The organism is Citrobacter amalonaticus, assembly GCF_018323885.1.
GTDB lineage: Bacteria > Pseudomonadota > Gammaproteobacteria > Enterobacterales > Enterobacteriaceae > Citrobacter_A > Citrobacter_A amalonaticus.
The window spans coordinates 3,166,974-3,397,659 of the sequence record NZ_AP024585.1; the positions used below are offsets into that span (position 1 = coordinate 3,166,974).

General features: G+C 52.8%; 216 protein-coding genes, 7 tRNA genes and 2 pseudogenes (2 of these 225 only partly in view). 82 read left to right on the plus strand and 143 right to left on the minus strand.

Features of this window, described 5'->3' with window-relative positions; translation table 11 throughout:
- Positions 1 to 39 carry the start of a stress response protein ElaB gene (gene elaB / locus KI228_RS15050; RefSeq protein ID WP_043000026.1) on the minus strand. It extends 267 nt beyond the left edge of the window, so 39 of the gene's 306 nt are visible here — the first part of the coding sequence; the start codon lies at positions 37 to 39; the stop codon falls past the left edge of the window.
- Positions 40 to 86: 47 nt separating this feature from the next.
- Entirely contained in the window at positions 87 to 554 is a 468-nt protein-coding gene (locus KI228_RS15055) for a GNAT family N-acetyltransferase (RefSeq protein ID WP_043000025.1), read from the minus strand.
- A 65-nt stretch (positions 555 to 619) separates the two neighbouring features.
- Here KI228_RS15055 and rbn point away from each other — a divergent pair, with 65 nt between their 5' ends.
- Positions 620 to 1,537 carry a ribonuclease BN gene (rbn, locus tag KI228_RS15060; RefSeq protein WP_061069832.1) on the plus strand — a complete coding sequence of 306 codons (918 nt, stop codon included), beginning with the start codon at positions 620 to 622 and terminating at the stop codon, positions 1,535 to 1,537.
- 63 nt (positions 1,538 to 1,600) lie between these two features.
- Positions 1,601 to 2,605 (plus strand): chemotaxis protein, encoded by a 1,005-nt coding sequence (locus tag KI228_RS15065; RefSeq protein WP_044258510.1) that lies wholly within the window; start codon positions 1,601 to 1,603, stop codon positions 2,603 to 2,605.
- 57 nt (positions 2,606 to 2,662) lie between these two features.
- On the opposite strand, the gene nuoN is transcribed toward KI228_RS15065, so the two are convergent.
- From nuoN to lrhA, 14 genes are all read right to left on the minus strand, one after another.
- The gene (gene nuoN / locus KI228_RS15070) at positions 2,663 to 4,120 is read right to left on the minus strand and encodes an NADH-quinone oxidoreductase subunit NuoN (protein ID WP_090049633.1); all 1,458 of its coding nucleotides are present in this window, start codon (positions 4,118 to 4,120) and stop codon (positions 2,663 to 2,665) included.
- A 6-nt stretch (positions 4,121 to 4,126) separates the two neighbouring features.
- Positions 4,127 to 5,656, minus strand: a complete 1,530-nt coding sequence (gene nuoM, locus KI228_RS15075; RefSeq protein ID WP_043000021.1) for an NADH-quinone oxidoreductase subunit M — start codon at positions 5,654 to 5,656, stop codon at positions 4,127 to 4,129.
- Positions 5,657 to 5,908: 252 nt separating this feature from the next.
- Positions 5,909 to 7,750: an NADH-quinone oxidoreductase subunit L gene (gene nuoL / locus KI228_RS15080; protein WP_043000020.1), complete on the minus strand. Its 1,842-nt coding sequence runs from the start codon at positions 7,748 to 7,750 to the stop codon at positions 5,909 to 5,911.
- A complete protein-coding gene (gene nuoK, locus KI228_RS15085; RefSeq protein ID WP_000612644.1) occupies positions 7,747 to 8,049 on the minus strand; it encodes an NADH-quinone oxidoreductase subunit NuoK in 303 nt (100 codons plus the stop codon). Before nuoK ends, nuoL begins: the two co-directional genes overlap by 4 nt.
- Complete coding sequence (nuoJ, locus tag KI228_RS15090; RefSeq protein WP_043000019.1) at positions 8,046 to 8,600, minus strand: NADH-quinone oxidoreductase subunit J; 555 nt, start codon at positions 8,598 to 8,600, stop codon at positions 8,046 to 8,048. The genes nuoK and nuoJ overlap by 4 nt, the downstream gene beginning before the upstream one ends.
- A gap of 11 nt (positions 8,601 to 8,611) precedes the next feature.
- Positions 8,612 to 9,154, minus strand: a complete 543-nt coding sequence (gene nuoI, locus KI228_RS15095; RefSeq protein ID WP_005129470.1) for an NADH-quinone oxidoreductase subunit NuoI — start codon at positions 9,152 to 9,154, stop codon at positions 8,612 to 8,614.
- A 14-nt stretch (positions 9,155 to 9,168) separates the two neighbouring features.
- On the minus strand, positions 9,169 to 10,146 hold the full coding sequence (gene nuoH / locus KI228_RS15100) for an NADH-quinone oxidoreductase subunit NuoH (protein WP_043000018.1): 978 nt from the start codon (positions 10,144 to 10,146) through the stop codon (positions 9,169 to 9,171).
- Complete coding sequence (gene nuoG / locus KI228_RS15105) at positions 10,143 to 12,869, minus strand: NADH-quinone oxidoreductase subunit NuoG (RefSeq protein WP_043001876.1); 2,727 nt, start codon at positions 12,867 to 12,869, stop codon at positions 10,143 to 10,145. Before nuoG ends, nuoH begins: the two co-directional genes overlap by 4 nt.
- An 83-nt stretch (positions 12,870 to 12,952) precedes the next feature.
- A complete protein-coding gene (gene nuoF, locus KI228_RS15110; protein WP_042317808.1) occupies positions 12,953 to 14,290 on the minus strand; it encodes an NADH-quinone oxidoreductase subunit NuoF in 1,338 nt (445 codons plus the stop codon).
- Positions 14,287 to 14,787 (minus strand): NADH-quinone oxidoreductase subunit NuoE, encoded by a 501-nt coding sequence (nuoE, locus tag KI228_RS15115; RefSeq protein ID WP_042317807.1) that lies wholly within the window; start codon positions 14,785 to 14,787, stop codon positions 14,287 to 14,289. The genes nuoF and nuoE overlap by 4 nt, the downstream gene beginning before the upstream one ends.
- A gap of 2 nt (positions 14,788 to 14,789) precedes the next feature.
- Entirely contained in the window at positions 14,790 to 16,592 is a 1,803-nt protein-coding gene (gene nuoC, locus KI228_RS15120; protein ID WP_080343264.1) for an NADH-quinone oxidoreductase subunit C/D, read from the minus strand.
- Positions 16,593 to 16,681: 89 nt separating this feature from the next.
- Positions 16,682 to 17,344, minus strand: coding sequence for an NADH-quinone oxidoreductase subunit NuoB (gene nuoB / locus KI228_RS15125; protein ID WP_003028075.1), 663 nt, complete (start codon positions 17,342 to 17,344; stop codon positions 16,682 to 16,684).
- A gap of 15 nt (positions 17,345 to 17,359) precedes the next feature.
- On the minus strand, positions 17,360 to 17,803 hold the full coding sequence (gene nuoA / locus KI228_RS15130; protein WP_042317806.1) for an NADH-quinone oxidoreductase subunit NuoA: 444 nt from the start codon (positions 17,801 to 17,803) through the stop codon (positions 17,360 to 17,362).
- A gap of 629 nt (positions 17,804 to 18,432) precedes the next feature.
- Positions 18,433 to 19,371: a transcriptional regulator LrhA gene (lrhA, locus tag KI228_RS15135; RefSeq protein WP_043000017.1), complete on the minus strand. Its 939-nt coding sequence runs from the start codon at positions 19,369 to 19,371 to the stop codon at positions 18,433 to 18,435.
- A 929-nt stretch (positions 19,372 to 20,300) separates the two neighbouring features.
- On the opposite strand from lrhA, the gene alaA reads away from it, so the two are divergent.
- Together alaA and yfbR are read left to right on the plus strand one after the other, a co-directional pair.
- Entirely contained in the window at positions 20,301 to 21,518 is a 1,218-nt protein-coding gene (gene alaA / locus KI228_RS15140; protein ID WP_043000016.1) for an alanine transaminase AlaA, read from the plus strand.
- Positions 21,519 to 21,647: 129 nt separating this feature from the next.
- Positions 21,648 to 22,247 carry a 5'-deoxynucleotidase gene (yfbR, locus tag KI228_RS15145; RefSeq protein WP_141227601.1) on the plus strand — a complete coding sequence of 200 codons (600 nt, stop codon included), beginning with the start codon at positions 21,648 to 21,650 and terminating at the stop codon, positions 22,245 to 22,247.
- Positions 22,248 to 22,294: 47 nt separating this feature from the next.
- Here the strand turns inward: yfbR and KI228_RS15150 are convergent, their stop codons facing one another.
- The 4 genes from KI228_RS15150 to yfbV all read right to left on the minus strand — a co-directional run bounded on the left by KI228_RS15150 (position 22,295) and on the right by yfbV (position 25,907).
- Complete coding sequence (locus KI228_RS15150) at positions 22,295 to 24,127, minus strand: SLC13 family permease (protein WP_212807488.1); 1,833 nt, start codon at positions 24,125 to 24,127, stop codon at positions 22,295 to 22,297.
- Positions 24,128 to 24,203: 76 nt separating this feature from the next.
- A complete protein-coding gene (locus KI228_RS15155) occupies positions 24,204 to 24,881 on the minus strand; it encodes a sugar phosphatase (RefSeq protein ID WP_044326791.1) in 678 nt (225 codons plus the stop codon).
- Positions 24,874 to 25,368, minus strand: a complete 495-nt coding sequence (locus tag KI228_RS15160) for a YfbU family protein (RefSeq protein ID WP_042290698.1) — start codon at positions 25,366 to 25,368, stop codon at positions 24,874 to 24,876. The genes KI228_RS15155 and KI228_RS15160 overlap by 8 nt, the downstream gene beginning before the upstream one ends.
- 83 nt (positions 25,369 to 25,451) lie before the next feature.
- Entirely contained in the window at positions 25,452 to 25,907 is a 456-nt protein-coding gene (gene yfbV, locus KI228_RS15165; RefSeq protein WP_042317796.1) for a terminus macrodomain insulation protein YfbV, read from the minus strand.
- A gap of 338 nt (positions 25,908 to 26,245) precedes the next feature.
- Between yfbV and ackA the strand changes: the two genes are divergently transcribed.
- From ackA to yfcC, 3 genes are all read left to right on the plus strand, one after another.
- Positions 26,246 to 27,448, plus strand: a complete 1,203-nt coding sequence (gene ackA / locus KI228_RS15170) for an acetate kinase (protein ID WP_042317795.1) — start codon at positions 26,246 to 26,248, stop codon at positions 27,446 to 27,448.
- A gap of 74 nt (positions 27,449 to 27,522) precedes the next feature.
- Positions 27,523 to 29,664, plus strand: a complete 2,142-nt coding sequence (gene pta, locus KI228_RS15175; RefSeq protein ID WP_043000012.1) for a phosphate acetyltransferase — start codon at positions 27,523 to 27,525, stop codon at positions 29,662 to 29,664.
- Between the two features lie 185 nt (positions 29,665 to 29,849).
- Entirely contained in the window at positions 29,850 to 31,370 is a 1,521-nt protein-coding gene (gene yfcC / locus KI228_RS15180) for a putative basic amino acid antiporter YfcC (RefSeq protein WP_043000011.1), read from the plus strand.
- A 53-nt stretch (positions 31,371 to 31,423) separates the two neighbouring features.
- Here yfcC and yfcD read toward each other — a convergent pair whose 3' ends face one another.
- Genes yfcD through yfcF form a run of 3 tightly spaced genes read right to left on the minus strand, consistent with a single transcriptional unit; the run spans position 31,424 to position 33,298 of the window.
- Positions 31,424 to 31,990, minus strand: coding sequence for an NUDIX hydrolase YfcD (gene yfcD / locus KI228_RS15185; protein WP_042317782.1), 567 nt, complete (start codon positions 31,988 to 31,990; stop codon positions 31,424 to 31,426).
- A gap of 56 nt (positions 31,991 to 32,046) precedes the next feature.
- Entirely contained in the window at positions 32,047 to 32,598 is a 552-nt protein-coding gene (gene yfcE / locus KI228_RS15190; protein ID WP_054175965.1) for a phosphodiesterase, read from the minus strand.
- Between the two features lie 55 nt (positions 32,599 to 32,653).
- Positions 32,654 to 33,298: a glutathione transferase gene (gene yfcF, locus KI228_RS15195; protein ID WP_061070663.1), complete on the minus strand. Its 645-nt coding sequence runs from the start codon at positions 33,296 to 33,298 to the stop codon at positions 32,654 to 32,656.
- 138 nt (positions 33,299 to 33,436) lie between these two features.
- Between yfcF and yfcG the strand changes: the two genes are divergently transcribed.
- From yfcG to KI228_RS15215, 4 genes are all read left to right on the plus strand, one after another.
- On the plus strand, positions 33,437 to 34,072 hold the full coding sequence (gene yfcG, locus KI228_RS15200; protein WP_061069830.1) for a GSH-dependent disulfide bond oxidoreductase: 636 nt from the start codon (positions 33,437 to 33,439) through the stop codon (positions 34,070 to 34,072).
- 66 nt (positions 34,073 to 34,138) lie between these two features.
- Complete coding sequence (gene folX / locus KI228_RS15205) at positions 34,139 to 34,501, plus strand: dihydroneopterin triphosphate 2'-epimerase (protein ID WP_043000007.1); 363 nt, start codon at positions 34,139 to 34,141, stop codon at positions 34,499 to 34,501.
- Positions 34,502 to 34,521: 20 nt separating this feature from the next.
- Positions 34,522 to 35,415: a TIGR01777 family oxidoreductase gene (locus KI228_RS15210; RefSeq protein ID WP_061069829.1), complete on the plus strand. Its 894-nt coding sequence runs from the start codon at positions 34,522 to 34,524 to the stop codon at positions 35,413 to 35,415.
- 69 nt (positions 35,416 to 35,484) lie between these two features.
- On the plus strand, positions 35,485 to 35,988 hold the full coding sequence (locus KI228_RS15215; protein ID WP_043000005.1) for a GNAT family N-acetyltransferase: 504 nt from the start codon (positions 35,485 to 35,487) through the stop codon (positions 35,986 to 35,988).
- A gap of 29 nt (positions 35,989 to 36,017) precedes the next feature.
- Here the strand turns inward: KI228_RS15215 and KI228_RS15220 are convergent, their stop codons facing one another.
- The 16 genes from KI228_RS15220 to pdxB all read right to left on the minus strand — a co-directional run bounded on the left by KI228_RS15220 (position 36,018) and on the right by pdxB (position 51,325).
- Positions 36,018 to 36,905 (minus strand): Rpn family recombination-promoting nuclease/putative transposase, encoded by an 888-nt coding sequence (locus KI228_RS15220; protein ID WP_061070662.1) that lies wholly within the window; start codon positions 36,903 to 36,905, stop codon positions 36,018 to 36,020.
- A gap of 207 nt (positions 36,906 to 37,112) precedes the next feature.
- Positions 37,113 to 37,886 carry a histidine ABC transporter ATP-binding protein HisP gene (gene hisP / locus KI228_RS15225; protein ID WP_043001873.1) on the minus strand — a complete coding sequence of 258 codons (774 nt, stop codon included), beginning with the start codon at positions 37,884 to 37,886 and terminating at the stop codon, positions 37,113 to 37,115.
- Positions 37,887 to 37,899: 13 nt separating this feature from the next.
- A complete protein-coding gene (hisM, locus tag KI228_RS15230; protein ID WP_043000004.1) occupies positions 37,900 to 38,607 on the minus strand; it encodes a histidine ABC transporter permease HisM in 708 nt (235 codons plus the stop codon).
- Positions 38,604 to 39,290: a histidine ABC transporter permease HisQ gene (locus tag KI228_RS15235; RefSeq protein ID WP_043000003.1), complete on the minus strand. Its 687-nt coding sequence runs from the start codon at positions 39,288 to 39,290 to the stop codon at positions 38,604 to 38,606. Before KI228_RS15235 ends, hisM begins: the two co-directional genes overlap by 4 nt.
- A gap of 188 nt (positions 39,291 to 39,478) precedes the next feature.
- On the minus strand, positions 39,479 to 40,261 hold the full coding sequence (hisJ, locus tag KI228_RS15240; protein WP_044258497.1) for a histidine ABC transporter substrate-binding protein HisJ: 783 nt from the start codon (positions 40,259 to 40,261) through the stop codon (positions 39,479 to 39,481).
- Positions 40,262 to 40,508: 247 nt separating this feature from the next.
- Complete coding sequence (gene argT / locus KI228_RS15245; protein WP_043000001.1) at positions 40,509 to 41,291, minus strand: lysine/arginine/ornithine ABC transporter substrate-binding protein ArgT; 783 nt, start codon at positions 41,289 to 41,291, stop codon at positions 40,509 to 40,511.
- Between the two features lie 288 nt (positions 41,292 to 41,579).
- Positions 41,580 to 42,149 carry a UbiX family flavin prenyltransferase gene (locus tag KI228_RS15250; protein ID WP_044258495.1) on the minus strand — a complete coding sequence of 190 codons (570 nt, stop codon included), beginning with the start codon at positions 42,147 to 42,149 and terminating at the stop codon, positions 41,580 to 41,582.
- Between the two features lie 96 nt (positions 42,150 to 42,245).
- Complete coding sequence (gene purF, locus KI228_RS15255) at positions 42,246 to 43,763, minus strand: amidophosphoribosyltransferase (RefSeq protein WP_042999999.1); 1,518 nt, start codon at positions 43,761 to 43,763, stop codon at positions 42,246 to 42,248.
- A gap of 34 nt (positions 43,764 to 43,797) precedes the next feature.
- Positions 43,798 to 44,286 carry a colicin V production protein gene (cvpA, locus tag KI228_RS15260; protein WP_042999998.1) on the minus strand — a complete coding sequence of 163 codons (489 nt, stop codon included), beginning with the start codon at positions 44,284 to 44,286 and terminating at the stop codon, positions 43,798 to 43,800.
- A 247-nt stretch (positions 44,287 to 44,533) separates the two neighbouring features.
- Positions 44,534 to 45,217, minus strand: coding sequence for a cell division protein DedD (gene dedD / locus KI228_RS15265; RefSeq protein WP_042999997.1), 684 nt, complete (start codon positions 45,215 to 45,217; stop codon positions 44,534 to 44,536).
- Positions 45,207 to 46,475, minus strand: coding sequence for a bifunctional tetrahydrofolate synthase/dihydrofolate synthase (folC, locus tag KI228_RS15270; protein WP_061069828.1), 1,269 nt, complete (start codon positions 46,473 to 46,475; stop codon positions 45,207 to 45,209). Before folC ends, dedD begins: the two co-directional genes overlap by 11 nt.
- A gap of 69 nt (positions 46,476 to 46,544) precedes the next feature.
- Positions 46,545 to 47,459 carry an acetyl-CoA carboxylase, carboxyltransferase subunit beta gene (gene accD, locus KI228_RS15275; protein ID WP_042999995.1) on the minus strand — a complete coding sequence of 305 codons (915 nt, stop codon included), beginning with the start codon at positions 47,457 to 47,459 and terminating at the stop codon, positions 46,545 to 46,547.
- Positions 47,460 to 47,612: 153 nt separating this feature from the next.
- Complete coding sequence (locus tag KI228_RS15280) at positions 47,613 to 48,272, minus strand: DedA family protein (RefSeq protein WP_042999994.1); 660 nt, start codon at positions 48,270 to 48,272, stop codon at positions 47,613 to 47,615.
- Positions 48,273 to 48,296: 24 nt separating this feature from the next.
- Positions 48,297 to 49,109, minus strand: a complete 813-nt coding sequence (truA, locus tag KI228_RS15285; protein ID WP_044327711.1) for a tRNA pseudouridine(38-40) synthase TruA — start codon at positions 49,107 to 49,109, stop codon at positions 48,297 to 48,299.
- Positions 49,109 to 50,122 carry an aspartate-semialdehyde dehydrogenase gene (locus KI228_RS15290; protein WP_042999992.1) on the minus strand — a complete coding sequence of 338 codons (1,014 nt, stop codon included), beginning with the start codon at positions 50,120 to 50,122 and terminating at the stop codon, positions 49,109 to 49,111. Before KI228_RS15290 ends, truA begins: the two co-directional genes overlap by 1 nt.
- A gap of 66 nt (positions 50,123 to 50,188) precedes the next feature.
- The gene (gene pdxB, locus KI228_RS15295; protein ID WP_061069827.1) at positions 50,189 to 51,325 is read right to left on the minus strand and encodes a 4-phosphoerythronate dehydrogenase PdxB; all 1,137 of its coding nucleotides are present in this window, start codon (positions 51,323 to 51,325) and stop codon (positions 50,189 to 50,191) included.
- 103 nt (positions 51,326 to 51,428) lie between these two features.
- On the opposite strand from pdxB, the gene flk reads away from it, so the two are divergent.
- Complete coding sequence (gene flk / locus KI228_RS15300) at positions 51,429 to 52,430, plus strand: flagella biosynthesis regulator Flk (protein WP_043001872.1); 1,002 nt, start codon at positions 51,429 to 51,431, stop codon at positions 52,428 to 52,430.
- Here flk and KI228_RS15305 read toward each other — a convergent pair.
- Both KI228_RS15305 and KI228_RS15310 read right to left on the minus strand, forming a co-directional pair.
- Entirely contained in the window at positions 52,427 to 53,605 is a 1,179-nt protein-coding gene (locus KI228_RS15305) for an MFS transporter (protein ID WP_061069826.1), read from the minus strand. The two genes, flk and KI228_RS15305, sit on opposite strands and share 4 nt — an antisense overlap.
- Positions 53,606 to 53,781: 176 nt before the next feature.
- Positions 53,782 to 54,156 carry a MerR family transcriptional regulator gene (locus KI228_RS15310; RefSeq protein ID WP_061069825.1) on the minus strand — a complete coding sequence of 125 codons (375 nt, stop codon included), beginning with the start codon at positions 54,154 to 54,156 and terminating at the stop codon, positions 53,782 to 53,784.
- A 170-nt stretch (positions 54,157 to 54,326) separates the two neighbouring features.
- Between KI228_RS15310 and KI228_RS15315 the strand changes: the two genes are divergently transcribed.
- The 3 genes from KI228_RS15315 (at position 54,327) to KI228_RS15325 (ending at position 55,635) form a co-directional block, all read left to right on the plus strand.
- Positions 54,327 to 54,578, plus strand: coding sequence for a helix-turn-helix domain-containing protein (locus KI228_RS15315; RefSeq protein ID WP_044266272.1), 252 nt, complete (start codon positions 54,327 to 54,329; stop codon positions 54,576 to 54,578).
- Positions 54,579 to 54,736: 158 nt separating this feature from the next.
- Complete coding sequence (locus KI228_RS15320; protein ID WP_044258479.1) at positions 54,737 to 55,102, plus strand: C40 family peptidase; 366 nt, start codon at positions 54,737 to 54,739, stop codon at positions 55,100 to 55,102.
- Between the two features lie 2 nt (positions 55,103 to 55,104).
- On the plus strand, positions 55,105 to 55,635 hold the full coding sequence (locus KI228_RS15325) for a YqhG/Tai3 family protein (protein WP_061069824.1): 531 nt from the start codon (positions 55,105 to 55,107) through the stop codon (positions 55,633 to 55,635).
- Between the two features lie 40 nt (positions 55,636 to 55,675).
- On the opposite strand, the gene fabB is transcribed toward KI228_RS15325, so the two are convergent.
- Complete coding sequence (fabB, locus tag KI228_RS15330; RefSeq protein ID WP_044258478.1) at positions 55,676 to 56,893, minus strand: beta-ketoacyl-ACP synthase I; 1,218 nt, start codon at positions 56,891 to 56,893, stop codon at positions 55,676 to 55,678.
- A 158-nt stretch (positions 56,894 to 57,051) separates the two neighbouring features.
- On the opposite strand from fabB, the gene mnmC reads away from it, so the two are divergent.
- The gene (gene mnmC / locus KI228_RS15335; RefSeq protein WP_061069823.1) at positions 57,052 to 59,052 is read left to right on the plus strand and encodes a bifunctional tRNA (5-methylaminomethyl-2-thiouridine)(34)-methyltransferase MnmC2/FAD-dependent 5-carboxymethylaminomethyl-2-thiouridine(34) oxidoreductase MnmC1; all 2,001 of its coding nucleotides are present in this window, start codon (positions 57,052 to 57,054) and stop codon (positions 59,050 to 59,052) included.
- 156 nt (positions 59,053 to 59,208) lie between these two features.
- Here the strand turns inward: mnmC and KI228_RS15340 are convergent, their stop codons facing one another.
- From KI228_RS15340 to prmB, 20 genes are all read right to left on the minus strand, one after another.
- On the minus strand, positions 59,209 to 61,647 hold the full coding sequence (locus KI228_RS15340) for a sulfatase-like hydrolase/transferase (protein ID WP_212807490.1): 2,439 nt from the start codon (positions 61,645 to 61,647) through the stop codon (positions 59,209 to 59,211).
- Between the two features lie 224 nt (positions 61,648 to 61,871).
- A complete protein-coding gene (locus KI228_RS15345) occupies positions 61,872 to 62,231 on the minus strand; it encodes a hypothetical protein (RefSeq protein WP_042999985.1) in 360 nt (119 codons plus the stop codon).
- Positions 62,232 to 62,271: 40 nt separating this feature from the next.
- Positions 62,272 to 62,799 carry a GTP-binding protein gene (locus KI228_RS15350; RefSeq protein ID WP_042999984.1) on the minus strand — a complete coding sequence of 176 codons (528 nt, stop codon included), beginning with the start codon at positions 62,797 to 62,799 and terminating at the stop codon, positions 62,272 to 62,274.
- Between the two features lie 342 nt (positions 62,800 to 63,141).
- Positions 63,142 to 63,798 (minus strand): lytic transglycosylase domain-containing protein, encoded by a 657-nt coding sequence (locus KI228_RS15355; RefSeq protein WP_042999983.1) that lies wholly within the window; start codon positions 63,796 to 63,798, stop codon positions 63,142 to 63,144.
- Between the two features lie 65 nt (positions 63,799 to 63,863).
- Complete coding sequence (locus tag KI228_RS15360) at positions 63,864 to 65,585, minus strand: TadE/TadG family type IV pilus assembly protein (RefSeq protein ID WP_061069821.1); 1,722 nt, start codon at positions 65,583 to 65,585, stop codon at positions 63,864 to 63,866.
- A gap of 41 nt (positions 65,586 to 65,626) precedes the next feature.
- Positions 65,627 to 66,301, minus strand: coding sequence for a tight adherence pilus pseudopilin TadF (gene tadF, locus KI228_RS15365; protein ID WP_044258472.1), 675 nt, complete (start codon positions 66,299 to 66,301; stop codon positions 65,627 to 65,629).
- A gap of 24 nt (positions 66,302 to 66,325) precedes the next feature.
- Positions 66,326 to 67,246 (minus strand): tetratricopeptide repeat protein, encoded by a 921-nt coding sequence (locus KI228_RS15370; protein WP_212807492.1) that lies wholly within the window; start codon positions 67,244 to 67,246, stop codon positions 66,326 to 66,328.
- On the minus strand, positions 67,240 to 68,097 hold the full coding sequence (locus KI228_RS15375; protein ID WP_044258466.1) for a type II secretion system F family protein: 858 nt from the start codon (positions 68,095 to 68,097) through the stop codon (positions 67,240 to 67,242). Before KI228_RS15375 ends, KI228_RS15370 begins: the two co-directional genes overlap by 7 nt.
- Before the next feature lies 1 nt (position 68,098).
- Complete coding sequence (locus KI228_RS15380; protein WP_172740605.1) at positions 68,099 to 69,001, minus strand: type II secretion system F family protein; 903 nt, start codon at positions 68,999 to 69,001, stop codon at positions 68,099 to 68,101.
- Positions 69,002 to 69,009: 8 nt separating this feature from the next.
- A complete protein-coding gene (locus KI228_RS15385; protein WP_042999974.1) occupies positions 69,010 to 70,299 on the minus strand; it encodes a TadA family conjugal transfer-associated ATPase in 1,290 nt (429 codons plus the stop codon).
- A gap of 60 nt (positions 70,300 to 70,359) precedes the next feature.
- Positions 70,360 to 71,505, minus strand: coding sequence for a CpaE/TadZ family protein (locus KI228_RS15390; RefSeq protein ID WP_044258464.1), 1,146 nt, complete (start codon positions 71,503 to 71,505; stop codon positions 70,360 to 70,362).
- Between the two features lie 15 nt (positions 71,506 to 71,520).
- The gene (locus KI228_RS15395) at positions 71,521 to 72,936 is read right to left on the minus strand and encodes a type II and III secretion system protein family protein (protein ID WP_042999972.1); all 1,416 of its coding nucleotides are present in this window, start codon (positions 72,934 to 72,936) and stop codon (positions 71,521 to 71,523) included.
- A gap of 47 nt (positions 72,937 to 72,983) precedes the next feature.
- The gene (locus KI228_RS15400) at positions 72,984 to 73,928 is read right to left on the minus strand and encodes a CpaB family protein (RefSeq protein WP_212807494.1); all 945 of its coding nucleotides are present in this window, start codon (positions 73,926 to 73,928) and stop codon (positions 72,984 to 72,986) included.
- 337 nt (positions 73,929 to 74,265) lie between these two features.
- Positions 74,266 to 74,496, minus strand: coding sequence for a Flp family type IVb pilin (locus tag KI228_RS15405; protein ID WP_042999970.1), 231 nt, complete (start codon positions 74,494 to 74,496; stop codon positions 74,266 to 74,268).
- A 436-nt stretch (positions 74,497 to 74,932) separates the two neighbouring features.
- A complete protein-coding gene (locus KI228_RS15410) occupies positions 74,933 to 75,217 on the minus strand; it encodes a YfcL family protein (RefSeq protein ID WP_042999969.1) in 285 nt (94 codons plus the stop codon).
- A gap of 31 nt (positions 75,218 to 75,248) precedes the next feature.
- Positions 75,249 to 75,797: an elongation factor P hydroxylase gene (locus tag KI228_RS15415; protein WP_044258458.1), complete on the minus strand. Its 549-nt coding sequence runs from the start codon at positions 75,795 to 75,797 to the stop codon at positions 75,249 to 75,251.
- A complete protein-coding gene (locus KI228_RS15420) occupies positions 75,797 to 76,606 on the minus strand; it encodes a sulfite exporter TauE/SafE family protein (protein ID WP_042999967.1) in 810 nt (269 codons plus the stop codon). The genes KI228_RS15415 and KI228_RS15420 overlap by 1 nt, the downstream gene beginning before the upstream one ends.
- Complete coding sequence (gene mepA / locus KI228_RS15425; RefSeq protein WP_044258456.1) at positions 76,606 to 77,430, minus strand: penicillin-insensitive murein endopeptidase; 825 nt, start codon at positions 77,428 to 77,430, stop codon at positions 76,606 to 76,608. The genes KI228_RS15420 and mepA overlap by 1 nt, the downstream gene beginning before the upstream one ends.
- A gap of 3 nt (positions 77,431 to 77,433) precedes the next feature.
- Entirely contained in the window at positions 77,434 to 78,519 is a 1,086-nt protein-coding gene (gene aroC / locus KI228_RS15430) for a chorismate synthase (protein WP_054175943.1), read from the minus strand.
- A gap of 26 nt (positions 78,520 to 78,545) precedes the next feature.
- The gene (gene prmB, locus KI228_RS15435) at positions 78,546 to 79,478 is read right to left on the minus strand and encodes a 50S ribosomal protein L3 N(5)-glutamine methyltransferase (RefSeq protein ID WP_042999964.1); all 933 of its coding nucleotides are present in this window, start codon (positions 79,476 to 79,478) and stop codon (positions 78,546 to 78,548) included.
- 168 nt (positions 79,479 to 79,646) lie between these two features.
- On the opposite strand from prmB, the gene smrB reads away from it, so the two are divergent.
- Positions 79,647 to 80,198, plus strand: a complete 552-nt coding sequence (smrB, locus tag KI228_RS15440; protein ID WP_042999963.1) for an endonuclease SmrB — start codon at positions 79,647 to 79,649, stop codon at positions 80,196 to 80,198.
- 216 nt (positions 80,199 to 80,414) lie between these two features.
- Here smrB and sixA read toward each other — a convergent pair whose 3' ends face one another.
- The 4 genes from sixA to KI228_RS15460 all read right to left on the minus strand — a co-directional run bounded on the left by sixA (position 80,415) and on the right by KI228_RS15460 (position 85,027).
- The gene (gene sixA / locus KI228_RS15445; RefSeq protein WP_061069816.1) at positions 80,415 to 80,900 is read right to left on the minus strand and encodes a phosphohistidine phosphatase SixA; all 486 of its coding nucleotides are present in this window, start codon (positions 80,898 to 80,900) and stop codon (positions 80,415 to 80,417) included.
- Positions 80,901 to 81,092: 192 nt separating this feature from the next.
- Positions 81,093 to 83,252 (minus strand): fatty acid oxidation complex subunit alpha FadJ, encoded by a 2,160-nt coding sequence (fadJ, locus tag KI228_RS15450; RefSeq protein WP_061069815.1) that lies wholly within the window; start codon positions 83,250 to 83,252, stop codon positions 81,093 to 81,095.
- On the minus strand, positions 83,252 to 84,562 hold the full coding sequence (fadI, locus tag KI228_RS15455) for an acetyl-CoA C-acyltransferase FadI (RefSeq protein WP_044267838.1): 1,311 nt from the start codon (positions 84,560 to 84,562) through the stop codon (positions 83,252 to 83,254). Before fadI ends, fadJ begins: the two co-directional genes overlap by 1 nt.
- A gap of 180 nt (positions 84,563 to 84,742) precedes the next feature.
- The gene (locus KI228_RS15460) at positions 84,743 to 85,027 is read right to left on the minus strand and encodes a YfcZ/YiiS family protein (RefSeq protein WP_042317736.1); all 285 of its coding nucleotides are present in this window, start codon (positions 85,025 to 85,027) and stop codon (positions 84,743 to 84,745) included.
- 373 nt (positions 85,028 to 85,400) lie between these two features.
- Here KI228_RS15460 and fadL point away from each other — a divergent pair, with 373 nt between their 5' ends.
- Positions 85,401 to 86,741, plus strand: a complete 1,341-nt coding sequence (fadL, locus tag KI228_RS15465; protein ID WP_042999959.1) for a long-chain fatty acid transporter FadL — start codon at positions 85,401 to 85,403, stop codon at positions 86,739 to 86,741.
- Between the two features lie 61 nt (positions 86,742 to 86,802).
- Here the strand turns inward: fadL and mlaA are convergent, their stop codons facing one another.
- Positions 86,803 to 87,558: a phospholipid-binding lipoprotein MlaA gene (gene mlaA / locus KI228_RS15470; protein WP_061069814.1), complete on the minus strand. Its 756-nt coding sequence runs from the start codon at positions 87,556 to 87,558 to the stop codon at positions 86,803 to 86,805.
- 291 nt (positions 87,559 to 87,849) lie between these two features.
- Here mlaA and KI228_RS15475 point away from each other — a divergent pair, with 291 nt between their 5' ends.
- Both KI228_RS15475 and KI228_RS15480 read left to right on the plus strand, forming a co-directional pair.
- Positions 87,850 to 88,791 (plus strand): formate/nitrite transporter family protein, encoded by a 942-nt coding sequence (locus KI228_RS15475; protein WP_044258449.1) that lies wholly within the window; start codon positions 87,850 to 87,852, stop codon positions 88,789 to 88,791.
- 75 nt (positions 88,792 to 88,866) lie between these two features.
- Positions 88,867 to 88,941, plus strand: a tRNA-Arg gene (locus KI228_RS15480).
- A 37-nt stretch (positions 88,942 to 88,978) separates the two neighbouring features.
- Here KI228_RS15480 and preA read toward each other — a convergent pair.
- Complete coding sequence (gene preA / locus KI228_RS15485) at positions 88,979 to 90,214, minus strand: NAD-dependent dihydropyrimidine dehydrogenase subunit PreA (protein ID WP_212807496.1); 1,236 nt, start codon at positions 90,212 to 90,214, stop codon at positions 88,979 to 88,981.
- Entirely contained in the window at positions 90,208 to 91,449 is a 1,242-nt protein-coding gene (locus tag KI228_RS15490; RefSeq protein ID WP_141227618.1) for an NAD(P)-dependent oxidoreductase, read from the minus strand. The genes preA and KI228_RS15490 overlap by 7 nt, the downstream gene beginning before the upstream one ends.
- 462 nt (positions 91,450 to 91,911) lie before the next feature.
- On the opposite strand from KI228_RS15490, the gene KI228_RS15495 reads away from it, so the two are divergent.
- A complete protein-coding gene (locus KI228_RS15495) occupies positions 91,912 to 92,790 on the plus strand; it encodes a nucleoside deaminase (RefSeq protein ID WP_042999955.1) in 879 nt (292 codons plus the stop codon).
- 116 nt (positions 92,791 to 92,906) lie between these two features.
- Here KI228_RS15495 and KI228_RS15500 read toward each other — a convergent pair whose 3' ends face one another.
- Positions 92,907 to 93,518 (minus strand): DUF1062 domain-containing protein, encoded by a 612-nt coding sequence (locus tag KI228_RS15500; protein ID WP_142765310.1) that lies wholly within the window; start codon positions 93,516 to 93,518, stop codon positions 92,907 to 92,909.
- 292 nt (positions 93,519 to 93,810) lie between these two features.
- Between KI228_RS15500 and KI228_RS15505 the strand changes: the two genes are divergently transcribed.
- Entirely contained in the window at positions 93,811 to 94,062 is a 252-nt protein-coding gene (locus KI228_RS15505) for a zinc ribbon domain-containing protein (protein ID WP_042999953.1), read from the plus strand.
- A gap of 7 nt (positions 94,063 to 94,069) precedes the next feature.
- Positions 94,070 to 94,657 (plus strand): dienelactone hydrolase family protein, encoded by a 588-nt coding sequence (locus tag KI228_RS15510; protein ID WP_044258427.1) that lies wholly within the window; start codon positions 94,070 to 94,072, stop codon positions 94,655 to 94,657.
- A gap of 14 nt (positions 94,658 to 94,671) precedes the next feature.
- On the opposite strand, the gene KI228_RS15515 is transcribed toward KI228_RS15510, so the two are convergent.
- Positions 94,672 to 95,145, minus strand: coding sequence for a methyltransferase family protein (locus tag KI228_RS15515; RefSeq protein ID WP_042999951.1), 474 nt, complete (start codon positions 95,143 to 95,145; stop codon positions 94,672 to 94,674).
- 127 nt (positions 95,146 to 95,272) lie between these two features.
- Here KI228_RS15515 and KI228_RS15520 point away from each other — a divergent pair, with 127 nt between their 5' ends.
- The gene (locus KI228_RS15520) at positions 95,273 to 95,458 is read left to right on the plus strand and encodes a YegP family protein (protein WP_042999950.1); all 186 of its coding nucleotides are present in this window, start codon (positions 95,273 to 95,275) and stop codon (positions 95,456 to 95,458) included.
- Positions 95,459 to 95,500: 42 nt separating this feature from the next.
- Here KI228_RS15520 and KI228_RS15525 read toward each other — a convergent pair whose 3' ends face one another.
- The 4 genes from KI228_RS15525 to cynR form a co-directional block, all read right to left on the minus strand.
- Positions 95,501 to 96,223, minus strand: a complete 723-nt coding sequence (locus KI228_RS15525) for an amino acid ABC transporter ATP-binding protein (protein WP_043001868.1) — start codon at positions 96,221 to 96,223, stop codon at positions 95,501 to 95,503.
- Positions 96,210 to 96,974, minus strand: a complete 765-nt coding sequence (locus KI228_RS15530; RefSeq protein ID WP_042999949.1) for an amino acid ABC transporter permease — start codon at positions 96,972 to 96,974, stop codon at positions 96,210 to 96,212. The genes KI228_RS15525 and KI228_RS15530 overlap by 14 nt, the downstream gene beginning before the upstream one ends.
- Positions 96,975 to 97,041: 67 nt before the next feature.
- On the minus strand, positions 97,042 to 97,809 hold the full coding sequence (locus KI228_RS15535; protein WP_042317722.1) for a basic amino acid ABC transporter substrate-binding protein: 768 nt from the start codon (positions 97,807 to 97,809) through the stop codon (positions 97,042 to 97,044).
- A gap of 106 nt (positions 97,810 to 97,915) precedes the next feature.
- Complete coding sequence (gene cynR, locus KI228_RS15540; RefSeq protein ID WP_090049571.1) at positions 97,916 to 98,809, minus strand: transcriptional regulator CynR; 894 nt, start codon at positions 98,807 to 98,809, stop codon at positions 97,916 to 97,918.
- A 110-nt stretch (positions 98,810 to 98,919) separates the two neighbouring features.
- On the opposite strand from cynR, the gene KI228_RS15545 reads away from it, so the two are divergent.
- The 4 genes from KI228_RS15545 to KI228_RS15560 all read left to right on the plus strand — a co-directional run bounded on the left by KI228_RS15545 (position 98,920) and on the right by KI228_RS15560 (position 101,780).
- On the plus strand, positions 98,920 to 99,579 hold the full coding sequence (locus KI228_RS15545; RefSeq protein WP_042999948.1) for a carbonic anhydrase: 660 nt from the start codon (positions 98,920 to 98,922) through the stop codon (positions 99,577 to 99,579).
- 32 nt (positions 99,580 to 99,611) lie between these two features.
- The gene (cynS, locus tag KI228_RS15550) at positions 99,612 to 100,082 is read left to right on the plus strand and encodes a cyanase (RefSeq protein ID WP_044258425.1); all 471 of its coding nucleotides are present in this window, start codon (positions 99,612 to 99,614) and stop codon (positions 100,080 to 100,082) included.
- 61 nt (positions 100,083 to 100,143) lie between these two features.
- Positions 100,144 to 100,602: a nucleoside deaminase gene (locus KI228_RS15555; RefSeq protein WP_042999946.1), complete on the plus strand. Its 459-nt coding sequence runs from the start codon at positions 100,144 to 100,146 to the stop codon at positions 100,600 to 100,602.
- A complete protein-coding gene (locus KI228_RS15560; RefSeq protein WP_061069812.1) occupies positions 100,599 to 101,780 on the plus strand; it encodes a cyanate transporter in 1,182 nt (393 codons plus the stop codon). The genes KI228_RS15555 and KI228_RS15560 overlap by 4 nt, the downstream gene beginning before the upstream one ends.
- A 147-nt stretch (positions 101,781 to 101,927) precedes the next feature.
- Here the strand turns inward: KI228_RS15560 and KI228_RS15565 are convergent, their stop codons facing one another.
- Positions 101,928 to 102,170, minus strand: a complete 243-nt coding sequence (locus tag KI228_RS15565) for a DUF2545 family protein (RefSeq protein WP_042999944.1) — start codon at positions 102,168 to 102,170, stop codon at positions 101,928 to 101,930.
- 422 nt (positions 102,171 to 102,592) lie between these two features.
- On the opposite strand from KI228_RS15565, the gene lpxP reads away from it, so the two are divergent.
- On the plus strand, positions 102,593 to 103,513 hold the full coding sequence (gene lpxP, locus KI228_RS15570) for a kdo(2)-lipid IV(A) palmitoleoyltransferase (RefSeq protein ID WP_044267791.1): 921 nt from the start codon (positions 102,593 to 102,595) through the stop codon (positions 103,511 to 103,513).
- A 370-nt stretch (positions 103,514 to 103,883) separates the two neighbouring features.
- Entirely contained in the window at positions 103,884 to 103,955 is a 72-nt protein-coding gene (gene ypdK / locus KI228_RS15575; protein WP_010723117.1) for a membrane protein YpdK, read from the plus strand.
- Positions 103,956 to 104,019: 64 nt separating this feature from the next.
- On the opposite strand, the gene alaC is transcribed toward ypdK, so the two are convergent.
- On the minus strand, positions 104,020 to 105,258 hold the full coding sequence (gene alaC, locus KI228_RS15580; protein WP_042999942.1) for an alanine transaminase: 1,239 nt from the start codon (positions 105,256 to 105,258) through the stop codon (positions 104,020 to 104,022).
- 388 nt (positions 105,259 to 105,646) lie between these two features.
- Between alaC and KI228_RS15585 the strand changes: the two genes are divergently transcribed.
- Both KI228_RS15585 and KI228_RS15590 read left to right on the plus strand, forming a co-directional pair.
- Positions 105,647 to 107,344: a sensor histidine kinase gene (locus tag KI228_RS15585; protein ID WP_090049569.1), complete on the plus strand. Its 1,698-nt coding sequence runs from the start codon at positions 105,647 to 105,649 to the stop codon at positions 107,342 to 107,344.
- A gap of 14 nt (positions 107,345 to 107,358) precedes the next feature.
- On the plus strand, positions 107,359 to 108,093 hold the full coding sequence (locus tag KI228_RS15590; protein WP_042999940.1) for a LytR/AlgR family response regulator transcription factor: 735 nt from the start codon (positions 107,359 to 107,361) through the stop codon (positions 108,091 to 108,093).
- A 38-nt stretch (positions 108,094 to 108,131) separates the two neighbouring features.
- On the opposite strand, the gene KI228_RS15595 is transcribed toward KI228_RS15590, so the two are convergent.
- Complete coding sequence (locus KI228_RS15595; protein WP_042999939.1) at positions 108,132 to 108,614, minus strand: cold-shock protein; 483 nt, start codon at positions 108,612 to 108,614, stop codon at positions 108,132 to 108,134.
- Positions 108,615 to 108,803: 189 nt separating this feature from the next.
- Between KI228_RS15595 and KI228_RS15600 the strand changes: the two genes are divergently transcribed.
- Positions 108,804 to 109,502 carry an RluA family pseudouridine synthase gene (locus KI228_RS15600; protein WP_044258416.1) on the plus strand — a complete coding sequence of 233 codons (699 nt, stop codon included), beginning with the start codon at positions 108,804 to 108,806 and terminating at the stop codon, positions 109,500 to 109,502.
- 7 nt (positions 109,503 to 109,509) lie between these two features.
- Here KI228_RS15600 and KI228_RS15605 read toward each other — a convergent pair whose 3' ends face one another.
- A complete protein-coding gene (locus tag KI228_RS15605; RefSeq protein ID WP_042999937.1) occupies positions 109,510 to 110,049 on the minus strand; it encodes a DUF2058 domain-containing protein in 540 nt (179 codons plus the stop codon).
- Positions 110,050 to 110,254: 205 nt separating this feature from the next.
- Complete coding sequence (gene glk / locus KI228_RS15610; protein WP_042999936.1) at positions 110,255 to 111,220, minus strand: glucokinase; 966 nt, start codon at positions 111,218 to 111,220, stop codon at positions 110,255 to 110,257.
- Between the two features lie 204 nt (positions 111,221 to 111,424).
- Between glk and KI228_RS15615 the strand changes: the two genes are divergently transcribed.
- The gene (locus KI228_RS15615; protein WP_044258412.1) at positions 111,425 to 112,660 is read left to right on the plus strand and encodes an ion channel protein; all 1,236 of its coding nucleotides are present in this window, start codon (positions 111,425 to 111,427) and stop codon (positions 112,658 to 112,660) included.
- Here KI228_RS15615 and KI228_RS15620 read toward each other — a convergent pair whose 3' ends face one another.
- A complete protein-coding gene (locus KI228_RS15620; protein WP_044258410.1) occupies positions 112,661 to 114,316 on the minus strand; it encodes an alpha-keto acid decarboxylase family protein in 1,656 nt (551 codons plus the stop codon).
- Between the two features lie 181 nt (positions 114,317 to 114,497).
- Between KI228_RS15620 and mgrA the strand changes: the two genes are divergently transcribed.
- From mgrA to nagA, 5 genes are all read left to right on the plus strand, one after another.
- A complete protein-coding gene (gene mgrA / locus KI228_RS15625; RefSeq protein ID WP_061069810.1) occupies positions 114,498 to 115,508 on the plus strand; it encodes an L-glyceraldehyde 3-phosphate reductase in 1,011 nt (336 codons plus the stop codon).
- A gap of 114 nt (positions 115,509 to 115,622) precedes the next feature.
- The gene (ypeC, locus tag KI228_RS15630) at positions 115,623 to 115,952 is read left to right on the plus strand and encodes a DUF2502 domain-containing protein YpeC (RefSeq protein WP_042999931.1); all 330 of its coding nucleotides are present in this window, start codon (positions 115,623 to 115,625) and stop codon (positions 115,950 to 115,952) included.
- Positions 115,953 to 116,078: 126 nt separating this feature from the next.
- Positions 116,079 to 117,638, plus strand: coding sequence for a PTS transporter subunit EIIC (locus tag KI228_RS15635; protein WP_044258408.1), 1,560 nt, complete (start codon positions 116,079 to 116,081; stop codon positions 117,636 to 117,638).
- Positions 117,639 to 117,654: 16 nt separating this feature from the next.
- A complete protein-coding gene (locus KI228_RS15640) occupies positions 117,655 to 119,007 on the plus strand; it encodes a class-II fumarase/aspartase family protein (RefSeq protein ID WP_044258406.1) in 1,353 nt (450 codons plus the stop codon).
- Entirely contained in the window at positions 119,000 to 120,211 is a 1,212-nt protein-coding gene (nagA, locus tag KI228_RS15645) for an N-acetylglucosamine-6-phosphate deacetylase (RefSeq protein ID WP_061069809.1), read from the plus strand. The genes KI228_RS15640 and nagA overlap by 8 nt, the downstream gene beginning before the upstream one ends.
- On the opposite strand, the gene KI228_RS15650 is transcribed toward nagA, so the two are convergent.
- From KI228_RS15650 to KI228_RS24625, 3 genes are all read right to left on the minus strand, one after another.
- Positions 120,204 to 121,751 carry a BglG family transcription antiterminator gene (locus KI228_RS15650; protein ID WP_054175929.1) on the minus strand — a complete coding sequence of 516 codons (1,548 nt, stop codon included), beginning with the start codon at positions 121,749 to 121,751 and terminating at the stop codon, positions 120,204 to 120,206. The genes nagA and KI228_RS15650 overlap by 8 nt on opposite strands.
- Before the next feature lie 88 nt (positions 121,752 to 121,839).
- Complete coding sequence (locus KI228_RS15655; RefSeq protein WP_042999926.1) at positions 121,840 to 123,078, minus strand: Nramp family divalent metal transporter; 1,239 nt, start codon at positions 123,076 to 123,078, stop codon at positions 121,840 to 121,842.
- Positions 123,059 to 123,148 carry a hypothetical protein gene (locus KI228_RS24625; RefSeq protein ID WP_418219731.1) on the minus strand — a complete coding sequence of 30 codons (90 nt, stop codon included), beginning with the start codon at positions 123,146 to 123,148 and terminating at the stop codon, positions 123,059 to 123,061. Before KI228_RS24625 ends, KI228_RS15655 begins: the two co-directional genes overlap by 20 nt.
- Positions 123,149 to 123,419: 271 nt before the next feature.
- Here KI228_RS24625 and nupC point away from each other — a divergent pair, with 271 nt between their 5' ends.
- Positions 123,420 to 124,622 carry a nucleoside permease NupC gene (nupC, locus tag KI228_RS15660; protein WP_042999925.1) on the plus strand — a complete coding sequence of 401 codons (1,203 nt, stop codon included), beginning with the start codon at positions 123,420 to 123,422 and terminating at the stop codon, positions 124,620 to 124,622.
- Positions 124,623 to 124,664: 42 nt separating this feature from the next.
- Here nupC and KI228_RS15665 read toward each other — a convergent pair whose 3' ends face one another.
- The 3 genes from KI228_RS15665 to KI228_RS15675 all read right to left on the minus strand — a co-directional run bounded on the left by KI228_RS15665 (position 124,665) and on the right by KI228_RS15675 (position 127,252).
- A complete protein-coding gene (locus KI228_RS15665; RefSeq protein ID WP_042999924.1) occupies positions 124,665 to 126,863 on the minus strand; it encodes an EAL domain-containing protein in 2,199 nt (732 codons plus the stop codon).
- 197 nt (positions 126,864 to 127,060) lie between these two features.
- Positions 127,061 to 127,136, minus strand: a tRNA-Ala gene (locus tag KI228_RS15670).
- A 40-nt stretch (positions 127,137 to 127,176) separates the two neighbouring features.
- Positions 127,177 to 127,252 (minus strand) — tRNA-Ala (locus tag KI228_RS15675).
- A 221-nt stretch (positions 127,253 to 127,473) separates the two neighbouring features.
- On the opposite strand from KI228_RS15675, the gene KI228_RS15680 reads away from it, so the two are divergent.
- The gene (locus KI228_RS15680) at positions 127,474 to 127,836 is read left to right on the plus strand and encodes a MerR family transcriptional regulator (protein WP_042999923.1); all 363 of its coding nucleotides are present in this window, start codon (positions 127,474 to 127,476) and stop codon (positions 127,834 to 127,836) included.
- A gap of 1 nt (position 127,837) precedes the next feature.
- Entirely contained in the window at positions 127,838 to 128,230 is a 393-nt protein-coding gene (locus tag KI228_RS15685; RefSeq protein ID WP_044267768.1) for a MerR family transcriptional regulator, read from the plus strand.
- 53 nt (positions 128,231 to 128,283) lie between these two features.
- Here KI228_RS15685 and gltX read toward each other — a convergent pair whose 3' ends face one another.
- Entirely contained in the window at positions 128,284 to 129,699 is a 1,416-nt protein-coding gene (gltX, locus tag KI228_RS15690; protein ID WP_044258398.1) for a glutamate--tRNA ligase, read from the minus strand.
- Positions 129,700 to 129,957: 258 nt separating this feature from the next.
- On the opposite strand from gltX, the gene KI228_RS15695 reads away from it, so the two are divergent.
- From KI228_RS15695 to KI228_RS15740, 10 genes and pseudogenes are all read left to right on the plus strand, one after another.
- Positions 129,958 to 130,033: transfer RNA gene (locus KI228_RS15695), tRNA-Val, on the plus strand.
- Positions 130,034 to 130,078: 45 nt separating this feature from the next.
- Positions 130,079 to 130,154, plus strand: a tRNA-Val gene (locus KI228_RS15700).
- A 41-nt stretch (positions 130,155 to 130,195) separates the two neighbouring features.
- Positions 130,196 to 130,271, plus strand: a tRNA-Val gene (locus tag KI228_RS15705).
- A 4-nt stretch (positions 130,272 to 130,275) separates the two neighbouring features.
- Positions 130,276 to 130,351, plus strand: a tRNA-Lys gene (locus tag KI228_RS15710).
- Positions 130,352 to 130,706: 355 nt separating this feature from the next.
- Positions 130,707 to 132,821 (plus strand): type VI secretion system Vgr family protein, encoded by a 2,115-nt coding sequence (locus KI228_RS15715; RefSeq protein WP_061069808.1) that lies wholly within the window; start codon positions 130,707 to 130,709, stop codon positions 132,819 to 132,821.
- A 71-nt stretch (positions 132,822 to 132,892) separates the two neighbouring features.
- A complete protein-coding gene (locus KI228_RS15720) occupies positions 132,893 to 137,080 on the plus strand; it encodes an RHS element core protein (RefSeq protein WP_141227620.1) in 4,188 nt (1,395 codons plus the stop codon).
- Positions 137,081 to 137,089: 9 nt separating this feature from the next.
- Positions 137,090 to 137,392: an NTF2 fold immunity protein gene (locus KI228_RS15725; RefSeq protein WP_224267555.1), complete on the plus strand. Its 303-nt coding sequence runs from the start codon at positions 137,090 to 137,092 to the stop codon at positions 137,390 to 137,392.
- 57 nt (positions 137,393 to 137,449) lie between these two features.
- Positions 137,450 to 138,243 (plus strand): annotated as a pseudogene (locus tag KI228_RS15730) (RHS repeat-associated core domain-containing protein); the annotation flags it as partial.
- 537 nt (positions 138,244 to 138,780) lie between these two features.
- A pseudogene (locus KI228_RS24345) lies at positions 138,781 to 139,020 on the plus strand (RHS repeat-associated core domain-containing protein); the annotation flags it as partial.
- 1,236 nt (positions 139,021 to 140,256) lie between these two features.
- Positions 140,257 to 140,604: a hypothetical protein gene (locus KI228_RS15740; protein WP_061069806.1), complete on the plus strand. Its 348-nt coding sequence runs from the start codon at positions 140,257 to 140,259 to the stop codon at positions 140,602 to 140,604.
- An 83-nt stretch (positions 140,605 to 140,687) separates the two neighbouring features.
- Here the strand turns inward: KI228_RS15740 and KI228_RS24350 are convergent, their stop codons facing one another.
- The 4 genes from KI228_RS24350 to xapA all read right to left on the minus strand — a co-directional run bounded on the left by KI228_RS24350 (position 140,688) and on the right by xapA (position 144,755).
- Positions 140,688 to 141,341 carry a hypothetical protein gene (locus tag KI228_RS24350; protein WP_225851823.1) on the minus strand — a complete coding sequence of 218 codons (654 nt, stop codon included), beginning with the start codon at positions 141,339 to 141,341 and terminating at the stop codon, positions 140,688 to 140,690.
- A 276-nt stretch (positions 141,342 to 141,617) separates the two neighbouring features.
- The gene (locus tag KI228_RS15750; protein ID WP_061069805.1) at positions 141,618 to 142,502 is read right to left on the minus strand and encodes a LysR family transcriptional regulator; all 885 of its coding nucleotides are present in this window, start codon (positions 142,500 to 142,502) and stop codon (positions 141,618 to 141,620) included.
- 98 nt (positions 142,503 to 142,600) lie between these two features.
- On the minus strand, positions 142,601 to 143,857 hold the full coding sequence (locus KI228_RS15755; protein ID WP_042999917.1) for a nucleoside permease: 1,257 nt from the start codon (positions 143,855 to 143,857) through the stop codon (positions 142,601 to 142,603).
- Positions 143,858 to 143,921: 64 nt separating this feature from the next.
- A complete protein-coding gene (gene xapA, locus KI228_RS15760) occupies positions 143,922 to 144,755 on the minus strand; it encodes a xanthosine phosphorylase (protein WP_061069804.1) in 834 nt (277 codons plus the stop codon).
- A gap of 236 nt (positions 144,756 to 144,991) precedes the next feature.
- Between xapA and KI228_RS15765 the strand changes: the two genes are divergently transcribed.
- Positions 144,992 to 145,333, plus strand: coding sequence for a FlxA-like family protein (locus KI228_RS15765; protein ID WP_042999915.1), 342 nt, complete (start codon positions 144,992 to 144,994; stop codon positions 145,331 to 145,333).
- On the opposite strand, the gene KI228_RS15770 is transcribed toward KI228_RS15765, so the two are convergent.
- Positions 145,324 to 146,250, minus strand: coding sequence for a LysR family transcriptional regulator (locus tag KI228_RS15770; protein WP_042999914.1), 927 nt, complete (start codon positions 146,248 to 146,250; stop codon positions 145,324 to 145,326). The genes KI228_RS15765 and KI228_RS15770 overlap by 10 nt on opposite strands.
- Before the next feature lie 89 nt (positions 146,251 to 146,339).
- On the opposite strand from KI228_RS15770, the gene KI228_RS15775 reads away from it, so the two are divergent.
- Entirely contained in the window at positions 146,340 to 147,338 is a 999-nt protein-coding gene (locus KI228_RS15775; protein ID WP_061069803.1) for a bile acid:sodium symporter family protein, read from the plus strand.
- Here KI228_RS15775 and KI228_RS15780 read toward each other — a convergent pair.
- From KI228_RS15780 to zipA, 3 genes are all read right to left on the minus strand, one after another.
- Positions 147,335 to 147,553, minus strand: coding sequence for a DUF3820 family protein (locus tag KI228_RS15780; protein WP_042317684.1), 219 nt, complete (start codon positions 147,551 to 147,553; stop codon positions 147,335 to 147,337). The genes KI228_RS15775 and KI228_RS15780 overlap by 4 nt on opposite strands.
- A 1-nt stretch (position 147,554) precedes the next feature.
- Positions 147,555 to 149,570 carry an NAD-dependent DNA ligase LigA gene (gene ligA, locus KI228_RS15785; protein ID WP_212807498.1) on the minus strand — a complete coding sequence of 672 codons (2,016 nt, stop codon included), beginning with the start codon at positions 149,568 to 149,570 and terminating at the stop codon, positions 147,555 to 147,557.
- A gap of 72 nt (positions 149,571 to 149,642) precedes the next feature.
- On the minus strand, positions 149,643 to 150,680 hold the full coding sequence (gene zipA, locus KI228_RS15790; protein WP_044268289.1) for a cell division protein ZipA: 1,038 nt from the start codon (positions 150,678 to 150,680) through the stop codon (positions 149,643 to 149,645).
- Positions 150,681 to 150,910: 230 nt separating this feature from the next.
- On the opposite strand from zipA, the gene cysZ reads away from it, so the two are divergent.
- The 5 genes from cysZ to crr all read left to right on the plus strand — a co-directional run bounded on the left by cysZ (position 150,911) and on the right by crr (position 155,771).
- Complete coding sequence (gene cysZ, locus KI228_RS15795) at positions 150,911 to 151,672, plus strand: sulfate transporter CysZ (protein ID WP_044268292.1); 762 nt, start codon at positions 150,911 to 150,913, stop codon at positions 151,670 to 151,672.
- 163 nt (positions 151,673 to 151,835) lie between these two features.
- A complete protein-coding gene (cysK, locus tag KI228_RS15800; RefSeq protein WP_042999909.1) occupies positions 151,836 to 152,807 on the plus strand; it encodes a cysteine synthase A in 972 nt (323 codons plus the stop codon).
- 382 nt (positions 152,808 to 153,189) lie between these two features.
- On the plus strand, positions 153,190 to 153,447 hold the full coding sequence (gene ptsH / locus KI228_RS15805) for a phosphocarrier protein Hpr (RefSeq protein ID WP_000487600.1): 258 nt from the start codon (positions 153,190 to 153,192) through the stop codon (positions 153,445 to 153,447).
- A 46-nt stretch (positions 153,448 to 153,493) separates the two neighbouring features.
- Positions 153,494 to 155,221: a phosphoenolpyruvate-protein phosphotransferase PtsI gene (ptsI, locus tag KI228_RS15810; protein ID WP_042999907.1), complete on the plus strand. Its 1,728-nt coding sequence runs from the start codon at positions 153,494 to 153,496 to the stop codon at positions 155,219 to 155,221.
- A 40-nt stretch (positions 155,222 to 155,261) separates the two neighbouring features.
- On the plus strand, positions 155,262 to 155,771 hold the full coding sequence (crr, locus tag KI228_RS15815) for a PTS glucose transporter subunit IIA (RefSeq protein ID WP_000522253.1): 510 nt from the start codon (positions 155,262 to 155,264) through the stop codon (positions 155,769 to 155,771).
- A gap of 106 nt (positions 155,772 to 155,877) precedes the next feature.
- Here crr and KI228_RS15820 read toward each other — a convergent pair whose 3' ends face one another.
- Together KI228_RS15820 and pdxK are read right to left on the minus strand one after the other, a co-directional pair.
- On the minus strand, positions 155,878 to 156,117 hold the full coding sequence (locus KI228_RS15820; protein WP_042999906.1) for a hypothetical protein: 240 nt from the start codon (positions 156,115 to 156,117) through the stop codon (positions 155,878 to 155,880).
- Positions 156,114 to 156,980: a pyridoxine/pyridoxal/pyridoxamine kinase gene (pdxK, locus tag KI228_RS15825; RefSeq protein WP_042999905.1), complete on the minus strand. Its 867-nt coding sequence runs from the start codon at positions 156,978 to 156,980 to the stop codon at positions 156,114 to 156,116. Before pdxK ends, KI228_RS15820 begins: the two co-directional genes overlap by 4 nt.
- Before the next feature lie 82 nt (positions 156,981 to 157,062).
- Here pdxK and ptsJ point away from each other — a divergent pair, with 82 nt between their 5' ends.
- Both ptsJ and KI228_RS15835 read left to right on the plus strand, forming a co-directional pair.
- Positions 157,063 to 158,358 carry a MocR-like B6 salvage transcription factor PtsJ gene (ptsJ, locus tag KI228_RS15830; protein WP_061069801.1) on the plus strand — a complete coding sequence of 432 codons (1,296 nt, stop codon included), beginning with the start codon at positions 157,063 to 157,065 and terminating at the stop codon, positions 158,356 to 158,358.
- Positions 158,359 to 158,371: 13 nt separating this feature from the next.
- Positions 158,372 to 159,088, plus strand: coding sequence for a type 1 glutamine amidotransferase (locus KI228_RS15835; RefSeq protein WP_061069800.1), 717 nt, complete (start codon positions 158,372 to 158,374; stop codon positions 159,086 to 159,088).
- 32 nt (positions 159,089 to 159,120) lie between these two features.
- Here the strand turns inward: KI228_RS15835 and cysM are convergent, their stop codons facing one another.
- The 9 genes from cysM to KI228_RS15880 all read right to left on the minus strand — a co-directional run bounded on the left by cysM (position 159,121) and on the right by KI228_RS15880 (position 167,144).
- Entirely contained in the window at positions 159,121 to 160,032 is a 912-nt protein-coding gene (gene cysM / locus KI228_RS15840) for a cysteine synthase CysM (RefSeq protein ID WP_061070660.1), read from the minus strand.
- A 109-nt stretch (positions 160,033 to 160,141) separates the two neighbouring features.
- Positions 160,142 to 161,236: a sulfate/thiosulfate ABC transporter ATP-binding protein CysA gene (gene cysA, locus KI228_RS15845; RefSeq protein WP_044258378.1), complete on the minus strand. Its 1,095-nt coding sequence runs from the start codon at positions 161,234 to 161,236 to the stop codon at positions 160,142 to 160,144.
- Positions 161,226 to 162,101, minus strand: a complete 876-nt coding sequence (cysW, locus tag KI228_RS15850; RefSeq protein ID WP_042999901.1) for a sulfate/thiosulfate ABC transporter permease CysW — start codon at positions 162,099 to 162,101, stop codon at positions 161,226 to 161,228. The genes cysA and cysW overlap by 11 nt, the downstream gene beginning before the upstream one ends.
- On the minus strand, positions 162,101 to 162,934 hold the full coding sequence (gene cysT, locus KI228_RS15855) for a sulfate/thiosulfate ABC transporter permease CysT (RefSeq protein ID WP_042999900.1): 834 nt from the start codon (positions 162,932 to 162,934) through the stop codon (positions 162,101 to 162,103). The genes cysW and cysT overlap by 1 nt, the downstream gene beginning before the upstream one ends.
- Positions 162,934 to 163,950: a thiosulfate/sulfate ABC transporter substrate-binding protein CysP gene (cysP, locus tag KI228_RS15860; protein WP_044258375.1), complete on the minus strand. Its 1,017-nt coding sequence runs from the start codon at positions 163,948 to 163,950 to the stop codon at positions 162,934 to 162,936. The genes cysT and cysP overlap by 1 nt, the downstream gene beginning before the upstream one ends.
- Positions 163,951 to 164,104: 154 nt before the next feature.
- Positions 164,105 to 164,896, minus strand: a complete 792-nt coding sequence (gene ucpA, locus KI228_RS15865) for an SDR family oxidoreductase UcpA (protein WP_044258374.1) — start codon at positions 164,894 to 164,896, stop codon at positions 164,105 to 164,107.
- A 179-nt stretch (positions 164,897 to 165,075) separates the two neighbouring features.
- Positions 165,076 to 165,975, minus strand: coding sequence for a Dyp-type peroxidase (locus tag KI228_RS15870; RefSeq protein WP_061069799.1), 900 nt, complete (start codon positions 165,973 to 165,975; stop codon positions 165,076 to 165,078).
- 95 nt (positions 165,976 to 166,070) lie between these two features.
- The gene (locus tag KI228_RS15875) at positions 166,071 to 166,646 is read right to left on the minus strand and encodes an RpoE-regulated lipoprotein (RefSeq protein WP_061069798.1); all 576 of its coding nucleotides are present in this window, start codon (positions 166,644 to 166,646) and stop codon (positions 166,071 to 166,073) included.
- 60 nt (positions 166,647 to 166,706) lie between these two features.
- On the minus strand, positions 166,707 to 167,144 hold the full coding sequence (locus tag KI228_RS15880; RefSeq protein WP_061069797.1) for a DUF2919 domain-containing protein: 438 nt from the start codon (positions 167,142 to 167,144) through the stop codon (positions 166,707 to 166,709).
- Between the two features lie 144 nt (positions 167,145 to 167,288).
- Here KI228_RS15880 and KI228_RS15885 point away from each other — a divergent pair, with 144 nt between their 5' ends.
- The gene (locus KI228_RS15885) at positions 167,289 to 168,287 is read left to right on the plus strand and encodes an alpha/beta hydrolase family protein (protein WP_061069796.1); all 999 of its coding nucleotides are present in this window, start codon (positions 167,289 to 167,291) and stop codon (positions 168,285 to 168,287) included.
- Between the two features lie 35 nt (positions 168,288 to 168,322).
- Here KI228_RS15885 and KI228_RS15890 read toward each other — a convergent pair whose 3' ends face one another.
- Positions 168,323 to 168,748, minus strand: coding sequence for a GNAT family acetyltransferase (locus KI228_RS15890; RefSeq protein WP_043001859.1), 426 nt, complete (start codon positions 168,746 to 168,748; stop codon positions 168,323 to 168,325).
- Positions 168,749 to 168,959: 211 nt separating this feature from the next.
- On the opposite strand from KI228_RS15890, the gene amiA reads away from it, so the two are divergent.
- Together amiA and hemF are read left to right on the plus strand one after the other, a co-directional pair.
- Entirely contained in the window at positions 168,960 to 169,829 is an 870-nt protein-coding gene (amiA, locus tag KI228_RS15895; RefSeq protein WP_042999894.1) for an N-acetylmuramoyl-L-alanine amidase AmiA, read from the plus strand.
- 2 nt (positions 169,830 to 169,831) lie between these two features.
- Complete coding sequence (gene hemF / locus KI228_RS15900) at positions 169,832 to 170,731, plus strand: oxygen-dependent coproporphyrinogen oxidase (RefSeq protein ID WP_058586934.1); 900 nt, start codon at positions 169,832 to 169,834, stop codon at positions 170,729 to 170,731.
- A 57-nt stretch (positions 170,732 to 170,788) separates the two neighbouring features.
- Here hemF and eutR read toward each other — a convergent pair whose 3' ends face one another.
- From eutR to maeB, 18 genes are all read right to left on the minus strand, one after another.
- The gene (gene eutR, locus KI228_RS15905; protein WP_042999892.1) at positions 170,789 to 171,841 is read right to left on the minus strand and encodes an HTH-type transcriptional regulator EutR; all 1,053 of its coding nucleotides are present in this window, start codon (positions 171,839 to 171,841) and stop codon (positions 170,789 to 170,791) included.
- A 47-nt stretch (positions 171,842 to 171,888) separates the two neighbouring features.
- Positions 171,889 to 172,395: an ethanolamine utilization microcompartment protein EutK gene (gene eutK, locus KI228_RS15910; protein WP_058586935.1), complete on the minus strand. Its 507-nt coding sequence runs from the start codon at positions 172,393 to 172,395 to the stop codon at positions 171,889 to 171,891.
- A gap of 12 nt (positions 172,396 to 172,407) precedes the next feature.
- Positions 172,408 to 173,067, minus strand: a complete 660-nt coding sequence (gene eutL, locus KI228_RS15915; RefSeq protein WP_042999890.1) for an ethanolamine utilization microcompartment protein EutL — start codon at positions 173,065 to 173,067, stop codon at positions 172,408 to 172,410.
- A 9-nt stretch (positions 173,068 to 173,076) separates the two neighbouring features.
- Entirely contained in the window at positions 173,077 to 173,970 is an 894-nt protein-coding gene (eutC, locus tag KI228_RS15920; RefSeq protein ID WP_042999889.1) for an ethanolamine ammonia-lyase subunit EutC, read from the minus strand.
- A gap of 20 nt (positions 173,971 to 173,990) precedes the next feature.
- The gene (gene eutB, locus KI228_RS15925; RefSeq protein ID WP_042999888.1) at positions 173,991 to 175,352 is read right to left on the minus strand and encodes an ethanolamine ammonia-lyase subunit alpha; all 1,362 of its coding nucleotides are present in this window, start codon (positions 175,350 to 175,352) and stop codon (positions 173,991 to 173,993) included.
- Between the two features lie 11 nt (positions 175,353 to 175,363).
- Positions 175,364 to 176,767, minus strand: coding sequence for an ethanolamine ammonia-lyase reactivating factor EutA (gene eutA, locus KI228_RS15930; RefSeq protein ID WP_212807500.1), 1,404 nt, complete (start codon positions 176,765 to 176,767; stop codon positions 175,364 to 175,366).
- The gene (gene eutH / locus KI228_RS15935) at positions 176,764 to 177,990 is read right to left on the minus strand and encodes an ethanolamine utilization protein EutH (RefSeq protein WP_061069795.1); all 1,227 of its coding nucleotides are present in this window, start codon (positions 177,988 to 177,990) and stop codon (positions 176,764 to 176,766) included. The genes eutA and eutH overlap by 4 nt, the downstream gene beginning before the upstream one ends.
- Before the next feature lie 123 nt (positions 177,991 to 178,113).
- Complete coding sequence (gene eutG, locus KI228_RS15940; RefSeq protein ID WP_042999885.1) at positions 178,114 to 179,301, minus strand: ethanolamine utilization ethanol dehydrogenase EutG; 1,188 nt, start codon at positions 179,299 to 179,301, stop codon at positions 178,114 to 178,116.
- On the minus strand, positions 179,291 to 180,130 hold the full coding sequence (gene eutJ, locus KI228_RS15945; protein WP_042999884.1) for an ethanolamine utilization protein EutJ: 840 nt from the start codon (positions 180,128 to 180,130) through the stop codon (positions 179,291 to 179,293). Before eutJ ends, eutG begins: the two co-directional genes overlap by 11 nt.
- Before the next feature lie 10 nt (positions 180,131 to 180,140).
- Positions 180,141 to 181,544, minus strand: a complete 1,404-nt coding sequence (locus tag KI228_RS15950; protein ID WP_061069794.1) for an aldehyde dehydrogenase family protein — start codon at positions 181,542 to 181,544, stop codon at positions 180,141 to 180,143.
- An 11-nt stretch (positions 181,545 to 181,555) separates the two neighbouring features.
- Positions 181,556 to 181,843, minus strand: a complete 288-nt coding sequence (eutN, locus tag KI228_RS15955) for an ethanolamine utilization microcompartment protein EutN (protein WP_042317652.1) — start codon at positions 181,841 to 181,843, stop codon at positions 181,556 to 181,558.
- A 77-nt stretch (positions 181,844 to 181,920) separates the two neighbouring features.
- Positions 181,921 to 182,211 carry an ethanolamine utilization microcompartment protein EutM gene (gene eutM / locus KI228_RS15960; RefSeq protein WP_000387720.1) on the minus strand — a complete coding sequence of 97 codons (291 nt, stop codon included), beginning with the start codon at positions 182,209 to 182,211 and terminating at the stop codon, positions 181,921 to 181,923.
- Positions 182,212 to 182,247: 36 nt separating this feature from the next.
- Entirely contained in the window at positions 182,248 to 183,264 is a 1,017-nt protein-coding gene (pta, locus tag KI228_RS15965; protein ID WP_042999882.1) for a phosphate acetyltransferase, read from the minus strand.
- Positions 183,261 to 184,064: an ethanolamine utilization cob(I)yrinic acid a,c-diamide adenosyltransferase EutT gene (gene eutT, locus KI228_RS15970; RefSeq protein ID WP_042999881.1), complete on the minus strand. Its 804-nt coding sequence runs from the start codon at positions 184,062 to 184,064 to the stop codon at positions 183,261 to 183,263. Before eutT ends, pta (KI228_RS15965) begins: the two co-directional genes overlap by 4 nt.
- Positions 184,061 to 184,753: an ethanolamine utilization acetate kinase EutQ gene (eutQ, locus tag KI228_RS15975; protein WP_061069793.1), complete on the minus strand. Its 693-nt coding sequence runs from the start codon at positions 184,751 to 184,753 to the stop codon at positions 184,061 to 184,063. The genes eutT and eutQ overlap by 4 nt, the downstream gene beginning before the upstream one ends.
- A complete protein-coding gene (gene eutP, locus KI228_RS15980; protein WP_061069792.1) occupies positions 184,731 to 185,210 on the minus strand; it encodes an ethanolamine utilization acetate kinase EutP in 480 nt (159 codons plus the stop codon). Before eutP ends, eutQ begins: the two co-directional genes overlap by 23 nt.
- 13 nt (positions 185,211 to 185,223) lie before the next feature.
- Entirely contained in the window at positions 185,224 to 185,559 is a 336-nt protein-coding gene (gene eutS, locus KI228_RS15985) for an ethanolamine utilization microcompartment protein EutS (RefSeq protein ID WP_042999878.1), read from the minus strand.
- A gap of 159 nt (positions 185,560 to 185,718) precedes the next feature.
- Entirely contained in the window at positions 185,719 to 187,998 is a 2,280-nt protein-coding gene (maeB, locus tag KI228_RS15990) for an NADP-dependent oxaloacetate-decarboxylating malate dehydrogenase (protein WP_044264854.1), read from the minus strand.
- A gap of 274 nt (positions 187,999 to 188,272) precedes the next feature.
- Here maeB and tal point away from each other — a divergent pair, with 274 nt between their 5' ends.
- Both tal and tkt read left to right on the plus strand, forming a co-directional pair.
- Positions 188,273 to 189,223: a transaldolase gene (gene tal / locus KI228_RS15995; protein WP_044256900.1), complete on the plus strand. Its 951-nt coding sequence runs from the start codon at positions 188,273 to 188,275 to the stop codon at positions 189,221 to 189,223.
- A 20-nt stretch (positions 189,224 to 189,243) separates the two neighbouring features.
- Entirely contained in the window at positions 189,244 to 191,238 is a 1,995-nt protein-coding gene (tkt, locus tag KI228_RS16000; RefSeq protein WP_061069791.1) for a transketolase, read from the plus strand.
- Positions 191,239 to 191,283: 45 nt separating this feature from the next.
- On the opposite strand, the gene KI228_RS16005 is transcribed toward tkt, so the two are convergent.
- From KI228_RS16005 to aegA, 3 genes are all read right to left on the minus strand, one after another.
- The gene (locus tag KI228_RS16005) at positions 191,284 to 192,324 is read right to left on the minus strand and encodes a DUF1176 domain-containing protein (protein ID WP_042999873.1); all 1,041 of its coding nucleotides are present in this window, start codon (positions 192,322 to 192,324) and stop codon (positions 191,284 to 191,286) included.
- Positions 192,325 to 192,449: 125 nt separating this feature from the next.
- Complete coding sequence (gene nudK / locus KI228_RS16010; RefSeq protein WP_044256903.1) at positions 192,450 to 193,025, minus strand: GDP-mannose pyrophosphatase NudK; 576 nt, start codon at positions 193,023 to 193,025, stop codon at positions 192,450 to 192,452.
- 172 nt (positions 193,026 to 193,197) lie between these two features.
- Positions 193,198 to 195,159 carry a formate-dependent uric acid utilization protein AegA gene (gene aegA, locus KI228_RS16015; RefSeq protein WP_061069789.1) on the minus strand — a complete coding sequence of 654 codons (1,962 nt, stop codon included), beginning with the start codon at positions 195,157 to 195,159 and terminating at the stop codon, positions 193,198 to 193,200.
- A 212-nt stretch (positions 195,160 to 195,371) separates the two neighbouring features.
- Between aegA and narQ the strand changes: the two genes are divergently transcribed.
- Positions 195,372 to 197,078, plus strand: coding sequence for a nitrate/nitrite two-component system sensor histidine kinase NarQ (gene narQ / locus KI228_RS16020; protein ID WP_044256907.1), 1,707 nt, complete (start codon positions 195,372 to 195,374; stop codon positions 197,076 to 197,078).
- A gap of 168 nt (positions 197,079 to 197,246) precedes the next feature.
- Positions 197,247 to 200,360, plus strand: coding sequence for a multidrug efflux RND transporter permease AcrD (gene acrD, locus KI228_RS16025; RefSeq protein ID WP_061069788.1), 3,114 nt, complete (start codon positions 197,247 to 197,249; stop codon positions 200,358 to 200,360).
- A gap of 93 nt (positions 200,361 to 200,453) precedes the next feature.
- On the opposite strand, the gene ypfM is transcribed toward acrD, so the two are convergent.
- On the minus strand, positions 200,454 to 200,513 hold the full coding sequence (gene ypfM, locus KI228_RS16030) for a protein YpfM (RefSeq protein WP_001386977.1): 60 nt from the start codon (positions 200,511 to 200,513) through the stop codon (positions 200,454 to 200,456).
- A gap of 388 nt (positions 200,514 to 200,901) precedes the next feature.
- Between ypfM and KI228_RS16035 the strand changes: the two genes are divergently transcribed.
- From KI228_RS16035 to KI228_RS16045, 3 genes are read left to right on the plus strand one after another with little or no spacing between them, the layout of a single operon-like run.
- Positions 200,902 to 201,258: an ArsC family reductase gene (locus KI228_RS16035; protein ID WP_042999868.1), complete on the plus strand. Its 357-nt coding sequence runs from the start codon at positions 200,902 to 200,904 to the stop codon at positions 201,256 to 201,258.
- Between the two features lie 3 nt (positions 201,259 to 201,261).
- Complete coding sequence (gene dapE / locus KI228_RS16040) at positions 201,262 to 202,389, plus strand: succinyl-diaminopimelate desuccinylase (protein WP_042999867.1); 1,128 nt, start codon at positions 201,262 to 201,264, stop codon at positions 202,387 to 202,389.
- Between the two features lie 26 nt (positions 202,390 to 202,415).
- The gene (locus KI228_RS16045; protein ID WP_012906607.1) at positions 202,416 to 202,616 is read left to right on the plus strand and encodes a YpfN family protein; all 201 of its coding nucleotides are present in this window, start codon (positions 202,416 to 202,418) and stop codon (positions 202,614 to 202,616) included.
- Between the two features lie 40 nt (positions 202,617 to 202,656).
- Here the strand turns inward: KI228_RS16045 and ypfH are convergent, their stop codons facing one another.
- The 6 genes from ypfH to dapA all read right to left on the minus strand — a co-directional run bounded on the left by ypfH (position 202,657) and on the right by dapA (position 209,199).
- Positions 202,657 to 203,355 carry an esterase gene (ypfH, locus tag KI228_RS16050; RefSeq protein ID WP_044256912.1) on the minus strand — a complete coding sequence of 233 codons (699 nt, stop codon included), beginning with the start codon at positions 203,353 to 203,355 and terminating at the stop codon, positions 202,657 to 202,659.
- Between the two features lie 73 nt (positions 203,356 to 203,428).
- On the minus strand, positions 203,429 to 205,438 hold the full coding sequence (locus KI228_RS16055; RefSeq protein ID WP_061069787.1) for a tRNA(Met) cytidine acetyltransferase TmcA: 2,010 nt from the start codon (positions 205,436 to 205,438) through the stop codon (positions 203,429 to 203,431).
- Positions 205,439 to 205,452: 14 nt separating this feature from the next.
- Positions 205,453 to 206,319, minus strand: coding sequence for a KPN_02809 family neutral zinc metallopeptidase (gene ypfJ / locus KI228_RS16060; protein ID WP_042999864.1), 867 nt, complete (start codon positions 206,317 to 206,319; stop codon positions 205,453 to 205,455).
- A 124-nt stretch (positions 206,320 to 206,443) separates the two neighbouring features.
- Positions 206,444 to 207,157, minus strand: coding sequence for a phosphoribosylaminoimidazolesuccinocarboxamide synthase (purC, locus tag KI228_RS16065; protein ID WP_042999863.1), 714 nt, complete (start codon positions 207,155 to 207,157; stop codon positions 206,444 to 206,446).
- A 112-nt stretch (positions 207,158 to 207,269) separates the two neighbouring features.
- Positions 207,270 to 208,304: an outer membrane protein assembly factor BamC gene (bamC, locus tag KI228_RS16070; RefSeq protein ID WP_042999862.1), complete on the minus strand. Its 1,035-nt coding sequence runs from the start codon at positions 208,302 to 208,304 to the stop codon at positions 207,270 to 207,272.
- A 16-nt stretch (positions 208,305 to 208,320) separates the two neighbouring features.
- Positions 208,321 to 209,199: a 4-hydroxy-tetrahydrodipicolinate synthase gene (dapA, locus tag KI228_RS16075; protein WP_042999861.1), complete on the minus strand. Its 879-nt coding sequence runs from the start codon at positions 209,197 to 209,199 to the stop codon at positions 208,321 to 208,323.
- A gap of 145 nt (positions 209,200 to 209,344) precedes the next feature.
- Between dapA and KI228_RS16080 the strand changes: the two genes are divergently transcribed.
- Positions 209,345 to 209,917, plus strand: a complete 573-nt coding sequence (locus tag KI228_RS16080; RefSeq protein WP_042999860.1) for a glycine cleavage system transcriptional repressor — start codon at positions 209,345 to 209,347, stop codon at positions 209,915 to 209,917.
- The gene (gene bcp / locus KI228_RS16085; RefSeq protein ID WP_042999859.1) at positions 209,917 to 210,387 is read left to right on the plus strand and encodes a thioredoxin-dependent thiol peroxidase; all 471 of its coding nucleotides are present in this window, start codon (positions 209,917 to 209,919) and stop codon (positions 210,385 to 210,387) included. The genes KI228_RS16080 and bcp overlap by 1 nt, the downstream gene beginning before the upstream one ends.
- Positions 210,388 to 210,570: 183 nt before the next feature.
- On the opposite strand, the gene KI228_RS16090 is transcribed toward bcp, so the two are convergent.
- Positions 210,571 to 211,635 carry an AI-2E family transporter gene (locus tag KI228_RS16090; protein WP_042999858.1) on the minus strand — a complete coding sequence of 355 codons (1,065 nt, stop codon included), beginning with the start codon at positions 211,633 to 211,635 and terminating at the stop codon, positions 210,571 to 210,573.
- Positions 211,636 to 211,858: 223 nt separating this feature from the next.
- On the opposite strand from KI228_RS16090, the gene bepA reads away from it, so the two are divergent.
- Together bepA and arsC are read left to right on the plus strand one after the other, a co-directional pair.
- Positions 211,859 to 213,322 (plus strand): beta-barrel assembly-enhancing protease, encoded by a 1,464-nt coding sequence (gene bepA / locus KI228_RS16095; protein ID WP_044256917.1) that lies wholly within the window; start codon positions 211,859 to 211,861, stop codon positions 213,320 to 213,322.
- A gap of 12 nt (positions 213,323 to 213,334) precedes the next feature.
- A complete protein-coding gene (gene arsC / locus KI228_RS16100; RefSeq protein WP_042999856.1) occupies positions 213,335 to 213,694 on the plus strand; it encodes an arsenate reductase (glutaredoxin) in 360 nt (119 codons plus the stop codon).
- Here arsC and KI228_RS16105 read toward each other — a convergent pair whose 3' ends face one another.
- Positions 213,695 to 214,537 carry a helix-turn-helix domain-containing protein gene (locus KI228_RS16105; RefSeq protein ID WP_054176569.1) on the minus strand — a complete coding sequence of 281 codons (843 nt, stop codon included), beginning with the start codon at positions 214,535 to 214,537 and terminating at the stop codon, positions 213,695 to 213,697. It lies immediately after the preceding gene.
- Between the two features lie 156 nt (positions 214,538 to 214,693).
- Here KI228_RS16105 and celB point away from each other — a divergent pair, with 156 nt between their 5' ends.
- From celB to KI228_RS16120, 3 genes are read left to right on the plus strand one after another with little or no spacing between them, the layout of a single operon-like run.
- A complete protein-coding gene (celB, locus tag KI228_RS16110) occupies positions 214,694 to 216,013 on the plus strand; it encodes a PTS cellobiose transporter subunit IIC (RefSeq protein ID WP_212807502.1) in 1,320 nt (439 codons plus the stop codon).
- Positions 216,014 to 216,016: 3 nt separating this feature from the next.
- Complete coding sequence (locus KI228_RS16115; protein ID WP_042999853.1) at positions 216,017 to 216,973, plus strand: glycosylasparaginase; 957 nt, start codon at positions 216,017 to 216,019, stop codon at positions 216,971 to 216,973.
- Positions 216,973 to 218,418 carry a leucyl aminopeptidase family protein gene (locus KI228_RS16120; protein ID WP_061069785.1) on the plus strand — a complete coding sequence of 482 codons (1,446 nt, stop codon included), beginning with the start codon at positions 216,973 to 216,975 and terminating at the stop codon, positions 218,416 to 218,418. Before KI228_RS16115 ends, KI228_RS16120 begins: the two co-directional genes overlap by 1 nt.
- Positions 218,419 to 218,537: 119 nt before the next feature.
- On the opposite strand, the gene KI228_RS16125 is transcribed toward KI228_RS16120, so the two are convergent.
- From KI228_RS16125 to KI228_RS16140, 4 genes are all read right to left on the minus strand, one after another.
- Positions 218,538 to 219,239, minus strand: a complete 702-nt coding sequence (locus KI228_RS16125) for a DnaA inactivator Hda (protein WP_061069784.1) — start codon at positions 219,237 to 219,239, stop codon at positions 218,538 to 218,540.
- Between the two features lie 95 nt (positions 219,240 to 219,334).
- On the minus strand, positions 219,335 to 220,624 hold the full coding sequence (gene uraA / locus KI228_RS16130; protein WP_042999850.1) for a uracil permease: 1,290 nt from the start codon (positions 220,622 to 220,624) through the stop codon (positions 219,335 to 219,337).
- A gap of 95 nt (positions 220,625 to 220,719) precedes the next feature.
- Complete coding sequence (gene upp / locus KI228_RS16135) at positions 220,720 to 221,346, minus strand: uracil phosphoribosyltransferase (RefSeq protein WP_003037929.1); 627 nt, start codon at positions 221,344 to 221,346, stop codon at positions 220,720 to 220,722.
- Between the two features lie 182 nt (positions 221,347 to 221,528).
- Positions 221,529 to 222,959 carry a 6-phospho-beta-glucosidase gene (locus KI228_RS16140; RefSeq protein ID WP_042999849.1) on the minus strand — a complete coding sequence of 477 codons (1,431 nt, stop codon included), beginning with the start codon at positions 222,957 to 222,959 and terminating at the stop codon, positions 221,529 to 221,531.
- Positions 222,960 to 223,221: 262 nt separating this feature from the next.
- On the opposite strand from KI228_RS16140, the gene purM reads away from it, so the two are divergent.
- The 4 genes from purM (at position 223,222) to ppx (ending at position 228,698) form a co-directional block, all read left to right on the plus strand.
- Complete coding sequence (gene purM, locus KI228_RS16145) at positions 223,222 to 224,259, plus strand: phosphoribosylformylglycinamidine cyclo-ligase (RefSeq protein WP_044256983.1); 1,038 nt, start codon at positions 223,222 to 223,224, stop codon at positions 224,257 to 224,259.
- Positions 224,256 to 224,897, plus strand: a complete 642-nt coding sequence (gene purN / locus KI228_RS16150) for a phosphoribosylglycinamide formyltransferase (protein ID WP_044328044.1) — start codon at positions 224,256 to 224,258, stop codon at positions 224,895 to 224,897. Before purM ends, purN begins: the two co-directional genes overlap by 4 nt.
- A gap of 188 nt (positions 224,898 to 225,085) precedes the next feature.
- On the plus strand, positions 225,086 to 227,152 hold the full coding sequence (ppk1, locus tag KI228_RS16155; protein WP_042999847.1) for a polyphosphate kinase 1: 2,067 nt from the start codon (positions 225,086 to 225,088) through the stop codon (positions 227,150 to 227,152).
- Between the two features lie 4 nt (positions 227,153 to 227,156).
- Positions 227,157 to 228,698 carry an exopolyphosphatase gene (gene ppx, locus KI228_RS16160; RefSeq protein ID WP_044328043.1) on the plus strand — a complete coding sequence of 514 codons (1,542 nt, stop codon included), beginning with the start codon at positions 227,157 to 227,159 and terminating at the stop codon, positions 228,696 to 228,698.
- A 7-nt stretch (positions 228,699 to 228,705) separates the two neighbouring features.
- On the opposite strand, the gene KI228_RS16165 is transcribed toward ppx, so the two are convergent.
- On the minus strand, positions 228,706 to 230,686 hold the 3' portion of the coding sequence (locus KI228_RS16165; protein ID WP_212807504.1) for a bifunctional diguanylate cyclase/phosphodiesterase. It continues 260 nt past the right edge of the window; the window shows 1,981 of its 2,241 coding nt (coding positions 261-2,241); the start codon falls outside the window, past its right edge; its stop codon occupies positions 228,706 to 228,708.

A 230,686-nucleotide genomic window follows, 5' to 3' on the forward strand; every position in this document is an offset into this window, starting at 1 on the left:
GTCGTCATCAATACGCGAATCACCAAATTGATAAGACATTCTCGTTCTCCATGTTAGTAAACCTGCCCCTAACTATAGACAACGACTCAGGATCCCGCCCGAATCGCTTCGCGCGCCATCCCCACATGTGGGATGCCATCTTCCTCATAGACTTCGGTGACCGGAGCAAAACCAAATCGTGCATAGAATGCCTGCAAATGCGCCTGTGCACCCAGATACAGCGCCTTCTCCGGCCAGTGTCGCTGACAAGACGCCAGCGTCTGCGCCATCAAATTTTGGCCCAGCTTTTCACCGCGTAACGCTTCACTGACGATCACCCGTCCAATCACGACGGGCTCCAGATCTTCAGTGCTTTTAAGAATCCTCGCATACGCCACCAGCTCGCCGTCATGCCAGCCCAGGATATGGCGGTTCTCACCCACCAGATCGTCACCGTCTACGTCGAGATAGGGACAGTTCTGCTCCACAACAAACACCGCACAGCGCAGTTTTAACAGCGCATAGAGCTGTGGGACGGTTAATTCCGAATGATGCAGGTCTTGCCAGATAATCATCGTGCGCTCCTTTTCCGTAAACGATTTATACTAGCCAGATTATTTTTCAAAAGTGTAATGAAATAATGGAATTTCTCTTTCTGGGTACCTCAGCTGGCGTGCCCACGCGTACGCGCAACGTGACAGCCATTTTGCTACATCATCAACACCCGACGCAGCCCGCGCTATGGCTGTTTGACTGTGGTGAAGGTACGCAACATCAGATGTTGAGCACGGCATATCATCCCGGCAAAATTGAACGGATTTTCATCAGCCATCTGCACGGCGATCATCTGTTCGGTTTGCCGGGTTTACTGTGCAGTCGTTCGATGGCGGGCAATGCTCAGCCGCTAACGCTTTACGGGCCGAAGGGGCTGCGTGAGTTTACTGAAACCGCGCTGCGTCTGAGCGGCTCATGGACTGACTATCCGCTGGAAATCGTCGAAATCACCGCCGGGGAAATTCTTGATGACGGGCTGCGAAAAGTAACGGCTTACCCGCTTGAACACCCGCTGGAATGTTACGGTTACCGCGTTGAGGAGCATGATAAACCCGGCGCGCTGAACGCCAGAGCGCTGAAAGCCGCTGGGGTGAAAGCCGGTCCCTGGTTCCAGGATCTGAAAGCAGGCAAAACGGTTACCCTGGAAGACGGCAGCGTGATACGCGGGGCCGATTTTCTTGCCCCGGCGACGCCCGGTAAAACAGCCGCGATTTTTGGCGATACCGCGCCCTGCGCATCCGCGCTTGATCTGGCGAAAGGGGTCGACGTGATGATTCACGAAACCACGCTGGATACGTCAATGGAAGAAAAGGCCAACAGCCGTGGACACAGTTCCACCCGCCAGGCGGCACTGCTGGCACGGGAGGCTGCAGTCGGAAAGCTCATCATAACGCACGTCAGTTCGCGCTATGACGCCGCAGGTTGCCAGCGACTGCTGGCAGAGTGTCAGGCTATCTTCCCTTCCACTGAACTTGCCGACGATTTCGCCATTTTCACGGTTTAGGGCTCCATTTTTTGCTCTCAGTGCCGATAACAGTAAAAACGCAGTATTCACACTGAGGACAGCATGGACAATTTCCAGAAAGATATCGATGACAGGGCGAATCTGACCCTGTCCAACCGCTTTGAACTGCTGCTGTTTCGTCTGGGAAACTCCCTGCACGAACAGAAATCTGAGCTGTTTGGCATTAACGTGTTCAAGTTGCGCGAAATTGTACCTATGCCTGCCTTTACTCGTCCGGCAGGGATGAAGGCGCCATTGCTGGGAATGGTCAATATTCGCGATCAGGTGATTCCGGTTATTGACCTCCCCGCCGTAGCCGGCTGCAAGCCGGAGAATGGACTCAACATTCTGTTAATCACCGAATATGCCCGTAGCGTGCAGGCCTTCGCCGTCGAGTCGGTCGAAAACATCATGCGCCTGGACTGGAAGCAGGTACACACCGCAGAGAAAGCGGTGAACGGCCGCTACATCACCAGTATCGCCTGTCTGGATGAAGACAAAGAGACCAACAACCTGGCGCTGGTGCTCGACGTAGAACAGATTCTGTATGACATCGTGCCATCGAATCACGACCTGCGCGCAACGGAACTGAAAACCAATAAGTTCAACATCACCCCCGGTGCCGTGGCTATTGTCGCGGAAGACTCCCGCGTGGCCCGTGCGATGCTGGAGAAAGGTCTGACGGCCATGGACATTCCCCATCAAATGCACGTCACCGGTAAAGATGCCTGGGACAAAATTCAGCAACTGGCGCAGGAAGCGGAAGCGGAAGGCAAAGCGATTAGCGAGAAGATCGCACTGGTGTTAACCGATCTGGAAATGCCGGAGATGGATGGTTTCACCCTGACCCGAAAAATCAAAACCGACGAGCGGCTGAAGAAAATTCCGGTGGTGATCCACTCTTCTCTTTCCGGTAGTGCCAATGAAGATCACGTCCGCAAAGTGAAAGCCGATGGCTACGTGGCGAAGTTTGAAGTGAACGAACTGTCATCCGTTATTCAGGAAGTGATGGATCGCGCGGCGCAAAACATCAGCGGCCCGCTGGTCAGTCGTCAGTTGATTGCCTGAAGATTCTTCATCCATAAAAAAACCCGCCTCGGCGGGTTTTTCGTTTTTGCTTGTCGCTTACATCAGCGGTGCGGCTAACTGCACAATACTGATCAGCGGCTGCGGGTAGATACCCAGCACCAGCACCAGCAGTGCGGAGATCAGTACCACAATACCGCCTGCGCTGTACTGCCAGTTAGACGGCGCATCGCGGTTAAGCTGCTGCGGCGCGCTCAGGTACAGACTCACGGCAACACGCAGGTAGTAATACAAACCAATCGCGGAACCAACCACCACAGCGGCAACCAGCCACCATAGGTTCGCCTGCACACCGACTGCCAGCACGTAGAATTTACCGATAAAGCCCAGCGTCATCGGGATACCTGCCAGAGACAGCATCATTACCGTCATCACTGCCGCGAGGATCGGACGATGCCAGAACAGCCCACGGTAGGAGAACAGAGAATCGGCATCCGGACCACGGTACGGACTGGACATCAGGCTGACCACGCCGAACGCGCCGAGGCTGCTGAACAGGTAACCGACAAGGTAAACGCCGACCGCTTCCATGGACATCTCGCCGCTCTGCAGAGCAATCAGCGCCACTAACAGGTAGCCGAGGTGAGAGATAGACGAATAACCCAGCAGACGCTTGATGTTAGTCTGGCTCAGCGCCATCAGGTTACCGAAGATGATGGAAGCAAAGGCGATCACGCCAAGCACCACGCGAACCGCTTCACTGTCGCCAACCGGCGCGTACAGGAACAGACGCATCACCACGCCGAAGATAGCGATTTTGCTCGCCGTCGCCAGGAAGGTGGAAACCGGAGCCGGTGCACCCTGGTATACGTCTGGCGTCCACAGGTGGAACGGAACCAGAGAGAGTTTAAAGCCCAGACCAACAATCATCATCCCGAAGCCCGCCAGCAGCAGCGGCTCGTTCAGCATACCGTCGCCGAGGCTCTTACCGAGCGCGACAAACGACAGGTTGCCAGACTGCGCGTACACCAGCGCCATACCAAACAGCAGGAATGACGAGGCGGCAGCAGACAGGATGGTGTATTTGATACTGGCTTCCAGCGAACGTTTCTGACGGAAGGCATAGCCCACCAGACCAAACAGCGGCAGGGAGATCAGTTCGATACCAAGGAACAGCGCCGCCAGATGATTGGCGTTCGCCAGCAGAATGCCACCCAGCGCGGCAATCAACACCAGCAAGTAGAACTCTTCCCGGTTATCGTCATAGCCTTCCAGCCACGGGTAGGCAAAAGTACAGGTCGCCAGACTCGCCAGCAGAACCAGTCCGGTGTAGAGCATTGCGAAACCGTCAACCCGCATCAGCGGGGTCACGTCCATCGCGCCAGCCTGGCCAACAAACCAGAGCGAAACCAGCGCGGCGTTAAGCCCAATGACCGACAGCGTGGCATTGAGGAAGTGATTGCGTCGCCACGCAATGGAGAGCATCACAACCACCACCGTCAAGCCGACGATCAGCAGCGGTAGCAGCGCAATCAGGTGTTGTGGAGTTATTGTCATGGCGATTTACGGCCTTGTAGTAGTAACGGAATTAACAAACCACTGCTGGATGTTGCTCATCGCAGAATGCGAGGTATCCAGAATCGGCTGCGGATAGAAGCCAAGCAGTACCAGAAGCACGACCAGCAACAGGATGATAAACAGCTCACGCAGCGACATCCCTGGCAGCTCTTGTTGCGCAATCTGGCTCTTCGCTTTACCGAAGTAAGCGCGATGTAGCATCGCCAGCGAGTAAACAGAGGCAAACACCAGACCAAAGGTCGAAATCACGGTGATGACCGGAACCACCTGGTAGCTGCCAAACAGGATCATGAATTCGCCAACGAAGTTACCGGTGCCAGGCATACCCAGCGTCGCCACGGCGAAGAACATCGACAGTGCCGGTAACCATTTCATTTTGCCCCACAGGCCGCCCATCATACGCATGTCGCGGGTGTGCAAACGTTCGTACAGTTGACCACACAGAATGAACAGACCCGCAGCGGACAGGCCGTGCGCAATCATCTGAATCACCGCCCCCTGGTACGCCAGTTGGCTGCCGGTGTAGATGGCAATCAGCACGAAACCCATGTGTGAAACCGAGGTGTAGGCGATCAGACGTTTAATGTCGTACTGCGTGAACGCCATCCATGCACCGTAGAAGATACCGATAACGCCCAGCCACATCGCGATAGGCGCGAACTCCGCTGACGCGTTCGGGAACAGCGGCAGAGAGAAACGCAGCAGACCGTAAGCGGCGGTTTTCAGCAAAATACCGGCGAGGTCAACAGAACCCGCGGTCGGTGCCTGGGAGTGCGCATCTGGCAGCCAGCCGTGCAGTGGAACCACCGGCATTTTCACCGCAAACGCGATGAAGAAGCCCAGCATCAGCAGATATTCGACGCCATGCGACATCGGCGTTTTCAGCAGGTCTTCATAGTTGAAGGTCCACACGCCGGTCGCATTATGGTGAACGAACACCAGCGCCAGGATGGCAATCAGCATCACCAGACCGCTCGCCTGGGTGTAAATGAAGAACTTGGTTGCCGCCGTGATACGCGTTTTACCGTCGGACGCCTTGTGGCCCCACAGCGCGATCAGGAAGTACATCGGCACCAGCATCATTTCCCAGAAGAAGAAGAACAGGAACATGTCGATGGCAAGGAACACACCGATCACGCCGCCCAGGATCCACATCAGGTTCAGGTGGAAGAAGCCCTGGTATTTTTCGATTTCTCGCCAGGAACACAACACCGCCAGAACGCCAAGCAGACCGGTCAGCACCACCATCAGCAGCGACAAACCGTCGATTGCCAGGTGAATCGAGATGCCAAAGCGCGGGATCCACGGCAGGACAAATTCAGACTGCCACTGCGGAATGCCAGCAGACTGCGTCAGCGAATAACCGCCCTGTAGCCACAGTTGCAGGCCAAGCGCGAGCGTCAGTCCCATGGTGATCAGCGCGATCCAGCGCGGCACCTTCACGCCAAAGCGTTCGGTCTGCCAGCACAGGAAGCCACCGATAAAGGGGATTAATATCAACCAAGGTAATAACATGGTGATCTTTGTTCCTTGTTTAAGTCCGGTTCAGGCTATCTCACTCGTCATAGCGAACCCCGACAGTGCTCGCAATCCTCACATACCTCAGTACGCTCCGGTTGCGGTACACAGGCGGTGCTCACTCTGACTTCGCCGATAACGCCTGTCCAGTTGGACCTGATTTTCAACGAATTTTCTAAAAATTCTCTTTGAGCGTGTAGGCCGGATAAGCGTAGCGCCATCCGGCAGTCGTTCATCCAGCCCGCAAACTCAACGCAGTACCATCAGCAGTGCCAGCACCACTACGGCGCCAATGCTCATTGATGCGACATACCAGCGCAGATAACCGTTCTCGCTGAACAGCAGGCCTTTACCTGCAAAGCGGGAAAGGATGGCTGGCACGTTCATCAGGGCATTGAGCGGATCGCGTTTAAGCAGCCAGGCGACGCCAAGGAACGGCTTAACGAACACTTTGTCGTACAGCCAGTCGAAGCCCCAGGCGTTATACCACCAGGTGCCCAGCAGACGACCCGGCGCACTGTTGGCAATCGAGGTCACCAGAGTACGTTTACCCAGCCACAACCATGCGGCAATCAGGATGCCCGCAATCGCTACCACGCCAGAAGTCATTTCCAGGGTCATCACGCGGCCATGCTCAAGTTCAGTTGTCTGTGGCAGTACACCCTGCAGCGGCGGCACAATCAGCGCGCCTACGAAGGTGGACAGGATCATCAGGACAATCAACGGCAGGTGGTGAGTAATCCCCTTCCCTGCATGAGCATGAATTTGTTCTTTACCGTGGAACACGATGAAAATCATACGGAAGGTATACAGGGAGGTCATGAACGCACCGACCAGTCCTGCCACCATCAGATTGATATGACCATTCGCCATCGCGCCTGCCAGAATCTCATCCTTACTGAAGAAGCCTGCGGTAATCAGCGGCAGCGCCGACAGCGCCGCACCGCCCACCAGGAAGCAGAGATAAACCAGCGGAATGGACTTACGCAGGCCACCCATCTTGAAGATGTTCTGTTCGTGATGGCAGGCCAGAATGACGGAACCGGACGCCAGGAACAGCAGCGCTTTAAAGAAGGCGTGCGTCATCAGGTGGAAAATCGCCGCATCCCATGCCTGAACGCCCAGCGCCAGGAACATGTAGCCGATCTGGCTCATGGTGGAATAAGCGAGTACGCGCTTGATGTCGGTTTGCACCAGTGCGGCAAAACCTGCCATCACCAGCGTCACCGCACCCACGATACCGACCAGATGCAGAACTTCCGGGGTCATCAGGAACAGGCCATGCGTACGGGCAATCAGGTAAACACCAGCGGTTACCATCGTTGCGGCGTGGATCAGCGCGGAGACAGGCGTCGGGCCCGCCATCGCGTCAGCCAGCCATGTTTGCAACGGCAACTGTGCCGATTTACCCACAGCACCACCCAGCAGCATTAGCGTCGCCCACGTCAACATATTGTTGCCTGCGGCGAAGTGTGCTGGCGCCAGTTCAACCATTTCACGGAAGTTCAGGGTACCCAGCTCGTTGTACAGAATGAACAGTGCGAACGCGAGGAACACGTCACCCACACGGGTCACGACGAACGCTTTCATCGCCGCAGCGCCATTCTTTGGATCGGTGTAATAGAAACCGATCAGCAGGTAAGAGCACAGGCCCACGCCTTCCCAGCCGAGGTACATCAACAGCAGGTTATCGGACAGCACCAGAACAACCATGCTGGCGATAAACAGGTTCGTGTAAGCGAAGAAGCGGGAGTAGCCCTCTTCACCGCGCATGTACCAGGAGGCGAACATGTGGATCAGGAAACCGACACCAGTGACAACCGACAGCATGGTCAGCGACAGGCCGTCCAGTACCAGGTTGAAACCAATGTTGAAGTTACCGACAGACATCCACGTCCACAGCGGCTGGCTGAACGCCTGCTTGCCGTTGGCGAAGAAGTCCATCCCGACAAAGGCAGTGACCAGCGCCGCCAGACCAATGGAGCCTACGCCCACTGTTGCGGAGAGATTTTCTGACCAGCGTCCGCGAGAGAACGCCAGCAGGACAAAGCCAATCAATGGCAGAATGATGGTTAAGGCAAGCATGTTCATCCACGCATCTCACTTACTGAATCGATGTTCAGGTTCTGGCGACGGCGATGAAGTTGCAGCAACAGCGCAAGCCCTATACTCGCTTCGGCAGCCGCAAGGCTGATGGCGAGAATATACATCACCTGACCATCGGTCTGGCCCCAGTAGCTACCGGCAACCACAAAGGCCAGCGCGGAAGCGTTGATCATGATTTCCAGGCCAATCAGCATAAACAGCAGATTGCGGCGGATAACCAGACCGGTTAAACCCAGAACGAATAAAATCGCAGCGAGGATCAGTCCATGTTGTAAGGGGATCATGCGTGCTCCTCCGTTTTTCTTTTCGCGCTGTCGTCTTTACGGTTGCTCAGCACTTCACCTGAACGCTCTTCGCGTCCAACGTGGAAGGCAACAACCAGACCTGCCAGCAGCAGCATGGATGCCAGTTCAACCGCCAGTACGTAAGGCCCGAACAGGGTAATACCGACCGCTTTCGCGCTGATTGGCGTACCGTCGATACCCTGATCGTTAACCCCCAGAATGGCATAAACAATCACCACCAGCATGATGGCCGACAGAATTGCCGGGCCAATCCACACCTGCGGCTTCAGCCACTGACGTTCCTGTTCGATTTCAGAACCGCCCAGGTTGAGCATCATCACCACAAACACGAACAGCACCATAATGGCGCCCGCGTAAACGATGATTTCCAGCGCACCCGCGAAATAAGCGCCCAGCGAGAAGAACACCCCGGAAATCGCCAGCAGCGAAATAATCAGGTACAGCAGCGCGTGCACCGGATTGGTATGGGTGATCACCCGCAAGGTTGCGAGAATGGCGACCAGGCCACAGATATAAAAAGCGAACTCCATTGCCCCTCTCCTTACGGTAACAGGCTCTTGACGTCGATAGGCTTGGCTTCGTTCTCTGCTTCGCCCTTATCTTTGCCGTCGATTGCCATACCTGCCATCCGGTAGAAGTTATATTCCGGGTATTTGCCCGGACCGGAGATCAGCAGATCCTCTTTCTCGTAAACCAGATCCTGGCGCTTGTACTCACCCAGTTCGAAATCTGGCGTAAGCTGAATCGCGGTTGTTGGACAGGCTTCTTCGCACAGACCGCAGAAAATGCAGCGTGAGAAGTTAATGCGGAAAAACTCCGGATACCAGCGACCATCTTTGGTCTCTGCTTTTTGCAGAGAGATACAGCCTACCGGACACGCTACCGCACACAGGTTACAGGCAACGCAGCGCTCCTCGCCGTCCGGGTCGCGCGTCAGCACAATGCGACCACGAAAACGGGGCGGTAGATAGACCGGCTCTTCCGGGTACATCTGCGTTTCGCGTTTGGCGAACGCATGCAGGCCGATCATCCAGATACTGCGTACCTGGGTGCCGAAACCTACTAACAATTCTTTTAAGGTCATGGTCTTTGTGCCCCTTATTGCGCCTGCCAGAGAATGACAGCCGCCGTTACCAGCAAATTGATGAGCGTCAGCGGCAGGCAGATTTTCCAGCCGAAGGACATTACCTGGTCATAACGAGGACGCGGTAACGACGCACGAATCAAAATGAACATCATCATGAAGAACGCGGTTTTAATCGCGAACCAGATGAATGGCGGTAAGAACGGGCCCTGCCAGCCACCGAAGAACAGGGTAACCATCAGCGCAGAAATGGTGACGATACCGATGTACTCGCCCACAAAGAACAGACCGAATTTCATCCCGGAGTATTCAATGTGGTAACCATCGGCCAGTTCCTGCTCGGCTTCCGGCTGGTCAAACGGATGACGGTGACACACCGCCACGCCCGCGATAGCGAAGGTGACAAAACCAAAGAACTGCGGAATAACGTTCCAGATATCAGCCTGGCTGTTGACGATGTCGGTCATGTTAAAGGAACCGGCCTGCGCCACCACGCCCATCAGGGAAAGCCCGAGGAACACTTCGTAGCTGAGCGTCTGCGCAGACGCACGCATCGCACCCAACAGCGAGTATTTGTTGTTGCTCGACCAACCGGCGAACAGCACCGCATACACCGCCAGACCCGCCATCATCAGGAAGAACAAGATCCCGATGTTCAGATCCGCGACCACCCAACCCGGACTCACCGGCACGATGGCAAACGCCAGCAGCAGCGAGGTAAAGGCGATCATTGGCGCAAGGGTAAAGATGACGCGATCCGAGAATTTCGGGATCCAGTCTTCTTTAAAGAACATCTTGATCATGTCCGCAACCAGCTGGAGCGAACCGCCCCAGCCTACACGGTTCGGTCCGTAACGGTTCTGGAACAGACCCAGCAGACGACGTTCGCCAAAGCTCATGAATGCCCCGCAGGTGACCACCACCAGCAGAATCACCACCGCTTTGAGGATGGTCAGCAGGATTTCGATCAGATCCGGTGTAATCCAACTCATTGTTGTGCCTCCTGCAGATCCTCAAGACGCGCACCCGCCAGAACAGGGGCAATGCCCGGCATGCCCATCGGCAAGCCAACCTGCCCTGCCGTCAGCCCTTCGGCGATTTCAACCGGCAGCGTGACCGTATTGCCATCGTAGCTAAAGGAGACGCGGGTACCGGCATTCACGCCCAACTTCGCGGCATCGGCCGGGTTGAGTTTGATGTACGGTTGCGGCATGCGGCTCTGGAAGACCGGCGCACGCTGAGACAGTTCATCGCTACCAAACAAATGGTAGTACGGCGCGATACGCCACTGACCGTCCTGGGCCTGGAAGCTTGCAGGAACCGTCGCGAAGTAATCCAGACTGCCCTCTGAGGCTTCAATCAGACGCACACCCGGATCGCCATGGCGCAGTTTCCCGCCCACTTCATCCTGGAACTTGTTCCACGCCTGTGGAGAGTTCCAGCCCGGCGCCCAGGCAAATGGAATCTGTGAACGCGGCGCAGACGGCTGGTTGTTCCCTTCCATTGAGAAGGCAAACATCGTGTCTTTGTCCTGCGGCTGACGCGGTTCATGAACGCTGATGTTCGCGCGCATCGCCGTACGACCACTGTAACGGTGCGGCTCACGCGCCAGTTTCTGTCCACGAATGCGGAAGGTGGCATCCGGCGCAGCATCTTTAATACCGGCCAGTTCAGGGATCGCGGCGACAACCGCGTCGATCACGTGGTCAAGCTGCGTCCAGTCCACTTCGCGGTTCTGTACGGTGCTGTGCAGTGAATGCAACCAGCGCCAGCTTTCCAGCATGATGGTATTGCTGTCGTAGTACGCCGGATCGTAAACCTGGAAGAAACGCTGAGCACGGCCTTCGTTGTTGATGACCGTGCCGTCGCTTTCGGCAAAGCTGGCGGCGGAAAGCACCAGATGGGCGTTTTCCATGATCGCCGTACGCTGATGGTCAACCACCATCACCAGCGGCGCTTTTGCCAGCGCAGCATTCACGCGCGTTGCCGACGCATGACGATGCAGATCGTTTTCCAGCACGACCACCGCGTCAGCACGGCCGGTTTCCAGTTCGGTCAGCGCATCGTCGAGCGAACCACCGCCCATAATGCCCAGACCCATACTGTTAACCGAACGGGTAATCATCGTGATGCCGACGTCCGCACCGCGACCTTTCAGCGCTTTCGCCACGTTGGCAGCCGCCTGAATCACTTCTGCGCTACCGGCGTTGGTACCGGAAATGATCAGCGGTTTTTTCGCCCCCGCCAGCGCCTGGACGATCACGTCGATTTTGTTTTGCAGGTCGCTGCTGATGCCGTCAACGGCTGGCGCATTGTTGTCCAGCGCATGGGCAATCGCGAAGCCTAAACGCGCCTGATCTTCAACCGGCGCACGGTAGGTCCAGGCCGCGATATCATCCAGACGGGTGTTATCCACATTGGTCACGAACAGCGGGTGCTTCGCGCGTTGGCCGATGTTGAGGATCGCCGCAATCTGCCAGTCAGCCACTTTCTGGGCTGCCGCCATTTCGCGTGCCTTGCCTTTCACCGCCTGACGCACGGCCAGTGCAACGCGAGCGCCGGTCTGAGTGATGTCTTCGCCCAGCACCAGTACCGCATCGTAAGATTCAATATCACGCAGCGCAGGGGTATGCACACCGCCTTCACGCAGCACCTTCAGTGCCAGTTGCAGACGTTCCTGCTCGGATTGTGCAATCCCGGTATAGAAGTTTTCCGCCCCGACCAGTTCACGCAACGCGAAGTTGCTCTCAACGCTGGCGCGCGGTGAGCCGATGCCAATCACTTTCTTCGACTGACGCAGAATATCTGCCGCGCCCTGCATTGCCTGTTCGGCGTTGAGGGTGATCAGGTCATCGCCACGACGCTGTACTGGTTGACGCGGACGGTCTTTCAGGTTCACGTAACCATAGCCAAAACGACCGCGGTCGCAGAGGAAGTAGTGGTTAACGGTCCCGTTATAACGGTTTTCGATACGACGCAGTTCGCCGTAACGCTCACCCGGGCTGATGTTACAGCCGATGGAACATTGTTGGCAGATGCTCGGCGCAAATTGCATGTCCCATTTACGGTTATAGCGTTCGGAATGCGTTTTATCGGTGAATACGCCGGTCGGGCAGATTTCCACCAGGTTACCGGAGAATTCACTCTCCAGGGTACCGTCTTCCGGACGTCCGAAGTAGACGTTATCGTGCGCGCCATACACGCCCAGATCCTGACCGTCTGCATAATCTTTGTAGTAACGCACACAGCGATAACAGGCGATGCAGCGGTTCATTTCATGAGAGATGAACGGCCCCAGGTCCTGGTTGCGGTGAGTACGTTTGGTGAAACGATAGCGACGGAAACTGTGGCCGGTCATCACGGTCATATCCTGAAGGTGGCAGTTACCGCCCTCTTCACAGACCGGACAGTCGTGCGGGTGGTTGGTCATCAACCACTCCACCACGCTTTCGCGGAACTGTTTCGCTTCTTCGTCGTCAATCGAAATAAACGTGCCTTCGGTTGCCGGTGTCATACAAGACATCACCAGGCGACCACGCGTGTCTTCCGCGTTTTGGTATTGCTTCACCGCACACTGGCGGCAAGCACCAACGCTTCCCAGCGCCGGATGCCAGCAAAAGTACGGAATATCAAGGCCGAGAGACAGACAAGCTTCCAGCAGGTTGTCCGCTCCGTTGACCTCATATTCTTTGCCGTCTACATGAATCGTAGCCATAGTCAGCATGCTTCCAGTTGGCTTAGTCAGAGACTAAGCGTTAATCGAAATTCATATCGCGATACAGGCTCAGAGGCCTGTAATCACCAGCGCTCTTTCAGCAGGTTCGGCTGAATACCACCAATCGCGTGGGTATTGCTGAACGACTGCTTAATGCCAGCTTCGAATTCTTCGCGGAAATATTTAATGGCGCTCTGTAGCGGCTCAACCGCGCCCGGTGCGTGTGCACAGAAGGTTTTACCCGGGCCGAGGAAACGACACAGTTGCTCAAGTGTCTCGATATCCCCAGGCTGGCCTTCGCCACGCTCCAGCGCACGCAGAATTTTGACGCTCCACGGCAGGCCGTCACGACATGGCGTACACCATCCGCAGGATTCACGAGCAAAGAACTCTTCCAGGTTACGCACCAGAGGCACCATGCCTATCTCGTGGTCAACCGCCATTGCCAGCGCGGTACCCAGACGGCTTCCGGCTTTACCAATGCTCTCAAATTCCATTGGCAGATCGAGGTGCGCTTCGGTCAGGAAATCAGTTCCCGCGCCGCCAGGCTGCCAGGCTTTGAACTTCAGTCCATCGCGCATGCCGCCCGCGTAATCTTCGAGGATCTCACGTGCGGTGGTACCGAACGGCAATTCCCACAGTCCCGGATTCTTCACGCGACCCGAGAAGCCCATCAGCTTGGTGCCAGCATCTTTGCTCTTCGAAATGTTCTGGTACCACTCCACGCCGTTGGCGAGGATCGCCGGAACGTTACACAGCGTTTCCACGTTGTTGACGCAGGTCGGTTTACCCCATGCGCCGGAGGTCGCCGGGAACGGCGGCTTCGAACGCGGGTTAGCGCGACGGCCTTCAAGGGAGTTGATCAGCGCCGTTTCTTCACCGCAGATGTAGCGCCCTGCCCCGGTGTGAACAAACAGTTCGAAATCAAAACCGGTGCCCATGATATTTTTGCCGAGCAGACCGGCTTCGGTCGCTTCCGCAATCGCACGGCGCAGATGCACGGCGGCTTCAATGTATTCACCGCGCAGGAAGATGTAGCCCCGGTACGCTTTCAGCGCAAACGCGGAGATCAGCATGCCTTCCACCAGCAGATGCGGCAGCTGTTCCATCAGCAAACGGTCTTTATAGGTGCCCGGCTCCATTTCATCGGCGTTACACAGCAGGTAGCGGATGTTCATGGATTCGTCTTTTGGCATCAGGCTCCACTTCAGACCGGTGGAAAAGCCTGCGCCGCCGCGCCCTTTCAGGCCAGCGTCTTTGACCTGGTTGACGATTTCGTCCGGGGACAGACCAGTCAGCGCCTTACGCGCACCTTCGTAGCCGTTCTTGCTACGGTATTCGTCCAGCCACACGGGCTGTTTATCATCACGCAGACGCCAGGTCAGCGGATGCGTTTCGGGAGTACGGATAATGTCTTTCATTTATACCGCTCCAGCAGTTCAGGAATGCCTTCCGGGGTCAGGTGAGCGTGAGTATCCTCATCGATCATCATGTTCGGCCCTTTGTCGCAGTTCCCAAGGCAACAGGTCGGCAGCAGCGTAAAGCGACCGTCGAAGGTCGTCTGCCCCGGCTTGATGTTGAGCTTTTTCTCCAGCGCAGCCTGAATCCCCTGGTAACCGTTGATATGGCACACCACGCTGTCGCAATAGCGGATCACGTGGCGACCCACCGGCTGGCGGAAGATCTGACTGTAAAACGTCGCAACACCTTCGACATCGCTTGCCGGGATCCCCAGCACATCAGCGATCGCGTGGATCGCACCGTCCGGCACCCAGCCACGCTGCTTCTGAACGATTTTCAGCGCTTCAATGGACGCCGCACGCGGGTCTTCGTAGTGGTGCTTCTCGTGCTCAATGGCTTCACGCTCTGCCGCACTCAGCTCAAAAGCCTCGGTTTGTGGTTGTTGATTCTCGTGCATAATTAGCGGTCCACATCTGACATAACAAAATCGATACTACCCAGATGGACGATCAGGTCGGACACCAGGCTGCCACGTACTGCCACCGGGATCTGCTGCAAATGCGCGTAGCTCGGGGTACGAATACGGGTACGATAACTCATGGTGCTGCCATCGCTGGTCAGGTAGTAACTGTTGATACCCTTGGTCGCTTCCACCATCTGGAAGGACTCATTCGCCGGCATAACCGGGCCCCACGACACTTGCAGGAAGTGGGTGATCAGGGTTTCGATATGTTGCAGCGTGCGCTCTTTCGGCGGCGGCGTCGTCAACGGGTGATCCGCTTTGAACGGGCCTTCCGGCATGTTGTTGAGGCACTGCTCAAGGATGCGCAGACTCTGGCGCAGCTCTTCCACTTTCAGCATCACGCGGGTGTAGCAGTCGGAAACCCCGCCGCCAACCGGCACTTCAAAGTCAAAGTTTTCGTAGCCAGAGTAAGGGCGTGCTTTACGCACGTCGAAATCAATACCGGTCGCACGCAGCGCCGCACCGGTGCAGCCCCAGTCCAGCGCTTCTTTCTTACCGTAAGCGGCAACGCCCTGCGAACGCCCTTTCAGAATGGTGTTTTGCAGTGCGGCTTTCTCGTAAGAAGCCAGACGCTTCGGCATCCAGTCGAGGAATTCACGCAGCAGTTTGTCCCAGCCGCGCGGCAGGTCATGCGCCACGCCGCCAATACGGAACCAGGCCGGGTGCATACGGTAGCCGGTGACCGCTTCTACGATGTCGTAGATTTTCTGACGGTCGGTAAAGGCAAAGAAGACCGGCGTCATGGCGCCGACGTCCTGGATAAACGTCGAGATATACAGCAGATGGCTGTTAATGCGGAACAGCTCGGAGAGCATCACGCGGATAACGTTAACGCGATCCGGTACGGTAATGCCCGCCAGTTTTTCCACTGCCAGCACGTACGGCATCTCGTTGACGCAGCCGCCGAGGTATTCGATACGGTCGGTATACGGAATGTAGCTATGCCAGGACTGACGTTCGCCCATCTTTTCAGCACCACGGTGGTGGTAACCGATGTCAGGCACACAGTCGACAATCTCTTCGCCATCAAGCTGAAGAACAATACGGAATGCACCGTGTGAAGACGGGTGGTTCGGGCCGAGGTTGAGGAACATAAAGTCCTCGTTTTCGGTACCACGCTGCATGCCCCAGTCTTCCGGTTTGAAGGTCAGCGCTTCCATTTCCAGATCCTGCTTCGCTTTGGTCAGCTCAAACGGATCGAATTCGGTAGCACGCGCCGGGTAGTCTTTACGCAGCGGATGGCCTTTCCAGGTTGGCGGCATCAACAGACGCGTCAGGTGCGGGTGTCCGTCAAATTCAATACCAAACATGTCCCAGGTTTCACGCTCATACCAGTTAGCGTTCGGGAACAGTTTGGTGAAGGTCGGTACACGCAGGTCGTTTTCAGACAAGGCCACCTTGAGCATGATATCGCGATTGCGTTCAATGGAAATCAGGTGGTAGAAAACGGAAAAATCCGCGGCGGGTAACCCTTCGCGGTGTGTGCGCAGACGTTCGTCCATGCCGTGTAAGTCAAACAGCATGACGTAAGGTTTCGGCAATCTCTTTAAGAAATCGCCCACTTCCAGTAATTGTTCACGCTTGACCCAAACAACGGGTACCCCGGTGCGAGTCGCCTGAACGGTAAAGGCATCCGGCCCAAAACGGTTGCGCAGTTCGCCGATGACCGGGTCATCAAGGTGATCCCGGGTCTGCCATGCGGCTTCTTGCGCGGTTAAGTCGGTCATATTGTTCACCATTGCAAATGGTCCGTGGTGACTGTCGACAGAGCTTCGCGCGATTTATGTAGTGATAGGCGAAGTAAAATGCTGCTGCCGACAGGCGCAAATTAAATCTCGTCTGGTGTACGCAGATTCGTGACTGCAATGCGTTCGCCGCGTTTACGCTCGCGCTCTGACTGCATGTTGGCGCGATAAACGCCCTGATCGCCAACCACCCAGGAGAGCGGACGACGTTCTTTGCCAATGGAATCCTGCAACAGCATTAACGCCTGCATGTACGCTTCCGGACGCGGCGGGCAACCCGGGATGTAAACATCCACAGGGATAAACTTATCAACGCCCTGCACGACCGAATAAATATCGTACATACCGCCGGAGTTGGCACATGCGCCCATGGAAATGACCCATTTCGGCTCCAGCATCTGATCGTAAAGACGCTGAATGACCGGCGCCATTTTGGTAAAGCAGGTCCCCGCTACCACCATCAAGTCAGCCTGACGTGGTGAAGCACGCAGGACTTCCGCGCCAAAGCGCGCCACGTCATGCACGGCGGTGAACGAGGTCACCATCTCTACGTAGCAGCAGGAAAGGCCGAAGTTATAAGGCCAGATTGAGTTTTTGCGACCCCAGTTAACCATGTCATGGAGTTTGCCCATGAACACGTTCTTGTTAACTTCCTGTTCCAGGGGGTCGGTTACGATCTCCTGTTTTTGCAGGGGGTAACGGTCGTTCTCACCGTTAGGATCTATGCGGGTGAGCGTATAATCCATCTTAATGCCTCGCGGTTAGCGTTGACGATTAGCGATACTGTTCGTTTCCGGGTTCATACGCTCGCGGCGTGAACGCGCGGGCGTCCAGTCCAGCGCGCCAATACGCACCAGATAAACCAGACCTGCCAGTAACACAAAAATAAAAATTGCAGCTTCGACAAAGCCTACCCAACCGCTTTCGCGGATAGAGGTCGACCATGCGAACAGATACAGCGCTTCAACGTCGAAGATAACGAAGAACATGGCTACCAGATAAAACTTGGCAGACAGGCGTAAGCGGGCGGTGCCGACCGAGTCGATACCTGATTCAAACGGGGTGTTTTTTGACCTCGCGCGTGCGCGACCGCCTAAAAACCAACCGCCGATAAGCATCAGGCAGCACAGGCCAATGGCAACAATAAGAAAGATAGCGAATGCCCAGTGATGAGCGATGACTTCAGTGGATGTTGACATACTCATTGCTTACTCATCAAAAGTAGCGCCAAATTCTCTGCTCTTTTCGGCAGATGAACGCCACATCGATTCATGGGGAGGAATAAAAAAAACCTTACAATCGCTGCAGAAAATGTTTTAGACAGCCAATTGATGGGGTTTTTTACTCCTTTCTATAACCTTTTGTCAACTTTAACAAAAGTTTCCTCACATTAATTTACATGATAACAACACCCTTAACATTTAATGCGCTTTAGCACCGTGTCGATCGATTCACAGGCTAAATGGGGATGTTGTTGAATCGTGTCCGTTGTGAAGTAAGTAGAAAAAAACGCGCCTATTTTGACAGGAATTGATCCAAAAGCCTTCCCCTAAAAGGGAGTATTTTCTTGATCTGTGACACGCTTTTGTTAATCCACCTCAAAAAACAGCAACAATTTCTCTCGTTTTTTAACATGAGAGGGTTGACCTGCGAATTTCGCTTCTTTTTTACGCATTTTTTAATCGCAACGTCTACTCGCTGATTTATGAGGATTTTTACCTTTTTCCTCCTGCCCGTTAAGGATATTAGTACAAAAAAAGAACCACTGGATGTTTTTTAATCTCCAGTGGCTCTTTTTTACACTTGCCCTTTTTAATGCTTTTTTTGTGACCCGTTACTCATAGTCTCCCTGGACCAGCACGGAATCATCTCCCCCTTCTGGGGTAATTGGGCTGTACTGCCACGGATTCTGCCAGGTATCCATCGCCTGATAGATAACCTGCGCCAGATCGTTCTTCGAGGCCGGGTCACGGCACAGCAGGTATTCGGTGTCCGGCAACGGCGGTAATCCGTCAACTGCCCCCAGCACGCGTAGATCCGGACTCATCATTTCTACCGGACGCGCCGTCACGCCAAGACCAGCTTTCACCGCCGCGCGCACGGCCGGCAATGTCGACGCCACATAGGCCAGTCGCCAGGGGATGTTCGCCGCATTCAGGGTGGCAAGAACCACATCACGGAACGGACTGGGATCATCCAACAACACCAGCGGAACCGGTTCGCCCTTTTGCAGCACATACTCTGCGGCACAGTACCAGTGTGTCGGCGAGGTACGCAGCGTCAGGCTCTCAAACGGTCCGGGACGGTTAGTGGTGACGATCAGATCCACCTCTTGCGATTTCAGCATATCGAGCATGAAGGCATTTCGCTTCACTCTGACATCCAGCGCAAGCTTCGGATAAACCGAGCTAATGCGATTCAGGAGGAAAGGCAGTATCGTATCGGCGGATTCATCCGAAGCCCCGATAGTTAATACTCCCTGAAGATTGCTGAACATCAATGATGAGCAGGCCTCATCATTGAAACGTAGGATTTTTCTGGCGTAACCCAAAAGCTGAATGCCGTGTTCAGTCAACAGTTTGTTACGACCGTGACGAGCGAAGAGTTCTTTTCCCACGAGCTGTTCGAGGCGCTGCATCTGTTGGCTCACCGCAGACTGAGTACGACACACCGCTGCAGCTGCTGCTGCAAATGTGTTCAGATCGGCAACAGCAACAAATGTTCTCAGCAGATCGAGGTCGAGGTTAATTATCGGACGATTTGCATTTATCATAATTTTTCACTTACTGGCGGCTCATACTGAGCTTGTTAATGCTGTGCATACAAAATCAAGCAATTCCGTTTGTAATGCGCTTCCTTAGCAGAGTCACCCGCTGACAGCAGGTGAAAGTAAATAGGTATATCATGTGACTGGCGAAATGCTACCCTCTTTCTTACGTAATAATACCTTACGCGAACTCTCAGGTTATTTCGTTAAGAACGGGCTGACCTATTAAAGCCTATGTAGATTTCTGCCATTTTCTGGATGTAAAAAGTGTAAATGTAAAGAATGGAACCGGGCATACATCAACGAGAAATAAGCATACATGGCAGTAAGTTAGCCACAAAAACCCATTCGGGATATTAACAAATCATGCGGCCACATGTCATTTCATCATGCGTATCTTAACCTAAAACCTTTTTATTTATAAGCTTTAATGCGAATAATCTGATGCAAAGTTTTGTTATGTTTCTCAAATCAACTCGCTATTATTCGCGCCTTGCGTAAAGCCTTTTTAATTATTAAATAATAATTAATGAGATTCCAGGTCATTCATAAATCCTGCTTAACATTAGATTTACACCGCCAGGGTTCCCGTACATCCCGATAACACGGGCAGTGATTAATCTTTCAGTATTTACGAATTATTAAATGACGTCAGAATTCTCCCCGAAATTTCACGGGCGCTGAACCTTTTTGTAAGCAAGAGAATCGGCCACCCGTGAACGTAAAAATCGCAATATCATGCTATAAAAATCGGAATAACCTATTTTTATCTCTATATATTACGTAAAAATCAGTTAATGACAACACAATAGCACGTCACCATTCAGCAAAATCTTCTTCTGCAAAGCCTTCAAAACGCCCCGCTGGGGGAGTACATTGTTCCAAACTGACTTCCACGGCAGGAAGTGGTGATAACAGCATAAAGGTCAAGGTTCATGTCCCCCATTGAGAAATCCAGCAAATTAGATAACGTCTGTTATGACATCCGCGGTCCTGTTCTGAAGGAAGCGAAACGCCTTGAAGAAGAAGGCAATAAGGTTCTGAAACTGAACATTGGTAACCCCGCCCCTTTTGGCTTTGACGCCCCCGATGAAATTCTGGTGGATGTCATCCGTAATCTGCCTACTGCACAAGGTTATTCCGATTCCAAAGGCCTCTATTCCGCGCGTAAAGCCATCATGCAGCACTATCAGGCGCGTGGCATGCGTGACGTCACCGTCGAAGATATCTACATCGGTAATGGCGTTTCAGAGCTGATCGTGCAGGCGATGCAGGCATTACTGAACAGTGGGGACGAAATGCTGGTGCCCGCGCCGGATTATCCGCTGTGGACGGCGGCGGTCGCGCTTTCTGGCGGCAATGCGGTGCATTACCTGTGCGATGAATCATCCGACTGGTTCCCGGACCTTGATGACATCCGCGCCAAAATCACGCCGCGTACCCGTGGGATCGTCATCATTAACCCGAACAACCCGACCGGCGCGGTTTATTCCAAAGAGCTGTTGATGGAGATCGTCGAGATCGCGCGGCAGAATGATCTCATTATTTTTGCCGATGAGATCTACGATAAGATCCTGTATGACGACGCCGAGCACCATTCCATCGCCGCGATGGCACCGGATCTACTGACCGTGACCTTTAACGGCCTGTCCAAAACCTATCGCGTGGCCGGTTTCCGTCAGGGCTGGATGGTTCTCAACGGGCCGAAGAAGCATGCGAAAGGTTATATCGAAGGGCTGGAAATGCTGGCATCGATGCGTCTTTGCGCCAACGTGCCGGCACAGCATGCCATTCAGACGGCGCTGGGCGGTTACCAGAGTATCAGTGAATTCATCATGCCCGGCGGTCGTCTGTATGAGCAGCGCAATCGCGCCTGGGAATTGATCAACGATATTCCGGGCGTCTCCTGCGTGAAGCCGCGCGGTGCGCTGTATATGTTCCCGAAAATTGACGCGAAGCGCTTCAATATTCATGACGACCAGAAAATGGTGCTCGATTTTCTGTTACAGGAAAAAGTCCTGCTGGTTCAGGGGACGGCATTTAACTGGCCGTGGCCGGATCACGTGCGCATCGTCACCCTGCCCCGCATCGACGACATAGAGATGTCGCTGAGCAAATTTGCACGTTTCTTGTCGGGATATCACCAGCTTTAATCCAAAATGCGTTGCAGGACAAAACACCCTGGGTGTTTTGTCCTGCAACGTGAAGTATGACGAGCATTTGCATCCGGCGGCCTTCTCTGCGCACAATGACCTCCAGGTTGTCATCATGAAAAGGTCACTATGAAGCAGAGCCATTTTTTTGCCCACCTCTCCCGCCTCAAACTCATTAACCGTTGGCCTTTAATGCGCAATGTGCGCACAGAAAACGTCTCTGAGCACAGTCTCCAGGTCGCAATGGTGGCCCACGCGCTGGCGGCGATCAAAAACCGTAAGTTTGCCGGTCAGGTTAATGCCGAACGCATTGCGCTGTTGGCGATGTATCACGATGCGTCAGAAGTGCTGACCGGGGATCTGCCCACGCCGGTAAAATATTTCAATTCGCAAATCGCCCAGGAATATAAGGCTATTGAGAAAATCGCTCAGCAGAAACTGGTCGATATGGTGCCCGATGAGCTGAGGGATATTTTTGCCCCGCTGATTGATGAGCATGCATATAGCGAAGAAGAAAAGTCGATTGTGAAACAGGCCGATGCGCTGTGTGCGTATCTGAAGTGTCTGGAAGAGTTGTCGGCAGGGAATAATGAATTCCTGCTGGCAAAGACGCGACTGGAAAAAACGCTGGAGTCACGCCGCAGCACGGAGATGGATTACTTTATGGAAGTCTTCGTCCCCAGTTTTCACCTGTCTCTCGATGAAATTAGCCAGGACTCTCCGCTGTAACGGTTTGCCGGATGCACGTATGCACCATCCGGCAATGCGATACAACATTAAAACGGAAACAACATCGGGATCATCACCACGCATACCGCCATAACGATAATGGTGAACGGTACGCCCAGCTTAATAAAATCGCTAAAGCTGTAATTCCCTGGTCCTAACACCAGCGTGTTGACCGGTGATGAAACCGGCGTCATAAAGGCCGCCGAGGCCGCCATCGCGATCACCATCGCAAAGGGATAGGGAGAAACGCCCATCGACTTCGCCGCCGCCAACGCAATCGGCGCCATTAATACCGCCGTCGCGGTATTCCAGATAAACAGACCAATGGTCGCGCACAGCGCAAACAGACAGCCCAGCATCATGTACGGGCCATAACCGCCGCCCACGTCCATCAATCCTTTCACGACCAGATCCACACCACCGGTTTTTTGCAGCGCCAGCGCAAAAGGCATCATGCCGACAATCAAAATGATGCTGGGCCAGTGAATGGCTTTGTAGGCGCTTTCGGCATCAATACAGCGAAATTTTCCCATCAACAGACAGGCAATAATCGCCGCGATGGGATTAGGAATTTCGTCAGTCAGCATCAGCGCGACCATCAGCACCAGACAAAAAATCGCGTGCGGGGCCTGGCTGTGCGCCGGGGAAGCCTCGCTTACCTCTTCTGGCAGGTTCAGCGCGACAAAATCTCGCCCCTGCTTTGCCAGCATCCCGATCAGTTTCCAGTTACCGACGACCAGGATAATATCGCCCATCAGCAGCGGCTCATCGGCAAGCGAACCTTCGATCGCCACGCCGTCACGTTTCAGGCCAACCACATTCAGCCCATAGCGGGTACGAAAACCGATTTCCCGCACCGACTTGCCAATCAACTCCGATTCCGGGATCAGCGAGATTTCCGCCATTCCCACATCCAGCGCCTGGTCAGAGAAATACTCCCCACGCAGCACCATTGGCTCCAGCAATTGCTCGCTACAAAATTCACGGAGATCGACATCGGCGGCGGACATATCAATCAGTAACACGTCACGGGCGCGAAACTCCGATACCCCATTCACGTTTACGATCACCCGCCGAAAACGCCGCCAGCGTTCGACGCCGATCACGTTGGCGCCATAGCGCTCACGCAGTTTAAGATCGTCGAGGCGCTGACCGATCATCGGTGACCCCGGACGAATCGCCAGTCGACGCGCGCGCCCTGTCAGGCGATATTCTTTGATCAGATCGCGAAAGGTGCGACGTTTCCAGCTATCTCGCTGCTGTTGTGGATTGTCGCCTTTGAGCATAAAGCGCATCAGCAGCATATAGATAATGCCCAGCACCAGCACGACGAGGCCGATAGGCGTGACGCTGAAGAAGCTGAAACCGGCATAGCCTTCGCGCAACAATTCACTGTTAACGACCAGGTTGGGCGGGGTGGCCACCAGCGTCATCATGCCGCTGATAAGCCCGGCGAAACTGAGCGGCATCATCAGGCGCGACGGCGACGTTTGCATACGCATCGAGACGCTGAGTACCACGGGAATAAAGATAGCAACGACGCCGGTTGAACTCATAAACGCGCCCAGTCCGGCAACGGTCAGCATCAGCAGGACCAGCATTTTGATTTCGCTACTGCCCGCCATTTTCACCAGCCAGGTGCCCATGACGGTCGCCACGCCGGTGCGTACCAGCCCGTCACCGATGATAAACAGCGCGGCAATCAACACCACATTAGGGTCGCTGAATCCCGAAAAGGCCTCAGTAAGGGTCAGTGTGCCACTGAGAACAAAGGCTACGATGACAAACAGAGCTACCGCGTCCATACGCACTCTGCCCGTCGCAAACAAAATCACAGCAATCGCCAACAGCGAGAGAACCCAGATCAATTCACCGTTCACAACCTATCCTTGTCAGATGAGAAGATGGAATGATTCTGCCATAAAAAAGCCCCGACAAGCCGGGGCTAAATCATGATCAGGTATTTCTTAATACAACCACATCACCATTCGGTTGTTTGGTCACCGAAAGCTGCTCCAGGCTGGTCAGGGTGAAATCGACCTCATCCAGACGCGGCGTATCCGCCGGGGCATTTACTGCGATAACATGGCAGCCTGCGGCGAGTCCCGAGAGCACGCCCGCAGGGGCATCCTCCACCACCGCACATTCGTGCGGCGCTAAACCAAGCAGTTGCGCGCCGAGCAGATAAGCATCCGGCTCCGGCTTACCACGTTTGACCCGCTCAGCGGTCACGAAAACCTCCGGGGCTGGCAGGTTGGCCACCTGATGACGTGCGCGCGCAACCGGCATCGACCCTGATGTCACAATCGCCCACGGGATCCCGGCCTTGTTCAGATGGTTAAGCAGCGCAACCGCGCCAGGCAGCGCGGTGATGCCCGCCGTTTCTGTCGCTTCTATTTGCTCCAGACGCGTAAACTCCGCAGCGATTTCCGCCTCAGGTTTGCCCACCATGAAATGGCGCAAAGAGGTAATCGCCTGCTTGCCATGAACAAAACTTAACACTTCGTCATGCGTCAGCCCAAAACGATCGGCCCAGTTACACCATGCACGTTCCACAGCAGGTAACGAGTCAACCAGCGTTCCATCCAGGTCAAACAGAAAGCCCTTGCATTGCACGTTCACCTCCTCAGGCATTGATGATTTGGTTGATTTCGTTGGCGCTCAAATGATACTGACGCGGGCAGGCATGCCACGCGCTTAACATCCGCTGGTATTTTTCCCACATTGGGGTCTGCGCGTTGAAACCGTGCGTGCCGGCATCAAAATGGGTGTAACGTCCTTCCACATTCACCATAAAGCGAACATAACCGAGATAGCGCGCTTCCGTTGCGGCATCAAAGCCCAGGAAGGTTACCCGACGTTCATCAATACTTTGCGCATCTTTCAGGTTGGCCCAGGAGACATGCAGAGCGTGATACATCTCCATGATGTCGATAACCGTACGACAGGTTTCCTCTTTCAGCTCGCCAAATTCCCGATCCAGTTCGCGCATCTGCAGACCGTAACCGCGTTCAATGATCGTCTGCAGACGACGATAACGCTCGGCGTTAGTTGGATCGAGCATAGTCATCATTTTGTATTGATTAGACAAAATAAGACGTTGAGCGTTGGTCATTTCCATTTGGGACTCCTGTATCACTCTACAACGGTGAAAAAAAAGAAGGCATTAATATGCCTTCTTTTATATGCGTAATCAGGGGGCAATTACAAATCATCAAGGAAAGTTTTATCCAGTTGTTTGAAGGCACGCTTAAGCGTGTCAGCTAACGCCTGGTAATCCGGCTTCCCTTCAACCGGGGAGAGCGCTTGCCCCGCCTCCTGTAATTTGCCTCTGACTTCATAAAACCAGTTCAGGATCGAGGGCGGCAGCGGCGTGACGGAACGCTTCCCTAACCACCACAGCCCCTGCATCGGCAGGCTGAGCGCGAACAACGCGGTGGCGACGGCAGGCCCTAACTGGCCGCCCAGTGCTATCTGCCAGCACAGGGTAAAGATAGCGATCGGCGGCATAAAGCGAATAGCGTAACGTGTCATCCGAATCACGCGGTTCTCAACAAAGACGGGTGCAAGGCGCTTTTCCATTGGCCACGTCTTTGAGTAATGTTGCCCCCGACGAAAAAGGCTAAAAAAATTTACGGAGCGATGATCCGGCGTCGACATGGCTTACCTCAACTTCACATATAAAATTTCAAATATTTGTGCAAAACAACAACTATACGGGACAACGTTCAAAACATTTTGTCATTGATACCCACTATCGGGTATCCTGTAGCGGCCTGTAAAAGGCCTGTAGTCCAAAATCATTGAGTCGTCAAATTTACATATAGTATGCCATTGGCTGAAAAATACGCAAAATGGCATAGACTCAAAGGTATTTCTTCCATCATGCCAAAAAAGACAACTGGCATGATGTTAATCATAAATGTCAGCGTCACACTGCGCTACGCTCTATGGCTCCCTGACGTTTTTTTAGCCACGTATCAATAATAGGTACTTCCATGTCGAGTAAGTTAGTACTGGTTCTGAACTGCGGTAGCTCCTCACTGAAATTTGCAATCATCGATGCAGTTAACGGTGAAGAGTACCTTTCTGGTTTAGCCGAATGTTTCCATCTCCCTGAAGCACGTATCAAATGGAAAATGGACGGCGGTAAACAAGAAGCGGCTTTAGGTGCAGGCGCCGCTCACAGTGAAGCGCTGAACTTTATCGTTAATACTATTCTGGCACAAAAACCAGAACTGTCTGCGCAGTTGACTGCAATCGGTCACCGTATCGTACACGGCGGCGAGAAGTATACCAGCTCCGTGGTTATCGATGACTCTGTTATTCAGGGCATCAAAGATTCTGCCTCTTTCGCACCGCTGCATAACCCGGCTCACCTGATCGGGATTGCAGAAGCACTGAAATCCTTCCCGCAGTTGAAAGACAAAAACGTGGCTGTGTTTGACACCGCGTTCCATCAGACCATGCCGGAAGAGTCTTACCTCTATGCCCTGCCGTACAGCCTGTACAAAGAACACGGCGTTCGTCGTTATGGCGCGCACGGTACCAGCCACTTCTTCGTTACCCAGGAAGCGGCAAAAATGCTGAACAAACCGGTAGAAGAGCTGAACATCATCACGTGCCACCTGGGCAACGGGGGTTCTGTTTCTGCTATCCGCAATGGTAAATGTGTTGATACCTCTATGGGCCTGACCCCGCTGGAAGGTCTGGTGATGGGTACCCGCTCTGGTGACATCGACCCGGCAATCATTTTCCACCTGCACGACACGCTGGGCATGAGCGTTGATCAGATCAACAAGATGCTGACCAAAGAATCCGGCCTGCTGGGTCTGACCGAAGTGACCAGCGACTGCCGTTATGTTGAAGACAACTACACCACCAAAGAAGACGCGAAACGTGCAATGGACGTTTACTGCCACCGTCTGGCGAAGTACATCGGTTCCTACACGGCGCTGATGGACGGTCGTCTGGACGCGGTTGTCTTCACCGGCGGTATCGGTGAGAACGCGGCCATGGTTCGCGAACTGTCCCTGGGTAAACTGGGCGTGCTGGGCTTTGAAGTTGATCATGAACGTAACCTGGCTGCCCGTTTCGGCAAATCTGGTTTCATCAACAAAGAAGGTACCCGTCCTGCGGTGGTGATCCCAACCAACGAAGAACTGGTTATCGCGCAAGACGCGAGCCGTCTGACTGCCTGATATCACACCGCCAGCTAAGCTGGCGGTGCTGTTTTGTAACCCGCCCAACGGGCGGTAACGAAAGAGGATAAACCGTGTCCCGTATTATTATGCTGATCCCTACCGGAACCAGCGTCGGCCTGACCAGCGTCAGCCTCGGCGTCATCCGTGCTATGGAACGCAAAGGCGTTCGTCTGAGTGTCTTTAAGCCCATCGCCCAGCCACGCGCCGGTGGCGATGCGCCAGACCAGACCACCGCTATCGTTCGTGCAAACTCTTCTGTCACCGCGGCTGAACCGCTGAAGATGAGCCACGTAGAGTCTCTGCTGTCCAGCAATCAGAAAGATGTGCTGATGGAAGAGATCATCGCAAACTACCATGCGAACACCAAAGACGCAGAAGTGGTACTGGTTGAAGGCCTGGTCCCAACCCGTAAACACCAGTTCGCGCAGTCTCTGAACTACGAAATCGCCAAAACGCTGAACGCGGAAATCGTCTTCGTCATGTCTCAGGGCACCGATACGCCGGAACAGTTGAACGAGCGAATTGAACTGACTCGCAGCAGCTTCGGCGGCGCAAAAAACACCAACATCACCGGCGTTATCGTGAACAAACTGAACGCTCCGGTTGATGAACAAGGTCGTACCCGTCCGGATCTGTCTGAGATTTTCGACGACTCTTCCAAAGCGCAGGTCGTAAAAGTCGATCCGGCACAGCTCACCGCGAGCAGCCCACTGCCGGTTCTCGGCGCAGTGCCGTGGAGCTTTGAGCTGATCGCGACCCGTGCGATCGACATGGCGCGCCACCTGAATGCCACCATCGTCAACGAAGGCGACATCAATACGCGTCGCGTGAAGTCTGTCACTTTCTGTGCGCGTAGCATTCCGCACATGCTGGAACACTTCCGCGCCGGTTCCCTGCTGGTCACCTCCGCTGACCGTCCGGACGTGCTGGTTGCCGCGTGTCTGGCCGCGATGAATGGCGTTGAAATCGGCGCCCTGCTGCTGACCGGTGGCTACGAAATGGATGCGCGCATCTCTAAACTGTGTGAACGCGCTTTCGCTACCGGCCTGCCGGTATTCATGGTGAACACCAACACCTGGCAAACTTCTCTGAGCCTGCAGAGCTTCAACCTGGAAGTGCCGGTTGACGATCACGCACGCATCGAGAAAGTTCAGGAATACGTGGCGAACTACATCAACGCTGACTGGATCGAGTCCCTGACCGCGACCTCTGAGCGTAGCCGTCGTCTGTCTCCTCCAGCCTTCCGCTATCAGTTGACCGAACTGGCGCGTAAAGCCGGTAAACGCGTTGTGCTGCCAGAAGGCGACGAACCGCGTACCGTGAAAGCGGCAGCCATCTGTGCTGAACGTGGTATCGCAACCTGCGTACTGCTGGGTAACCCGGAAGAGATCAACCGCGTTGCGGCCTCTCAGGGCGTTGAGCTCGGCGCTGGCATCGAAATCGTGGATCCGGAAGTGGTTCGCGAAAGCTATGTCGCGCGTCTGGTTGAACTGCGTAAGAGCAAAGGCATGACCGAAACCGTTGCCCGCGAACAGCTGGAAGACAACGTGGTTCTCGGTACGCTGATGCTGGAACAAGACGAAGTTGACGGTCTGGTATCAGGCGCTGTTCACACCACGGCTAACACCATTCGTCCGCCGCTGCAGCTTATCAAAACTGCGCCAGGCAGTTCACTGGTTTCCTCCGTCTTCTTCATGCTGCTGCCAGAACAGGTTTACGTTTACGGCGACTGCGCGATCAACCCGGATCCGACCGCTGAACAGCTGGCTGAAATCGCTATCCAGTCTGCTGACTCTGCCATTGCCTTTGGTATCGAACCGCGCGTCGCAATGCTCTCCTACTCCACCGGCACCTCTGGTGCGGGTAGCGACGTTGAGAAAGTGCGTGAAGCAACTCGTCTTGCACAGGAAAAACGTCCTGACCTGATGATCGACGGTCCGCTGCAGTACGATGCCGCCGTGATGGCTGACGTGGCAAAATCCAAAGCGCCGAACTCTCCGGTTGCGGGTCGCGCTACCGTGTTCATCTTCCCGGATCTGAACACCGGTAACACCACTTACAAAGCGGTACAGCGTTCTGCCGACCTGATCTCCATCGGGCCGATGCTGCAGGGTATGCGCAAGCCGGTGAATGACCTGTCCCGTGGCGCGCTGGTTGACGATATCGTCTACACCATCGCTCTGACCGCGATTCAGTCTTCACAACAGCAGTAAGTTGTCTCCGCTGGGTCCAGACGGGCCCGGTCAAAAGCCGGAAATCACCCTGATTTCCGGCTTTTTTATTGCCGTTTCTGGCAATGCAAAAACGGATTTATTTGCTTAACTGCGCTGCATCAATGAATAACCATTCGCCTGTTTGCATACTTAGCCTCTTTGCTTTGCAACAGGGATAGTCTTTCATGTCTGCAGTAACCGAAACACAGCCAGCCAGAAAATGGGCCATGCCCGATACGCTGGTCATTATTTTCTTTGTCGCCATTTTAACCAGCCTTGCGACCTGGGTTGTCCCCGTCGGGATGTTCGACAGCCAGGAGGTGCAATACCAGGTAGATGGTCAGACAAAAACCCGTAAAGTGGTTGACCCCCACTCTTTCCGTATTCTGACCAACGAGGCCGGTGAAGCGCAGTATCATCCGGTTAAATTCTTCACTACCGGCGATGAAAGCCCGGGCCTGATGAACTTCCCATTCGAAGGGCTGACCTCCGGCTCTAAATTCGGTACCGCCGTCGGTATCATCATGTTTATGCTGGTGATTGGCGGTGCGTTTGGCATCGTTATGCGCACGGGAACTATTGATAACGGCATCCTTGCGCTCATCCGTCATACCAAAGGCAACGAGGTTCTGTTTATCCCGGTACTGTTTATTCTCTTCTCGCTGGGCGGTGCGGTGTTCGGCATGGGAGAAGAGGCGGTTGCCTTCGCGATCATCATCGCGCCGCTGATGGTGCGACTGGGGTATGACAGTATCACCACGGTGTTAGTGACCTATATTGCGACACAAATTGGCTTTGCCAGTTCATGGATGAACCCTTTCTGCGTGGTGGTCGCGCAGGGCATTGCCGGCGTACCGGTCCTCTCCGGTTCCGGTCTGCGTATCGTGGTATGGGTTATTTCGACACTGATCGGTCTGACGTTTACCCTGGTCTATGCCTCGCGGGTGAAAAAGAATCCGCTTCTGTCACGCGTGCATGAATCTGACCGTTTCTTTCGCGAACAGCAGGATGACGTTGTCGAGCGCCGCTTCACAATCGGCGACTGGCTGGTGCTGCTGGTACTGACCGGGGTGATGGTTTGGGTGGTCTGGGGCGTTATCGTCAACGCATGGTTTATTCCGGAGATAGCCAGCCAGTTCTTCACCATGGGCCTGGTCATTGGCATTATCGCCGTTGTCTTCCGTCTTAACGGCATGACGGTCAACATTATGGCGTCCTCATTCACCGAAGGCGCACGCATGATGATTGCCCCCGCCCTGCTGGTAGGTTTTGCCAAAGGCATTTTACTGTTGGTAGGCAACGGCGAAGCGGGTGACGCCAGCGTGCTCAATACGCTGTTACACAGCATCGCCAACGGCATCAGCGGGCTGGACAACGCCGTTGCCGCGTGGTTTATGCTGCTCTTCCAGGCAGTGTTTAATTTCTTTGTAACGTCGGGATCGGGCCAGGCGGCGCTGACCATGCCGCTGTTAGCGCCGCTCGGCGATCTGGTGGGGGTTAACCGTCAGGTCACCGTACTGGCGTTCCAGTTTGGTGATGGCTTTAGCCACATCATCTATCCGACCTCTGCATCACTGATGGCGACATTAGGCGTCTGTCGGGTGGATTTCCGTAACTGGTTGAAAGTGGGTGCGACGCTGCTGGGGCTGCTATTCATTATGTCCAGCGTGGTGGTGATTGGCGCACAAATCATGGGATACCACTAAAAGAGAAAAGGAGCCGCTTATGGCTCCTTTTTACGGTTAGTTCAGAAAGGACGTTACTCCGCCTCTTCCTGCTTCTCCTGTTGCGACTCTGACCTTGCCGCTTCATTTTTAGCGTTACGGGTCATCCACAGCGCCAGCGCTTTCAGCGAGTCGGGCGTGAATTCATCACAGCGGGCGGTAATTTCTTCCGGCGTCAACCAGCAAACTTCGCTGACCTCTTCTTCCTGCAAGGCGAACGGGCCGTGCGACACACAGCTGAACAGCGCACCCCAGACGCGACAGTTCTTATCTTCAAAGTAGAACTGACCATGTTCGGCGAATGGCACACCGGCGATGCCTAACTCTTCTTCCGCTTCACGGCGGGCAGAATCCAGCAACTGTTCGTCAGCCTGCACAACGCCACCGGCAGTGGCATCTAACATTCCGGGTAAAAAGTCTTTTGTCTCGGTACGACGTTGCACCAGTATTTTGCCCATTCCGTCGTGTACAACAATATAGGTCGCACGATGACGCAGGCCCTGCGCTCGCATCTGTTCCCGGCTGGATTGTGCAATGACTTCGTTGTCTTCATTCACAATATCCACCCATTCCGTACTTGCCAAACGACGCTGTTCCACCATCAGGAAACCTTCTTTTTCTGGCGCTCTTACGGCGCATTTACATATGTGGGGGTAAATTACGAATTAATCGCCACCTGCGCAATGATACTTTGATCATTGAGTGCGATAACGCTCAAAACATTATCGTCCAGCAGGCCATAACTTGCCTGGTAGCCACCTTTCGGAATGCTTACTGAACCCGGGTTGAAGTGATAAATATCGCCTCTTTTTTCTGCCACCGGCAGATGCGTATGCCCGTATACCAGGACATCACCGGCCCGCAGTGCCGGCAGGTTATCCGGCCCAAAGAGATGACCGTGAGTCAGAAACAGTCGCTGATTTTCCAGTAGCACCTGCTGCCAGGGCGCGGTTATTGGAAACTGCAGCAGCATTTGATCCACTTCACTATCACAATTTCCCCGCACCGCGACAATCTGCGACGCCTGTTCATTGAGCCGCTCAGCGACCTGAGCGGGCGCGTAGCCTTCGGGTAACGCATTTCGCGGTCCGTGGTTGAGGACATCGCCCAGTATCACCAGCCACTGCGCGCCGCTCTGTGAAAACAGGGTCAGCACGCGTTCTGTAGCGGGCAGGGACCCATGAATGTCGGATGCAAACATCAGTTTCATCACATGCTCCGTGTCATCAAAAACCGCATTATGATACTGGATTACAAACGTTTTATCAGCCTGAACGCTTCGCGGAAAGCGCAATATAACGCTGGACAGAGGCGCGTTGCCACTGAAATGCTGCATATTCCGCCAGTCGCTCCGGGACGTCGTCGCCGTTGAGAACCAGACGGTTGAGCATCAGGGCTAAATCAGTATCGGCCAGACACCATTCACCGAAAAGATTTGGCATGTCATGTGCCAGCAGATTCCCCGCTATGGAGAACAGTTTGTCTGCGCTGATTTTCCCCGCCTCGCTCAGCGGTCTTTTTTTTACCCCACCGAAAACGACATCCGTCGGACGTTCTTCTCGAATGGGCATTAAATCACTGCGCAACCATGCCTGTATCTGCCGCGCACGCGCGCGTTTTTGCAGGTCGTGAGGATAGATTCGCTCCCAGGTGGGTGGCGAAAAGCGGTCTTCCAGGTATTCAGCAATCGCGGAGGACTCGCTCAACTCAAAACCATCGATGTTCAGCAACGGTACCCGACGCGTCAGTGCATACCCCTGCCAGCCCGGTTGTAGATGCTCACCGTTGTTAAGATCGACGGTTTTCAGACTAAACGGCAGTCCCTTTTCCTGCAAAGCGACATACACGGAGAGCACATAGGGGGAGAAATAGTTTGCATCGGACCACAGCGTGATAGTGGGTTTACTCATGGCATCCTCGTCTTTATTAGGCTTTTCTCCCAACATAGAGGGTCTTTCGCTCGCTGTCACCTGATGAAAACTCACACAGCACGACAGGCTTTCTATACTTGTGGTTGGCTTATCCGATAAACACGTTGTGGAGCAGAAATGATCGACCTCTATTACGCCCCGACACCCAATGGGCACAAGATTACCCTCTTCCTTGAGGAAGCCGCGCTGGACTACCGATTAATTAAAGTGGATATCAGTAAGGGTAATCAGTTTCGCCCCGATTTCCTCGCCATTTCACCCAACAATAAAATTCCCGCCATCGTCGATCATAACCCGCTCGATGGCGGCACATCGCTGAGCCTGTTTGAGTCCGGTGCCATTTTGCTCTATCTGGCGGAAAAGAGCGGCCTGTTGCTTAGCGGTGAATTACGCGAGCGCCATAGCACGCTGCAATGGCTGTTCTGGCAGGTGGGCGGGCTGGGCCCAATGCTTGGTCAAAACCACCATTTCAACCATTTTGCTCCACAGTCCATCCCCTACGCTATTGAGCGCTATCAGGTTGAAACACAACGGCTGTATAACGTTCTCAATAAACGGCTGGAGATGTCGCCGTGGCTGGGCGGCGAGCATTACAGCATTGCCGATATCGCCTGCTGGCCGTGGGTGAACGCCTGGCAGCGTCAGCGCGTCGACCTGGACATGTTTCCCGCCGTGAAGAATTGGTTTGAGCGCATTCGCAGTCGGCCCGCCACAGAACGCGCAATGATGCTGGCGTATCAGGATCCTGCGTGAGCAAGAGGATAACGCGACCGGGTTCTCGTGTATCATGCGAGAGTTCATACATGGAGGAGACCTGCAATGTCACATCATGACGCTATAATTCGTATAAAAAACCTTCGCTTACGCACTTTCATTGGCATCAAAGAGGAAGAGATCAATAACCGACAGGATATTGTCATCAACGTTGCGATTCACTATCCGGCGGACAAGGCTCGCGTCAGCGAAGATATCAATGATGCGTTGAATTACCGCACGATCACCAAAAATATCATCCTGCACGTTGAGAACAATCGCTTCTCATTGTTAGAAAAATTAACCCAGGATGTGCTCGATATCGCACGCGAACACCACTGGGTCACTTATGCTGAAGTGGAAGTCGACAAACTACACGCGTTGCGTTATGCCGATTCCGTCTCCATGACGTTGAGCTGGCAGCGCTAACCGACATCACGGGAGGCTGCATGAAGATACTGGTAACTGGAGGGACTGGCCTTATTGGAGGACACCTGGTCCCGCGCCTGCAGGAACTGGATCATCAGGTGACCGTACTGACCCGCCACCGCGATACTGCCCGGGAAAAGCTCAATGACCGGGTGACACTGTGGGACACGCTGGAAGATAAGCAAAATCTCGACGGTTTTGACGCGGTGATTAACCTGGCCGGTGAGCCCATTGCTGACAAGCGCTGGACGACGGAGCAAAAAGATCGCTTGTGTCAGAGCCGCTGGCGCATCACCCAGAAACTGGCGGACCTCATTAATGCCAGTGAAACCCCGCCGTCAGTCCTGATTTCAGGTTCTGCCACAGGTTATTATGGCGATCTGGGCGAAGTGGTCGTCACCGAGGAAGAACCGCCGCATAACGAATTCACCCATAAACTTTGCACACGCTGGGAGCAAATTGCCTGCGAAGCGCAAAGCGACAAAACGCGTGTATGCCTGCTGCGTACCGGCGTGGTGCTGGCACCAAAGGGCGGTATCCTCGGCAAAATGGTTCCACCGTTTCGTCTGGGCCTCGGTGGCCCCATTGGCAACGGCCGCCAGTATCTGGCCTGGATCCACATTGATGATATGGTCAATGCGATTCTCTGGCTGCTGGATAACGACCTGCGTGGGCCGTTCAACATGGTCTCGCCCTATCCGGTACGCAATGAGCAGTTTGCTCATGCGCTGGGACATGCCCTGCAACGGCCAGCCATTCTTCGCGTACCAGCCACCGTGATTCGCCTGCTGATGGGCGAATCATCGGTACTGGTGCTGGGTGGGCAACGCGCCCTGCCCAAACGACTGGAAGCCGCCGGATTTCCCTTCCGTTGGTATGACCTTGAAGAAGCGCTGTCGGATGTCGTTCGCTAACGTCTTCCCTGTTCACTCTCGCCGTTCCGGTGGTAAGGTAGTCTCACTGGCTCCCGGAATGGCGATTTTATGGCACGACTCACAACCGAACGACTGACGCTTTCCCCGTTTCAACCCACAGACTGGCCCTTTTTCCTCGCGCTTCGTGAAAATCCGGACATCATGCGTTTTATGGGCAACCTCTGCCCGGAACGCGAAACGCGTTTGCTGTTTGCGCGTCGTCTTACCTCAAAACACACCTTCGTGATCCGCCAGCATCACGATGCCACACCGCTGGGAGACATTGGCTTACAAATCAGCCATCATTTTCCGCAGGAAGCTGACATCGGTTATTGCGTTATCCCCGCCGTCCAGGGACGCGGTATCGCCAGTGAGGCCGTTCGTGCCGTCTGCGACTATGCCTTCCGCGAAGCTGGCGTGAAAGCCATCAACGCCTGGGTGCTTGCCGAGAACCGGGGTTCAGTCCGCCTGCTGGAAAAACTGGGATTTGTGCGTACGCAGGTGCTGGAGAAAGCGTTTGAGATCAACGGTATCCACTATGACGACTGGGGATACCGTCTGGAGATGGCGTGAGGTTAACTGCCCGTCGACGCGAGATAGTCTTATGCGCGGGTAGCGGTAAGCTCGTCAACGGGAAGACCGGTTATCCTGGCGACGGTGTGGGCATCAATCCCATCTGCCAGCATCATACGTGCAATCCGCTGGGCTTCATCGCGTTTTCCCTGTTGAATCCCCTGCTGACGCAATCTGTCGGCGATAGTCATTAGTCTCTCCTTGTGGTGGGGTGAACGCTGGGCAACCTCGGCAAGAAACTCACTAAAATGCGCGGCGTCACCGGTTTGCATCATATAATTAAACAGCGTTTTCAACTGGCTGTCATTAGCGTAACCCTTAATCAACAGGGCAACTAATTGCTCCATCAAGCCCATTAAATCACGCTTGCGGATATGCTTTTGCATTAATTCCAGGAGCGCTATCCGTCGATGCTGCATAATGTCATCATCCGCCACAACCGTAATATCAACCAGAGGAAAGGCGGCGGTATAGAGTTGTCTTGCCGTAGAGGGATCGGCAAATTCATCCAGCCAACACAAGGAAAAGGGATAGGGCGTCACCGCGCCGTGATAAAATAACATCGGGATCACCAATGGCAGTTTTTTATGTCCGGCATCGAGATGACGTTGCATTGCCCCCATGGCATAGCGCATCAGTCGGAATGCCATATGAGCATCGGGTGAACTTTGATGTTCAATCACCACATAGATAAAGCCCTCTCCTTCCGCCGTCTTTAACGACCAAAGAACATCGGAATAATACGCACGGAGATTCTCTTCAATAAAGCTACCTGACTCGAGTTTCAGCGAGTCCAGATCGCAAAGTTGCCGCAATGAAGCAGGCAGATGGAATTCCAGGAAATCTCTGGCAGTGTCCGGGTGGCACATGAACGTTTTAAACACCGCATCATGCGCTGTAACCTTAGCTGTTGTCATGACCATACCATCATCCCTGTGAGTCGATGACATGACGTTACGCGCATTAATCGTCTGCGACACCAACAGACGTTGCGCTTTGCGGTGATGAATCCAGGGTAAATGCGCTGGTCTGCAATATTTTCAGGGCTTACGGAAAGTCACTCGCAAAAAAAGCCGGGAGGCTGTTGCCTTTCCCGGCTTACCTTAACGATACGCCTGAACCCGTTACTTCAGCGATCCTTTCAGGAACTGTTGCAGGCGTGGACTTTGGGGGTTACCGAAGAGTTGCTCTGGATTGCCCTCTTCTTCGATTTTCCCCTGATGCAAGAAAATCACGTGGCTGGAGACATGGCGGGCAAAGCCCATTTCGTGCGTCACCACCACCATCGTTTTCCCCTCTTCGGCCAGTTGCTGCATGATACGCAGCACCTCGCCGACCAGTTCAGGATCCAGCGCCGAGGTTGGTTCATCAAAGAGCAACACTTCCGGCTCCATCGCCAGGGCGCGTGCAATCGACACTCGCTGCTGCTGACCACCGGAAAGATGCACCGGGTATTTCCCCTGTGCACGCTCATCAATGCCGACTTTCGCCAGGTATTTGGTCGCCCGTTCACGGGCTTCCTGTTTGCTCAGACCCAACACCTGAATTGGCGCTTCCATGACGTTTTCCAGCACCGTCATGTGGCTCCACAGGTTAAAGTGCTGAAACACCATCGTCAGGCGGGTACGCAGTAAACGAAGCTGATTTTTATCCGCCACCTTCAGTTGACCGTCTTTGTCACGCACCAGGTTGATGTTCTGGCCGTTGACCACAATCGACCCTTCGCTCGGTTTTTCGAGGAAGTTTATGCAGCGCAAAAATGTACTTTTCCCGGAGCCGGATGAGCCAATAATACTGATCACATCTCCGGCGTTGGCCTGCAGTGAAACCCCTTTCAGCACTTCGTGTTCGCCGTAGCGTTTGTGCAAATCGATAACGTTTAATTTATTCTCAGACATCGTGTTACCCGAATTATTTAGAGGAAACATGCTGCAACCAGCGCCTTTCCGCACGGCGGAACAGGCTTATCAGGACATACGATATGATTAAGTACAGCACGGCGGCAATACCGAAAGCGGTAAAGGGCTGATAGGTCGCCGAGTTAATATCACGGGCGATTTTCAGCAGATCCGGAACCGTTGCCGTGAACGCCAGCGCCGTGGAGTGCAGCATTAAAATGACCTCGTTGCTGTACGCGGGTAACGCGATACGCAACGCCGAAGGCAGAATAATGCAACGATACATTTTGAATGAGGAGAAGCCATACGCGCGCGCGGCTTCAATTTCACCGTGCGGAACCGAGCGAATGGCCCCGGCGAAAATCTCTGTGGTATAGGCGCACGTGTTCAGCGTCAGCGCCAGAACGGTACAGTTCAGACCGCTGCGGAAGAAGGCGTTCAGAAAATCGGTGCCTTTGACTATCTCCAGCGTGTACATCCCTGAATAGAACACCAGTAGCTGAACGTACAATGGCGTCCCGCGAAAAATATAGGTAAACAGCCAGATGGGAAACTGGATGAATTTGTTGCTGGAAACACGACCAATGGCCAGAAAAACGGCCAGAATGCCGCCCATCACCACGGAGGAAATCAGCAGCCACAGCGTAATCGCCACCCCCGTAAACCGGTAGCCATCCGTCCACAACAGGGATTTCCAGTACTCCTGAATTATCTCAATCACAGGTCAGCCCTCTTCACACCGACGGAGTAACGGCGCTCAAGGAACAGCAGCACACCATTGGAAACCGTAGTAAATACCAGATAGATAAGCCCGCAGACGATGGCGAAATAGAATGGCTCCCAGGTGCTCTTTCCGGCCAGTTGCGTGGCTTTGACCACATCTTCCAGACCGAGCAGCGAGACCAGCGCCGTCGCTTTGAGGATCACCTGCCAGTTATTCCCAATCCCCGGCAGCGCATAGCGCATCATTGCCGGAAACATAATACGGCGGAAAATTTGTGAAGAGGTAAAACCGAAAGCGGTAGCGGCTTCAATATGACCTATTGGTACCGCCATAAAAGCGCCACGAAAGGTTTCTGTAAAATACGCGCCATAGATAAAACCGAGCGTAATAATACCAGCGACCATCGGGTCGATATCAATCTGACTGATGCCTATCGCATCGGTTAATGTGTTGAGTGCTATCTGCAGGCCATAAAAAATCAGCAGCATCAGCACCAGATCCGGCACCCCGCGAATGAGGGTGGTATAAGCTTCGAAAATAAGCCCCGTCACCCGGTTTTGCGAGAGTTTAGCCCCCGCACCGACGAGCCCGATCAGAACGGCCAGCACCACGGAACTGAGAGCCAGTTCCAGCGTGACAATTGCGCCCTGTAAAATAACACCTGAAAACCCGTACAACATGCTGCCTGTCCTGTCGTGAGTGGCGAGTTAGAAGCCTCTTTTGACGTGATGGTGCTACCTGTTATGCCGAATGGCGGCGTAGCCTTATCCGGCCTACAGCAATCACCTGTAGGCCGGATAAGCGCAGTGCCATCAGGCATAAAACCGGTTCATCATCACGTCCTGGGCTTTATCTGCACCTGCGGGGATTAACCGCCATAAACATCAAAATCAAAGTATTTCTTCGCCAGCTTCTCGTAAGTTCCGTCAGCGCGCATTTCTGCAAACGCTTTGTTCAGGGCTTCACGCAGTTCGTTATCCTCTTTGCGCAGACCCATGCCGGTCCCTACACCAAACAGTTTTTCGTCTTTCACAGACGGGCCGCCGAATTTGTAATCTTTGCCAACGGGTTGTTTCAGGAAGCCTTCGCTTGCGGCAACTTCGTCCTGGAATGCAGCATCAATACGCCCCGCAGTCAGGTCAGAGTAAATATTGTCCTGCCCCTGATACGACACAATCTCAATGCCTTTTGGCGCCCAGTGTTCGTTACCAAACGTCTCCTGAGTGGTGCCCTGCAGCACACCGACGCGTTTGCCTTTCAGCGACTCAACGGTCGGCTGAATGTCTGATGACTTGGCCACGACCAGACGCGAGTCAGCTGCATAAAGTTTGTCAGTGAAGGCGATTTCCTGCTGACGCTTTTCAGTAATCGAAAGCGAGGACATGATAGCGTCGATTTTCTTCGCTTTTAACGACGGGATCAGCGCATCCAGCGGGTTCTCAACGAAGGTACATTGCGTATTAATACGTTTGCACAGCTCTTTCGCCAGATCGATATCAAAACCCACCAATTCACCCTGCGCATTCTTCGACTCAAACGGGGCGTAGGTTGGATCGGTACCAATACGAACTTTTTGCGGAATGGCGGCAAAGGCTGCGGTAGCACTGGAGAAAGCCAGGACCAGAGAAAGAGATAACACCAGTTTTTTCATAACTATCCTCAACAGACTGTCTTTTATAGGGGATGTTTACAGGACCAGGTGCAGTTATCGTGCCATTAATCGGGTCGACAAGGCAAAACATTCTGCCCTGTCCCCGGTTTATTTTGCATGAAAAGCGCTTAAATATGCACTTCCGCTCTGTTCACCCGCCATAATTGCACCATAATGGTGCATTCAACCCGTCACGCACCGCTATGGCTAACCCAAACGGTGCAGTCAGGTCCCCCGTATTCAGGTATCAGTCGCCGTAGACGTTAAAGTCAAAATACTTTTTCGCCATCTTGTCGTAAGTGCCATCCTGACGCAGATCGGCCAGCGCCTTATCAAAGGCAGCTTTCAGTTCCGTATCGTCTTTACGTAAACCGACGCCTGTACCGTCGCCGAAGTACTTTTTATCCTTCACGGAAGGGCCGGCAAAAGCAAAGTCTTTGCCCGCAGGCTGTTTGAGGAAACCTTCACTGGCGGCAACTTCGTCCTGCAATGCCGCATCAAGACGGCCCGCCGTCAGGTCGGAGTAAATCAAATCCTGGTTTGCGTAGGCCACCACATCCACGCCTTTGCTACGCCAGGTGTCATTGGCATAGGCTTCCTGAGTGGAGCCTTGTAACACGCCAACGTGCTTACCTTTAAGCGCGTCAAGCGTTGGCTGAATCGGGGAGCCTTTCGCCGCGATCAGACGCGAATCCGCCGCGTACAGTTTGTCGGAGAAGGCAATTTCCTGCTGGCGCTTATCGGTTATGGAGAGCGAAGAGATAATGGCATCAATTTTCTTCGCTTTGAGCGACGGGATCAGTGCATCGAAATCACTGGCGACCCAGGTACATTTGACCTGCATACGCTTACACATCTCATTGCCCAAATCGATATCAAAGCCGATGAAGTCGCCTTTGGCATCTTTTGAAGAGAACGGAGCGTAGGTGGTATCCGTGCCAATGCGCACCGTTTGCGGCAGCGCTGCATAGCTGGATGCAGTAGCAGATAGACCAATCAGCAATGACAGAGCGAGAATTGACTTCTTCATACATAACCCTCAAGTGGAATGACTTTATTATGTTTTACGTTGTGTTGTGCGTTTGCAGGCTTTTTCATGCAGGTCTTATGCCATTTTCGCGCCGCTCGGGATATTCGACGTTAAATATGTTAATAAAACGTTGCAATATTGTCCTGATGTTGAAGATAGCAGGTCTGACGGATGAACCGCAGCGTTTCAGATGGATTTAGCGAATTAAATGTTGAGGATATGATCGCGGTTACAAAATTGCCCTGTTTCAGGGCAATTGATGCAAAAAGGCCCGCCGACGGGGCAATATTATGCACCCTGCCAACGGGTAAAAAGGTCCTGCGGAAGGGCGATATCAAACTGATCGAGGACGCGATTAACTGTCTGATTTATCACATCATCTAGCGTCTGAGGACGATGATAAAACGCCGGAACCGGTGGCATAATGACCGCACCAATTTCCGCCGCCTGGGTCATTAAGCGCAAATGCCCCAGATGGAGCGGCGTTTCCCGAACGCACAGCACCAGTGGGCGGCGCTCTTTTAACACCACGTCTGCCGCGCGGGTCAACAGGCCATCGGTATAGCTATGGACAATGCCAGAAAGCGTTTTAATTGAGCACGGCAGAATAACCATTCCGGCGGTCTGAAAAGAGCCGGAGGAGATGCTGGCGGCAATATCGCGCGCATCGTGCGTCACGCTCGCGAGCGCCTGAACATCACGCAGCGATAAGTCAGTCTCGAGAGAAAGCGTCTGGCGGGCGGCCTGGCTCATGATCAGATGCGTTTCAACATCCGGTACATCGCGCAACACCTGGAGCAGCCGCACGCCGTAAATGGCGCCGCTGGCACCCGAAATACCAATAATGAGTCGCTTCATGATTTATCGCCCTGTCTGACTTCTGGGCTGACTTTGCAGGATTTTATGGGGAGTTGCAAGTCAGGGGGCGGGATTCGCCCCCTGGCAGGTCAGGGATTACCCTTCGTTGTGCATCTCGAGGTTTTCAACTTCGTTCTGCAACTGAACTGCTTTGGCATCGTCATTACGCAGGGAATCGAGAAAATCGAGATACTGCTGATCCACATCCTTCGTAACGTATACGCCGTTAAACACGGAACATTCAAACTGCTGGATATCCGGGTTCTCGGTACGGACCGCGTCGATCAGATCGTCCAGGTCCTGGAAGATAAGACCGTCTGCGCCGATGATCTGGCGAATCTCATCCACTTCACGACCATGCGCAATCAGTTCGTTTGCAGTAGGCATATCGATGCCGTACACGTTCGGGAAGCGAATCTCCGGTGCCGCAGAGGCCAGATAGACCTTTTTCGCCCCGGCTTCACGTGCCATTTCAATAATCTGCTCTGAGGTGGTGCCGCGCACAATGGAGTCATCCACCAGCAGGACATTTTTATCACGGAACTCCGCGCGGTTGGCGTTCAGTTTGCGGCGTACGGACTTACGGCGCAGCTGCTGTCCCGGCATGATAAAGGTACGACCAACGTAGCGGTTTTTCACAAACCCCTGACGGTACGGCTTGCCGAGAATACGCGCAATTTCCAGCGCGATATCGCAGGAGGTTTCTGGAATCGGGATGACCACGTCGATATCCAGATCCTCCCACTCACGAGCAATTTTTTCGCCAAGCTTGGTACCCATGTTCACACGGGCGCTGTAGACGGAAATCTTGTCGATGAAGGAATCCGGACGCGCGAAGTAAACATACTCGAACAGGCACGGATTGCTGACCGGGTTTTCGGCACACTGACGGGTGAATAGCTGCCCTTTCTCCGTGATATAAACCGCTTCGCCCGACGCAACGTCACGCAGGAATTCAAAGCCCAGGGTATCCAGCGCGACGCTTTCAGACGCCACCATATATTCGGTGCGACCGTCGCCGACATCACGTTTACCCAACACCAGCGGACGGATACCGTTCGGGTCACGGAAGGCAACCATACCGTGACCAATAATCATCGCCACACAGGCATACGCGCCGCGGATCTGGCGGTTGGTCGCGGCAATCGCGGCAAAAATGTTGTCTGCTTCCAGCGGGTAGTGACGGAAGTTATCCAGTTCACTGGCGAAGATATTGAGCAGGATCTCAGAATCTGAGGTGGTATTGATGTGACGGCGCTTCTCCTCAAACAGCTTTTTACGCAGTTCGTGGGCATTGGTCAGGTTGCCATTGTGGGCAAGCGTGATGCCATACGGGGAGTTGACGTAGAAAGGTTGAGCTTCAGAGGCGCTGGAGCTGCCAGCCGTTGGATAACGCACATGACCGATGCCCATGTTGCCCTGCATACGCTGCATGTGGCGAGCTTCAAAAACATCACTCACCAGACCGTTTGCCTTACGCAAACGGAAGCAGTTATTTGCATCGATGGTGATAATGCCAGCGGCATCCTGACCACGATGCTGAAGCACTGTTAAGGCGTCATAAATCGACTGGTTAACCGGCATAACACCGGCGATACCGACAATACCGCACATACGTCTTTTTCCTCGTTAAGCTACAACCCAACGCTTATGCTCTGGGCAAGAAACTTGACGAGCTTTGCAGATAGTCAAAGAACCATCTGATGATGAAACTGAACTCCGGGATCAGCCGTGACTTACTCCAGTCCTCACCTTTCGACAGGCCGGTAAAGGTGTCGAGAAAGAACAGAATAGCAGCCACAATCAACACGCCGCGCAGAGCCCCGAAACAGACCCCCAGAACCCGGTCGGTACCTGACAGACCGGTTTTCTCAACCAGTTGCCCTACCACGTAGTTCACAATGGCGCCGACGATCAGCGTCGCGATAAACAGCACCGCGATGGCAATCCCGTTTCGAACCAGTTCGTCTTCAAAGCCCGAAAACCAGACAGACAGGTAAGTGTAGTAATGGCTGGCGACAAAGAAAGCACAACCCCATGTCACCAACGATAACGCTTCACGAACAAAGCCACGGATCAGGCTAACCAGACAGGAAAAACCAATCACCGCGATAATGGCGTAATCAATCCAGACCATATGTGTCCCACGATTTTACGCCCTGTCGTCCTGTTCGGGGCGCATTCTAACAGAAAAAGAAAACGTTTGCGTAGGGATTTCCTTCCCGCGCGTAAATAAAAATGGCGCTGAAAAAAACTTCAACGCCATACCGTTTTATGCCTCTTCGGGCACTGCCGGATGGCGGTGTAAACGCCTTATCCGGCCGACATACAACAAGGTGGGAAGCCTGATAAGACGCCGAGCGCTGTCATCAGGCAACCCTCACTTAGTTCGGGCTGTACCCCATCACCACTCCGCTTAATCCGGAGATTTGCTGTAGCTCACCGAGCGAGCCTTTCAGCTTGTCGCGTGATGCATCCGGCCCCACGAGAATACGGGTTATTTTACCCTGTACTGGCGTTGACGGAGAAGTATATACCCGGAAACCTGCGGCACGAAGTTTACCCACGATCTCATTGACCTTATCGGCATTTTTCAGCGCCCCTAACTGCACAACGTAGGCTTTACCCGTTGGCGCCGGTTTCTCTTCTGCCGCCGGTTTTGGCGCAGGAGCGGGAACCGGAGCAGGCGTTGCCTCTACAGGCGGCTTCGGTTGCGGCTTCGGCTTTTCAACCGGTTTTGGTTTGGGCTGCTCTACCGGCGCTGGCGTCGAATCAAGCTCAGGATTATTCGCTGATGCATAGCGTGACGGATCCAACGACGGTGCCGCCGCATCGCCTGCCCGTACCTCTTCCGCCGCCCCTTCTGGCGGCTGAGTCGGCAAAGCCTGCGTTGCCGCTGGCATCATATCCGGCTCATCGCGATCGCCCGGTTTCGGGACCAGCGGGATCGCCGCGAATTCATCCTGATAATGTTTTTTCTGCCCGTCGAGCAGCCCGGGCAACACAATGACGCCCAGCGCGACCAGCACGATCGTGCCGACTAAACGATTCTGAAACTTACTCGCCACCGATTCTCCCCGCGTCCATCACTTCCATGACATGTGCAACCGTGTGAAATGAACCGCACACCAGTACGGTATCTTCTGGTCTCGCGTCTGCCAGCGCCGCATGCCATGCCAGCGCGACACTGTCATAGACACTGCCTTTACCGAGATGTTCCAGCAGTTGTTCTGCCGTTGCGCCCCGGGGACCTTCCAGCGGAGCACAATACCAGTCGTCGACCACGCTTTTCAACCAGGCCAACGTTCCCGCAATATCCTTATCATGTAGCATACCGATAACGGCAAGAACGCGCCCCTTTTTCGGCAACATTTTCAGCCGTCCGGTGAGATATTCCGCCGCATGAGGATTATGCGCGACATCAAGAATGATGCGCGGCGACTCGCTCACAATCTGGAAACGTCCTGGTAGAATCGCCCGGGCAATCCCGTCGCGAATCGCCTGCTCACTGACGTTCAGGCCGCTGGCGCGCAGTGCCGCCAGCGCAGTCGCCGCATTAGGTTGAGGCACCTGTGGCAGCGGTAAATTCACCAGGCTACCGTGGCGATCGCTAAAAGACCAGCCCGTCTCCGTTACCGTAAACTGCCAGTCCTCGCCACGACGCTGTAACCGCGCGCCTTTCTCCAGTGCGACATCGGCGATGGTATAAGGCATTTCGGGTTCGCCGACAATCGCCGGTTTTCCCGCACGGAAAATACCGGCCTTTTCACGGCCAATGCTTTCACGATCCGGCCCCAGCCAGTCGGTATGATCCAGCGCGATGCTGGTGACTACGCCAACATCGGCATCGACGATATTTGTCGCGTCGAGTCGTCCACCCAGCCCAACTTCCAGGATCACCACATCCAGTTGTGCCTGCTTAAACAGCCACAATGCAGACAAAGTGCCGTATTCGAAATAGGTCAGCGAGATGTCCCCACGCGCCGCTTCGATCTCGGCAAAGGATTCGGTGTGAGCCGATTCGGGCAGTTCATTGCCACGTACACGCACACGTTCGGTGTAACGCACCAGATGTGGCGAACTGTATACCCCGACGTTATATCCCGCCGCCGTCAATACCGACTCCAGCGTCCGGCAGGTCGTGCCTTTGCCATTAGTGCCAGCCACGGTGAAGACAAACGGCGCAGGCTTCAGTACGCCCAGTCGCGCAGCCACCTGGCTTACGCGCTCAAGGCCCAGATCGATCGTTTTCGCGTGGAGGTTTTCCAGATAAGAAAGCCACGAGGCCAGGGGCGACGTGGCTTTAGGAATACGTTTGTTATTCATGATGCCCGTGAAATCGTTACGTTGAGAAAAGCAAAAGGGCAGCGCCTGTGGCCCTGCCCTTTTCAGTTATCAGGCCTCGGGTTCCTGATCCGGCACCGGTGGCACCACTACGCCTTCACGCGGGGTATCCGGATTTGGCGCCGGCAGATTCATCAGCTTCGCCAGAATGCTCGCCAGTTTCAGGCGCATCTCCGGACGGCGGATGATCATATCGATAGCGCCTTTTTCGATCAGAAACTCACTGCGCTGGAATCCCGGCGGCAGTTTCTCACGTACGGTTTGCTCAATAACTCGCGGACCCGCAAAGCCGATCAGCGCTTTCGGTTCAGCAATGTTGAGATCGCCGAGCATCGCGAAGCTTGCAGAGACGCCGCCCATTGTTGGGTCAGTCAGCACGGAGATGTACGGCAGACCACGCTCCTGCATTTTTGCCAGCGCTGCAGAGGTTTTCGCCATCTGCATCAGCGACATCAGCGCTTCCTGCATACGCGCACCGCCGGAGGCGGAGAAGCATACCAGCGGGCAGTTATCTTCCAGCGCCTGTTCAACGGCACGGACAAAACGTGCGCCGACCACAGAACCCATCGAGCCGCCCATGAAAGCAAACTCAAATGCCGCTGCCACAACCGGCATGCCGTGAAGCGTACCCTTCATCACGACCAGCGCATCTTTCTCGCCGGTTTCCTTTTGCGCGGACGCCAGACGGTCTTTGTATTTCTTGGAGTCACGGAACTTCAGCACGTCTTTCGGCTCGAGTTCGCTACCCAGCTCCACCAGCGTTCCTTCATCTAACAGGCTATGCAGGCGGTTACGCGCCGACATACGCATGTGATGGTCACACTTCGGACAGACCTCAAGATTACGTTCCAGCTCAGCACGGTATAAAACCTGACCGCAGCTATCACACTTAGTCCACACCCCTTCAGGAATGCTTGCCTTGCGGGTGGGAGTAATGTTGCTTTTAATTCGTTCAATCCAGCTCATTTATGACCTTTCTGCCTGAACCTGGTGTGTTCCAGTTTTGCCGTGGGGGCGCATAATGCCATTTTTGCCCCCAACAGACCATGAATGTTGCACATTAAAACATAACAGCCCGAAACTTTGGACAAAAAAGTGGTCGAACCGCTGAGTTAGTTTCTATTTTGTTACACGTGACGCTGCGCGTTTATGGCGAACAATTTCCACCACGCCCGGCAGGATCGATACCACAATAATCCCGACGATCAGCAACTTAAGGTTGTTCTGAATCATCGGAATGGTGCCGAAGAAGTAACCGGCATAGGTAAAGAGCAGAACCCACAACAGCGCCCCTATCACGTTATACGCCGCAAAATGACGATACGACATATGTCCCATTCCCGCCACAAACGGTGCAAATGTTCTGACAATCGGCACAAAGCGGGCGAGAATGATGGTTTTTCCACCGTGTTTTTCGTAAAACTGGTGTGTTTTGTCCAGATAGCTACGGCGGAAAATCTTCGAGTCCGGGTTACTGAATAACTTCTCGCCGAACAGGCGACCAATAGTGTAGTTCACCGCATCCCCGACAATCGCGGCAATCAGCATCAACACCACCATCAGGTGCACATTGAGATCGTTGGTGCCCAGCGACGCCAGCGCCCCCGCCACAAACAGCAGGGAGTCCCCCGGCAGGAACGGCGTGACCACCAGTCCGGTTTCACAGAACAAAATCAGGAACAAAATTGCGTAAACCCAGACGCCGTACTCTGCGACCAGTTCCGCCAGGTGCACATCAATATGCAGGATAAAATCGATGAGAAAGTAAATCAGGTCCATAGTTGTGCCTTTATACGACTCGAATTAGTCCGCCAGAAAGAGCGGGCCCATGGGCGGTTTAGGAAGATCAAACCGGTCAGGGTAGTCCACCGCAACCAGATACAGTCCTTCGGCCTTCGCCGTTGCCGCTGCGAGCGTTCTGTCCTTTGCCGCTAACAACTCTGCTATCCAGCTCTCCGGCTGGTTGTGGGCGCCTACTTCCATCAGGCTGCCAACAATGTTCCTGACCATATGATGTACAAAGGCATTCGCTTTGATATCGACCACCACATACGCCCCATGGCGCGACACATTAATATGCATCACGTTGCGCCACGGCGTGCGCGACTGGCACTGGACGGCGCGAAACGACGTAAAGTCATTCTCGCCAATCAGACACTGCGCCGCACGATGCATGCGTTCGGCGTCCAGCGGCTCGTAATAATGCGTCACCCCTTTGCCTAACACCGCCGGACGTAACCGGTGATTGTAGATGATGTAACGATATCGGCGAGCCGTGGCGCTGAATCGCGCGTGAAAATCTTCCGGTACAGCTTTCACCCATCGCACCGCAATGTCACCAGGCAAATTCGCATTTACACCCAATGTCCAGGCCGCATCTTTACGCAGCGCGGTGGTTTCAAAATGCACAACCTGTCCGGTGCCGTGCACACCGGCATCGGTGCGCCCGGCGCAAAAGACGTTAATCGGCTCATTGGCGACCTGCGAAAGCGCCTTTTCCAGCTTTTCCTGCACACTGCGGACTTCATTCTGACGCTGCCAGCCATAATATTTGCTGCCGTCATACTCGATGCCCAGCGCAATTTTATACACCGGCGGTTGTAGCTGGTCAGACATCAGTACAGGTACTCCTGCACCAGTTTTTCCGCAATTTTCACCGCCATCAGCGCGCCGCCAAAGCGGACGTTATCCGCCACGGACCAGAACTGAACCTGTTCCGGCATGCCGTAATCGTTACGCACGCAGCCCACAGACAGATGCGCGCTGCCTGAAGCGTCGCCCACCTGGGTCGGAAATTCACTCTCTTCTGACAGTACAATGTCTTCGCCGCGGGAAAAGGCATCACGCGCCTCTTCGGCAGCCAGTGGACGCAGCGCTTCAAATGCCACCATCTGCGCGTGACCGTAAAACACCGGTGACTGTACGCAGTTTGCCGAGATCAACAACCCATCATCCTGCATGATTTTGCGTACTTCATCGACGATCCGCCGCTCTTCACGCACGCTGCCTTCGCGATCCGGCAACAACGGCAACATGTTGAACGCCAGTTGGCGACCAAAGAAATCATCTTCATCGATGGGGATCCCGTTCAGCAGTTTCGCGCTTTGTCCGGCCAGTGCATCGACCGCTTTTTTACCCTGCGCAGATGCCGAAAGCAGACTGGTTACGGTGATGCGAGAAAGCCCACCCTGATCGATAAGCGGTTTCAGCGCGGCCAGCAGTTGGCTGGTCAGGCTGTTCGGCACGGCGATCACATTGCGATTGCGATAGTCCGCCAGCACGAACGGGTTCACTTCCGGCACCACCAGCGGAACGTCGGGTTCAAGCGCGAACAGACCGCTGGAATCAATGACCAGACAGCCCGCGTTTGTCGCCTCTTCAACCCAGGCCGCCGTGGCCTCAACGCCAGCAACGAAAAAGGCCAGTTGCGCCTGCGTCCAGTCAAATTCGGCCGCATCCTGCACAATCACTGACTTACCACCAAAGCGCAGATGTTCGCCTGCGCTTTCATTACGTGCCAGCGCAAAAATTTCCCCAACCGGGAACTGACGTTCAGCCAGGGTTTCAAGCAACGCTTCGCCAACGGCGCCCGTCGCGCCGAGGACGGCAATATTCCAGCCTTCAGACATGGTGGTTTACTCCAGAAAAGCATAAGCCTCCCTGCCGATTATTCGTCAGGGGGCATTAAGAAGACATTAACGTGTCGGGTGATGAACTGCGTTAAAACCCAGTTTACACAGTAACGCCGCCGCATCTGCGTCGTCGCACATCACATACAGTGAGGACCATTCACGACGCTCGAGGTAATTTTTGCGCAGTTTATCAAATTCACCCGGTATTCCGGCAACGTTGCGCAGCGGCGCATCGTCGCGGCGCACATCATACACCAAATGCACCAGTCTTTTCAGCGTCGGCTGATCCAACGGACCATGCAGCGTAATACGGCCAAATTCCGGGGCCGGCAGCAAGGTATCCAGCGCGACACGCTGCTCATGACCGATAAATGCGCTATATGCTTCAAAGACCTGCGTGGTGCCGCGCGCTTTGCCTTCCAGCGTGTAGCCCGCAATGTGCGCGGTGCCGATATCGATCGTGTTCAACAGGTCGACATTCAGATCCGGCTCGCCTTCCCAGACATCCAGAACCACACTCAGATCCTGTCCGGCTTTAAGACGCGCCAGCAACGCGGCGTTATCCACCACGGCGCCACGACAGGCATTAATCAGAATAGAGCCCGGTTTCAGACGAGAAATCAGCGCATCATCGGCCAGATGCAGCGTTTTGTAAGGCCTTTCTTTAAACAGCGGCGTGTGGAATGTCAGGACATCCGCTTCCTGAACCAGTTCATCAAGCGAGCGGAAGTCGCCCTCGTCCCCGCGATCCGCACGGGGTGGATCGCATAACAGCGTGCGGATCCCCAGTGCTTCCAGTCGCGCCTGCAGGCGTCCACCGACGTTACCTACACCGACAATCCCGACTGTACGATCGCGCAGCGCGAATCCGTCACGTTCAGCCAGCATCAGTAGCGCGGAGAACACATATTCCACCACCGCAATGGCGTTACAGCCAGGTGCCGCTGAAAATCCGATGCCCACCTGCCTGAGCCAGTCCTCATCCACATGGTCGGTACCCGCAGTTGCGGTACCCACAAACTTGATGGCTTTCCCTTCCAGCAGCGACGCGTTCACTTTGGTGACCGAACGCACCATTAACGCATCGGCATCATCCAGCTCAGCGACAGGGATGGGACGTCCGGGAACCGCTTTGACCTCACCCAGACGACTAAACAATTCGCGGGCATAAGGCATATTTTCATCAACGAGAATTTTCACGTCTGTCGTACCTGTTTGAGAACGAGAGTTAACCGGGCAAGTGTGCCATAATCTGGCCGCCAGGCATACTTTGCTAAGATTGATGGTTTAAGGATAAGTGATGATGCAACCCATTTCCGGTACTCCCGCACGCCCTCCCGGTGAAGGGCAACCTGCGGTTTCCACGGCGGGCGAACAACCGCTCTCCACGCAACAGCGGACCGTACTGGAACGCCTGATAACGCGCCTGATTTCACTGACGCAACAGCAAAGTGCGGAAGTGTGGGCAGGTATGAAGCACGATCTCGGCGTAAAAAGCGATACTCCACTGCTGTCGCGCCATTTCCCTGCGGCGGAACAAAATCTCAACCAGCGCCTCGGTGTGGCCCAACAAAATCATGCCAACCGCCAGGTGCTTTCACAGTTGACAGAATTACTGACTCAGGGAAATAACCGCCAGGCGGTCAGCGATTTTATTCGTCAGCAGTACGGACAAACGGCGCTCAGCCAACTCAAACCGGAACAGCTTAAGAACGTGCTAACGCTTTTACAGCAGGGACAGTTGTCGATCCCGCAGCCGCAGCAGCGCCCGGCGACCGATCGCCCGCTACTGCCAGCCGAACACAATACGTTAAATCAACTGGTTACCAAACTGGCCGCCGCAACGGGGGAATCCAGCAAGCTGATCTGGCAATCAATGCTGGAACTTTCTGGCGTGAAAAGCGGTGAGCTGATCCCGGCAAAACAGTTCACCCATCTGGCGACCTGGCTGCAGGCGCGTCAAACCCTGAGTCTGCAACACGCCCCTACCCTGCAATCGCTACAGGCGGCGCTCAAGCAACCGCTGGAAGCCGATGAACTGCTCAACCTGAAAGATTACGCCCAGCAGACCTGGCAAATTCAACCGCAGACGGTGCTGACCACCGCGCAAGTGCAGGATCTCCTGAATCAGATCTTCCTGCGCCGCGTCGAGCGCGATCGGGAATTAAACGATCCCCGCCACATTCAACCGATTTATAGTCCGTTTACACCGGTTATCGATACGCTGCGCTCGTTCACCGCGCGTCCCGGACTGCTGTTTATCGCCCTGCTGGTCGCGTTATTGATTTTCTGGCTGGTCATCTAGCGCCGGCGAAACGACAGTAGCGTCACCACAATCCCCAGCACCGCTGAAATCGCACCGGCAAGAAACACGGATGGATAGCCACAGGACGTGGCAAGCAACCCCGCCAGCGGACCAGTGACCGCGTAAGAGATATCCTGAAATGCGGCATACCCCCCCAGCGCGGTCCCGCGGACCTGTGACGGTACGCGTTTCACCACTTCAACGCCGAGCGCCGGGAAGATCAGCGAACAGCCGGCTCCGGTTAATGCCGCACCGAGTAGCGCAAACCAGGCCGTCGGCGCCAGCCAGAGCAAGACCAGCCCAACGGTCTCGATCAGCAGAGAAGCGATAGCCACCCTGACCCCGCCAAAGCGGTCCGGCATCCAGCCAAACAGCACGCGCATGATCACAAAGGCTCCGCCAAACGCAGTCAGCGTAAAGCCCGCCATCGCCCAACCGTGGCTGGCAAAATAGAGAGAGATAAAGGTGCCGATCACGGCAAATCCCACGCCTTGCAGCGCGAGGCCCAGACCCGGTTTCCAGATAAGCCCTACTACGCTCCACAGTGAGGGACGCTCGCCCGCATGTGCCGGTACTTTACGCACCGTTCCGTTAAATGCCCATGCCAGCAGCGGTAACACCATTGTCGTGCCCGCAAGACCCGCAAACCCAAAATGGCTGTGGATCAGCAGACCCAGCGGCGCCCCTGCCGCCAGCGCACCGTAAATTGCCATCCCGTTCCACGACATCACTTTACCGGAACGTGCCGGCCCCACCAGACCCAGCCCCCAGGTCAGGGTTCCAGTCAGTAACTGGCTTTCCCCAAAGCCGAGGATCAGCCGTCCGACGATTAATAACGCGAATTTGAACGGTACAGAAACGGGTAAGAGTGCTGCCAGTAGCCACGCGCCGCCCGCCAGCGCGCAGGCAAACATGCCCTGCAGCGCAGAACGCCTGGCGCCGTACTGATCGGCGAGTCGCCCGGCATAGCCGCGCGTTAAGACGGTTGCGAGAAACTGAATCCCCACGGCGATACCGACCATCGTATTGCCATAGCCCAGTTCATGATGAACAAAAAGTGGAATGACGGGTAGCGGCAGGCCGACCGTCATGTAGGTCAAAAAGACCGCAAACGCGATACGAAAAAGCGATGTGTTCGCTGCAGATGTTTTTTCTTTATGGGTTACTGCTGTCATGCGTTACTCCAGAATGCAGAGTAAGGCGAGGAAACGCCACGCCCCCTCCACCTGACCGTCAGGATTAAGGTGCGTTGGATAACGTCAAACGCTTACGCATTATCCGGAAGATAATGATGGGCCTGAAGTCTGCCTGCGAGTGACTAATGTTGTCAACCGCAAACCGTACCGTGTGCTCAGTACGGGGGATTATTGTCGAAAAGCGAAGGAAGGACCGCTCCAATCCCTTTCGTGCCAAACAGATAAGTCACCTGCTGCTGCTGTTCAGGCGTCAGGAGTCTGAACATCATATCCCAAATCTCTTTCGGTTCCGCTTCCCAGGCCGAGGCATCGTTTCGCACAGATTCCGGGTCGCTGTCTGCAACATAAGGACGAACATACACGGGGAGAATCGAAATATGGTATTCCCATGCCTTCGATTTTCTGCGTTTGCGCTTAACGCCTTCTTTACCCGTACTCAGGATGTTGAGTCGACTACGAACAGCGGGAACGCTACCGGGAAAACCCGGCAGACCAATACATTCCTGTACCGTGAGCCATTCTTTAGACATCGTTTCGTTCCTTTCCCCAATGAAATAATAATAAATTTTCTTTTTTGCGCGAAATTTCAGGGTTATTGTGGGAAAATAATCCGACAAAAGAAAAACACCTTCTTTTGTCACAGTCATTTAAAACCGTAAAAAATATCGGCGCCGATAACACATCTTCGTAGGATTACAGAATGAGAGAAAAAAGCCAAGACTGGCATCGTGCAGATATTAAAAGCGCACTCGAAAAAAAGGGAATAACACTCAGGGAACTTTCACGCGCAGCAGGTTTATCACCAGACTCGCTGCGTAACGTCTTTACTCGTAGCTGGCCTCGCGCCGAACAAATTATCGCTAACGCGCTGGAAACCACGCCAGAAAAAATTTGGCCAACCCGCTATATCAACCTGCCGACAGAATCTGCTGCCGAGTGCCTTAAAAAATAATATGAGCGTATATTTCAGATATATTTAATCACCCGCGAGAATGACTAATAAATAAAAAAACCTTACGGATAAAAATAGCATTAAAAGTTACGCCTGACCGAATAGATATTGTTAATGCTTCTCGTAATTTATTACGCGTATCACTAACAGAGGTTATTATGAGTTGGGATAAAACAGCCGCCGTGAGTTATGCAAAATCTCATGCAGGCGCGCATTCACAAAGCCGCTGCGCAGAATTTACCCGTAAAGCGATCCTGGCGGGAGGCGTCTTACTTGGCAACACTAACCACGCCAAAGATTATGGCCCAATGCTAAAAAACGCCGGTTTTGTCCCGATTGGTGCCTATGAGTCTCCTCAGGCGGGTGATGTCATCGTGATTCAACCCTATTCCGGTGGAAACCCCAGCGGTCATATGGCGATTTACGACGGTTCAGAGTGGTACTCAGATTTCAGACAACGCGACATGTGGGCAGGCCCTGGTTACCGGGCGGCAAAACCGGCCTATATCATCTACAGGAAATAGCGATGAGAGCCTTCTCTTTTTTAGCACTTGTCCTGCTGCTTTGCAGTTGCTCCACGCCCCGGCACGACAGCACAGAAGACGTTAAACAATTCTATCTCGCGTGGATGGCGGCATTTATCGATGCACCAGATAAGCCTCACGATACCCGCGGGGTAATGCAACGTTATGTTACTAAAGAGGTTATCGATCGCCTGAAGTTGATCGATAGCTATTATGAGCAAGACATCGTCGACTCAGACTACTTTATGTATGTGCAGGATTATGCCCCTGAGTGGATCCCACTGTTACAGGTTGGACAAGCACGTCCCTTCCTCGGCGGCGAAAAAGTGGATGTCAAACTGGGTGGACCCGCCAACATAGCGCCCGTTCAACTGGAGGTCTATACGCGTTGGGAAGAAAAACACTGGAAAATCTATCGTGTCAGGGATGTCGGAAACCAGTTTGAACATCCCATTTACAGCGCCGGTGCCATTGCACGTGCCAGGGCGTGGTCAGCAGAAATTGCGCCGGAATACGAACCGCTTAAAAAGTAAAAAGGGAGCCTTATGGCTCCCTTTTCCGTCAATAATTGTCTTACGCTTTCAGCTTACGCATCACCAGCGTGGCGTTAGTACCGCCGAAACCGAAGCTGTTAGACATAACGGTGTTCAGTTCGCAATCGACAGTTTCGGTCACGATGTTCAGGCCTGCAGCCTGCTCGTCCATCTCTTCGATATTGATGCTCGGTGCAATAAAGCCATGCTCCAGCATCAACAGAGAGTAAATTGCTTCCTGTACGCCCGCGGCGCCAAGAGAGTGACCTGTCATCGCTTTGGTTGCAGAGATCGCAGGACTCTTATCGCCAAACACTTCGCGAATCGCGCCCAGCTCTTTCACGTCGCCCACCGGCGTTGAAGTACCGTGGGAGTTCAGATAGTCGATCGGCGTATCTACACCGTGCATCGCCATCTGCATGCAGCGCACTGCGCCTTCGCCGGACGGAGCCACCATATCCGCGCCATCAGAGGTCGCGCCGTAGCCCACGATTTCCGCGTAGATATGCGCGCCACGCGCCAGGGCGTGTTCCAGTTCTTCAACCACCACCATACCGCCGCCACCCGCGATAACAAAACCATCACGGTGCGCGTCATAGGTACGGGAAGCTTTAGCAGGCTGATCGTTATATTTGGTGGACAGTGCGCCCATCGCGTCGAACTCACAGGCCATTTCCCAGCCCAGCTCTTCGCCGCCGCCCGCAAATACGATGTCCTGTTTACCCAGTTGAATTTGTTCAACCGCATTGCCGATGCAGTGAGAAGACGTCGCGCAGGCCGAGCTAATCGAATAGTTTACGCCGTGGATTTTAAACGGTGTAGCGAGGCAGGCCGAAACGGCAGAGCCCATCGCTTTGGTGACCACATACGGGCCAACTGCTTTCAGACCACGCGGGCTGCGCATGGCGTCAGCACCGAAAACCTGCGCTTTAGACGATCCACCGGAACCTGCAATCAGGCCAACGCGCGGGTTATTCTGATAAACCTCTTCGCTCAGACCAGCGTCTGCGATAGCTTCACGCATGGAGAGATAGGCATAAATAGAGGCATCGTTCATGAAACGCACCACTTTACGGTCGATCAAACCAGTGGTGTCCAGTTTGACGTTACCCCATACGTGGCTGCGCATTCCCGCATCTTTAAACTCTTCAGAAAAAGTGATCCCTGAACGTCCTTCACGCAGAGATGCCAGGACTTCCTGCTGGTTATTACCGATGCTGGAAACAATGCCCAAGCCAGTAATCACTGCACGTTTCATTCAATACCTCTGTCAGTCGCACTATAGTAAGTTTCGATTGGCACAATAGCGTACACTTGTACGCCGAACAAGTCCGATCAGCCAATTTATACTGAAATTTGCGCCGCCTGGCACACATCGCTAAGATCGTGACACTGCCTGTCAGACGAGTAACTTACGTGAAACAATACGCTATACAACCCGCCAACCTCGAATTCAACGCTGAGGGTACACCTGTTTCCCGAGATTTTGACGACGTCTACTTTTCCAACGACAACGGTCTGGAAGAGACGCGCTATGTCTTCCTCGGAGGCAACCGGATCGCTGAACGCTTTGTGGAACATCCTCGCCCATTGTTTGTGGTGGCTGAGAGCGGCTTCGGCACGGGTCTGAACTTTCTCACGCTCTGGCAGGCGTTCGCCGCATTTCGCGCCACTCAGCCCGATGCTACGCTACAAAGATTACATTTCATCAGTTTTGAAAAATTTCCGTTGAGTCGTGATGATCTCACAGCGGCGCATCAGCACTGGCCGGAGTTGGCCGAATTTGCCGGGCAACTTCAGGCCCAGTGGCCGTTGCCGCTGGCGGGTTGCCACCGCCTGCTGCTGGAAGAAGGACGCGTCACGCTCGACCTCTGGTTTGGCGATATTAATGAACTCACCGATCAACTCGACGACAGCCTGAATCAAAAAGTTGACGCCTGGTTTCTCGACGGCTTCGCCCCGGCCAAAAATCCGGACATGTGGACGCAAAATCTGTTTAACGCCATGGCGCGTCTGGCTCGTCCTGGCGGTACGCTGGCAACCTTTACATCTGCGGGATTTGTTCGTCGTGGTTTGCAGGATGCCGGCTTTACTATGCAGAAATGCAAAGGTTTTGGCCGCAAGCGCGAAATGCTGCGCGGAACCATGGAACAGACGCTGAAAATCCCGTCCTCAACGCCGTGGTTTGCTCGTCAGGGAAGCGAAAAACGTGACGTCGCAATCATTGGCGGCGGGATCGCCAGTGCACTGCTTTCGCTTTCGTTGTTACGCCGGGGCTGGCAAGTGACACTCTATTGTGCCGATGACGCCCCCGCCCTGGGCGCATCCGGCAACCGTCAGGGAGCACTTTATCCCCTGCTCAGCAAGCACGACACGGCGCTCACCCTTTTCTTCCCGGCGGCATTTACCTTTGCCCGTCGCTTGTATGACGCCCTGCCCGTAGAATTTGATCATGACTGGTGTGGCGTCACGCAGTTTGGCTATGACGACAAGAGCCAGCACAAGATCCAACAAATGCTGTCGCTGGCATTGCCGTCTGCGCTGGCAAGTGCGGTGGATATTACCCAGGCACAAAAACTTACCGGGGTAGACACTGGGTGCGGTGGCATAACCTATCCGCAAGGCGGTTGGCTGTGCCCGGCGCAACTGACCGCTGCCGTGCTGAAACTCGCGGAAAAGCAGGGGCTACGCTGCCATTACCAACACTCTCTGGCAGCTCTTCACCGTTCAGCTTCCGGCTGGGATCTGCACTTTACGCACGGCAGTCACGCAGAACATGCCGCGGTAGTGCTGGCCAATGGTCATCAGATTAACCATTTTGCCCAAACGCGGCCGTTACCCGTCTACGCTGTCGCCGGCCAGGTCAGTCATATTCCGACGACGCCAGCGCTTTCCGGGATCCGTCAGGTGCTGTGCTATGACGGTTATCTGACGCCGCAAAATCCGACGAATCAACAACACTGTATCGGCGCCAGCTACCATCGCGGCAGCGAAGAGACGCAGTATCGGGAAGACGATCAGCAGCAAAATAGGCAGCGCCTGATTGACTGCTTCCCGGCAGTAGACTGGGCCAAAGAAGTCGATGTGAGCGGCAAAGATGCTCGCTGCGGCGTGCGTTGTGCCACCCGCGATCATTTACCGATGGTAGGAAGCGTTCCGGACTACGCGTCGACGCTTTCATGCTATGCAACACTCAATGAACAGACTAAAGATGCCGTTTTAGCCCCATATTATCCGGACCTGTATATGATTGGTGCCCTGGGTGCTCGCGGACTTTGTTCTGGGCCACTTGCAGCTGAAATTCTGGCTTCCCAAATGAGCAGTGAACCTCTTCCCCTCGACAAATTGACACTGGCTGCACTGAACCCGAATCGACTGTGGATCCGTAAACTCCTGAAAGGTCGGCCTGTTGAGTAGCCCATCAAATCAGTTCCGGCATGATGAGCTAAACCCAACGAGAACAGACCATATCGCGTAGAAGGTATCAATACGTCTCGTCTTAAAGCAGTCAACGCAGGCGTATCATGTAGCTTTACGCGGTAAACGGCTCAAGCATTACGCTGACTCGTGCGGTTATTCATCATCATTAAACTTGACCTGTATGGCTATAGACTGATCAGGACGACCAGCGTTCTCAGTAAGAGGCCTCAGATTATCATCAAGAATAGCGATATAAGGCTTCTCCGCAGTCAATGCAGCGAACTGAGGCAAATCGAGATCAATGCGGTTAGCAACCCCTTTTGAACACTCCGGATCAACATTACCCATAATGGCATAAAACAGATTCGTTTTTCCTTTTGCAGGCGAGGCATCTTTAATCATCCGGGAAAGGGAGATTCCCCCCTGTTTTTTATCGCAAACCGCCAGTTTTCCAATGACTTCCGGGTAGATGGTAACCCCCACCGAAGGGAGATTTGTATACGTAAAACGGGTCAAAAACAAACCATCGCCTTCCAGAAAGCGGTTAGCAAGTATTGAAGGCTGAATAAGTGAATGATGTCCGGCAGACATGATATTAACAGGCGGAAAACTATGTGTTTTTTCAGATTTTAACAGCGTCTCTGTCCAGACCATTAGATTTTTATCCTTCAGCGCATTACGTAAATCATTCGCTCGTGAGGAAGAATAAGCATTATCTTCATTCAGATTGACCTTAACTGCCATGGGTGTTTTAGAAATAAGACCTGATGTCGAATGAACGGAAGCCAGAGAACCATTGTAATAGCAATACTGATTGCTAAAACTACGCAACTCAGGATTCAGTGTTGATAACTCACGACAAGTATCTATCCACAAAAACATTTGATTGTTGCTAATAAGGTTCACAAGGAAAAATGCGGGAAGATAGCTGTTATTCCCGACAGAGATGATATTATCGCTGCTAAAGACAACATCTTCTATTTTACCGGTTTTCGTGTAACGGATAAGAGAAGGGATCTTAAATGACTTATCGCCTACCTTAACTTGCTTTTTGTGGGAATCAATTTCAACGCTGCCATTAATATCAGGGTAACCCCAGAATGCCATATCAATAGTCGTTCGCCAGGAAAGTAGTTTTCTGTCCAGGAACATTTGCCCCGAGAAATTTTCCGCGAGCGTCGCCATATTGCCATTTAAATCACGGCCAAGCCCTACAGGGTGAGAACCATAGTTCAGATAATTGAGAATGGTCGGAGAAACATCAAGAGTTGTACCATGACGAGGATTATGAGTTGGTTTGATACCCGCGCCAGTGATCATCAATAAATTATGGCGCTCCTTCTTCTTCAACGTCTCTAGTGTCTTTACCATTACTGGAGCGAGATGATCTGAACCAAAAACCAGTAACGTATCATCCAGAAGACCTTTCTTCTTCAAGGACTGATACACTTTACCAATAAGGAAATCGGTACAATGCGCCGCATTCAGCAGATGATCATTACCATCACCATACTTCATAGTCGCGCATTCGTGTGCCAGATACCCTTCCGGCTGATGGGTTCCGATATTGATTGAAAAGAGTCCCCAGGGCGCCTGGGTCTGTCGCAAAGAAGCAACGCGCGTCAGTAATTGTTCGTAAAGGGTATCATCATACAGCCCCCAGTTGTTTATGTAATCTTTGGCTACATGTTGATCAATAAACTCTTTCCTACCTTTCACATCAGAAAAACCATGATCCTTATAAAACTGCCCTTTTCCTGCGAATTCAGTTTCGGCTCCGCCCATAAACTCCAGGTGATAGCCTTTCGATTTTAAAATATCCCCTAAACATACAGCATTGGGCATAAAATTATTCATCTGGAAATTATCATTGGTGAACACAGATAATAACGGCAAACCACATTGACTGGAAACCATTCCGGCCATTGTCCAACTGCTACCAATAGTTTGACCAATGTTAGTGAATGTAACGCTATCCTTTTCAATTTTATGCAACTCAGGAAGTAATCCAGGGAAAAGACTTTCATCCATATAATTCCCTTCCAGACTCTCCAGATAAAAATAAATGATATTCTTAGGCTTTTGAGTCGATGATATGACTTGCGGCTTTATAAAATAATCAGAAAAATCACCTGATGATTGCGATGTCAACGAATACGAAATTAAATTTGAGGTCGCAGGAGTACAAAAGAATGCGCATAACACCATTATCATGCCTTCAACCACCGGCACAATTTTGAATTTGGTATTTTTGCTTTTTAAAAAAGACCTAAAATAGATAATAATAAGAACTGCAAAAAAAGCTTGCGACAATAAGAAGTAAAATATTAAAAAGTAAAAATCACTAAAATCTCCCCCTTCGACTCCGAATCGAAGATGGTAGAAAACAGAATCATCAAAACCTATACCCGTAAACCAGTTAGCGACTAAATAGCACCCTGTCAATAAACTAAAAATTATTGTAATAAGGATAAAACAGGTAGCAATGATCGAGCCGGCGATACCTCGACTGTGGCTTTTAAAGAAAAAAAAGAAAGCAGACAAATAAAGCAATGCTGCTAAAAAAGACCAACTCTCATTCCCCATTTCCATAATAAACCGCATCCTTTTAAATCTCAGGCATTAGAAATGCTGACGTCATAGAAAATTATTTATCAACTGTTTCCCATAAGTATATTATTCATAATGAATGTTTTTATAAACATAAAACAATAAAATACCCTACAAGCAAAATGCCGGTAGGGTATTAATGAATTTGTTGAGCCTACAGTCATTGACATAGTATGACAATGACAAACTCTTTACTCAATCAATAATCATACAACTAACTGGGACTCAACTTCTTTTACATGGTGACGAGCCAGGGCTAAGTTAGCTTTCGCCTTATCAAGAACAAAATAGATAAAAAGCCCTGGATTCTTATCAATAGGGCAAATAATATGATACTGTTTACCTAATGTAATCAGAATATCATCAATTTTATCGTTGAGCTTAAGGGTTTCCATCGTTTTCATTTTTGCACGCACTACTTCGGTGTTACCTGCAGAAGCCAGTTCCAGGTTAATGCCTGAGCCAGCCTGACCTAGCATCATACCGCTATTAGAGTCAACAACAGAAGCGACGATCGCACCAGAAACCTGCATCAGCGAATTTAATGATTCAGAAATATTACTCATGATAAGTCCTTTATAAAAAAATAGATTAATTCCAATAAAACTACTCGATCAACAACGCCAATAACTTCAGTACATCCTCCTTATTCCTGATATCAACAGCAATAACAGGAACATTTGAATCATTAATTAAATCTAATATTTCAATGACTCTATCGGAATAAGACTCACTATACTTACTAATTCCTACAATACATTTACTGGTCAACAACACATCACGAAACCTATTGATGAAAAAATTAATTTCATCTGTAAATGTCTTGCTGGTAATATCAAAAAGTATTACAGTGCCTCTTGATCCTTTACTCATAAACTCCCAGAGAAACTCGAACCTCATCTGACCAGGGACACCATAGAGTCTCACACGGGTATCATTATTAAAGCTAAACTCACCATAATCAATGCCAACAGTGACTGTCTTCTTTGGAACCAGCTGACTATTCAAAGACTCTGTATCTAATGAGGAACGCATAACCTCCGTGCTCACAACAGATATTTCACTAACTGCATTTATGGCTGTCGTTTTACCAGCCCCTGTTGGACCCACGAACACTATTTTTAATTCATTCATATATAAAAACACCAGATAGCAAATTAGTGTGTTTTTGCAACATTCAGAGGCTCACCGTATGAAATACATTATAAGCATAAAAAAGGAAATAACCAGAAAAAATTGCCAGCATTATAATGCACCATCGACACATGAATATAAACCGCCCTTCCAAAAGGTCATACGCATAATATTCATCAGACTAAAAAAAATATGGCAAACAATAGAACTAAAACATGCTTGTAATAATATACTTCCATTTAAATGATGAGTAGATTGAATAGGTAATATACAATCCAGGCAAGAGTTACTGATTTTCTCAAAAAAGAATTAAAAATTGTTCTGAAATCCACGCATTACCCATTAATCACCTCTAAGCTGTTTAATTCCCTGAGCTGCATCATGATGAGAATTAAGGCTTCGCATACGTCGTGAATCAACAGTATTCTTATTCGACTTACCTCGTGTTCCTTTGTGTTGGCTCGAAGCAGTATGGCTATCCTTACCTCCGTTCCCTAACACAGGTATAGGCAGCACGTTATTGATTGCCTGATTATCCATCTTCACATTTGCAATCCGTTGCACATAGCTGGAACTTCCTCCAGCATCGGCAATGAAACCCCGACTAAAGTTACCACTGTAGTAACAGGAGAACGCTTTCAGCCGGGCGGTTTCCGCATCAGATACTTTTAACGCGCGATCGTAACATTCCTGATAAATAGAAGCCGCAGCGCGGAGGTTTGAACATGGTTCAAATACAGTTTCATAATCAAGGGCATATCTGGACAAATTATACCGGTTTATCTGCGCCAGCCCCATTGAAAAATTCCAACCAGCGTTAGCAAGATAGCGAGCAGTAACAATAGCCTCTTCCTTATTTACAGGCTGACGAGCCAGTCTTCCCCCCACCACGCCTATGGCATAAGGGTTAAAAGAAGACTCAACGCTGATAATTCGATGTATAGCCTCAGTGTACACTTCCGCACCGCATTGTGCCGTAATAGCGGGCAAGTCAAACATTCTCAAACCCTTTCAGAAAATAGAGAAAAATGTAGCGACGTTTATTTGCGCTACGGGAATTTTGACTATTCATCCGGGTTTACATAGCGGGTCGTTTCTCTTGCCATCGCTCCGGCAATGACATCATAAAGCGCATCGTAATTAGTTGCTATAAAAGCGTGTCCAGGACCGACACAAGAGTTTTGCCAGTCTAAATCAGAACCATTACTTATTAAAGAGATATAATATATTTCCACATCTGTCGTCGTCGTTCCAGCAGGATATTTTTTAAGACCGTTTCTGATTACATCACAGAGATGATATGTATCCATTAGTGTCTTTCTATTTTTCTTTGAATAGGTATCATCCTCACCATCAGAGATGACAAATATCATTTTAACGTCATTTTTGCCTTTGGTGATGAGTGGTACAGCTCTTAATAATCCACTAATACTATCCGTCCCCCCACCTGGAGGTCCCATGTTGTTAAAATTGTCTATTATGGAACGGTTATCTGTAAGCTCCACCAGATAGTAATTGGGCTTTTCGATGGTTCTGATAAATTTAGCGACATTTGCATGATCACGGGTCCCCGAAGTAGCGTAGGCGCAAAGAGACTCAAAAGGAATAACATGATCGGAAGAATACTGAGAGGGACCATTAAGATAATTAATAAAAGTCACAACATTATCATCAGTAAATAGATAATCGTCTGCAACAGTACCTTCGTAATCCATTGTTTCAATATTAGCGATAGAATTATATTTACTTACTGATGCTGTTAGCAAATTAAACTTATTAAAGTTATTGGTAAATTCCTCATAATTATCTGGGTTATGAATATCAGAACTAGGGTCTGCATCACAGGTTAACTTGCCACTATCTTTTCTACAATACCCCTCATCAATTAACCATGTCTCCGCAGAGGTTGTCGTATAACCATTGGCTTTCGCGATTACATCCTTATAATAACTATTAAGATAGGCGTCTGTATTGTTTATAAAGGTATTACCTGTCGTGCGTTCCGGTGGTTGTTTGTTATACCAAAAACTCCAGTCTAACCCTGAATACTTATCCTGAAGCTTTCCAATATAAGTACACCCAACCTCTTTACTTGTCGTACTTGCGTAATTAGTCTTGTCTAATACGGCAGGAATTCCCGTAGAGAACGGTACAATACCAATCGTACTACCATTGTCATTATCGAATATTCGGTTACCAAGATCGGTAAACACTTTTTTTAATAATTCAATACGAGTGTAGCCTCTCTCTGCTGAACTACTATTCATAGAACCTGAAAAGTCGAGTACAAACGTATAATCTGCAGGGACGGAAAGATCTTCAAGTGATTTGCGGATATGACCCGACGACCGCTCGCCATGCAAAGTTATGTTCGAATGAAAACCACTATAGCCCTCTTTGTATAACGAAAGTAACGGATGGGTGATGACATCAGAATCTAAGGAAAAATCTGTCGACACCACCTTACCATTTTTATCTTTTTCTTTATCAACATTTATATAGACTTTGTTTTTGTCTATTTCCTCACCAGGGAGATAATAAGATAAATACATTACTGTTTTTTCAGTATCTGCATTTTTATCGTCACTGTCATATGACATCGCAATTGAATAGACGCCCTGATTAATAGCATCTGATAAACGAGACCGCTCAGTGATAAATCGAGCCCCATCAATTGCTAATGAAAAGAAACCGATAAGCGTAGGCAACATAAGCGCATAACTTATTGTTACAGCGCCTTCCCTGCAAATAATGAATAACAAAAATCGTTTGATTAAATATTTCATTTTATATCTACCTGAGTTACCAGCAGAAATGATAGCTTTGTTTACCGCGGCAGCGCGACATTTCGAATATAAAGACTACCGAGGTCCTTATTAAAGATGCCCAAAGCTCGATTAAAATAACTTTCTGCTCCGGGAACACACAAAATCACTTCATAAACCGGAAACCAATCTTGATCAGCGTCAGGAGATCTATCCGGGCGATGACCCCAGACCGAAAGCTTCGCAAGATCCTCACGACGGGAATACTTACGTGTAACATCACAACCCTCAATGAACATGGTATTAAAAGAGGTTGATGTATATCTTGAAAGTGGCCCGTCTGGTTTAACGGGATGCGAGCTTGGGCAATTATTTAGGGGACTACTTTGAATACTACATTGTTGGGCTGTAGGCTGTAGAATTTGTATACCGAGCTGATAGGGCTCGACGGAACCATCTTTTTGGCGCAACATCTCGTCCAGCGTTGCTTTTAAGGTATCCAGATCGCTTTTGCTAATATCGGAAGCGTTACCGCCACCAAACAGACCGTTTCGCTCACGAAAAATCATTGTTAATGAATAATTAACGCGCTCCATATGGCTTTTTTTAATGAGTGAAAAACTCATATCAATCAGGAATCCGCACATCAAAGCGAAAATCAGTAAATAAAAAGCAAACTCGATGCTTGAGGTTCCTTTCTCAGAATATAATCTTTTCCATAAACCGTAACGTTTCATCGCAACATCCTGTATATAGAGGATTCACTTAACAAGAGTGACTATGTCTAATTTATAGGTAAAACTGTTTTTATTTATTCCACTGTTCACCAGTTGAGAGGAATCATCAGATTTTATATTATTCTGCATATCCGATACAGGTATTGTCAGGGGCTTATTTTGATTTAGGCCAACGCTTGTGCTTGCAGTCACTGCAACATCTTTTTTTTGTCCTTCTATTTTAAAATGTTCTCGCGGTGATAATTTTGCCAAAGATGCAATTAGCGCATCAGGTTGTGATGTTGAGAGTTTATCATCAATAATAATTTTTTTCGCACTCTCATAATCATCGGATTTTACCAGAGCATAGGCTAGGTTATACGCAGTTTGTGGTTTATATTCTTTCCTGGAATACAGAGGGAGAAGATAATTTCTTGCCGTAATATAATCTCCTTGCAGAATAGCCATCATGGCCAGATTATTGACGACGACCTCTTCATCATAAAAAAGCCCTCTTGCTTTTTCAAAAGATAACGTTGCCTTAAGATAGTCTCCTGTTTGAGCCAGTAAAATACCCTGTAAATTCCATAATTCCCCGTTTGAGTCATCATGTGCAAGCATTTCATTTAGAATGGTCTGGGCTTCATTTTCCTTTCCTAACTCAAGCAGATTCTGTGTCTTAAGCAGTAAATATTCTTTACTTCCTTTTTTTTCTACCAATGGTGCCAGATAAATATTTGATGAGTTATAGTCGCCAATTTTATTATATAGCTGTGATAGATAGTATCGTTCATCATCATTATCTTTAACACTGAGTTTATTTCTGTATATCTCAATAAGCCCTTGATAATCATTCAGTTGAGTTAGGATATATTCCTTTTGTTCTTCATCAGATGCATTCGTAGGTCCACCTGTACAGCCAGATAGCACAGCAAGCATTAATAGGGGTAATAATCTTTTTACCATGTCGAAGTCATCTTAATCAGGCCCGGACCGGCAACAATTGCGATCAGGGGAAAGAGAATAAAAGCAATCATTGGGAATGTCATCTTTGCAGAAAGTGCTGCAACTTTTTCTTCCATTGCAAGTAATTGCATCTGTCTAATTTCTTTAGATAAATCTATAAGTACAGCATATATCGACGAGCCAAATTTTGTGCTCTGCAATAATGCTGAACACATCATTCTTACTTCTTCATTAACCACTTCACCTGAAAGTTGTTCAAGTGCAGCGTTAATGCCACTAACATCAGCTCTCAAAACAGTGCGGATAAGCAACGAAGACAGATCTTTATTGATCACTTCCATCTTATGAGAAATATAAGCAAGCGAAGCTTCGACTGTCATACCTGACTGGATGCATACGGCTAAAAGATCTATACAGTAAGGAATGTCATTAGATATTCTTCTAAATCGCCGCTGAGAAATAGCTGTTTGCACTCTCGAAGGTACGATAACAATCACTCCGAGTATAGCTAACAGTGCAATCATTAGCACCTGATTATCAAGCTTCATCCATCCCATATAATTCGCTATGAGCACTGGTGAAGCTATCACAACAAATAAAAATGCCTTAACTTTAACATTCTTATCTAACTCAGATGAAATTGAAACAAGTTTACTATTTTTCTTGAATGTTTTATCCAGTTGCGTCTCTATCAAATTTGTTCCATATGTTAATATATTCTTTTTATTACTATCTACTTTAGAAAAATTGATTAACTTCTTAACTTTATTAGCTCGCTGCTTGCGATAAATAAGGAGTAATATACTTCTCATTCCAGTCAGAAAAACAATAAAAGAAATAATATATATCATTTCACCCAACCTTATTCATCATAGACCAAACGATAAATAGCCCTATTAATATACTTGTTAATGCGTAATAAAGAATATATTTCCCTGCATCTGTTCCAATAAGAATTTCAAAGTTATCTGGTGCCACAAATTTCAAGAAAAAGAAAAAAAAGACAGGAATAATGACAAGTACTTTAACCGACATTCTTGCCTCAGCAGTCATTGCGATTTTTTTTCTGTCCAACGTCTTACTTGCTGAGATTAACATTGTCAGGCGAGACATCACTTCGCTAACTTGCCCTCCGCCTTTCATATTTATAAGTACCGTAATAACGAATGAAAAATATTCACTATAGGGAAATTTTTCGTAAGAATCCATAAATATGCGCTCAGGATCATCTCCGATATCCAGTCGCATGAGAATACGTTTGAACTCTCTTCCGAAATCGCTGTCTATCACCCGCGAGCATTCTTCAAAGCCCTGCAATACCGGGCGCCCTACTCGTACCGCGCTATTAATTATATTGAGTGCCTCGGAGAAATCCCTCTCAAACTCTCGCCGGTACTTTTTTACTTGTCGCATATACAAAATATAGATGGTAGCAAGTAACGTTATATTTGTTATTACGACATTGCTGAAATTCAGATATTCCATGTTTACATATAATGCTGCGGCACATGCCACCAGTATTATCGCTACATGCTTAAAAATGTGCTCGTTTTTTTTTCCAATTAGATTAGCATGAAGCTTTTCAATAAAAATAAAAACTCCTGCCATTGAATCTTTGAATGGTTGTTTTTTATTTGCTACTTCCTGGCTGGCAATGATGTTCGTTGAGAGTATTTTTCCTTTTATTTCTTTCGTTTTTTTTAACGATAAATATATTTGAAGAACGCCACAAATAGAGATAACAATAAAAATCATTGCCATTATCATGAGACTTTATTCCCAAATAGTTGCCGTAACGGATCAAGATAACCATGAATTAAAGCTTGCCGATAAACTGCTGACCGCTGCAAAAGACCGTTACATGTAAATGTACCCGTGATCATACCATTATTATCTCTTTCAGGATTAGCAGCATAAGAAAAGATATCCTGTAGAATAATATTCTCACCTTCCATCCCCATGACTTCGGATATATTTATTACTTTTCTGGACCCATCAGGAAGACGTGAAGCTTGAACAATGATATTCACAGCAGTTGAAATATTTCTCCGTATTGCTACTAGGGGTAATGCTGAATTGGCCATCATTACCATGCTCTCAAGACGAGCTAATGCATCACGCGGGTTATTTGCATGCAGCGTTGACATAGAACCATCATGTCCGGTGTTCATTGCCTGCAGCATTTCGAAGGCTTCTGGTCCGCGGCATTCCCCAATAATAATACGATCCGGGCGCATACGAAGTGAGTTGATAACCAAATTTCGCATCGTGATTTGCCCTTGGTTTTCTGAACCTGCCAATCGCGTTTCTAGTCTTAATACATGTGCTTGTTGTAAACGAAGTTCCGCTGCATCTTCAAGTGTCAAGACACGTTCAGTTTCGTCAACATATTGGGACATCGCATTTAGTAGAGTTGTTTTACCCGAGCCTGTCCCCCCGGAGACTATGATATTGACTCTACAGCGACTTGCAATTACCAGGAAATTAGCCATCATTTCATTCATACTGCCATATTTGATTAGCTCTCCCAGAGTTATATTTCCCTTACCAAATTTACGAATGGACATTGAAGTGCCATCAATAGATATTGGAGAAATAACTACGTTGAGTCGGCTACCATCAGGCATACGCGCATCCACAAGCGGTTGCGCGTCATCAATTCGCCTTCCTACTTTACCCACCAAACGTCGGGCAATATCTGTTAACTGCTCATTATTGATGAACTGCTTATCAGAGAGTTCCAGGCGACCTTTACGTTCTACAAAGATACGATCCGGGCCGTTGACCAATATATCGCTAATCGACTCATCTTCCATTAACTCGCGCAATGGACCATAGCCAGTAATTTCATCAACAACTAACTCACACAGCTCCTGTCGCTCCGGTGCAGAGAGATAATTCTCTGTGCGATTGTTATTAATAACATTACGAATAACCGTATTAACTTCGTTAATGAGTTCCGCACGGTTTTCTTTGATACTTTCAATTTGTTCCAGATCTATGTTTTTAAGTACTTCTTGTCTGAAATAGATAAAGGAAATTGATTTATTCATATAAGGCCCATGATTAATATAGTGCCTTGACGAGGGATAGCCACGATGATAACCTGGTCATTAATTATTTTTCTTCTTATTAAATATTGAAAATAGTGATAGACCTTTCTTATTGCCATCAGGTTTCTCACCTTTCATATTTTTACCCAACATTTTGGCCGTAAAGAAATAAAGTTCTGATTTGTTATCAGTCTTTTTTACATCTTTAATGTAAGGGTGTACAATGTCAATTTTCTTACCCAGGTAATTTTCTATATCTTCCTTATTCAACTCATTCGGCCTTGAATGATGATTTTCATTCAGAATGATAATGTTTTTTGAATTTTTCTTCTGATTGTCTGACGTGGTGGTTGTTCTTTCTAATTCATCAATGATAAGACGGGCATTGCGTACTGATGAGAGTTCTCTGGTTACAACAATAAAGATAAAATCGGAACCAGGGACAATGTAGGCAAGTTTATCTCTCACCTGTGTTGTAACGTTATGGTCAAAAACAACAATATTATAATTTTTGTATTCGTCCGAATCAAACTGCCATTGCTCTTCATCAGTAGCAATCTTCATTCCGCGATTTGCGTCAATATAAGATATTACACCGTCATGTTGTAGAGCGGTATCTGATATGAGATCAAGATCGGGTGTGCCTGTATGCCCCTGAACAAGCAATACAGGTAAATGACTTAATCCACAAATTGATCTAAAAAACTGGTATGCGACAAAAGAAGTTCCACTTCCCCCTTTGCAGCCCAGGATACTGATGCGTTGTGTATAGCTCACACTTGTAACATCAGTTTCAAAATTCTTCAATGTTACACCGAGCAATGTAATTTGTGAATCAAGATGCAAATATACAGCCCCAATTCGCTTCATTTCATTGCTGAAGGTAATTGAATCAACATCACCAATAAATATTTTTTTCGTTGCAGCTGGAAAGAGATATTTTATCTTTTGCTGTATAGCGTCTACATCGTTAAAATCTTCAATATCAACGATGAGATACTCTGACGATGTTAATTCTTTATCATCGATAATATCATTGAAAAATTTATTTACCTGGATAATGTCATGGCAGCCGTTCACGCGTATTTGGGTCATTACCCCAGCAGAAACATGACTACGTGATGAGATGACAGCAACAGTTCCAATGGTGGAATTGTTATTTTTATTTTCAATATTTCTTTTGTTAATTTTAGTAAGATCCAGCATTTCCCCTCCCGTTCTTTATCGGATAAATCCACCGCGTGAAATGAAACTTCTTGCGTCTTCTTCTAGTCTATTAGTATGTTCATCAGCAACGCCGACATTGAAGAAAAGTTTGTCTACTGAAGTTTTATGGTATTGGGGAGTGGGGATTTTATAGCTATTTTCTGCTGAAAACGGTTTTACTAATTTTACAGTTGCGAATACGACTAGCTCACTCTTCTCTCTTTCAGTCTGTGAGCTTCGGGCAAAAGCCCCAAGGATTGGGATATCGCCGGCATACGGCACTTTAGATAAAGACTCTCGGTCAGTTTCAGTCAGTAATCCACCGATGACAAAACTATCTCCATCGGCTAATTCTATTGTGGATTGTGTTCTTCTGGTGTTAATGGTCGGGATAGCATAGGAGTTGTAAGTGTAGCTCCCTGTAACATTACTTAATTCGTTAGATATGAAAAGACGGATTTTATCAGTGCGATTCACCTTTGCGCCAATATTAAGACGTATGCCGTATTCCTTATACTCCACAGATGCCGTACTGTTGCCACCACTGTCGACAACAATTGGAATCTCCCCTCCTACCAAAAAGCTGGCATACTCTCCTGAGAGAACGGTTAAATTCGGTTGTGCTAACACTTTCGCAATGCTGTCGTTTTTGACGGCGTTGATAACAGTACTAATGTTTCCTGCATCAAATCCGCCTTTAAAGCCTATTAAGCTGAAGACTCCCGCGCTGTTTGCTGTACTCCCACCGTTGATGATACTGTCAAGTGTTAAGCTGCTCCATTCAATGCCCAACGCATCGGTGAATTGCTTAGTCACTTCAACAACGGTTAACTTCACATTAACCTGTTGCGGCGATGATAGTACAGTCATGCGATCGATGATATTGTCCCATCTTTTTTTACTTAAATGGTCGATCTTGGTGCCGCCCGTGCCGCCGCCTTGCGAATTTTCATTCCATGTGACGTCTTCTTCTTTTTTATCACTGCCAACAAGACTACCAACAGTGTTATAGATCTCATCTCTTAATTCTTCTGTCGCCACTTCACCCTGAATAATATAAGTTGCCTTATCTTTACTCATGTAGCGCTCAATGCTAATTTTGGTGCCAGGGTATTTTTTATTCACCTTTTGGGCCAGGGAGCTTCCGATTTCATCAACGGCAACGCTGATTTTTTTTAATACTTTACCTTTCACTCCGTAAATCGTTAGATCAGCCACACCTGGTTGCTTGGCGAACAGGACAATTTTTTTATTATCAATGACTTTGTAATCTGCAACTTCTGGGTTTGAGATGAAAACAGTCTCTATTTTCTGCTGCGATGAAATATTTTTTGCTTGCCCTTCCTTCAGTGTTAAATCTTCTCCAAAGGCAGACGATAGTAATAATGGACATAAACAAAATAAAACGAGCACTTTTGCTGTTTTCGACATAAATCTATCCTTATTTTTAAGCATCCGTATTATTAATACTTTTAGCGCTATTTGCTATTTATCGAACTGTTAGCACTATTCTCACCGCGAAACTCTCTTATAAACTCACTGTCATTTTGAATCGTTGTCGCACTTTGAACCGCTGTCGATAAAATATTTCTATTATCAATCGGCCACTGACCTTCATCCCCCACTAAGACAGAATGAGCAGGATCAAATTCAGCAATATTTTCACTCGTAGGGAAAATATACAGTTTTGCATCCTCTAAACCTTTTAGCATTATCACTTCTGCAGGCGTAAGCTCCACTAAAACATATCCTTCATTTATCATGGGGTTTTGTTCATTTACTACTGCTTTAACTTTCGATGTAACTGTTTGAATGGACAGTATCTTCTTATTTTTCATTAACATTTTGAAATGCCGACCATTAATATGATCCGTTGCATCTGTTACTGGCGCGGTCTTTATCTCTCCGGATTCGTCTTTTGTTACTCTCAAATTATAGGCCAGATAAATATCTACTCCGCCGCCAGCTTGCGCATTGTTGAAGAGATAGCTATCATTTTTTTTAATAGAGAATCCGTAGACTATACTTCCAGGTTTTGCTGACATTTTTATATATTCTTCGCTACCTGGCTTAACTAAAATTGCCTGGGGAATTTTTGCGCCTTCTGAAATATCACTTTTCAGCATCCAGTTATCAATATCGCCCACTGAAAGTGTACTTTTTTCATTCCCCCCCTCTTTTATCTTGAGGGTTTCGAGTTGAAAATCACCAGAGGTTAAGCGCGTCCCTTTTTGCAGATTTTTCTTCGCAACGGCGACGGTAATACTCTCAGTAGGCGATTCGATAACTTTTGTTTGAACAACTTTCTGCACCTGACTGGGCTTGTACTGGGGTTTCTTGCTCGCCATATAATAAAAAAGCATACCAATGATACCAATAACGATCATGGCAATATTAATTATTAATGAGTATTTTTTGCTCATTGATATCCTCAACGTTATCAGGCTAATATGTGTGACGTCATAATTTATATGACGCAAACTATGATTTATGATGCCATCATCGTCCGCATATTATGGGAAAATTGAATATAAGAATTAAGTTCTATAATAGAAGTAAATGTATATTGAGGAATACGTACATGATATACATTTATTTTGGACATAGCTACCGCACGGACTTTGCTGATTGCGAAGTCTACAAAGGGATTACCATATTTTACTTACACATAAAAAATGATGTTTTCACACCATTTATTTATACTTATTTTATTAAACTGTACGGGCAGAATATTCCCTGCCCGCATTATCTCAACGCTGATTATGAAGTGATAGAATCCAAAACCTGTTGCGATACCGTTTTGAAAATACTTTCTAACAACGTCTGTACTGTACCATCTTTACCGAAGATCACTGCGACTACGGCTGCAACGCCAGCAAGTACAATTGCATATTCTACAGCTGTCACGCCTCGCTCATCTTTAAAGTAGTTATGGACACGTCCGGCTCCATTTAACCCCTTAACATAAGCTTTGATGAGTAGCTCATTCATTTTCTTAGTCCCTATTATGATACATTTAGTAGCTAACAACCCTGATAGCTAGTCGCGCGTATACACAGTCTGCAGCCTGAATTCGTATATGGCTCAAGCTGGAAACATTATGAACTTTGGATTTCTAAAATATAACCCTATGATTTTTTTTTAAGATTATATTTATATAGCGAAGGGGATTGAATTGTCAGATTACAATTCATCAAAACGATTGATTTGAATTTGTGGGAATTATATCGTGCGTTTTTCCTTCTTTTTTTGAGGCGTTTCTGATTAATTTAAATTAAATTACACATGAGATAATATAATGCAATATATTTAAATAGATTTGTTTTTTGCGACCTGCCAGAATTTGGGTCCAATAAAGAATTCACTATCGGACCCACAATGAGACACTTTCGCTTAGATGTCTAATTGACCCTCTGTTGAGTCATTATTAAACGCCTTGATGCGCCACCTTCTGATACAGCGCGTCCCACATCTCTTTGACTAACGCCTGATCGCGCGGCGACAACTCACCGGCACCGATAGCGTTTTCCAGGCTGCGGGTGACGTTGGCATAGACGGCCTGAGCAGAATGGTCATCAGTACCTTCCAGTTCTGCGACGGCTAACGTCAGGTGGCCACGCAAATATCCACTGGCAAACAGCTCATCATCGCTTGCATGCTCTACCATGTCGTCGATTAATGCCAGAATGCGTGATTCAAACTCCGCGATCATCTTCTTTCCTCATTGTAACGTGGCACTGGCTTCAGTTGAGCGCTTCTGGCCACGGGAATTGTTCCGCCGTAAGTTCAGGCGTGTGATAATAATTCTGTAATGCTTTGATGAAGCGCGCCGGACGTTCGGGAATGCCCTCCTCCAGATACGTCATCACCTGTGCATGAACCCGACGCTGAAACACCACGCGGTCCGGTTCAAAATCGCCTTCCAGGTTGTCGCAACTGACGTTAAACGGATATCCCGCCGCCACGCAAAACAACCAGTCGAATGCCTGCGGTTTCACTTCCACATCTTCAAACTGCCCCTGTGTCACCGCATCGCGACCGTCCGGACAATACCAGTAGCCGAAATCCACCAGCTCGCGGCGCGCTTTTCCGGCAATGCACCAGTGCGAAATCTCATGCAATGCGCTGGCGTAAAAGCCATGCGCAAAAACAATCCGGTGATACGGGATCTCCGTATCAGCAGGAAGATAGATCGGTTCGTCGTCGCCTTTAATCAGACGGGTATTAAAATCATCGGCAAAGCAGCCGTTAAAAATCTCAATCAATTGTTCGTAGCGGTGCGTACTGTTCATTAATTCATCCCCAGCCAGTGGAGAATCTCCTGTCCATGGTTATCATAAAGAAGTTTCATGCTCATCACCGCCGAGACAATGACGATCATGGGCCGAATCAGCTTTTGTCCTTTGCTCAGTACCAGTCGGGAGCCCATCCGCGCCCCGAGAAATTGCCCGATCAGCATGACAAATCCGGTGGCCCAAATCACTTTCCCGCCGATGACAAACAGCAGCAGGCCGCCAATATTGGAGGTGGCATTCAGCACCTTGGCGTGAGCCGTCGATTTAGCAAGGTTATAGCCGCACAGCATGACAAACGACAGCGCGTAAAATGAACCTGCCGCCGGGCCAAAAAAACCATCGTAGAAGCCTACGCAGCCACCGGCCACCAGGGCAAACGGCAGACCGTACAGGCGACGCTGTCTGTCTTCCTCGCCCACTTTCGGCATCAGCAAAAAGTAGAGACCAATGCAGATCACCAGAACAGGCAGGATCTGTCGCAACACGCCTGACTGCACATGCTGCACCAGCAGTGCGCCGCTCATCGAACCAATAAACGTCATCGCGATATTGAGTTTTTGCTCGGCGAGGTTCACCACTTTACGGCGAATAAAATAAATTGAAGATGAAATCGAACCGCCGCAGGCCTGCAGTTTATTGGTTGCCAGCGCCTGCGCGGGAGACATCCCTGCCGCCATCAGCGCGGGGATGGTCAACAGGCCGCCGCCGCCCGCCAGTGAGTCGATAAATCCAGCCAACATTGCCACAAAAAACAGCACCAGCAACAGCAGCGGAGAGACCATAAACAGGTCCGCAAAATTATCCATTAGAGTACATGCTCATCCAGAAGCGCCTGGCAGGAAGGCGGCAACGGAGGCGGTGTCTTCTTCTCAGGCTTTGTTGTTCCAGGTTTTGGCGGTTCAAACCAACTTTGTAGCTCAGCGCCGCAACCGTCGCCCGGAGGAGGCAAAGGTTGATCTTCGCACTCAAGGCTGTCGGCAGGGCAACGTAATCGGACATGCATATGCGCACGATGCTGGAACCAGGGTCGCACTTTACGTAACCAGTCGCGATCGGTACCGGCATCCAGGCAGAGCTGTTGTTTTATGGCAGGATTCACAAAAATACGCGTGACGTCGTTATCTTTCGCCGCCAGCTTAATCAGGCTGGAGATTTCCGGTTTCCAGAGCGAAGGCACAACATGTTTACCGTCACGGGCGACCAAATCCAGCGCCTGGGGACGCAACAGTTGCGCCTGAGTCCAGCGTGTTTTTGGCAACTGCAGGAAAATGTCTACATCCAGACCGGTCTGATGGCTGGCATGTCCGCCGTTAAATCGACCACCGGCGGGCATTCCCATATCGCCAATCAGCACCGTTCCCAACCCCAGATTGCTCACCTGCGTACTCAGTCGCTGGATAAACATCACCAGATCGGGATGGCCAAAATAGCGGCGCTGATCGGTGCGCATCACCTGATAGTGATCCGACTGCACGGGAAGCGTGTCCGCCCCCACAATGCAGCCGTTCGAGAAACCACCAATTGACTGTGCGCTGCCCGGCACGGGCTGGGTAATTTTCTGCCACGGCGTCGCCGCCAGACTGGCCGCGCTGGCAAACAGAGCCAGCAGTGCTATCGCGGTTTTTTTCATCTCTTACCAGCGTGGAATATCCGTTTTGACATCCGCATTTTGCGCCCGTTGACGTAACAGGTGATCCATCAGCACGATCGCCAGCATCGCTTCCGCGATGGGTACCGCACGGATCCCCACGCACGGATCGTGACGACCTTTCGTGATCATCTCCACCTCTTCGCCAAAACGGTTAATTGTGCGACCCGGAACGGTAATACTGGACGTCGGTTTCAGCGCCATGTGGGCCACGATTTGCTGGCCGCTACTGATCCCGCCCAGAATACCGCCGGCGTGATTGCTCTGGAAGCCGTCTTTGGTGATTTCATCACGATTCTGACTGCCGCGTAGCGCCACGACCTCAAAGCCGTCACCAATTTCGACGCCTTTCACCGCATTGATGCTCATCAGCGCGTGGGCGATATCGGCATCAAGTCGGTCAAAGACGGGTTCACCCAGGCCTGCCGGCACACCGCTGGCGACCACGGTCACTTTCGCGCCAATGGAATCGCCCTCTTTTTTCAGCGCGCGCATCAGCTCGTCCAGCGCTTCAATTTTATCAGGGTCAGGACAGAAGAACGGGTTTTGCTCGACCAACGACCAGTCTTTGATTGCCAGCGGAATGTCGCCCATCTGGGTCAAACAGCCCTGAATGGTTACGCCAAATTTTTCAGCGAGATATTTTTTAGCAATGGCACCTGCCGCCACGCGCATCGCGGTTTCTCGCGCGGAAGAACGCCCGCCGCCACGATAATCGCGCAGGCCATATTTTTGTTCGTAAGTGTAGTCTGCGTGTCCCGGACGAAACACGTCCTTAATAGCGCTGTAGTCCTGCGAGCGCTGATCGGTGTTTTCAATCAGCAGACCTATGCTGGTCCCCGTCGTTACGCCTTCAAACACGCCGGAGAGGATTTTCACCTGATCCGGTTCGCGACGCTGCGTCGTGTAACGCGACGTGCCAGGGCGACGTCTGTCGAGATCGTGCTGCAGGTCAGCTTCTGTCAGCGGAATGCCTGGCGGCACACCGTCGACGATACAACCGAGCGCCAGCCCGTGCGATTCGCCGAAGGTGGTTACACGAAAGAGTTGTCCAATTGTATTTCCTGCCATTGCGGTCTCGTTGTTGTCGTTGTGGTTTAATCTTTATAGAGGCTGAAGTGCTCGCGGGCAGCAATCAACTCGGCTTTGGTCAGCATAAAGACGCCATCGCCGCCATTGTCAAATTCCAGCCAGGTGAACGGCACATCCGGATATTGTTCCATCAGATGTACCATGCTGTTACCGACTTCACAAATCAGAATGCCGTTATCAGACAGGTAATCCGGCGCGTTGCCCAGAATGCGACGGGTGAGTTTCAGGCCGTCAGTGCCGGACGCCAGACCCAGTTCCGGCTCATGACGATATTCATTAGGCAGATCGGACATATCTTCCGCATCAACGTACGGCGGGTTGGTTACGATCAGATCGTACTGAACCTTCGGCAGGTCACGGAACAGATCGGAACGAATCGGCGTGACATGATGGATCAGACCGTGCTCTTCAATGTTGTGTTCGGTCACGGCCAGCGCGTCCGCCGAGATATCTACCGCATCCACTTCCGCTTCCGGGAAGGCATAGGCGCAGGCAATCGCAATACAGCCGCTACCGGTACACATATCAAGGATTAGCTGAGGCGGCTCACTGACCAGCCCCGCAAAGCGGTTGTTGATCAACTCACCAATTGGAGAACGCGGCACCAGCACGCGCTCATCAACATAAAACTCATGGCCGCAGAACCAGGCTTTGTTGGTCAGATAGGCCACCGGAATACGTTCGTTCACACGGCGGATTACGCGCTCAACAATACGGTGGCGTTCGCTGGAGGTCAGGCGCGCGGTACGCATATCTTCTGGAATATCAAGCGGCAGATACAGCGATGGCAACACCAGTTGCACGGCTTCATCCCACGGGTTATCGGTACCGTGACCGTACCAGATATTCGCCGCGCTAAAACGGCTGACCGCCCAGCGCAACATGTCCTGAATGGTATGCAGATCACTCACTGCTTCATCAACGAAAATTTTATCCACCTGTTCCTCCAGGGCATGCTCGCATTAATTTCGGCGGCTAGTTTGCCATGAAGACGGCGATAAATCAGCAATCACGCAGGGGTTGCGGGTGAAAATTGCGTTTTGAGCATTCGCATCCGCATCGAGTCGGGTAAACTAACGGACAATAAAAAAAGATGAGATCACAGAATGAAAAAGAAAACATCGCTGAGCGAGGAGGACCAGGCGCTGTTCCGGCAACTGATGACCGGCACCCGTCAGATTAAACAGGACACCATTGTTCATCGCCCGCTGCGTAAAAAGATCACCGAGGTGCCGGTTAAGCGGCTGCTTTCGGAGCAGGCCGATGCCAGCCATTATTTCTCTGATGAGTTTCAGCCGCTGCTGAATACGGAAGGCCCGGTCAAATATGTCCGTCCTGACGTGAGCCATTTCGAGCTGAAGAAAATGCGCCGTGGCGATTACTCTCCGGAGCTGTTTCTCGATTTACACGGTCTGACGCAGCTTCAGGCAAAGCAGGAACTGGGCGCGCTGATTGCCGCCTGCCGCCGGGAACATGTGTTTTGCGCCTGCGTGATGCACGGTCACGGCAAACATGTGCTGAAACAACAGACGCCGCTGTGGCTGGCGCAGCATCCGCACGTCATGGCCTTCCATCAGGCACCGAAAGAGTACGGCGGCGATGCCGCGCTGCTGGTGTTAATCGAAGTGGAAGAGTGGGCGCCGCCGGAACTGCCCTGAGCACAGAAACAACAAGAGCCGCATCAGCGGCTCTTTAGCGTAGTGATAAACCTGATTCCGGCCCCCCGACAAGCAGAGAGCACCTCATTAAAAAACCAGGAAAATCAATTTATTGATTTTCGGCTGATAACCACAAAGAAGGAAAAACCACGTTTTTTCTTCTTTGTCAGCAGTCTGAAGAGCCGCATCAGCGGTTCTTTACAGAGAATACAGCGGTTAAATCGCTTTCGCCATTTTGAGGTTGCACGGGCTCATCTGCCAGTTGAACACCCCTTTTCCGCTTTCATCCAGCGTCACACTGGCAATCGCGGAGGTGGTAAACATCGGCGGCGTTTCGCCTGGACACATCTCGGACACCAGATAACCCACTAACGGAAGGTGGGAGATTACCAGCGCGGTGGCTACGCCTTCATTGGCCAGAGCCTGCAAATAGGCGCTGACCAGACCGACATCGCCGCAGGGAGTCAACTCCGGCAAAACATCCACGTCGCGTGGCAGGTTCATGCATCCCCCTACCACATCCAACGTTTGTTCGGCTCGCAGGAACGGGCTCACCAGAACACGTTCGATATCCACTTTTTGACCTTTCAGCCAGTTCGCCATAAGGCGTGATTCGTCACAACCGCAGGGGGTTAAGGGACGAACCGAATCACTGGCGGCATCGAGGGCCGCGTCGCCGTGACGCATGATAAAAACTTGCATATTGCACCGCTTTTGTTAACCAGAATCACACGCACCCCAGCCAAAACCCCTCAGGGTTGCTGTAATGCAGTGGCCGGCATTGTGCCTTATCCGTTCACTGAATGAAACGCTGTGTTTTACCTCAATGGCGTAAGTATAGTCAATCTGTGTTTACAATTTAACCAACACACAGCCATTCAGTGCGGATATACCTTACATTTGACCTTGTTCTTTCAGGTCAGTTGCATCTGCTTTCCAGAAACTTTCACCCCGCTCCGCCATCTGTAACAACGTATCGCACGGCGTGAACCGCGGACCATACAGCGAAGCCAGACGTTGCAATACCGCAACCACTTCACCCGCCCCGAGAGAATCCATATAACGGAACGGGCCACCGAGAAACGGAGGAAAACCAATACCAAACACTGCGCCAATGTCACCGTCGCGCGCGCTACGGATCACCTGCTCATCGAAGCAGCGCGCCGCCTCATTGAGCATTAACATGACGCAGCGTTCCGCAATCTGCGAAGCGGAGAGCCGGCTCTGCCCCTGAGCGCCTATAAGCGTATAAATTGTAGGGTCGACCTGTTTTTTGCTTTTACGCCCTTTCGCCCCATAAAGATAGAAACCCCGACCATTTTTTCTACCTTTGCGATCGTCATTCAAAATTGATGAAACAACATTTGCAGGGGCGCTAAAACGCTCGCCATAAGCGGCTTCCAGTATCGGTATAATTTTAGTGCCTGTGTCGATTCCGACCTCATCCAAAAGTTGGATTGGCCCAACCGGAAAACCAAACTTTACCAGTGCGCTGTCGATCTGCTCGACCCGCTCACCTTCGGTCAGCAGGCGAATCGCTTCATTGATATACGGCGCAAGAATGCGGTTTACGTAGAACCCAGCCTTATCACGCACCACAATTGGCGTTTTGCCCTGTTTTTTCGCCAGCTTAACCGTAGTGGCGATGGTTTGCCCCGACGTCATAGCATGCGGAATCACCTCCACCAGCGGCATTTTTTCTACCGGGCTAAAGAAGTGCAGACCAATCACCTGCTCAGGCCTGGCCGCTTTGGCCGCAATATCGCTAATCGGTAAAGATGACGTGTTGGAGGCAAAAATGGTGTGGGATGCGCAATTCTGCTCAACTTCCGCCACCATCTGTTGTTTTAACGACAGATCTTCAAATACCGCTTCAATCACCAGGTCGCGATGGGAAAAGCCGCGATAGTCGGTCGAACCCGATATTAGCGCCAGCTGTTTGTCACGTTCACTGGCTTTGATATGCCGACGACGTACCTTCGTTTCAAGCTGATCCCAGCTGTATTTCAGCGCGTGATTGATTCCTTTGGTATTTATGTCTTTGATACGAACTGGCAAGCCACCTTTACAGGCTGTGACGTACGCAATACCGCCGCCCATCAGTCCACCACCTAATACGCCGACGCTGTTAAGCGGCCCTGGCGGCACCTCGCTGCCCGGATCCTTTTTCACGTCCGTACTGGCAAAAAAGATATTGCGTAACGCCTGCGATTGCGGCGTCATCGCCAGCTCGCCAAACGCGCGCGCCTCCGCGTCATAGCCGCTGCTACTCCCCTGTGCCAGTCCGGTTTCAATCACCTGTAAAATACGTTCTGTCGCCGGGTAATTTCCCTGGGTTTTCTGTTCTGTTTTCTTGCTGACCATGCGGAACAGCAACGCCCGTCCGAGCGGGCCCGCCAGAATACGTTCACGAACCGGTAAAGCGCGGTGAACGGGACGATCTTTTTTCGCCCATTCCACGGCAGCATCCAGCAGGATCGTCTGCGGGACTACCTCATCCACCAGCCCCGCTTTCAGCGCCTGCTTCGCGCGAAGTTGCTTACCAGTGAGGATCATATCCAGCGCCGTACTAACACCCACCCGTCGGGGTAGCCGTTGGGTACCGCCCGACCCCGGCAGCAGCCCGAGTTGCACTTCCGGTAAACCGAGTACGGTTTTTGCATCGTCCGTGCAAACGCGAGTATGACAGGCCAGCGCCAGTTCAAGTCCGCCACCCAGGCAAGCGCCGTGAATGGCGGCCACCACCGGAATCGGCAGCGCGTTAATCTCGGCCATCAGTTGCTGCCCCTGTCGCGCCAGCGTTTCTGCTTCCTGGGCGCTTTTGCAGCGGCCAATCATATTGATATCCGCCCCGGCAATAAAATTGTCCGCTTTTGCAGAAATAATGACGACGCCGCGAATCGCCTTGTTCTCGCGAATCTGTTTAAGAATGATGCGTACCTGCGAGGCAAACTCCGCCTTAAGGGTATTCATCTTTTCTCCGGGGACATCAACAGAGATGACCGCGACGTTGTCCAGACGCACGTTAAGCGTAAAAGCCGATGTCATTTCCATTATTCCGCCTCCAGAACCATTGCCGCACCCAGCCCACCCGCTGCGCAGGCGGTGACCAGGCCAAAGCCGCCACCACGACGACGTAATTCGTGCAGCGTTTGCGTGATCATCCTCGCGCCCGTCGCGGCAAATGGATGTCCAAAGGCAATTGAACCGCCAAGTACGTTAAATTTGCTGTCATCCACTTCGCCAGTGGCATGGCTTCGACCGAGCACGTCGCGGGCAAAACGCTCACTGCCAAGTAACTGGAGATTGGCAAGCGTCTGCGCGGCAAAGGCTTCGTGCATATCGAAAAGCGTCAGATCGGCCATTGTGATGCCCGCACGTTCCAGCGCCAGCGGCGTAGACCAGGCCGGACCCAGCAGCATATCCTGCCAGACATCGATCGCGGTAAACGCGTAGCTGCGCAGATAGCCGAGCGGAACCAGCCCCAACTCTTTCGCTCGAGATTCCGTCATCAGGATGACTGCCGCCGCGCCATCGGTCAGCGGAGTGCTGTTTGCCGCCGTAACGCTGCCATGTTTGCGGTCAAATGCCGGACGCAGTCTGGCGTAATCTGCCAGCGTGGAGTTGCCGCGAATATTGTTATCTTCAGACAGGGGCTCTTTAAAAGGCGGTGTGTAAGTGGTCATTACTTCATCGGCGAGCTTACCTTCTGCCCACGCCAGGGCGGCCCGCTGATGAGAACGATGCGCCAGGGCATCCTGTTGTTCACGGGTAATCCCGTAGGTTTTCGCCATCTGCTCAGCGGTATCGCCCATTCGCAGACCGGTTGAGTATTCCGCCACAGCAGGCGGGACGGGCATCAGATCGCGCAAGCGCAGACGGGAAAAGAGTTTCAGACGCTGCCCCATCGTGCGGGCTTTGTTGACATCGACCAGCACCCGCGCCAGTTTTTTGCTGACGCCAATGGGCAGCACCGAAGATGAATCAGCCCCGCCAGCGATACCCGCACGAATGGTGCCGGCCATCAGGCTTTCTGCGACGTTAGCCACTGCCTGAAAACTGGTTGCACAGGCACGACTGACGCTGTAGGCATCGGTATGCACATTCATCCCGGTCCCGAGCACAATTTCACGCGCGATGTTCGGCGCTTCCGGCATCTGTACCACCTGGCCAAAAACCAGTTGTTCAATCACATCAGCAGGGATTTCACTGCGTGCAAGCAGTTCGCCAACCACCATTTTGCCGAGATCGACGGCGGGAATGCCATGATATGCGGTCGCCTGACGGGCAAAAGGCGTACGTAATCCGCTCACGATGGCGATGCGATCGCCCTGACGGGTGACCAGCGGTAATGCCTGACTCATAACACTCCCCTGTAAAAAATAAATAAGTGGTCTGACCTGATCATAGTCTTAACCAATTTTTTACATTTAGCCAAGCGGAGCGCAAAGAAAGTGAGAGCTACGACACAGTGAATAATCACTGCCTGAAACGAAAATGCCCCGGGGAAAACTCACCGGGGCATCAGAAACAACGAGGCGGGATTAACGCAGACCCAGCTGGAAAATCAGGGTTTCGGCTTCGCAGGCGAAGACAAAATCGATATCCAGACGCACGCCGTCAGACTCTTCGGTGAAGGTCGAGGTGATTTTGCACGGTTCAGATTCCACGCTACGGGCTTTTTCGGTCAGCGCCGCCAGCGTCTCTTCAGCTTCTGCGCGGTTAGCGAACACGCGGCTGTATGATGCGGTGCAATCGGAGTTGTCCATGATGGTACCAACATCCATACAGCAGCAAACCGGGGTTTCATCAGCACTGCATTTACTCATTGTAGATTTCCTCTGTATTTCGCACCCAGGGTGCCAGATAAACGATGGGGATATTTTACGCCCCCCACATTCACCTCTCCAGTTGTTAATTGTGCGAAATGCGATAAGTGACCGAAATCACAATTAAAAATGATCTAAAACAAATTTCACCTAAAAGGGTGAGTGCGCAAACCGTCAATTTTGCCAGCTGGATCGCGTTTTTAAGATCACAATTGAAAAAAATTATAAACATACTTGCAACATTTCAGCTGGTCAGACCTATACTCACGCCACTGGTCTGATTTCTATGTTGTACCACAGACCCTACACTTCGCGCTCCTGTTACACCATGTAACATAGTTTGTATAAAAATAAATCAATTGAGGTTATGGTCATGAGCCAGAAAACCCTGTTAACAAAGTCTGCTCTCGCAGTCGCAGTGGCAATTATCTCCACCCAGGCCTGGTCTGCAGGCTTTCAGTTAAACGAATTTTCTTCCTCTGGCCTCGGCCGGGCCTATTCGGGTGAAGGCGCTATCGCAGACGATGCAGGTAACGTCAGCCGTAACCCAGCGCTGATCACAATGTTCGATCGCCCGACGTTCTCTGCGGGTGCGGTCTATATCGATCCGGACGTCAACATCAGCGGACGCTCTCCGTCTGGCCGTAGCCTTGATGCCGATAACATCGCGCCAACGGCGTGGGTGCCAAACGCACACTTTGTTGCGCCAATTAACGATCAGTTCGGTTGGGGGGCATCAATTACCTCTAACTACGGTCTGGCAACAGAGTTCAACGATACCTACGCAGGCGGTTCTGTTGGCGGTACCACCGACCTCGAAACCATGAACCTCAACTTAAGCGGCGCCTATCGCTTAGACGACGCCTGGAGCTTCGGTCTTGGTCTGAACGCCGTTTATGCGCGTGCGAAAATCGAACGCTTCGCCGGTGACCTGGGGCAACTGGTTGCCGGTCAGGTGATGAACTCTCCAGCCGGACAAACGCCGCAGGGTCAGCAACTGGCTGCCACCGCAAATGGCATCCCAAGCGATACCAAAATTGCTCATCTGAATGGTAACCAATGGGGCTTCGGCTGGAACGCCGGGATCCTGTATGAACTGGATAAAAACAACCGCTACGCGTTGACCTACCGTTCTGAAGTCAAAATTGACTTTAAAGGTAATTACAGCAGCGATCTGCCTCCGGCGATCAACAACTACAACCTGGGTATCCCGACCGCTACCGGCGGCGCCACTCAGTCAGGTTACCTGACGCTTAACCTGCCAGAAATGTGGGAAGTGTCCGGTTATAACCGCGTAGCGCCGCAGTGGGCTATCCACTACAGCCTGGCCTATACCAGCTGGAGTCAGTTCCAGGAGCTGAAAGCGAAATCTACCAGTGGTGATACGCTGTTCCAGAAACATGAAGGCTTTAAAGACGCTTACCGCATCGCACTGGGAACTACCTACTACTACGATGATAACTGGACGTTCCGTACCGGTATCGCCTTCGATGATAGCCCGGTTCCATCACAAAACCGCTCTATCTCTATTCCGGATCAGGACCGCTTCTGGCTGAGCGCCGGTACCACCTACGCCTTCAATAAAGATGCGTCTGTGGACGTTGGTGTCTCTTACATGCACGGTCAGAGCGTTAAGATTAACGAAGGTCCGTACCAGTTCGAGTCTGAAGGTAAAGCCTGGCTGTTCGGTACCAACTTCAACTACGCATTCTGATTTCTTGCAGATGTAAAAAAGGTGAGCTTTTTAGCTCACCTTTTTATTTGCTCAATCTGGCTTACTCGGAATCGATCTCTTTGAGTTCATCCTGAATCGCCTGCGCGTTCGGGTTTTCCTGCGGCTTGAGCTTGCCGCCATTAGCGATAAAATCATGACGCTGGAAGTAAGCTTCACGAACCATAATATAGGGATCGGAAGACTGACGCAGCAGACCATCGGAATCCAGCAACTGCGCGCGGGTTTCAATCCCTTCAATCGTCCATTTACCAATAGACATCGGCCAGGTCAGCCAGGAGAGCACCGGATATAACGTATCCGCCATATCTCCGCCATCATCACGGATCGTCCAGCTACCATAGAACGGTAACTGCACGTAAGGACCATAACCTACGCCATAATGACCTAAAGTGCTGCCGAAGCGATGCGGTTCAACACGCTGCAGTTTCGGGTTCGCCATACCGGCGACGTCAATAAAGCCCCCCATCCCCAGGATCGTGTTGAGGAAGAAGCGGGTGAAATGCACCATCCCCTGATACGGATCGCCCTGCAGGAAATAGTTCACCATCACCGCCGGCTCTTCCAGGTTGCCAGTGAAGTTGCTCAGACCATTACGGGCAGGCTGCGGAACATAATCACGCCATGCGACGGCCACCGGTCGAACGATATACGGATCCAACACATTAAAGTTGAAGTTGTACATGGTGCGGTTGAACCCTTCAAGCGGGTCTGAACGCCCCTGCTGTTCTGTGCCGGAACTCGCACACCCCACCAGCAGTGTGGTTCCCAGCGCAAGCGCCGACAGGCGAAGCTTCATAAATGTCTCCCTGTTAATTATGGCTATCGCTGATTGCCATCCATGACGGAACGCTATCGTATCCGCCTGTAAAGGTGTGAGCGATTGTAACAGTACGTCAAACGATGTCTATATCACCGAACTTGTTGATTTGATCATAGCCTGGTCACACCAGAATCGTCGCGCTTCTATTTTAGCGGGATGAAGAAAAACAAACGTTACCATTTTTGCGTTTTCAGAACATGTCCTGACAGGGGGCAGGCTAAAAACCGCTACGCTTTAACGTGTCAGTGCTTATACCGGAGACGAATAATGGTCGATCATGAAAACGACAAATTAGATAAACATAGCGACGAGCTTGCCGTCGAAAGTGAAGAAAAACAGGATGGGAAGAAGATAGAACTGGATGAGGATCGCCTCCCCTCGCGGGCGATGGCGATTCATGAGCATATTCGTCAGGACGGGGAGAAAGAGCTGGAACGGGACGCGATGGCATTGCTGTGGTCTGCCATCGCCGCCGGGCTTTCGATGGGGGCTTCGCTGCTGGCAAAAGGGATCTTCCACGTTGAACTGGAGGGGGTACCCGGCAGTTTCTTGCTGGAGAATCTCGGCTATACCTTTGGCTTTATCATCGTCATCATGGCTCGCCAGCAGTTGTTCACTGAAAACACCGTCACCGCCGTGCTGCCCGTCATGCAGAATCCGACGCTCAGTAACGCGGGCCTGTTGATGCGACTGTGGGGTATCGTACTGCTGGGGAACGTGCTGGGCACCGGCGTCGCGGCGTGGGCCTTTGAATACATGCCCATTTTCAACGAAGAGACCCGCGACGCGTTCGTGAAGATCGGCATGGACGTGATGAAAAATTCACCTACGGAGATGTTTGCCAATGCCATTATTTCCGGCTGGCTGATTGCCACCATGGTCTGGATGTTCCCGGCGGCGGGTGCAGCGAAAATTGTGGTGATCATCCTGATGACGTGGCTGATTGCGTTGGGCGATACCACCCACATCGTCGTCGGGTCAGTCGAAATTCTCTATCTTGTATTTAACGGCACGCTGCACTGGAGCGATTTCCTCTGGCCGTTTGCCTTACCCACGCTTGCCGGAAACATTTGCGGCGGCACCTTTATCTTTGCCCTGATGAGCCACGCGCAGATCCGCAACGATATGAGCAACGCCCGCAAAGAAGAAGCCAGAATCGCGGCGCAAAAAAGAGACAATGCGCAGAAAAAGGAGGAAAAACAGTCCTGAATGGCGACGGTTTGAACAGTCAGGCGGTCACTCTCTTACCGGGGCAAACAAAAACCGGTATACTCGTGCCGCCTCGTCCCCTTAGTTAAATGGATATAACGAGCCCCTCCTAAGGGCTAGTTGCAGGTTCGATTCCTGCAGGGGACACCATCCGGCCCACCGTGGCGAGCCGGAAAACGTCCGGGCGTTAAAGGGTGACCGAATGCGCTTTTTCGCCAGGTTTGAATACTACCTCTCCGAGGCTGATACACGCGACCGGGCAAACATGGCCGCACAGCAGGCAGCCGACGCATTTTTCGGTATTGCAGTGCGGGGTCCGCGTCTGTTCGTTCCACTCCATCGCCTGATGACCACCGTCGAAGCAGGAAATGTAGCAACGACCGCAGCCGACGCATTTTTCCTGATTAATATGCGGGTAAACGATATAACTGCGGTCGAGATCTTCTGCCGGAACGATATTGGCATTTGCCAGCCCCACCATCTCATCCAGCGAGTCGAAACCCTGATCGTTAAGATAGTGCGACAAGCCGCTGATCATATCTTCAACAATGCGATAACCGTACTGCATGATGCCGGTTGTCACCTGAAGTGTTGCGGCGCCCAGCAGCAAGAACTCGGCAGCATCTTCCCAGGTTTCAATTCCACCGATACCGCTAATCGGAAAATCTTTCAGCTCAGGATGGGTGCGTAGCTGCTGAATGAAGCGCAGGGCAATCGGTTTCACCGCTTTACCTGAATAGCCCGAAATACTGGATTTGCCGTTGACGACTGGCAGACCCAATTTACGCTTGAGGTCAATATTGGTAATTGACTTGACGGTGTTGATGGCGGCAATACCATCGGCACCACCGCGTTTCGCCGCCAGCGCAACCTCGCACATATCGCCGATATTGGGCGTCATTTTAGCGAGCATCGGCAGAGAAGAGCCGCGTTTCACCGCCTGGCAATATTTCTCCACCAGTTCAGGACTTTGCCCCACATCGCTCCCCATGGCGTGAGAGGTCATCTGCGGACAGGAGAAGTTGCATTCAATCATATCCGCGCCAGCCTCTTCGACCAGACGCGCCAGATCCTGCCACTGCTGCTCATTTTCCCCCATGATCGAGGCGATCAGCACCTTATCCGGGTAATCTTGTTTGAGCCGACGAATCGCCGCAAGATTTTCTGCCAGCGGGTGCTCAGCAATCTGCTCCATGTTTTTAAAGCCGATAAACCCGGTGTCTTCTTTAATCAGATGGTCGAAGCGGGGAGAAACTTCGTTGGCGATAAAGAAACCGATGGTTTTAAAAACGATGCCGCCCCAGCCGCTATCGTAGGCTTTAGCGCACATCTCATAGCAATTGCCGACCGGGGAAGAAGAGAGGCAGAACGGATTGAGAAACTTCACGCCGCAGAAGGTAATAGAGAGATCTTTGGTTAGCATGATGACGCCTCCTCTAAATAGTGATGAATGGCTTGAGCGGCTTCTTTCCCGGTTTTAACGGCATACACCACGGTTTTATCTCCCTGGACGATATCGCCAGCGGCGAACAGTCCCGGAACTGCAGTCTGGTAATGTTGAGTGTCGACGGTATTGCGTTGTACCCGAATGCCGGAGAAGGCTTCCAGCCCGGCATGCTGACCGACGGCGAGGATAATTTTTTCTGCGGTCAGAGACAGCTCGCCAGGCAGGCGCACGTGCCTGAAGGTGACCTTATTTCCGTCAACTGCCGTTGGCGTAAAGCCATCAATGATAGAGACGCCCAGCGCCTGGGTGGTGGTGAACTCTTTTTCACTGGCCGGAAACTCCGCAAGCTCTTCACGCGCCACGCAGGTAACCGATTCACAGCCGAGAATTTTGAGCGTACTGGCCACGTCCATGGCGACATCGCCGCCGCCAATCACCAGCGCGCTTTGCGGCACGGATATGCCACCCGCCTTGCCACGCGCGCGTTTTAAAAAGTCGACGGCGATTTCTGCCGTCCCCGCGTCATTAAACAACGGCAGCGACATGCCTTTTGACAGGCCGACCGTCAGCAGGACAGCGTGATATTCAGCTTTGAGCGCCTCCAGCGTGACGGTGTTGCCAATCTCGCAGCCACAGCGGATTGTCACCCCCATTTCCGTAATACGCGCAATTTCAGCGTCCAGCACCGATTGCGGCAGACGGAATTCAGGAATGCCGTGGCGCAACCAACCGCCGGGTTGGGCCGTTTTTTCGAACACAGTGACGTCATAGCCCAGATTGCACAACGTGACACTGGCCTGCAAGCCGGCAGGGCCCGCCCCCACGATGGCAACTTTGCCCTTATCTTTACGACCTGGCTGATAAATCTGCATCTGCGTTTGTCGTTCAAAGTCGGTGACAAACCGTTGCAAACGGGCAATATCGATAGGTTTATCAATTCCGGAACGGGAACAGCCGTGCTGGCAGAGTTTTTCCGTGGGACATACCCGGGCGCAGACGGCGCCAAGCGCGTTATTTTCTCTAATGGTTTCGGCCGCGCCCTTAAAGTTACGGAAATAAACAGAGCGGATAAATTTCCCCGGGTCTGTTTCCGCCGGACAGGATCGGCTGCACGGTGCGTCGTGACACAGCAAACAGCGGGAAGCTTCTTTGATAGCCAACAAGGGCGTGAAGCCAGGAATCAGTTCATCAAGGTAGTCTCGTTGCGACATATGCCATTCCTTAATAATAAGTTTACGTAAGGCAAACTGAGTACAAATAGCTACTTATGAGGCTAGGCTTATGACTGAATGGATGTTGTGAAAGCATTCACAGATAACCAGATAAAAAGTATGGAATTGCAGCGACCGCAGGAATAGATAAGATGCGAATAGAAACTATTTTTGTAATAAGAACGCATTAATTGTGTTATGCAAAAAAAGACGGTTGCGAAAAAACGCGCAGCCGTTTGGCACGGCGTCAGTCGTTCCGGGAATACTGATGTTTTTATTCGGCGGCATCGCACAGGGGATCGGCGCGTTTATGCAGAAATCTCTTTTCAAATAAATAATGAGTCACCAAACCTTACGTAAATAACGCTTTTTTGTGTGGCAGTAAATTCTGTTATTGTTCCTTGCCAGCGGAATAACGGCGGTGTAATAATTCATAAAAATACGCCACGGAATAAATAACTTATGGATGATATTATTCAACTTGAATCCTATATGCGCCACGCCATTCGTGAAGCGGAAGAAAGTCTGCGTGAAGGAAATAAAGGTTTTGGCGCAGTCATCATCAAGGATGGGGAAATCATTGCCTCTGCGCATGATGGTGAGGAAACAGAATCAGACCCGACATCGCACGCGGAAATTAATGCCATTAAACTCGCCGGGAAAAAGATCGGCAAAGATTTATCCGGTTGTCTTCTTCTCACAACCAGTGAACCCTGTCCGATGTGTGCCTTCGCCATTGCGTGGTCAGGTATCAAAGAGATAGCCTTTGGATACTCTATTCAGGATGCGCTGGCCCAGGGGCGGCGGCGGATTTTATTCCTTTGTACTGAAGCGTTTGATAAAGCAGGAATGGATATTACCGTACATAAAGGTATTCTTCAGCGAGAATGCGCAACTCTTTATCGCGCGGATGTTCGAAATGAAATCAATAGACTACGTTCGGCGACCGATGACGATCTTAGGGCGCTGAATGCCGATTCCATTGCGCGTCGAACGGCCTGGTTCTGTGAGAATAGCGCGATACTGCGTGCTGAACACAGCAATCTGTTAGAAGCGGCCCATCGCTTGCTGGTAAGTCGATTTCACACCACAGTTGATGAAATGCCTGTGGTGGCGAGAAGTGAAAAACAGATCACGTTCCATTCCATGAATTTCTGTCCAACGCTGGAGGCGTGCAAAATATTACGTCTGGATACACGGCACGTGTGTAAACTCCTGAATGAAGATTCCACAAACAGGCTGGTCAAAAATATTGACCGCAGACTTCGCTTCTCGCGGAATTACGCGAATCTGCGTCCCTATACGCCTTTTTGCGAAGAATTTATCTCACTTGAAGATTGATATTTCAGGAGAAATTGTCCGTAAAATAAAAAGACCTCATCACGGAAACGCGATATCCCTCGCAGGATTGACTCGTTGGACGGTGACGCCCGCCATACTGGCGGGCGTCGTCTGGTTTAGCGTTTCACTCCGATGTATATTTTTCGGGTTGCGTAGAACGCGTCGGGACTCATCCAAAACTCATGCGTCGTCTCATGAATTTTGCGATTTTTTAGCTCACGCAGCGTAATGCCGCGAATCTTCCCTTCTGCAATCCGTCGCGCGACCTCCCCCGTACTGAGTCGTAACTGCTTTTTCATCACCGACAACAGACTGACCTGAAAGGCGGTCGTTAAGCGGATAGTGACCTTCACCTGTTGATGCCGGGCAAGCGTCATCCGCCACTGTTCGCGAACAGCAAACTCCGGGCTACCGGAAAGCTCAGCATTATTTCGCTTCAAAACCTGGCGATCGTGAGCGAAAAGCAGGATCGCGCTTGCGTCATTGCCAACGATCCGCGCAAAAAGATCGCGGTCAATACGGCTGACAGGGAGTCGAGAGAACAGATTGATATTCCAGGTATAATCGCAATGAAGGCACTTATAGATGCTCCAGACATCAAGCAGCTTCTTTTGCGAATTCATTCTGAAAGCCCCGGAAGGGATGAAATCGCGTTTGATATTGCAGGCAGGACAGCGCTTCGCAATGCGCTGATATCCCACGGGACTGACAGTCCATGTGACGTGCATGTTGACCCTTTTTTAACCCATACAAAAACGGATTCGTCCTGGACGAACCATGAATTTTGCAATGCGAAAAATATTTGAAGATATTTTTCAGTGGGTTAAGAAAAGATTTCCAGCACAACAATCCCTTGAGTTACCGATAGGCCAGCAAGACTAACAGACCCCTGGCCTCTCAATACATAAATCAAATCAATATTTGTGACACTACTATCAGGGTTATTTGATCTGGCATCGGATTCTTCTCGAAAAATAACCGTATATTCATTCATCAACCACAGGATACAAGGAGCGTGAAATGTCACAGCAAGAACAGTTTTGCCATGCCTGCGGAATGCCACTTTCCGCACCCGATGCCAAAGGGGCGAGCGATAAATACTGTGCCTATTGCAGCGATGCCGAAGGCAATCTGAAGCCCTGGGATGACGCCGTTTCCGGTCTGGCAGGATTTCTGGATTCCTGGCAAAAAGTGGGCCCTGAGGAGTCACGTAAGCGCGCAATCCGTTACCTGACATCCATGCCTGCCTGGGCACACAAAGCAGACGACTAAACCACCGATGCCAACCCAACGGTCAGATGCCGTCGTGATCCTGCATGAAATCTACGGCATCAATGCGCATATACATCGCACCAGGGAAATGTGGCGGGCGCGTGGTTTCGACGTCTACGTTCCCGCACTTTTTCCGCATGACGCGCCGTACAGCTATGCTCAGCAGGATGAGGCGTATCGCTATTTTTCAATCCACGTTGGTTTTGATCCACAACCCATCTTAACGTTGCTTACCACACTGCGTGCGCAACATCGCAAATTGATTGTCATCGGCTACAGCACCGGGGCAACGCTCGCATGGCGGGTCGCAGGAAGCGGCTTGTGTGACGGGGTTATTTGTCATTATGGCTCTCGCATTCGTCAGTACAGCGATGAGTTACCGCACTGCCCTGCGCTGATGATCATGGCTCGCCATGAGCCATCATTCGACCCTACGGCGCTACAACAGAAGCTGGAAACATTGCCCCTGGTGCAATGTCATATGTACGATGCACAGCACGGCTTTTGTGACGCAGACAGCCCCGGATACCTTGCGTGGCAGGCGCGCCATGCTGTCGCTGATGCCATCGCATTTGTTGACGCGGTCTGCGGATAGTCGACATCCTGCCTTTATAGCCAGCGGCGAACCTGTTTAGTGTAGTGCTCCCACTGTGCACCAAAACGCTTATGTAACTCGAACTCTTCAAAATCGATATGCAACCGGGCCACCGCCAGCATAAAGAGCGGCACGGCAATCATGCCAGGCAGACTGCCCATCCAGAGCGCAACGGCAAATTGCACACCGATCAGTCCAAGATAAATAGGATTTCGACTCCAGGCATAACATCCGTGCGTAACCAGCGTCGTTGTTTTATCCGCCTGTAGTGGATTGAGGGTAGTGCGACTCACATGCATGTGCCACGCGGTCGTCAGAATGATGCCAAGACTGACTGCAGCAATCGCCAGACTCAGCACTTGGGTGACCAGGCCAAAGGTAAAACGCGGATTTGCGGTCAAACAATCCCCGACCACAAAGATTAACAAAATGACCGGCGGCGGAAACCGACTTCTGAGTTTTGCGAGACGCACATTGATCTGTTTCATTTCTCTCCTTCTGCATCGCGACTAGTTTGAGACTTTACAGTTCCCTTCGAATAGTGCCTGATAAATTATCACTAAACGATGCTCAATACGGTCCGGTAATTCCTCTCTTTTCAAAAAGGCGATAATGATGGCCGGTTGGTTTGAATTGAGTAAGAGTACAAACGATCAATTCCGTTTTGTATTGAAAGCAGGTAATCATCAGATTATTGGCGCCAGCCAGATGTATGCCTCCGTGCAATCGCGTGATGCGGGCATCGCGCCAGTAAAAACAAACGGCAGTAGCAAAACGATAAAAGAGCAGATCGGATTTTGACGTAATTGGCCAGATCGGGAAATACCAATCTGGCCTCTAATATCAAAGAACCTTACTTAAAAATTCAGCCGTTCGCGGATTCGCTGGCGATGTAAAAAGCACGTCAGGCGATCCCTCTTCCTGGATAATACCGTGATCGATGAAGATGACCCGATCAGCCACTTCACGGGCGAACCCCATTTCGTGAGTGACAATCGCCATGGTCATGCCTTCATTGGCCAGATTCTTCATAACCTCCAGCACATCCCCCACTAACTCTGGATCCAGCGCCGAGGTTGGCTCATCGAACAACATGATCGAGGGGTTCATTGCCAGCGCGCGGGCAATCGCCACACGTTGCTGTTGACCGCCCGACAGGCGTGAAGGCCAGGCGTCGCGTTTATCGCTTAATCCGACCTTTTCCAGCAACATTTCTGCCCGGCTGGTCGCATCTCGACGCGAGAGCCCCAACAACATTTGCGGTGCCATCATCAGGTTGTCCAGCACCGTCATGTGCGGAAACAGATTAAAACGCTGGAACACCATCCCCACGCTTTCGCGCATTTTATTGAGATCGGTTTTGCGATCGTGAACGGCAAAACCATTCACCATCACTTCGCCTTCGGTGACTGTCTCAAGCGCATTCATACAGCGTAAAAAGGTGCTTTTCCCGGACCCTGACGGGCCAATGATGCACACCACTTCCTGCGGTTTGATATCACAGTCAATCCCGCGCAGAACGTGGTTGTCACCAAAATGTTTATGTAAATTTTTAATGTGGATCACTTTTACCAAACCTTTTTTCCAGACGGTTAACCAGCTGCGCCAGCAGGAAGGTGAGTACCCAGTACACCAGTGAAATGGTCAGGTAGGGTTCCCAGTAGGTGGCGTAAGCGCCTGAAACCGTACGCGCCGCGTAGGCCAAATCGGCAAGACCGATCGCCGAGGCGAGTGAGGAATCTTTGACAATCGCAATGGCGTTATTGCCCAACGGTGGAAGAATACGGCGAAAAGCCTGAGGCAGAATGACTTTGCGCATGGTTTTCCACCACGGCATCCCCAGCGCTCGCGAGGCCTCCATCTGACCAGGGTCAATCGACTGGATCCCCGCGCGGAAGATCTCAGAAACATAAGCCCCGGCATTCAGCGTGATCGCCACAATACAGGATAAGAAAGCCCCGTAGCCCGAGCGCAATTCGCGGGCAAAATCGGCGCTCATCAGCCCGCTGGTGACCAGAATTCCGTCACGGGGATTGATGAACAGCGGTACCAGCGCAAAATGGACGACCATGATCTGAACAAACAGTGGCGTTCCGCGAAAGGCGCTGACGTAGAAACGAACGGGATATTGAACAAAATAGCGGAGTGCGTATTTCCAGAAACCGTGCTCGGCTTTCGCCATGCGGCCCAGCCCCAGCGTCAGCCCCCAGAGTGTGCCAAGACAGACACAGATGATGGTGCATTTTATGGTCATCCACGCGCCTTCCATAAATAATGGCGCATACTCCTGGATGATTTCCCAACGAAATCCCGTCATGGTTTTCCCCTGCAAAAAAGCTGACACAGACCGCGTGTCAGCCTAAAAAATAAATTAATAATGCAAATTACTCTGACGGAAGCGTCGGGACTTCACTGTCAAACCAGGTTTTATAAATTTTATCGTAGGTACCGTCAGCGATGATTTTCTTCAATCCCGCGTTAATCTTTTGCTGTAATTCGGTATTCCCTTTGGCGACCGCAATACCAAAATACTGGCGCTCAAACTTGGCATCCGGCACAAGCTTGAACTGTTTTTCCGGATGCTGCTTGATGTAGTATTTCACCACGCCAACATCGCCAACCGCCGCGCTGACGCCATCTTCAAACAATTCCTGCAGCATTAACGGCGTGTTGTCGAAACGCTTAATTGCGGTGCTGTTTTTCCCGAGAACGCCAGAAACCACAATGTCGCCGGTGCTGGAGTTAACGACGCCAACCTTTTCCGTTTTCAGCGAGTCCAGAGAACTCACTTTTGAATCAGCCGGAACGACAATGGACTGCTCCGCCGGGAAATAAGGAAGAGAAAAATCCACCATCTGCTTACGTTTATCCGTGATGGTGATCCCCGAGATAATGATGTCGCGATCCCCGGAACCCAGCGTCGCAAAGATACCTTCCCACGGCGTGTTGACCAGTTTGACATCAAAATTTTCTGCTTTAGCAATGGCTTTAATAATATCGATATCAAAGCCTTCCAGTTGTTTCTGGCTGTTTTCAAATTCAAATGGGCGATAGGTGCCACCCGCGCCGACCACGTAGGTTTCTTGTGCTGCAAAAGCGGCCCCGGTCAACGCCATCATCAAACATCCTGCTTTTATCCACTGACTGAACATTCCCTTCTCCTGTTATTTTTATGCACATTTACTGCATAAAAATACCCAAACTACTTTCCTTATGCAATCACAATCTGCTCCGCGGCTTACCTCGCCGAAACGCCGCTTAGCGTGTCGCTTTCACCGTCTTAACGCCTTCTTGCGCCATCGCGACAAACGCCCTGGCGGCGGCGCTTCGCCAGGCGCCTTTGCGCTGCAATAATACGGCCGTGCGTTCGAGCAGTTGTGGCGTCAGTGAAATGGCCCGCAGATCGTTGCTTTGCAACGCGATAGGCGCAGGCAATAGCGTGGATAATCCCGTGCGCCGCACCAGTTCCAGCACCGCGCTGATGGAATTAACCTCCATGTGGATCTGCGGTTGCAGTCCAGCCTGACGACAGTAACGATCAATCTGTTCCCGGGTAGCAAACTCCGCGCTCAATAAAATCAACTTTTCATTATTGAGCACGCTTAAATCCACCGACGCTTGTGCCGCCAGCGGATGATGATTTGCCACAACCAGGGCCAGATTTTCAGTCAGCAACGGCTGTGCATCGATATCCGCAGAGTGAATCTCATCAAAAGCAATGCCAACATCCAGTTTATCGTTGACCAGCCTCTCTTCGATGTTGTCCTGCGAGAGCTCCTGCAACTGTAAAGTCACATTAGGATAGCGGGTATAGAATTTGGCCAGTAACGGGCCGATAAACCAGGCGGTAAAGGTAGGCGTCACCGCGACGCGCAGGGTCCCCCGGCTCAGATCCTCCACATCATGAATGGCACGTTTGCCCTCTTCCAGCGCCTGTAGCGCGCTACGCGCATAGCACAGATAAACCTCTCCCGCATCGGTCAACCGGGTCAAACGCCCGCTACGATCGAACAACTGAACGCCCAGCGCCTCCTCCAGTTGCCGGATTTGCTGTGAAAGCGCCGGTTGCGAAACGTGCAGCGCCGCCGCTGCGCGAGTGAATCCGTGATGTTCCGCGACGGCAAGAAAATAGTGAGTGTGTCGATCCAGCATCGCCTTTACCCATAAGATTTTCCAATAATCTCAATTATAAATGAGTCTTTTATCTTATGATATGAAGTGCGTAGCCTGTGTCCATCGCATAGCGAGACAGAGGATTATTCGTGAAAGAGATTATTGATGGCTTCCTGAAGTTTCAGCGCAAGGTCTTTCCTGAACGCGCGGAATTGTTCAGACGCCTTGCCACCCAGCAAAATCCCCGGGCGTTATTCATCTCCTGTTCGGACAGCCGCCTGGTTCCCGAACTGGTCACGCAGCGCGAGCCTGGCGATCTGTTCGTGATCCGTAACGCCGGAAATATTGTGCCGTCATACGGGCCGGAGCCCGGCGGGGTAACCGCCTCGGTGGAATACGCCGTCTCTGCGCTTCGCGTCAGCGACATTGTGATCTGCGGACACTCAGACTGCGGTGCGATGACCGCCATTGCCGGCTGTCACTGCCTGGATCATATGCCTGCCGTCAACCACTGGTTGCGTTATGCGGACTCCGCTCGCGTCGTTAACGAGTCACGAATGCACACCTCTTTGGCTGAGAAAACGGCCTCAATGGTGCGTGAAAACGTCATCGCGCAACTCGCCAACATCCAGACCCATCCCTCCGTGCGCCTCGCGCTCGAAGAGGGGCGCATCGCGCTACACGGCTGGGTTTACGACATCGAAAGTGCAGAGATTGCCGCTTACGACGGTGCCAGCAGACAGTTCGTCTCTTTGGCGAAAAACCCAGACACCTGCGCGATGCCTTACCGCCAGCCATCCGCAGCCTGAGCTATTTTTTAACGTATCAATGAGGATTCATCATGATTCAGTCGCAAATTAACCGTGATATTCGCCTGGTCCTGGCTGACCAGATCCTGCTGAGCAAAGCCAAAAAGGATCTCACATTTGCCCAGCTTGCGGACGGTACCGGCTTATCCGAAGCCTTTGTCACCGCCGCGCTGCTCGGTCAACATGCCCTCCCGGCCGATGCTGCGCGCCTCATCGGCGAGAAGCTGGCCCTCGACAGCGATGCAGTCCTGTTGTTACAGACCATTCCCCTGCGCGGCAGTATTGACGATCGCGTACCGACAGACCCGACGATGTACCGTTTCTATGAGATGTTGCAGGTTTACGGCACCACGCTAAAAGCGCTGGTCCACGAAAAATTTGGCGACGGCATTATCAGCGCCATAAATTTCAGGCTGGATGTAAAAAAAGTGGCGGATCCAGAAGGTGGCGAGCGCGCCGTGATTACTCTGGATGGTAAGTACTTGCCAACGAAGCCTTTTTAATCCATCAGAACGGTACGCGCAGGCGTATCGTTCTTCTTTTATTTGCTCACAGGAGTAAAGCATGTCTGCACATGATAACTATCTGCAACAGGCGTTGGCCCTGGCGGCCCGTAACGTTGAACAGGGTGGACGCCCGTTTGGCGCGGTCATTGTCCGCAACGGCGTCGCGATCGCCGAAGCCGTCAATACGCTGCACCTGGATGATGATCCCACCGGACATGCGGAACTCAATGCCATTCGGGCGATTGCTGCCCATTCAGGCAGTGCAGCGCTCCGCGAATGCGTGGTTTACGCCAGCGGACAACCGTGCCCAATGTGCCTTAGCGCGATGTATCTCACCGGGGTGAAAGAGGTCTGGTTCGCCAACAGCAATGGCGACGGCGAAACGTTCCGTCTTTCTACGGCTGCCATTTATCAGCAACTACAGCAGCCTCTCGAGCAGCAAACCCTGCCCGTTCATCATCTTCCGCAGCCTAACGGTCTGGCGGTGTATCAACGCTGGGCTGAAAAACAGTCATGAACAAAACTCCCCGCGTTGGCCTGATGCTGCTGGTTCTGGTGCTGATAGGCCTGAACATGCGTCCGCTGCTGACTTCTGTCGGCCCGCTTCTGCCACAGCTGCGCGCCGCCAGCGGCATGAGCTTTGCCGTGGCGTCGCTGCTCACGGCGCTACCGATGATCGCCATGGGCGCGTTGGCGCTGGCTGGCGGGTGGATCAATCGCCATATCAGCGAGCATATCAATGTCGCCTTGAGTTTGTTGATGGTGATGACCGGCGCGTTGCTTCGTGAACTGGCGCCGCACAGCGTTGTGCTGCTCAGCAGCGCTCTGCTGGGCGGCATTGGTATCGGGATCATTCAGGTGGTGATGCCCACGGTGATTAAGCGTCTTTTTCATCGCCGCATGCCGCAGGTGATGGGACTCTGGTCGGCCGCATTGATGGGGGGCGGGGGACTCGGGGCGGCGCTGACGCCGTGGATCGCGCAACACAGTGAACTCTGGCATCGCTCGCTGGCATGGTGGGCCTTGCCCGCGCTGATTGCTCTGGTTGGCTGGCTAGCACAACGCCGCTCCGCAGAGATGCCGCTCACTTACCCGAAAGGTACCGCCGTGCGCGTCGTCCTCAACCCGCGAGCCTGGACGCTGGGGCTTTATTTTGGCGTGATCAATGGCGGTTACGGCAGTCTGATTGCCTGGCTGCCGCCGTACTATATTCAACTGGGCAAAAGTGCACAGTTCAGCGGTACGCTGCTGGCGCTGATGACCGTCGGTCAAACGGCGGGAGCGCTCATATTGCCTATGCTCGCGCATCATCAGGATCGCCGTAAATTGCTGCTTTTCACGCTGGCACTACAGATGCTCGGCTTTTGTGGTTTTATCCTCTGGCCTGCGCAATTGCCGATTCTCTGGGCGGTGGTGTGCGGTATCGGCCTGGGCGGCGCGTTTCCTTTATGTCTGGTGCTGGCGCTCGACCATGCCCGACATCCGGTAATCTCCGGTAAATTAGTCGCTTTCATGCAGGGGATTGGTTTTATTATTGCTGGCCTCTCTCCCTGGCTCTCTGGTCTCTTGCGCAGTCTGAGCGGCAATTACTGGCTTGACTGGACGTTCCATGCCCTCTGTATCGCCGGACTGATGGCGCTCACAGTGCGTTTCGTTCCCACACGCTATCCACAGGAGTGGTCAGTCGCCGAATAAGGCACGAACGGAAGAACAGAGGATTAACCGGGTCGTTTCGGGGGGGCTGACAACGAAAGTGCCAGTTGGCTGGCACTTTCCCACAGGACGCGACAACCCAATATAAAAATGGCAATCATCAATAATAATGATTTATTGCCGTGCAAATTAACGCTTACCGTAACCCACCATAAAACGAATGATCAGGCCGCAGGCAGGTGAAAGAAAAAGAAACAATCCTGTGACCATTTCATCACCCGCAGTCAACCACATCGTAGTGTAGTATATCAGCACTGCCAGAACGACCATGCCAAGAAGCGCGCTAATGGCTGATATCCAACCTAAAACCTGCGCGATATACCCGCTGACACCCAGCATACTCGCGAGCAGAAAGGCTAAAAAAAAGATCATCGCTGTACCTCCTTTTTGCGTGAACTCCAAACCTAAATCCTTACTCTCCTTATACTTTTCATCATAAACTAAAGCGCCACCACCAGCAAATTTCACAACTTTTTTATAACAAGTCTAATTATACGAATATTCCGCATTGTGCTTTTCTAACCTTATTAAAAACAAATAATTAAAAAACACGCCATTATCCTTTATACGCCATGCAAATATTTACGCTTCTTGATTAATTATTTGTGGCTGACATTAATCCCCTGATGGTACATTATACGTCCAGCATTCATGCCCCTCGTGGTTTTATCCTGACGCAGTTTTACACTCTTAGCAGGAACCATTGTCGTACATGATGGCCTAAGACATTGAGTGTACCGCGTTGGAGAATTCATCTTCTGCGATACAAAAATGGGTATCTATAGAAGGTGTTTATGTTCCCAACATGCAAATTTTCCCGCGCGTTTCTGCATCCGCGTTACTGGCTCACCTGGTTTGGCCTCGGTGTGCTTTGGTTATTGGTGCAACTGCCCTACCCTGTTCTGTGCTTTCTCGGCACCCGGACGGGCGCACTGGCGCGCCCCTTACTGAAACGTCGCGAGTCTATTGCCCGCAAAAATCTTGAGCTCTGCTTCCCGTCTTATTCTCCGGAACAGAGAGAAAAGATGATTGAAGAGAATTTCCGTTCTCTCGGGATGGCGCTGCTGGAAACCGGTATGGCCTGGTTCTGGCCTGACCGTCGCGTGCGTAAATGGTTTGATGTTGAGGGACTGGAAAACCTACAGCGCGCGCAGGCGCAAAACCGCGGCGTGATGGTCGTTGGCGTTCACTTTATGTCACTGGAACTGGGTGGCCGGGTAATGGGGCTTTGCCAGCCGATGATGGCAACCTATCGTCCACACAACAATCCGCTGATGGAATGGGTACAGACCCGCGGACGGATGCGTTCGAATAAAGCGATGATCGGCAGAAACAATCTGCGCGGTATCGTCGGTGCCCTGAAAAAAGGGGAAGCCGTCTGGTTTGCCCCCGACCAGGATTACGGCCCGAAAGGCAGTTCTTTCGCGCCGTTCTTCGCCGTTAAAAACGTAGCGACCACTAATGGTACCTATGTGTTGTCGCGCCTGTCAGGTTCCGCGATGCTCACCGTAACGATGGTCAGAAAAGCCGGTAATTGCGGCTACCGTCTGTATATCTCACCAGAGATGCAAGGCTACCCGGCGGATGAAAATCAGGCTGCTGCCTATATGAACAAGATTATCGAGAAAGAGATCATGCGCGCACCCGAACAGTATCTCTGGATCCATCGCCGCTTTAAAACCCGTCCAATGGGTGAAACCTCACTCTACATTTAAAAAAGGCCGCAAGGCCTTTTTTATTGCCTGTCACTCGCCAATAACCTTGATTATGTTATGGTTTTTATCCTCGTTTTTCAGGTCGTCAATCGCGTCGCTCAAATGTGATTTATTACCCTCTGCAATTATACTGTCGCCGAATCACGACAGTTGTAAGTTACTAAAAGTAAATAAAAAAATCCCTCTTGTCTCGCCTCATTTTTAGGCGTACATTAGCGCCGTCTGGAGCAATCAACGCACAGAATTCTGAGGTGGTGCCGTAAACGAAATGAGGAATATTCTGGGTTTCGTTTTTACCGGTATCAGCTCTCTATAATCAGATGAGATGAAATTCATTCAGGCGTATCAGTTATTGCGCGGAGAGATGAAAGTGAAATATTTCTTTATGGGCATTTCTTTTATGGTCATCGTTTGGGCCGGTACGTTTGCTCTGATGATCTAAAGACAACAATGCAGCAAAAAAACAGGAGCCGATGGCTCCTGTTTGCGTTTGGAAGGACTGGGTTTTACTCAAGTGTCTCAGAGGGTGATTTCGTCCCGGCTGGCAGCAAGCCATCGGCGCGGAACATTGATTTAATCCCTCTGATCGCCTGACGAATGCGATCGCGGTTCTCAATCAGCGCGAAGCGGACATGGGTATCGCCGTAATCACCAAAACCAATGCCTGGCGATACACATACTTTGGCGTCGTTCAGTAGTTTCTTCGCGAAGTCCAGCGACCCCATGCCGGCATACTGTTCCGGGATCTTCGCCCATACGTACATCGAAGCCTTCGGCATTTCGACCATCCATCCGGCCTCATGCAGGCCTTTCACCAGCACGTCACGGCGACGCTTATACTGCTCGGCGATATCCCGTACGCACTGCTGATCGCCTTCCAGCGCCGCAATCGCCGCAACCTGCAACGGGGTAAACGTCCCGTAATCGTGATAGCTCTTAATCCGCGCCAGCGCGTTGACCAGCGTTTTGTTACCGACCATAAAGCCAATACGCCAGCCGGCCATGTTGTAGCTTTTCGACAGGGTGAAAAATTCCACCGCCACGTCGCGAGCGCCAGGCACCTGCATGATGGACGGCGCTTTCCAGCCGTCGTAAACGATGTCGGCATAAGCCAGATCGTGCACCACCAGCACATCGTAACGCTTCGCCAGCGCGACCACTTTCTCAAAAAATTCTAACTCAACGCACTGTGCCGTCGGGTTAGACGGGAAGCCGAGGATCATCATCTTCGGCTTTGGATAACTTTCGCGAATCGCACGTTCCAGCTCGTTGAAGAAATCGATACCTTCCACCAGCGGAACAGAACGGACCTGCGCGCCGGCGATCACCGCACCGTAAATATGAATGGGATAACTGGGGTTCGGCACCAGCACCGTATCACCGTGATCGAGCGTGGCCAGCATCAGATGCGCCAGCCCCTCTTTTGAGCCGATGGTGACAATCGCTTCGGATTCCGGGTCGATATCGACATCATAACGTTCCTGATACCACCGGGAGATGGCCCGACGCAGACGCGGAATACCGCGAGAAGTTGAATAACCGTGCGTATCCGGGCGCTGCGCCACGGTACACAGTTTTTCGACGATATGAGGCGGCGTCGCGCCGTCCGGGTTCCCCATGCTGAAGTCGATAATATCTTCGCCGCGCCGACGCGCAGCCATCTTCAGTTCAGCGGTGATGTTAAAAACGTAAGGGGGAAGACGATCAATACGCGTAAAGCGACGTTCAGGGCGAGAGTCAGCCATAATTTCCTCAGATTCACGTTAGCGCCCGGACCGTCCGAGCGACGCTGCCACGATGGTGGCACGTTTAGAAAATAGCCTGATTAAAATCCTTCTGTCGAGAGGGAAAGGAAAATATTTTTTCGTTCACCAAAAGAGGAATAACAATTTTAAAAGGGGAAATAACAGGTTTTCGACACCACTCAATATTACCTTCTAATAACATTTTGTTGCCATGATGATAACTATGAAAGCAGGCATTTTATGAGATGTATTGTAAATACACCAATCAACCATCAATCCCCTTTTAAAACCATGGTTTTTCCTCATTAGCCGCAAGATCTCAGCAGGCTGGTCATCCCCTCTGAGGTTACCTATCATAGGGCTTTAATCCTTTGGCAAGAGTCCCCCCGTGCACGAAATATTTACCATGCTGCTGGCCGTGTTTGACCGCGCAGCGCTGATGCTATTTTGCCTGTTCTTTCTCATCCGCATCCGCCTGTTTCGCGAGCTGCTGCATAAATCTGCCCATACGCCAAAGGAATTGCTTGCTGTCACCGCGATTTTTTCGATGTTCGCGTTGTTCAGTACCTGGTCTGGTGTACCGGTAGAAGGATCGCTGGTGAACGTGCGGATCATTGCCGTAATGTCCGGCGGCATCCTGTTTGGTCCGTGGGTCGGCATTATTACGGGGGTGATCGCAGGAACGCACCGTTACCTGATCGACATTGGCGGCGTGACGGCAATCCCCTGCTTTATTACCAGCATTCTGGCGGGCTGCCTCGCGGGCTGGATTAACCGCAGGATCCCCAAAGCCCAACACTGGCGCGCCGGGATTTTAGGCGGCATGCTTTGCGAAACGCTGACGATGATCCTGGTGGTCCTCTGGGCGCCAACCACTGAACTGGGGCTGGATATTGTCTCGAAAATCGGTATTCCGATGATCCTCGGTAGCGTCTGTATCGGGTTTATCGTGCTGCTGGTTCAGAGCGTTGAGGGGGAAAAAGAAGCGAGCGCCGCGCGGCAAGCCAAGCTGGCGCTGGATATCGCCAATAAAACCCTGCCCCTGTTTCGCAAGGTCAACAGCGAATCGCTGCGCCAGATCTGCGACATCATTCGTCACGATATCCACGCCGATGCGGTCGCCATTACCAATACCCAGCATGTGCTGGCCTACGTCGGCGTCGGGGAAGCAAATTACCGCAACCACGATGACTTCGTCAGTCCGACCACTCAGCAGGCGATCAATCACGGTGAAATCATCATTAAAAACAATGATGAAGCGCACCGCACCCCGGAGATCCACTCCATGCTGGTCATTCCATTATGGGAAAAAGGTGTGGTGACCGGTACGCTAAAAATTTACTACTGTCACGCCCATCAAATCACCTCATCATTGCAGGAGATGGCGGTGGGTCTGTCGCAAATTATCTCAACCCAGCTCGAAGTCTCCCGCACCGAGCAATTGCGGGAAATGGCAAATAAGGCAGAGCTACGTGCGCTGCAAAGCAAAATTAATCCTCATTTCCTGTTTAACGCCCTGAACGCGATTTCGTCATCGATTCGACTTAATCCGGACACTGCCCGTCAGCTCATTTTTAATTTGTCGCGTTATCTGCGCTATAACATTGAGTTAAAGGACGACGAACAGATCGACATCAAAAAAGAGCTGTATCAAATCAAGGATTACATTGCCATTGAACAGGCCCGTTTTGGCGACAAGCTGACCGTGATTTATGATATTGATGAAGAGGTCAACTGCTCCATTCCCAGCCTGTTGATACAACCGTTAGTGGAGAACGCCATCGTCCACGGCATTCAGCCCTGCAAAGGGAAAGGCGTGGTAACGATTAGCGTCGCCGAGTGCGGCAACCGGGTGCGCATTGCGGTAAGGGACACCGGCCACGGTATCGATCCGAAAGTGATCGAGCGCGTGGAGTCCAACGAAATGCCGGGCAATAAAATTGGCCTGCTTAATGTCCATCATCGCGTTAAGCTGCTATTTGGTGAAGGCCTGCATATACGCCGCCTGGAACCAGGCACCGAAATCGCCTTTTATGTCCCCAACCAGCGTTCGGCAACGGCTACGCCCGCCACGTTATTGCTTTAAGCCGGAGTAACACTGTGAAAGTCATCATCGTTGAAGATGAATTCCTCGCCCAACAGGAACTCAGTTGGCTGATTAAAGAACATAGCCAGATGGAGATTGTCGGGACGTTTGACGACGGTCTGGATGTGCTGAAGTTTTTGCAGCATCAGCGCGTTGACGCCATTTTTCTCGATATCAATATTCCGTCTCTGGACGGCGTTCTGCTGGCGCAAAATATCAGCCAGTTCGCCCATAAGCCGTTTATTGTGTTTATTACCGCGTGGAAAGAACATGCGGTTGAAGCGTTCGAACTGGAAGCGTTTGACTATATTCTCAAGCCGTATCAGGAATCGCGAATTGTCGGAATGCTGCAAAAACTAGAGGCGGCCTGGCAGCAGCAACAGTCTGGCGCTGCTGGGGTTGGGCCCGTGGCGCGTGAAAATGACACCATCAATCTAATTAAAGATGAGCGGATCATCGTTACCCCGATCAACGATATCTATTATGCCGAAGCGCATGAGAAAATGACGTTTGTTTATACGCGGCGGGAATCGTACGTGATGCCCATCAACATCACCGAGTTCTGCAACAAACTGCCGCCTTCGCATTTTTTCCGCTGTCACCGCTCGTTCTGCGTCAACCTGAACAAGATTCGCGAGATCGAGCCGTGGTTCAACAATACCTATATTCTGCGGCTCAAGGATCTGGAATTTGAAATTCCCGTAAGCCGCAGTAAGGTGAAAGAATTCCGCCAGTTAATGCATCTGTAGTCGGCTGAACTGTGCTGTTGCGCGGAAGCACAAAAAAATCAAACTTTGAGCATTTTAACCGTGGACTCGATATCAATCTCATCTTCCGAGAAGATTAATGTCGTGCCCTGGAAAGTGGTGATCGCCAGTTTTTTTACCGTGCGCATTTCACCCGGTGTCGCCGTAGTTTTCGGTCGGATGTTGCTCATCAGTAGCCCGACAGAGAGCACTGCATTTTCTTTATCAATCGGCGTGTCGGCCGGGATCTCTTCACTGAATACCACGAAGGACTTAATCGAGGTGAGCTTAAGACGCTCGCCCGCGATATAGATATATTTGCTGTCCGGCACGACCTTCACCGCATACGCAGAAAGACCTTTGTTGTTGGTGGTGGGCTCAAAGGTTACCGCCGCATCTTTCTTGAGAAGCTCAGGGTTGGCAACCTTAATCACATGAAAATAGCGATTATCGCCGTTCTCATCTTTGATAAATCCAAAACCTTTATCTTTAAACCACGTTGTGATTGTTCCGTTCATCGCCATTACCGTCTGGTTAATCCACTCAATTTTTTGCAGCGCGCAGTGTAAAGCACATTGCCTGCGCAGGCCACGTCTTTGGCTTAAGTCTGGATGATTAATTTTAGCGACGCGAGAGAAAGTAAAGCCGCCGTCATTCGCCGGTCGGCTGAAAATGGGTTATCATCCGCACCCACTTTCCCGTCGGGCAGCCTGATGTCTACGATTATTGATACCTTTATTGCCCCACCGTGCAACGACGAGATAGAGACGCTCTATCAGGACGATCACCTGCTGTTGATCAATAAACCCAGCGGGCTGCTCAGTCTTTCAGGGAAAAATCCACAAAATCTCGATTCGGTACACTATCGGCTGGTTCAGCAATATCCTGGCTGCACGCTGGTCCACCGTCTGGATTTCGGCACGTCCGGACTGATGGTCGTGGCGCGTAATAAGGCCGTCAATGCCGCCCTCTGCCACCAGTTCAGCCAGCGCACCGTCAGTAAAGTCTACAGCGCATTGCTCTGCGGACATCTGAACGCTGACGAAGGAGTGATTGATGCGCCGATAGCCAACGATCCGGCACGGTTCCCGCTGATGTCAATTAGCCCGGTCAATGGCAAACCCGCGCGGTCACGTTATCAGGTCGTCGCACGAATTAACCAACCGCAGGACGACGGAACTATACTGCCGTTGACGCGGGTCCAGCTCACGCCGGAGACCGGACGTACGCATCAGCTACGTATTCACTGCCAGCTGTTGGGGCACCCTATTCTGGGTTGCGACCTGTATGGCGGTCGCCTGCTGCCCGGTACAGAACAAACCGCACGGCTGATGCTACACGCCAGCGAATTACGCTTTACTCACCCCATTAGCGGGGAGCGCATCAACGTGCATCACGCCGCGCCGTTCTGAATACGACTTACCACATCAGATCATCAGGCACTTTAAAATCAGCATACGGATCGTCTTCATCCTGCTCTTCCTGACTCAACGCGCTGTGCAATACGATGCTGGTTGCGTCACGCTGCGCAATTTTATCGGCGACGCTGGCCGGGATAATCGCGTATTCGCTCTCGGCGCTGTTATCGGTAGACAAACGCGCAATCGCCAGACGTCCGTTAATCAACTGCGTCTGGGTCAGTTTATCGACGTAGATTTTCTTGATGAGATTGTTATCGGTGAAGTTAAAGCCAATGTCGCCTTTTGCGACAGTGATACGATTCATTTCAATCAGTTGCTTTACCTGGGCTTTAAATTCTTTCGCCAGCGTCGCCTGCTTTTGCTGCTCACTGAGCAGCTTGTCACGCTCAAGCTGTGCCTTTTTATTCTCTTCAACTGCCTCTCTTGCCTCACGAGCCTGCACGCGTGATTTTTTAGCCGTTCTCTGGACTTTCGCCATTTTTTTGCTGGTTACTAAACCCGCTTTTAGCATCTGCTCTTGTAAGGTAAGTTTCGTCATCTTTACTTATAAACCTGTGGAATGATGTCTGAGATTATACCTGCAATTTTTGCGACGATACCAGTTGGTGGACGTGGTTTACGGGTCTCGTTATGCTCGGACAGGGTTACGGATGCCGCCTGGTCATAAACTGTGAACCCGTGCGACGCAGAGAGCAGAGACCAAAAAACCGCGTGGGACACGCGGTTTTCCTGTGGAACGAGACTTACAGAATCTGGCCTAACGTCTGGCGCAAATGCGCGCCGGAACCGAGCAGACCGGGGTTATCGTGAACAATCAGATACACCGGAATATCCTGAACGTAGGCCTTAAAGCGACCTTTATCTTCAAAACCGCCACGGAACCCCGAGGCTTTGAAGAACTCCAGGAAGCGCGGCACGATACCACCGGCAATGTAGACGCCGCCAAAGGTGCCCAGCGTTAACGCCAGATCGCCGCCAAAGCGCCCCATAATCACACAGAACAGCGACAGCGCGCGACGACAGTCCGTGCAGCTGTCGGCCAGCGCACGTTCGGTAATATCCTTTGGCTGCAGATTTTCTGGCAGACGTCCGTCAGATTTGACGATTGCACGATACAAATTCACCAGACCAGGACCAGAAAGCACGCGTTCTGCAGAGACGTGACCAATCTCAGCGCGCAGGACCTCCAGGATGATCGCCTCTTCTTCGCTGTTCGGCGCGAAGTCGACATGACCACCCTCGCCCGGCAGACTAACCCAGCGTTTATCAACATGAACCAGATGCGATACCCCCAGACCGGTGCCCGCGCCATACACTGCGATAGGTTTACCTTCAACCGGTTCCGCGCCGCCAAACTGGATCAAATGCTCTTTTTTCAGCATCGGGATCGCCATCGACACCGCAGTGAAATCATTAATGATTTCCAGATGACTGAAACCGAGATTTTTTTTCATCTCCGCAATAGAAAACGCCCAGGTATGGTTGGTCATAGCCACCCAGTCACCCGTAATCGGACAGGCGATCGCGATACAGCCCGCGTCCACTTTCACCTTGTGCTCATCGAGGTAAACACGCACGACAGCTTCCAGACTGGGATAGTCCAGACCGGAATAGGTTTTAGCCTGCGAGATGTCACCACTGTCGATATCACACAGAGCAAGACGAGCGTTGGTGCCGCCGACATCACCTACTAAAGCATACTTTGTCATTCTTCTACTGCTCCGCTAAAGTCAAAATAAGTCTTTGCCACACTGTAAATATACGGGGGCATAACAACAATCTCAGAAAAGCGAGTCCCCTGAAAATATCGATCCAGGTCACACAATAACTTTATCGTTTCAGCACCATTTGCAGCGATGCCATCTGGCTGACGCGGCAAACTGAACGTAAGACACGGTATTAAGGAAAAAAACATGCTCCATCCGCGAGCCAGAACCATGTTGTTATTGTCGATCCCCGCGCTGATTCTGGGGGTTGCATCCAGTTTAGTCCTGATTGTGGTCATGAAGTTTGCTTCCATCTTACAGAGCATACTCTGGCAACGTCTGCCGGGAAGTGTGGGGATTGCCGCCGATTCCCCGCTCTGGATCATGCTCACCCTGACGTTAACCGGGGTTCTGGTGGGGCTGGTGATTCGTTACAGCACCGGGCACGCTGGCCCTGATCCGGCCACCGAACCGCTGATCGGCGCACCCATTTCTCCTGTTGCATTGCCAGGCCTTATCATCGCACTGGTGCTGGGTCTGGCGGGTGGCGTCAGCCTTGGTCCCGAACATCCGATTATGGCCGTTAACATCGCGCTAGCCGTTGCGCTGGGGCGTCGGTTTTTCCCACGGATTGGCGCCCTCGACTGGACCATTCTGGCCTCGGCCGGCACCATCGGCGCCCTGTTTGGCACGCCGGTCGCCGCCGCGCTGATTTTCTCGCAAACCCTGAGTGGCTCTAACGATACCCCTTTGTGGGATCGCCTCTTTGCGCCGTTAATGGCGGCGGCGGCAGGTTCATTGACCACCAGCCTGTTTTTTCACCCGCATTTCTCGCTCCCGATCGCCCATTACACCCAGATGCGCATCGTGGACATTTTCTCCGGAGCCGTGGTGGCGGCGATTGCTATTGCCGCGGGGATGGTGGCGGTCTGGTGCTTACCCCGGCTGCACGCTTTACTGCATCGCCTGAAGAATCCGGTGCTGATCCTCGGCGTTGGAGGTTTCCTGTTAGGGTTACTCGGCGTGATGGGTGGACCACTGACGCTGTTTAAAGGTCTGGATGAAATGCAGCAAATGGCGTTCAGTCAGACGCTCGGCACCACAGATTTTTTTATGCTCGCGGTGATAAAACTCGCTGCGCTGGTCATTGCTGCGGCCAGTGGTTTTCGCGGCGGGCGGATCTTCCCGGCCGTGTTTATCGGCGTGGCATTAGGTTTGATGCTGCACGCCCACGTTGAAGCCGTTCCGGCCGCGATTACCGTCTCCTGCGCTATTCTTGGCCTGGTGCTGGTCGTCACCCGTGACGGCTGGCTTAGCCTGTTTATGGCTGCTGTGGTGGTACCGGATACCACCCTGCTGCCGCTGCTGTGTATTGTGATGCTTCCGGCCTGGCTGTTGCTGGCGGGCAAACCCATGATGGTCGCCAACCGGGAGGACAAATAGTCATCCGCTGTTACGCGACTCCAGCGCCTGGGTGACCTTACGTAATAACACGGGTAAATCGGCTTTTGGCAGCACGACCTCTATCAGCGAGAGCCGTTGTGGACGTGCCAGCCGGGCCAGAACTTCCTCGAGCTGGATGGCCTGAGTCACCCGCCAGCATTCAGCCTGATCCGCAAGGCTGAATGCCCGAGGGATCTGCGTCCAGTTCCAGGAAGCAATATCGTTGTACCGTTGTTTCTCCCCGTGGATAGCTCGCTCGACGGTGTAGCCGTCGTTGTTGAGTACCAGAATTACCGGCGTTTGCCCGTCGCGCAACATGGAGCCGATTTCCTGGATGGTCAGTTGCGCCGCGCCGTCGCCGGTTATCAGGATAACCCGACGCTCAGGCGCCGCCGTTTGCGCGCCAAACGCGGCGGGCAGCGAATAGCCTATCGATCCCCAGAGCGGTTGGACAATCAGTTCCGCCCCCGTAGGCAACAACAGGGACGCGGCCCCAAATGCCGCCGTTCCCTGATCGGCCAGGATCAGATCGCCGGGTGCCAGCGCCTGCTGCACGGTATGCCAGAAGTTCTCCTGGGTCAGTGGACCTCGTTCGATGTGCAGCTGTACGGTCGCAGGTTTAACGGGCGGCGGCGCAATGGAGAGTTCCAGGCATAACTCACGTAACGTGGTAACCGCCTGCTCCATAGACAGTCCACTAAACCAGATGCCTCCCACCCGCGATGCCTGCGGCTGCACCTCAATTGTGCGTTCCAGCGCCAGTTGCTGGGTGAAGCCAGCCGTTAGCGTATCGACGAATCGGGTACCCACACAAATCGTCGTATCCGCCTCTTCTATCGCCTGACGGACGTCGTCACTGCTGGCCCCCGCGCTATAGGTGCCGACAAATCCCGGCTGTTGTTCATCGAAAAGTCCTTTTCCCATCAACAGCGTGGCGTGGGCGATAGGCGTCTCGGCCATCCAGCGTTGCAGGACCGGTTGTAGACCAAAACGGTGGGCGAGAAAATCGGCCAGCAGCGCCACGCGGGGACTGTTGATCAGCTTTTGTCGGGCATGGTAGCGAAATGCCGTCACCACGCTCCCCTGCGATTCCGGTGCAGAGAGGATCAGTTCCGCTGAAGGGGGCAACGCGGGACGTTTCGCCACATCAGCAGGCAGCATCAGGTAACCCGGGCGATGGGCAGTCAACATCGTACTCAGTACACGGTCAATCTCATGACAGGCGTTTTGCGCATCCAACACAGCGCTGGCCGCACACAGGGACTGGCTCATCCGGTAGAAGTGTTGGAAATCGCCGTCGCCCAGCGTGTGGTGCATCAGTTCTCCCCGACGCTGCGCGCCGCTACATGGGGCGCCAACAATATGCAGAACGGGGACATATTCCGCATAGCTGCCCGCCAGGCCATTCATCGCACTGAGTTCCCCGACCCCAAAGGTAGTCAGCAGCGCTCCGGACCCGGCGACCCTGGCATAACCGTCCGCCGCATAGGCAGCGTTAAGCTCGTTGGCACACCCGACCCAGCGCACATGCGGATGGTCGATCACATGGTCAAGAAACTGCAAATTGTAATCACCCGGCACGCCAAACAGATGCCCGATGCCGCACCCGGCAATTCTGTCGAGCAGGTAATCCGCAACGGTGTAAGGGGTTTGCATGACAGCTTTCCTTCTGACGGTAACCTCATGTTGAGTATTGAAGAAGCGTCGGGGCTGTCCAGAAAGAGGCGGCGATGAGGGTGGAAAGCAGGATTTACAGTCTCCCGAGTGAAAATGTCATTGAAAAATCACCAGTGTAAACGTATACACTGGGGAGCTGAATTCACTGCGAGGGAAGACAATGGTTTACCAGCCTGATGAAAATCGCTATCAGAGAATGGCATTTCGCCGCTGCGGTCAGAGCGGCCTGAAGCTACCCGCCATCTCGCTTGGCCTGTGGCATAACTTCGGCGATACCACCCTGATGGAAAACAGCCGGGCACTGCTTCAGCGCGCATTTGATCTGGGGATTACCCACTTCGACCTCGCCAATAACTACGGTCCCCCGCCGGGTTCAGCGGAATGCAACTTTGGCCGCATCCTGCAGGAAGATTTTTTACCGTGGCGCGATGAGCTCATTATCTCCACCAAAGCGGGATATACCATGTGGGACGGCCCTTACGGCGACTGGGGATCCCGCAAGTATCTGATTGCCAGTCTTGATCAAAGCCTGAAGCGAATGGGGCTGGAGTACGTAGATATTTTCTACCACCACCGTCCCGATCCTGAAACGCCCCTGCGGGAGACAATGCAAGCGCTCGATCACCTCGTACGCCAGGGGAAAGCGCTGTATGTCGGGATATCCAATTACCCGGCCGATCGCGCTCGTGAAGCTATCGATATCCTCAATGATTTGGGCACGCCATGCCTGATCCATCAGCCTAAATATTCGATGTTTGAACGCGGGGTGGAGGAGGAACTGCTGACGATGTTGCAGGAAAAAGGGGTGGGCAGCATTGCCTTTTCCCCGCTGGCGGGTGGACAGCTCACCGATCGCTATCTGAACGGGATCCCGGCTGATTCCAGAGCGGCAAGCGGAAGCCGTTTTCTGAATGCTGATCAGCTTACCGCCGGAAAGCTGGAAACCGTTCGCCAGCTCAATGCAATGGCTGAAAAGCGCGGACAAAAATTATCGCAGATGGCGCTTGCATGGGTACTGCGCGACGATAACATCACCTCGGTCCTGATTGGTGCCAGTAAAACCTCGCAGATTGAGGATGCGGTCGGCATGCTGGCCAATCGTCATTTCACTGACCAGGAATGCGCCGATATCGACAACATTCTGAACAGTAAGCGTGAGCAGCGTTTTTAGCAATTCGTGCTCTCATTCATGATTTAAGAGTTAAGGCGATGAAATGGGGCTTTACGGCCCCGTAATATTACGTTAACAGGCCGACTACGGCTTCGATCGTGAAGGAGATAAAGAATGTTCAGGTCACTGATTCTGGCGGCAGCCCTACTGGCTTTTACACCGCTTGCCGCAAACGCGGGCGAAATCACCCTGTTGCCATCGATAAAATTACAAATTGGCGATCGCGATAATTACGGTAACTACTGGGACGGCGGACACTGGCGTGACCGTGACTACTGGCATCGCAATTATGAATGGCGTAAAAATCGCTGGTGGCGACATGACAATGGCTATCACCGTGGCTGGGATAAGCGTAATGCTTACGAGCGCGGATACCGGGAAGGCTGGCGCGATCGCGACGACCATCGCGGGCGCGGGAAAAAAGGCCACGGTCACCATCATTAAAAAAAGAGCCTTCGGGCTCTTTTTTTATGGTCAAATCCTGCGCTTTTTATCCTGCACCATTTGCCCTTGAGCAAAAATATCCTGAACGTATCTTATCCTCATGAGAATTCACGTCAGGATTAACTTATGAATGCTAATTTTAAGAATGAAATTCAGACATTCGGTCGATCGCTGTTATTGCCGATTGCCGTACTGGCGCCCGTGGGGATGGTCATGGGAATTAGCTCTGCGTTAGGCCAGAGCTATATGATAGAAAAACTCCCGTTTCTCGGGAACGATATATTTAAAGCCATTCTTTCTTCACTGGGATTAATCAGTAGCGTCGTATTCAACAATATCCCGTTATTATTCGCGATGGGTGTGGCGTACGGCATGTCCAAAAAAGAGAAAGGGATTGCGGTTTTTGCCTCCGTGGTGGCCTATCTGACGCTACTTATCGCCATGCATGTTCACCTCAAACTGGCGGGTACACTGGCAAAAGATGAGCTGGCGCTCGTTGGGCAAGGAATGGTACTCGGTATTCAGACGCTGAAAATCGAAGCGCTTGGCGGCATTATTGCCGGGCTACTGGCGGCCAAAGTCACCGACCGGTTTTACCGATTGCAACTTCCTCTCGCCTTTGCTTTTTTCAGCGGTAAGAAATCCGTAGCGATTCTGGCTATCGCCTTTTCGATTCCCGTGGGGTTAATTATCCCTTTTATCTGGGATCTGTTTACTGCCGGTATGCGCGCCATTTCAACCATTATGATGGCTCCTAATATCGGTGCCGGGATTTACATGACGCTCAACCGTCTGTTAATTCCATTTGGTTTACACCATGTCCTGAGTTCTACCGTCCGCTTTACCGCGGCTGGGGGTACCTATCTCATTGACGGACAAACGTACGTCGGCATTTTGCCTGCGATTAATAAGATCCTGTTTGAGCTTGGCCCTTCCCATCCTGCCTGGAAGGAATATATGCCGACGCTCACCAGTTATCTGGCGTCATCGCAAATGCTCACCACGCTGTTCCGCGTGCCAGCGATTGGGCTGGCGATGTATCACATGGCCTATTTTAAGAATAAGAAATTTGCCAAAGGGATGATTCTGACCGTGGTGCTCACCGCCATGCTGGGGAATATCACCGAACCGCTGGAGTTTTCCTTCCTGTTTATTGCTCCACAGCTCTTTATTGTTTACGCCATACTTTGCGGCTTGCTGACTATTCCACTGCAAATGCTGGACGTGTCCATCGGCTATATTCGCGGCACGATCTTCGACTTCGGTATTTTTGGTCTGATGTATGAACAGACGCACTGGGTAAATTTACTGCTTCTTGGCGCCATTAACTTTGTCGTTTTCTACGTCGTTTTCCGCTTCGCGATCGCTCGCTTTGATATAAAAACGCCGGGACGCGAAAGTGAAACGTCAGACAGTACCTTGCTGAATAATAAAGAGTACGACAAGGTCGCTGAACTGGTTATTCAGGGGCTAGGCGGATCCGACAACATTAAACATGTTGAAAACTGTGTGTCGCGTTTGCGTGTCGATGTAAAGGATCAGAAAAAAATGGACATGACCGTGCTGAAAGAATCGGGATCGCTGGGTACCTTTATCCCCTCCAGCAACCATGTCCACGTGGTCTTTGGCCCACACGTCGAATTTGTCCGCAATGCGGTAGATGACCGCCTTGTCGGCGCGAAATAAGCTTAAGGAGACAGGAATGCGCGCATTGTATGATTCAAAAAGTAAAACCATCGACGATCGGGGAATGAAAACGCTGCTCGCTCAACCTGCGCGGGTCCAGTCCTGGCTAGATGTCGAAGCTGCCCTGGCGCTGTCACAGGCTGAATACGGGATGATTCCCACCCGTGCGGCAGAAAATATTGCCGCCAACTGTCGCGTCGATAAAATCGACCTGACAGAAATGGAACGCCTGCTCCGCGAGATCGGCCACGGCTTTGTCCCGGTGATCAAAGTACTGGTCAAAGCCTGCGACAGCGAAAGCGGGAAGTATGTGCACTATGGCGTCACCACCCAGAATATCCAGCAAACCGCACAGCTTTACCTGGCAAAGCAGTTCGATGACATCATGCAGGGCTTTGTGAACGATATTCTGCGCAACCTGGCGAAAATGGCATCCGATCATCAGGCCACCCTGATGCCAGGTCGCACCCACGGTAAGCATGCCTTACCGGTGACCTGGGGCTATAAAGCTGCCGTATGGATTGACGAACTGTTGAGCGCCCAACAGCGCATGCAGGAAGCAGAAAAACGCGTTTTCACGGTGATGATGGGGGGGGCTGTGGGGGCGTTTCACGCCACTGGCGAAACTGGACGTCGGGTGCAGGATCGCGTCGCACAACGGTTGGGAATGCACTCCATGGCGATCCCTTCGCGTAACTCCCGCGTTTATCGCACGGAATACATCAGCAATTTGTGCCTGCTCGCCACCACGCTGCATAAAATCGCCGAAGAGGTGTATCAGACTTCCAGCGAAGAGTTCGCTGAAGTCTCTGAAGCGTTTACCAAAGGAACGGTTGGCAGCAGCACTATGCCGCAAAAAGTGAACCCCAAACTGGCTAAAGGGATTATCGCCAACGCGCAAAAATTGTATTCCGTGCTCACTTCCTGCCTGTATGTCAGCCCTCGCCCATTTGAAGCAGACAGTTCAGCCTACTTTATCTTCGACGGAAATATTCAGGAAAGCATGGAGTTGATGGCGGAGATCGTGATGCGCGCGGAAGAGTTGACCCGTACGCTGGTGATTAATCCTGAACGTATGCGCCAGAACGTCCACTTAACCCATGGCTTGATCAATAGCGAAAAAATCATGATGCAACTGGTGGAGCGGTTAGGCAAAGACGCGGCGCACGAGCGCGTGTACCAGTTGGCGATGCGCAGCACCCACGAGGGATTGCCCTATGCCGACGTGCTGCGCGCCGACCCCCTGATTCGCCAGCATTTTAGCGATACAGAAATCGACGCCCTGCTCGATCCCGCCCACTACCTCGGTTTGTGTGCGGAGATCGCCGCCGAAACGGCATCGCGCGTATGGGAGAAAGAGGATGTCTGACCCCCTGCTCTCTCTGGCAAGCGACCGAATCATCACACCCGACGGGATACAACGCGGTTATCTGCATATCAAACAGGGACAGATTGTTGGCCTGGATAATTCTCCTCGCGGCCAGGTGGTTGATTACCAACATGCGATGCTGATGCCGGGTTTTGTCGATATCCACGTCCACGGTTGGGGAAGAGGTTCGTTTGCCTGGAAGGGGGAGCGTCACTCTTTACAGGCGATGAGCCGGGATCTGGTCAATGCCGGGGTCACCGCGTGGCTTGCTACGTCCGCCACCCAGCCGGACGCGTTCTTACTGGAGAGTCTGACCACGGCCGCCGACTGGATTGCGCACGCGAAAGCAGAAGACGGGGCTGAAGCCGTCGGCATTCACATGGAAGGACCGTTTATCAATGCCAAATACAGCGGGATGCAGCGCAAGGAGTCTATTCAGCTCCCCAGCATTGAAGGCTTTGAACGCTATCAGCAGGCTGCACGGGGGCATATTCGTTTAATGACGCTGGCGCCAGAGTTGCCGGATGCGCTGCCGCTGATCCGTCATTTGCGCCAGGCTGGCGTCACGGTATCCGCAGGGCATACCGACGCGACGTTTGACGAAACCACCCGGGCGATTGAAGCAGGGCTATGTCACTTTACCCACGCCTTCAGCGCCATGCGCGGATTACATCATCGTGAGCCAGGCGTTGTCGGCGCGCTAATGTACCACCAGGACACCTTCGCCGAAGTGGCAAAACAAAGCGGCATCACCCTACGCCCGGAAGTGTTCGATATTCTCTATCGTCTGAAAAAAGATCGTCGTCTGGTCATGGTCAGCGACTGTCTGGGATATGTGGATTTCCCGGAAGGGTTTGAATTTCACCATTACCTGCGTCAGGAGACGTTTCGTATTCGCCATCATCTTCTGGAAATTACCGATCGCCACGGCAATATCCGCACGGTCTCGCCTGATGACTGGGCGGACGTCTGCACACTGGAGATGAGCTTTCTGGATTCAGTGAAAAATGTGGTTGGTCGTCTGGAGAATAGTTGGGTTTCCGTAGCGCAGATTGCCTGCCTGAATCCGGCGATTCTCGCCGGTGTTGAACAGCGTAAGGGCAGCCTGACGCCCGGAAAAGATGCCGATATTCTTGTCCTTGATGAGGCGTTAGATCTTGAAGCCGTCTGGTGTCGCGGCGTCTTACAACCGCTGGCTAAATAAACACATCACCATAATGGCGTTCGAGGAAATCCCTGAGCGCCTCGGGACTCATACCCTGTACCTGCTGAACAAACTGCTCAGCCGGTATTTTTTTGCGCGCGGAGGCAAGTCCCCGCTCACGAAGCAACTGGAAGTCATCCTGCGTTAGCCAGAAGTTAACTTTGACGTAATCCAGTCCGGCATACCGCAAATGGCTTGAGATCTTATTGGTAAAGGTGATCAACAGATCAAACTCACGTGACTGGAGCTGTTCAATCTCATTGATATTAATACATACCGGGATATCGATATGAAAACGTGAGGACAGGACCTCTTTGAAATACCCGACCTTACTTTCCGAAGAGTTCGTCACAATAATGACCCGCTTTTTCGGCTCACTCACTACCCGGTTTTTAAGCTCATATTTTTTCGTGATCAACACCAGTGTCGCCAGATGAATGGCGGAAAACGTCGTTTGCCAGCCTTTTTCAATCTCGCTCACCGCAGACTGAACGTCGTCCCAGAGTTCAGGGTAACGATTCTGGACGTTATGCAGTTTTTTATCATCAAACCAGAGATGAAATTTATTCTGGATGATGGCGGCATAGATAAAGTGATAAACCTCGGCAAACCAGGCATGCTGATTGTGAATGGTGTTGTTCAGGCTAGCGGCTAAACGTTCACAGGTCCGTTTCACATGCGCCACCAGGCTGGCGTCATATAAGGTGAAAGGGCGATACGTAAACGTCAGCGAAGCAATCAGGAGATCCAGACAGCGGTTTTCCTGCGGATTGGTCATGGCCTCAAAAGGGAACGTCGTCAAAAACGGCGTCGTCGTACTCTCTTTGATTACATGTCCCCGGCGGATGCGATGTAACGCGAGGCTCAAATACACCAGCAGGTATTTCCGACCGTTGTAACCCAGCGTGTTAATCGGCCGGATAACGTCTTCATAGCAACGTGCAGCCTGGGTAATCTCCGAAGCACATTCACTCAGAAACTGATCGGCAATCGAACGACTGACGGGCTCATTCGCCTGATGGGCTATCAACTGGTGGTGTTTACCAATCTCAACGGTTTTGAGTATTAACATGCACACCGCCAGGCGCAACGAGAACTCATCGCCGACAAGCCGCGACCCGGTACGTGGGATGCTTTGTACCGTCAGGGCGTGTTCTTGCGCCAGACGCAACATCACGGGATTATCATTTTTGACCGTCCCCGCGCTGACATAAAACTTTTTGTAGTACTCGTTTTTATTCACCACATCATGCAAACAGAGCGCCACGAGGAGATCCCTCACACGCTCTTCCGACGTAGTGATATAGCGATTAAAACGTATACGCGCTAAAAATTGCCGGTATTCGCTATAGCCAATCCGGGTCGTAATAAACTGATTATCCTGATGGAGCTGGACGTCTTCCGGCAAGAGTTCATTGAGCTCTTTCATGGTGCGTTTTAGCGTGGAGAGAGTCTTACCGAAACGCTGAACCGCCTCGTCAATCGACAGCGGGCTGTTATCCTGTAAATACTTCAGGAAAGAGAGATCAAAGTGATTCATGAACGCTCGCCAGTGGATAATGCAAGATGCAGGATAACGGAAATCCAGGACTAAAACCGTGACCTGTTGCGTGTCACGGCGGGTTAGATCACAACCCCAGCACCGTGCCGACCAGCAACCACAGGTTCAACGCCACCACCAGCACCACAATCATCCAGCCAGTCTGTTTAACCCAGCGGGTATTCACCAGATCGCCCATCAGTTTGCTGTCGCTGGTAAATATCAGCAGCGGCACCAGCGCCAGTGCAATACCAAAGCTTAACAGCACCTGGCTCATCACCAGAATCCGCGTCGGATCAAGGCCAATCAGAATCACGATAAAGGACGGCATCATGGTGATGGTACGACGCACCCATAAGGGGATATGAAAGCGGACAAACCCCTGCATCACGACCTGCCCCGCCAGCGTACCAACCACCGTTGACGACAACCCCGCCGCCACCAGGCTCAGTCCGAAGACCGTTGCCGCCGCGTGACTTAATAACGGCTCCAGCGTCAGATAAGCCTGATCCAGATCGGCAACACCGGTGTGACCACTGAAGTGAAACGCGGCGGCGGCAGTCGCCATCATCGCCAGATTGACGAACCCCGCAATGGTCATGGCGATAGCTACATCCCATTTTGTCGCCGCATAGCGCTGCTGACGCGTGCCGCCATGCAGGTGCTGTGTTAACGAAGAGTGCAGGTAGATTACATGTGGCATGATGGTAGCGCCCAGCACCCCGGCGGCCAGAAATACCGCTTCAGAGTTGGGCAAGTCAGGGATTATCATGCCTTTACTCAACTGTGCAAAGTTGGGCTGGGAAAAGATCAGTTCAACGATATAAGCCATGGCGACAAACAGCAGCAGGCCGCCGATCACTTTTTCCAGCGGTTTTTGTCCACGCCGCTGGAGCATCAGGATCAGAAAGGTGGCGATCCCGGTCAGCACCGCCCCCTGCAATAACGAAACGCCGAGGATCAGTTTGAATCCTATCGCCGCCCCGATGAATTCCGCGAGATCGGTCGCCATCGCGATAATCTCCGCCTGCACCCAATAGAACCAGACTACCGGCCGCGGATAGTGATCGCGAATTTGTTCAGCCAGATTTTTACCCGTCGCAATACCCAGTTTCGCAGACAAGACCTGAATCAGCATCGCCATCAGGTTTGCCCAGACCACGACCCACAACAGTTTATAACCAAAGCTGGCACCGGCCTGAATGTTGGTCGCAAAATTGCCCGGGTCGATATAGCCGATAGCCGCGACAAACGCAGGTCCCATTAATGTGAGCCTTAACTTGCGCGCTGCTCTTCCACTGCTACTCTCAACGCGATCGTTTGTCATCTTCTGCCTCGGAAACATAGCCTTTGCTATGTTTTATAGTATGCCTGATGAGAATGGTTATCAAGTGCATGTAAAAAAGGTAACCTTGATTTCTCTAATAGGCGGGAACGATAAAAGTGTGGGTACAGGAATGCGCGTGGCATGTTTAATAATTGTTATTATATTAGCACAATAACTTAACTATTTACTTTCGCATTAGACATAACAGAAGTGTATGCCGGATCACTATTTTTGAATCTCGTCACAGGTCCTGATTATAGTGTGTGTTAGATCTCGTTTTCTTTGTACACGTTGCATAGAATGTGCACGAAAACTTAACCTGCCTCATATTTGGAGCAAATATGGACCGCGTCCTTCATTTTGTCCTGGCACTTGCCGTTGTTGCGATCCTCGCATTGCTGGTAAGCAGTGACCGTAAAAAAATTCGCATTCGTTATGTCGTTCAACTGCTTGTTATCGAAGTGTTACTGGCGTGGTTCTTCCTGAACTCTGACGTCGGCCTCGGCTTCGTGAGAGGCTTCTCCGAAATGTTTGAAAAACTGCTCGGATTCGCCAATGAAGGGACGAACTTCGTCTTTGGCAGCATGAACGATAAAGGGTTGGCCTTCTTCTTCCTGAAAGTTCTCTGCCCTATCGTCTTCATTTCAGCGTTGATCGGTATTCTGCAACATATTCGCGTGTTGCCGATTATCATCCGTGCCATTGGTTTCCTGTTATCCAAAGTCAACGGCATGGGCAAACTGGAATCCTTCAACGCCGTCAGCTCGCTGATCCTCGGTCAGTCTGAGAACTTTATCGCGTATAAAGATATTCTCGGCAAAATGTCCCGCAACCGTATGTACACCATGGCCGCGACAGCAATGTCCACCGTTTCCATGTCTATCGTCGGTGCGTACATGACCATGCTGGAACCTAAATACGTGGTTGCGGCGCTGGTTCTGAACATGTTCAGCACATTTATCGTGCTGTCGCTGATCAACCCGTACCGCGTTGATGCCAGCGAAGAAAACATCCAGATGTCCAATCTGCACGAAGGCCAGAGCTTCTTCGAAATGCTGGGTGAATACATTCTGGCGGGCTTTAAAGTTGCGATTATCGTTGCCGCCATGCTGATCGGCTTTATCGCCCTGATCGCCGCGCTGAACGCCCTGTTCGCCACCGTCACCGGTTGGTTCGGCTACAGCATCTCCTTCCAGGGCATCCTGGGCTACATTTTCTACCCGATTGCCTGGGTGATGGGTGTGCCGTCCAGCGAAGCGTTGCAGGTAGGCAGTATCATGGCGACCAAACTGGTTTCCAACGAATTCGTTGCAATGATGGATCTGCAGAAAATCGCCGCCACGCTCTCTCCGCGCGCGGAAGGTATCCTTTCTGTATTCCTGGTCTCCTTCGCCAACTTCTCTTCTATCGGTATCATCGCAGGCGCGATTAAAGGCCTGAACGAAGAGCAAGGTAACGTCGTATCCCGTTTCGGTCTGAAACTGGTTTACGGCTCTACGCTGGTGAGCGTCTTGTCTGCCTCTATCGCCGCACTGGTTCTGTAAGACAGCACTGACACAAAAAACGGGGAGCGCATCCCCGTTTTTTTATACCTGTGATTCCCCTAACGGCCTCGGTCGTCCAATCAGATACCCTTGCAGGTAGTTCACGCCCAGGCTTAACAGCAGCTCCCGCTGCGCAGGTGTTTCCACGTATTCCGCCACTACGCTTAACGACTTCGCCTTTGCCAGATCGGTTATCGACTTCACAATCATCGCGTCCAGTGAATCTGTCAGAATATCTTTTACAAACACGCCGTCGATTTTGATGATGTCAGCCTGCAAACGCTTCAGGCGCTCGTAATTGGCATACCCGGTACCAAAATCGTCAATCGCAATCCGGAAGCCGAATTTATGCAACTGTTCAAGGTTCTGCATGCTGGTTTCCGAATTGGAAAATGCCTGCTCTTCGGTGATCTCAATGATCACCGTTTCCGGGGCGATACCATAGCGGGTGAACAGGCGAATAATGCGCGGCGCCGTCTCTTTTTGCAGCAGGGTCAGCGGCATGAGATTCACCGAGAAAAGCGGTCCCGCCTCGCCAGAAGGATGCGCAGATAGCCAGTTCAGCAAGGCTTCCACCACCTGCAAATCAAAACGGGCGCTGAGGTTAAATTGCGCGATCAGCGGGATGAACTGATCCGGCGTCATGATACCTTCATCGCTTTTCAGCCGCGCAAGAATCTCGTCGTACCCTTTGCCGTGAGCGTCGCGGATAGGCTGCGCATAAAGCAGGAGATCGCCGTTATCGAGCGCTTTACGAATTTTATTGAGCAGCAGCACCCGTTCGGTCGTCTGGCCCGTCGCGACTTCCTGGCTATGCGTCAGCGCCAGTACCCGGTGATTGGCGCAGGATTGTTCCGCCAGCCAGCTTAACTGACCCAACAGCGGTTGCAGCGTCTCCTGCTTCCCATCCCATTGTCCCCAGGATGCGCCGTAGCCCATGTCCAGCCCGGTGTTGTTCCAGTAAATTTTACGACTGTTCAACAGGTCGAGCATATGTTGCAGACGGGCGTCCATTTCCGGCCCGTTAAGCACCAGTAATAATTCACTCCCCGGCAACTGAAAGATTTTTTCATTCTCAAGCATCAACGGTTGCAGCATACGGTGCACCGTGCGTTTGCTGTGCACGCGCATTAACATGCCGTAGTGACGGCTCAGAAACTCCAGATTCTCCAGTCGCAGACAGCAGACGCTCTGCCCTGACTCTTTTTTCAGGAACTGCTCCAGCGCACGCAGATTCGGTAAACGAGTTAAGGGGTCGGTAAGCGCTTGCATATGCCAGCGGCGATTAAGCCATTCACTGCGCTGAAAGATGCGCATCATATACATCAGGCAGATACTGAACGAAACAAGAACCGACAGGATAAACGCCAGCGAATACTCCGACCCCACGCCTTGTAAGAAATTGCGGTTATAGGTCAACAAGAACAGCGTGCTAATCGCCCAGCTTAGATTAATAAACGGATAGGTGAGTTTACCCACGCCGGTGGTAAAAATAATGAAGAAGACCGGCACCAGATACCCTGCAATGTATCCGCTCTCCAGGGGAGAACACATAATGACAAGAAGGGCCGAAATACAGGCCAGCCAACTGACGGTAAATAAGCGCTTTTCTTTATCGAAACACGGGGCAATGTCTCTGCGCCAGAACGTTCGGGCATACCGTGGATTCACAATCATCCGTAGCGGATAATAAAACAGCAAGGTGAAGATCAGCGCCGCCGAGATCAGACTCAGAATATCGACAATCGTGAAGATGGCTGCCGCAGCACCAAAGAATGTCGACACCGCGACCGGGAAGTCGAGATAATGCCCGGCGAGATACATGCTGATCTTCATCCCGACAGGAGCCACAAAGCCAAACCAAATCACCCTGCGCCAGATATTGCGATCGGGCAAGCCGTAACGCCAGCGCGGTCCAATATGCCAGCGAACAAGCGCGCTCGTTCCTAGTACGGCAAACATCTGACAAAAGAGCAACACGATACCTTGCGCAAACGGCAGATGAAGATTCCAGTGATTGGTCAGGTATAACGCCAGCACAATAGGCAGAACAGCGCGTCGACCAAACAGCAGCAGCATCGACAGCAGCACGCACAGCGGTAGCCACGAAAGATAGATATCGCTGGAGTCCACTATGGTCCGCGGGGAAATCAAACGTGAAAACTGGATGGCTGCGATGGAGAGCACGATCGCAAGAGCGAATATTCTTATATTATTTATCAGGTTATGCTTGGGTGGCATGAATTAACTGCTCTCACGGAACGAACTATTTGTCACATAAATGATAAGTTTATTCGCACCGCGAAGCAAACCTATACCCGCCAGATAAATCCACCGAATTTGTGAGCACAGATTCTGGCTTAATAGAAACTGTATTACAAAAATGAAAGGCGCGCAGAGATAAAAAAACCCCCGCTTTGCAGCGAGGGTTCTGAATTTGGTGGAGCTAAGCGGGATCGAACCGCTGACCTCTTGCATGCCATGCAAGCGCTCTCCCAGCTGAGCTATAGCCCCACGATGCGTTTACGTACCAAAAATTGTTGGGTTCAATTTTTGGTGGAGCTAAGCGGGATCGAACCGCTGACCTCTTGCATGCCATGCAAGCGCTCTCCCAGCTGAGCTATAGCCCCATTACGTAAAGCTTGTCGAGTTGACGGGCGGCATCATATGAATTCCCTTCGCATGTGTCAACGGCAAATTGAAAGCGCCGATTCTAATCGCTGAAAAAGCAGACAAATGAAGAACAATGCGCAACAACTCGCATTCAGTAGTTAAACACGTCACGGTTTCCACTAAAATGGTGCTATAAAATGAACCACTAATTAACCACACGACTATTCAGGGAATCGTTATGTTCAAGGAACGGATGACGCCAGAAGAACTCGCGAATCTGACGGGTTACAGCCGACAGACTATTAATAAATGGGTGCGAAAAGAAGGTTGGGCGACATCACCAAAACCAGGCGTTCAGGGCGGTAAAGCGCGACTGGTGCATGTTAACGAACAGGTTCGTGAATATATCCGCAGCGCAGAACGCTCAGCGGAAGGATTGTCTGACACCTTCTCACCCCCTGGCGATGCCTCGTTGGAAGCACTCCTGATCAAGCTGGTGAAAGAGATGACGCCTGCCGAACAAAAACACTTTACCTCTTTGCTACTGCGGGAAGGGATTACCGGTTTATTACAACGCTTAGGGATCCGCGACAGCAAATAATATGAAAAGATTACGCAGCAAAATGACCACCGAAGAACTGGCAGATTGCCTCGGTGTCGCTAAGCAAACCGTGAATCGTTGGATACGTGAACAAAAATGGGAAACGGAAAAATTTCCAGGTGTTAAAGGTGGTCGGGCAAGACTCGTTCATATCGATACACGCGTGCGGGAGTTTATTTTGAACATCCCGGCGTTTCGTAACCATTCTGCATTTTATCAGGCTGAAGAGCCGCTGGCCGAGTACAATCCCGTCGTACGCAGTCATGCCTATAGGCAAATCATTGATTCCGTGGAAAATATGTCCGCTGCGGAACAGGAAAAGTTAGCGCTATTCCTTTCACGTGAAGGTATCCGTGGTTTCCTTACACGCCTGGGTCTGAACGATTCTGAGTAATGCAAAGAAAAACGGCAGAGTCTCCCCTGCCGTTTCATTAATGCGGCGATCGCTTACTGTTGCGCTTCACGCTCCGCAATAAATGCCAGAGCTTTATTGATGCGCTCAATGCTGCGAGTTTTTCCAATCGCGTGCACCGTTACGTCTAAGCCAGGAGACTGACCCGCACCGGTTACCGCCACACGTAACGGCATACCGACTTTACCCATCCCCACTTCCAGCTCATCAGCAGTAGCCTGAATCGCGTGATGCACGTTTTCAGCCGTCCACTCGGTAATGGCTGCCAGTTTGTCACGCACCACTTCCAGCGGCTGACGCGCCACCGGACGCAGGTGTTTCTTCGCGGCATCGGCATCAAACTCGGCAAAGTCTTCGTAGAAGTAACGGCAGCTCTGCGCCATCTCTTTCAGTGTTTTGCAACGCTCGCCCAGCAGTTTCACCAGTTCAGCCAACTCCGGGCCGTTACGGGTATCGATGTTTTCCTGCTCGATGTGCCACTGCAGATGCGTTGCCACATACTCCGGCGCCAGCGAGTTAATGTAGTGATGGTTCAGCCACTGCAGTTTTTCCGTATTGAACGCACTGGCGGATTTGCTGACCGCTCCAAGGGAGAACAGCTTGATCATCTCTTCACGGGTGAAGATCTCCTGATCGCCGCTGGACCAGCCCAAACGCACCAGGTAGTTCAGCAGCGCTTCCGGCAGATAGCCGTCATCACGATACTGCATCACACTCACCGCGCCGTGACGTTTGGACAGTTTTTTACCGTCGTCGCCGTTGATCATAGAGACGTGGGCGTACACCGGCACCGGCGCGTTCAGCGCTTTCAGAATGTTGATCTGGCGCGGGGTATTGTTGATATGGTCTTCACCACGAATGACGTGGGTGATCTCCATATCCCAGTCGTCCACCACTACACAAAAGTTATAGGTTGGGGAACCGTCGGTGCGGCGGATGATCAGATCGTCCAGCTCCTGATTGCTGAATTCGATCGGGCCACGGATCTGGTCGTCAAAAATGACAGAGCCGTCCTGCGGGTTGGCAAAACGGACAACGCAAGGCTCATCATCAGCGTGATGTTCATGACCATGACGGCAACGACCGTCGTAGCGCGGCTTTTCACCCTTCGCCATCTGCTCTTCACGCAGTGCGTCCAGGCGTTCTTTGGAGCAGTAACATTTATAGGCCGTGCCCGCTTCCAGCATCTCATCAATCACTGCGTTATAACGATCGAAACGTTTAGTCTGGAAGTACGGACCTTCGTCCCATTCCAGGCTCAGCCAGTTCATACCGTCCATAATGGCTTCGATAGCTTCCGGCGTGGAACGTTCGAGATCGGTGTCTTCAATACGCAGCACAAACTCACCGCCGTGATTACGTGCAAAAAGCCAGGAATAGAGAGCAGTACGCGCACCACCGACGTGCAGATAGCCTGTCGGGCTTGGCGCGAAGCGAGTTTTGATTTTCATGAAATGGCCTTACGTTTATAAAGATGCCGACAACCGGCAAATCCGGGAAAAATGGAATGGCCGATATTCTATCACTGTGAAGTAAATCCTCAATGTTGTTACCGGGTAAACGCCGTACAGAACCCTTTTTGTTTAGAAATCATGCGCCAGAGACCGTTTCACGATCGTTTTGCTTAAAATTACGACGAACAAACAATTTCTTTAGAAAATGCGTTGACTCATTTTCAACTCTCCCTATAATGCGACTCCACACAGCGGGGGTGATTAGCTCAGCTGGGAGAGCACCTCCCTTACAAGGAGGGGGTCGGCGGTTCGATCCCGTCATCACCCACCAACTACTTTATGTAGTCTCCGCCGTGTAGATAAGAAATTGAGAAGTGGGTGATTAGCTCAGCTGGGAGAGCACCTCCCTTACAAGGAGGGGGTCGGCGGTTCGATCCCGTCATCACCCACCACTTTCTCGCCAGCTAAATTTCTTATTGTGAAGTACCGAAGTGGGTGATTAGCTCAGCTGGGAGAGCACCTCCCTTACAAGGAGGGGGTCGGCGGTTCGATCCCGTCATCACCCACCACTTCGGGTCGTTAGCTCAGTTGGTAGAGCAGTTGACTTTTAATCAATTGGTCGCAGGTTCGAATCCTGCACGACCCACCAATGTAGAAAGGCGCCCTAAAGGCGCCTTTTTGCTATGTACTGTTTGTCAGATTCGAGCCTGTACCGAGTCTGGGGAATTTCATGCCAAATCAAGCACGCTGTAAATATTAAAAATAATATAAATTCAGAATAAAAATAAATAGCGCAAAATATAGCCCGTTTCGGGAAAATACTTTCCCCGTCTGTCCATTCCATTGATATCCATCAAAAAAAACAGCCCCGAAAGAGAGTATTCCGTTTCATACAATAACAGTAGTTATTATTCTGTTCGGTATTGTGTCGTCAGGTTCGCTTTATCCTCCGCCGCACTATCGGTTCCCGCAGGATACTTTTATCTGCATCAGGGGAGGTCGTTGTGTCTTTGAAAGGACTGCGTTTTACGCTGGACGTGGCCGGGCTGGGGCAAAAAACCTTCGCCGTGGTGAATTTTGTGTTAAGGCAGCGCCACTCATTTCCGTTTGTGCTGGATATTGATGTTGCCAGCGATTCTTTCGGAGAGACCGCAGAAAAGCTACTGGAGAAAAATGCCACCCTGACTATCTGGCAGGGCAATACTCCTCAGCGCTATGTCAGCGGTATCGTTACCCGGTTTGGGATGAAAGAGTACAACGGCTGGCAGATGTGCTACAGCCTAACCATCACTCCTCCCCTCTGGCGCAGCGGTCTGCGCCAGAATTTTCGCATCTTCCAGCAACAGGACATTCAGACCATTTCCGCCACCCTGCTGGAGGAGAACGGCATTACTGACTGGAAGCCCTGGTTTTATGAAGACCACCCGGCGCGAGAATTCTGCGTTCAGTATGGTGAGACGGACCTTACGTTTCTTACCAGGCTGTGGTCAGAGGAAGGTATTTTCTTTTTTGATCGTTTTGCTGCTGACAGCCCGGCGCAGACACTGACACTATGCGATAACGTTGCCGGATTATCCGATGCCGGTGAACTGCCATTCAATCCAAACTGTTCATTAGAAATTACCATTCCGAGTGTCAGTACCTTCAGTTACCAGGCTCAAATCCGCCCCTATTCCGTAGAAACTCAGGACTACACCTTTAAAATGCCGAAGTGGCCCGGGTATTACGGACATTCTGGTGAAAATCTGAACGGACAGAGGAAGCAGTATGAAGTCTTTGACTGGCCGGGGCGTTTTAAGGATGAACAACACGGGCAGGATTTCGCCCGCTACCAGATAGAGGGCTGGCGTAACAATGCGGAAACCGCCGCCTGTATCAGCAACTCTCCCCTACTGTGGCCGGGCACAACCTTCTCACTTACCGGGCATCCGGTAAACACGCTTAACCAAAAATGGCAGGTTGTCAGCAGCGTTCTGACGGGAAAACAGCCACAGGCGATGAAAGGCGGACAGGGTATGGGCACCACGCTGAATAATCAGTTTGAAGTGATCCCCGCCGACAGAACCTGGCGACCGCAGCCGTTGATAAAGCCAAAAGTGGATGGTCCACAAAATGCCATTGTCACTGGGCCGTCGGGCGAAGAAATCTTCTGCGATGAGCATGGTCGTGTGCGGGTGCGCTTTCACTGGGACCGTTATCATAAAAGCAATGAGGATAGTTCCTGCTGGATACGGGTGTCGCAGGCGTGGGCGGGTGCCGGGTTCGGCAATCTGGCCATTCCGCGCGTGGGTCAGGAGGTCATCGTGGACTTCCTCAATGGCGACCCAGACCAGCCCATCATTATGGGGCGTACCTATCACGACGATAACCGCTCCCCCGGCAGCCTGCCCGGCACGAAAACACAGATGACCATTCGCTCAAAAACCTATAAGGGCGGCGGGTTTAATGAACTGCGTTTTGAGGATGCGACCGGGCAGGAGCAGGTGTATATCCATGCGCAGAAAGACATGGACACCGATGTACTGAATAACCGTACCACTGACGTGACGGCAAACCACCGGGAAACGATCGGCGGTAATCAGCTTATCACCGTGAAGCAAAACCAGATACAGACAGTGTTGCAGAACCAGAAAGAGACCGTGGGCCAGAATCAGAGTGTCACCGTGGGCATGAATCAGGCGGAAACGGTGGGGATTGTCCGCGCCCTGAGCGTGGGGGTGGCATACCAGACTACGGTGGGTGGAGTGATGAACACCTCGGTGGCGCTGATGCAGTCCTCACAGGTCGGTATTCAGAAATCCCTGCTGGTTGGCAAAGGGTATGACGTCAGCGTGGGGGAAAACGTCAGCTTCACGGTAGGCAAAACCCGGACAGAAAGCGCCGGAAAGGTGGCGGTGTACTCTGCCGGAGAACATCTGGAGTTGCGTTGTGGACAGGCGCGCCTGGTGCTGACGCAGGACGGCAAAATCTTCCTTAACGGCACGGCTATTAATCTTCAGGGCGTGCAAACACTCAGTGGCGACGCGCTGATGATTAACTGGAACTGCGGCGCAGCGGAAGACCCGCCGAAGGTGCCGGAAGAAAGCAGCAGTCAGCCGCCGGATATGCGTAAGTACTGAGTCAACGGCTGCGCATTTGCGTTTATGTAAAACGATAACAGTAAATTCAGCATTATCAGAAGGATTTGTCTATGAGCGGAAAACCGGCGGCGCGTCAGGGCGACGGCACCATGAAGGGTGGCCCGATAATCCAGGGCTCTGCGGGTGTGATGATTGGCGCACCTACCGGCGTGGCCTGCTCGGTCTGCCCGGGAGGGATGACTTCCGGTAACCCGGTCAATCCGTTGCTGGGTGCAAAGGTGCAGCCCGGTGAAACCGATTTCGCCCTGCCGGGTCCGTTGCCGTTTGTGCTCTCGAGGACTTACAACAGCTACCGGACGAAAACGCCTGCACCGGTGGGTATTTTTGGCCCCGGCTGGAAAGCCCCTTTCGACATCCGCTTACAGCTTCGCAATGAGGAACTGATACTCAACGACAATGGCGGACGCAGTATTCACTTTGACCCGCTGTTTCCCGGTGAAACGGCCTTCAGCCGCAGCGAGTCGCTCTGGCTGGCGCGGGGCGGCGTTCCGGCGCTGCATGAAAGCAATCCGCTGCACATACTCTGGCAGTCGTTGCCGGAAGACATCCGCACCAGTCCACATGTCTATCTGGCGACCAGCAGCGCACAGGGGCCGTGGTGGATACTCGGCTGGTCTGAGCGCGTACCGGGAGCGGATGAGGCGCTGCCCGCCCCGCTGCCGCCGTACCGGGTGCTGACCGGGCTGGCTGACCGTTTCGGGCGCACACAAACCTTTCACCGGGACGCCGACGGGGAATTTACCGGGAATATCACCGCCGTGACCGACGGCGCAGGCCGCCGCTTCCGGCTGGTACTGACCACGCAGGCACAGCGGGCGGAGGCGGCGCGTAAACAGGCGGTCTCCTCCGGCGTCAGGGCGCCGGAATACCCGCAGACGATGCCGGTCACCGGCTACGGCGCAGACCGCGGTATTCGTCTTGAGGCCGTGTGGCTGACCCACGACCCGGAATACCCGGAAAATCTTCCCGTACTGCCACAGGTCCGCTATGCGTACACCTCGCGCGGCGAGCTGTCGGCGGTGTATGACCGCAGCGATACGCCGGTGCGGGGCTTCAATTATGACGATAAACATCCGGGACGCATGACGGCGCACCAGTACGCCGGACGGCCCCGGACCACCTACCGCTATGATGCGGCCGGTCGTGTGGTGGCGCAGCATAACCCGGCCGGGCTGAGCTACACGTATGAATATGAGAAAAATGCCGTCACCATCACCGACAGCCTGAACCGCCGGGAGGTGCTTTACACCGAAGGCGAAGGCGGGCTGAAGCGGGTAGTGAAACAGGAACGCTCCGATGGCAGCGCCATTCACAGTGAATACGACCCGGCAGGGAGACTTATTGCACAGACCGATGCGGCGGGCCGCAAGACGGAATACCGCCTGAGTCCCGGCTCCGGCCAGTTAAAAGAAATCGTCGCGCCAGACGGCAGGCGTACTGAATTTTATTACAACAGCCAGCGCCAGTTGACGGACACCGTATACCCGGACGGCCTGCAAAGCCGGCAGGAATACGACATTCAGGGCAGACTCATCGCCGACACCCTGCGCGACGGCAGCACCACCCGCTGGTTTTATGACAACCCGCACAGCGAATACCCGTCCGCCACCGAAGATGCCACCGGCAGCCGGAAACAGATGACGTGGAGCCGCTACGGGCAGTTGCTGAGCTTCACCGACTGCTCAGGCTACCAGACCCGTTACGAATATGACCGCTTCGGTCAGGTCACTGCCCTTCATCAGGAAGAAGGCCTCAGCCAGTACCGTGCTTACGATGACCGGGGCAGACTGGTCAGCCAGAAAAATGCACAGGGCCACGAAACCCGCTATGAGTACAGCATCGCGGGCGACCTGATGGTCGTGCTCCACCCGGACGGCAGCAGGCAGACCACAGAGTATGATGCCGCTGGACACCCGGTGAGCACCACCACTGGCGGCCTGACCCGGCAGATGACCTACGATGCCGCAGGCCGTGTGACGCAACTGACCAACGAAAACGGCAGCCACACCACTTTCACTTATGATGTGCTGGACAGGCTGGTGCAGGAAACGGGCTTTGACGGCAGGACGCAGCGTTATCAGTACGGTATTACCGGGCAGCTTATCCGCAGTGAGGACGAAAGCCTCGTCACCCTCTGGCATTACGATGCGTCAGACCGGCTGACATACCGAACGGTGAATGACGAGGAGGCAGAACGCTGGCAGTACAACGAGCACGGCTGGCTGGCCGAAGTCAGCCATCTCAGCGACGGCCACCGCGTCGCCGTGCAGTATGAGTACGATAAACAGGGACGGATGAACCTTGAACGCCAGACAGTGCAGCATCCCGAAACGGGAGAGCTGCTGTGGCAGCACGAAACCCGGCACGATTACAGCGATAAGGGACTGCCGGACCGCGTGACACCGGACGCCCTTCCCCCGGTAGAATGGCTCACTTACGGCAGCGGTTATCTGACCGGCATGAAGCCCGGCGACACGCCGCTGGTTGAGTTCACCCGCGACCGCCTGCACCGGGAAACGCAGCGCCGCTTCGGCGAATACGACCTGACCACGGTATACACCCCGGCCGGTCAGCTACAGCGCCATCACCTCAGCATTCTTCAGCTTAACCGCGACTACACCTGGAACAGCGGCGGGCAGCTGGTCCGCATCCGCGGGCAGCATGAGCAGCGGGATTATCAGTACGGCGACGCCGGAAGGTTGCTCTGTACACATATCACATCGCCCCACCACGACCTGGCGCAGTGGACGTTCACCGACCCGGCGGGCAACCGGACAGCGCAGCAGGATAAATACCCGATGCTGCCGGAACGCTTCCCGGATAACCGCATCACCCAGGATGTGGAGAACTTTTATCATTATGACGAACACGGCAGGCTGACAGAGAAAGACGAGCGCCGGATACGCCCGCACGGCAGCGTCGTGCATCATTACCGCTATGATAACCAGCACCGGCTGACGCACTACCGCCGGATGCAACAGGGCAACGTGCTGACGGAAAGCCGTTATCTTTACGACCCGCCGGGCCGCCGCGTCAGCAAACGGGTGTGGGCATGTACGGTATTTCACGATGGCTCGTGTTCACAGCCGGCACTGCAGGAAACCGTGTGGTACGCCTGGGATGGCAACCGGCTGACCACCACGCAGACGGACAAAACACGCATCCAGACGGTGTACCTGCCGGGGAGCTTCACGCCGCTCATCCGTATTGAAACGGCAACCGGAGAACTGACCAGAGCCATCCGCCGCACGCTGGCGGAGAAATTTCAACAGGAAGCAAACGTGACCTTCCCGCCGGAACTGGTGGCGAGGGTGGATAATCTGGAAGCGGAACTACGGCGCGGGGAACTCAGCGAAGCAAATCAACAGTGGCTGACACAGTGCGGGCTGACGCCGGAACAGATGAAAAATCAGCTGGAGCCGGAATACACGCCGGAACGCAAAATCCACCTGTACCACTGCGACCACCGGGGCCTGCCGCTGGCACTGATTGACGTTAACGGGGCCATTGCATGGCGCGCAGAGTTTGATGAATGGGGGAATGTGCTGCGGGAAGATAACCCGCATAACCTGGAACAGCTCATCCGTCTGCCGGGGCAGCAGTGGGATAAAGAGACCGGACTGTACTATAACCGGCACCGGTATTACGACCCAGCACAGGGAAGATATATCACGCAGGATCCGATAGGGTTGATGGGGGGATGGAATCCTTACACGTATCCGCTGAATCCTTTGTCCAAAATAGATCCATTAGGATTATCTGCGTGGAGTGATGCAAAGTCGGGAGCATGTACAGAAGGAATATGTCAGTTGTTTTCACCTTTTATCGGGCCAGAGAAATTTGATAATCAAGAAACCGCTGCTTTTGAAGCACTAAAGAAAATAAATGGATTATCAATAGTAAATAATAGGGAATATGCAGGTATGATATGTAAGGATAATAAAGGGGAATATTTTTCCACGAAACCTAAGGAGGGTACGGATTCCAGTTCTAACTCACTGAGTAGCCCATGTCCTGCTGGTTCAGCATCCACGGGAGCCTATCATACTCATGGTGCATATAATCGGCACTATAAAAACGAAGAATTTTCTCCTGCGGACATTAACTATTCTAAAAAACATGCCCTTAATGGGTATTTAGGTACACCAGAAGGGCGTTTTGGAAAAATGGATTCCGACGGTGAAAATATTATATATTCTGAATCTAATGCTTTACCCACAACTTTTGATATTCGGTAGGTGTAAACCGTGAAGAACTCATTTATATCACTTGCTTGGATATTGTTTGCAATATCACACTCAGCATTTGGAAGAGAAAATTCAGTGGATTTTTTAGTAAATAGCCGTGAAATGGCTTTGGAACTATCATATGTTTATGTTAAATATATATATGGAAAAGAAAAGGCGGAATTTCAAAAGCCATATAGTATCACAGATGACAATGCTTATTGGAAGATAGAGGGAAAACAACCGGAGACGTTAGGGGGGAATTTTACAATACTAATAGCGAAAAAAGATGGTCAGGTGTTAAATGTAATACACACAAAATAATCTACTGTGCATATATTCGAATATTTTACTAGGGTGTATCTCTTAACCCGAATAGAACCGGAATATATACCGGAGAGAAAAATCCACCTGTACCACTGCGACCACCGGGGGCTGCCGCTGGTGCTGATTGACATTAACGGACGGGTTGCGTGGCGCGCAGAGTTTGACGAATGGGAAATGTGCTGCGGGAAGATAACCCGCATAACCTGGAACAGCTCATCCGTCTGCCGGGACAGCAATGGGATAAAGAAACGGGGTTGTACTATAACCGGCACCGGTATTACGACCCTGAGCAGGGAAGATATATCACGCAGGATCCGATTGGATTAATGGGAGGTTGGAATTTGTATCAATATCCGCTGGATCCGATACAAATAATAGATCCTTTAGGGTTATCTGGCTGGGATGGATTAGGCAATTGGCTCAGCCAGCCAGGTATGAAAGAGGCTTATAATCATGCAGCAGGTGAAGCCGAAGGTCCAATTGCAAAACCTATATCCGAATGGGAATTTTCCGAATGGAATGTGGTTAAAGGAAGTAATCATCTCGGGACTAATTATATAAATGTGTATGCAATGTGTAAGGATCAATTTGATAACACAAAGTCTGTTGCTGCAAAAGTTTTTCAAACCGGTTTGTTTCCGTTGAATGAAATTGAAGCAGGGAAAGGGATACCTGACCCTAGCGAAAATATTGGAAGTAAATCAGCTCCTGTAAACACCGCTGCAGATTGCATTGAGAATCTCGTAAAAGCTCATTCAAGGGCATTAACGTGCGGTTCAAAAAATGGTTATGAATGCTTCATGGATACAGTTGCGACCCCAGAGTTAGGGAATAAATTATGCGGATAGACTGAGTAAAACCATAATGAATAAATATATAAACAAGATTTCTGAATTGCCATCACGAATAGGATTGACACTTTCTTATATCATATGTATAAATCTAATTGCATTTATGAGGAACTCTTTTAGAATTATTATGTGGTATATTTTTAATGATTCTTTCCAAAACATCTGGCTAATAAAAATTTCAAATGCAATAGCTTACTCCATGTTATTTTGGTGTGGTTGCATTGCTGGCCATTTAATACAAAAAAAAGTATATTTCATTCTTCATTAGTCGTAGCTTTAGGTGTTATGTATACTTTTTTACTTTCAGGCGTAGGACCAAATGACTATATTTTGCTTCTTGAAGGCATATCAACTGGCGCTGCTTTAGGTGGGATTGGAGGAGGATGCTCACTAATAGTAAGAAAACTTCGACATTCGAAAAGTAAGAAATGAGGATAAAGAAAGTCCAGGCTGATTGTTCAAATTGGCCTGGCAGAGTTAAGTTAGTAAAAAACTCCACTGCGCCTATAGGGAAGTGCAGCTAATCATTCGTTCGCAGAATTTGATGAGCGTGGGAACCTATTGCTAAAAGATAACCCGCAGAACCTGGAATAGCTTATTCGCCTGCCGGAGCAACAATACGATGAAGAGACGGGGCTGTACTATAATCGGCACCGGTACTACGACCCTGCACAGGGAAGGTATATCACGCAGGATCCGATTGGATTGCAGGGAGGGTGGAACCTTTATAAATATCCGCTGAATCCAGTATTAGTTATAGATCCCTATGGGTTAAATAACCTGGATTTTATTGTTAATAATAATGGGATAGGTCATGTTGGTTTGCATATGGGAAGTGGTGATAACGAGTTATTATATGATACTGGTGGATCTTATATGACCCCCGAAGGAATACCATCGGGAAGTGGTGGTACTTTCTCGGGAAGTGACGCTAATTTGAATAATTTTTTAAAATATCAATTTGAAGATGGTTCGGATGTGAACGTTTATAGTTTCGAAATAACTCCAGATGAGGACAGGAAAATTAGAGAGGCTATAGATGAACAAGGTGGATGTTCACCATTTTTTTGTGCATCATGTTCCAGTAGTGTTTTAAATGGCATTGGCCCTTTTAAAAATCTGGGAAAAATTCAGACGCCGTGGGGAATGAAAGATGCTATGTCAAATATCCGTTACCCTAAGCCAAATAAACCATGGGGTTCATGGTTTATAACTCCAGCATATTAGTCGGTGTTAATTATGAGAATAGCACGCCTATCTCTACCTATTTTCTCAATAATTATTCATTTCTTTATTGTGAAGACATATGTGTTTAAAACATTAAATCATTACACTTACGATTACTTGACGGTTTTTTATGTTTTGTTTTTGATTTCTGGAATTGTGTCCTTTTTGAAGAAAACTATTTTCATGGATGCGGTTTTCTGTGTTATCACCCCTTATATTTCATCAGTGATAAGTTTTTTTTATGTTTCTATAAAAACATCACCTCATGTTGTAATAAATGATTTGTGGTCGAGTATTATAATTGGTTCATTATTGCCATATATTGCATTCTATGCTTGGTTTTTGTCGGCAGTCTTGATTGTTGAGCGGTTGGGAATATACTGTCTGTGCAAATTTATTAAAAATTCCTGAATTCGAATTACAATGTACTCATGTGAACCGGAGAACAAAAATAAGAATTCGTCTATACCTCCAATCCGTAGGTTGTTGGGAAACAACGTATCCAGTATCATGCTTAAATACACAATGAGTTTGTTCACCGAACAGATAAGAGCATAACATCGTTGCCGCCAGATATCCTTTGTGAATCTATGGATTGGTAGCATAAATTTTTTACTACCTCAATATATCGATAATTATGATTAGCATGATGTAAAGGTAATAAATTTAATATCCATGTATTCCTCAATTCACTTAAGGAAAAGATAAAATTAATGTGGTCTTGGTGATTGATAATAGCAGCGCTGATTTTTTGGTAGTTTGCATCTCATGAGAAATTGAGCAGTGCTTATAATGGTATACAGATTGTATGCGGAGGTAAGAAACGAGGCTCAAGAAAAGGTTGTTTACTTTCAAAGTTTATATAATAAAAATGATTTCTCCAATATGTATGCAAATGGAGCTAATGATTTCCCGAAAATTACAAGCAAAGAAGATTTCATAAAGTCTGATTTAATATCCAGTAATGTTATTAATGCTAATGTGGTGATGCTTACTTATCGCTCAACCTATACACATTATTCATTAGTAGAGGAGTTTACTCTAATGAGAAAGGATGATAGTGATAAATTGCGTTTAGGAACGTATTTTATTGATGACGGTGGCAAGCGTGGGAAAGTAATAAAACTATAAGGGTGTTTTTCGAACGTTTTGGTAAGGATGTATACGAGAAAGGTAATAACTCCAACAAAATGCCTATTAAATTGCCAGGATGATTACCTAGTTTGAATATGCATCCATAAAATAGATTGGTATTTATCCAATAACTCCTTTCTTATATTAAAATTAAATTGCTCATGTTTTTTATAGCTGCTTAATTTTTCATACTCCATAAAATCATGTTTCTTCAGCAACCAGTAATCAGCAATCATTGCCGCCTGTTGTTCCATAGAGTAAAAAATAAAATGAGGCTCACCAAGATGATATGAATCCCAGCGTGTTGATGCATAGGTATTATCATGAAAAGAAGAGTCATGCCGATAATATTGCCAGACAAAAGAAATGGCAAATATAAACAAATGAGGATATGTTACAGAATCATGGTAGTTTGTATAATCGGCTGAAAAATCAGATTTATACTCGTTTATACTCAAAAGAATCTCACCATTTCTGGTATTGGTTATTACTTTAGATTGATACCTTGAATGATTGCGGTCACAATATATTTTTACTCTGTCGTAGTTGATGATATTCTTAAATAGAGTTTGCGCCAGCTTTAACTCTCCGGGGGTTAACGATCTGAATAATACAGGATCAGCCCCAGAAGATAACCCTGGCTCTGTGAATAGTTCCTGACAGTCTCTCAGAATAGTGCCTTCATGATCAAAAGAAGCGTTCCTTAATATCCTTTCGCACATTACAACCTCCATTTATTTTACTTCAGCATACGCCCCGAACGGAAAAATTCAATAAAAAAGAACAAATTTAAATTTCACCTACCGCATATACATTGCTACATTTTCATTTACCGAAATTGTGAATAATCCTTGCGGAAATTGGTTCAGACATATATTCCCTGCGTAACCATCAACCGCATAGGATCATTTGGTGATGCTATACAATGATTGGTCTACGGCCAGACGTCCTGGCACCACAACGGGGATCGGTTCGGGTACGTTGAAGCAAAAAAGTACGCGATGTACCCGTTACGCCGTTAAGGCATTAATCATGTGTTCCAGTGCGGGTGTCGCCTGTTGCTGGTCATACACGATGTACAAATCAGCCGGAATACGCTCTTCTAATGGACGGAACACCACACCCGGCCAGTTCATCTGCGCGTAGCTGTCGGCAATCAGCGTAATGCCAATTCCCATACTGATCATCGCCAGTACCGTTTGCGGCTCCATCACTTCACGTATGATCATCGGAGAGAACCCCGCACTCTGGCAAACGCGTTGCAGGAATGCCCAGTCAGTGTGTATCGAAGGCATGGTGACGAAATATTCGTTACGCAGGGCTTCTAATGGTACGGTCTCCCGCACAGTCAGCGCATGCTCTTCTGGCATCGCCACCAGAAAAGAGGATTCATGCAATCGCAGGCTGGTAAACCCAGGCGCTGGCTCAACCGCCATTCGCCAGACACCGGCATCCAGTTCACGTCGCTCCAGCATGGCCATCTGCATCGCTGGCATATTTTCACGAAACAGCACCTCAACGTTAGGATTGTCCTTCAGGAATTGCCGCATTACCGGGCGCATTTTTCCCCACATCGCCGTGCCGATCACGCCCAGTTCGATCCGCCCTGCCTCACCGCGCCCGATCTGTTCGACGCGTGCTAACACCTGGCTGGCGCTGGAAAGCAGACGTCGTGACTCTTCCATCAGGATTTTCCCTGCATGGGTCAACGCTACGCTGCGCGAATGGCGGATAAACAGCAGCGTGCCGAGCTCCTGTTCCAGCTCTTTAATATGAATACTCAATGGAGGCTGCGACATATTCAGACGAGCGGCGGCGCGTCCAAAATGTAACTCTTCGGCGACAGCAAGAAAATAACGCAGTAACTTGAGATCGATACGAGGCGTGCGTTCCATGGGTAATGCGCTCCTGAGGAGAGGACTGATGCGCCAAATTACCACATTGCGTCGCAGAACAGGAACGACGGGCAACATATGCCCGCCGCAAAGGGGGATTAACGGGCCAGCGAGGGCTGTGCCTGCTTTTCAGGTTCATGCTTGTACTTAAAGCACAGCGCAAAAATCACCGCCAGCACCAGGGCATACGCCGCAAAGACCAGCCAGATAGTTTGCCAGTCCTTCACGCCATCCACTGAGAAGTAATCCACCGCCATACCGCTCAGGATGGAGCCAACCCACGCGCCGACGCCATTGACCATCGTCATAAACAGCCCCTGCGCACTGGCACGAATTTTCGAATCCACTTCCTGTTCAACGAAGACCGAGCCTGAAATGTTGAAGAAATCGAATGCGCAACCGTAGACGATCATCGACATCAGCAGCAGAACAAATCCGAGTGGAGACGGGTCGCCAAAGGCAAAGAAGCCAAAGCGCAATGTCCACGCCAGCATGCTCATCAGCATGACCGTTTTGATGCCAAAGCGTTTGAGGAAGAACGGGATAGTCAGAATAAAGCCGACTTCCGCCATCTGCGAGACAGAGAGTAAGATGGACGGGTATTTCACCACAAAACTGTCGGCAAACTGCGGATCGCGGGCAAAGTCGTGCAGGAAGGGGTTACCAAAAACGTTGGTAATTTGCAGCACTGCACCCAGCATCATGGCAAACAGAAAGAAAATCGCCATCCGCGGATTTTTAAACAGCACAAACGCATCCAGCCCCAGCTTACTGGCAAACGACGCGCTCGCTTTCTTCTCGGCGACCGGAATTTTCGGCAGCGTGAGTGCGTAGGCAGCCAGTAGCAGCGATGCGCCAGACGCAATGTACAGTTGCGCATTGCTCAGCTCCAGGCCCATCAGGCTGACGGTCCACATCGCAACGATAAAACCAATCGTGCCAAAAACGCGAATAGGCGGAAATGCCGTCACCGGATCCTGCCCTGATTGCGCCAGACAGGAATATGAGACACTGTTGGAAAGCGAAATCGTCGGCATGAAGGCCATTGCGTTGATCAACATCACCCAGAACATGGTGTCCGGATCGGTCACCGTCGTCGCGTAGAGCAGCGCGCCCGCACAGAGCAGATGACAAAGCATATAAGCACGCTCTGCCCGCAGCCATTTGTCCGCAATAATCCCCATAATGCCGGGCATAATAATCGCCGCCAGCCCTTTTGAGCTGTACACCATACCCACGTTGGCACCGGTAAAATGAAGGGTGTTAATCATGTATGAACCCAGGGTGACCAGCCAGCTTCCCCAGATAAAATATTGCATAAACGACATGATCTTTAATCGGGACGCAATACCCATTTTTTTCTTCCTTGCCGTAGAGTACGAACCCCGCCTGCTGGCGGGGTCATTATTATTATCGGTTTCAGGCCAGTTTACGCAGGAACCCGCAAATCAGGTCGATAAAGTTCTGACGTGAAAGTTCAGCCGCCGCCAGGGTTTGCGCGTGCGAGAGTTTCACATCCCCCAGCCCTTCCGCCAGATTGGTGATCGCCGACACGGCAACCACTTTCAGTCCGCAGTGGCGGGCGGTGATAACTTCAGGTACCACCGACATCCCCACCACATCGCCGCCGATAATTTGCATCATGCGAATCTCTGCGGCCGTCTCAAAGTTAGGTCCCGGATAAGAAACAAATACGCCTTCACTCAGCGTAAAACCCTCGTCGGCAGCTACGGTCTGTAAAATCGCACGATAATCGGCATCATAGGCATTCGCCAGCGAGAAGAAACGCTCACCAAAGCGTTCATCGTTCGGCCCAACCATCGGCGTTCCTGGCATGGTGTTGATATGGTCACTCAGCGCCACCAGACTCCCTGGCCCCACTTCCGGACGCAGAGACCCCGCCGCATTGGTGCAGAACAGCAGTTCGCAACCCAGTAGCCTCATTGTGCGAATAGCGTCGGTCATCACGGTCATGCCGCGCCCCTCGTAGAAGTGCCCGCGTCCTTTCATACAGGCGACCGGAACCCCGGCCAGATGACCGAGCACTAACTCACCGGCATGCCCGTGAACGGTACTCACCGGGAACCCAGGCAGCTTCTCGTAAGAGATCGCCACCACATCTTCTATCTGCTCAGCCAGCGCGCCTAAACCCGATCCAAGGATAAAAGCGACGCGCGGCGTGAAGTCAGGTTTATAGCCGCGGATAATATCAGCGCTGTTCCAGGGATTCTGGGAAAAGTGGGAGTCGGTCATGAGATGTCCTTATAATCAGCTAGTCACTCATTGAGTGAGGGAGGTAATGGTTATAGCGAGAGTACGCAATCGATTACCAATACAGTTTTCCCGGATGATCGATAGCAAATGTATATCAATCCTGGGCCCGGCAGGCGCGTATGAAGGCTAATTGTCCCTGCCAGAAATAGGAGGATGCACTGAAGGTCTGTCTTTCTATGCCGATATCGTAGGTTTAATGGCAAAAGGAAACCACGATGACCACCATCAACGTCTCAACCCCTTCCGTTCAAAGCGGCGGGAGTAGCGCAAAAACCGCTTCAGGTAACAGTACCGCCGCGCAGATCGCCCAGATTGTGGAGAAAATCACCCAACTGACGCAGAAGCTCAAAGAGGTGCCGGATAGCACTGGCAGCGCGGAAGAGAAGAAAAAACAACAAGAAATGCTCCAGACACAGATCAAAGTGTTGCAGGCACAACTGGCGCAGTTACAGCACCAGCAGGCCGAAGAAGCTCAGCAAAAGCAGGAACAAGCCCAGGTAAACGCGCAAGGCGTTAATCATCCTTCCGACGACCATCAGATTGATGTTTATATCTGATAAAGCGGATCCTGCGCACGTAAATTTGTTAATGCATTCGCCTGGGTGCGAACGACCTCCCACAGCGCCTGGGCGGCTGTCGACAGCGAGCGATTCTTGCGACGCGCCAGCATCAGTTGCCGCTCCACCACCGGCGTCAGTCGCTTCACCTGCAAGTGGCTCCCCTGCGGCAACGGTAAGGCCAGCGCAGGCAGAATACTGATACCTATTCCCGCTTCTACCATCGGAAACAGCGTCGCCGGATGACCAATCTCCTGCACAATATTGGCCTCTATCGCAAAGTGCGCAAGCGCCGCGTCAATGAGCGGCCGGCTACCCGATGCATAATCCTGTAAGACCAGCCGTTCCTCCCGGAGATCCTGCCAGTTCACCCATTCCCGTGTCGCCAGCGGGTGTGACTCATGGCAAAGCAGGAGAAAAGGTTCGGAGAGCACAGCTTCACATTGCAGATCGCTCACCGCCCCCGGATCAATCACAATGCCAAAATCCACTTCTCCCTGGCGGATACTCTCCAGTACCCACTGCTGCGGTCGATCGTGCAGGACAAAATCGATCGCCGGATAGCGCAAGTTACTTTGCGCAATGCACTGCGGAATGAGATGGGCGGAGATCGTCTGGCTTGCCGCCACGCGGACCGTCCCGGTGAGTTGCGTGCCCACCCTACCCGCTTCACGCAGCGTGATGTGTAGTTCATCCAGCAGTCGCTCCAGACGACCCGCCAGTTGTTGACCGGCGTCCGTCAGCACCACTTCTCGCGTCGTGCGATCCAGCAGTTTAACGCCCGTCTGGCGCTCTAGCTCTTTAATACTGTGGCTCACTGCCGACTGACTCAGGCCAATGCACTCGCCTGCACGGCTAAAACTTTTTTCCTGGGCTACAGTGACAAACACCCGAAGTTGACGCAGTGAATAATTCATCGATTCGATTCATATATAGATGCAATAAATCAATTTTATTTCTCAAAATGAAAAACGCAAAATAAGGACACCGAATTCCTGGAGTATTTATGAATATTTTTCGTATCCTCGATCCGTTTACGCTGACCCTGATTACGGTCGTCCTGCTGGCCTCATTTTTCCCCGCTGAGGGAGATTTTGTGCCTGTTGTTGAAGGCATCACCACCGCGGCCATCGCGCTCCTGTTCTTTATGCACGGAGCAAAGCTTTCGCGCGAAGCCATTATCGCGGGCGGCAGTCACTGGCGGTTACACCTGTGGGTGATGTGTAGCACCTTCATTCTGTTCCCGGTGCTCGGCGTATTGTTTGCCTGGTGGGCGCCGGTCAACGTTGATCCGATGCTGTACACCGGCTTTCTGTATCTGTGCATTTTGCCCGCTACGGTACAGTCGGCGATTGCCTTTACCTCGCTGGCGGGCGGTAACGTTGCGGCGGCGGTCTGCTCAGCCTCGGCCTCCAGCCTGCTGGGGATTTTCCTCTCCCCGCTGTTGGTTGGTCTGGTGATGAATATTCATGGCGCAGAAGGCAGTCTGGAGCAGGTCGGGAAAATCATGCTGCAACTGCTGTTGCCGTTTGTGCTCGGGCACCTTTCCCGCCCGTGGATCGGCAAGTGGGTCGCACGAAATAAAAAATGGATTGCGAAGACCGATCAAACGTCAATTTTGCTGGTGGTTTATTCCGCCTTCAGTGAAGCCGTCGTGAACGGGATCTGGCACAAAGTGGGCTGGGGATCGCTGCTGTTTATCGTCGTGGTCAGCATCGTGTTGCTCGCCATCGTGATTGCTGTAAACATCGTTGTGGCGCGCAAATGCGGCTTCAACAAAGCCGACGAAATCACGATTGTTTTCTGCGGGTCGAAAAAGAGTCTGGCAAACGGCGTCCCCATGGCCAACATCCTTTTCCCGACGTCCGTCATTGGGATGATGGTGCTGCCGCTGATGATCTTCCACCAGATTCAGTTGATGGTCTGTGCAGTACTGGCTCGCCGCTATAAGCGCCAGACCGAACAGTTACAGGAGCAGCAGGACAGCCGCGCCGCCAAAGCTTAAAGCGGGCGCTTCAGGGGCTGAACCAGCTGGCTCAGCCCTTCGGTTTTGATTAGCAGCGTAATTTGCATCAGCTCGCCCAGTTTACCCGCCGGAAACTCATCCTTGCGGGCAAACCACAGCAGATACTCTTCTGGCACATCGATCAGCCGACGCCCTTTATATTTACCAAACGGCATCACCGTGTTGGCAATCTCAACGAGCTGCTCTTTCTCCATCTCAGACACCCAGCAGGCGGAGCATTTCCGCTTCGTCAATCACTGCAATCCCCAGCTCCTGCGCTTTTGCCAGTTTAGAACCGGCCGCTTCGCCAGCAATAACCAGATCGGTCTTCTTCGAGACGCTGCCCGCCACTTTCGCGCCGAGCTCCACCAGCCGCGCTTTAGCATCATCGCGCGACATCTGGCTCAGGCTTCCCGTCAGCACTACCGTTTTCCCGGCAAATGGACTGTCAATCTCTTCCGCATTAATCACCACCGGTGCAGGCCAGTGAATGCCTTCCGCCAGCAGTTGCCCGATGACTTCGCGATTGCTCTCTTCAGCAAAGAAATTGAACACATGGGTGGCGACCACAATGCCCACATCGGGGACTTTTTGCAGCTCGTCAATAGACGCCGCTTCCAGCGCTTCCAGAGTACCGAAGTAAGCGGCCAGACCGGCGGCCGTAGCCTCTCCAACTTCCCGGATACCGAGTGCATACAGGAAACGGGCAAAGGTGGTCGATTTCGATTTTTCCAGCGCATCCACCACGTTTTGCGCCGACTTCGGCCCCATTCGGTCGAGACCGGTCAGTTTCCCGGCTGTCAGCCGAAACAGGTCCGCCGGCGTGTGGACATACTCTTTCTCGACCAGTTGGTCGATAATTTTGTCGCCCATGCCGTCCACGTCCATCGCCCGACGAGACACAAAATGCTTGAGCGATTCTTTACGCTGCGCGCCGCAAATCAAACCGCCGGTACAGCGAGCAACCGCTTCACCTTCCACGCGCTCAACGTCTGAACCGCATACCGGGCAATGCGTCGGAAATGCTACCGGACGCGTGTCGTCCGGACGTTCGGAAAGCACCACGTTGACCACCTGCGGAATAACATCGCCAGCACGGCGAATTACCACCTTATCGCCAATGCGCAGGCCAAGACGTTCGATTTCATCGGCATTATGCAGCGTGGCGTTACTCACCAGCACACCCGCGACCTGTACCGGTTCAAGACGCGCAACGGGAGTAATTGCTCCGGTGCGTCCGACCTGGAACTCCACGTCACGAACAAAGGTCATCTGTTCCTGCGCCGGGAATTTAAAGGCCACCGCCCAGCGCGGCGCACGTGCGACGAAACCCAGTTGCTCCTGTAGCGCCATCGAGTTGACCTTAATCACCACCCCATCGATGTCGAAACCCAGCGTCGGACGGTCCTCTTCCACCTTGTGGTAAAACGCCAGCACCGCTTCCGGCGAGTCACACAGCGTCACGCGATCGCTGACCGGCAACCCCCATGCTTTGAATTGCAGCAGACGCCCCAGATGAGTATCAGGCAGTTCGCCGCCTTCCAGCACGCCAACGCCATAGCAGAAGAAAGTGAGTGGTCGCTTCGTGGTGATACGCGGATCGAGCTGGCGCAGCGAGCCCGCCGCCGCATTACGCGGGTTAGCAAACAGCTTTCCGCCCGTGCGGCGAGCATCTTCATTGATCTTTTCAAAACCCGCCTGCGGCAGGAAAACTTCGCCTCGCACTTCCAGACGCGTCGGAATGTTATCGCCGTGGAGTTTCAGCGGAATGGCGCGAATAGTCCGCACGTTTGAGGTAATGTCCTCACCGGTCGTACCATCACCACGCGTCGCTGCACTCACCAGCACCCCGTTTTCATAGAGAATGCTGACCGCCAGACCGTCCAGTTTCAGCTCACAGCACCAGGTGAGCTTGTCGCTACTCTTAAGACGGTCCTGCACGCGCTTGTTAAACGCCAGGAAACTCTCCTCATCAAAGACGTTGTCCAGCGACAACATCGGCACTTCATGACGAATCTGGCTGAAAGACGCCAGCGGCGCAGCGCCCACGCGCTGGGTCGGAGAGTCCGGAGTAATCAGCTCCGGGTGTTGCGCTTCCAGTTCACGCAGCTCGCGCATCAGGCGGTCATATTCTGCATCGGGGATTTCCGGCGCATCCATCACATGGTAAAGATACTCATGATGGCGAAGCGTGGTTCGCAGTTCGGTCAGTTGTTGTTCGATTGATTCCATATCGCACCATCAATGATAAAAAACCCCCGACAGGCGGGGGTTCAGAAAGGAAGTTGTCGTGCCTTGAGTGTATCAGGCGTTCGCGTCTTTCACTTCGCGGATACGGTCCTGATACTCGCGCAATTTTTGCGGCGTCATCATCCGACGCTGATCGTCGAGCACCACACCACCGACTTCATCGGCAATATGCTGTGCGGATTGCAGCATCAGTTTGAAGTTCTGCAGTTCATCGCCGTAAGACGGCACCTGCATAAAGATGGTCACGCCCGGCGTGGTGAAGTCGACCATTTCTGGATCAAACGTACCCGGGTTAACCATATTAGCCAGGCTGAATAACGCCGGGCCGCTGCCATCCGGACTCAGATGACGATGGAAAATATTCATGTCGCCAAACTTGAATCCGGCCTGCTGAATGCTGTTGAGCAGCACTTCACCGTTAAGCTCGCTGCCATGATGGGCGGCGACGTTCATGATGATCACCGCTTCTTTACGCTGAGGCTTTTCCGGGGCTGGCGCTTCTTCAACGACGGGCTCAGGCTGTGGCTCGACCACGGGTTCTGCAGGCTGGAAAGCCTGTGGCGACGGCTGCGGTGCAGTCGGCTGAACGGGCTGAATCTGCGGCGCGACGGGCTGTTGTTGAACCGGCTGCGGCTGATGCACAGGTTGCTGTGGCGCAGGCTGATGCACTGGCTGCGGCTGAGCGGATTGCTGCGGCGCAGGCTGTGGCTGGTGTACCGGCTGCTGCGGCGGACGCTGGGCATGCTGCGGCTGTACCGGCACTTCAGACGATGGCTGAACCGGCTGACGCGGTTGTGCCGACGCATAAGGCGGCTGGTACTGGTGTTGCGGCGACTGGCGAGGAGCTTCATGCTCCTGCGGGTTGCCAGGGGCATGATTCACGCGGTGAACACGAACTTCACCCACGCCTTCGTCTGCTTCGACATCATCGTCATACGAGTCGTCGTCGCGTTTTGATTTCATGCGTTTCAGTGGACGATCGCGGAACATAGAAGATCGTTCTTTACGGCTGGTCCAGAAACCATGTACCAGTAAAGCGATTATGGCGATCGCGCCAACAATGATTAATATCAGACGCAAATCCTGCATCATTATATTCTCTGTTGTTCTAACACCTTGCCACCACGGCAAACATTTACTCACTAAGAGTATTTGCCGATTACGTCAAGTGCAAGTGTACTCTTAGCTTTCACAGCATAAAGATGAACGAAATCGTGCTTTTTGCTGTTTTTTCGAACATTTCCGAACTGTTCTGTGTGCGATAACCCGGTAAGATACCCGTGTTCGCTTAGGACTTATACGAAAAGGAGCATGTCCTGACTATGGTGTCATCATCTGTCACTGCGCCACGCAGCGGTTTTTACTACTTTGCTCAGGGATGGAAACTGGTTTCGCAACCAGGGATCCGTCGCTATGTCATTTTACCGCTACTGGTCAACATCCTGCTAATGGGCAGTGCGTTCTGGTGGCTGTTCACACAGCTGGATGTCTGGATCCCGTCGCTTATGAGTCACGTCCCGGACTGGCTGCAATGGCTGAGCTATCTGCTGTGGCCTGTCGCGGTCATCTCTGTGCTGCTGGTGTTTGGCTATTTTTTCTCGACCCTGGCCAACTGGATTGCCGCGCCGTTTAACGGGCTGCTGGCGGAGCAACTGGAAGCGCGGCTCACCGGCGCAACGCCGCCGGACACGGGCATTCTGGGGATCATGAAAGATGTGCCGCGGATTATGAAACGCGAATGGCAAAAGCTGGCCTGGTATCTGCCACGCGCCATCGTACTGCTGATCCTTTACTTTATTCCCGGCATCGGGCAAACCATCGCCCCCGTACTGTGGTTCCTGTTCAGCGCCTGGATGCTGGCCATTCAGTATTGCGATTACCCTTTTGACAACCATAAAGTGCCGTTTAAAGAGATGCGCATTGCTCTGCGCAGCCGTAAGGTCACCAATATGCAGTTTGGTGCGCTCACCAGCCTGTTTACCCTGATCCCGGTTCTTAATCTCTTCATCATGCCAGTGGCAGTCTGTGGCGCCACGGCGATGTGGGTGGATTGCTATCGTGCTAAGCACGCGTTATGGAAATAACGAAAGTTTGTGTAAATAAGAGGTTGTTTATAACGCCTCTTATTCCATACTGATACCCATTATTTCTTCATAGCATATAGATATGCGAAATCCTTACTTCCCCATATTCGTCTGAAGGGTATGCTGGGAAGGTATCCCAATTTCATACAGTTAAGGACAGGCCATGAGTAAGATTTTTGAAGACAACTCGCTGACTATCGGTCATACGCCGCTGGTTCGACTGAACCGTATCGGTAACGGACGCATTCTGGCGAAGGTGGAATCACGTAACCCGAGCTTCAGCGTGAAATGCCGTATCGGTGCCAATATGATTTGGGATGCTGAAAAACGCGGCGTGCTTAAACCGGGCGTCGAGCTGGTTGAACCCACCAGCGGCAACACGGGTATCGCGCTGGCCTATGTCGCGGCGGCACGTGGTTACAAACTGACGCTGACCATGCCGGAAACCATGAGTATCGAACGTCGTAAACTGCTGAAAGCGCTGGGTGCCAACCTGGTGCTGACCGAAGGCGCAAAAGGCATGAAAGGCGCCATTCAGAAAGCAGAAGAGATTGTCGCCAGCGATCCGGCGAAATATCTGTTGCTTCAGCAGTTCAGCAACCCGGCAAACCCAGAAATTCACGAAAAAACCACCGGTCCGGAAATCTGGGAAGATACCGACGGCCAGGTTGACGTTTTCATCTCCGGCGTGGGGACTGGCGGGACGCTAACCGGCGTCACCCGCTATATTAAAGGCACCAAAGGCAAAACCGACCTGATTACCGTTGCCGTTGAGCCAACGGATTCCCCGGTCATCGCTCAGGCGCTGGCAGGCGAAGAGCTGAAGCCAGGTCCGCACAAAATTCAGGGTATCGGCGCCGGTTTCATTCCGGGTAACCTGGATCTGAAACTGATCGACAAAGTGGTCGCCATCACCAACGAAGAGGCGATCTCCACCGCCCGCCGCCTAATGGAAGAGGAAGGCATTCTTGCCGGTATCTCCTCCGGAGCCGCAGTGGCTGCCGCGCTTAAGCTTCAGGAAGATGAAACCTTTACCAATAAGAATATTGTGGTTATCCTACCGTCATCGGGTGAGCGTTATTTGAGCACTGCACTGTTTGCCGATCTCTTCACAGAGAAAGAATTGCAACAGTAATGCCAGCATGTTAAAAACGCGTAAAAAAGCACCTTTTCAGGTGCTTTTTTGTGGCCTGCTTCAAACTTTCACCCCACCTGCCATTGCTTCACCCCGCCAGGTCTGGTATTTAACCTGATTAATTATTTTGAAGCGCGAAATTAATCGTTACAGGAAAACTGCTAGCTGAATCGATTTTATGATTTGGTTCAAGTATTGATTTAGCGGCATAATGTTTAATGACGAGCGAAACGTCAGCGGCCAGAGGTTGACAGCAACGGATGGCGTAAAACACCTGGTGTGTCGCGCCCGTTTACGCCGGCGCTAACAATACAGGCTAAAGTCAAACCGCCAGGCTAGACTTTAGTTCCACAACACTAAACCTATAAGTTGGGGAAATACAATGTTCCAGCAAGAAGTTACCATTACCGCTCCGAACGGTCTGCACACCCGCCCTGCTGCTCAGTTTGTTAAAGAAGCGAAAGGCTTCACTTCTGAGATTACTGTGACTTCCAACGGCAAAAGCGCCAGCGCGAAAAGCCTGTTTAAACTGCAAACTCTGGGTCTGACTCAGGGTACCGTCGTGACCATCTCTGCAGAAGGTGAAGACGAGCAGAAAGCCGTAGAACATCTGGTCAAGCTGATGGCGGAACTGGAATAAGTTTTTCCGGGTTCTTTTAAAAATCAGTCACAAGTAAGGTAGGGTTATGATTTCAGGCATTTTAGCATCCCCGGGTATCGCTTTCGGCAAAGCACTTTTGCTGAAAGAAGACGAAATCGTCATTGACCGGAAAAAAATTTCTGCCGACAAGGTTGATCAGGAAGTTGAACGTTTTCTGAGCGGTCGTGCCAAGGCATCTGCACAGTTAGAAGCGATCAAAACGAAAGCTGGTGAAACGTTCGGTGAAGAAAAAGAAGCCATTTTCGAAGGGCATATTATGCTGCTCGAAGATGAGGAGCTGGAGCAGGAAATCATAGCCCTGATTAAAGATAAACACATGACGGCTGACGCAGCTGCGCATGAAGTTATCGAAGGTCAGGCCACTGCCCTGGAAGAACTGGATGATGAATACCTGAAAGAACGTGCGGCTGACGTACGTGACATCGGTAAGCGCCTGCTGCGCAACATTCTCGGGCTGGCAATTATTGACCTGAGCGCAATTCAGGATGAAGTCATCCTGGTTGCCGCTGACCTGACCCCGTCAGAAACCGCACAGCTGAACCTGAAAAAGGTGCTGGGTTTCATTACCGACGTGGGCGGCCGCACTTCCCACACCTCTATCATGGCGCGTTCTCTGGAACTGCCAGCCATCGTGGGTACCGGTAGCGTCACCTCTCAGGTGAAAAACGACGACTATCTGATTCTGGATGCCGTAAACAACCAGGTTTACGTCAACCCGACCAACGAAGAAATTGAAAAACTGCGCGCCGTTCAGGAGCAAGTTGCCACTGAAAAAGCGGAACTGGCTAAACTGAAAGATCTGCCTGCCATCACCCTGGATGGCCATCAGGTTGAAGTGTGCGCCAACATCGGTACCGTGCGTGACGTCGAAGGCGCAGAGCGCAACGGTGCGGAAGGTGTGGGTCTGTACCGTACTGAATTCCTGTTTATGGATCGCGACGCGCTGCCGACTGAAGAAGAACAGTTTGCAGCTTACAAAGCCGTGGCTGAAGCGTGTGGCTCTCAGGCGGTGATCGTGCGTACCATGGACATCGGCGGCGACAAAGAGCTGCCGTACATGAACTTCCCGAAAGAAGAAAACCCGTTCCTGGGTTGGCGTGCTGTGCGTATCGCGATGGATCGTAAAGAGATCCTGCGCGATCAGGTTCGCGCTATCCTGCGCGCGTCTGCTTTCGGCAAATTGCGCATTATGTTCCCGATGATCATCTCTGTTGAAGAAGTTCGCGCACTGCGTAAAGAGATCGAAATCTACAAACAGGAACTGCGTGACGAAGGTAAAGCTTTTGACGAGACCATTGAGATTGGCGTGATGGTGGAAACACCGGCTGCGGCAACGATTGCTCGTCATTTAGCCAAAGAAGTTGATTTCTTTAGTATCGGCACCAATGATTTAACGCAGTACACTCTGGCAGTTGACCGTGGTAATGATATGATTTCACATCTCTACCAGCCAATGTCGCCATCTGTCCTCACATTGATCAAGCAAGTTATTGATGCTTCTCATGCTGAAGGTAAATGGACTGGCATGTGTGGTGAGCTTGCAGGCGACGAACGTGCTACACTTCTGTTGCTGGGGATGGGTCTGGACGAATTCTCTATGAGCGCCATTTCTATCCCGCGCATTAAGAAGATTATCCGTAACACGAACTTCGAAGATGCGAAGGTGTTAGCAGAGCAGGCTCTTGCTCAACCGACAACGGACGAGTTAATGACGCTGGTTAACAAGTTCATTGAAGAAAAAACAATCTGCTAATCCACGAGATGCGGCCCAATTTACTGCTTAGGAGAAGATCATGGGTTTGTTCGATAAACTGAAGTCTCTGGTTTCTGATGATAAGAAAGACACCGGAACTATTGAGATTGTTGCACCGCTCTCTGGCGAGATCGTCAACATCGAAGACGTACCGGATGTCGTTTTTGCTGAAAAAATCGTGGGTGATGGCATCGCTATCAAACCAACCGGTAATAAGATGGTTGCACCGGTTGACGGTACCATCGGCAAAATCTTTGAGACCAACCATGCGTTCTCTATCGAATCCGATAGCGGTATCGAACTGTTTGTTCACTTCGGTATCGACACCGTTGAGCTGAAAGGCGAAGGCTTCAAGCGTATCGCTGAAGAAGGCCAGCGTGTGAAAGTGGGTGACCCGGTAATTGAATTCGATCTGCCGCTGCTGGAAGAAAAAGCCAAGTCAACCCTGACTCCGGTGGTTATCTCCAACATGGACGAAATCAAAGAACTGATCAAACTGTCCGGTAGCGTGACTGTGGGTGAAACCCCGGTTATCCGCATCAAGAAATAATTCTTGCCGCAGAGAAAAATGGCGCCTTCTGGCGCCATTTTTTTATCTACCGGATGGCAAAACCCGCCTGATGGCGCATACGCCGCCATCCGGCATCAGTTCGCGGTTACAATGGTGAGGTCACCGGGCGATAACACTTTTCACGCATCAGGATTTTCATCCCTTCCGGCCCGCTCTCCAGCATCCGCTTTTCTGAATCAGAAACCAACAGTTCGCATTGATAGCCGCCCGTGATGCCAAACATCGCGCGCGCCACGCAGATATCTTCCAGCGCATTCAGCCCGCTGGTTTCAAAATGTCCCACGATACGTCCCTGCTGACGAACCACTAACCGATAACTCTTCATCGCGCCTCCCCTGCCGGAGGCAGTATCAGTTCGTCACATCCGCATTGCTGCGTCCAGGTCATCACCGCCAGTACGCGTTCCGCGGCCTGTTGCGTTGCCTGCGTCAACGATTTCCCCAACACAATGCCGCTAATCAACTCGGCACAGAACAGATCGCCGGTCCCTTTCAGATCGGTTTCTACCCGCGGGTGCTCAATCACATCCAGCGTTTGGGCCGTGACCACCGCCACATTGATGGTTTCACTGTCCTGTCCTGGCGCGCTGGTGATGACAATCCACTTCAGCGTGTCGGTCAGCAGCGATCTCGCCGCGATAACAGCCTCCTCCAGGGTGCGGCACGGCATACCGCTGAGCATCTCCAGTTCGAAGACATTCGGCGTCAGCCCCTGCGCCAGCGGCAGCAGGTGATGTCGATAGGCATCCGGTATCTCGGCTTTCACATACATTCCGCTGTCGGTATCGCCAATCACCGGATCGACCAGAACAGGAATGTCAGGATGCGTTTGACGAACGTTTTGCAACCATTGCGCCAGCAGCACGATTTGTTCTGCGCTGCCCATATAACCGGTGGTCACAGCCTTTAACTCGCGCAGCGCATCACGCTCGCTTAACGCCAGCAAATAACCGCGGAACCAGTCGGCCGGAATAACGCCCCCGTAGAACGTGTCATAGTGCGGAGTATTACTGAACAGGACGGTAGGCACCGCCGTCACCCGCAAACCCTTTGCTTTGATGGCTGGCACAGCGATGCTATTGCCGACGCTGCCATACACCACCTGTGACTGAACGGCGACAATATCGGTCTGCAACGCCCGATGCTTATCGTCGAAGAGCACTGACTGAATATCACTCTCCTGCTCCATTAACTTCTCCTCTCACTGGACAGCGGGCGGGTGCCTCACTATTATCGTCATATGCTAAAATTCATTTTGTCATAGGTCAATAATGATCGACGGAAAAACCGCCAGCGAAATCTTTGACAGTATACGGCAGCACGTCACCAGCGGCGTGTTGTCTGCAGGTGAAACATTGCCGCCGGTACGGGAACTGGCTGCACAACTCAATGTAAATCGCAATACTGTTGCAGCGGCCTACAAACGCCTGGTGACATCCGGACTGGCGCAAAGTCGTGGCCGCAATGGCACCGTTATTAAAAGCGCCTCGACGCCCATCGCACGCGAAGGCGGCGACCCCCACACGCCGCTTCACGATCTCTCCAGCGGAAATCCTGACCCGACTCGCCTGCCGGACCTGAGCCGTTACTTTGCAAAATGTCATCACGACCACCGCCTGTACGGTGACACGCCGGTTTCCCCGGAGCTAAAGCGCTGGGCCACGCAGTGGATGCAGGATGCCGTTCCCGCTGCGGGTGAAATTGATATCACCAGCGGCGCAATTGACGCCATTGAACGCCTGCTGAGTGCCCATCTGCTGCCCGGCGATAGCGTGGTGGTTGAAGACCCTTGCTTTTTAAGCAGTATCAATATGCTGCGATACGCCGGATTCAGCGCCAGCCCGGTGAGCGTCGACAGTGAAGGGATGCGACCAGAGGGGCTCGAACAGGCGCTGATTAAAGGCGCCAGGGCAGTGATCGTTACACCTCGGGCGCACAACCCGACGGGATGCAGTTTAAGCGCCGCACGCGCTGGCGCATTACAGGCCATCCTCGCACGATACCCACAGGTACTGGTGATTGTTGACGACCACTTTGCCCTGCTTTCCGCCTGCGCGTGGCATCCGGTGATTGCGGCAGAAACACTCCACTGGTCGATCGTTCGCTCAATGTCGAAAACGCTGGGGCCAGACCTGCGTCTTGCCATTGTCGCCAGCGATCCCGCGACGTCAGCAAAATTACGCCTGCGTCTAAACGCCGGCAGTCAGTGGGTCAGCCACATTTTGCAGGATCTGGTTTACACCTGTCTGGCAGACCCCGTCTGGCAGCAAACGCTCGCCGAATCCCGCCAGTTTTACGCCGATCAGCAGCGCAAACTGGCGCAGGCGCTGCACGCACAAGGCATCAACAATATTTTCCCCGGCGATGGTCTGAACCTGTGGCTACCCCTTGCCGAAGCCAGCCAAAACGTTGCATTCGCGCTGGCGAAATCCGGTTGGCTGGTGCGTGAAGGCGACGCTTTCGGCGTTAACACGCCCGCACAGGGTCTGCGTATCACCCTTTCCACACTCAATGACAACGACATCAACCGCCTGGCCGGCCATCTTCATCAGGCGCTGAGCCAATAACAGGAGAGTATCCGTGCACGTCCATTTTATTATTCACGAATCATTTGAATCGGCAGGCGCTTATTTGCCGTGGGCTGAAACGCGCGGTCATCACATCACCTGGACCCGCGTCTATGACAGCGAACCGGTTCCGGCCAACGCCGATGGCTTTGATATGCTGGTCGTGTTTGGCGGCCCGCAGTCACCGCGCACCACGCTAGCAGAGTGCCCTTATTTTGACTCTAAGGCTGAACAACACCTGATCAACCAGGCTATCTCGGCGGGTCGGATCGTGGTCGGGATCTGTCTGGGTTCACAGTTGATTGGCGAAGCGCTGGGAGCCAGGGTCTGCCAGAGTCCGGAAAAAGAGATTGGTCACTATCCCATTACGCTGACCGAAGCAGGAAAACAGCATCCGTTGCTTGCCCACTTCTGCTCTCCGCTGACGGTCGGCCACTGGCATAACGACATGCCAGGGCTTACCGATCAAGCCACGGTGCTTGCCACAAGCATCGGCTGTCCACGACAGATCGTGCAATACGGCAACTTTGTCTACGGCTTCCAGTGCCATATGGAATTTACTGCCGAGGCGGTGGAAGGACTGATTCAACATTCTGAGCAAGAGCTGGCGGAAGCCAAAGGGAAGCGCTTTATTCGCTCGAAGGCGGAAATGCGCGAATGGGATTATAAGGAAATGAATGAAAAACTCTGGCAGTTCCTGGATCTGCTGGTGAAAAAACGTCAGGGTTAATCCGCATGCCCGGTCATCGCCGGGCAATGGGGTTAAATCCCCGCGCCCTGGCTGAAGTGCTCTTCGCCAAACACGCCGGTAGAGAGATAACGATCGCCGCGATCGCAAATAATCGCCACTACCACCGCGCCCGGATTGACTTTCGCAATCCGTATTGCACCGGCGACCGCGCCGCCAGAGCTGACGCCACAGAAGATCCCTTCACGTACCGCCAGTTCACGCATAGTGTTCTCCGCGTCTCGCTGGTGAATATCGACGACCTGATCGACAAGCTGAGCATTAAAAATGCCCGGCATGTATTCCGCTGGCCAGCGGCGAATCCCCGGAATGCTGCTGCCCTCTTCCGGTTGCAGACCCACAATAGTGACCGCGCGGGCCTGCTCGCGCAGAAAACGAGAAACCCCGGTGATAGTACCGGTCGTCCCCATGCTGGAAACAAAATGGGTGAGACGTCCGGACGTTTGCCGCCAGATTTCCGGCCCCGTAGTGGTGTAATGCGCGTATGGGTTATCAGGGTTATTGAACTGGTCCAGCAGCTTGCCTTCGCCGCGCTGAGCCATCTCCAGCGCTAAATCGCGCGCCCCTTCCATCCCCTGCTCTTTGGTCACCAGAATCAGCTCAGCACCGTAGGCGCGCATCGCGGCGCGGCGTTCCTGGCTCATGTTGTCCGGCATCAGTAGCTTCATACGATAGCCTTTCAGGGCCGCAATCATCGCCAGCGCAATGCCAGTGTTCCCGCTGGTAGCCTCAATTAATACATCACCAGGCGTAATCTCCCCGCGTTTTTCCGCTTCAACAATCATCGATAACGCGGCACGATCTTTCACCGACCCCGCCGGGTTATTGCCTTCCAGTTTGACCCAAATTTCACTGCCATTATCCGGCGTCAACCGCTGCAGCTTCACCAGCGGCGTGTTGCCAATAGTTTGTTCTAATGTGTTCACAATTTCAGTCCACAACCCAGACCTGATAAACCCAGCGCCATCAGGCAAATGTGTATTGCCGGAGGCAGCATAACTGTCTTATCCGGCCTACATAAAAAACGCTCTGAGATTACGCTATTTCTGCGAAAACAACATCATCATGACGTTCAATACGCTGATTGCCGTTATACAAGCGTGCGTTTTGCAGGCCTACAAACAGACGCTCGCCGCGTACCGGAGCATCGTCCCCTTGCATGACCACGGTCAACGGGTCGTGATACCACCCGAGCGGCTGCACGACCAATTGGGTGTAATGACCTTTCGGGCTGGCTTCAATAACCTGAACCGGCAACGGCGAATCCAGACTGGTACGGCGGCTGATATCGACTTCCCATGGACGCAGGAACAGATCGACCGGCCCCTGATACGCAGGCGTATAGCCCAGCGGCCAGCGGTGTGCGCCAACGTGGAACTGCCCACCACGAATGGTGCCTTGCAGGCGGTTCACTTCACCCATAAATTCCAGTACAAAGCGGGTCGCCGGTTCACGCCAGACCTGATCCGGCGCATCGGCCTGTTCAATATTCCCCTGGCTCATTACCACCACGCGGTCCGCCACTTCAGTGGCCTCTTCCTGATCATGCGTGACAAAGACGCTGGTGAATTTCAGCTCTTCATGCAGTTGACGCAGCCAGCGGCGCAGCTCTTTACGCACCTGCGCATCAAGGGCACCAAACGGCTCATCCAGCAGCAGAATTTGTGGTTCAACCGCTAACGCGCGGGCCAGCGCAACACGTTGTTTTTGCCCACCTGAAAGCTGCGCCGGGAAGCGATCCGCCAGGTGTGCCAGTTGCACCATCTCCAGCAGTGTCGTCACTTTGGCTTTAATCGCCGCCGCATTGGGACGCTCACGACGCGGCAGGACGCTCAGGCCAAAGGCGATGTTGTCGAACACCGTCATATGGCGGAACAGCGCGTAGTGCTGAAAGACAAATCCCACCTTACGATCGCGCGCATGCAGGCGGCTGACGTCGGTACCATGGAAGCGAATATGTCCGCTGGACTGGTGTTCCAGCCCGGCAATAATGCGCAGTAGTGTGGTTTTACCGGAACCGGACGGCCCAAGCAAGGCAACCATCTGACCTGAAGGAATATCCAGTGAGATATCGTTCAGCACCTGGGTGCGACCAAAAGACTTCTTAATATTGGCAATCTCAATGCTCATGATTTTCCTCCTGTTGCGCGCGTTTTTCCTGATTCTCCAGGCGCCATTGCAACATGCTCTTCAAAAACAGGGTAATAATCGCCATCAGCGTCAATAGCGCCGCAGCGGTAAAAGAGCCGACGCTGTTGTAGTCCTGCTCCAGTAATTCAATCTGTAACGGCAGCGACAGGGTTTCGCCGCGAATTGAGCCGGAAACCACCGACACCGCGCCAAACTCGCCAATCGCACGGGCGTTAGTCAGCACCACGCCATACAGCAGCGCCCAGCGAATGTTCGGCAGCGTCACGCGACGGAACATCTGCCAGCCGGATGCGCCCAGCAAAATCGCCGCCTCATCTTCCTGACTGCCCTGACTGAGCATCACCGGCACCAGTTCACGTACCACAAACGGACAGGTGACGAAGATGGTCACCAGCACCATCCCCGGCCAGGAGAACATAATTTGCAGATTATGCTCGTCCAGCCAGCCGCCCAACGGGCCGTTGGAACCGTAAAACAGCAGATACACCAGCCCCGCCACCACCGGCGAGACGGCAAAAGGAATATCCAGCAGCGTCAGCAGCAACTGGCGGCCCGGAAAGTTAAAACGGGTCACCAGCCAGGCCAGCAGAACGCCAAACACCAGGTTCACCGGCACCGCAATCAGGGCGATCAACACCGTCAGCCAGATGGCATGCAGCATATCCGGATCGGCCAGATTCTGTAGCACGGGCATCACCCCTTTGCTGAACGCCTGGACGAAAATGGTGATCATCGGCACCAACAGGATGAACACCGACACCAGCATGCCGGTGCCAATCAGAAACCATTTTCCCCAGTTGATGCGGGGGGCGTCATAACGCTTCAATTGAGTAACTTCCGCCATTAGTGACCTACCACACGTCGGCCAAAGCGACTTTGCAGGGTGTTAATTGAAAACAGCAGCAATAACGATGCCGCGAGGATCACCGAGGCAACCGCGCTGGCGGCAGGGTAATCAAACTCCTGCAAACGAATAAAAATCATCAGCGAGGTGACTTCCGTTTTCCAGGCAATGTTACCGGCGATGAAAATCACTGCGCCGAACTCGCCAAGGCTGCGGGTAAACGACAGCGCGACACCGGCCACCAGCGCAGGTGACAGTTCCGGCAGGACCACCTTGCGAAAGCTTTGCAGCCGCGTGGCGCCCAGGGTTTCCGCCGCTTCTTCATATTCCGGGCCTAACTCTTCGAGTACCGGTTGCACGGTACGCACCACGAACGGAATACTGGTGAACGCCATCGCCACCGCAATGCCAAGCCAGGTGTATGTCACCTTGATATCAAATTTTGCCAGCCATTCGCCGTAGAAACCGTTAACGGAAAACAGCGAAGCCAGCGTCAGACCGGCAACTGCCGTCGGCAACGCAAACGGCAGGTCCATCAACGCATCCAGCAACGTGCGCCCTGGAAAACGATAGCGGGTTAAAATCCACGCCATCAGCAGGCCAAACACACCGTTAAAAATCGACGCCACAAACGCCGACAATAGCGTCACTTTATAGGCAGCAACCACCTGCGGATTGGTAATCACATCCCAGTATTGCGCCCAGCTCATCTGTGCCAGTTGCATCACTAACGCACTGAGCGGCAGCAGCAAAATCAGGCAAACGAACAGCAGGCTGGTGCCCAGGCTTAAAGTAAAGCCAGGCAATACGCGTCGGGAGGAGACTGCAAACATTACTTACGCCCCGCCGCCAGCAGTTTGTCCAGTTCACCACCGCTGGTGAAATGGGTTTTCATCACCTCAGGCCAGGAGCCAAATTTCTCTTCCACGCGGAACAGTTCGGTCTGTGGGAATTTATCTTTCAGCTTGTCCATCACCTCCGGGTTGTTCACGCGGTAGTAGTAGTCCGTGATGATGGTTTGCGCCTGCGGGCTGTACAGCCAGTTCAGATAGGCTTTCGCCGCTTTCTCAGTGCCGTTGGCCTGCACATTTTTATCCACCCAGGCAACCGGGAACTCAGCCAGAATATTGGTTTTCGGGATAACCACTTCAAAACCCTGCGCTTCATACTGTTTGCGAATGTTGTTCACTTCGGACTCAAAGCTAATCAGCACATCGCCCAGTCCGCGCTCAGCAAACGTCGTGGTCGCGCCGCGACCGCCGGTATCAAACACTTCGACGTTTTTCAGGAACTGGGTCATGAACTGTTCGGTTTTGGCTTTATCGCCGCCGTCCGCGTTATCGGCGGCGCCCCAGGCAGCCAGATAGGTGTAACGGGCGTTACCGGAGGTTTTCGGGTTCGGGAAGATCAGCTTCACATCAGAACGGACAAGGTCGTTCCAGTCGCGAATGTTCTTCGGGTTGCCTTTACGTACCAGGAATCCCATCGTGGAGTAAAACGGTGAGCTGTTGTTCGGCAGACGGCTTTGCCAGTCAGCCGGAATCAGCTTGCCTTTGTCATGCAGGATCTGCACATCGGTCACCTGATTGTAGGTCACGACGTCGGCTTTCAGTCCCTGTAAAATTGCCAGCGCCTGCTTTGAGGAGCCCGCGTGCGACTGTTTAATCGTCAGCTTATCGCCGCCATTATCTTTCGCCCACTGCTGTTCAAACGGCGGGTTAAGGGCAGCAAACAGTTCGCGGGAGACGTCGTACGAGCTGTTCAATAGCTCCGTCGCCTGCGCCTGACCGACCAGTAACAACGACGCCACCAGCGTCAGATATCTTTTTTTCAGTAAGTTAACGGCCATTGCGCACCCTTATAAATTTGATGACTTTCTAATAGCCATAATATTTATAACGAGTGTGAAAGGAGTAACGGTTTTATATACCGTTTACTGATTTGAAAGTTGAAAAGGGAATAAGAGAAACCCCTCCTGATGGTCAGAAGGGGTTGTGCGGTCGTCAGATTCCGACGCTGACGGTCTCCGGCAACGTGCTGCCGCCGTCAATCACGTTTTGCGTGCCCGTGAGATAGCTGGACTCATCCGACGCCAGGAAGGCGGCCAGTTCACCCACTTCCAGCGGGCAGGCCAGTCGACGCAGCGGGATCGCCTTCGCCATTTCGGTCAGCACTGATTCCGGATCGTCCGGGTTAGACTGCTGCGCAATGCTTTCCGCCATCGGGGTACGCACGTAGCCCGGGCAAATCGCATTCACGCGAATCCCCGACTGGGCGTACTCCACCGCCAGCGATTTGGTCAGCCCGACAATCGCGGCCTTCGACAACGCATAGGCCGTTTCGCCCGGATCGGCGACCATATCGCCAGTGACCGAGGACATCATCACGATGCGTCCGTCTTTACGCTTAATCATCTCCGGCAGGACCGCTTTGGTCACGTTCCAGACGCCTTTGATATTCACATCAATGTGGAAGTCGCGATCTTCGTCGCTCATGTCGAGGAAGCTGCCCAGACGGCAGACGCCTGCATTGTTGACCAGAATGTCGATGCGGCCTTCCACCTCTTTCGCTTTCTTCAACGCCGCCGCCACGGAGGCGGGATTGGTCACATCCGCAATCACAGCCGTACAGCGATGCCCGCGGCCACCGAGTTCATCCGCCAGCTTTTCAATCTCATCGGAGATATCCAGCAAGATTAAGTTCGCCCCATGCCGGGCAAACACTTTGGCGATGCCTTCGCCAATGCCCTGTGATGCGCCCGTAATCAATGCTGTTTTGCCCGTGAGTTTACCCATTTCAATGCTCTCCTTGTGAATATGAAGTCTCACACTCCATTAACATTGAAAATACAGGAAAAAAGGATACGTGCTGAGGAACAGCTCACTAATTAAGGTAAATCTTAGATAAAAATCATCCCCGCCGGGGCGGGGACACTATTTTTATGCTGGTCGTAGCGACGTGCGTAAGCGGAAAATTACAGTGCCAGCAAACGGTCCAGCGACGGCGCAAAGTAATACCCGCCGGTCACCGGTTTGGTGAAGCGCAGCATGGCGTCACGTTTGCCGTCGGTGTCGCCAAACATGCTCAGCAGTTGCTGTTCAATGTTATGCAGACGCGCACAGTAGGCGCAGAAATAGAGACCATGAGTGCCGCTGGCGGTGCCGTATGGCAGGCTCTGGCGAACAATTTTCAGCCCTTTGCCGTCTTCTTTCAGATCTACACGGCTCAGGTGCGACGTTACCGGGCGATCGTCGCCATCGATCTCTTCGTTGGCTTCTTTGGTACGCCCGATCATCATCTCCTGATCGTGAATACTCATGCGGTTGAGCTGCTTCAGATTGTGTTCCCAGCGCTGAACAAAGACGTAGCTGCCACCCGCATCCACGCCGTCTTTGATGACCGCCACTTCGCGGCGCGTCTCTTCCCCTGCCGGGTTTTCCGTACCGTCGACAAAGCCGCTGAGATCACGCTCTTCCACCCAACGGAAACCGTGGATCTCTTCCTGGACCTCAATGCAATCGCCGAAGGCTTCCATCGCCGCCTGAGCGACAGAGAAATTCACATCGTGACGCAGAGAAAGAATGTGGATCAGCACATCGTACTGGGTCGCCGGGGCCAGGCCTTTACCGTAAGGGATAAAGTCTTTCAGCTCTTCAGCCCCCACTCCGCCGCTCAGGGTGCGCCAGGTGTTATTGCCGAAGGCCACGACCGCACCCAGATGGGCGTCCGGGAATGTCGCCTGGAAGGTCGCCAGTTTATCGGCGAACGCTTTGCTGGCACCACGCAGGGCATCAACGTCGCCTTTTACATTCGCTTCAATCCAAATCGCCGCACGGCAATGCTCTGGCAAAATGCCACTCTGAACCTGAGACATCATTCCTCCTGAAAAATGAGAATGCCACGCAATCGTGGCATTGATGGGCGTTATTTTACCCTGTTTTTACGTTCGAGGGTTTGTTCAGACGCAAATTAACGACGCCAGATAATTTTGCTCACTTTCCACGCTTTCAGCGTATCGTCCGGCGGCATTAACCCTTCAGGCCCCTTCCATTCACCGGTAAAGAGATAGCTGATGTGTTGACTGCCTTCGGCTTTACATTCTACTGCGCTCTGCTCAGCGTGGCTGGCAGGCTGACAATTGCCGAACGCTTTGCTGTAGAGGTCGCTAAACGGTGTGCCAATTTCAACGCCCGCGTCGGAAGGAATCCCGCTATCCAGGACATCAATGCGGCTGATGTTTCCCTGCTCGCCGTGAATGACCATCGCCACCTTGTCGCCGTTCATGGCTTCGAAAAAGCGCACCACATTGCCATTCTCGGTCTTCATGCCTCTGCGCAGGCGATAGTCGCCGTCCAGCGCATCGGCAATGGCCTGTTCATTTAGCGGCGTCGATGCCGTGAGTGCGCCAACGCCCTGTTCGGTTACTTCTGTCGATGAACCAAACCAGTTCCACGGATTGGCGGCAGACCAGTTTACCGACGACAGCGTCGAACAGCCGGTCAGCACCAGCGGCATAGCACATAACACTACACGCAGCGATTTCATCTCACTTCCTTTCATTAATGATCAACGTTACCTGGAGTCCGGCTTCACCAAAAAGTTCCGTTATTCTTTCTCCAGAGTAAAACAGGCGCGCATCCGTCGGTTGGTCAATAGCCACAAAAGTGCCACGATATCCGCCACCACCAGCGCCAGACCCGCGCCATTGACAGGATCGCCATTGAACCAGAGAACGGGCTGCCAACAGAGCAGGACCACCTGAGCCACAATCAGCAGCGCGTACAGCATATGCCATATCCGGGGAAACGCGTTGCGTCGTCCGCTCAGCAAGAACGCCAACACTGCCGGTATGCCCGGCAGCAGCCCCTGCCAAAAATTGTCGTGATCGGGATAGAACAGATTCAACAGCGCCGTGCCCTGTTCGCGCGAAGCACCGGCAATCACAAACAGCACCCAGGTGCGTGCCTGGAGCAAGAGCACAAGCCAGAATAAAAAGGGCAATTTCAGTGTGCCATGACGATCATAATCAGACGGAAAATGCATGTTAAAACCTGATAATAGAGCGAAATTATACAGATTCTCGATGATTTCCCCTTAGGGAACAAGCTGTCATTTGTCCGTATTCAATCTGTCTATTTCATGCGGAACATTCATAATAATTTACTTTATTTCAGGGAAGGAGTTCTTATGCGTTATTTCCAGAAGGGACTTATCGTCAGTGCACTTTTATCGCTTGTTGCCTGTCACGATGTTGATGAGGTTATTGAGATCCCAGACACGGGTCATAAGGTTAATGTCAGCCATGAGTCACTTCGCGAGGCCCACAGTCGTTTCACCACCCATATTGTACAAAAGAGCTTTACGGATTCAGGCGATCTGCTAACCCCACCGGCGGACGCTTATGTACTGACCCACTATCCCACGAAGTCTGGAGATATGGCAGCCTACATCACCCCGGATCCGAAAGATGATAAACGTCATCCTGCGGTGATATGGATACACGGTGGTTATGGCGGTTTGAGCGACAGTGATTATTTCTGGGAACCACAGGAGCGAGATAATGACCAAAGCGGCAGCGCGTTTCGCCATGCGGGGCTTGTCGAAATGGTGCCCAGTTTTCGCGGCGAAGACCATAACCCCGGCAGTTACGAGATGTTTTATGGTGAGCTTGATGATATCGAAGCCGCTTATGATTGGTTAGCAAAACAGCCGTGGGTCGATCCGCAGCGCATTTATCTGGCGGGACACAGTACAGGCGGCACCCGTGTTTTACTATCCAGTGAATATAGTGACAAATTTCGCGCCTACTTCAGCCTCGGTGCAATCCCTGACTTAAAAGCGCGGGTGCAAGGGGGAAAAATGATGGTGCCCGTGCCGTTTGAACAAACGGAACAAGAATACCGTTTACGCTCACCGGCCGCGTTCATTACTTCGATTAAGAAACCTACATGGTACTTTGAAGGAGCGAGGAGTTACTGGTCTGCGTTTGATAACATTGCGAAGCTAGCCAGGAAAAATAACATTCCAATAGAGATCCGCAAAATACCTCAAGCCGACCATTTTAGTACCATCGCGCCAGTAACAGAGATGATTGCCCAGAAAATCCTCCTCGATACTGGAAAAGATTGTAATATCTCTTTCAGTGAAGATGATATCGCGCAAATCGCCAGCCGCGTTGCGCGTTAATCAATTATCCCCTGTCCCGACGCGCGACAGGGGAATCAATATTCTTCATCTTCGATCAGGCGTTTTCCGAGACACAGCACGTCGGCATGCTCATAGCCGAGTCGCTCATACATCCCCAACACCACATCGTTATCTTCACGCACCATGATCTGAATCTTCGGGCAACCGCGCGCAATGAGTTTTTTCTCAAGCCGGTTAAGCAGCGCATTGGCGATGCCGCGACCGCGAAATTCCGGGTGCACGCCAAGATAATAGGCCGATCCGCGATGACCGTCGTAGCCGCCCATCACCGTCCCTACCACTTCCCCGTTTACTTCCGCAACGAGAAACAGGCTAACGTCATGGTTCACCTTCCGCTCGATATCCATTTCCGGGTCATTCCACGGACGCAACAAATCGCAGCGCTCCCAGAGGGTGATCACCTCTTCGAAATCTTCCTGGCGAAAAACGCGTATCTCCATGGTATTGAGGCCCTTTTCAAGGTTAAAACTCCGATTATGGCGCGAACGCCCCATTTAGCCAATATCTGACGCGAAACGGCGGAAAAAATGGCATAATAGCGGATTGTCACGTATTGAAATGAAAAGTAAAACAATTCTCAACATCAAGCGTCGTAACGGATTACGCGATACGATATAACATCAGGACTCTTTTTTTTACAACTCAGGCCGTATGAGCACTTTTAAACCGCTAAAAACTCTCACATCGCGCCGTCAGGTGCTGAAAGCCGGACTGGCGGCGCTGACATTAACAGGGATGGCGAACGCCACAGCCAAAGAAGCCCCACTGAAAACCAGCAATGGTCACAGTCAGCCTGCCACGAAAAAATCAGGTGGCAAGCGCATTGTCGTGCTGGACCCGGGCCACGGCGGTATCGACACCGGAGCCATTGGCCGCAACGGCTCCAAAGAAAAGCATGTTGTGCTGGCGATAGCGAAAAATGTGCGTTCCATTTTACGCAGTCAGGGGATCGACTGCCGCCTGACGCGTTCGGGCGATACCTTTATTCCCCTGTACGACCGCGTCGAAATCGCCCACAAGCACGGCGCGGATCTGTTTATGTCAATCCACGCGGACGGCTTTACCAATCCCAGTGCGGCGGGCGCGTCGGTGTTTGCCCTCTCCAATCGCGGGGCCAGTAGCGCCATGGCGAAATACCTTTCCGACCGCGAAAACCGCGCCGACGAAGTCGCCGGTAAGAAAACGACCGACAAGGATCACCTGTTGCAACAGGTGCTCTTTGACCTGGTACAGACGGATACCATCAAAAACAGCCTGACGCTGGGGTCACATATTCTCAGGAAGATCAAACCGGTACATAAACTGCACAGCCGGAATACGGAACAGGCGGCGTTTGTGGTGCTAAAATCACCGTCAATCCCGTCGGTACTGGTTGAAACCTCGTTCATCACCAATCCGGAAGAGGAGCGACTGCTGGGCACCACGGCATTTCGTCAGAAGATCGCCACCGCCATCGCTAATGGTGTGATCAGCTATTTCCATTGGTTTGATAATCAGAAAGCCCATTCGAAGAAACGGTAATCATGAAACCCGATGCTCTACGCGTAAAACAGTTCCTGCTGAACTTGCAGGATGCCATTTGCCAGCAGCTCACCGCCATTGACGGCGCGGAGTTTGTCGAAGATAGCTGGCAGCGTGACGCGGGCGGCGGCGGACGGAGTCGGGTGCTGCGTAACGGCGGCATCTTCGAACAGGCTGGCGTCAATTTTTCTCACGTACACGGTGACGCCATGCCAGCATCGGCCACGGCCCATCGCCCGGAACTGGCAGGACGCAGTTTTGAAGCGATGGGCGTGTCGCTGGTCGTGCACCCGCTCAACCCTTATATTCCCACCAGCCATGCCAACGTGCGTTTTTTTATTGCCGAAAAGCCGGGTGCCGACCCGGTCTGGTGGTTTGGCGGCGGTTTTGACTTAACGCCCTACTACGGCTTTGAAGAAGACGCCATTCACTGGCATCGCACCGCGCGCGATCTGTGTCAGCCGTTTGGCGACGATGTCTATCCACGTTACAAAAAGTGGTGCGATGACTATTTCTTCCTCAAACATCGCAACGAGCAGCGTGGCATCGGCGGGCTGTTTTTTGACGATCTGAACACGCCGGATTTTGACCACTGTTTCGCCTTCATGCAGGCCGTCGGCGAAGGCTATACCGAGGCGTATCTGCCGATCGTTGAGCGCCGCAAGGCGATGAGCTGGGGTGAACGTGAGCGTAACTTCCAGCTCTATCGTCGCGGTCGTTACGTGGAGTTTAATCTGGTGTGGGATCGTGGCACCCTGTTTGGGCTTCAGACCGGCGGGCGCACAGAATCCATCCTGATGTCGATGCCGCCGCTGGTGCGTTGGGAATACGACTGGCAGCCGGACGCTGGCAGCCCGGAGGCCGCTCTCAGCGATTTTATTCAGGTGCGTGAGTGGGTGTAATTGCCTGATGGCGGCTTACGCCTTACCAGGCCTACAATCCATTGCAGCCTGCGTTCATCACATCCACTGGCGCATACGCTGGTGCAACGTCAGCGACGGCTTCTCGGCAAACAATTGCTGGTAGTCGGTGGCGAACTGCCCTAAATGCCAGAACCCCCACTGCATTGCCGCATCCTTGACCGTGGTACTCTGCGACCACGGGCTGATTAATTCCCGTCGCACCGCATTCAGGCGGATCCTTTTCAGCCACGCATTCGGTCCAATCCCCAAAATGGCGTGAAATGCATTCTGCAACGTACGACGGCTGACGTGAAGCTGGTTGCAGAGGTCGAGTACCGTCAGCGGCTCCGACATATTTTCCAGCACATACTCACGCGCCCGGGAGAGCAGTTTGCGGTAGCCCTGGTGGCTGATACTCTCCGCCGAGTTGATAGGATGCGCGTCCTCCAGCATCATGCCCATCGCCAACAACAGATTATCCCCCAGCACCTTACGCACTGCGGGTTGATGAAGATTCTCCGGGTTCTCGCTAAAAGTCGCCAGCGCCTGCTGGACAAAGCCCCACAGCGCCGCCTTGTGCTGCTCTTTGACCTCCAGCGCCGACTGGTTGCGCAGCATATGCAGCACCCTTTCCGGATTATGTAAAAACTGTGCCTGACGGGAAATCACATCCTCTGAAATTACCACCCCGAGAATCGTGTAATCATCCGGCGTGCTCAGCTCGAACTCCGTACCGCCCGGGCGGGTCGCAATCTCGGCGCTGCCGAGACACTGTGCGCCAATAAATCCCTGCTCGCCCCGCGTGGCCGGAATGCCAAACCAGAACGAATTCGGCCACACCAGGCATGACTGACGCAGCGCCAGTCCGGTGTATTCGCGAAAAACCTGAATGTCATCGAGCAAGATTTCCGTGAATTCACCATGAAACTTCCCCGGATGCAGTTGATCATAAATCTGCTGCCAGGCAGTGATGGTCAGGGCGTGCTCATAAACATCCGTGGTCCGCCGCTGGTGAACGTTGTCCACTTCCACCTTTGGCGTGAGTTTAACGTCTTCGGGTAACGCTTCATGATAAAGATGGTGCAAACTGGCTGAACGGGTCTTTTTCATGATCTTTTACGCCGGACGCCTGGTAAGACGCCCGGCCCTCCGACAGGTTAATTTTTTAAGCGATAGCGACTACTGCGTTTACGCAACGCCCCGTCAGTGAAGAGCTGTTCCAGTGCGTTTCTGGCCTCTTCAAGCGGCCAGCCAAAGTGCGCGGCGACCTCTCCTGCCGTCATTCCCTGACGCGCTGTAGCGAGCTGCGCCAGCAGCGCGTCGGCGTATTCAGACCGTACAGGTGCTTCAGGCTTCGGCGCTGTCTTCTGCTCAGGGGATTTCGACGCGCGCTTAAATCCGCCGATCAGCCACTGGGTGTCGTCTTCTGGCCGACCAATTTCTTTGCGGCTGATGACGCGGCCTGTCCGCTGTGCTGCGGCGCTTCCGGCATCCAGCGCCGCACGACACGCCGCCAGATCGCCTTCCACCACCAGCGTCACTTTGCCCGGGTCAAGCACTTCATGACTCAGCAGGTTGACATTAGCCGCCTTCAGCATGGCATCCGACGCGTCCACGGCGGCAACCATGCCCTCCACTTCCAGTAACCCCAGTGCATTGATCATTGATGACCTCCGTTACGCGCGCTGAACAGGATTACGGGCGATGTCCAGAACCGCATCGGCAAAGGCATTACAGGCAGCTTTACAGGCAGCCTGGCTACCGGTCAAAAACGCCGCCGAGTAGTTAGTTTCTGACGGAGGCGGCACGTAGGTCACCAGTTGAACATCGGCGGATTTCATCGCCGCATCAATGCCATAGGTTGCTTCCAGCGGCGGTGCCACCAGATAAGCCAGCGGATCGCCCAGCGCGATCCCTGCCGTTGACGACAGATAAGAGCCGGTACGCGACACCACATGCGCCAGGAACGCGGTGTTTTCCGCATCGTTCGCCCACTGGAACGCCGCGCCGCCTTCGATATGCGCCACCATCGCATCCAGCCCGGCGCGCACTTCCGCCGGGTTTGGACCGCCCAACATAATCAACACTTCACCGGCTGTCGGCGATGGCCCATGGGCCGCCCCGGCGTACAGCGAACGGCCATACACCACTTCAACCATCGCCTGTTTTGTCGCTTCGTCTGCGGCAATATACGTCACGTCATCAGAATCTGCCGTGATGAGACCGAGGCTACGTATATGCGACGGTAATTTAAGTTCGCGTGCAAACCCGTCGTTCACGGAAGCAATCACGCGCATCGCGCTGACCGACGGTCGAATCAAATCTAATGCTGGCATGATGCCTCCTTAACGGGTCATGTTGATGCCGGATGCTTTCTGCTCCAGCATGCGTTTGGCCAAATCCACGATGACAGCAGCGGCTTCTACCGGCGGCGTACCGCCCTGGTGGATGTTGGAAATACAGGTACGGTCGGCCTCCACCGTCGTCGCCACGCGCGGTGAATAGACCGCGTAGCAGGAGAGACTCTCCGACTGCCCCAGTCCTGGACGTTCACCGACCAGCAGAATCACCACTTTCGCTCCGAGGATCTCGCCGATCTGGTCTTCAATCTTCACGCGGCCATAGCGGACAAAGAACGGTGTCCCGACCTTCAGTCCGGCCTGCTTCAGACCGGACAGCAGCGGGGGCAGGATCTCTTCATAGTTCGCGGTGATCGCATCGGTAGACAGGCCGTCAGACACCACCACCTGAACATCCGGATTTGCGACGCACTGCGATTTCAGCGCCTCTATGGCTTCCTGACTCAAACGGCGGCCCATATCCGGGCGCGTCAGGTAGAGATTTTTGTCGCTGATTTCCGAACGCACTTCCAGCAGTCCCTGGGCTTTCACCCACTCTTCCGGCACCTCTTTCAGGACGGTGTCTTTTGAGCGTGAGTGGTCGGCGAGAAAACGCAGTAGCGCCTGAGTGCGTGGACGCGGACCGGCACGCCCGGTGCAAACGCGAGCTGCGGTACTGCGCCGCAGTTCGGTCAGCACCTCTGCGCGATGCGGGTTCTCCACGCCAATCCAGGCTTTTGCTTCAGCGGAGCCCAGATCCAGCGCGCAGCTCTCTGTAGTCGACGGTGCCGCACACTGCGGTTTGTCGCAGGACTGCGACGGGGCGGCGGTCTGCGGCTGTGTCTGTCCCATTGACGCCATTACGCTGCGTACAATTTCTTCAATCTGTTTTTGATCCATTGTTTGTCATCCCCGCGTCATCAGAAGAACAGTGACGGATCGCCCGCCCGTTTGGTCAGGCGACCGTTTGCCATAATGCCCATCGTTTCCAGCCAGCGTTCAAACTCCGGCGACGGACGCAGATTCAGCAACTGGCGTACGGTCGCCGTATCGTGGAAGGCGGTGGTCTGGTAGTTGAGCATGATGTCGTCGCCAAGCGGCATACCCATGATGTAGTTACAGCCCGCGGTGGCGAGCAGAATCATCAGGTTTTCGTTGAGGTTCTGATCGGCATCGGCATGGTTGGTGTAGCAGCAGTCACAGCCCATCGAGATGCCGCTCAGCTTGCCCATAAAGTGATCTTCCAGACCGGCACGAATAATCTGGCGGTCGTTGTAGAGATACTCCGGCCCGATAAAGCCCACCACGGTGTTCACCAGGAATGGATCGTAGTGACGCGCCAGGCCGTAGTTACGTGCTTCCATCGTTACCTGGTCCGCCCCGAAGTTCGCCCCGGCGGACAGCGCCGAGCCCTGTCCGGTTTCAAAATACAGGCAGTTTTCTCCGGCGATCCGGTTAAACTCCGCCCCTACCGCACGCGCTTCGTCCAGCATTGCCAGCTCTACGCCGAACTCTTTTAAGCCCTTTTCACTGCCGCAGATACTCTGGAAGATCAGTCCGCCCGGCGCACCGCGACGGATCGCTTCAATCTGCGTGGTAACGTGCGCCAGCACACAGCCCTGGGTCGGGATGTTGAACTTGTCGATCACCCCATAAACCGTGTCCAGTACGCGGCTTAAGTTCTCCACATCGTCGGTCACCGGGTTGACGCCAATCACCGCATCGCCGGCACCAAAAGAGAGCCCTTCGTAGATTTGCGCGGCAATACTCTGCACATCATCACGGGTATCGTTCGGCTGCAGACGACAGCTGAAGGTGCCCGGAATACCGATCGTGGTGTTGGCCTTTTTGATTACCGGCATTTTCTTGCCGCCGTAGATCAGATCGGCGTTAGAGCAGATCTTCGCCACTGCCGCCACCACTTCCGAGGTCAGTCCTTTACGCGTAAAGGCAATATCATCAACCGAGGTGTCATCGCTCAGCACATGCTCACGCAGCTCGCTGATGCTCCAGTTCTTAATGCGGTTGTAGGCCGTTTCGTTGACATCGTCCTGAATCAGGCGCGTGACGCAATCCTCTTCATAGGAAATCACCGGGTTATTGCGAATATCCGCCACCGTCATTTCCGACAACACCTGTTTCGCCGCGACACGCTCCTGCGAGCTTTGCGCCGCGACGCCGGCCAGCACATCCCCCGAACGCAGTTCGTTGGCTTTTGCCAGCACCTCTTTTACATCCTTAAACTGATAAACATTGCCGAACAATGTGGTCTTTAGTTTCATAAGTCGTTCCCTCAGGAAGGAAATGCGAGTGATTTCACCGTCACCGGCACAACCGATCCGCCAAACAAAGGCGTACCAATGTCGATATAGTCGCCCGCCCGGACAATCACTTCGTCAATGACCGCCAGCGGGAGTTGCTGTAACTGTGGGCGCAACAGCATGCCCAGCGCTTTACCAAAGTCCTGCTCAGCCACCACCAGCAGGGGATGCGGATTCGGGTAACGCGCGATGAAGGCCAGCAGCGCGTCGATGACCGTAAGTAATGCGGCGTAACGCACCGGCAACGAGGCGGGAAGCGCCAGTACGTATGCGTCAGTCTGTGGATCCAGATCGAGCTGCGTCAGCGCTTGTTGCCACGCGCCAACCAGATCGGCGTCATCCATCGGGATCGCCACCGGCAGATTGCGCAGCGGCAACTGAACCCCTTCCAGCCAGATGGTGCTGCCCGAGAGCGACAGCGTGTGCGCCCCTGCGCCAATCACCGTAGCGCGCACGGTCTGCGCCGGAAACTGCACGTTCATCGCACGCAGACGCGGATGCTCATGCAGCGCCGTCGCCAGCAGCGGCCCAATATCAGAAAAGCAGAACGGATCGGCAGGCAGATTGCGATAGCACTCTCCCACGCCGCCGGACAGGGTGATGACCTCCGGCTTCGCGTCCGCTGGCAGTAACCCGGTTTGCATCAGCGTTTGCGCCAGCGGCGACAACGCGCCGTCGATCACTTCTACGATCAGACTCGCCATCCGCTGCGCCACCTGCCCTAACTGCGCGACGGTCAGTGAACGGGCATCGGTACCCACCCCGAATACCTCATCGACAATCTTCTGACCGGGTTGATGGGCATGTACGACGCGCCCTTGACCGTCGGTCTCCAGCAGACGCCCGCCGACGTTCAGACAGGCGGTGCCGCTCACCTTTCCGGCATCAAACAGCGCATAGTTCGAAGTGCCGCCGCCGATGTCGATGTTCAGCACCCGGCACATCCGCTGTTCAGACAGGGTTTGCGCCCCGGCGCCGTGACTGGCAATCACCGATTCCAGATGCGGTCCGGCACTGGCAACCACAAAGTCACCGAGCGACTGGGAGAGTGTCATCACCGCCGGGCGCGCGTTGCGGGTTTTCGCGCTCTCGCCGGTGATGATGATGGCCCCTGAATCAACCGATTCCGGCGCGATCCCCGCCGCCTGATACTGCGCGAGGATCAGCGCTTTAAGGTCGTCCTCCCGTAACCCGCCCTGCTTATCGACGGGGGTAAAGAAGACCGGGCTTTGCCAGCTAATGTCGCGTTTGATGAATTCGTAACGGGGCACCTGCGACACTGCCGCACGGTTAACCAGTTCCAGGCGCGAGAAGATCACCTGCGTGGTCGTGGTGCCGATATCGATACCGACGCTCAGTAGCTGGCGCGTGTTCACGATTGCGCCTCCACTTCCGTTTCTGCCGGAACGTTTTCATCTTTTGGCACCAGCATCATGGCCACGCCAATCGCCGTAACACCGCCAATCAATTTGCCGACAATCATCGGGAAGATCATGGCGTTCATATTGGCTGCCGCGAAGCCTAAGTGGTCACCCAGCGCGAAGGCTGCGGAGACGGCGAAGGCGCAGTTGAGCACTTTGCCGCGGGTATCCATCTGCTTCATCATGCCGAACATCGGGATGTTATTCGCCAGTGTCGCCACCATGCCGCCTGCTGCCATATTGTTGATTTTCAACAGGCTTCCGACGCGCATCAGCGGTTTCTCAAACCAACGGGTCAGTAACAGCACCATCGGATACGCCCCGAGCAGCACGCAGGAGATAGAACCGATCACTTCAATGGCGCGCATCACTTCACCGGGGGTGTCGCCAGGTGCCATAAAGATGGGGTCGAGACCGGGGATCAGCTCCCAGCCCAGCAGGAACTTGATGACTGCCGCGGCGAGACCAATGGTGATCAGCGCAACGAGAAATTTGGCGAAGATCTGGAAGCCGTTGATCATTTTTTCCGGGATGAATTTCAATCCCAGCGCCACCAGCACGGCGACGATAATCACCGGGATCATGTTCATCAGGATCAGCGCGAAGGTGAACTCGACCGGTTGTCCGTTGATCTCAACGCCCGAATACATCGCGACCAGACCACCGGCAATACAGCCGATAGGGATCGTGACAATGCCTGCCAGCACCCCAAGCGCCAGATAACGGCGGTCAGACGGCTCTATAATGCCCAGCGCAACGGGGATAGAGAACACGATGGTGGGCCCCATCATTGCCCCCAGAATCAATCCCGAGTAGAGCCACGCCGCGACGTCGCCACCCGCCAGCTCTTTGGCAAGGAAGAAGCCGCCCATATCGCACGCCAGCAGCGTTCCGGCGAACATGGATGGGTTCGCGCCAAGCATTTCATACAGCGGAATAATCACCGGCCCGAGCAGTTTGGCTAACACCGGCGCCAGCGCGGTCATACCGACCATCGCCAGTCCCAGAGCGCCCATCGCCATAAACCCTTCTTCGAACTGACCGCCGGATCCCTCAATACTTTTGCCGAACTTCCCGAGGAAACGCGCCGACCCGCCGAACTGCGACAGGATCCTGTCCACGGCGGCAATCAGCATAAAGAACATCATGATGTACATGATGATTTCGTTAATTCCCATACCCTTATCTCCATTTGCCAGGCTTTTCGTAGACCGGATAAGCGCAGCGTCATCAGGCAATGATGTCGCGTTTTGCCGGATGGCGGCGCGAACGCCTTATCTGGCCTACGTCCTGGTATGCTTTTATTGTGCCGCCGCGTACAACTCGATAATGTTGCTCTGCGTGGCGGTGCGTGGGTTGCTGCGTATACAAATATCCTCCAGCGCGGCTTGCGCCCAGACGCTGTAGTGTTCTGGTTTTGCGCCGACATCAGCGAGCCGTTTGTTCAGGCCCACCTCCGCAATCAGTTCGCTGACGGCGGCGATAGCGTCGCGATCGTCTGCTTTCTTATTGGTCAAGGCGCGTCCGATATGGCTAAAGCGTTCGCGACACACCATACGGTTAAAGCCCATCACCGTTGGCAGCAGCATGGCGTTCGCCTGGCCGTGCGGAATGTGCAATGTGGCGCCAGGCTGATGCGCCATCGCATGACACAGCCCCAGCCCGGCGCTGGAAAACGCCATTCCTGCCATGCAGGAGGCCAGCAGCATGCTCTCCCGTGCGGCGAGGTCGTGACCGTAGCCCACCGCTTTCGGCAGCGATTTGCCAATCATTGCAATTGCGCCAATCGCCAGGCTGTCGGTAAACGGCGAGGCATTCAGCGCGCTGTATGCCTCAACCGCGTGCGTCAGCGCATCAATCCCGGTCATTGCCGTCACATGAGGCGGTACGCCTTCAGTCAGCGCGGCATCAAGGATTGCCACGTCCGGCATCAGCGTCGCATGTGCCAGCACCTGCTTGCGTCCTGTCGCCGCGTCGATAATCACCGTTACGTTCGTGGTTTCCGATCCGGTTCCGGCGGTGGTGGGGACAGCAATCAACGGCAGTCGCGGGCGTAAGCTGCTGTATTCCGTCATCTGGGCCAGCGTCTGATGTGGATTCGTCACCAGCAGGGCGACAGCTTTTGCCGCATCCAGCACCGAACCGCCGCCAAAGGCAACAACGCCGTCGCATTTTGACTCGCGCAATTGGGCGACCGCTGCGCAGACGTCGGTGATGCACGGCTCACCCATCGGACACGGCCAGACCGTCATCGCCACGCCTTTCATCGCCAGACTGCGCTCTAACGACGCGGTCATCCCCGCCTGATGCAGGAAACTGTCGACCATCACGAACAGATGGCTTAAGCCTCGCGATTGCGCTTCCTGTCCGCAGGAACTGAGCGCCCCGAGCCCGCACAGCGTGACCGGCGGTACGCTGAACGTTTTCATGCGTTGCAGATTCAGGGTATCGAATGCCTGAAAGAGCGCCGTCTGCAATTCAGCTTGCATAGATTCCCTCCGCTTTCTCTCTCCCGCTGTTGGCGATCGCCAGCGGTGTCATAAACAGGCTATGCCGGGGCAGATGTACCTGGAGTTCAGGAAAGCGCTGGCGAAACAACGCCTCTACGCCCGGTTGCATACAAGAGCCGCCCGCCAGCCATAAATCGGCTATTTCTTGTCCTTCGATATGACGAGCAACGATCTCCGCCATTTTCTCGTAGACCGGTTTCACCACCGGCCAAATCTCCTGCGCGTTGCTGCGCTTGACCTGCTCGGCCTCTTCCAGCTCGATGCGCCGGTTTCCGGCCAGCGTCAGCGAAATGTGGTGGCCGCCCGTCGCTTCATCCGCCGAGTACGTCACTTTGCCCTGTTTGACGATGGCGATCCCGGTCGTGCCGCCACCGATATCCACGACACCGGCGTTATCCAGTTGCAGCAGATCGGCGACCGCGGTTGGTTCATCCAGCACATGGCTGACCTCCAGCCCGGCAGATTCCAGCACGTTGATGGAAATGCGCGGGTCGGTGCCCGGCGGGAACGACGTCGCCGCGTGGGTAAACCGGCTACCGAGCTGTTGTTCGAGCGTATCGAGATGGCGGCGCACAATTGTGACCGCACCGAAGAAATCCCAGACGATGCCGTCGCGCACGACGTCAGCCCAGTCAAGACACACCGCGACCGGCTGTCCGTCACCGTCGACAACCATCGACACCACGTCGCAGGTGCCGAGATCAACACCCAGCCACAGCGCGGAATCGCTCGTCGCAGGCGCCTGATTACACAGGTCAGCGGCTTTTTGCAGTCTTGGCGTGAGCCAATTTTCTTCGTCGTGCGCCATCATTCATCCCTTATACAATTCGAAACGCATCCACCAATACACAGCGACGCAGACGCACAAACGTACGCGCGCTGGTCACCCCTTCTCCGGTTGGCGTGGTGATGGTCATGGTGGTCCAGCCTTCACCACCCAGCCCCAGCCCGGCAATGCACGGTCCATTCTTGACAAAGATGCTGGTATCAATGGCGTTCGCCATCCGGTTCATGTTGTCGATGTTGCGTGAGTGCATCGCAGCGGTATGGTGGCAGCCGCCTTCCAGTTGCACCGCCAGCGCAATCGCCTCGTCGACATTTGCCACCCGCACCACCGGCAGAACCGGCATCATCAGTTCCGTGACGGCAAAAGGATGCGTGGCTGACGTTTCAACAAACAGCAGACGGGTTTGCGGCGGAACTTGCAGGCCAATGGCGGCGGCGATTTTTGCCGCGTCGCGTCCGACCCAGTCACGACTGACAGTGCCTTTGCCGCGTTCATCGATATTTTTCAGCAGCACCGGCTGGAGCTGTTCGGCCTGTGCGGCGCTCAGTTTCACTGCCTGCTGGCCTTCCATCAGGCGCATCAGCTCATCCGCCACGCTATCGACGACAATCAGTACCTTTTCATCCGCGCAGATGATGTTGTTATCGAAAGAAGCGCCTTTGACGATGGATTGTGCAGCCCGCGCCAGATCCGCCGTCTCATCGACGACCACCGGCGGATTACCGGCACCGGCGGCAATCAGACGTTTATTGGTGTGTTTGCGGGCAGCGTCGACCACCGCTTCGCCGCCGGTGACGACCAGCAGACCAATGCCTGGGTACTTAAACAACCGCTGTGCGGTTTCAATATCCGGGTTCGCCACGGTCACCAGCAGGTTTTCCGGGCCACCTGCCGCCACCACCGCCTGGTTAAGCAGTGTGATAGCGCGTTGTGAAACGCCTTTCGCCGCCGGATGGGGAGCGAACACGACGCTGTTACCCGCGGCAATCAGGCTGATGGCGTTATTAATCACTGTCGCCGCCGGGTTAGTAGATGGCGTCACTGAGGCGACGACGCCCCACGGCGCATTTTCGATCAGCGTCAGGCCGTTATCGCCGGTGAGTACCTGCGGCGATAAGCACTCCACGCCCGGCGTCCCGCGAGCCTGTGCCACGTTTTTGGCAAATTTATCGTCGACGCGTCCCATGCCGGTCTCTTCGACGGCAAGTTCCGCTAATTCTTTGGCATGCTTTTCGCCCGCTTCACGGATGGCGTGAATGGCAAGCTGGCGCATCGCCACGCTCTTCAGCCCCTGCTGAGCGACTTTTGCTGCCGCCACCGCATCATCCAGGGAGGCAAAGACGCCCATTTCATGAACGGCGGTCGCGGGTTGACTGCTGTCTTTCATTTTCAGCAGTACCGCTTTCACCACCTGTTCAATATCCTGTTGATTCATGATGTTCAGTCCTATTTGTGGAATATCACCTGACCGCCAGCCACCACTTCATCGACGATACCAATCACGCACAGATCGACAGGGGACGCTTCGCTGCGATGCGCCTGGCGAGCAGAACTGCCGCTAACCAGCAGCACCCACTCCCCGGTTCCCGCCCCGATGCTGTCAATGGCGACGGCACACTGCCCGTCGGGATTTCCCTGGGCATCGATCATCTCCACCATCAGCAATTTATCGTGTGCCAGTCCTTGATGGCGTACGGTACAAACGATTTGTCCTGTGACGACTGCCAGTTTCATACCCGCCTCCGTGGGTTACGTTGTGCTGCGATCCTGTAGGCCGGATAAGCGCAGCGCCATCCGGCCCCCAGTCCTGCTTAGATGTTGCTGTCGCCTTTGAAGCTGATCGGGAAGACTTCTTCCAGATCGCCATGCGGACGCGGAATCACGTGAACGGAGACCAGTTCGCCGATACGCTGTGCCGCTGCGGCACCGGCATCTGTTGCTGCTTTGCAGGCCGCGACATCGCCACGAACCATCGCAGTCACCAGACCGCCGCCAATCTGTTTCACACCAACCAGCTTCACGCGTGCGGCTTTTACCATCGCATCAGAGGCCTCAATCAGTGCAACCAGGCCCCGGGTTTCAATCATTCCTAAAGCTTCCATTGTGTTTTCCTCTCATGGGGTCCAGAACGGGACCATTTATACAACCAGGGTTTGTGAGTCACGTTCGCGTCTCACGTCAGTCTGGCGCGGCATGGCTGCCACCAACGCCAGTTCGATAATTTCCTGTACGCTACAGCCTCGCGAAAGGTCATGAAGCGGTGCGGCAAGCCCCTGAATCAGCGGCCCGACGGCACGATACCCTCCCAGACGCTGGGCGATTTTGTAACCAATATTGCCGGCCTCCAGTGACGGAAAAACCATCACGTTGGCGTTACCGCGCAAAGGGCTGGCGGGCGCTTTTTGCGCAGCGACCTCCGGCACAAAGGCGGCGTCAAACTGCAATTCGCCATCCACCAGTAGCGTGGGCGCACGTTCGCGAACAATCTCCGTTGCCTGCTGCACGTTCGCCACGCAGGGATGACGGGCGCTACCCTGACTGGAGAATGACAGCATCGCCACACGCGGTTCTTCACCGGTGATGGCGCGCCAGGTGTCGGCGCTGGCGATCGCGATATCTGCCAGTTGCGCCGCCGTCGGCTGCGGCACCACGCTGCAGTCGGCAAACCCTAACGCGGGTCCGACGTACTGCGGCAGCATCAGGAAAATGGACGACAGCGTTTTACATCCCGGCTGCAGGCCAATAATGCGTAAGCCCGCACGCAGCACGTTAGCTGTGGATGAAAGGTTGCCAGCGATACAGACATCCGCCTGGCCTGCGCTTACCATCGCCGCAGCAAACATCAGCGGGTCATTGAGTTTCTCAAGGGCATCCGGCGGCGTTTTCTCTCCAGATCGGGCGAGCCAGCGCTGGGCGAACGCTTCACGCATCGCCAGATTGCTGTACGGGTCGATAACCTGAATACCGTCCAGCGCCACCCGATGTGTGAGGGCAAACTGGCGCAGTGCGAACGGACTGGCCACCAGAATGGGGTGCGCCAGACCGTGCTGTTGCAGGTAATGCGCCGCTTTCAGCACGCGTTCGTCTAACGCATCCGGAAAGACCACCCGGGCCGGCGCCTGCTGAGCCCGTTCACGGGCGCGTTCAATGATCATTGTTCACCTCCCAGTCGCTGTTGGATCTGGTTGACGGTGAGTGGGTGTTTGGTGACACACAGAATCATCATCACGTAGACCGCGCTGGAGAGACGGTTCAGCGCCTGCAAAATATCCGGGCGCAGGACGTCAAATCCGCGGGTGATAAAGACCTGAGCGGCGATCGTTTCCGTCTCGCGAATTTTGGTACGTAGCAGATTCAGCAGCGCGGACTCACGACCATGACTGGCTTCAGGTACCAGATGATCGTGCTCCAGATAACGCAACGGTTGATGGGAAAGACGATGCAGGTCATCCTCGTTCAACCCAACGATGGACTGTGCCGCCAGGGGTTCATCCATCGCATCGGCGCGCATAATGTTGCCCAGCCGCGAACGAATATCCGCCAGCCAGGGCTGCCACGGCTCCGCCAGTTCGATTTGCAGCCACACCGCCAGCGCGATGGTGCTGTCCAGCGCGGCGCGAAAGCCCAGACGCGGATCGCTTTTGGCGACCATTTTGTCCGCCGTCAGGTGGGTCAAGGTGTCAGGCTTTTTCGCCACCGGCTGGCGACACAGTTCACAGCAGGCCTGGGGATGCGTATCGCTACTGGTTAACCCGTGCACCGGCTGCGGCTGCTGTTGCTCGTCGTCGACAAACAGACTGCCCTGCTCATCCAGAAACTTGATGCGCAGATGTCGCCCTTCCAACAGTTCGCGGGCAGAGGGCGTCAGGCGAGCGTCAGCGGGGAGATGGATTTCCGCCCCTTCGCTGAGCGTATGGTTCGCTCTGAGCCATGCTTCGGTGATGAAATCTTTCATACCGATTGCCAGTTCGCAGGCCACGCAACGTACAGGAAGCGCACGGTCGTCGGCGTGCCAAATTCAATGCTCGAGCCTTTCGGGATGAACATGACGTCCCCGGCTTTAGCGATCATCGTTTCGCCTTCATGGCGCACATGCAATTCACCGTCGAGCACCATGTCGATTTCGTCGTAGTTCAGCGTCCATGGGAAGAATGCGTTATCCCACTGCATGAACCCGGCGGCCATACTGCTGCCATCCTGCTCGGTGACGAGATCGGTCAGGCCTACGCAGTGTGGCTGCGCACCATCGAAGCGGCCAAACTTAACGCTGCTGCCGTCGATCACTTTGATGCCGCCTTTGCCGGTCACCGAGTGAAAACCCGGTTGCATCTCGCCCTGCTCCAGCGACTGTTTTTCCTTCAGCACCTTGTCCATCAGCTGTGAAACCAGACTCTCGGTAAACTGCCCTTCTGGTAGTTGCGCGATGATAGTTTCACGAATGCGCTGGGTTTCAGATTTGGCCTCGTCGACACTGCACGCTGCCGTTGGCGCGGATCCCTCGCGCTCCACAATCGTGATGCCCAGTAACTCCGCGACTTCACGGGCTTCCGGAGTGATGATGCTGGCGCGCAGCACCACCGACATCTCTTGTTCGCCTCGTGCGTGCGCCGCACGTATATCGTTAGCTGTGATAAGTTTTTTCACCTGCCCCTTCCTCCTTTTGGCTGAGCTCAGTCAGATAGTCCACCAGGTGCTGCACGCTTTGCGGGTCATGGCTGTTGAGCTCGAAAATCGGCCCCTGGAACCCAATTCCGCGCAGTAATTCCCGCGTTGCGGTTACGTCGGCATCCGGCATATCCGTTTTGCTGATCACGGCGATGTGTCGTTTACTGGCACCGATATCTAACAGCCCGGCAGGTAAGCGACTTTCTTTGTCATTGGCCGCATGGACATAAATCAACGTATCTACATCCTGCAGCGTGGTAATTAAGGCGTGATACCAGCGGGGATGACTAAAATATTCCCCCGGCGTATCGATATCGCCATTTTCATTAAATTCCACGGCCTGGGTTTTTCTGGCGAGGGAATAATTTCCCTGTAATGCATTAAAAAGCGTTGTTTTTCCCGCGCCGACAGTGCCAACAAACGCAATACGTTTCATGAGCACCTCAAAATTAGCTTTTCGTCAGGTCGCAGAGCGTGAAATGTAATAACCGACCCAGCCCGCTGACCGTTTGCAATAAGGCCTCTTCTACCGCGCCAACCGAGCCGTAGATCACCAGCGCGCCGCTGAATCTGTCGAGAAAACCGATGTGTACGTCAGCCGCCTTCATCGCCAGATCGCCGGCAATCATGGCCGTTTCACCCGGCGTCAGGGTCATAATGCCGATAGCGCCAGCTTCGGGAACACCGATCTTTTTCGCCAGTTCTTCACCTGGATGCGCAATGAGATGCGCCAGCGTGACCTGTTTGCCCGGCACAAATTCCTGAATGATGCGTTCTTTATCCATTGCTCACCGCCTGTGTTAAGACTGGGCTTATCGTGGCAATTTTTTGTCAGGGTAAATAACAAAATTCGGCAAGGTGATTTAAAAGGTGAAGTGGATCACTAATACGCGGAAAATAAAAAGGCGCGGGAAAAACCCGCGCCGGAATTAATTAAAGTAAAATTACAGCGGCTGTGTTTGTGCTTCAACCACCGCCAGCGCGACCATATTAACAATTCGACGAACAGAGGCGATCGGCGTTAATACATGAACGGGTTTCGAGACCCCCATCAGTACCGGCCCAACAGTGACCCCTTCCGAACTGGAAACGCGCAGCAGGTTGTAACTAATACGCGCCGCTTCCATATTCGGCATCACCAGAATATTGGCCGAGCCTTTCAGCGGGCTGTCCGGCATCCGGTCATTACGAATGCTTTCCACCAGCGCGGCATCACCATGCATTTCGCCGTCAATCATCAGGTCAGGCGCACGTGCTTTGATAATCTCCAGCGCGGCGCGCATTTTGCCGGCAGACGGACAGTTGGACGAACCAAAGTTAGAATGCGACAGCAGCGCCACTTTCGGTTCGATACCAAAGCGACGCACGGTTTCCGCCGCCATCACGGCGATTTCCGCCAGCTCTTCCGGCTCAGGATCGTCATTGACGTAGGTATCGGCAATAAAGGTGTTGCCGCTCGGCAGCAGTAACGCGTTCATCGCCCCGGCGGTATGGACGCCTTCACGGTAGCCAAACACCGCTTTCACCACGCTGAAGTGTTCATGGTAATCACCGATAGTGCCGCAGATCATCGCATCCGCTTCACCGCGCTGTACCATAATCGCCCCAATCACCGTGGTGTTGGCGATCACCGCACGCTGCGCCTGCTCCTGGGTAATGCCTCGACGCTTCATAATCTGGTAGTACTCGCTCCAGTACTCTTTAAAGCGCGGATCGGATTCATTGTTGACGATCTCAAAATCGACGCCTGCTTTGATCTGCAGCCCCAGTTTTTGAATGCGCATTTCGATTACGCCCGGACGGCCGATCAGGATCGGCTTCGCCAGACCCAGCGTGATCAGTTCTTGCGTTGCGTGCAGCACACGCGCCTCTTCCCCTTCCGGCAACACGACACGCTTCGGTGCTTTGCGTGCCTGCGAGAAAATCGGCTTCATGAACAGGTTAGTTTTGTAGACAAATTCCGTCAGCTTGTCGACATAAGCGTCAAAGTCGGCAATGGGACGCATTGCCACGCCGGAATCCATTGCTGCTTTGGCAACCGCTGGCGCAATTTTAACGATCAGACGCGGGTCGAACGGTTTTGGAATGATGTATTCCGGGCCGAAGCTCAGATCCTGGTCGCCATAGGCCGAGGCCACGACTTCGCTTTGCTCGGCATGCGCCAGTTCGGCAATGGCATGGACCGCAGCCAGCTTCATCTCTTCGTTGATTGCCGTCGCGCCAACGTCCAGTGCGCCACGGAAAATGAACGGGAAGCACAGGACGTTGTTGACCTGGTTCGGGTAGTCGGAACGGCCGGTACAGATGATGGCGTCCGGACGCACCTCTTTTGCCAACGGCGGCAGAATTTCCGGTTCCGGGTTAGCCAGCGCCAGAATCATCGGCGCGCGGGCCATTTTCTTGACCATCTCCTGGGTCAGCACTTTCGGGCCTGAACACCCAAGGAAAATATCCGCGCCGTCAATAACGTCATCCAGCGTCCGTTTGCCGTCATCATCTACCGCGTAGGCCGCTTTGGTTTCAGCCATATTCGGCTCGCGACCTTTGTAGATAACGCCCTTGGAGTCGCAGACCACAATGTTGTGTTTCTGCATTCCCAGCGCCACCAGCAGGTTCATACAGGCGATCGCCGCCGCGCCCGCGCCGGATACCACCATCCGCACGTCGGAGATATTTTTCTCTACCACCCGCAGGCCGTTAAGAATGGCGGCGGTACTGATGATCGCGGTGCCGTGCTGATCGTCATGGAACACCGGAATATTCATGCGTTCGCGCAGTTTCTGTTCGATGTAGAAACACTCCGGCGCTTTGATGTCTTCCAGGTTGATCCCGCCGAACGTCGGTTCCAGCGCGGCAACGACGTTAATAAATTTGTCCGGATCGAGCTCATCGACTTCGATATCGAACACATCAATACCGGCGAATTTCTTAAACAGAACGCCTTTGCCTTCCATGACCGGTTTACCGGCCAGCGCACCGATATTGCCTAAGCCCAGCACCGCCGTCCCGTTAGAGATAACGGCAACCAGGTTGCCACGCGCGGTGTATTTATACGCAGCCAGCGGGTCTTTTTCGATTTCAAGACAAGGTGCCGCGACGCCCGGCGAGTAGGCCAGCGCCAGATCGCGCTGCGTGGCAAGGGGCTTGGTCGGAGAAACCTGGATTTTACCAGGTACCGGGAATTCGTGGAAATCAAGGGCGCTTTGCTTTAACTGGTCATCCATCTTGTTGTTCCTTTCACGTATCGTTCAAAAAAGTCACGCGCAGCCAGGTGCGTCGCACATTATCACCGCACTGCGGGACGCAAACTTTGAAGGTCCCCAAACTATCACGACTTAAATAAAGATTTCGTAATCAACTCATAACAACCATGTTACCTGCTTAAGCCAGCAATACCATGCCTGTCTGCTATGCTTTTTTGTGGTGCACATCATGAATTTCTCAGAAGTGTGATTTTAAGCACTCACCTAACACGTTACTTTTCAAGGAGTATTTCCTATGAACCAGTTAGACGGCATCAAACAATTCACCACTGTCGTGGCCGACAGCGGCGATATTGAGTCTATTCGTCATTACCAACCCCAGGATGCCACCACCAACCCTTCCCTGCTGCTGAAAGCCGCTGGCCTGGCGCACTACGCGCATCTGATTGACGATGCGATCCGCTGGGGAAAGCAGCGGGGTAAAACCCAGGAACAGCAGGTTGCCGAAGCCTGCGACAAACTGGCGGTCAATTTTGGTGCGGAAATTCTTAAAAGCATTCCGGGACGCGTGTCGACCGAAGTGGATGCCCGCCTCTCCTTCGATCAACAAAAGAGTATCGACAAGGCCCGCCACCTGGTGGATTTGTACCAGCAGCAGGGGATCGATAAATCCCGCATACTGATCAAACTGGCCTCCACATGGGAAGGTATTCGCGCGGCAGAAGCGTTAGAGAAAGAGGGAATTAACTGCAACCTGACGCTGCTGTTTTCCTTTGCTCAGGCCCGCGCCTGCGCTGAAGCGGGCGTCTTTTTGATCTCTCCGTTTGTCGGGCGCATCTATGACTGGTATCAGGCGCGCAGCCCCATGGACCCGTACGTTGTCGAGCAAGATCCCGGCGTGAAGTCGGTGCGCAATATCTACGATTACTTCAAACAGCATCGTTATGACACCATCGTCATGGGCGCCAGTTTTCGCCGCACTGAGCAGATCCTGGCGCTGGCCGGCTGCGATCGCCTGACGATTGCCCCCAATCTCCTGAAAGAATTACAGGAAAAAGAAGAACCGGTCGTGCGCAAGCTGGTGCCGTCTTCGCAAACCTTCCATCGTCCCGCCCCCATGAGCGAAGCTGAATTCCGCTGGGAGCATAACCAGGATGCGATGGCGGTAGAGAAACTCTCTGACGGTATCCGTCTGTTCGCCGTTGACCAACGCAAACTGGAAGACCTGCTTGCGGCCAAACTCTAAACCTTGCCACGGAGTGTTCTATGTCCCGTAAAGACCTTGCCAATGCCATTCGTGCGCTCAGTATGGACGCTGTTCAGAAAGCCAATTCCGGTCACCCCGGCGCGCCGATGGGAATGGCGGATATCGCCGAAGTGCTGTGGAACGATTTTCTTAAGCACAACCCGACCGATCCAACCTGGTACGATCGCGATCGTTTTATTCTTTCGAACGGTCACGCTTCTATGCTGCTCTATAGCCTGCTGCATCTGTCAGGCTATGACCTGCCGCTTGAAGAGTTGAAAAACTTCCGCCAGTTGCATTCCAGAACGCCAGGCCACCCGGAAATCGGCTATACGCCAGGCGTGGAAACCACCACCGGGCCGCTGGGCCAGGGGCTGGCGAACGCCGTCGGTTTAGCCATTGCCGAACGCACGCTGGCGGCACAGTTTAACCAGCCGGACCACGAGATTGTCGATCACTTCACGTATGTGTTTATGGGTGACGGCTGCCTGATGGAAGGCATTTCGCATGAGGTCTGTTCGCTGGCGGGAACGCTGGGGCTGGGCAAGCTGATCGGTTTTTACGATCACAACGGTATCTCCATTGATGGTGAAACCGACGGCTGGTTTACCGATGATACCGCCAAACGCTTTGAGGCCTACCACTGGCATGTCGTCCACGAGATTGATGGCCACGACCCGGAAGCGGTGAAGAGAGCGATTCAAGAAGCGCAGAGCGTGAAGGACAAACCGTCGCTGATTATCTGCCGCACGGTGATCGGCTTTGGCTCACCGAACAAAGCAGGGAAAGAGGAATCCCACGGCGCGGCGCTGGGCGAAGAAGAAGTGGCGCTGACCCGCCAAAAACTCGGCTGGCACCATCCGGCATTTGAGATCCCGAAAGAGATTTATCGCGCCTGGGACGCCCGCGAAAAAGGCGAGAAAGCGCAACAGCACTGGAACGAAAAATTCGCCGCTTACCAGAAAGCGCACCCGCAACTGGCCGCGGAGTTCACACGCCGCATGACCGGCGGTCTGCCAGAGGCGTGGGAAAAAACCACACAGAAATACATCAACGAGTTACAGGCGAACCCCGCCAAAATCGCCACCCGCAAGGCATCGCAAAATACTCTCAACGTCTACGGTCCGCTCTTGCCGGAGCTGTTAGGCGGTTCGGCGGATCTGGCGCCGAGCAACCTGACAATCTGGAAAGGCTCGACCTCACTGAAAGAAGATCTGGCGGGCAATTACATTCACTACGGCGTGCGCGAATTTGGCATGACCGCCATCGCCAACGGTATCGCCCATCATGGCGGGTTCGTGCCCTATACCGCCACCTTCCTGATGTTCGTTGAATATGCGCGTAATGCGGCGCGTATGGCGGCGCTGATGAAGGCGCGGCAAATCATGGTCTATACCCACGATTCTATTGGCCTCGGGGAAGACGGTCCGACGCACCAGGCGGTGGAACAGCTTGCTAGCCTGCGTCTGACGCCCAATTTCAGCACCTGGCGTCCGTGCGATCAGGTTGAAGCCGCGGTGGGTTGGAAGCTGGCGGTCGAGCGCCATGATGGCCCCACGGCGCTGATCCTGTCACGACAAAACCTGGCGCAGGTTGAACGCACGCCGGAGCAGGTGAAAGCGATCGCCCGCGGTGGCTACGTGCTGAAAGACAGCGGCGGCAAACCGGATATCATTCTGATTGCCACCGGGTCAGAAATGGAGATTACCCTGCAGGCCGCGGAGAAACTGACCGGCGAAGGGCGTAACGTCCGCGTGGTATCGCTGCCCTCAACGGATATTTTCGATGCCCAGGACGAGACATACCGCGAGTCGGTGCTGCCATCGAACGTCAGCGCGCGCGTCGCGGTCGAAGCCGGTATTGCCGATTACTGGTACAAATATGTGGGCTTAAAAGGGGCGATTGTCGGGATGACCGGCTACGGTGAATCCGCGCCAGCAGAGAAGCTGTTCCCTTACTTCGGCTTTACGGTGGAGAACATTGTGGAGAAAGCACACAAGGTTTTGAACGCCTGATGTCTGCAACGCCGGATGACGACTGCGTCGTCATCCGATAAAAAATCAACGCGTGATCCACAGCGTGGGCCAGGCATCTGGCCCATGCCAGCCATCACAGCTCGGCTCTTCGGCATAACGCACCAGACGAAAACGCTGACCGTCAAAACGCCAGCGAGTCTGGATGCCGCAGTCCGTTAATCCCCGCCCTTTTGCCAGGGTAACCAGTTCACGCGACTTCTCATCAAACACGGCGTTCATTAACTCCATGTCATTACTTTCCGCGCCGCTGTTAAACGGTAAACGTAGGCGTACGGCGTGTGAGGCCAGTGGTTTTTTCCGCGACACGATCCACGCCAGATCGATGGTGTTGTACGCTCCGGCTTCGCAGGCGATCATCAACAGGGCTTTGTCATCGGTAAGGGCGGTCACCCGCACCTCACGGCGTGAAGGATCGAGTGAACACTTAATGCCGTTTATTCGCCAGTTGCCGTAATCAAGAAGGTCGTTGCGTTCGTCGAGGGAGAGCGGTGTGGGTGTTGGGTTAACGACGGCTACGCCTTTCAGCGCCGGTGCCGGTGGCACGCTCAGTGGAGGATCGTCCCCTTTTTCAATCCACGCCGTTTCGCTGCCCACCCGCTTCTGCTGCGCGTCGATGAACAACAGCGCCGCTTTCAGCCCGGCCAGCGAAATGGTTTGATTGCCCTTTTGCAGGGTAATCGCCTTCCCGTCCTGAATCGTCAGCAGAAATTCAGCGATAGTCGCCGGATCATCTGTCATCAGGTGCCACGGCGTCATTCTCCAGTGATCTGGGCTCAGCGCCAACGGTTTGCCATCCAGCAACAGGCGTGGCGCGATATCCGCTTCGTTGGTGGGCGCGGTCAATCCGCCAAGATCGAGGCGCAAGACGGCATCGGTATGCGCCCCGGCACTGCGGCTCAGCGTCATCACCAGCCCGCCATGTTCACCGGTGTTACGCGCGACGCAAAAATTCTGGTTATTACAGGTTACCTGCCAGTCAGAAAAGGCCTGTTGCGCGGGCGCGGCCCACAGCAAGCGGGCCGGAATCAGGCCGAGCAGGAAAAGGAAAATAACGCGATAGCGCATGGACGGTAATAACCCCAGAAGTCAAACGAACAACACAGGTCGTATCTTCGTTGTGCTGTTGACCATGCTCAATCGGATTTGTCGGATAGATTCAATCATTCGTAAAGAAATATAAACCTTATTTATCAATCCATTAAATGGGAGGATTGTAAATAGTTGAGCAATAACACGGTCTTACCGTCTCGTATTTCACCGGTTTTAATCATCTCCAGTGCCTGAGTAAACGGTAATTCCAGCACGTCGATGTCTTCGTCTTCCACACCACCCCCCGCGTTAGCACGCTGGCTTTCGCTGTATTCGGCGATAAAAAAGTGAATCAGCTCCGTCACACCGCCGGGAGACATGTACAGCTCAAAGAGCTTGCGCACCTCACCCACTTCATAGCCTGTCTCTTCAATGGCCTCTTTGCGAATGCAGGCTTCCGGCTCGTCGTTGTCCAGTAATCCTGCGCAGGTTTCAATCAACTGCCCGCTTTCGTTACCGTTCACCCACGTCGCTACGCGGAACTGACGAATCAGCACCACCGTCTTTTTCTCTGCGTTATACAGCAGGATCGTTGCCCCGTTGCCGCGATCGTACACTTCACGTTTGTGGCGGATGACATCGCCGTTCGAGCGGGTCAGATCGTAGGTAATATTGCGCAGGATGAAATAGTTATCAGAAAGGACTTTGTCTTTAACGAGGGTGATTTTTTGCGACATATCGACTCCACAGCGTAAGAAGAGAAATTATACTACGCCGTGAAGCCGGTTTTGTCTGTGTAAGATAAGGCTGATTTATGCCGGATAGAGGCGAATGGCAGGCCTGATAAGCGCAGCGCTATCAAGCCTGATGTCGGTTACGCCTTATCCGGCCTACGGGATAGTCAAACGTTTACCGCCCCAGCCAGTCGATGATCCCCTGCGCCGCATGGCGCCCTTCCGCCATCGCGGTGACCACCAGATCGGCGCCGCGAACAGCATCGCCGCCAGCAAAAATTTTCGGGTTAGTGGTCTGGTAACGGTATGCACTCTCCACGTTTGCCGCGATGCGCCCCCAGCTGTCCACTTGCACTCCATGGCTCTCCAGCCACGGCATCCCGTGCGGATGGAAACCAAACGCCATGATCACAGCATCTGCCGGCATCACAAATTCACTGCCAGCAATTGGCACCGGACGGCGGCGTCCCTGGGCATCCGGCTCACCCAATTGCGTACGCAGAAAACGAATGCCGCAAACGCGCCCGTCCGCGCTCAGTTCCAGATCGACCGGCTGTACGTTGAACTCGAACTTCGCCCCTTCCTCACGCGCGTTTTTCACCTCTTTCTTCGAACCCGGCATGTTGGCTTCGTCACGGCGATAGGCGCAGGTGACCTGGCTTGCGCCATGACGCAGCGCGGTACGGACACAGTCCATCGCCGTGTCGCCTCCGCCCAACACCACCACGTTAAGTCCGGCGGTGTTGATGTACGGCTCTTCAGGACATTCGTCCAGTCCCATCACCTGTTTAGTATTGGCGATCAGGAATGGCAGCGCGTCATAGACGCCCGGAGCCTCTTCGTTAGGCAGGTCGGCCTTCATCGAACGATAGGTTCCCACGCCGACAAATACGGCATCGTAATCCTCGAGCAGCGCCTCCATTTTCACATCCCTGCCCACTTCGCAGTTCAGCTCAAAATGGATCCCCATCGCGCTAAAAATTTCCCGACGACGCGCCAGCAGTGATTTATCCAGTTTGAAGGCCGGGATGCCAAAGGTCAGCAGCCCGCCGATTTCAGGGTGACGATCAAAAACCGTGGCGCTGACGCCGTGACGCGCCAGCACGTCGGCGCAGGCAAGCCCTGCCGGACCGGCGCCAATAATCGCCACACGCTTATCGACCTTCTGGACATGACTCAGATCCGGCCGCCAGCCGTTACCCAGCGCGCGGTCAGAAATGTAGCGTTCAATGTTGCCGATCGTCACCGCGCCGTGCTCGTCGCGCACCGTACAGGCGCCCTCGCACAGTCGGTCTTGTGGACAAACGCGCCCGGTGATTTCCGGCAGACAATTCGTCTGGTGAGACAACTCCACTGCCGCATCAATATTTCCGGCTTTCACCAGTTCAATCCACTGAGGGATGTGGTTATGTAGCGGGCAGGTCCATTCGCAAATGCTGTGTTCACCACACTTCAGGCAGCGTGAGGCCTCCCGCTCCGCCTGAGCCGTGCGAAACGGCAGATAGATTTCATCAAAGCTGACTTTTCGCGCGTCGATAGCCAGTTTATCCGGCTCACCGCGCGCCGACGTCGCGTGCATTTGCTCAATTTTGCTCATTGCGGGGAAAGCGGTCGCTGTGGCATCGGCATGCCACGGCTGATTCTCCTGCCGGGCAGTACGTAAACGTCGCGCTTTCGCCAGCCGGGTTAACGACCCTTCCGTCACCAGTTGCAGTGCGTCCGCAGGACAGTTCTCCACGCAGGCCGGCCCCTTTTCCCGCCCCTGACAGAGGTCGCATTTATGTGCTGTGGCTTTGACCTGATCGTTGGCGACGGGGGTCAGGACGATTTGCATGGTGCCAAACGGACAAGCCACCACGCAGGATTTACAGCCGATACACTTTTGCTGATTGACCTGCACGCTGTCGTTGACGTGGCTTATCGCTCCATTCGGACAACTGCGGGCGCAGGGCGCATCTTCGCAATGGTGGCAGGTCACTGCACTTCGCTGATGCTGATGCCTGATAACCGTGATCCGGGGCTGGTAGTGACGTTGGCTAAGGACGTGTTGCTCTTCATTGTGGGCCAAAACGCAAGCGACTTCACAGGCATGGCATCCCAGGCACTGTTGGCTGTTGGCCATAATAAAACGGTTCATGGCGACCTTCTTTTTTGGTTGTAAAAACCTTATTCTTTATATAAGTGTTGTTATTAACCGACTGACCACACGTCGGCAATGTTCATTTGCCCAGGAAGCACAACTATTTCTACAGAACCTGTGGCAGATCAATTTATTTCAGCCAGAGTGAAATTACGTTTCAGATCTGCGAGAGATTTTTACCGTAAGCACTTTTAAAGGAAATTACGCGTGTGATCGTCAAACGCCCCGTCTCGGCCAGCCTGGCCCGGGCCTTTTTTTACATTGTCCTGCTCTCGATTCTCTCAACCGGCGTTGCGTTACTGACGCTGGCCAGCAGCCTGCGGGATGCCGAAGCCATTAACGTGGCGGGTTCATTACGTATGCAGAGCTATCGTCTGGGGTACGATCTGCAAAGCCACAGCCCGCAATTAAACGCCCATCGTCTGCTCTTTCAGCAAGCCCTCAACTCATCGGCGTTAAGCAATCTGAATGCCTGGTATGTGCCTCAGGCGGTGAAAGGTCGCTACGCGCAACTGCATGCCAACTGGCTGGAGATGAATGCCCGCCTGATTGATGGGGATCTGCAGTGGTATCAGAACAACATTAACGCCTACGTCGATAAGATCGATCTCTTCGTGCTGGCCTTGCAGCACTATGCCGAGCGCAAAGTGATGCTGGTGGTGGGGATCTCGCTGGCGGGCGGTATCGGGATTTTTACCCTCGTCTTTTTCACCCTGCGCCGTATTCGTCATCAGGTTGTGCGCCCACTGAACCAACTGGTAATGGCCAGCCAGCGCATCGAACACGGTCAGTTTGATTCGCCGCCGCTGGATACGCACCTTCCCAACGAACTGGGGCTACTGGCGAAGACCTTTAATCAGATGTCGAGCGAGTTGCATAAGCTGTACCGCTCGCTGGAAGCGAAGGTCGAAGAAAAGACCCACGATCTCCATGAAGCCAAGCGACGTCTGGAAGTGCTGTACCAGTGTTCTCAGGCGCTAAATACCAGTCAGATTGATGTGCACTGCTTCCGCCATATTTTGCAGATTGTCCGTGATAATGAAGCGGCACTATTTCTGGAGCTTACCGTCGGCGAAAACTGGCGTATCAGTGAAGGTGAAAAACAGGCCGACCTGCCGATGCAAATCCTGCCGGTGACCATGCAGGAGACGGTCTACGGCGAGCTGCACTGGCAAAGTCAGCATGTCGCCAGCGCGATCCCGCTGTTAAACAGCGTATCGACAATGCTGGGGCGCGGCCTGTACTTCAACCATGCGCAGAAACACTTCCAGCAACTGTTGCTGATGGAAGAACGCGCCACTATTGCCCGTGAACTGCATGACTCTCTGGCGCAGGTGCTTTCGTATCTGCGCATTCAGTTGACGCTGCTCAAACGCGCCATTCCTGAGGATAACGCCCCGGCGCAGGCCATTATGGATGACTTCTCGCGGGCGCTGAACGACGCCTATCGTCAGTTGCGTGAACTGCTGACCACCTTCCGTCTAACCCTGCAACAGGCTGATTTACCTTCCGCACTGCATGAAATGCTCGAAGCGCTACAAGGGCAAACTGCCGCTAAACTCACTCTGGACTGCCGGTTGCCGACGCTGGCGCTCGATGCGCAGATGCAGGTCCATCTGTTACAGATTATCCGGGAAGCGGTGCTCAACGCGATGAAGCACGCCAGTGCCAGTGAGATTGCCGTTAGCTGTGTGACAGCGCCGGATGGCAATCACACGGTGTATATTCGCGATAACGGCGTGGGCATTGGCGAACCTAAAGAACCGGCGGGGCATTACGGCCTGAACATTATGCGCGAGCGCGCGGAACGTCTTGGCGGCACGTTAAGTTTTTCGCAGCCTTCCGGCGGTGGGACGTTAGTGAGCATTAGCTTTCGCTCGACAGAATCAGAAGAGGATGCGAGTCATCTGGCATAAAATCTCACAAAACCGGACGTGAGCATGTGGGAAGCTGACAAACACTGTAATCAGGCATGATAATTTACATTATCTCCTTTTTTTCTCCACGTTTGGCTCGTACCTTCCCGATACAGTGAAGCAAGTCATACCTATAAAGATATGTAGAATAATGAGGTCCTCTTTCTGATGGCGAATTTCTTTATCGATCGCCCCATATTTGCCTGGGTGCTGGCTATTCTGTTGTGTCTGACAGGTACCCTGGCGATTTTCTCTTTGCCGGTGGAGCAATATCCTGATCTGGCGCCGCCAAACGTGCGCATCACGGCAAACTATCCTGGCGCTTCCGCCCAAACGCTGGAAAACACCGTCACCCAGGTCATTGAGCAGAACATGACCGGCCTCGATAATCTGATGTACATGTCATCGCAAAGCAGCGGCACCGGACAAGCGTCGGTTACGCTGAGCTTCGTGGCGGGCACCGATCCGGATGAAGCCGTACAACAGGTCCAGAACCAGTTACAGTCGGCGATGCGTAAACTGCCGCAGGCGGTACAGAACCAGGGTGTCACGGTCCGTAAGACCGGGGATACCAACATCCTGACGATTGCTTTTGTCTCCACCGACGGGTCGATGGATAAGCAGGATATCGCGGACTACGTAGCCAGTAATATTCAGGATCCGCTCAGCCGGGTGAGCGGCGTCGGCGACATCGATGCCTACGGCTCGCAATATTCCATGCGCATCTGGCTGGATCCGGCAAAGCTCAACAGCTTCCAGATGACGGCGAAAGATGTCACCGACGCCATTGAGTCGCAGAACGCGCAGATCGCCGTCGGACAGCTTGGCGGAACCCCTTCCATTGATACCCAGGCGCTGAATGCCACCATTAACGCCCAGTCGCTGCTGCAAACGCCGGAACAGTTTCGCGCCATTTCGCTACGTGTCAATCAGGATGGCTCAGAAGTAACCCTGGGCGATGTCGCCACCGTCGAAATGGGGGCTGAGAAGTATGACTATCTCAGCCGCTTCAATGGCAATGCGGCATCCGGTCTTGGAGTGAAACTGGCGTCGGGGGCCAACGAAATGGCCACCGCGACCCAGGTCATTAAGCGTCTGGATGAACTGGCGCAATACTTCCCACATGGTCTTGAGTACAAGGTGGCCTATGAAACCACCTCCTTCGTTAAAGCCTCGATTGAAGACGTGGTGAAAACACTGCTGGAAGCCATCGCGCTGGTGTTCCTCGTGATGTACCTGTTCCTGCAAAATTTCCGCGCCACGCTGATCCCCACTATTGCCGTACCGGTGGTACTGATGGGGACGTTTTCGGTGCTCTATGCCTTCGGCTACAGCATCAATACCCTGACGATGTTTGCGATGGTACTGGCAATCGGCCTGCTGGTGGATGACGCCATCGTGGTTGTGGAAAACGTCGAGCGTATTATGAGTGAGGAAGGCCTCACGCCGCGCGAGGCGACGCGAAAATCGATGGGACAAATTCAGGGTGCGCTGGTCGGTATCGCGATGGTGCTGTCAGCCGTCTTCGTACCGATGGCCTTTTTTGGCGGAACCACCGGGGCAATCTACCGTCAGTTCTCCATTACCATTGTGGCGGCGATGGTGCTTTCCGTTCTGGTGGCGATGATCCTTACCCCTGCCCTGTGCGCCACTTTGCTTAAACCACTGCATAAAGGCGAGCATCACGGGCAAACCGGTTTCTTCGGCTGGTTTAACCGTACCTTCAACCGTAACGCCGAACGCTACGAAAAAGGCGTTGCCAAAATTCTGCATCGCAGCCTGCGCTGGCTCCTGATTTATGTGCTGCTGCTTGGCGCGATGGTGGTTCTGTTCCTGCGTCTGCCGACCTCGTTCCTGCCGCTGGAAGATCGCGGCATGTTTATCACCTCGGTTCAGTTGCCAAGCGGCTCAACGCAGCAACAAACCTTAAAAGTGGTACAGGAAGTCGAGAAATATTATTTCACCCAGGAAAAGGATACCGTCCAGTCCGTCTTTGCGACGGTCGGTTCTGGCCCAGGGGGCAACGGTCAGAACGTGGCGCGTATGTTTGTACGCCTGAAAGACTGGAGCGAACGCGACCCGACGACTGGCACCTCGTTTGCCATTATCGAACGTGCGACGAAGGCGTTTAACAAAATCAAAGAGGCGCGCGTGTTCGCCAGCAGTCCGCCTGCCATCAGCGGTCTCGGCAGTTCCGCAGGTTTTGATATGGAACTACAAGATCACGCCGGCGCCGGTCATGACGCCTTAATGGCCGCGCGTGACCAACTGCTTCGCCTGGCGTCGCAGGATAGCGCCCTGACTCGTGTACGACACAACGGTCTGGACGACAGTCCTCAGTTGCAAATTGATGTCGACCAACGCAAAGCGCAGGCGCTGGGTGTATCCATTGACGACATCAACGATACGTTGCAGACCGCCTGGGGATCGAGCTACGTCAACGACTTTATGGACCGTGGCCGCGTCAAGAAGGTCTACGTCCAGGCGGCAGCGAAATACCGTATGCTGCCAGACGACATCAACCTGTGGTACGTGCGCAATAACAGCGGCGGTATGGTGCCTTTCTCCGCCTTCGCCACCTCTCGCTGGGAGACGGGTTCTCCACGTCTGGAGCGCTACAACGGCTATTCCGCCGTCGAAATTGTCGGTGAAGCCGCACCAGGAGTGAGTACCGGGACAGCGATGGATGTGATGGAGTCGCTGGTGCGTCAGTTGCCGACCGGATTTGGACTGGAATGGACCGCCATGTCTTACCAGGAGCGACTCTCCGGAGCGCAGGCTCCGGCCCTGTATGCCATTTCACTGTTGGTGGTATTCCTGTGCCTGGCTGCGCTGTATGAAAGTTGGTCAGTACCGTTCTCAGTGATGCTGGTGGTGCCCTTGGGGGTCATCGGCGCGTTGCTTGCGACCTGGATGCGTGGCCTGGAAAATGATGTCTATTTCCAGGTCGGGCTGTTGACGGTCATTGGGCTTTCGGCGAAAAACGCCATTTTGATCGTTGAATTTGCCAATGAGATGAATGAGAAAGGACACGATCTGCTGGATGCGACGCTACATGCATGTCGACAGCGCTTACGTCCGATCCTGATGACCTCACTGGCGTTTATCTTTGGCGTACTGCCGATGACGATCAGCAGCGGCGCAGGCTCCGGCGGTCAACACGCCGTCGGGACGGGCGTCATGGGCGGGATGATCTCGGCAACGGTGCTGGCAATGTACTTCGTGCCGCTGTTTTTCGTGCTGGTACGTCGCCGCTTCCCACTGAAGCCGCGTCCGGAATAACAGACAAAAAAAGGCGACCTGCCAACGGGTCGCCCTTTCTGTGTGATGAATCTCACACGGTATGTTCTGTTATTTGGTCATCCTTCCAGAAATTTATTTGCGAAGCATAACTTCGATAAAATCTTTCCAGTTCCCCAGTTCGCGTTCAATCATAACAACCTCTGCTTCTTATTATGGGTATTCTACAAAAACATTCTCATCTGGTGAAGACAAATTAACCGATTGCTGTGATTACATCCTCCGGGGTGTGGTTGATGTGATTACTATGGCGCGGTCACCATAAATTTTATGTGACTTACTGCAATAATTCGCAACAATCATACCTTATCTGGTACTTCTTCAATTTCGATTAAAAACAAGTGACTGCGTCGGAGAAAATTCCGAATTTTGATTAAGAAGAAAATTCCAACAAATTCAGGAATTATTATTCACATTACTTCAACAATGTTATATTTACCGATCACGATTAAATGACAAGATGTATTATCGGACGTAACGATATTGATGATTATATAATCAGTTTACGTTAATAAGGATGCACATGATTACCCTCTACGGTATTAAAAATTGCGACACCATTAAAAAGGCCCGCCGCTGGTTGGAAGCGCGTGGCATTGACTACCGTTTTCATGATTACCGTGTCGATGGTCTGGACAGCACACTTCTCACTTCATTTATCAATGAATTAGGGTGGGAACCGCTTCTCAACACCCGTGGGACGACGTGGCGAAAACTGGATGAAACCACACGCAGTCACATCACGGATGCCGCGTCCGCCGCCGCATTAATGACTGAAATGCCGGCAATCATCAAACGCCCATTGCTCTGTGCGCCCGGGAAGCCTATGCTGCTGGGTTTTAGTGAATCCAGTTATCAGCAGTTTTTTGACGAGGTGTAGTCTATGTCGTGCCCGGTTATTGAGCTGACACAACAGCTTATTCGCCGCCCTTCCCTGAGCCCGGATGATGCCGGATGTCAGGCGTTGATGATTGAGCGCCTGCGTGCGATCGGTTTTACCGTTGAGCGCATGGATTTTGCGGATACACAGAATTTTTGGGCATGGCGCGGACAGGGTGAGACGCTGGCGTTTGCCGGTCACACCGACGTCGTGCCGGCGGGCGATGCCGATCGCTGGATCAACCCACCTTTCGAGCCAACCATCCGCGACGGGATGTTGTTCGGCCGCGGCGCGGCGGATATGAAAGGTTCGCTGGCGGCCATGGTGGTGGCGGCAGAGCGTTTTGTCGCTCAGCACCCGAACCACAAAGGGCGCCTGGCGTTCCTGATCACCTCCGATGAAGAGGCCAGCGCGAAAAACGGCACCGTTAAGGTGGTTGAGGCGCTGATGGCGCGAAATGAGCGCCTGGATTACTGTCTGGTCGGCGAACCCTCAAGTACCGAAGTCGTGGGTGACGTGGTGAAAAACGGCCGTCGCGGATCGCTCACCTGTAACCTGACTATCCACGGTGTGCAGGGTCACGTCGCCTATCCACACCTGGCGGATAACCCGGTACATCGCGCCGCGCCGATGCTCAATGAACTGGTGAATATTGAGTGGGATCAGGGCAATGAGTTTTTCCCGGCCACCAGCATGCAGATTGCCAACGTCCAGGCGGGTACCGGTAGCAATAACGTCATCCCCGGTGAACTGTTTGTGCAGTTCAACTTCCGTTTCAGTACCGAACTGACTGACGAGATGATCAAAGCGCGGGTGCACGCGCTGCTCGAGAAACATCAGTTGCGCTATACCGTTGACTGGTGGCTCTCTGGCCAGCCGTTCCTGACCGATCGCGGGAAACTGGTGGATGCAGTCGTGAACGCCATCGAGCACTATAATGAAATTAAACCGCAGTTACTGACCACGGGCGGTACGTCCGATGGACGGTTTATCGCTCGTATGGGGGCGCAGGTCGTAGAGCTCGGTCCGGTGAATGCCACGATTCATAAAATTAATGAATGTGTGAACGCCGCCGACCTGCAACTGCTTGCCCGTATGTATCAACGTATAATGGAACAACTCGTCGCCTGACGAGGTTCCTGCAAGAGGTAACGCGCATGGACTGGCTGGCAAAATATTGGTGGATTCTGGTGCTGGTGTTTTTGGTAGGTGTGCTGCTGAATGTGATCAAGGATCTCAAACGCGTCGACCACAAAAAATTCCTCGCGAATAAACCGGAACTTCCCCCGCATCGTGATTTTAACGATAAGTGGGATGACGACGACGATTGGCCGAAGAAAGACCAACCGAAGAAATAAACCAGAGCCGGAAGGGGTTTCCCCATTCCGGCTTTGTCTTTTAGATCATCTCAATTACGTCATCATCGTTCGGCGTACCGCCGCTGAGCGCTTCATCAAAGTAGTGCTTCGGCACGGTATAGCGCAAATGGTCGAGTGCAAACTGCATGCTACGGTCGTCAATCGCGTGACCGAGGTCTTCCACAATATCCAGCGTGACATCCCCGCCTGCGCTTAACAGCGCATCCTGGGCGGCTACCGCATGCGAAAGCTCAATGACCCGGTCTTCCCCACCGTGAATCAGATGAATCGTGGTGGCGGTCGATGCCGTTTCCGGCAGGCTGGCGTAGCGTCCGTTAAACGCAATCACCCGCGAGGCCAGCCCAGGCTCGGCTTTGATGCTCTCCAGCGCCATAATCGCGCCCTGCGAGAAACCAATCAGCGCCGTGGCATTTGCCCCTACGCCACTCTGTTTTTGCCAGTAACGTACGGTTTCGATAAACACCGGCATGATAGCGTCAATCCGTGCCTGACGGTTCTCTTCCGTCACCCCTTGCACGGAAAACCACTGCCGCCCGGATGCCGGTCCGCTCGGCTCAACGCCGCCGATACTGACCACCAGCGCGTCCGGGAAGAGAGGGGCAAACCACGAACCAATCTCTCCCATCGCAACGGGGTTATCACCCACGCCATGAAACAGCAGCAACAGCTGTTGAGCAGGTTGGGCCGGACTTTGAACAACAAAATGGTCATGTTTCATGGCGATCTCCTTAACTGATGTCGTTAATTCTACGCTGCTCAATCGCAATGACCATGCCAGAAAATTGAAGGAGTTAGTGAAAAAATTGCCATTGCAGAATGCCATTACGGTCATGCTCAGTCCGTGCGGGATCCAGCCCGGCTAACGCCTGCGCCGCCTCTTCCCGCTGACGCTTCAGCAGTGCTTTGCGCCCTGAAAGGCGCAATGTCACACAGAGTTCCGCATCGCTGAGGCGTGCTTGCAGGCTGCCCCGCAGCGCCGGTAGCGGCAACGCGCTGGTCGACAGCAGGCGGTTCAGACCACCGAGAGAGGTCAACAACGGACGGTGCGCGAAAGCAAACCCTGCCAGCGTCTGCCAGTCATCTTCATTAAGCGTAGTCGCTTTCAGCGGTTCAACCGGGATCGCCTCCCCATTCCACCGCGTAAGAATATCCGCATCGCGACGCAAACGGTGGTGCTCATATTCGGCCAGGCGCCTGCCTGCCGCGCTTAGCGGTAAGAGCGCCATTGCGGTATAGCAGCCGCTACTGGCCTCCTTGTGGTTGCCTACCCGCACCAAGATAAAACCACAGCGCTGCCAGAAGCGCCACAGCTCCGGCGTATAGCCAAAGCTCACGGAAAGATAGTCACAGTGTGCCGTATGAGCCTGCGCGATCAGCTGTTGTCCAATCCCCTCACGCTGACGTCCCGGATGGACGGCAATGCGACTGATTCGACGACCGGTCAGGGTAGCCGCCAGCGGATCGCCACCGTGTGCCGCCAGCGACTGCGCGACGAGATTCCCCCGCGGTCGCCGAAATCCCGCCCAGACCGCCTGGCTGAGTTCGGGAGCAAGACCGCCTTCCTCAACCAGCCAGAGTGCCCCGACGATTTCCCTGTCACAGGTGGCGTGGAAAAAATGCTGCCCCGGCGCATCCATCATTCGGCGTAGATCCAGCGGAGAGGTACGATAATGCGCCCCGGAAAGCAGCCGATAGACCGCCAGAGGCATTTCCGGTTGCGTCTGCCAGGCGTCCTGTTCGAAAGGCCTAATCACCATGCAGCCCTGCGGGGTAGTTGCAAAATCGTCATCATCAAAAACCAGCGCGTCGCTAACCCATTTCTCCAGCGGACATCCCTGCGCCCAGCGGACGGGTTGCTGAAGTTCATAACGCTGTCGTTCCGGGAAGCGGGCGCAAAATTTTAACAAAAAGCCGCGTCCGGTGCCTTCGTAGCCCTGTACGGTCGTTGTCAGTAGGGCGCGCGGAAAACGGGAAACCAGACGCTGAAGGAGCGGCGCAGGGATCGCCGCCGCCTCATCCACCACCAGCCAGTCGGCATCAACCTCCACACTCAGCAGCGCATCTGGCGCCATAAAGCGGAAACGGTCACCGGCAAATTGCGCCAGCACGTCCGTTGCCGCTTTCGCCGGTGCCGTCACAAGGGCGTTGCCCGTAATACGTGAAATCAACTGACCGGCCAGCGCCGATTTTCCACGTCCACGCGCGGCGGTCACCGTGGCGATCCCTTCGGGCATCCGGAGCAGTTGCGTCAGAATAGCGGCCTGTTCCGGCAGCGGCGCACCGGTTGCGGACTGCCAGTGAGGACGTTCTGAAAAATACGGTACGCAAAACGGCTGCGACTGTTGCCAGCACAGCGTCTGTTCATCCGCCGCGATGAGGCGACGAATGCGGTGGATAAAATGGGGAGTCGCAATAGGTTGCGCGCAGTCGCTCCAGCGCAGCGAATCATTATCAGGACAGAGATGCCAGCGCGCCAGTGTCGGCGTGAGTAACACCAGCCAACTGCCCGCGCGCAGCGTTCCGCTTAAGGCAGCAAAAGCCGCCGCATCAAACCCGGCCAGAGCATCGAAAACGGCATGGTGGAATTCACGTCCCAGTAACGTTTGCAGCGCCAGCGGCGTGCAACTGGGTTCGGCGGCGGCATCAGGGGAAACCCATAGCCAGTCGCCGGGCAACGTGTCGCGCAGGTGCTGTACTTGTTCATGACACCAGGACGCCTCGCCGCTCAGCACCAGCAGGCGGCGAATCCCCTCCCGGGTCATTTGCGCGGTTAACGCATTCAGCGCGGTGTAACCAGACATCCCTGCCTCAGAAGTTAAAAACCTTTACCAAAGGTATTACATTGCGCCGGATTGCCACTATCGAAACCGCGCTTAAACCAGCGATAGCGCTGCTCTGACGTCCCGTGGGTGAAGCTGTCCGGAACGACGCGCCCCTGACTTTGCTGCTGGAGACGATCGTCGCCAATCGCTTCGGCGGCATTCAATGCTTCTTCCAGATCGCCGGACTCCAGTACGCCCTGCTGCTGCATGCTGTTGCCCCAGACACCGGCAAAGCAGTCCGCCTGTAGTTCCATACGGACAGAGAGTTGGTTGATTTCCGCCTGCGAGGCGTTCTGCTGCATCTGACGCACTTTCGGCTCGATGCCAAGCAGTTTCTGGACGTGATGACCGACTTCGTGAGCAATCACATACCCCTGAGCGAAATCACCGTCCGCGCCCAGTTTGTCTTTCATGTCATCGTAGAAGGAGAGATCGATATAGACCGTGCTATCCGCCGGGCAATAAAACGGCCCCATGATGGATTGTCCGGTACCGCAGCCAGTTCGCGTTGCTCCACGGTACATCACGAGCTTTGGCGGTTGATAGGTACGCCCCATTTTTTCAAACTGCTGTCCCCAGGAGTCTTCTGTCGTTGCCAGAATCACCGAGGTAAATTTTGCTGCTTCATCTTCATTCGGGCTGATGGAACGCTGAGACTGCTGCTGAGAGACCGGTTGTCCCGTCATCAGTCCGGTTAAATCGACGCCGTAATACCCGGCAACCAGCACGACGATGAGCAGAATAATTCCGCCTTTGCCGCTCGGCAGACGAAATCCTGGCCCGCCCAGAGAGGGACCACCGCCTGAGCTGCTGCGCCTGTCTTCCACATTGTCACTTTCACGACGCCCTTGCCAGCGCATACTTACCTCAACATTCTATTCGTTATGATGATGATCGTAGGCGGTTCAGCGGAAGATTACCACAGGAAAACAAGATTGAAGTGCGAAGAGCGGGTCGGAGAGCATCCCCGACCCGAAAGGTAAGTTAGTCGAGATTCACACCCAGACGACGCGCCACGGTTTCATAGGCTTCAATCAGGCCACCCAGGCTCTGACGGAAACGGTCTTTGTCCATTTTCTCGAGGGTCTCTTTGTCCCACAGACGGCTACCGTCCGGAGAGAATTCATCGCCGAGCACCACTTCGCCTTTGTACAGACCGAACTCCAGTTTGAAGTCGACGAGGATCAGTCCTGCGTCATCGAACATTTTTTTCAGCACATCGTTCGCTTTATAGGTCAGCTCTTTCATTCGTGCCAGATTCTCTTTGCTCACCCAACCAAAGGTTTCGCAGTAGGAATCGTTGACCATTGGGTCATGCATTGCATCGTTTTTCAGGAACAGGTCGAATAACGGCGGATTCAGTTCGATGCCCTCTTCAATACCCAGACGTTTAACCAGAGAGCCTGCCGCACGGTTACGCACCACGCACTCGACCGGCACCATATCCAGCTTTTTCACCAGACATTCGGTATCAGAGAGCAGTCGCTCCATCTGCGTCGGGATACCCGCTTCGGCCAGTTTGGTCATGATGAAATAGTTGAACTTGTTATTCACCATACCTTTACGATCAAACTGCTCAATGCGCGCGCCATCCCCTGCTGACGTATCATTGCGGAATTCGAGCACCAACAGGTCCGGGTTTTCCGTGCTGTATACGGTCTTCGCTTTACCACGATACAACTCAGCTTGCTTTTGCATCTTCATTACTCCTGGGTGTGATCATTTGTATTCAAAACGGGGAATATTATGCCACGCACACGTTTGCGTAGCACGGAAATAAAAAGGGCCGGATTTCTCCAGCCCTGTTTTTTTACTTGCTAAACGCTGCCTGGAAGATAGCAACCAGCGCGTCGTTCTGGCTCTGCGTCAGGGTATGCCCCTTCGGATCGATAAACTGCAAGCTGCTGCGGTTGTCTAAATCACCGACCTGCAGTTTGTAGTCACCGGAAGAGAGCCCTGGATCGCGAGCGCCCAGCTCCTGCCAGCCGCTATCGGACAGCGGTTTGTAGGTAACAGCCATACTCCCCTGCGAACGGGTACTGTCGGTCACTTTCATGCCGACTTTCTCCAGTGCTGCCGGGAGGCGCTGCCAGACGACGTTGAATGGGCCACGCACCACCAGCATCGGTAAACCGGTGTCATCCGCGGCGCTCTGCACATCCATCGTGGCGGCAGAACGGTTCTGTGCAGCATTCGCGGCGTCAGTCGCGGTCTTATCAAGGCCCGCAGAAATCACGTTCATCATCTCAGTGCTATAACGCTGCAGTGAAGCGGCATCCGCCACAGGCTTACCGGCCTGCTCAAGGTTGACCAGTTTCACCATCACCGCCTGCTGATAGCCCTGCGGTTTAACCGAGATTTGATAACGGCCACGGTACTGCTCGTCTTCGTCCAGACGGTTCCAGTCAACCCAACCGGTTGTCAGCGTCTGGCTGGCATCATCACGTTTTTCAATCGTGTAGTTTTTAGACTGAATCACGCTGACCACCTGCGGCCACAGCGTATTTCCACGCCCGTTTTCCACCAGCAGCGTGGCGGTATCGCCCGCAAACTGGGTCCGGGCACCGGAAACCAGCGCCAGCGGCTGTGCCGGCGGACGGATATCCAACGCTTTCCCAACGGCACCGCTGCCGTTGGTGACCGGAATGTTGTAGTCGCTCGTGGTCACCGGCAGAATCATACCGGCAGGCGCATGAAGTTCAGCAAGCGGTGCGGCTTCCAGATAGGATTCATCACCACTCACCTGGCGCTTGTAGCGCGAGTCAGAACTACAGGCCGCGAGCAGCAAAACAAGCGAAACACCCGCAACCCTGGCCAGGCGCGACTTTTGTACTGAGTAAGCCATCAAATCTCCCTAAACTTTACAGCAAACCGGCATGCTTGAGCGCCGCTTTGACAATTTCACGACCATTGTCTGTGATGGGTGTCATCGGCAAGCGCAGCGTATCGGTCGCCACAAGGCCCAACGCCTTACATGCCCATTTCACTGGGATTGGGTTGGGTTCGACAAACAGTTTGTTATGTAACGGCATCAGACGCTGATTAATGGTACGCGCCTCGGCAAAACGCCCTTCCGCCGCCAGTTTGCACATTTCCGCCATATCACGCGCCGCAACGTTAGACGTCACGGAGATCACGCCATGACCGCCTAACTGCATAAAGTCCATCGCGGTCGCGTCATCGCCGCTGAGCAGCAGAAAATCATCGGAAACCAGCTCTTTGATCTGGTGAACCCGACTTAAGTTCCCTGTCGCCTCTTTAATTGCGACAATATTTTTTAATTCCGCCAGACGACCAACGGTTTCCGGCAGCATATCGCAACCGGTACGGGATGGCACATTATACAGAATTTGGGGCAGGTCAGTATGTTCCGCGATGGCTTTGAAATGCTGGAACAAACCTTCCTGAGTCGGACGGTTGTAGTAAGGCGTTACCGTCAGGCAGCCGACAATTCCGCTGTCATTGAAACGCTGCGTCAGACTAATGGCTTCTGCGGTCGCGTTCGCGCCCGTACCGGCAATCACCGGGATACGCCCATCAGCCAGCTCCAGCGTCATCATCACCACATCGCCATGTTCATCATGACTCAGCGTAGCGGACTCACCGGTAGTGCCAACAGAAACGATCGCCGAGGTGCCACTGGCGACATGATAATCAATCAGTTTTTTCAGGCTTGACCGGCAGACATTACCTTTTTCATCCATCGGTGTAACAAGCGCGACAATACTTCCCGTGAACATGGGCCATCCTCTGTGCAAACAAGTGTCTCAATGTTACGTTTGGTACGACAATAAAAGCAAGCGACGAGAGCCCTTCTGATTGTTGTATGCAGGTTTTTTTTATGCTTTCCTTATGATTACCCCACCTCTCAAAGGAAGAACAGGTTTGACACCTTCATCGCAACATTACCTGGTTATTACTGCGCTGGGTGCCGATCGCCCTGGAATTGTGAACACGATCACCCGCCATGTCAGCAGTTGCGGCTGTAATATCGAAGACAGTCGCCTGGCCATGTTGGGCGATGAGTTTACGTTTATCATGCTGCTGTCGGGTACCTGGAATGCCATCACCCTGATCGAATCGACCCTGCCGTTGAAAGGTGCAGAGCTGGATTTACTGATTGTGATGAAGCGTACGACGGCGCATCCCCGTCCGCCAATGCCGGCAACGGTATGGGTTCAGGTTGATGTACCGGATTCGCCACATTTAATTGAACGATTTACAGCCCTGTTTGATAACCATCGAATGAACATTGCGGAACTGGTTTCGCGCACGCAACCTGCTGAAAATGATAAGGCGGCGCAGTTATACATCCAGATTACCGCCCACAGTCCGGCATCGGATGATGCCGCAAATATTGAACAGGCCTTTAAAGCACTATGTACAGAACTCAATGCACAAGGCAGTATTAACGTTGTTAATTATTCACAACATGATGAACAGGATGGAGTTAAGTAATGAATCCACTGAAAGCCGGTGACATCGCACCGAAATTTAGCTTGCCGGATCAAGACGGAGAACAAGTAAATTTGACCGACTTCCAGGGACAGCGTGTGCTGGTCTATTTCTATCCGAAAGCCATGACACCAGGCTGTACCGTTCAGGCCTGTGGCCTGCGAGATAACATGGATGAGCTGAAAAAAGCAGGTGTAGACGTGCTGGGCATCAGCACTGACAAGCCTGAAAAGCTTTCCCGTTTTGCCGAAAAAGAGCTGCTTAACTTTACCCTGCTGTCCGACGAGGATCATCAGGTCTGCGAGCAGTTTGGCGTCTGGGGCGAGAAATCCTTTATGGGGAAAACCTATGATGGGATCCATCGCATCAGCTTCTTGATTGACGCTGACGGTAAGATTGAACACGTTTTCGATGATTTCAAAACCAGTAATCACCACGATGTGGTGCTGAACTGGCTGAAAGAAAACGCCTGACTTTCACGCTGCCGGATGACGGCTGACGCCCTGTCCGGCCTACCGTGTGTAGGCCGGGTAATCGGCTGTCTGTTTAAGCGTCCTTTTTTACACTCGCCTTTTTATCTCGCGCTACCTTTTTGCCTTTCGCTCAGAGCGCATCGACTAACACACAGTTCACCACTTCCCTGTTACATAAACGCCTCAGGACTCGTCAACGACCTGCGCATCCGGCCAGGCATGGACAACGGCCTTGATTAACGTCGCCAGCGGAATGGCGAAGAACACGCCCCAGAATCCCCACAGGCCGCCAAAGATCACCACTGACAGGATAATCACCAGCGGATGCAAATTGACTGCTTCAGAAAACAGCACCGGCACCAGCAGGTTGCCGTCCAGCGCCTGGATAATCAAATAGACGGCGAAACAACTCCAGAACTCGGTCCCCAGACCGAACTGGAACAGCGCAACGCCTACCACAGGAATAGTGACTACAAAAGCGCCAATATAGGGAATGAGTACCGAGAACCCCACCAGCACGGCCAGTAGCAGTGAGTAGTTGAGGCCAAACATCAGGAAGCCCAGCCAGGTCGCCACGCCCACCACCACCATCTCCAGCACCTTGCCGCGGATGTAGTTAGTGATTTGCTGGTTCATCTCCTTCCAGACCTGCCCCGCCAGCCCGCGATTACGCGGCAGCACACGACGCACGGCGTTCAGCATTTGCTCTTTATCTTTGACGAGGAAGAACACCATCAGCGGCACCAGCACCAGATAGACCGCCAGAGTCAGCAGCCCGACCAAAGAGGCCAGCGAATATTTCACTACCGAATCGCCCATCGTCAGCATGCGGGTGCGCATATTTTCCGCCATCGCATCGATAATGCCCGCATCCATTAAAGCCGGATAACGACGCGGCAGCGTAGCGGCAAAATCCGACAGTTTGTTCAACATGCCTGGCATGTCGCGAATCAGTAAGATCCCCTGTTGCCATGCCACCGGCATCACCACAAAGGCCATCAACAGCAAAATGCCGACAAATACGATCAGCACGAGAGAGGTCGCCCAGCGGCGCGAGCAGCCGATGGCTTCAAGACGCACCGTTGGCCATTCCAGCAGGTACGCCAGCACAATGGCAACCAGCAGCGGCGCCAGTAATCCGCTAAAAAAGAAAAGAATGCCAAACCCGGCAACCAGAATAACCAGCAAGGCAATCGCCTCGGGGTCGCTAAAGCGACGGCGATACCATTGCATCAACATTTCGAGCATAAAACCTTCCCTGAACCTCAATAGCGGGATTGCGATCCCGAATTGTATCGAAATGTCACAAAAAAGACTTCGCTTTTTATTGCTGATTCTGGAAACTGAAAAGTCATTTGTGCAGGGTATTCATCGACAAATTTCGCCGTTACACTGCCTGTGTCGGCAGACACGGAACGATACGACCCGGCATCGGTCAAATGACTATCTCAAAGAAAACAGGACAGAGGTTATGTTCAGGCAGTTTAAGAAGAACCTGGTTGCTACCCTCATTGCCGCGCTGACCCTGAGTCAGGTGGCTCCCGCGTTCGCAAACTCCGCGGACAGCTTGCCAGACATGGGAACCTCGGCGGCAAGTACGCTTTCCATCGGCCAGGAAATGCAGATGGGCGATTATTATGTACGCCAGCTGCGTGGCAGCGCGCCGCTGATTAACGATCCGCTGCTGGTTCAGTACATTAATGGGTTGGGTATGCGTCTGGTTTCACACGCCGATTCGGTCAAGACGCCCTTCCATTTCTTTTTGATTAACAATGACGAAATCAACGCCTTTGCTTTTTTTGGCGGTAACGTCGTGCTGCACTCTGCCCTGTTTCGCTATTCCGATAACGAAAGTCAGCTCGCCTCAGTTATGGCGCACGAAATCTCGCACGTCACCCAGCGCCACCTTGCGCGCGCCATGGAAGATCAGAAACGCAGCGCGCCGCTGACCTGGGTTGGCGCGTTAGGCTCCATTCTATTGGCGATGGCGAGCCCTCAGGCCGGGATGGCCGCGCTCACCGGCACGCTGGCGGGATCGCGTCAAGGGATGATTAGCTTCACGCAGCAAAATGAACAGGAAGCAGACCGTATCGGCATTCAGGTTTTACAACGTTCTGGATTCGATCCGCAGGCGATGCCGACTTTCCTGGAAAAACTGCTCGACCAGGCGCGTTACTCCTCGCGTCCGCCTGAAATTTTGCTGACCCACCCCCTGCCGGAAAGTCGTCTTTCAGATACCCGCAATCGCGCAAACCAGATGCGTCCGGTGGTGGTGCAATCCTCTGAAGATTTCTATCTGGCGAAAGCGCGAACTCTGGGGATGTATAACTCCGGACGAAACCAACTGACCAGCGACATGCTCGACGAGTGGGCAAAAGGTAACGTCCGACAGCAGCGCGCGGCGCAGTACGGTCGTGCGTTACAGGCGATGGAAGCCAATAAATACGACGAGGCTCGCAAAGCGCTGCAACCGCTGCTGTCCGCAGAGCCCAATAACGCCTGGTATCTGGATCTGGCCACCGACATCGACCTCGGGCAAAAGAAAACCAGTGACGCGATTGCCCGACTGAAAAAAGCGCGTGATTTGCGAATCAACCCAGTTTTGCAACTTAACCTTGCGAACGCCCTGCTACAGGGCGGTCAGCCACAAGAAGCGGCAACCATCCTTAACCGTTATACCTTTAACAACAAGGACGACGCCAACGGCTGGGATCTGTTGGCGCAGGCGGAAGCCGCGTTGTATAACCGCGATCAGGAACTGGCCGCGCGTGCGGAAGGGTATGCGTTGGCGGGCCGTCTCGATCAGGCCATCTCGTTACTGAGCAGCGCCAGTTCGCAAGTGAAGCTGGGCAGCCAACAACAGGCGCGTTACGATGCGCGCATCGACCAACTGCGCCAGTTGCAGGAACGCTTTAAGCCGTACACGAAAATGTAAAAAGGATTCTCCATGTCAAAGGCCGTAAAAATCTACCATAACCCGCGCTGCTCCAAGAGCCGCGAAACGCTGAACCTGCTGCAATCGCACGGTGTGGAGCCAGAAGTGGTGCTTTACCTGGAAACGCCTGCCGATGCCGCAACGCTGCGTCAGTTGTTGAAGATGCTGGGCATGGAAAGCGCCCGGGAACTGATGCGCCGAAAAGAGGATCTCTACGCGTCGCTCAACCTGGCTGACAGCAGTCTGAGTGAAGATGAATTGATTCAGGCGATGGTGGAACACCCGAAACTGATGGAACGTCCAATTGTAGTGGCGAACGGCCAGGCGCGTATTGGCCGTCCACCGGAACACGTGCTGGAAATCATCGGCTAATCACTCCCGCCGTAGTGCTTCGAGAAAAGCCTGCGGCGTCATCTCCCCCAGTTTTTTCTGCGCCTTGCCGGTATTATAACTTTCGCAAATTTCTGCCAGCAGTTGACTGGCTGATACGTCCTTTACCCGCGGCACAATCGCCACCAGCGGAAGGTTAACCTGAATCGCATTCTGCACGTTATGGTTTATGTAGTGCGTCATTCCTCGTGCTATCAGCCCCTGTTCCAGCCCATCAAGATGGGTGTCAGAAAAGAATGTCTCAATAGATTGTATATCAGCCGGACAGGCTGTCAGCAGCGCATCCAGCCATTTCATGACCAGATGCGGCGAAATCCCGGCATACAGTCGCGCGTAGCACCAGCCGCTCACCGGTTCACGAGCCCAGAGCACATGATGCTCCCCGCCATCCTCCATATGCAGTGAAAGCGGGAGGTGATGCACCTCAAGCACATGAGGGAAATGCCCGGCCTTCAGTGCCTTTTTCCCCTGCAAAAGTGTCCCCTGACGCATCAACCTTGCAGGTTTAAGATAACGATTTAGCGTCGCACGGGAAACGTGAATGCCCAGCCCTTCATTGACCAGTAACAAAAGCTCATCTAACGGCGCGCCGGTCGCATCCCGCAGTCCGTTAATCAGCGCAATCTGCTCTTGTCTCATCGCTTTATGTATCACTTTCGGCGTAGTTTGCCGATCGGCAGTCTGCTCACGTTGTCGCCAGCGCCTGACCGTGGTGACGGAAATCCCCAGCTCAGCGGCCAGCGCTCTGTCGCTTTTATCCGACTGCTGCAGATAACGACGGATGCGCGGTGTCGTGGTGGCATTGGCATGCAGTTTTATTTCCATCGCCAAATCCTTTTCCAAAGAGATAACTAATCATATGAGATTTATATTTATAAGGCGAACACATTGTGACCAGATTCACCTTTCGACTGCGGAGCTTCCCTGATAATCCTCTGGCATACCATAAATACTCTCATCCGATCTTGTACGGAGTTCACAATGAACAATGTTCTGGGATTTCTTGAAGCAAAACTGATGCCGCTTGCGGCCAAAACGGCGCAGCAGCGTTACCTGGGCGCGATCCGCGGCGCTTATGTTTCCTTTATGCCGTTCATTATCGTCGGCTCCATTCTGCTGGTTATTTCCTCCTTTCCGAACCAGACCTATCAGCAATTTATGTCTGGCGCGTTTGGTGAAAGCTGGAGCAGTATTATCGAGATCCCGTTTAACGCGGTGTTCTCAACGATGTCACTGTTCATCAGTTTCCTGGTTGCCTACCGTCTGGCGGAACATTACGGTGAAGACCGTATCTCCTGCGGCATCCTGGCGCTGGTCTGCTTCCTGATCCTCACCCCGTTTATCAAAGTTGCGGATAACGGCGGCATCACCGTGATACCAGTAGAATGGATCGGCACTAAAGGGCTATTTGTGGCAATGATTGGCTCGTTGCTGTGGACGGAATTGTTCTGCTGGCTGAAACGCAAAAAACTGGTCATCAAGATGCCCGAAGGGGTTCCGCCTGCCGTGCAGGAATCATTTGCCGCGCTGATCCCCGCCCTGTTGGTAATGATCCTGGTGCTGATTATTCGCATCCTGTTTGAAAATACCCACTACCAGACAATTCACCGCTTTATCTATGAAGTGGTTGCGACGCCGGTTCGTCACTATGGCACCTCCTATTTTGGCGCGCTGATGACGGTTTTCAGCATCACGATTTTATGGTCGGTAGGGATTAACTCTGGCTCAATGATCAACGGCATTATCCGGCCACTGTGGATGGAGAACCAGACGGATAACATCGCCGCCATTCAGGCGGGCGTTACGCCACCGCATATTATCACCGAGCAGTTTTTTGACATGATCTGGATGGGGGGCGCTGGCGCAACCTTATCGCTGGTTATCGCAATGCTGATTTTTGCCCGCAGTAAAAACATGCGGGAAGTGGCCCGGCTGGGGGCTGGCGCATCGATTTTCAATATCAACGAACCCATTTTGTTCGGTCTGCCGGTCATCATGAACCCCATCATGCTAATACCGTTCAACCTGGTGCCTCTGGTGTTAGTCACCATCCAGTACGTCGCAATGAAAATTGGCGCTGTTGCCGTCACGACGGGCGTGTTTATTCCATGGACGCTGCCGCCGGTTATCAGTGGTTTTATCGTCACAGGCCATCTCAGCGGTAGCGTCATGCAGATCATCAATTTACTGATTGGCGCAATGCTCTATCTGCCATTTATGCGCATTGTCGATAAACAGTACCGCGCGGCGGAAGTCACCACGCTGGCACAAAATGAGAGTACACCCGTTAAACAGGAGTAAAACATGTGGGGAATTATCGCCACCTGGCGAATGGCGCTTGAAGGCGTTACTGAGTCCGCTTCCGCGCTGGCTGCAGGCCAAACAGCGGCCAGTGCGGTAGTCGATGCCGTTGCCGCAGTTGAGGACTTCCCATTATACAAGTCCGTTGGCTACGGCGGACTGCCAACCGAAAAGGGTGAGGTGGAACTGGATGCCGCATTCATGGATGGCGACACGCTGGCGTTCGGCGCCGTGGGCAATCTCGTGGATATCGCCAATCCGGTACGCGTTGCGCACGCCCTGAGTCGTCAACGGTATAACAGCCTGCTTGTCGGCCAGGGTGCCCGAGAATGGGCGTTAAGCCAGGGGTTTGCAGAAAAAACCATGCTTACCGACCGCGCCATCCAACACTATCGCAAACGCTGCCGCGAGACGCTGGATAAGGGACTGAGTCCTTATGACGGCCATGATACCGTCGGCATTATCGGACTGGACACACAAGGTTCGATGAGCGTGGCGACCTCCACCAGCGGTCTGTTTATGAAAAAACGCGGTCGTCTGGGAGATTCCCCGATTATTGGTTCCGGCTTCTACTGCGACAGTCAAATCGGCGCCGCGACCGCCACTGGCGTTGGCGAAGACCTGATGAAGGGGTGCACCAGCTACGAAATCGTTCGCCGTATGGCACAGGGCATGACGCCGCAGCAGGCTGCGGACTCCGTGGTTTTTGAACTGGAGGACAACCTGATGTCCCGCTTTGGCAGGGTGGGCGATTTATCCGTCGTGTGTATGAATCACCGGGGAGAATTTGGCGCGGCGACCAATATCAAAACCTTCTCGTTTACCGTTGCCACCGCCAGTCATCCACTCACCGTCTATCTCGCGGAACGTCGGCACGAAAAGACGTATTACCAGCCAGTCGATGAGGCGTGGATGCAGGCCTATGCGGCACGGATCCGTGCGCCAATAGAGGAAGAATAATGATGACATATCAGTTGATTCAGTCCCTTTCAGAGGCGCAACCCAACGCGCACCTGATTGCCCGTCCCACAAGCCAACAGTTACCAGACACCGCGCTGATAAACGAAATGCGTGCCACGGGTAACATGGCGGATACCTGTTTTGGCTGCGCCCCTTACAAACGCATCACCCTCATTCCATCAGCACTGTGGCAGGACAACCTGACCGACGGTTTGCTGAACGCATTACGTCCACTGTTCACCACGCCGGTCAGTTCTCACGTGATCATTGATGTTCGCGAAATACACGAAACCGTGCTGCTTCAGGTTCTGCGTTTTCTGTTCAATCAGGTACATCGCCTTGACGACCTGCAACTGAAAACTACAGACAACGCGACGATAAGACTCGACCACATAACGGCGCTTTGTTTACCCGAACAGCGGGAAGCGTTAGAGGAAATTTTCCGTCGGCAGCAGGCCATTGCCAACGGCATGGTCGCCGCCCGCCGCCTGGCGGATATGCCATCCGAGCAGTGTACGCCGCAGGTCGTTGTCGAAGAGGCCCAACGTCTATGCGCGGCTTACCCTGACCTGCGCTGCGAAGTGCTGGACGAACAGGCCATCGTAGCGCAAGGCCTTGGCTTGCTGCACGCCGTGGGGAAAGGCTCCAGCCGCCCGCCCCGCCTGCTGGCGATTCATTACGACGGCGTCAGCAGCGGCCCGGTGCGCAGCTATGTCGGGAAAGGCATCACTTTCGACACCGGCGGTTTGTGGCTGAAAGAAGGCGCGGGCATGTACACCATGAAGTACGACATGTGCGGCGCAGCCAACGTGCTTGGGCTGATGCTCAGTATTGCCGGGCTGGCGCTGCCGGTTCGAGTCATGGGCGTACTGGCGCTGGCGGAAAACGCCATTGGTCCCGACGCCATGCAACCGGGTAACGTAGCACGCGCCTGTAACGGGATGACGGTGGAGATCAACAACACCGACGCCGAAGGACGACTGGTACTTGCTGACGCCATTGCCTGGGCCAGCCAGCGCCACAAAGAGACTCGCTATATCATTGATTTAGCAACGCTGACCGGCGCCGTGGTGAAAGCGCTGGGCTATGAGCTGAGTGGATTGATGACCCAGGATAGCGCGCTGCGTGCGGCGTTAACCGTTGCCGGTGAGCAGAGCGGAGATAGAGTCTGGTCGCTGCCATTGGACGCTCACCTGAAAAAACAAACGGAGAGCGCGATTGCCGATCTGTGCAATACGCCGACTAACAACGCGGCAATCAGCGCATCGGCGGCCTGGCTGCTTCATCATTTTTGTCCGGCGACGATTCCATGGGCGCATCTCGACGTCAGCGGTACGGCGTTGTGGCGCGAAGGGGGAAGAAGCGTGGCATCGGGCAGACCGATTCCACTGCTGATGGAGCATTTACTTAACGATCTGGCAGTTGAGAAGTCCCCCTCTGAGTGAGGGCGTTTGTTTGGGTAATCAGGCCGGATAAGGCGACGTCGCCCTCCGGCATCCGCACCGTTCTGCCTGATGGTGCTACGCTTATCAGACCGACTGCGATGCGTAACCTTGTATTTCGACTAGAGCTTCAGAATTTCTTTCACGAACGGAATGGTCAATTTGCGCTGCGCGGAGATGGAGGCGTGATCAAGCTGATCGAGCGTCATAAACAGCGTGCGCATTTCTCTGTCGAGCCGTTTGAGCAAGAAGCGCCCCACGTCTTCCGGGAGTTCAAATCCGCGCAGTCGGGCGCGTAGCTGTAGCGCCTGCAGCTTATCTTCATCCGACAGCGGTTGCAGCTTGTAGATTTGCCCCCAATCCAGACGCGAGGCCAGATCGGGCAACCCCAGCTTTAACTGCCGTGGAGGACGATCGCCGGTGATCAGTAACCGCGTTTTTCCGGATTCCAGAATGCGGTTGTAGAGATCAAATATCGCCATCTCCCACTCTTCATCACCCGCGACACATTCAATATTGTCGATACAGACTAACGACAGGTGTTCCATCCCGTCGAGCACTTCCGGTACAAACCAGGTGCGCTTGTCCAGCGGCACATAGCCCACGGCATCACCACGCTGCGATAATTCAGCACAGGCAGCATGCAGCAAATGGCTGCGGCCGGCGCCTTCACGCGACCAGAGATAGATGTATCCGCTATGCTCCTGGCGCAGCACGTTTTGCAGTGCGGCCAGTAAAGAGGCGTTATCTCCCGGCCAGAAACTTGCAAACGTTTCGTCGTCAGGCAGATAAAGTGGCAAAGAGAGCTGTGCCGGTGTGTTCAGAGAGACCTCAACCCAGATTTCATTAAAATCGTGATGAGTTTACCACAGAATTCCGTCGCGTTAGAACCGGGCAGCATCACTGCCCGGATCCCATTTTACGGCTTCGGCGTATCCGCATCTTCCGCGTCCAGCACCACTTCTTCCGGGCGCAGGACAGAAATCAGCTTGAAGATCAGGCTCAGACCGATCCCAACGATCGTCGCCAGCGCCATTCCTTTCAGCTCCGCCGCGCCAATGTGCACTTTCGCGCCGCTGACGCCAATGATCAGAATGACAGAGGTCAGGATCAGGTTCTGCGCTTTGTTGTAATCCACTTTCGATTCAATCAGCACGCGAATACCGGATGCCCCGATCACCCCGTACAGCAGCAATGACACCCCACCCATCACCGGTAGCGGAATGATCTGGATCGCCGCCGCCAGTTTACCGACGCAGGACAGCAGAATCGCGAAAATCGCCGCGCCGCCAATTACCCAGGTACTGTAAACACGGGTGATTGCCATTACACCAATGTTCTCACCGTAGGTGGTGTTCGGCGTGGAGCCAAAGAAGCCAGAAATCACCGTCGACAAACCGTTGGCAAACATCGAGCGATGCAGACCCGGATCGCGAACCAGATCTTTTTTGACGATATTCGCCGTGACCACGAGGTGACCGACGTGTTCGGCAATCACCACCAGCGCCGCAGGCAGAATAGTCAAAATGGCGAACCACTCAAAGCGCGGCGTGTAGAAGGTCGGCAGCGCAAACCAGTGCGCCTCGGCAATCGGTGTGGTATCAACCACGCCCATCGCAAATGACAGTGCATAACCTGCCAGTACCCCAATCAGGATCGGGATAATCGCAAGGAAACCACGAAACAGCACCGAGCCAAACACGGTCACCGCCAGCGTCACCATCGAGATAATGATGGTCTTCGAATCCGCAGATTGTCCTTCCGCAGGCAGCAATCCAGCCATACCAGCGGCCACGCCTGCCAGTTCAAGACCGATGACGGCAACGATTGCGCCCATTGCCGCAGGAGGAAACATCACGTCCAGCCAGCCGGTTCCCGCTTTCTTGACAATGAAAGAAACCAGGCAGAACAGCACACCACACATGATGAAGCCGCCCAGCGCCACTTCGTATCCCAACGGCAACAGCAGCAGAACCGGTGAGATAAACGCGAAGCTTGAACCTAAATAGGCAGGAATTTTTCCTTTACAGATAAAGAGATACAGCAAGGTCCCGATCCCGTTGAACAACAGAACGGTAGCCGGGTTGATATGAAACAGAACTGGCACCAGCACGGTTGCGCCAAACATGGCGAACAGGTGTTGCAAACTAAGCGGGATTGTCTGTAAAAGTGGCGGTCTTTCACTCACCCCGATAGCACGGCGCGTCATAGTGTTTTCCTCTGAGTGTGTTTGTTATGAATCGTTGAGTTGTTTTATTCAAAAAAAAGCCGACTCTTAAAGTCGGCTATTTATCAGTTATTCACTTACTTCGTACCAAAAATCTTATCGCCGGCATCACCCAGCCCCGGAATAATGTATCCGTGCTCGTTCAGGCCCTGGTCGATCGACGCGGTGTAGAGTTCCACATCCGGATGCGCTTTTTCCAGCGCGGCGATCCCTTCCGGGGCCGCCACCAGCACCAGCACTTTGATGCTGCTGCAGCCCGCTTTTTTCAGCAGATCGATAGTGGCGATAACAGAACCCCCGGTTGCCAGCATCGGGTCGACGATCAGCGCCATGCGCTCGTCGATATTGGATACCAGCTTCTGGAAATACGGGACCGGCTCAAGCGTTTCTTCGTTGCGGTACATGCCGACCACGCTGATACGTGCGCTGGGTACGTTTTCCAGCACGCCTTCCATCATGCCCAGACCGGCACGCAGGATAGGTACAACGGTAATTTTTTTGCCTTTGATTTGATCCACTTCGACCGGACCATTCCAGCCTTCAATGGTTACTTTTTCGGTTTCCAGGCCCGCAGTCGCTTCGTAGGTCAGCAGACTGCCTACTTCCGAGGCGAGTTCACGAAAGCGTTTGGTGCTGATATCGTTCTCACGCATCAGACCCAGCTTGTGTTTGACGAGTGGGTGTTTGACTTCCACGATCTTCATACTCTTCTCCTTTCCTCAGACGAGTGGCAACCACAAAAAAAATCGCCGGATTATACCGCTTTTCCTCTCTGGCGCAATATAACGTATGCATGACCTGGATCAAGCAAAGTGGTATACGTTTGGGTGATGAGTATAAAATACGCCCCGCATTCTGTACGGGGCGTCGTATCAAGTGGCTGAAATCAGAGGGATTCGCCGTTGCTTTTTATCACCTGCTGATACCATGCGAATGATTTCTTACGGCTGCGCGCCAGTGTCCCACTGCCGTCATTATTTTTATCAACGTAGATAAACCCGTAACGCTTTTTCATCTCTCCCGTTCCCGCAGAGACCAGATCGATACATCCCCACGGCGTGTACCCCATGAGATCCACGCCATCCTCTTCCACCGCTTTTTTCATTTCACGAAGATGTGCCGCCATATACTCGATACGGTAGCTGTCATCCACGGTGCCGTCAGGCAACTGAACATCAATCGCACCAAACCCGTTCTCAACGATAAACAACGGCAACTGGTAGTGATCCCAGAACCAGTTCAGCGAATAGCGCAATCCCACCGGATCAATCTGCCAGCCCCAGTCCGATTTCTGTACGTAGGGATTGGAGACCAGACTTTTGCTCTCGTCATAATCGAGTTGCGGGTTATCGTCTGTCGCTTTGGTGACAAACGACATGTAATAGCTAAAACCGATGTAGTCGACGCAGCCTTCGGACAGAGCAACACGGTCTTCTTCCGTGATATCGAGGTCAAACTCACGGCGCGTAAAATAGTTGAGAATATGCTGCGGATATTTCCCCCGCACATGCACATCGGTAAACCAGTAGCGACGGTGCATGGCGTTCATCGCCATCATCATGTCGTTTGGCGCACAGGTCAGTGGGTAGATGGGGCACATGGCGATCATGCAGCCGATCTGCAATGCCGGGTTAATTTCTCGTGCCGCCTTCACCGCCAGCGCACTGGCCACCAGTTCATAGTGCGCCGCCTGGTACATTACCGGTTCACGATCTTCACCTGGCTGATACTTCAGGCCGGAGTTCGTGAACGGTGCAAAATCCTCATGGTAATTGGCCTGGTTGTTGATCTCATTGAAGGTCATCCAGTACTTCACTTTGCCCTGATAGCGGGTAAAGACGACCTTCGCAAAGCGGACAAAAAAGTCGATCAGCTTCCGGTTGCGCCAGCCGCCATACTCCGTCACCAGATGGTAGGGCATCTCGAAATGCGACAGGGTAATCACCGGTTCAATGCCGTACTTCAGGCATTCATCAAACAGATCGTCGTAAAATTGCAGTCCCGCCTCGTTTGGCTGCGTTTCATCCCCAAGTGGGAAAATGCGCGTCCAGGCAATGGACGTCCGGAAACATTTAAAGCCCATTTCCGCGAAAAGCTTAATGTCTTCTTTGTAGCGATGATAAAAATCGATCGCCTCGTGGTTAGGGTAGTTTTTGCCGGGCAGCACGCCATCGGTAATTTCTCGCGCCACGCCATGAGCGCCCGCCGTCATGACGTCAGCAACGCTGATCCCTTTTCCGCCTTCCTGCCAACCGCCCTCAAGCTGATGAGCGGCGACCGCCCCGCCCCACATGAAATTCGCGTTAAATCCAGACATAGTTTCCCTCGTTAATTTGCTATGACAAAACAGAAACCGGTTTCAGTATGATACTGAGCAATCCCGGCACTGCTTTCAAGGGTGAAACTGAACCCGGTTTCATTTTCGTGGTTCAGGTCATAAAAACACCGCGCCGCGGAGAAAATGCAGCAAATCTCGACAGATAAAAACGGATGCAACACAGGCTCGCAAACGTTTGCTTTCCCTGCTAGAATTGCGCCGAATTTTACTTTTACCGTAAGAAAACGTGGGGAACCAGGCAGTGACCGATAAAACCTCTCTTAGCTACAAAGATGCCGGTGTTGATATTGACGCGGGTAATGCTCTGGTGGATCGAATCAAAGGCGTAGTGAAGAAAACTCGCCGCCCGGAAGTGATGGGTGGTTTGGGTGGCTTCGGTGCGCTGTGCGCATTGCCGCAAAAATATCGTGAACCAGTGCTGGTTTCCGGTACTGATGGCGTCGGGACAAAACTGCGTCTGGCGATGGATCTGAAGCGTCACGATACCATCGGCATTGATCTCGTGGCGATGTGCGTCAACGACCTGGTCGTTCAGGGTGCTGAGCCGCTGTTTTTCCTCGACTACTACGCCACTGGCAAACTGGATGTGGATACCGCAGCCAGCGTGATTAACGGTATCGCCGAAGGCTGCCTGCAATCCGGCTGCGCGCTGGTCGGCGGGGAAACCGCTGAAATGCCGGGGATGTATCACGGTGAAGATTATGACGTCGCGGGTTTCTGCGTCGGCGTGGTCGAAAAATCAGACATCATTGACGGTTCCAAAGTGGCCGATGGCGATGTGTTGATTGCACTGGGTTCCAGCGGTCCGCACTCCAACGGTTACTCACTGGTACGTAAAATTGTTGAAGTCAGCGGCTGCGATCCAGAAACGACGGTTCTGGAAGGCAAACCGTTGGCCGACCACCTGCTGGCGCCGACCCGCATCTACGTGAAATCGATTCTGGAATTGATTGAAAAGGTTGATGTGCACGCTATCGCGCACCTGACCGGCGGCGGCTTCTGGGAAAACATTCCGCGCGTACTGCCGGACAACACGCAGGCGGTGATCGATGAATCCTCCTGGCAGTGGCCAGCTGTTTTTAACTGGCTGCAAAGCGCCGGTAACGTCAGCCAGCATGAAATGTATCGTACCTTTAACTGCGGCGTCGGCATGGTCATTGCTCTTCCGGCGGCAGAAGTAGACAACGCCCTTACCCTGCTGAAGGCAAAAGGTGAAAAAGCCTGGAAGCTCGGCGTCATCAAGGCTTCCGATTCCGCGCAGCGCGTGGTTATTGAATAATGAATATTGTGGTGCTTATTTCCGGTAACGGAAGCAATTTGCAGGCGATTATTGATGCCTGCAAAGAGAAGAAAATCAATGGCACCCTGCGGGCAGTATTCAGCAACAAGGCCGACGCGTTCGGCCTTGAGCGTGCCAGAAAAGCGGCAATCCCGGCCCATACGCTAACGGCGGATCAGTTTTCCAGCCGTGAAGCATTTGACCGCGAGCTGATCCTTGAGATCGACGCGTATGCGCCTGACGTTGTGGTGCTGGCCGGTTTTATGCGCATTCTGAGCCCGGCGTTCGTCGCGCACTATAACGGTCGACTGCTGAATATTCACCCTTCCCTGTTGCCCAAATATCCCGGTTTGCACACCCACCGTCAGGCGCTGGAAAACGGCGATGAGGAACACGGCACCTCGGTCCACTTTGTCACTGACGAGCTCGACGGCGGACCGGTCATTTTGCAGTCCAAAGTTCCGGTTTTTGAGGGCGATGACGAAGATGAAATCACCGCCCGCGTTCAGGTTCAGGAACACGCCATTTACCCGCTGGTCGTCAGTTGGTTTGTGGACGGACGGCTGAAAATGCGCGATAACGCCGCCTGGCTGGACGGTGTTCGCCTGCCGCCACAGGGCTACGCTGCCGACGAGTAAAAACGGTGCCGGATAACGGATGTCATCCCTTATCCGGCCAGCGCTTCTCTTCAGACCTCCAGTCCCCCTTCCCCTTTGCGATCAGACGGTTTATTGTCATATTTTTCTGGCACAGTTGGACATCTGAGCGCAATGCTCGCCATAATAATCAGGCAGTGTCCCGTGAATAAAACGGAGTATAAGTATTAATGGGTCAGGAAAAGCTTTATATCGAGAAAGAGCTCAGCTGGTTAGCGTTCAACGAACGTGTGCTCCAGGAAGCCGCGGATAAATCAAACCCGCTAATTGAACGGATGCGTTTCTTAGGCATCTATTCCAATAACCTGGATGAATTCTACAAAGTTCGCTTCGCAGAGCTCAAACGTCGCATCATCATCAGCGAAGAACAGGGTTCAAATTCACATTCTCGCCACCTGTTAGGCAAAATCCAGTCCCGCGTACTGAAAGCCGACCAGGAATTCGATGGCCTGTATAACGAACTGCTGCTGGAGATGGCGCGTAATCAGATCTTCCTGATCAACGAGCGTCAACTGTCAGTCAATCAGCAAAGCTGGCTGCGCCACTATTTCAAGCAGTATCTGCGCCAGCACATCACCCCAATTTTAATTAACCGCGAAACGGATCTGGTACAGTTCCTGAAGGATGACTACACCTATCTGGCAGTCGAAATTATTCGCGGCGACACCATTCGCTATGCGCTGCTGGAAATTCCGTCTGACAAGGTTCCACGCTTTGTGAATCTGCCGCCGGAAGCCCCGCGTCGCCGTAAACCAATGATCCTGCTGGATAACATTCTGCGCTACTGTCTGGACGACATCTTTAAGGGCTTCTTTGATTATGACGCACTGAATGCCTATTCCATGAAGATGACCCGTGACGCCGAGTACGATCTGGTGCACGAGATGGAATCCAGCCTGATGGAGCTGATGTCCTCCAGCCTGAAACAGCGTCTGACCGCCGAGCCGGTGCGTTTTGTTTATCAGCGCGACATGCCTAATGCACTGGTCGAAGTGCTGCGCGAGAAGCTGACGATTTCACGCTATGACTCTATCGTTCCCGGCGGGCGTTATCACAACTTCAAAGATTTCATTAACTTCCCTAATGTCGGCAAAGCCAATCTGGTGAATAAGCCGCTGCCGCGCTTACGCCATATCTGGTTTGATAAAGAGAAGTTCCGTAACGGATTTGACGCCATTCGTGAACGCGATGTGTTGCTTTACTATCCGTATCACACCTTTGAGCACGTTCTGGAACTGCTGCGCCAGGCCTCGTTTGACCCGAGCGTGCTGGCAATCAAAATCAACATCTACCGCGTGGCAAAAGACTCGCGGATCATCGACTCAATGATCCACGCCGCCCATAACGGTAAAAAAGTGACCGTTGTGGTGGAGTTACAGGCACGATTTGATGAAGAGGCCAACATTCACTGGGCGAAACGCCTGACGGAAGCGGGCGTGCATGTCATCTTCTCCGCGCCCGGCTTAAAAATTCACGCCAAGCTGTTCCTGATTTCGCGCAAAGAAGGCGAAGAGGTGGTGCGTTACGCCCATATCGGCACCGGTAACTTCAACGAAAAAACCGCGCGTCTGTATACCGACTATTCGCTGTTGACCGCCGACGCGCGGATCACTAACGAAGTCCGTCGGGTGTTCAATTTTATCGAGAACCCGTATCGCCCGGTGACGTTTGATTATCTGCTGGTCTCGCCGCAAAACTCGCGCCGCCTGCTGTATGAGATGATCGATCGTGAAATCGCCAACGCTCAACAGGGACTCCCCTCCGGCATCACACTGAAACTGAATAACCTGGTGGACAAAGGGCTGGTCGATCGGCTGTATGCCGCCTCCAGCTCAGGTGTACCGGTCAATCTGTTGATTCGTGGTATGTGCTCGCTTATTCCGAATCTGGAAGGTATCAGCGATAATATCCGCGTCATCAGTATTGTGGACCGTTATCTTGAGCATGACCGGGTGTATATCTTCGAAAACGGCGGCGATAAGCAGGTCTATCTCTCTTCCGCCGACTGGATGACGCGTAACATCGACTACCGCATTGAGGTGGCGACGCCGCTGCTTGATCCGCGCCTGAAGCAGCGGGTGCTGGATATTATTGACATCCTGTTCAGCGATACGGTAAAAGCCCGCTACATCGATAAAGAACTGAGTAATCGCTACGTGCCGCGTGGAAACCGCCGCAAAGTGCAGTCGCAACTGGCTATTTACGACTATATCAAATCACTCGAGCAATCTGACTAACGCTATGCCAATACATGATAAGACCCCACGACCGCAGGAGTTTGCGGCGGTCGACCTCGGTTCAAACAGTTTTCACATGGTGATTGCCCGTGTGGTGGATGGCGCCATGCAGATTATCGGTCGCCTGAAACAGCGCGTGCATCTGGCGGATGGTCTCGGCGAAGACAACATGCTGAGCGAAGAGGCAATGGAGCGCGGGCTAAGCTGCCTGTCACTGTTTGCTGAACGTCTTCAGGGGTTCGCCCCCTCCAGCGTGTGTATTGTCGGTACCCATACGCTTCGTCAGGCGCAAAACGCCACCGATTTTCTCAAACGAGCGGAAAAGGTTATCCCCTATCCGATCGAGATCATTTCCGGTAATGAAGAAGCGCGTCTGATCTTTATGGGCGTAGAACATACGCAACCGGAAAAAGGCCGCAAGCTGGTCATCGACATTGGCGGCGGCTCGACGGAGCTGGTCATTGGCGAAAACTTCGAACCGAAGCTGGTTGAAAGCCGTCGTATGGGTTGCGTCAGTTTTGCCCAGATCTATTTCCCCGGCGGCGTCATCAGCAAGGAAAACTTCCAGCGTGCCAGAATGGCGGCGGCGCAGAAGCTTGAAACCCTGACCTGGCAATTCCGTATTCAGGGCTGGAACGTTGCGCTGGGGGCCTCTGGCACCATCAAAGCCGCGCACGAAGTGCTCTTAGAAATGGGCGAGAAAGACGGGTTCATCACCCCAGAGCGTCTGGACCGACTGGTAACCGAACTGCTGCAACACCGCAGTTTCGAATCGCTAAGCCTGCCGGGGTTATCTGAAGAGCGAAAAGCGGTCTTTGTTCCAGGTCTGGCGATTTTATGCGGTGTCTTTGATGCGCTGGCGATCCGCGAGTTACGCCTTTCCGATGGCGCGCTGCGCGAAGGCGTGCTGTACGAAATGGAAGGTCGCTTTCGTCATCAGGATGTTCGCAGTCGCACCGCCAGCAGCCTGGCAAATCAGTACAATATCGACAGCGAACAGGCGCGACGCGTGCTGGAAACCACCATGCAGATGTATGAGCAGTGGCAGGCGCAGCAGCCTAAACTGGCGCATCCGCAGTTAGAAGCGCTGCTGAAATGGGCAGCGATGCTGCACGAGGTTGGACTGAACATTAATCACAGCGGTCTGCATCGCCACTCGGCGTATATCCTGCAAAACAGCGATTTGCCTGGTTTTAATCAGGAGCAGCAAACCATGATGGCGACGCTGGTTCGCTATCATCGTAAGGCGGTGAAGCTGGACGATCTCCCGCGCTTTACGCTGTTTAAGAAGAAGCAGTTCCTGCCGCTCATTCAGCTATTGCGTCTTGGCGTACTGCTGAACAACCAGCGCCAGGCCACGACCACACCGCCTACGCTGACGCTCATCACCGATGACAACCACTGGACCCTGCGTTTCCCTCACGACTGGTTCAGCCAGAACGCGCTGGTTTTGCTCGATCTGGAAAAAGAACAGCAATACTGGGAAGCGGTGACCGGCTGGCGTCTGAAAATTGAAGAAGAACGCTCACCGGAAATCGCCGCGTGAAGCACACTCAGGTGCCAGTCACTGGCACCTGCTCTTTCAGCGTGTCGCTTAACGGCTGCGGCACACCGATTAAATATCCCTGCATATAATCAATCCCCAGAGAGATCGCGGCATGGCGAATCTCCTCACTTTCGACAAATTCAGCGACCACCTGCATTTTCTTCATACGCGCCAGATGACAGATTGAGGCCACAATCTGATAGTCGAGGCTATTCGAAACGATATTGCGGATGAAACTACCGTCAATCTTCAGAATATTGGCGTTAACGTTTTTCAGCCTTGCATAACTGGCGTAACCCGTACCGAAGTCATCAATAGCGATTTGGCAGCCCAGTTGTTGCAGGTTTTGCAGCGTTGCCTCCGCCTGTCCGGCATTCATCAGCGCCTGACTTTCTGTCACTTCAAATATCAATTGCCAGGCTTCGATCTGGTATTTGCTCAGCAGTTTGCTGATATCCTGCGCAAACCTGGCCCGACAGACCGAGGACGCCGACAGGTTAAGCGCAAAGCGACGGGCAGGCATCTGCGCACGATTCTCCGCCATAAAGCGTAACGTGTGTTCGATAACCCAGAGATCAATTCTCGAGGAGAGACCAAACTCATGCGCGACGGGCAGGAAGGCATCAGGGTTGATCATGCCACCGTCATCATCCAGCAATCGCAGTAAAATCTCATGATAAACATCGCCGCGAAGCCCTTCGATTGGCTGCGCCATCAGACAAAAACGGTCATGCTCCAGCGCATGCTGTAACCGGTTCATCATTGCGACTTTGTCTCGCAGATTACGCTGCATGTTCATCGCACCACTACGCTCTAAATTTTCCGGCGTGTTGGTCATGATGGACAGCTCAGCCGTCGTGCTCAACTCCCCCAGCAACAGGTAAATGTGATTTACCGGGGAACGCACATAGCAATAGCTCATCCCCACCTGTGGCTGGAACGTCATGCCATCCCAGACAAACCGGAACGTCTTGATATGCTCATCCAGATCGTCAATGCGTTGCTGATGTGACTCTGTATTTAAGCGTAGCAGCAGGTCAGGCCCGGACATTTGGTAAACATGTTCATCAGGACCCAATTTTTCGGCAATCCAGTGGGAGAGCTGTTGCTTGTACTGGATACGCAGCATTATTCCGTAATTTTTCACGAGAAACTCGAGTTCAGGAACGCGCAGAAAGCACAACGCAGACCAGGGCGTATTTCTCAGCGCGCGGTTGAGCGCACGAAGATTGGGAAGATGGACAACCGGATCAAGAAACGCAAGCCGTCGGGCACGACTGCTCACAATCCGCTGACGCGTCGCCAGCACCGCCATGTAATTCACAATAAAAGAAAAAACCAGGAAACTGGAAGAGGTAATCGCCAGTTGTACATCGTAACCTGAATAATAGGGCGTATAGCTTCTGTAATTATGGATCGCAATAATTAAAACTGGCGCCCATAGCAGTGATATGAATCGATAGCCATAACGCATCGCTCCCCATAACATAACCGGGAGTAATAACGACATAGTATAGTTCGTGCTGAATATGGAACTATTTTCATTCAGTGGCATACAAAGCAAAGACATTAAAGCGGACAATACCAGCAACCAAATAATGATCTCTTTTTGCGAGGCCTTGGCATCAAACTGTAACTTTAATTGTGAATAATAGCCGCGTAAATGTAGCGGGTTACGAATAACGCGAATAATAAAGTAGAAGAGCGGTACACCAATCAAATTGCCCACCAGAATACCCTGGTAGTTTATTAATGCGTTGATGTTAAATGGTGTTCCCCCCATTAAGCTCAACTTGCTTTCATACAACCCCACAAAGGCTGCGAACTGGAAAAGCACCAGAAATAGCGTTGCGGCGCAAAAAACTTGCCAAAAAATGCGGGGGAAGACCAGCTGCGCGTCACCATGCGAGATGTTGTTACGTCGGGGCGTAAAAACACGGTAACCGCCCCAACTGAGCACGACAGCAATAAGAAAATGCGCAATAACA

Excerpts from the sequence above, each read along its gene's own strand:
- argT (WP_043000001.1), bottom strand. The coding sequence starts at position 41,291 with ATGAAGAAGTCAATTCTCGCTCTGTCATTGCTGATTGGTCTATCTGCT.
- KI228_RS15780 (WP_042317684.1), bottom strand. The coding sequence starts at position 147,553 with ATGGAGAAAGAGCAGCTCGTTGAGATTGCCAACACGGTGATGCCGTTT.
- eutK (WP_058586935.1), bottom strand. The coding sequence starts at position 172,395 with ATGATCAATGCACTGGGGTTACTGGAAGTGGAGGGCATGGTTGCCGCC.
- gltX (WP_044258398.1), bottom strand. The coding sequence starts at position 129,699 with ATGAAAATCAAAACTCGCTTCGCGCCAAGCCCGACAGGCTATCTGCAC.
- lrhA (WP_043000017.1), bottom strand. The coding sequence starts at position 19,371 with ATGATAAATGCAAATCGTCCGATAATTAACCTCGACCTCGATCTGCTG.
- mlaA (WP_061069814.1), bottom strand. The coding sequence starts at position 87,558 with ATGAAGCTTCGCCTGTCGGCGCTTGCGCTGGGAACCACACTGCTGGTG.
- KI228_RS15775 (WP_061069803.1), top strand. The coding sequence starts at position 146,340 with ATGAATATTTTTCGTATCCTCGATCCGTTTACGCTGACCCTGATTACG.
- KI228_RS15520 (WP_042999950.1), top strand. The coding sequence starts at position 95,273 with ATGGCCGGTTGGTTTGAATTGAGTAAGAGTACAAACGATCAATTCCGT.
- tadF (WP_044258472.1), bottom strand. The coding sequence starts at position 66,301 with ATGAAACGTTACGGTTTATGGAAAAGATTATATTCTGAGAAAGGAACC.
- KI228_RS16115 (WP_042999853.1), top strand. The coding sequence starts at position 216,017 with ATGTGGGGAATTATCGCCACCTGGCGAATGGCGCTTGAAGGCGTTACT.
- yfcD (WP_042317782.1), bottom strand. The coding sequence starts at position 31,990 with ATGGTGGAACAGCGTCGTTTGGCAAGTACGGAATGGGTGGATATTGTG.
- KI228_RS15290 (WP_042999992.1), bottom strand. The coding sequence starts at position 50,122 with ATGTCTGAAGGCTGGAATATTGCCGTCCTCGGCGCGACGGGCGCCGTT.
- amiA (WP_042999894.1), top strand. The coding sequence starts at position 168,960 with ATGAGCACTTTTAAACCGCTAAAAACTCTCACATCGCGCCGTCAGGTG.
- nuoM (WP_043000021.1), bottom strand. The coding sequence starts at position 5,656 with ATGTTATTACCTTGGTTGATATTAATCCCCTTTATCGGTGGCTTCCTG.
- KI228_RS15600 (WP_044258416.1), top strand. The coding sequence starts at position 108,804 with ATGTCTACGATTATTGATACCTTTATTGCCCCACCGTGCAACGACGAG.
- mgrA (WP_061069810.1), top strand. The coding sequence starts at position 114,498 with ATGGTTTACCAGCCTGATGAAAATCGCTATCAGAGAATGGCATTTCGC.
- folC (WP_061069828.1), bottom strand. The coding sequence starts at position 46,475 with ATGAATAACAAACGTATTCCTAAAGCCACGTCGCCCCTGGCCTCGTGG.
- flk (WP_043001872.1), top strand. The coding sequence starts at position 51,429 with ATGCAACCCATTTCCGGTACTCCCGCACGCCCTCCCGGTGAAGGGCAA.
- ypfH (WP_044256912.1), bottom strand. The coding sequence starts at position 203,355 with ATGAAACATGACCATTTTGTTGTTCAAAGTCCGGCCCAACCTGCTCAA.
- KI228_RS15405 (WP_042999970.1), bottom strand. The coding sequence starts at position 74,496 with ATGAATGAGCTACTCATCAAAGCTTATGTTAAGGGGTTAAATGGAGCC.
- eutR (WP_042999892.1), bottom strand. The coding sequence starts at position 171,841 with ATGAAAAAGACCCGTTCAGCCAGTTTGCACCATCTTTATCATGAAGCG.
- KI228_RS15605 (WP_042999937.1), bottom strand. The coding sequence starts at position 110,049 with ATGACGAAACTTACCTTACAAGAGCAGATGCTAAAAGCGGGTTTAGTA.
- KI228_RS15620 (WP_044258410.1), bottom strand. The coding sequence starts at position 114,316 with ATGCAAACCCCTTACACCGTTGCGGATTACCTGCTCGACAGAATTGCC.
- KI228_RS15360 (WP_061069821.1), bottom strand. The coding sequence starts at position 65,585 with ATGAAATATTTAATCAAACGATTTTTGTTATTCATTATTTGCAGGGAA.
- KI228_RS15315 (WP_044266272.1), top strand. The coding sequence starts at position 54,327 with ATGAGAGAAAAAAGCCAAGACTGGCATCGTGCAGATATTAAAAGCGCA.
- ppk1 (WP_042999847.1), top strand. The coding sequence starts at position 225,086 with ATGGGTCAGGAAAAGCTTTATATCGAGAAAGAGCTCAGCTGGTTAGCG.
- KI228_RS15950 (WP_061069794.1), bottom strand. The coding sequence starts at position 181,544 with ATGAATCAACAGGATATTGAACAGGTGGTGAAAGCGGTACTGCTGAAA.
- KI228_RS15475 (WP_044258449.1), top strand. The coding sequence starts at position 87,850 with ATGGTCGATCATGAAAACGACAAATTAGATAAACATAGCGACGAGCTT.
- cysT (WP_042999900.1), bottom strand. The coding sequence starts at position 162,934 with ATGTTTGCAGTCTCCTCCCGACGCGTATTGCCTGGCTTTACTTTAAGC.
- KI228_RS15680 (WP_042999923.1), top strand. The coding sequence starts at position 127,474 with ATGTTCAAGGAACGGATGACGCCAGAAGAACTCGCGAATCTGACGGGT.
- KI228_RS24350 (WP_225851823.1), bottom strand. The coding sequence starts at position 141,341 with ATGGAGGTTGTAATGTGCGAAAGGATATTAAGGAACGCTTCTTTTGAT.
- eutM (WP_000387720.1), bottom strand. The coding sequence starts at position 182,211 with ATGGAAGCTTTAGGAATGATTGAAACCCGGGGCCTGGTTGCACTGATT.
- ypfJ (WP_042999864.1), bottom strand. The coding sequence starts at position 206,319 with ATGCGCTGGCAAGGGCGTCGTGAAAGTGACAATGTGGAAGACAGGCGC.
- smrB (WP_042999963.1), top strand. The coding sequence starts at position 79,647 with ATGAAAAAGAAAACATCGCTGAGCGAGGAGGACCAGGCGCTGTTCCGG.
- eutC (WP_042999889.1), bottom strand. The coding sequence starts at position 173,970 with ATGGATCAAAAACAGATTGAAGAAATTGTACGCAGCGTAATGGCGTCA.
- alaC (WP_042999942.1), bottom strand. The coding sequence starts at position 105,258 with ATGGCTGACTCTCGCCCTGAACGTCGCTTTACGCGTATTGATCGTCTT.
- KI228_RS15505 (WP_042999953.1), top strand. The coding sequence starts at position 93,811 with ATGTCACAGCAAGAACAGTTTTGCCATGCCTGCGGAATGCCACTTTCC.
- nuoI (WP_005129470.1), bottom strand. The coding sequence starts at position 9,154 with ATGACCTTAAAAGAATTGTTAGTAGGTTTCGGCACCCAGGTACGCAGT.
- KI228_RS15755 (WP_042999917.1), bottom strand. The coding sequence starts at position 143,857 with ATGGGTATTGCGTCCCGATTAAAGATCATGTCGTTTATGCAATATTTT.
- nuoN (WP_090049633.1), bottom strand. The coding sequence starts at position 4,120 with ATGACAATAACTCCACAACACCTGATTGCGCTGCTACCGCTGCTGATC.
- ppx (WP_044328043.1), top strand. The coding sequence starts at position 227,157 with ATGCCAATACATGATAAGACCCCACGACCGCAGGAGTTTGCGGCGGTC.
- cynR (WP_090049571.1), bottom strand. The coding sequence starts at position 98,809 with ATGCTGGATCGACACACTCACTATTTTCTTGCCGTCGCGGAACATCAC.
- eutP (WP_061069792.1), bottom strand. The coding sequence starts at position 185,210 with ATGAAACGTATTGCGTTTGTTGGCACTGTCGGCGCGGGAAAAACAACG.
- uraA (WP_042999850.1), bottom strand. The coding sequence starts at position 220,624 with ATGACGCGCCGTGCTATCGGGGTGAGTGAAAGACCGCCACTTTTACAG.
- KI228_RS15055 (WP_043000025.1), bottom strand. The coding sequence starts at position 554 with ATGATTATCTGGCAAGACCTGCATCATTCGGAATTAACCGTCCCACAG.
- nuoB (WP_003028075.1), bottom strand. The coding sequence starts at position 17,344 with ATGGATTATACGCTCACCCGCATAGATCCTAACGGTGAGAACGACCGT.
- KI228_RS15615 (WP_044258412.1), top strand. The coding sequence starts at position 111,425 with ATGCTCCATCCGCGAGCCAGAACCATGTTGTTATTGTCGATCCCCGCG.
- nuoC (WP_080343264.1), bottom strand. The coding sequence starts at position 16,592 with ATGGTGAACAATATGACCGACTTAACCGCGCAAGAAGCCGCATGGCAG.
- bamC (WP_042999862.1), bottom strand. The coding sequence starts at position 208,304 with ATGGCTTACTCAGTACAAAAGTCGCGCCTGGCCAGGGTTGCGGGTGTT.
- hemF (WP_058586934.1), top strand. The coding sequence starts at position 169,832 with ATGAAACCCGATGCTCTACGCGTAAAACAGTTCCTGCTGAACTTGCAG.
- nuoL (WP_043000020.1), bottom strand. The coding sequence starts at position 7,750 with ATGAACATGCTTGCCTTAACCATCATTCTGCCATTGATTGGCTTTGTC.
- KI228_RS15595 (WP_042999939.1), bottom strand. The coding sequence starts at position 108,614 with ATGGCGATGAACGGAACAATCACAACGTGGTTTAAAGATAAAGGTTTT.
- nuoA (WP_042317806.1), bottom strand. The coding sequence starts at position 17,803 with ATGAGTATGTCAACATCCACTGAAGTCATCGCTCATCACTGGGCATTC.
- KI228_RS15530 (WP_042999949.1), bottom strand. The coding sequence starts at position 96,974 with ATGACGGGATTTCGTTGGGAAATCATCCAGGAGTATGCGCCATTATTT.
- purC (WP_042999863.1), bottom strand. The coding sequence starts at position 207,157 with ATGCAAAAGCAAGCTGAGTTGTATCGTGGTAAAGCGAAGACCGTATAC.
- eutB (WP_042999888.1), bottom strand. The coding sequence starts at position 175,352 with ATGAAACTAAAGACCACATTGTTCGGCAATGTTTATCAGTTTAAGGAT.
- KI228_RS15305 (WP_061069826.1), bottom strand. The coding sequence starts at position 53,605 with ATGACAGCAGTAACCCATAAAGAAAAAACATCTGCAGCGAACACATCG.
- hisJ (WP_044258497.1), bottom strand. The coding sequence starts at position 40,261 with ATGAAAAAACTGGTGTTATCTCTTTCTCTGGTCCTGGCTTTCTCCAGT.
- KI228_RS15280 (WP_042999994.1), bottom strand. The coding sequence starts at position 48,272 with ATGGACCTGATTTACTTTCTCATCGATTTTATCCTGCATATTGATGTG.
- KI228_RS15355 (WP_042999983.1), bottom strand. The coding sequence starts at position 63,798 with ATGTTTGACTTGCCCGCTATTACGGCACAATGCGGTGCGGAAGTGTAC.
- KI228_RS15415 (WP_044258458.1), bottom strand. The coding sequence starts at position 75,797 with ATGAACAGTACGCACCGCTACGAACAATTGATTGAGATTTTTAACGGC.
- KI228_RS15655 (WP_042999926.1), bottom strand. The coding sequence starts at position 123,078 with ATGACAAACGATCGCGTTGAGAGTAGCAGTGGAAGAGCAGCGCGCAAG.
- upp (WP_003037929.1), bottom strand. The coding sequence starts at position 221,346 with ATGAAGATCGTGGAAGTCAAACACCCACTCGTCAAACACAAGCTGGGT.
- KI228_RS15420 (WP_042999967.1), bottom strand. The coding sequence starts at position 76,606 with ATGGATAATTTTGCGGACCTGTTTATGGTCTCTCCGCTGCTGTTGCTG.
- KI228_RS15640 (WP_044258406.1), top strand. The coding sequence starts at position 117,655 with ATGCGCGCATTGTATGATTCAAAAAGTAAAACCATCGACGATCGGGGA.
- aegA (WP_061069789.1), bottom strand. The coding sequence starts at position 195,159 with ATGAACCGTTTTATTATGGCCAACAGCCAACAGTGCCTGGGATGCCAT.
- KI228_RS15325 (WP_061069824.1), top strand. The coding sequence starts at position 55,105 with ATGAGAGCCTTCTCTTTTTTAGCACTTGTCCTGCTGCTTTGCAGTTGC.
- cysK (WP_042999909.1), top strand. The coding sequence starts at position 151,836 with ATGAGTAAGATTTTTGAAGACAACTCGCTGACTATCGGTCATACGCCG.
- cysA (WP_044258378.1), bottom strand. The coding sequence starts at position 161,236 with ATGAGCATTGAGATTGCCAATATTAAGAAGTCTTTTGGTCGCACCCAG.
- sixA (WP_061069816.1), bottom strand. The coding sequence starts at position 80,900 with ATGCAAGTTTTTATCATGCGTCACGGCGACGCGGCCCTCGATGCCGCC.
- yfbR (WP_141227601.1), top strand. The coding sequence starts at position 21,648 with ATGAAGCAGAGCCATTTTTTTGCCCACCTCTCCCGCCTCAAACTCATT.
- preA (WP_212807496.1), bottom strand. The coding sequence starts at position 90,214 with ATGCTAACCAAAGATCTCTCTATTACCTTCTGCGGCGTGAAGTTTCTC.
- nagA (WP_061069809.1), top strand. The coding sequence starts at position 119,000 with ATGTCTGACCCCCTGCTCTCTCTGGCAAGCGACCGAATCATCACACCC.
- KI228_RS15375 (WP_044258466.1), bottom strand. The coding sequence starts at position 68,097 with ATGATATATATTATTTCTTTTATTGTTTTTCTGACTGGAATGAGAAGT.
- zipA (WP_044268289.1), bottom strand. The coding sequence starts at position 150,680 with ATGATGCAGGATTTGCGTCTGATATTAATCATTGTTGGCGCGATCGCC.
- nuoG (WP_043001876.1), bottom strand. The coding sequence starts at position 12,869 with ATGGCTACGATTCATGTAGACGGCAAAGAATATGAGGTCAACGGAGCG.
- fadL (WP_042999959.1), top strand. The coding sequence starts at position 85,401 with ATGAGCCAGAAAACCCTGTTAACAAAGTCTGCTCTCGCAGTCGCAGTG.
- purF (WP_042999999.1), bottom strand. The coding sequence starts at position 43,763 with ATGTGCGGTATTGTCGGTATCGCCGGTGTTATGCCGGTTAACCAGTCG.
- KI228_RS15250 (WP_044258495.1), bottom strand. The coding sequence starts at position 42,149 with ATGAAGCGACTCATTATTGGTATTTCGGGTGCCAGCGGCGCCATTTAC.
- glk (WP_042999936.1), bottom strand. The coding sequence starts at position 111,220 with ATGACAAAGTATGCTTTAGTAGGTGATGTCGGCGGCACCAACGCTCGT.
- KI228_RS16120 (WP_061069785.1), top strand. The coding sequence starts at position 216,973 with ATGATGACATATCAGTTGATTCAGTCCCTTTCAGAGGCGCAACCCAAC.
- eutS (WP_042999878.1), bottom strand. The coding sequence starts at position 185,559 with ATGGATAAAGAACGCATCATTCAGGAATTTGTGCCGGGCAAACAGGTC.
- KI228_RS15390 (WP_044258464.1), bottom strand. The coding sequence starts at position 71,505 with ATGCTGGATCTTACTAAAATTAACAAAAGAAATATTGAAAATAAAAAT.
- KI228_RS15370 (WP_212807492.1), bottom strand. The coding sequence starts at position 67,246 with ATGGTAAAAAGATTATTACCCCTATTAATGCTTGCTGTGCTATCTGGC.
- ptsI (WP_042999907.1), top strand. The coding sequence starts at position 153,494 with ATGATTTCAGGCATTTTAGCATCCCCGGGTATCGCTTTCGGCAAAGCA.
- pdxK (WP_042999905.1), bottom strand. The coding sequence starts at position 156,980 with ATGGAGCAGGAGAGTGATATTCAGTCAGTGCTCTTCGACGATAAGCAT.
- KI228_RS15065 (WP_044258510.1), top strand. The coding sequence starts at position 1,601 with ATGGACAATTTCCAGAAAGATATCGATGACAGGGCGAATCTGACCCTG.
- KI228_RS15875 (WP_061069798.1), bottom strand. The coding sequence starts at position 166,646 with ATGAAATCGCTGCGTGTAGTGTTATGTGCTATGCCGCTGGTGCTGACC.
- KI228_RS15650 (WP_054175929.1), bottom strand. The coding sequence starts at position 121,751 with ATGAATCACTTTGATCTCTCTTTCCTGAAGTATTTACAGGATAACAGC.
- KI228_RS16090 (WP_042999858.1), bottom strand. The coding sequence starts at position 211,635 with ATGCTCGAAATGTTGATGCAATGGTATCGCCGTCGCTTTAGCGACCCC.
- nuoF (WP_042317808.1), bottom strand. The coding sequence starts at position 14,290 with ATGAAAGACATTATCCGTACTCCCGAAACGCATCCGCTGACCTGGCGT.
- KI228_RS15515 (WP_042999951.1), bottom strand. The coding sequence starts at position 95,145 with ATGAAACAGATCAATGTGCGTCTCGCAAAACTCAGAAGTCGGTTTCCG.
- KI228_RS15870 (WP_061069799.1), bottom strand. The coding sequence starts at position 165,975 with ATGTCTCAGGTTCAGAGTGGCATTTTGCCAGAGCATTGCCGTGCGGCG.
- KI228_RS15565 (WP_042999944.1), bottom strand. The coding sequence starts at position 102,170 with ATGATCTTTTTTTTAGCCTTTCTGCTCGCGAGTATGCTGGGTGTCAGC.
- cysZ (WP_044268292.1), top strand. The coding sequence starts at position 150,911 with ATGGTGTCATCATCTGTCACTGCGCCACGCAGCGGTTTTTACTACTTT.
- KI228_RS15345 (WP_042999985.1), bottom strand. The coding sequence starts at position 62,231 with ATGAGTAATATTTCTGAATCATTAAATTCGCTGATGCAGGTTTCTGGT.
- dapA (WP_042999861.1), bottom strand. The coding sequence starts at position 209,199 with ATGTTCACGGGAAGTATTGTCGCGCTTGTTACACCGATGGATGAAAAA.
- fadI (WP_044267838.1), bottom strand. The coding sequence starts at position 84,562 with ATGAGTCAGGCATTACCGCTGGTCACCCGTCAGGGCGATCGCATCGCC.
- KI228_RS15350 (WP_042999984.1), bottom strand. The coding sequence starts at position 62,799 with ATGAATGAATTAAAAATAGTGTTCGTGGGTCCAACAGGGGCTGGTAAA.
- yfcF (WP_061070663.1), bottom strand. The coding sequence starts at position 33,298 with ATGAGTAAACCCACTATCACGCTGTGGTCCGATGCAAACTATTTCTCC.
- KI228_RS15490 (WP_141227618.1), bottom strand. The coding sequence starts at position 91,449 with ATGTCGCAACGAGACTACCTTGATGAACTGATTCCTGGCTTCACGCCC.
- yfcE (WP_054175965.1), bottom strand. The coding sequence starts at position 32,598 with ATGAAACTGATGTTTGCATCCGACATTCATGGGTCCCTGCCCGCTACA.
- KI228_RS15460 (WP_042317736.1), bottom strand. The coding sequence starts at position 85,027 with ATGAGTAAATGCAGTGCTGATGAAACCCCGGTTTGCTGCTGTATGGAT.
- yfbV (WP_042317796.1), bottom strand. The coding sequence starts at position 25,907 with ATGTCGACGCCGGATCATCGCTCCGTAAATTTTTTTAGCCTTTTTCGT.
- KI228_RS15495 (WP_042999955.1), top strand. The coding sequence starts at position 91,912 with ATGGATGATATTATTCAACTTGAATCCTATATGCGCCACGCCATTCGT.
- crr (WP_000522253.1), top strand. The coding sequence starts at position 155,262 with ATGGGTTTGTTCGATAAACTGAAGTCTCTGGTTTCTGATGATAAGAAA.
- nuoK (WP_000612644.1), bottom strand. The coding sequence starts at position 8,049 with ATGATCCCCTTACAACATGGACTGATCCTCGCTGCGATTTTATTCGTT.
- KI228_RS16005 (WP_042999873.1), bottom strand. The coding sequence starts at position 192,324 with ATGCGCTATCGCGTTATTTTCCTTTTCCTGCTCGGCCTGATTCCGGCC.
- dapE (WP_042999867.1), top strand. The coding sequence starts at position 201,262 with ATGTCGTGCCCGGTTATTGAGCTGACACAACAGCTTATTCGCCGCCCT.
- ptsJ (WP_061069801.1), top strand. The coding sequence starts at position 157,063 with ATGATCGACGGAAAAACCGCCAGCGAAATCTTTGACAGTATACGGCAG.
- eutL (WP_042999890.1), bottom strand. The coding sequence starts at position 173,067 with ATGCCAGCATTAGATTTGATTCGACCGTCGGTCAGCGCGATGCGCGTG.
- nupC (WP_042999925.1), top strand. The coding sequence starts at position 123,420 with ATGGACCGCGTCCTTCATTTTGTCCTGGCACTTGCCGTTGTTGCGATC.
- tkt (WP_061069791.1), top strand. The coding sequence starts at position 189,244 with ATGTCCCGTAAAGACCTTGCCAATGCCATTCGTGCGCTCAGTATGGAC.
- KI228_RS24625 (WP_418219731.1), bottom strand. The coding sequence starts at position 123,148 with ATGCACTTGATAACCATTCTCATCAGGCATACTATAAAACATAGCAAA.
- KI228_RS15510 (WP_044258427.1), top strand. The coding sequence starts at position 94,070 with ATGCCAACCCAACGGTCAGATGCCGTCGTGATCCTGCATGAAATCTAC.
- folX (WP_043000007.1), top strand. The coding sequence starts at position 34,139 with ATGTCACATCATGACGCTATAATTCGTATAAAAAACCTTCGCTTACGC.
- KI228_RS15560 (WP_061069812.1), top strand. The coding sequence starts at position 100,599 with ATGAACAAAACTCCCCGCGTTGGCCTGATGCTGCTGGTTCTGGTGCTG.
- fabB (WP_044258478.1), bottom strand. The coding sequence starts at position 56,893 with ATGAAACGTGCAGTGATTACTGGCTTGGGCATTGTTTCCAGCATCGGT.
- KI228_RS16045 (WP_012906607.1), top strand. The coding sequence starts at position 202,416 with ATGGACTGGCTGGCAAAATATTGGTGGATTCTGGTGCTGGTGTTTTTG.
- KI228_RS15635 (WP_044258408.1), top strand. The coding sequence starts at position 116,079 with ATGAATGCTAATTTTAAGAATGAAATTCAGACATTCGGTCGATCGCTG.
- KI228_RS15320 (WP_044258479.1), top strand. The coding sequence starts at position 54,737 with ATGAGTTGGGATAAAACAGCCGCCGTGAGTTATGCAAAATCTCATGCA.
- KI228_RS16105 (WP_054176569.1), bottom strand. The coding sequence starts at position 214,537 with ATGGAAATAAAACTGCATGCCAATGCCACCACGACACCGCGCATCCGT.
- ackA (WP_042317795.1), top strand. The coding sequence starts at position 26,246 with ATGTCGAGTAAGTTAGTACTGGTTCTGAACTGCGGTAGCTCCTCACTG.
- cvpA (WP_042999998.1), bottom strand. The coding sequence starts at position 44,286 with ATGGTCTGGATTGATTACGCCATTATCGCGGTGATTGGTTTTTCCTGT.
- KI228_RS15380 (WP_172740605.1), bottom strand. The coding sequence starts at position 69,001 with ATGATTTTTATTGTTATCTCTATTTGTGGCGTTCTTCAAATATATTTA.
- bepA (WP_044256917.1), top strand. The coding sequence starts at position 211,859 with ATGTTCAGGCAGTTTAAGAAGAACCTGGTTGCTACCCTCATTGCCGCG.
- eutJ (WP_042999884.1), bottom strand. The coding sequence starts at position 180,130 with ATGGCGCACGACGAAGAAAATTGGCTCACGCCAAGACTGCAAAAAGCC.
- KI228_RS15555 (WP_042999946.1), top strand. The coding sequence starts at position 100,144 with ATGTCTGCACATGATAACTATCTGCAACAGGCGTTGGCCCTGGCGGCC.
- KI228_RS15880 (WP_061069797.1), bottom strand. The coding sequence starts at position 167,144 with ATGCATTTTCCGTCTGATTATGATCGTCATGGCACACTGAAATTGCCC.
- ucpA (WP_044258374.1), bottom strand. The coding sequence starts at position 164,896 with ATGGGTAAACTCACGGGCAAAACAGCATTGATTACGGGCGCATCACAG.
- eutG (WP_042999885.1), bottom strand. The coding sequence starts at position 179,301 with ATGCAAGCTGAATTGCAGACGGCGCTCTTTCAGGCATTCGATACCCTG.
- KI228_RS15210 (WP_061069829.1), top strand. The coding sequence starts at position 34,522 with ATGAAGATACTGGTAACTGGAGGGACTGGCCTTATTGGAGGACACCTG.
- cysP (WP_044258375.1), bottom strand. The coding sequence starts at position 163,950 with ATGGCCGTTAACTTACTGAAAAAAAGATATCTGACGCTGGTGGCGTCG.
- KI228_RS15160 (WP_042290698.1), bottom strand. The coding sequence starts at position 25,368 with ATGGAAATGACCAACGCTCAACGTCTTATTTTGTCTAATCAATACAAA.
- KI228_RS15720 (WP_141227620.1), top strand. The coding sequence starts at position 132,893 with ATGAGCGGAAAACCGGCGGCGCGTCAGGGCGACGGCACCATGAAGGGT.
- KI228_RS15750 (WP_061069805.1), bottom strand. The coding sequence starts at position 142,502 with ATGGAACGCACGCCTCGTATCGATCTCAAGTTACTGCGTTATTTTCTT.
- KI228_RS15215 (WP_043000005.1), top strand. The coding sequence starts at position 35,485 with ATGGCACGACTCACAACCGAACGACTGACGCTTTCCCCGTTTCAACCC.
- KI228_RS15235 (WP_043000003.1), bottom strand. The coding sequence starts at position 39,290 with ATGTTGTACGGGTTTTCAGGTGTTATTTTACAGGGCGCAATTGTCACG.
- KI228_RS15155 (WP_044326791.1), bottom strand. The coding sequence starts at position 24,881 with ATGCCTGAGGAGGTGAACGTGCAATGCAAGGGCTTTCTGTTTGACCTG.
- arsC (WP_042999856.1), top strand. The coding sequence starts at position 213,335 with ATGTCAAAGGCCGTAAAAATCTACCATAACCCGCGCTGCTCCAAGAGC.
- aroC (WP_054175943.1), bottom strand. The coding sequence starts at position 78,519 with ATGGCAGGAAATACAATTGGACAACTCTTTCGTGTAACCACCTTCGGC.
- KI228_RS15395 (WP_042999972.1), bottom strand. The coding sequence starts at position 72,936 with ATGTCGAAAACAGCAAAAGTGCTCGTTTTATTTTGTTTATGTCCATTA.
- mepA (WP_044258456.1), bottom strand. The coding sequence starts at position 77,430 with ATGAAAAAAACCGCGATAGCACTGCTGGCTCTGTTTGCCAGCGCGGCC.
- acrD (WP_061069788.1), top strand. The coding sequence starts at position 197,247 with ATGGCGAATTTCTTTATCGATCGCCCCATATTTGCCTGGGTGCTGGCT.
- KI228_RS15500 (WP_142765310.1), bottom strand. The coding sequence starts at position 93,518 with ATGCACGTCACATGGACTGTCAGTCCCGTGGGATATCAGCGCATTGCG.
- ligA (WP_212807498.1), bottom strand. The coding sequence starts at position 149,570 with ATGGAATCAATCGAACAACAACTGACCGAACTGCGAACCACGCTTCGC.
- KI228_RS16055 (WP_061069787.1), bottom strand. The coding sequence starts at position 205,438 with ATGTCTGGTTACACCGCGCTGAATGCGTTAACCGCGCAAATGACCCGG.
- alaA (WP_043000016.1), top strand. The coding sequence starts at position 20,301 with ATGTCCCCCATTGAGAAATCCAGCAAATTAGATAACGTCTGTTATGAC.
- KI228_RS15400 (WP_212807494.1), bottom strand. The coding sequence starts at position 73,928 with ATGAGCAAAAAATACTCATTAATAATTAATATTGCCATGATCGTTATT.
- eutH (WP_061069795.1), bottom strand. The coding sequence starts at position 177,990 with ATGGGAATTAACGAAATCATCATGTACATCATGATGTTCTTTATGCTG.
- truA (WP_044327711.1), bottom strand. The coding sequence starts at position 49,109 with ATGTCTGACCAGCTACAACCGCCGGTGTATAAAATTGCGCTGGGCATC.
- KI228_RS15535 (WP_042317722.1), bottom strand. The coding sequence starts at position 97,809 with ATGTTCAGTCAGTGGATAAAAGCAGGATGTTTGATGATGGCGTTGACC.
- KI228_RS15665 (WP_042999924.1), bottom strand. The coding sequence starts at position 126,863 with ATGCCACCCAAGCATAACCTGATAAATAATATAAGAATATTCGCTCTT.
- fadJ (WP_061069815.1), bottom strand. The coding sequence starts at position 83,252 with ATGGAAATGACATCGGCTTTTACGCTTAACGTGCGTCTGGACAACGTC.
- pta (WP_042999882.1), bottom strand. The coding sequence starts at position 183,264 with ATGATCATTGAACGCGCCCGTGAACGGGCTCAGCAGGCGCCGGCCCGG.
- cynS (WP_044258425.1), top strand. The coding sequence starts at position 99,612 with ATGATTCAGTCGCAAATTAACCGTGATATTCGCCTGGTCCTGGCTGAC.
- accD (WP_042999995.1), bottom strand. The coding sequence starts at position 47,459 with ATGAGCTGGATTGAACGAATTAAAAGCAACATTACTCCCACCCGCAAG.
- ypeC (WP_042999931.1), top strand. The coding sequence starts at position 115,623 with ATGTTCAGGTCACTGATTCTGGCGGCAGCCCTACTGGCTTTTACACCG.
- xapA (WP_061069804.1), bottom strand. The coding sequence starts at position 144,755 with ATGACCGACTCCCACTTTTCCCAGAATCCCTGGAACAGCGCTGATATT.
- KI228_RS15820 (WP_042999906.1), bottom strand. The coding sequence starts at position 156,117 with ATGAAGAGTTATCGGTTAGTGGTTCGTCAGCAGGGACGTATCGTGGGA.
- KI228_RS15340 (WP_212807490.1), bottom strand. The coding sequence starts at position 61,647 with ATGGAAATGGGGAATGAGAGTTGGTCTTTTTTAGCAGCATTGCTTTAT.
- nuoH (WP_043000018.1), bottom strand. The coding sequence starts at position 10,146 with ATGAGTTGGATTACACCGGATCTGATCGAAATCCTGCTGACCATCCTC.
- KI228_RS15890 (WP_043001859.1), bottom strand. The coding sequence starts at position 168,748 with ATGGAGATACGCGTTTTTCGCCAGGAAGATTTCGAAGAGGTGATCACC.
- nuoJ (WP_043000019.1), bottom strand. The coding sequence starts at position 8,600 with ATGGAGTTCGCTTTTTATATCTGTGGCCTGGTCGCCATTCTCGCAACC.
- maeB (WP_044264854.1), bottom strand. The coding sequence starts at position 187,998 with ATGGATGACCAGTTAAAGCAAAGCGCCCTTGATTTCCACGAATTCCCG.
- nudK (WP_044256903.1), bottom strand. The coding sequence starts at position 193,025 with ATGTCGCAAAAAATCACCCTCGTTAAAGACAAAGTCCTTTCTGATAAC.
- hisP (WP_043001873.1), bottom strand. The coding sequence starts at position 37,886 with ATGTCTGAGAATAAATTAAACGTTATCGATTTGCACAAACGCTACGGC.
- eutN (WP_042317652.1), bottom strand. The coding sequence starts at position 181,843 with ATGAAACTGGCAGTCGTCACAGGACAAATCGTTTGTACCGTACGCCAT.
- celB (WP_212807502.1), top strand. The coding sequence starts at position 214,694 with ATGAACAATGTTCTGGGATTTCTTGAAGCAAAACTGATGCCGCTTGCG.
- cysW (WP_042999901.1), bottom strand. The coding sequence starts at position 162,101 with ATGGCGGAAGTTACTCAATTGAAGCGTTATGACGCCCCCCGCATCAAC.
- KI228_RS15310 (WP_061069825.1), bottom strand. The coding sequence starts at position 54,156 with ATGTCTAAAGAATGGCTCACGGTACAGGAATGTATTGGTCTGCCGGGT.
- KI228_RS16035 (WP_042999868.1), top strand. The coding sequence starts at position 200,902 with ATGATTACCCTCTACGGTATTAAAAATTGCGACACCATTAAAAAGGCC.
- nuoE (WP_042317807.1), bottom strand. The coding sequence starts at position 14,787 with ATGCACGAGAATCAACAACCACAAACCGAGGCTTTTGAGCTGAGTGCG.
- KI228_RS15770 (WP_042999914.1), bottom strand. The coding sequence starts at position 146,250 with ATGAATTATTCACTGCGTCAACTTCGGGTGTTTGTCACTGTAGCCCAG.
- rbn (WP_061069832.1), top strand. The coding sequence starts at position 620 with ATGGAATTTCTCTTTCTGGGTACCTCAGCTGGCGTGCCCACGCGTACG.
- KI228_RS16140 (WP_042999849.1), bottom strand. The coding sequence starts at position 222,959 with ATGTCTGGATTTAACGCGAATTTCATGTGGGGCGGGGCGGTCGCCGCT.
- KI228_RS15410 (WP_042999969.1), bottom strand. The coding sequence starts at position 75,217 with ATGATCGCGGAGTTTGAATCACGCATTCTGGCATTAATCGACGACATG.
- KI228_RS15385 (WP_042999974.1), bottom strand. The coding sequence starts at position 70,299 with ATGAATAAATCAATTTCCTTTATCTATTTCAGACAAGAAGTACTTAAA.
- lpxP (WP_044267791.1), top strand. The coding sequence starts at position 102,593 with ATGTTCCCAACATGCAAATTTTCCCGCGCGTTTCTGCATCCGCGTTAC.
- bcp (WP_042999859.1), top strand. The coding sequence starts at position 209,917 with ATGAATCCACTGAAAGCCGGTGACATCGCACCGAAATTTAGCTTGCCG.
- KI228_RS15885 (WP_061069796.1), top strand. The coding sequence starts at position 167,289 with ATGCGTTATTTCCAGAAGGGACTTATCGTCAGTGCACTTTTATCGCTT.
- eutT (WP_042999881.1), bottom strand. The coding sequence starts at position 184,064 with ATGAAAGATTTCATCACCGAAGCATGGCTCAGAGCGAACCATACGCTC.
- KI228_RS15220 (WP_061070662.1), bottom strand. The coding sequence starts at position 36,905 with ATGACAACAGCTAAGGTTACAGCGCATGATGCGGTGTTTAAAACGTTC.
- ptsH (WP_000487600.1), top strand. The coding sequence starts at position 153,190 with ATGTTCCAGCAAGAAGTTACCATTACCGCTCCGAACGGTCTGCACACC.
- yfcG (WP_061069830.1), top strand. The coding sequence starts at position 33,437 with ATGATCGACCTCTATTACGCCCCGACACCCAATGGGCACAAGATTACC.
- yfcC (WP_043000011.1), top strand. The coding sequence starts at position 29,850 with ATGTCTGCAGTAACCGAAACACAGCCAGCCAGAAAATGGGCCATGCCC.
- tal (WP_044256900.1), top strand. The coding sequence starts at position 188,273 with ATGAACCAGTTAGACGGCATCAAACAATTCACCACTGTCGTGGCCGAC.
- KI228_RS15765 (WP_042999915.1), top strand. The coding sequence starts at position 144,992 with ATGACCACCATCAACGTCTCAACCCCTTCCGTTCAAAGCGGCGGGAGT.
- KI228_RS15685 (WP_044267768.1), top strand. The coding sequence starts at position 127,838 with ATGAAAAGATTACGCAGCAAAATGACCACCGAAGAACTGGCAGATTGC.